This window comes from Clostridium sp. SY8519 (assembly GCF_000270305.1).
Classification (GTDB): Bacteria; Bacillota; Clostridia; order Lachnospirales; family Lachnospiraceae; genus SY8519.
In genome coordinates, this window is record NC_015737.1 from 992,501 (window position 1) to 1,223,186 (window position 230,686).

The following is a 230,686-nucleotide window of genomic DNA, read 5'->3' on the forward strand; positions in this document are numbered from 1 at the left end:
GCAACCAGTTCATATCTTATCCTCGTCTTTCTGTTTTTCTGATACAGAAACGGGGACTGCTTTTCTGCAGCCCCCTGTCTGATCAGAATGTCTTTAATCGGACAATTTCTGTTTTTCCATCACGTATAAAAATATATTTTCTGAATCTTCCGGAAGACATAATCATATACAGCTCCGTATCTGTCTTTCCCCGGAACTTCTGATGGCCGTTTCGCTCATAAATCGCACATCTGGTATCATCCGTCAGATAGATCTCACCGCTGCCCATAAAGCCGGCCTTGGTGTAATTTCTGTCCAGTGAGAATTCCTTCTTGCGCACACCCTTGTAATTGTAGATTTCAGCTGAGCTTCCCTCACTGTCACTGTTTTGTGTATACAGAAGTCCGAAGCAGCTGTCACTGCAAAATACGCTCTTGATTTTCTTTCGGATTTTAATCTTTTTTCTGACAAACGGAGACCCTTTTCCGTTAAAAAGAATCACCTGATTGTCCCCAAAAGCAGCCAGCGTATCATCCTCGGTATAATAAAGCTCCGGAATAACCGTCCCGCTGTATGTATAGCCGGCCACAAGATTGTCAGTGCTTTTCGAACCGCCGGATCCGAAATTATAAAAATTCACAATGGTTCCGCCGGTCCCTTTGCTGATATTGAAAATGGACACCGCCAGCTGCTCGCCATCCGGAGACAGCGCGAGATCCAGCGGATACCCCCCGCTTTCAAAATGGATGGCGCCTTCCGCCAGTTTGGTTCCGCGGATGCTGTACAGCCCCAGATAGCTCACATTGCTCTCCTGCATCAGCACGGCCACATTTCCCTGATTGGATACATCAATCTTGTTAATGGACATATCGGTAGTGATTTTTGCCTGATAGCCCTTTTCATCCATGATGTAGATATTTTTTCCGCCACGTTCCGCGAAAGCGGCATACTGGCTCTTTACCGACGCAATCGGATCCTGCATTTCAAAAGACTGGGCCCAGATCGTATGGTTGTCCGCATCTGTCATGGACGCGCCGTCATTGCTGTATTTTATCACATATTTTCCAAAGGATACAAAATGCGTCGCCTCGGAATCCGTCCGGTCAATGGTTTCAATGACATTGTAATCCGTAAACGTCCGGAACCTGCGGTACAGCAGCAAAAGCACGCACAGCGCGGCAATCACGCCTGCAATCAGCAGGATACGGCGTGTCCGCTGTCTGCGGTGTTCACGGATTTTTTTTTCGATCTCATCCCAGTCAACCGGAACTGGACGCAGGCCGGTTTTTCCATTTTCGCTCATAGTGAATGTTTATCCCAGATATGCTTTTATCTGCTCATAGATGCCTTCTGCATCCAGTTTGTATTTATGCAGCAGCTCCACTGCCGGCCCGGATTCACCGAACTGATCATACACGCCGATTCGTTTCACCGGAGTCGGGCATGTTTCGCTGAGCGCTTCACATACCGCGCCTCCCAGGCCGCCGATCACGGAATGTTCTTCAATCGTAACCACTTTGCCTGTTTTCGCAGCGGAAGCCGCAAGCAGTTCGGTATCCAGCGGTTTGATGGTATGGATATTAATCACTTCCGCGTCAATTCCTTCTGCTGCCAGTTTCTCTGCTGCCTGAAGAGTCCCGTCCACACACAGTCCGGTAGCTGCCAGGGTCACGTCTTTTCCTTCTCTTAATACAATTCCCTTGCCGATTTCGAACTTATAATCCGGCCGGTCATTGATCACCGGTACCGCCAGACGGCCAAACCGCAGATAAGCCGGTCCTTCGTATTCATAAATCGCCTTTACTGCTGCCCGGGCTTCCACATCGTCTGCCGGATTGATCACTACCATGCCCGGAATCACGCGCATCAGTGCCAGATCCTCCAGACACTGGTGGGTCGCGCCGTCTTCACCCACAGAAATACCCGCATGTGTCGCGCAGATTTTTACATTCAGATGCGGATAGCCGATGGAATTGCGGATCTGTTCATAGGCACGGCCGCTGGCAAACATGGCGAATGAACTGATAAAAGGCACTTTACCTGCTGCCGCCAGACCTGCCGCAATGCCTGTCATATTGGCTTCCGCGATTCCCACATCAAAGAACCGGTCCGGAAACGCCTTCTGAAAAACAGCTGTTTTTGTAGATCCTGCCAGATCGGCATCCAGTACCACAATTTCTTCGTGTTCTTTTCCTAGTTCAGCTAAAGCATTGCCATAGCTTTCTCTTGTAGCGATTTTCTTTACTTCTGACATAATGCTTCACCTGCTTTCTCTAATTCCTGCATTGCAATCTTATATTCTTCATCGTTTGGCGCTTTGCCATGCCAGCCGGCCTGGTTTTCCATAAAGGACACACCTTTTCCCTTTACTGTCTTAGCGATAATTGCCGTGGGCTGACCCTTGGTCTCACGCGCTTCCCGGAATGCCGCGGCAATCTGATCCATATCATGTCCGTCAATCGTAATGGTATGGAAGCGGAATGCCTTGAATTTTTCATCAATCGGATAGGGAGAACTGGACCAGGAAATGTCCCCGTCAATCTGCAGATTGTTATTATCAACAATCAGCACCAGATTATCCAGCTCTTTGGTCCCTGCATACATAGCAGCCTCCCAGATCTGGCCTTCCTGAATCTCACCGTCGCCGGCCAGCGCGTATACACGATAATCCTTCCTGTCCAGACGGGCAGCAAGCGCCATGCCGACTGCGGCGGAAAATCCCTGTCCCAGAGAACCGCTGGACATATCCACGCCGGGGATATGCTTCATATCCGGGTGCCCCTGGAGATACGAACCGGTATGCCGAAGGGTAAGCAGGTCTTCTACCGGGAAAAATCCCCGGTTGGCCAGTGCTGCGTAATAGCCGGGAGCCACGTGTCCCTTGGAGAGGACGAAACGGTCTCTGTCCGGATCCTTCGGATTCTTCGGATCAATATGCAGTTCTTCAAAATAGAGATATGTAAAAATATCAGCTGCTGAGAGGGATCCGCCGGGATGCCCTGATTTTGCGCTGTGGACGCTTGATATGATTCCTTTTCGGATTTCAACCGCCATTTTTTCCAGTTCTAATTTTGTCATGATTTCTAAACCTTTCTTTATTTCTCCTGTCACCTGCTCCTGCGCCAGGATGCTGTGACGGAAAATTCTCTTACAGCTCCACTCTTCCATCTAATGCCCGCAGCAGCGTCACCTCGTCAATATACTCCAGATCTCCCCCTACCGGTACTCCGCTGGCTATTCTTGACACGCGGATCCCCGTGGGTTTGATCAGTTTGCTGATGTACATGGCTGTGGTTTCCCCTTCCAGGCTGGAATTCGTCGCGATGATCACTTCCTTCACATCGCCGGCCAGACGCTGCATCAGCTCCTTTAGGCGGATGTCTTCCGGACCGATTCCCAGCATGGGCGAAATCGCTCCGTGGAGCACATGGTAGACGCCTTCATACTGGCCTGTTTTCTCATAGGCTGCCAGGTCCCTGGTGTTTTCAACTACCATGATTGTGGAATGATCCCGCTTCGGGTTACTGCAGATCGGACACTCTTCCGCATCTGTCAGAGTGAAGCAGGTTTTGCAGTATCTGATGTTTTCCCTGGCGCTGCGAATCGTATCCGCCAGCACTTCCACGCGGTCTTTGGGCATATTCAGAATATGAAATGCCAGACGCTGGGCCGATTTGCTGCCGATCCCGGGCAGGCCGGACAGTTCCTCGATCAGCCGGCTGATCTGTTTGCTGTAATAATCCATCAGAATGGAAAGCCTCCGCCCAGTCCGCCGGTCAGTTTGGACATGGATGCCTGGGATTCTGCATCCACCTGACGCAGCGCCTCATTGACAGCGGCTGCGATCAGATCTTCCAGCATCTCGATATCTTCCGGATCTACGGCCTCTTCGGCCAGTTTAATTCTGGTGACTTCTTTCTTGCCGGTTACAGTGACTTCCACTGCTCCGCCGCCTGCAGATGCTGTGAATTCCTTTTCTTCCAGTTCTTTGGAAGCTGCTTCCATCTGGCGCTGCATCTTTTGTGCCTGTTTCATCAGGTTGTTCATGTTTCCCGGCATTCCGCCCGGATATCCGCCTCTTTTGGCCATAACAGGTCCTCCTTATTCATCCTCTTCTTCTACATCCATGTGAATGACCTTGGTCAGATCCACATAATTATCTTCAAATGCCCGACCGGACTGATTCTCTTTAATAAGAAGTTCTACTTCTTTTCCTATGCTCCGGCTGATTGCTTCAGAGACTGCTTTCCGATTAGAGTCTCCTGATACATAAGTATATGCCATATCGTCATCGAATACCAGCATTAATTTATTGTCTCCTGCCAGGCTCAGATGTGCCTGGTTCAGATAGCTGCGCATCAGGCCGCCTTCAAAGGACGGCACGATTCTGTGCCAGTTCTTCACTACCTGCTGAATTTCCTCTGGTACGGCATTCGGGCGAATCGCCGGGACCTCTGTTTTCACTTCCGCGGCAGACCGAGCCGGTATCCCGCCCGCAGGCTGCGCGGAGGCCGGCATAACCGGGATGCCCTGCTCCATTTTGCGCTCCAGTCTGGCGATCCGGTCAAGAAGCGCATCCTGCGTCTGCTCCATCTCCGGACGGCACAGTTTCATAATGGCAATTTCCAGCATGACCCGCTTCTGCGCCGCGTACCGCATATCCGCCGAAAGTTCAGAAAACACGCGGATGTACCGCATGATCACTTCCGGTTCGGTCTGTTCTGCCGTTTCCCGTAAAAGCGCCAGGTTTTCAGCGGAAACATCCAGGACCTCCTCCATTTGATCCGATGCCCGTACCAGCAACAGGCTGCGCAAATACCAGATAAAATCCGTCACAAACTGTCCCAGTTCCCTGCCCTGCAGAATCAGTTCTTCCACGACGGCAACCGCGCCGGTTACGTCATCTTCCATGATACGCAGAAACAGTTTGCGGAATACTTCCGTATCCACCGCGCCAAGCACATCCAGGACATTCTCATAGGTAAGGGTCTGTCCGATATAAAAGGAAATACACTGATCCAGGAGGCTCAGCGCATCCCGCATGGAGCCGTCCGCTGCTTTTGCGATATAACGGATGGCCCGCTCTTCCACCTGTGTCCCCTCTTCCGCCATCAGTTCCGTCAGACGGTCAGCAATGGTATCCACCGAGATTCTGTGGAAATCATAACGCTGGCAGCGGGACAGAATCGTAATCGGAATTTTGTGGGCTTCTGTGGTCGCAAGGATAAATATTACATAAGAGGGCGGTTCTTCCAGCGTCTTCAGCAGCGCGTTAAACGCGCCGATGGACAGCATATGCACTTCGTCAATAATATAGACCCTGTACTTGCCGCCGGTAGGCGCATACGTCACCTCTTCCTTGATCTGACGGATGTTTTCCACGCCATTATTGGATGCCGCGTCGATTTCCATCACGTTCATGGAAGTTCCGTCCGCAATCGCCCTGCAGGTCGGACATTCACCGCAGGGACTGCCGTTTTGAGGATTTTCGCAGTTTACTGCTTTCGCGAAAATCTTTGCTACAGTCGTTTTTCCCGTGCCGCGGGTGCCGCAGAACAGATAGGCGTGACCGATTCTCCCGGCGCGAATCTGATTCTTTAATGTAGTTGTAATATGCTCCTGTCCTTTCACATCCTCAAATGTGTCGGGCCGATATTTGCGGTACAAAGCCATATAAGACATGGGACAGACTCTCCTTCCTCTGTTTCCCTGTAGTATACCATACTTTTTTCCGGCTCGCCAAAATCCATTCCCCCCTCTGCTGCTGCTTTGCAAAATACAGAAAGCGCCGTTCCCAGCCGGCCTGCCGTCTTTGTCCGTCAGAATCTGAAACCAGTATCTGAAACGGATCCGCAAAGACGCGGCTCTGCCAGCTGCAGAAGGCGCTTCTGAAATTTAATTGTTTATCTTCTGTTCCAAACCGTCAGGGATCAGCGGACATCCTGGTCAATCGGCTCTACTTTCAAAATCGCCATAAACAGGATGGCCACAGCGGCCAGCACCAGCATAAACTGATATGCGTGCAGGTAGCCTGCTGCCGTACCGTTTCCGATGACACCGACTACTGTAATTCCGACACCGGTCATAATCGCGTTCAGCGGCTGAATGACACGGAATGCCGCCCGGAAATCATAACGTCCCCAGATTGCTTCGGTACAGGACACCATAAGGTTGGAAGATCCGCCCAGCATAACGCCGAGAATCGGCAGGGAAATATAGTGCAGCGGTGCAGACGGGGTCAGATTGAATAAAATTGCCAGAAACGCAAGGATATTTACAATCAGACCTGCTTTTTTCGTTCCCAGTTTGACATCCAGGAATCCCACAAACATGGATCCCGGGATGGCCACAATACCTGCAATCGCAAGCATTCCAAGGATCTGCGGCATCTGATAGCCGTTCACCAGCATGAATTTTCCCACAAAGTTGGACATAATGCCCATGGAAAGAAATCCGCCGATGCCGACTGCCACCCACAGGATCCACATACGGCCTGTGGTCAGACATTTTTTAATGGTCCATTTGGATGTCTTCAGATATTCCAGATTGGCCTGATGCTCTTTAGCTGCTTCTTCAAAATCAAAATCTCTGTTGTTATCCGGATATGCTCCCTTTTCCTCCGGGAAATCCTTTGCAAAAAACAGGATAATAAAGCCCACCGCAAATGAAATCACCGCAATAAAAATATAGTATGCCTGCACACCGTGAAATTTAGTGACAAACGCGCTGCAGACAGCAGTGGTTGTGGCTGCGGACAGCGGATAGCCTGCTGTGGCAATACCTACTGCAACACCCCTCTTTTTCGGGAACCAGTTGGCGATTACCTGATACCCCAGAAGCATGGCGCTGACCAGCGTCAGGGTATAACATACCAGATAGCCTACCGCGTAGATTGCCACACTGTTTGTAAATGACCATACAACCGCAAATACGCCGGTCAGAATCATGCTGAGCGCCCACATTTTTGACGCGGTACTCATCGTCATCAGTTTGCCAAACAGAATAGACCCGAGAATTCCGCAGACGGTAGCTACCGTTGACATCGCATACAGCGCAGATGTGGGCAGCCCCATCTTGCCAAAGACACTGATGGTGACATTCAGCGAATCCGACGTCAGCGCGGAATAGACATAGCAGGATACGAAGCCCAGAATGACAATGACCAGGCCTTTCCACCCCAGGTTAAACGCACCTGTGTTTTGTTTTTTCTCCATGAAACCTTACCTCCGTGAACAAATACCAATTGCCTCATCATATAAGATATATTTCCCTTGATATATCCTGTATGATTTTGTCAACGAATTCATTATAACATTTTTATAAACATTTTATAAATACGAAAAATGTATCTCGGCAATCCACTATTTGCATCACTCTTTGTTCTCCTGATTTCATTCATAGAAAAAGCAGCCCCGGCTGCCGGAAAATCCGACAGCCGGGGCTGCTCTCTTCAGATACGGAGACGGAGGGATTCGAACCCTCGTGCCCGAAAGGGGCAAACGCATTTCGAGTGCGCCTCGTTATGACCACTTCGATACGTCTCCAGATGATAAACTGCAGCTGATCACTGTATTTCTATCAGACTGCAGTCTATTATATCTTTTTTTATTCAAAATTGTCAACTTGTTCCGGACATCTTTCTCTGGTCTTTGCCGCTTGATCTGTCCGTCTCCCTGCCGACGGTTTCGTAAAACAGCGGCTGTTTTACGGGATCAGGCCCCGGTCTCCTTTGCCTGTGCCAGTTTTACTGCCTTGGCAAGCTGATCCGGACAGGATGTGGGTCTGCCGCCGCAGGAAATTCCTTCCAGAGTTTCTGAAATTTCTTCCGGTGTCTTTCCATCCACCAGACGGCCGATTCCCTGCAGGTTGCCGTTGCACCCTCCAAGGAAGGTTACATTGCTGACGGTTCCATTCTCCAGATCAAATTCAATCATCTGGGAGCAGGTTCCGCTTGTACGATATCTGTAATGCATACTGTTTGTCACCTCGTTCTTCTTTATCTTCTGATGCGCAGCTGTCAGATTCCTAACATAACGCCCCGGTTTTCCCGGTAGTCCGGATACTGTTTCAGTGCTTCACGGAAGACTTCTTCCATATTTTTTTCCAGTTTCACGCCGTAATGGACGCATACTTCCTGCAGTGCCCGCAGCACTTCACACATATTCTCCTCTTTGGCATTAAAACCCATATGACCGATCCGCAGCACCTTTCCGGCCAGATATCCCATGGAACCGGCAATCATAATATTGTGCTTCTCCCGCATACGGGTCAGAATATCCTCCGCGGACACCCCCTCCGGCACATCGATCACAGTCACTGTATTGGAATATCCACCCTCCAGATGCAGATGCAGACCTGCGTCAGTTACTGCCTTGCGGAAACATTCCCCGATGATCCGATGACGGTCATAGACACTCTGATCTGCCGCGATCTCACGAATTGCCACGCGAAATCCATAAATATCACTGATCGGCATCGTGTAGGGAAACCATTTTTCTTCATAATAATGGTCAAATGTCGTCAGATTCGCATAAAAGGAAGCAATCGGTGTCTTTCTGGTGTGCATTGCCTCTCTGGCATCTTCGCTGACGGTAACAAACGTCAGTCCAGGAGGCGCGGATACCGCTTTCTGAGATCCGCCGCACAAGAGATCAATCTGGCAGGCATCCACATCAATCGGCTCGCCGAAGGTGGAGGAAACCGCGTCCACCATGGTCAGAATCCCATATTTCTTCAGCAGCGGGCAGATCACAGAAATATCGTTCAGGACACCGCTTGGTGTATCGCAGTGTACGACTGTGGCAAATTTAAACCCGTGGTCTTTTTTCAGAAATTCTTCCAGCGCCTGCGGATCCACCGGATTTTTGCGGTCCACGGAATACATCACCGGTTCTCCGCGGTAAATCTTTACAAAATCCCGATTGCCCTCTCCATATAATCCGTTATCAATAATCAGCACCCGGTCCCCGGGTTCTGTCAGGGACGCAATTCCCGCTTCCAGACCAAGGATTCCCTCTCCGCCAAGAATCAGTGTTTCATTTCCGGTATGAAGCATCCGGCTGATCATTTCGCACAGATTTCTGTACTCTTCCACAAATTCCTCATCCAGATCCGGATTGGTAAAGCGGCACGCCCGCGCCTGCATTACGTTTTCAGATACTTCTGTAGGTCCCGGTGTCATGATTCGGTACATAATAACCTCCTTGCTGAAATCCTGTAAAAACCCCTTGTATTCTGTTCAGTGACTGCTTTTCTCAGTCGTCCGTACGGATCAGTCCGGTGACTGCTGCCGCTTTTCTCAGGCGGCCGACAATCGCCAGTGTAATGACTGCCGCAATCCCGATCTGAACCAGATTACCCGGAATCGATGTAACCGGCGCGATCCAGTTTCCGTAAATAATGCCTTCCGCAATATAATAACCCACGATTTTTATTCCGCACGCCGCGAGAATCGCCACTGCATACCAGACAAACTTCTGATGCTCCTGTTTTTCTGTAATCTTTCCTACCACAAATCCCATCAGGCCTACAATTACAAAGGTAAAAGGTGCCCACAGCGACCATCCGCCCATCAGGTCAAATAATCCCATACCCACTGCACCGGCGATCGCCCCTGTTTTTTTACCGAAAATAATGGCTCCGATAAACAGCGGAATATTCCCCAGATGAACCAGTCCGCCATTGGCCGCAATCGGCAGACGGATGTTCACAAATGCGGTAAACACAAAGGTCAGCGCAACAAAAATTGCGGTGATTGCAATAAATTTCGCATTGCTTCCGCTCTGTGCCGCCGCTGAAACCGCAAGCTCTTTTTCATGATTCGTTCTCATCTGATCTTCCTCCTCACTTACGGAAAGCTGCATAAATCCGGCAGTTCCCCTTCTTCTATTACACAGTAACCTACTATGCAAACCTGTTTTTGTCAATATACTGTACGGTTTTCTCCTGCCCGAATTCCTTCCTTTCAGGCAGAAATCCCGCTATATATTGAAAAAAGAGGCCGCAGCAGCGAATCATAATCCGCTGCTGCGACCTCTTTTCCTGCATCCGGAATCTCCATGTATCTGCCTGTCCCTGCAGTACAAAACACCGGACGTTATTCTCAGTGGGCTTAAGTGGACTCGAACCACCGACCTCACGCTTATCAGGCGTGCGCTCTAACCGGCTGAGCTATAAGCCCATACGAGCATCCTGCTTTGAATTCCAACATACGGACGTTACTTCTACAGTTAGCTCACTCCAGGCACCCTTGCGGCACCCGGGAGGTTCCGCTTAAGGCTGCTTCATTCCTGACCTGACCTGGTTCACAGATTCCCGTCGCGCAAGACCCGAAGATCAACGCCACTTATACAAGGCAGCTCCGCGGCTGCAAACCCGAGGCAGGACATCACCCCTACTATAGCGGATTGAAGGTACAGGGAGCCGCTAATTCCCCGGCTGCTCGGATTTATAATTATACGCTTCATCTTCTGCTCTGTCAATATTATTTATGTTTTTTGCCAGGATATTTTTTATCCTAGCTCCTGGCTCTGTATTTCTTTCTGTTTCCGTTCCTGCAAACGGATTTCTTTGTTTTTTCTTCTCAGATCCCGGAAAAAATCACGAAGGATTTCCGCACACATTTCCTTACACAATCCGTATTCCACGTCTACCTGATGATTGAAGGCTTTCATCTGCAGAAGATTCAGCACAGACCCTGCACAGCCCGCCTTAGGATTCATGGTTCCGATTACCACCTTGCTGATCCTGGACTGTACCAGCGCGCCGGAGCACATCTGACAGGGTTCCAGTGTTACATACATAGTACACCCTTCCAGACGCCAGTCTCCCATTTTTTTACAGGCTTTCCGGATGGCGGCCAGTTCCGCGTGGGCCAGCGTGCTTCTGTCCGTATTGCGCCGGTTATAGCCCCGGCCGATAATCCGGTCTTCATACACAATCACACAGCCGATGGGTACTTCACCCAGATCCTTTGCTTTTTTTGCCTGCCGGATAGCTTCCTTCATATATTTAATATCTTTCCTGCTGAAGGCGGGAACCTGCGATTCTTCTTCCTTTTTTTCTTCCCTTGTTTCTTTCTTTGCCTCTTCTTCCCCTGTATCCTTCTTTCTCAGCTCCTCCCTGACTGGTTCCTCCTGTGTCTTATGCTCTTCCATGCACATATTCTGTTTTACCCTTTCCTTCGGCACATTCATTTTCTACTTATAAATATGTACCATATTTTCCGGAAAAATTCGAGAGTAAATCCTCTCTTTCCCATACAGACCGCCCGTCTTTCCATTTTTTTACTAAAAATAATAATAATTCTTATTTTTAGTATTGACTAACCGTTTCCTACGTGCTATTATGCACTTACAGAGATACATGATAGTTTTTATCAACAATCTAGGAGGTGAGCGCGAGATATGCGAAACCGCAGCAAACGCAGTAAGCAGCGTGACAGTATTCAAGCCTTTCTCGCATCTCGACACGATCATCCCACTGCAGAAACTGTATACCTGAACATCCGGGAACAGATCCCGAATATCAGCCTGGCAACCGTATACCGTAATCTGTCACTGTTGTCGGAGCAGGGCGAGATCCGAAAGATCAGCATTGGTCAGGGACCGGATCGTTTTGACGGGAATACAGAGCCGCACAGTCATTTTATCTGTCGGGAATGCGGAACCATCATTGATCTGGCAGCCGAACCGGCTCTGCCGGTCACAGATATGGATGGTCATCCATTCGATGGTAAGATTGATGAACATGTTACCTGCTATTATGGACTCTGCCCAACCTGTCTGAAAAAAACTCTTCCGACAGGCAATATCCTCTAATCATTTTTTATTTAGCAACCAATCATTTTTTATATCAAAAGAAAGGAAGTAAAAGTTATGGCAAAATTTGTATGTTCTGTATGTGGTTATGTGTATGAAGGCGATTCTCTTCCGGCAGATTTCACCTGCCCGGTATGTAAAGCACCGGCTTCCAAATTCACCGAGCAGAAAGGTGAGATGGAATGGGCTGCCGAGCATGTAGTAGGTGTTGCTCAGGGTGCCAGCGAAGATATCATGGCTGACCTTCGCGCAAACTTTGAAGGTGAATGCTCTGAAGTAGGTATGTACCTTGCTATGGCACGTGTGGCACATCGTGAAGGTTATCCGGAAATCGGCCTTTACTATGAAAAAGCTGCTTATGAAGAAGCAGAGCACGCATCCAAATTCGCAGAACTGCTTGGCGAAGTAATCACAGACAGCACCAAGAAAAATCTTGAGATGCGGATCGACGCTGAAAACGGCGCTACAGCAGGCAAAACAGATCTGGCTAAGAGAGCAAAAGCTGCAAACCTTGACGCAATCCATGACACAGTTCATGAAATGGCAAGAGATGAAGCTCGTCATGGTAAAGCTTTCCTGGGTCTGTACAACAGATATTTCAAATAAATCTTCTCTGCTTTCTACAGCAGAAGCAAAAAAGAACTGCCGCCACGGCAGTTCTTTTTTTGCTTCTATCTCCTGCATAAGGTTTTCAAAAGTTCTCATTTCCGCCCTGCTTGTTTCTTTGCAGCCGATGCCCTGTATCTTTCCGAAAATGTTTTCTATTCCTGTACAATTCGCGCTCTGCTCTTTCCGCAGACATCTTTTGTCACTACAATCTGATTGCGGATTCTTTCCTTTAATTCGCTGACATGGGAAATGATTCCAATCTGCCGGCCGCTCTGACTCAGATCATCAAAGGCCCGCATGGCCTGATTCAGTGTATCCTCGTCCAGGGAGCCGAAGCCCTCGTCTACAAACATAGTATCCAGCTGGATGCCGCCTGCGGTGCTCTGAATCTCATCCGCCAGTCCCAGTGCCAGCGACAGGGACGCCATAAAGGACTCCCCGCCGGACAGCGTGCGGACACTGCGTTCGCTGCCGTTGTGGTGATCCAGGACATTGAGTTCCAGCCCGCTCTGACTGCGCTGGTTGCTGGCTTCCCGCCTGCGTTTCAATTCATACTGCCCGCTGCTCATCTGCATAAAACGGGTATTGGCCCGGCCAATCACCCGATCAAAATAATGGGTCTGGATATAAGTCTCCAGCATCATCTTGTCTTTTCCGCTGAGGGTCCCGTTCAGTGTGGCATTCAGGTTCATCATCCAGGACTGCTGTTCCTCCAGCTGTGTCAGCTCCTTTTCCCGCATTTTCAGATCTTTGCAAACGGTTTCATTCTCACTGAGCCGCAGGGATATGGTCTTTTGTCTGTCCCGCAGCTGATTCCATTCTTTTTCCAGGTCTGACCGTCTGGTATCCAGTTCCTTCCGATCTGCCGGTGTACTGCCTTCCAGTGCCTTTCGCAGGGCCTCCGTCTTTCCGCTGCGGACATCCACGGCTCTGGCGCACTCCTGATAACAGGCTTCCGCCTGCTGTCTGGTCTCTGTCATCTGCTTCAGCTGTGCCTTCTGCCGGATGATCTGATCCCGCGCCTCCTGCAGCGAACGGAAGGGCAGTTTGCGGCGGCACTCTTCCAGCCGCGCCCGGCAGTTTTCGTATTCTGCCTGGTCTCTGACCTGTTTCTGTCTCCACTGCTCCAGCCGGGACTGGGTCTGCTTCAGAGAATCCTCTGATTCCGGTATTTTCTGCTCCAGGGCATCCAGTTCTTTCTTCTGCTGCCGGTACATTTGAATTCGTTTCTGATATTCCGCTTTTTGAGTTTTATTTTGATCAAATACTGCGCGGAATCTTACGGTAAATTCTTCCGGCCAGGTCTGCTGCTCCTCTGCCTTGCGGAAAATCTGTATCCACGTTTCCTCCGTCAGTTCCGGAAACAGGCGGGCGGCATTGCCGGCCAGTTCCCGGACATGGGCTCCCGTACGGGCCGTCATCTCACCCAGCCTGCGGCTGCAGGCTCCGGCCCGCTCCTGCTGCTGTGCCGTCTGCTCCCGGGCCTGACTGACCATTTCTTCTGTCGGTGCTTCCCGGGTCAGTTCCGCGGCGGAAGGATGTACCGTAGATCCGCAGACGGGACATGGTTCCCCGTCTGTCAATGTCTGTGCCAGAAGCCCTGCCTGGGCATTCAGAAACTGCTGGTTCAGTCTTCCTTCTCTGTCATGCATCCGGCGGTAGGCTTCCAGCTCTTTCTGATACTCCTCCCGCGCAGTATGGATCTCCTTCCATTCCCGGTCAATCCCGCGGCACTGTTCCGATATTCTGCGGATCAGTTTTTCTCTGTCCTGAAACTGCTCCAGTCCGTGCATTTCCCGGAGCAGCTGCTGGGGCACTTCCTTTAAGCTGCTGCGGGTTTCCAGCATCTGCCGGTATGCCTTTTCCTGCTTTTCCTGCCTTGCCTCTTCTGCGGCAATGCCCGCCTGATCCTTCTTCCGATTCTCTTCTGCCTTCTGTCCGGCAGACTGAATCCGCGTCAGTTCCTCATACTCCGGAAGCCGTTTTTCTTCTTCGGCAATTTGGATCCGCAGCTGCTCCCGTTCCGGATCTTTTTCGGTTTCTTTCTGAAGCACTGCCTTTGCTGAAAACAGTTTCTGCTGTTCTTCCAGGAGAATCTTTTCTTCCCTGCGGAGCTCTTCCCGATTCCTGTGATCGGTTTCCGCTTTGGAATATTCCTTCTGCAGCTCATTCCGCCGACGATCCAGGTCTCGGTATGCCTGTTCCAGACGGTCGGCTTCCTTCTGATCCCTGTGAATCATTTCCTCCAGCAGCTGTTCCCGTTCTTTCCTCTGATGCAGTCCCAGTGCCTGCAGCTGCTCCTCTTCTTTCTCCGTATCCGGATGAATCCTGGCTATGGTCTGTGCCAGCACCGCCTCAGCCCGTTCGTAGGCATTCTTCAATGCCGCCGTGTCACCGTGCAGCTTCTGCTGCAGCTGACGGTAGGGCTCGGTATGAAAAATCTGACGGAAAATACGGCTGCGTTCTTCGGTTTTCGCAAGCAGAAGCTTTAAAAAATCCCCCTGGGCAATCATGGCAATCTGTGTAAACTGCACCCGGTCCAGACCGATCAGATCTGTAATCACCCGGGTCACTTCCTGGGTCTTTGTCACCGGCGGCCGTCCGTCGGAAAATTCCAGTACGGCGCCTGCTGCCTGTCTGGTTGTCCCCTGTCCCCTGGTCTTTGGACGCTCATATTCCGGATTTCTTCGAACGGTATATTTTTTTCCGTGATAGGAAAAAAGCAATTCCACATAAGTCGCCGTATGGGCATCGGCATATTTGCTGCGGAACATTCTGGCATCATCCCGGCTGCTGCCGCTGGCTTCCCCGTACAGCGCGTAGGTAATGGCGTCAAAAATCGTGGTTTTTCCGGCTCCCGTATCCCCGGTAATCAAATAAAGTCCGCAGCCCTCCAGTCTGTCAAAGGGGATTTCCTGCTTATCCGCATAAGGTCCGAACCCGGACATTGTAAGTTTGATCGGTTTCATCTGTGTTCCGTCCTCTCCCGGCTGTCCCAGATTTCTTCGATCCGCGCAGCCAGATACTTCCGCTGTGCTTCCTGCATCGGCTGATTGTTCTGCTGTTCATAGAAATCTTCCAGAAGTTCCATCGGACTCCTGTGTTCCGATTCTGTCAGGTCTCTGATTTCGCGGTTTTCTCTAGTCCGCCGGTTGTCATAATCCAGTTTCATAATATTCGGATAGATGGTACGCAGCCGGTTCATCGCATCCATGATATCGTTTTCATCTGTCAGGGTGATGTGCAGATAATCCTCCACTGCCGTACCTTCATAGGCAGACCGGGCAGTCAGCTCTTCATAAGTGCCCCGGATCTCCCGCAGATCCCTGCGGGGCGTCAGTGGAATCTGCTCCACGGCCACTTCTCCTTTTTTCTTCAGATCCACAAGGGTCACGCTTTTTACATGGGATGCTTCCGAAAAAGAATACTTCAGGGGCGTCCCGCAGTAACGCACCGTCTCCCGCCCGATTTTCTGCGGTCTGTGAATGTGTCCCAGCGCCACATAATCAAATGCGTCAAAAAGCGCAGCGTCCACATTCTCCTGCCCCCCTGCGTACAGTTCCTCCGATTCACTGCATACAGCTCCTGTGACAAACTGATGGGCAAGCAGCACATTTCTCACCGAAGGATCCACCGGAATCTGTTCCATCACCCAGGCCAGGGCATCCGGATACGTGCGGATTTCTTCTTCCTCCCCCTCTTCCTCTGTTCCTTCTGTCTCCTGTCCGAGGACATGCCGTACCGATGCCGGCTTGATAAATGGAAGCAGATAGAAATGAATCTCTCCATATGCGTCTGTCTGCACAATCGGCTGGGGAATTTTTTCAAAGATACCGGAAATATATATTTTCTCCGATGCCAGCAGTCTGGATCCGAAGTCCAGCCGCTGGGGAGAATCATGGTTGCCGCTGATGATAAAAACCGGAAGATTCCGCCGGGACAGTTCTGTCAGAAATTCGTCCAGGAGCGTCACCGCCTCTGCCGGAGGCACCGACTTATCATAAATATCCCCGCTGATCATCACACCTTCCGCATGCCGGGAATCGGTTATCTTCAGTATTTCCTTCAGAATATACCGCTGATCTTCCAGCATGGAAAATTCGTTGACTTTTTTTCCAATGTGCAGATCTGACAGATGTATCAGTCTCATACGCCATCTCCATTCTGTTCCGTTTCTGCCGGCGGCATCAGCGTCCGCCAGCCGGGATGTTCCGCAATCAGTGCCAGTTTTTTCATGCGGCTCAGCTTCTTGATCACCGCCTCCCGGTGCATGGCTTCCTCCCGGGTGTCATACACTTCCAGATAGACCAGTTCCACCGGCTGATGGCTGCGGGTATATTTCGCCCCTCTGCCGCTTTGATGATCGGTCAGGCGTTTTCGTATATGATTCGTCCATCCCGTATACAGGCTGCCGTCTCCGCAGCGAAGCATATAGGTATAATTATTTTCTGACATATTCACAGATTTCCTAACTGATTGCTCAGCTGGGCAAATTCCTGCAGAGTCAGCGCTTCTCCCCGAATGGTCAACGGTTTGCCGATGTTTCGAATCGCTGTCTCTGCCTGTTCTTTGGTAAAATGCAGTTCCGGCGCGTTTTTCAGACCATTTGCCAGTGTTTTACGGCGCTGGTTGAAGGACGCACGGATGACCGCGAACAACAGTTTTTCATCTGAGACTTCTACCGGAGGCTTCCGATGACGGGTCAGACGAATCACTGCGGATCCCACTTTCGGCTGCGGCATAAAACAGGAGGGAGGCACCTCCGCCACAATCTCCGGTTCCGCATAATACTGCACCGCAAGGGACAGGGCGCCGTAATCTTTGGAACCCGGTCCTGTCTGCATCCGGTCCGCCACTTCCTTCTGCACCATAATGGTGATGCTCTCCATGGGAACCCGGCTTTCAAATAATTCCATGATAATCGGCGTAGTAATATAGTATGGAAGATTTGCCACCACTTTGATGGGGTTTCCGTTATTTTTCTCCTCTACCAGACGATTCAGATCCAATTTCAGAATATCGCCGTGGATAATCTCCGCATTCGGAAACTCCTCCAGTGTATTCTCAAGAATCGGTATCAGCTTATCGTCTATTTCCACTGCGGTCACAGCCCGGGCCGCCTGGGCCAGATACTGGGTCATGGTCCCGATCCCGGGGCCGATTTCCAGTACATAGTCCGTTTTGGTGATGCCGGCCGCTTCCACGATCTCTTCGAGAATATTGGAATCAATCAGAAAATTCTGGCCGAACTTCTTCTGAAATGTAAAACCATACCGTTCAATCACCGCTCGGGTACGGGTCGGATTGCCCAGATATGGTATTCCTTTTTTTTCTGTCATAATATTTCTCCTGTTAGTTCCTGCAGATACGATTCTGTCAGTTCTTTGCTTTCAGGAATACCCGGCGGGCATTCGCTTCCGTCTGCCGGATCACCTCTTCTTTGGAAATTCCCTTCAGCTGCGCGACCGTATCTGCCACAAAATCAAGATAAATGGAATGATTGCGTTCGCCGCGATGGGGAGACGGGGCCAGATATGGACAGTCTGTCTCCAGAAGCAGGTATTCCATGGGCGTCCGGGCCACGGTGTTTTTCAGTTTTTTCGCGTTTTTAAAGGTGACCACTCCGCCTGTGCCGATACAGAATCCCATTTTGACATATTCTTCCGCTATTTCCGGAGAGTAGGAAAAACAGTGAATGCTTCCGGTCAGTCCCTGTCCGTATGTCTTCATAATCTCCAGGGTATCCTGTGCCGCGTCCCTGCTGTGTATGCTGACGGGAAGATCCAGCTCGCCGGCCAGTTCCAGCTGGCGGATGAACCATTTCTTCTGTGTCTCGTGGGACTCGATGTTCCAATGATAATCCAGTCCGATCTCCCCGATGGCCACAATCCGGTCGTCGGTGCCGGCCGTCTCTCTGAGCCAGGCAAAAATCTCTTCGTTCAGTTCACCCGTATGATCCGGATGAACGCCCACCGCACCGTAAATCATCGGCCACCGGTGGGCCAGTTCTACCGTGTCCCTGCAGTCCTGTACACTGGCTCCTACATTGAGTATCGTCCCTACATTATGGTCTTTCATGGAAGCCAGGAGCTCCTCCCGGTCACTGTCAAACTGTCTGTCATTATAATGCGCATGGGTATCAAATATCATCGGTTCCTCACTCTCTTCCCTCGGATTCTGTCATTCATTATTGCAAAAATAACCACGGTCTGCAACTTTCTTTCCGCTGTCTCCGCAGAGATTTTTTCTTTCTTTTCGTATACAGTATAGAAAATTTTAGTTGTCGCAATGAAACAACCGGTTGTTGTACTTCCTTGTTTTTCTGTGTTATATTCATTGTATCGAAATAAATACATAAACAAATTTCAAGTAATCAGGAGGAGTTCCTATGAGCTTTAAAAACGTTGTTGTGGCAGGCGGCGGAGTACTTGGCAGTCAGATTGCCTATCAATCCGCCTTCCGTGGATTTCATGTAACCATCTGGCTGAGAAGCGAAGCATCCATCGGACGGGCCAAACCAAAAATCGACCGTCTTCACTCCATCTATCTGGATACCCTGGATGCATGCAGCAAAAACCCTGCACTGACTCCCCGCGGATTCTGCGAAGATCCATCCAAGCTGACACCGGAACAATTCGACAAAATGAAAGAAGCTGCGGAAGCTGCCTACAATAATATGATCTATGAAACGGATCTGGCAGCTGCAGTAGCAGACGCGGATCTGGTCATCGAAGCCATGGCAGAAAATCCGGCAGACAAAATCGCCTTCTATCAGAATCTGGCGCCGGTACTGGAAGAAAAAACCATACTTGCAACCAATTCTTCCACCCTGCTTCCCAGCACCTTTGCAGAATATACCGGAAGACCGGAGAAATACCTGGCGCTCCACTTTGCCAACGAAATCTGGAAAAACAACACAGCGGAAATTATGGGGCACCCGGGAACCTCACCGGAAGCTTATCAGGCAGTGGTATCCTTTGCCGCCGAAATCGGCATGGTTCCGCTGCAGCTGAAAAAAGAACAGCCCGGCTACATTCTGAATTCCATGCTGGTTCCGTTCCTGAATTCCGCCCAGGCACTTTATGCTACCGGTGTTGCGGATCCGGAAACCATTGACAAAACCTGGATGCTGGCCACCGGCGCTCCGGCAGGTCCGTTCCGGATTCTGGATATCGTAGGCCTGACCACCGCTTACAACATTGTCATGAACCGGCCGGAAGCCACCTCAGATCCGGATTCGATTCCATACAAAATCGCACACAAATTAAAAGAATACATTGATGCGGGCAAAACCGGCGTCAATGCAGGGGAAGGCTTTTATCGCTATAAATAAAACGCCCGCTCTTCTGTATCCAGTATCTGGATGCATGATTATTATTTTTCAGAAAGAACCGGCTCACTGGGAGCCGGTTCTTTCTGTCTGAAACAGCTGCAGCAGATGTAACTGTCTGCTGTCCGCGTTCTTTATTCTTTACGTTCTAATTCTCATGGGAGAGCAGCTCAATGACCTGGGACTGCTTATCGGGCGGCAGTTTCGCGAGTTCCACAAATATCGCTGCCTTGTCCATGGATTTGTATTTTTCCAGCCATGCGTCTTCTTCTGGCGCGTGGACTTCTGTATGCTCTTCTTCCGGCTGATCCGCCATCTTCGGATCCGGCAGATCACCAAAGGGAAGCTCCTCTTCTTCCTCCGGTTCGGTTACCTCCTGCACCGGAGAAATCTCCTCATACTCTGTATCCACAGGATCTGACGCATCTGTCTGCTGCGGATCCGACGCGTGAATCAGCTGTGCCATCAGCTGATCATAATCCGTAGTATCCCGCTCCTGGAAATTGGTAAATCTGGTGGCGGTTCCCGCAGGTTCTTCGTTTTCTTCGGTACGTCGTTCCGGGAATTCCCACTGTCCTTCAATGGCAGACACCATCCATCCCATCAGATTCTTGATTCCGTTGGTCTCCCGCGCAGAATTGTAAATAGTCTTGATCAGAGCCGCATTGCCATCTGATTTCTCCAGCAGCGTGGTAATATTCTTGCGGCTTAATCTGCCTTCCGTATAAGCGGAAAGTTCATCGATCACTTCTGTATCAAATACAGACTCCACATGCCAGTCATGGTTGTTATGCCGGTAAATAAAAAAACGGATTGCAATGGTTTTCCGGCCTCTGCCCCTGGTAATCGGGACATATTCAAAATAAATCGTGGCCTTTTTCGAGGCTTTCATCTCTTTGTAAGCAGTATCCAGGACCCGTTTGCGGAAATTGGAATAGTCTCTGTACTTCGCGTTCACCGCGATCTTATCATCAATATCCTCCAGGCTCATTCCGGATTTTATCGCTTTCTCAATCTTCTCATCCCCGGCATCAATAATACCCAGATTAAACTTCAGTTCCGCCAGCCCGATCTTCACTTCATAGCAGGCGCCCTCTTCTTTCGGGATCAGATATTCATATATTTTTAAAAGCTCATAGAGCCGGAAGGTGTTATTAGATTCAAAAGACATCAGAGAACGCATATCCACCAGGGTATAATTCTTCTGTACGTCCAGTGTATGAGGCTTCAGCTTTTTGTTGAAGGTAATCACCAGGTGGCCGTCCGAATACGAAACATCGTTGATCATATTCATGTAAAAAAACTGATGGGTCGTATCGTCCTCCAGCATATATTTGTGATCCAGGATATCTTTGGAAAACGGTTTCAGAAAATTGTAAACACTGTTTCCCGTATAACCGAACTGCTCTTTGATCTCTGCCGCGCTGAGATCCGCCACCAGATCCGTCCCCCCGTTTCCGTCTGATTTTTCCCGCATCTGGGAAATGGCATAGGTAAAAATCTTGTTCTGGCGAAGCGTTGACTTATATTTGGCCTGCAGGAAAGCGTTGGAGGATTTGAATACTACATCCTGCTTTCTGGCCTTCTTTTTTCCTGTTTTCTGCTGATCTGACATATATCCCCCGTACACTATGAGTGATTATTCGTACACATTGGGTATTTCCCGATGTAGAACATTGTACGCCTTTGCCTTCTGAAATGCAATGGTTTTTTCGTACGGATTGAGTGTTTCTTTCGTACGAATCAGGTTAACTTTTCACGCATATGGTTAGTTTTCCTCTTAGTTGAGCAACAATTCTGACAGTATTGTGGGATAACCCACAATTTTTTCATGTATTTTCTTTTGTATCTCTGTGTTAACCCGCTCTCACTGGAAAATATATTTAACGGTACATTTTGGGTGCCTGTCTGGCTCCTGCTTTTTTTATCGGTACATTTTGGGTGGCAAATTTATGTTCTCCACTACATTCGGTACAATCCGGGTCATTCAATCGAAAATGCCACTATATTTTGTACCCATTCTGTCCGACTGTGATTTTCTACTAACCCATTTTGTCGGATGATTCCCTTTCTCCTTTTGTTTGTCGGTACATTTTGGGTCATACACTGCAAATCTGTCCCGCAGTTCCACCTATCTTGTACTTGACAATTCTTTACTTCGTACATATTGGGGTATTATTTTGTTTTATCGGTACATTTTGGGTCATATAAAAAGAATCGCTTTCTGCCCGCTTCCGGTTTACCGGTACATTTTGGGTAAATTTTGACACCTCTTTCCGTACTAACTCTGTATTATCGGTACATTTCGGGTAAAATTTCGCAGCCTGTCCAGCATTTTCTCCGGATTATCGGTACATTTTCGGTGGATGAACACCCGATTCGGTCAGAATCATATTTTTTCCGGTACATTTTGGGTGTCTGCCGGAACCGGATTTGTTTGATTCCGGAAAATACCCCAATTTGTACCGGTTTGCAGCAGATTTTTTCCATGAATTTTTTATTCGGTACATTTTGGGTTGAAATGGAACGGTATTTGCTCTGCTTTTCGATTTATCCGGTACATTTCGGGTGGATCATACCACTTCAACCTGTCTTTTCCCTGTTTATCGGTACATTTTCGGTTATACACAGAGGCTCCTGCAGGGATTATCAGTACAAATTGGGTGATTTTTCCTGTTTTCAGTACGTTTTGGGTGCCTTTTTTCTTTATCGGTACAAATCGGGTAATCAAAAACACGCGGTCAGCCCGGTCCGGCGCTTATTTTTTTATCGGTACATTTTGGGTCATAATTGCTGCAAACCCTTTGTTTTCAGTACTTTCCGGGTACATTTCCATGGAAAAACCGGGAAATCAGCCCCTGTTTTTCCGCAAAACACCCAAAACGTACGAATACAGGCCGGATTTTACCCGAAATGTTTGAATGTTACCCCCATTCGTCTGCTGAGCAAACCCAATATGTACGAATGTTCCCCTCTCTTGGTTACCCCAATATGTACGAATGTTCTCATCCATCTGTCCGGCAGCTTTACCCCATATGTACGGAAAAAAACGCTGTATTCCTTGCTATTGCTGATTTTCCTTCCCCTTAATAAAGAAATGTTGTATGTTATTAATAAAATAATCAACAAAACAGCGTCTTATTGGGGACGGAAAGGAAGCAAGAAATGTCCGTGATTCGAAAAGTTACCGATCGGAACATTCCGGAACTGAAACCCTACGCCGCAGCCAGTGACCGACAGCTGATGCGGTACTGTGAACCGGAGCCCGGACTGTTTCTGGCGGAAAGCGCGAAGGTGATTCTGCGTGCCTGGAATGCCGGCTATGAACCGCTCTCTTTGCTGATGGATCAGAATCAGACAGAAACAGAATCGGAAGAATTGCTGCATGTCCTGCCGGACATACCGGTATTTCTTACAGACTGGGATACAATAAAGAAGATTACCGGTCTGAAAATGATCCGGGGAGCCCTGGCTATATTCCGAAGAAAACCTCTGCCGGATTATCTGACAATTATTCAAGATGCCAGACGTATAGCTGTTCTGGATCACGTGGTAAATCCTTCAAATATAGGGGCTGTTTTTCGTTCGGCAGCAGCTCTGAATATCGATGCCGTCCTTCTCAGCAGGGAATGCAGTGATCCTTTCTACCGGAGGACGCTGCGTGTCAGTATGGGAACGGTTTTTCAGATTCCCTGGACGAAATTTTCTGATAATTACTCCTGGCCGGAAGAAGGTTTGAAACAATTAAAACATCTGGGGTTTCGGACAGCAGCCATGGCATTGACTGAAAATTCTGTCAATGTGAATGATCCGGCATTAAAAAATGAAAAACGTCTGGCAATTCTTCTGGGCAATGAGGGGTACGGATTATCCGAAGAACTGACAGCAGCCTGTGATTATCAGGTGTGCATTCCCATGGCTCACGGCGTCGACTCGCTGAATGTGGCGGCAGCCAGCGCAGTGGCATTCTGGGAACTTGGAAATCATTAAAAAATCTGCCGGCTGTTTTTCCATAAAGTATTCCGGACCGGGTTCTTTGATTGCATTTTTTCTCTTAAAATGTTACAATCTTATTACATTATCCTTTTAAGATATTACATAAGTATAAAATACCAAAGGATTACGTCATAACGATAAGGAGATTGAAAAAATGTCTATGAAAAAAAGAATACTGCCGGCTGCAGCCGCAGCTGTTTTCGGCCTGTCCTGTCTGATGATACCCGCACCGGAAGCCCAGGCTGCCGGCTCTGTCAGCCGGTTTGTAAGCTCTGCAATAGCCATTGCAAAAGATAATTCCCACGGCTACAATGACAGCAATCGCTGGGGACCGGATTATGACTGCTCTTCTTATATTATTACTGCCCTGCGAAATGCGGGCTTTAATACCAACGGAGCGACATATACCGGTAATATGCGTTCTGCCCTTACAGGGGCAGGCTGGAGTTATTATCCCGCATCCTCCATGAATCTCTCCGGCACATCCAGGCTGAAAAGCGGTGATATTCTGATCAAGAGCGGTCATGCGGAGATTTATGTAGGCAGCGGCCAGCGGGCTGGTGCCCATAAAAATTACGATGGCAGGCAGGGGGACAGTTCCGGTAAAGAGATCAGCGTTTCTTCGTATTATAACGGCGGCTGGACCGGCGTCCTGCGTTATACCGGTCAGAGTTCCTCTTCCGGCACCGCGTCGGTACGCAGTGCTGCCGTATATTCCACAGGAACTTACAAGACAACGATTAATCTGAATATGCGCCAGAAAGCCAGCATTTCTTCCAAAGTGCTCCGGAATGTGAAGAAGGGTACCAAAGTATCTGTCACAAAAGTATCCGGTTCCTGGGGCAAAATCAAATACAGCGGCAAAACCGGATGGGTGTCTTTCAGCTATCTGAAAAAGATGAGCACTTCTTCCGCTGCGTCAAAGGCAGTAAAGACTGGAAAATACAAGACAACGATTAATCTGAATATGCGCCAGAAAGCCAGCATTTCTTCCAAAGTGCTCCGGAATGTGAAGAAGGGTACCAAAGTATCCGTCACAAAAATCTCCGGTTCCTGGGGCAAAATCAAGTACAGCGGCAAGACCGGATGGGTTGCCCTGAAATATCTGAAAAAAGCATAATAAGACGACTGTCTTTTTAGAAAAGGGAAATCCCCTCCTGTGTCAGCATTGTGTGAACCGGCACTGGAGGGGGTTTTTCTTACGGATGGGTGGTTATGCCCTTGCATCGGAAAATCAGGAATTTGCCTTTACGACGCGGTTCAGAAAGGCAATTGTTTTTTTCATATTGTCCTGGGCGCAGGACAGCGACGGACGGGTTTCATAGCCGTGTCCCAGACGCTCTTTTTTTCTGGGATACAGATTCAGTTCATTGACCACACCCAGCTGATCCAGTTTCTTATGAAGCGCGTTTGCCTGGGAGTAAAAAGTCGCGGTATTTCCGTCTGAAATATAGCTGGCGGGATAATTTTCATCTACGTGGGTCAGCAGATTGGTTTGTTTCGCAATGGCGCTTTTCCGGATCACATTGGTGCCAAACGCGCAGCGGGCATACTGCATAAACACGTGATCCCGGATCAGATTATGGGTAATGGTGAAATCCTCATTATTGATCAGCGCGGAAACGAAGACCACTGCTTTCAGATTTTTCTGTGAAAGAGCCGGACGGATCTGCAGTTTTCGGGCGCTGGAAGGCTGTGTAGCTGTCAGCGCCAGCATGCCTGCGATGTTTCCGCCGGCGGATTTTCCGATCAGGACCACCCGGTCCATGTGCAGGCCGTATTTGCTGCCATGACGCATCAGAAAGGCAAGGGCCTGGTTCGCCTGGCGGAGCTGGATGGGATAGCGATATTCCGGCGCATAAGCGTAATCGATGGACACGACGTTATACCCTTCCTGCATCAGGTTGGTAAAATACCAGAGCAGGCCATTGGAACCGGAACGGGGATTTCCGCCTGTTTTGGTACCGCCGATATAACCGCCGCCATGGATAAAGACCACTGTCGGCTTGTCGGCATTTTCTTCTGCGGAAAGATAGATATCCATAAAACTGTTCGGATAGTCCGTTCCATAAGCGACATTGCTGTATACTTTCTCTCCATGAAGAAAATTGAATTCTCCGGCGTCATATTTTCTGGAAAAACTGTTTGTGTTGTTTAAATAAGTCTGCAGGGGTCCTACCAATGCAAGGGGGGTAACTGCCGTTGCCAGGAGACTGAAGTGAAACATCAGATAAAAGACGCAGAGAAACAGTACCGGCAGGGTGCGCAGGATGCGGATGACTGTTTTCTGACCGGGCAGACGCAGAATACGGATCATATACTGCAGGGTGTATTTGGCCAGTAAAAACATGCCGCAGATCAGCAGGATACAGTAGCCGGAATACCAGGTAAACAGAATCCATGCGATGCCGGCAGACGCGCCGAAAAATTCCACGGCTGCATTCAAAATTCCAGGAATCCCCAGGCGCGGCGAAGATTTCAGATTGCCCCACCCGAGAAACAGCATGACGGCAGCACAGAAAAAGGCCATGAGTTTTTCCTGGTTTACCAGCAGCATGGTAAAAATGAGAAGCACCGCAAGAAGCAGAACCATCAGAAACCGTATTCGTTTGTTGGATTGACGTTTCGCTGTTTGTTCCGTTTTTTCGTCCTTTCGTTTTCTTCGGTATGACAGAATGCCCCACCGCCATGCGAACATGATGTGGGGCATTGAGTTTCGATGCAGTCAGTATCAGTTGTTGATTCTCTGGTGAATCATCGGTGTACTCTGGTCAATCGCCTTAAAGGTATAACCGTGTTTTTTTCCATAGGTAATAAACTTCTGCAGTACAGCAGCAGTGGTTTTCTTGGCGTTGGTATCGTGGCAGAGAACGACATTTTCCTTTCCTTTCACCAGTTCTCTGACATAATTGCGGTAAAGCCGGTCCGAAGGAATCTCATTGCCTTCCGCATCGCCGCTGGATACATTCCAGTCCATATAGGAATAACCGGCTTCCTCCACTTTTCTGGACAGCTGGCTCATGATTCCCTTGCAGTAGTGCGCGCTGATGGTATTGGAGCTTCCGCCCGGGAACCGGATCATCCATGGAGTATAGTTGAAATCCTTCTGGATGTTGGCCTTTTCCTGATTGATTTCGGACATAAAGGTTCCTACAGATTTGTATACAGCCGCGTAATCATGGGAAATGGTATGCATGCCAATGGTGTGGCCTTCGTCAATTTCCCGGCGGATCAGCTTCTTCTTTACCGGATCATTTCCGTAGCCGATGATAAAGAAGGTGGCTTTTACATCGTTTTTCTTTAAGATATCCAGGATGCGCGGCGTTACTTCACTGCTGGGGCCGTCATCAAATGTCAAGTAGATGGTGCTTTTGGTCACAGGAGTAACTTTTGCTTTCACAATGACTGTACGGACCGCGGAGGCTTCATTTCCGGCTTTGTCCGTTACTTTGTAAGTGATCCGGTAGGTGCCGGGTTTACCGGTGTCCACGGAACCGCTTACTTTTACCTGATTGGTGACCGTGCCGTCCACTGCGTCTTTCGCGGAATATCCGGGATCCTTATAGGAATCTCCCTGGTTCAGGGAAAGACTGTTTCCGCCGGACAGTGTGATCGCCGGAGCTGTCGTATCCTTTACTGTGACTGTGCGGACAGCCTTGAATCTGGCGGTGAAGATATGCATCCGGTAGATGACTTTATAAGTTCCCGGTGTGGATTTCTTAATGGTGTTTTCTGTTTTGATGCGGCTGGAAAGCTTCTTTCCGTGATAGGTGTCTTCCCCTTTGTAAGACACTTTGATACCGGGATCGGTGTAACTGCTTCCGGCTTCTGCCGTCAGGTCAGAATCTCCTTTTAACTGAAAAACAGTCTTATGATGTATATGTGCCGGGATCGCCACAAAAAAAATAAGGATAACAGCAACCAGAATAATCAGTCCGAGTAAACTGTTTCTGCGGCGGCGCATTTCCCGTCTGCGCTTCCAGGCAGGCATTCCGTATGTGTTCCTTCTGCTCATATTTTAATACTCCTAACTGTAATTTCTTTTTCTTTTAATGAATTTCCGTTTCCGCAACGTGTCTCAGTGTAACATGAAAATATTAATAAACTGCTAAATAGTCATTAAAAATAATTAATTATTTTCTCTTTTTTGTTTTTTCCATGATACAAAAAGAAGGTCAGGGACAGGGATTTCCCATCTCTTTCATGGGATTTTGCTGTGTAACATGCTATAATAAGTCGGGATTTTTCAGAAGGGAGTATCTGGATTGAAAGAAGAAACAAACCGCTGCCACCGGATTATCCGGCATCCCCTTTACTGCAGTCAGATGGATGCCATTGCAGCTGATGAAAAAGACAGAATCTACTGCGGGCATAATCTGCAGCACGCACTGGATGTGGCCCGTATTATGCGCATCTATAATGGGGAGCTCGCACTGGGGATTTCCACGGATCTGATCTATGCAGCAGCGCTGACGCACGACATCGGACGGGCGGTACAGTATCGCACCGGGATTCCCCATGACCGGGCCAGTGCGGAACTTGCGGAACAGATTCTTCCGGCGTGCGGATTTGATGAGACGGAGACCCGGCAGATCGCGGAGGCGATCCGGCATCACAGAGAATATGAGAAAGGTTCGGATATTTCCCGGACTCTGGGCACACTTCTCTGCCGCGCGGACAAAGAATCCAGGCTGTGTTTTCTCTGTCCTGCCGCAGATACCTGCAAATGGCCGGACACCAAGAAAAACCATCAGCTGCGGATCTGAAGGAACCGGATTCAGATCTGCAGGACAATTATATCAGGGAGGAAAGAATGATGCAGATCGGCAGACATGCGTTTGATACGGAACACCATACATATATTATGGGGATTCTCAATGTGACACCGGATTCCTTTTCTGACGGCGGCAGGTGGAATACTTTGGATCATGCGCTGGAACATACGGAATCCATGATTCAGGAAGGAGCAGATCTGATCGATATCGGCGGAGAATCCACCAGACCGGGATATACAAAGATCAGTGACGAAGAGGAAATCCACCGCGTGGTACCGGTGATTCAGGCCATACGGAAGCGTTTTGACATTCCGATTTCCGTGGATACTTACAAATCAAAGGTTGCGGAAGCTGCCCTGGAAGCAGGGGCCGACCTGATCAATGATATCTGGGGACTGAAATATGATCCGCGTATGGCGTCGGTAATTGCTGCCTCCGGCGCGGCCTGCTGTCTGATGCACAATCGGAAAAACGGGCAGTATTCATCGTTTGCTTCCGATCTGAAGCAGGATCTGTTGGAAAGTGTCCGGCTGGCAGAAACAGCCGGTATTTCCAGAGATAAAATTATTCTGGATCCGGGGATTGGATTTGCGAAAGATTATGAACAGAACCTGGAGACCATGCGCATTCTGCCGGAACTGTGCCGGCTGCCCTATCCGATGCTGCTTGGAACTTCAAGAAAATCCATGATCGGCAACTGCCTTCATCTGCCAACAGAAGAGCGCCTGGAAGGCACGCTGGCGACTACGGTGCTTGCTGTGCAGGCAGGATGCGGATTTGTGCGTGTGCATGATATTCAGGCAAATCAGAGAGCCATCCAGATGACAGAAGCAATTTTAAAGCGCGGGGTACAGAAGAAATAAAATCCAGAAAGGACAGACCCATGGACAGGTATTTACAGGAAGATAAAATTACAATTGAAGGACTGACCGTATTCGCCAATCACGGCGTTTATCCGGAAGAACAGTCCCTAGGACAGAAATTTACGGTATCGGCAGATCTGTATGTGGACACGCGGAAGGCTGCCGCTGCAGATGATCTCCGTCAGTCGGTGGATTACGGACTGGTCTGCCGGCATATAACAGAATATCTGCAGAAACACACATTTCAGCTCATCGAGACAGCAGCCGGCAATACGGCCTGTGATCTGCTGGAAAATTTTCCGCTGGTGCGCGGCGTGGATCTGACCCTCAGCAAACCATGGGCACCCGTAGGACTGCCTCTGGAAAATGTATCTGTCACGGTCCGGCGCCGCTGGCACAAGGTATTTCTGTCTCTGGGATCCAATCTGGGCAGTAAAAAAGCCTATCTGGATCTGGCGGTGGAAGCGCTGGATTCCCTTGCCGGGATACGCTTCCGGCAAATCTCGGATTATATTGTCACCAGACCATACGGAAATGTTCCGCAGGATGATTTTCTGAACGCGGCAGCAGAAATCGATACTTGGATGTCTCCGGAAGAACTGCTGGCGCAGCTGCACCGAATCGAGCAGGCAGCCGGACGCAGGCGGGAGATACACTGGGGTCCCAGAACACTGGATCTGGATATCCTGCTTTATGATTCCCTTGTCCTGGATACACCGGATCTGCATATTCCGCACATTGATATGGAGAACCGGGACTTTGTCCTGGTTCCCCTGTGCCAGATTGCCCCTTATGTGCGGCATCCGGTATTAAACCGTACGGCAAAACAGCTTCTTATGGATCGGAACAGCTGACGCAGACAGCTGGTTTGATCAGCTGTTCCGGCCAGATTATTCTTCTACACGCATGACGCTGTTTACGGCGGAAACGCAGTCATCTTTCAGAATTTCCTGAAGCGCTTCTGTCAGCAGCGTCTTTTCTACATAACTGAAGATGAAAATCAGCGGAACAAATTCCGCGTCTTTGGAACCTTTCTGAACCATGGTTTCAATACTTATGCCGTGCGCGCCGAATACGGAGGTGATCCGGGCCATGACACCCGGATGGTTTCTTGCCTTCATCCGGACATAGTACTTATTGGAACCTTCTCCCACATACTGCAGTTCGGAATCATAGCGCAGCTGGGGCACCAGATCGTAAGCGGAATCTTTTTCCAGTTTGCGGGCAATGCCGATAATATCTCCTACGACCGCACTGCCGGTCGGAAGCGGTCCCGCGCCCCGTCCGTAAAACATCAGGTCGTCCACGGCATTTCCTGTGACAAATACGGCATTGAATTCATTGCTGACGGAAGCCAGGGGATGGGAATCCGGTACCAGTGCCGGTTCCACATTGCCTGCGACTTTGCCGTCCTTGGCCCGGGCGCTGGCCAGCAGCTTGATTTTATATCCGTTTTCTTCCGCAAAAGCAATATCGTCACTGCCCACCGATGTGATTCCCTGGGTCGGGATCGCATCCGGTCCTACGCCGATACCGAAGATCAGGGACATCAGAATGGACAGTTTGTTGGCAGTGTCGATGCCTTCCACATCAGCCGTAGGGTCTGCTTCCGCAAAGCCCTTCTCCTGGGCGTCTTTCAGCACAGAGGCATAGTCTTTGCCGTATTCTCCCATCTGTGTCAGGATATAATTGGTGGTTCCGTTCAGGATGCCGTGGACTTCTGTAAACCGGTTGGACAGCAGTGCTGTGGTCAGTGAAGTCAGAATCGGGATTCCGCCGGCCACAGCGGCCTCAAAACGCAGAAGGACATGATTTTCCTGCGCCAGGTCTGCCAGCAGCTTTCCATTGGCTGCAATGGCGGCTTTGTTGGCCGTAACGACACTTTTTCCATTGCGCAGCGCCTGAGCCATGTATTCGGTGGCCGGTTCAATCCCGCCGATTAATTCCACCACAATATCGATGGCGGGATCGGTGAGGATTTCGTCCGGATCCGGTGTATATTTTTCTTTCGGAATATCGATTCCCCGGTCTTTTTCCGGATGCCGGTTCAGGATCTTAACGATTTCGATATCCAGGCCGGTGGTTTCCGCTATTTTTTCATGATTCATATGCAGCGCCTGATAGGTACCGGTGCCGATATTGCCAATGCCTAACATGCCGACGTTAATTTTTTTTCTCATGGCTCCTCCCTGTATGCAAGTTTGTCCTTTCACTTCTGCCAGTTATTATAACACAGGAATTCCTGTGTTCACAGAAACAAAAAATCTCACAACCAGCTCATGCGAGCGGATTGTGAGATCAAATGAAAGGCGCCAACCAGATTTGAACTGGTGATAGAGGTGTTGCAGACCTTTGCCTTACCACTTGGCTATGGCGCCTTATGAAGCTGTTAGCAAAGATGATTATAACAAACCTGTATAAGATCGTCAACAGCATTTTTATATTTCTGAAAACTTCAGAAATCAGCTCCCCGAGTAGGGCTCGAACCTACAACATCACGGTTAACAGCCGTGCGCTCTACCATTGAGCTATCGAGGAATATGATTGCTCAGAACTTTTGTATTCTATCACAGATCTGTATGCATTGTCAATGTCTGACCTGCAGGAATCTGCGGAAAATTTGTCGGATCTATCTCAGAAAAAACATCGCCCAGCTGTCTGCTGGGCGATGGAAAAGGCTTTTTCCGTTTTCCGGATGCAGCTTATTTTGCAGGCGGTAACAGAACTACTAACATCTGAGCGGTGTCCGGTCCGATGTTTGTAACACATTTCGGAGAGTTTGCTGCGATGTGTACGCTGTCGCCTGCCTCTAATACAGTTTCAACCTCATCTTCACCTTTAAACTTCATGGTGCCATGAAGAATATAATAGATGGATTCGCAAGGATTGGATGCAAAATCTGTGCCGCCGCCTGCAGGAAGGAAATGAGTTAAGCCGTTGATCAGCTGGCCGCCTTCTACATCCTGCGGATCATGTAATCTGGTGCATTTGCACTCATTGTGACCCGGTGCGGTGTAAGTGTAGTATCCATCTTTTTTGGTGATTTTGTAACCTGCCATTTTTGTTTCCTCCTAAATAAATGATCTTGTTATACTATACACCCTTCACAACTAGAAATCAATGTTTTGATAAAATTTTGTATATTTTATTATGCAATTACAAACGTACGAAAAAAAATAACCAAAAAGAGGTAGTTACTATTTGGAAAGGTTGTAATATCTGGCATATATGCCGTTTTTCTCCATCAGTTCCTCGTGGGTGCCCCGCTCCGCAATCCCCTGGCCTTCAATCACCAGGATTTCATCCGCGCTGCGGATGGTGGAAAGACGATGGGCGATTGTAATGGTGGTACGGTTTTCCGCCAGGGCGTCCAGACTTTTCTGGATATAACGCTCGCTTTCATTATCCAGCGCGGAAGTGGCCTCATCCAGAATCAGGATCGGCGGATTCTTCAGAAAAATCCGCGCGATGCTGATCCGCTGCTTCTGACCGCCGGAAAGCCGGGTGCCCCGTTCCCCCACAAAGGTATCATACCCATCCGGAAGGGAAAGAACGAATTCATGGACATTGGCTTTTTTCGCGGCTTCCACAATATCTTCCATGGAGGCGTCCGGTCTGCCGTAGGCAATATTGTCCCGGATGGTTCCGGAAAACATATAGACCTCCTGCTGGACAATTCCTATGGACTGCCGCAGACTTTCCAGACGGATTTTTCGGATATCCTGGCCGCCGATCCGGATCGTTCCCCCGGTGACATCATAGAACCGGGGAATCAGTGAGCATATGGTGGTTTTTCCGCCGCCGGAAGGACCCACAAGGGCCAGAGATTCGCCGGACTTTACGGTAAAAGACAGGTGGATGAGCACCGGTTCCTCCGCTTCATAGGCAAAGCTCACATCCTGAAATACGATATCCCCATGGGCATCGGCAATGGGAACCGCATCCGGCGCGTCTGTGATTTCCCTCCGGGTTTCCATCACATCCAGATACCGGCGGAACCCGGACATCCCCTTCTGCAGCATTTCTGTCAGTTCCACCAGAATCTGGATCGGGCTGATGAAAATACCGATATAAAGGGAATACATGGCCAGATCTCCTGCGCTCATCTGTCGTTTTGCCACAAAATAGCCGCCGGCGGCAATGACCAGCAGATACATGATACCTTGGAAAAACAGGCTGCCTGCCTGGAACGTACCCATCGCCCGGTAATTGTCCCGTTTGGAATCCAGAAAGGCTTCGTTTCCTCTGCGGAACTTGGCCTGTTCGATTTTTTCATTGCCGAAGGCCTGCACAATGCGGATACCGGAAAGAGAATCCTGCAAAGTGGCATTGATGGAACCGATTTTGCGCCGGTTGTCCAGGAAAGTGGCCTGCATCCTTCGGTTCTGCGCAGCGGATACCAAAGTCATAAGGATGACTACTGCCAAAAGAAGAAGCGCCAGTTTTTTCTGAATCAGAAACAGAAAAACAAAAGATCCGGCAATTTTTACCAGTGAAATAAAGAGATTTTCCGGGCCGTGGTGGGCCATTTCGGAGATATCAAAAAGATCGGAAACCAGACGGCTCATCATCTGACCGGTGTTATTTCTGTCATAGTAGGAAAAGGACAGGGCTTCATACTGATCGAAAAGCTTTTTCCGCATATCCCGTTCCATCTTTGCGCCCATAATATGTCCTTGGCAGGACACATAGTATTTGCACAAAGCCTGCAGAATGTAGGCCGCGAGAAGGACAAGGGCAATTCCCGGCAGGGCATGGAGAATCCGGTCCGGATCTCTGGTAAACAGGGTATTGGTCAGGGTGCGCAGCACCTGCGGATAGGCCAGATCCACCAGACTGATAAAAGCCGCGCAGATCAGGTCAAAAATAAATACGCCCTTGTAAGGACGGTAAAATTGTATAAATTTGCGAAATGTCTGCATGAAAGATTCCTCTCCGTATTTTTAGTTGTTTCTGTTTGCGTGGGTGCCGGACAGGCAGATAAAAACCGCAAAATGAAAAATCCCCCGGATTCCTGTGAATCCGAGGGAAAAGCGGAGAAAGAGGGATTTGAACCCTCGCGCCGCGTGAACGACCTACACCCTTAGCAGGGGCGCCTCTTCAGCCAACTTGAGTATTTCTCCACTGGTGTCTGCTGATTCCGACACTTGAATCAGTATACTTGAATGGAAAAAATTTGTCAACCGATTTTCAGAAAAACATCCGGGTCATCCGATCTTTTTGTAAGTCTTTACTGCTGTTTCATAGAGATTATTGCCTTCGGAATCAATCACGACGATAACCGGAAGGTCTTCCACCACGATCCGGCGCAGCGCTTCCGCGCCCAGATCTTCGTAATCCAGGATTTCCGCTTCTTTGATACATTTGGAAAGCAGGGCGCCCGCGCCGCCGACTGCCGCAAAATACACCGCTCCATTGCGTACAATGGCGTCAATCACTTCCTGGCTGCGTTTCCCTTTTCCGATCATGGCTGTAAGGCCCAGATCCAGCAGACGGGGCGTGTAGCGGTCCATCCGGGTGGCGGTGGTGGGCCCTGCGGATCCGATGGGACGCCCTTCCCGGGCAGGGGAAGGACCCATATAATAGATTGCCGCGTCTTTCAGGTCGATGGGCAGGGATTCGCCCCGGTCCAGGGCTTCCGTCATCCGTTTATGGGCCGCGTCTCTGGCTACGTAAAGCGTACCGCTGAGATAGACATAGTCACCGGCATGCAGATCGGCGGCAGCGGCTTTTGTAATCGGTGTGTGAATATGTTTGTCCATGCTCTGTTTCCCCCTCTTCCTACAGCACCTGAACGATGTGGCGGTTGACATGGCAGCAGATATTTACTGCCACCGGCAGACCCGCGATATGTGTCGGGAATGTATTGATATGAACGGCCAGGGCGGTGTTTGTTCCACCCAGCCCTCCGGGGCCGATGCCCAGACCGTTGATTTTTGTCAGCATTTCTTCTTCCAGGTCCCGGACATAAGGAATTTCGGAATGGGAGCCCGCCGGCCGGGTCAGGGCCTTTTTCGCCAGAAGGGCGCATTTTTCAAACGTTCCGCCGATGCCTACCCCTACCACCATCGGCGGGCAGGCGTTGGGACCCGCGTCTGCTACTGCAGTCAGGATAGCATCTTTGACGCCCTCGATTCCATCCGCCGGTTTCAGCATGAAGATACGGCTCATGTTTTCACTGCCGAAGCCTTTCGGCGCAAAGGTGATTTTCACCCGGTCGCCGGGAACCAGCTCCGTGTGGATCACTGCCGGTGTATTATCTCCGGTGTTTTCACGGATCAGGGGATCCCTGACCACGGATTTCCGAAGGTAGCCGTCGAGATATCCCCGGCGCACCCCTTCATTGACTGCTTCCGTAAAATCCCCGCCGGTAAAGTGTACTTCCTGGCCGATTTCGAAGAAGAAAACCGCCATGCCGGTATCCTGGCAGATGGGGATCCGGTCCTCTTCCGCGATTTTCAGGTTTTCCTGCAGCTGATTCAGAATTTTCCGCCCCAGGGGGGAAGCCTCTGTATCCGCCGCCTGATTCAGGGCGCTTTTCATATCCTCCGACAGGACATGATTCGCCGTCATACACATTTCTCTGACTGCAGCAGTCAGATCTTTTGTACTGATCTCTCTCATTTTATCTGCTCTCTTTCCACACGAAGGCATTTGGCCTGGTTATTCATCTTCGGACGGTTCGGAAACTTCCGGAACTGCCTCAGATTCCCCGTCATCAGAATCCGCCGCGCTGCTTTCTTCCTGATCCATCAGATCTTCCTCTTTTACTTTCGCCACGCTGGCTACTGTGATGCCGTCTTCCATGTTTACCAGTTTGACACCGGAGGTGGATCTGCCGATGACAGAAATATCGGATACTTCCATACGGATGATAATTCCTTCAGTGGTAATCATCATGATTTCGTCTTCGTCATTTACTGCCTTTACACCGATAAGGTCACCTGTTTTATCGGTGATTTTATAGCAGCGGATTCCTTTGCCGCCTCTGTTCTGCGGAGTAAATTCTTCCATTTCGGTGCGTTTGCCCAGTCCGTTCGCAGATGCGAAAAGCAGGCAGCGTCCCTGGGTATCCAGCTGCATGCCGATAACGGAATCGCCCTCATTTAAGCTGATGCCCTTGACGCCCATGGAAGATCTTCCGGTATGGCGCACATGTTTCGTATGGAAACGGATACACTGGCCTTTTTTGGTTACAAGAAAGGCATCTTCGGTGTTATCGGCAATGGATACATCAATCAGTTCATCATCATCCCGCAGGTTAATGGCGATAATACCTGTCTTGCGGATATTCGCGTATTCTGCGATGGAGGTTTTTTTGATGATTCCGTTTCGGGTCGCCATCAGCAGATATTTTGATTCGTCAAATTCACTGACAGGGATGACGGCGGAAATCTTTTCCTCCGGCTGCAGCTGCAGCAGATTAATAATGGCGGTACCTCTGGATGTACGGCTGGCTTCCGGAATTTCGTAGGCTTTCAGCCGGTACATTCTGCCGAGATTGGTCAGGAACAGAAGATAGTGATGGGAAGTGGTCATAAACAGTTCTTTGATGTAATCCTGTTCAATGGTTTCCATCCCTTTGATTCCGCGGCCTCCCCTGTGCTGGGCATGGAAATTTTCCGAATTCATCCGTTTGATATAACCGAGGCTGGTCATGGTGATTACGGTATTGGTCTCCGGAATCAGGTCTTCGGTCGAGATATCATAGGCATCATAGCCGATGACGGTTCTCCGGTCATCGCCGTATTTTGCGGAAACAGCCAGAATCTCCTCACGAATGACACCCAGGAGCTTTTTCTCGTCGGCAAGAATGGCTTTCAGTTCCGCTATTTTTGCCATCAGTTCCTGGTATTCCCCTTCGATCTTTTCCCGTTCCAGACCGGTCAGCGCACGCAGACGCATATCAACAATGGCCTGTGCCTGGGCATCGCTTAACGCAAAGCGTGCCATCAGTTTTTCCTTGGCTTCCGCCGTGGTGCGGCTTCCGCGGATGATGGAGATTACTTCATCAATGTGATCCAGCGCAATCAGCAGTCCCTGCAGGATATGGGCACGCTCTTCCGCCTTGTTTAAGTCGTATTTGGTTCTGCGGGTTACCACATCTTTCTGGTGATCCAGATAATAGCTCAGCAGTTCGTGGAGATTCAGTACTTTTGGCTGATTATCCACCAGTGCCAGCATAATTACGCCGAAGGTGTCCTGCAGCTGGGTATGTTTGTAGAGCTGATTGAGTATAACATTTGGGTTGGCGTCCCGGCGCAGCTCGATACAGATCCGCATGCCCTGGCGGTCCGATTCATCCCTCAGATCCGTAATGCCGGTCACGCGCTTGTCCCGTACCAGCTCCGCGATTTTTTCGATCAGACGGGCTTTATTCACCAGATAGGGCAGTTCGGTCACGACGATTCTGTTTTTGCCGTTATCCATGGGCTCGATTTCTGTAACGGCCCGAACCCGGATTTTGCCCCGTCCGGTCCGATAGGCTTCATTGATGCCGGAAGTGCCCAGAATCATGCCTCCGGTGGGAAAATCCGGACCTTTTACGATCTGCATCAGTTCCTCTATGGTGGTATCCCGGTCTTCCTCCACCTGATTGTCGATCAGTTTTACCACGGCGGCAATCGCTTCCCGCAGATTGTGGGGCGGAATATTGGTTGCCATACCCACGGCAATTCCCGTGGTGCCATTGACTAACAGGTTCGGGTAGCGGGAAGGAAGCACGGTCGGTTCTTTTTCGGTTTCATCAAAGTTGGGAATGAAATCCACCGTGTTTTTGTTGATATCCCCCAGCAGTTCCATGGAAATCCGGCTGAGTCTGGCTTCCGTATACCGCATGGCGGCTGCGCCGTCTCCGTCCACAGAGCCGAAATTGCCGTGGCCGTCCACCAGCGGATAGCGGGTCGACCAGTCCTGGGCCATGTTGACCAGGGCTCCATAGATGGAGCTGTCTCCGTGGGGGTGATATTTACCCATGGTATCGCCTACAATTCGGGCGCTTTTCCGGTGCGGTTTGTCCGGACCGTTATTTAATTCGATCATGGAATAGAGCACCCGGCGCTGAACCGGTTTCAGGCCGTCGCGTACATCCGGCAGCGCCCGGGAAGCAATTACGCTCATGGCATAGTCGATGTAAGACGTTTCCATGGTCTTTTTCAGGTCCACTTCGTGAACCTGGTCAAATACTTTATCATCTATTTCTGACATTGATTATCCTCCGGAATCCTTTGTGCTTTCAGACCATCGGGTGTCTGGTCTTATACATCCAGATTGGTTACATTTTTTGCGTTTTCTTCGATAAATTCACGCCGTGGTTCTACCTGATCTCCCATTAAGACAGTGAAGGTAAGATCCAGTTCGGATTCTGTCTCATCATCCATCGTCACGCGCTGCAGAATACGTCTTTCCGGATCCATGGTGGTCTCCCAGAGCTGCTCGGCGTCCATTTCGCCCAGTCCTTTATATCGCTGAATCTTATTATTGCTGTCCCGGCCGATTTCAGTCAGGATGCGGTTGAGTTCCTCATCACTGTAGGCATACCAGATTTTTCTGTTTTTTTCGATTTTGTACAGCGGCGGCATTGCCAGATATACATGGCCCTGGCGGATCAGTTCCGGCATGAACCGGTACAGAAACGTCAGCAGCAGGGTACTGATATGCGCGCCGTCTACATCGGCATCGGTCATAATGATAATCTTGTTATACCGCAGTTTGCTGATATCAAAGTCCTCATGGATGCCGGTACCGAAAGCTGTGATCATTGCCTTGATTTCCGCGTTGGCGTAGATTTTGTCTTCTCTTGCTTTTTCCACGTTGAGAATTTTTCCGCGCAGGGGAAGAATTGCCTGTGTGGCACGGCTTCGCGCCGTTTTGGCAGATCCGCCTGCGGAATCTCCCTCTACGATATAGATCTCGCAGTTCGCCGGATCCTTATCGGAACAGTCTGCGAGTTTGCCTGGCAGAGCGGTGCTTTCCAGGGCGGTTTTTCTTCTTGTCATATCCCGGGCCCGGCGGGCTGCTTCACGGGCTCTCTGAGCCAGTACGGATTTTTCGATAATACTTCTGGCTACGGCAGGATTCTGTTCCAGATAGTATTTCAGCTGTTCACTGACGATGCTGTCCACCGCACCCCTGGCTTCGGAATTGCCCAGCTTCTGTTTGGTCTGGCCTTCAAACTGCGGTTCGCTGATTTTGATGGAAATGATCGCGGTCATGCCTTCCCGGATATCGTCTCCGGACAGGGGCGGATCATTCTCCTTAATCAGCTTGTTTTCTTTCGCGTAGGCATTAAATGTTTTGGTCAGCGCGTTGCGGAAGCCGGTTAAATGCATGCCGCCTTCCGGTGTCACGATATTGTTGACAAAACTGAATACCGATTCGTTGAAGGAATCGTTGTGCTGCATGGCGACTTCCACCATAATGTCATTCTTTATGCCTTCACAGTAAATGACTTCCGGATAGAGGGGCGTCTTGCCTTTATTCAGATAGGTGACAAATTCTTTGATGCCCCCTTCGTAGTGGAAGGTTTCTTCCCGTTCCTGGCCTTCTCTGTGATCGCAGAGGGTAATTTTTAAATTTTTGGTAAGAAATGCCATTTCCCGCAGGCGCTGCCGCAGGGTTTTGTAATCAAAGACCGTATCGTCAAAGATTGTCTCATCCGGATCAAAGGTGACACGGGATCCGGTAGCGCCCGGGTCGCAGTCACCGACAATTTTCAGGTCATACATGACTTTGCCCCGTTCGTAGCGCTGTTTGTATACGTGGCCGTTGCGGCGCACTTCCACTTCCAGCCAGTTGGACAGAGCGTTTACGACAGAAGCGCCGACACCATGCAGGCCGCCGGATACTTTGTATCCACCGCCGCCGAATTTGCCGCCGGCATGCAGTACGGTAAATACAACTTCCACGGCGGGCCGGCCGGATTTGTGGTTGATATCCACCGGGATGCCCCTGCCGTTGTCGGTGACGGTGATGGTATTGTCTTCGTTGATTTCCACGCGGATCTGTGTACAGAACCCGGCCAGTGCTTCATCCACTGAGTTATCCACGATTTCGTAAACCAGATGATGCAGTCCCCTGGAGGAGGTACTGCCGATATACATGCCCGGACGTTTGCGTACGGCCTCCAGTCCCTCTAAGATCTGGATCTGATCTCCATCATAGTTTGTTGCCATTTTATTCCTCCTGTTCTGTCACAGTGCCTTCTTTTACATAAAACACACGGTCGATCTGAAAACGGTTCTTTACGAATTCGTCCAGTCCCGTGCAGGTAATCATCGTCTGTACATCGGCCAGCTGACTCAGCAGATAATTCTGCCGGCTGCTGTCCAGTTCGGATAATACATCATCCAGAAGCAGTACTGGTGTATCGTGAATCGTCTGACGGATAAGTTCAATTTCCGCAATCTTTAAGGACAGAGCGGCAGAACGCTGCTGTCCCTGAGAACCGTATTTTCTGATGTCGATTCCGTTTATCTGAAACAGAATATCGTCCCGGTGCGGTCCCACCCCAGATGTATGCATGCGCCGGTCCTGGTCTTCGTGCTGCTCCAAAACCTGCTCATAGGCCTCTGCCTCCACATTGGGTTCATAGGCAAGGAACAGCTGCTCTCTGCCGCCGGTGAGATTTCTGTGAATTTCCCGGACAATTTCATTCAGGGACTGAATGAACTGCCGTCTCTGACGGATTACCTGGCTGCCGTAACGGACCATCTGGGTATTCCATACTTTCAGTGTGGTATACCAGTCGGGACGGTCGTCCATCTCTTTTAAGAGTTTGTTGCGCTGCAGCAGCACGCGGTTGTAATCGGACAGGACGGACAGATACACCTTGCTGATCTGACACAGTTCCATATCCATAAACCTCCGCCTCTGGGCAGGTCCGTTTTTAATCAGATTCAGATCTTCCGGGGAAAACAGTACCACACTGAGAATCCCAAACAGATCCGAGGCCTTCCGGATAGGAAGGCGGTTTACCGCAATGCCTTTGGGATGGTTCTGCTTCAGGTGAATGTCCACCTGGTTTGTAATGCCGTTTTTTTCGATACGGGTGCGGATGTGGCATTCCTTCTGATCGAATCGGATCATCTCCCTGTCACGGGTGCTCTTATGGGATTTTGTGGTGGCGCTGACATACAGCGCTTCCAGTATGTTGGTTTTGCCCTGGGCGTTATCCCCGTAAAAGATATTTGTTTTTGGCGCGAATTCTATTTTCAGGTTTTTATAATTTCGAAAATTCTGAAGTTCCAGGGATTCAATGATCATGCTTTAATCCGAAAACTCTGCCCCTGAAACGCAACGACGTCTCCGTCTTTTAATTTACGTCCCCGGCGTGTTTCTGTTTCTCCGTTGACTGTTACTTCTCCGTCCTGAATGACCATCTTGGCATCTACGCCGGAATCCACCAGACCTGCCAGTTTCAGCGCTTGTCCCAGTTTGATGAATTCATCCCGGATTTCCAATTCCTGTATCATTTCTTAATCCTCATAATCTCTTTCGTTAAAGTTGACCGGAAGAATCAGATAAATATAGCTTCCGGCGTCATCCTTGATAAAACAGGGAGCCTTTGAATTGATGAGATAGAGGGAAATCTCCTCGTCGTCAATAACACGCAGGGCATCGATAAAGAATTTCGGATCAAAGCCGATGGTCAGATCCCGGCCCTCTTTCTCAATATCAATTTCTTCATTCATGGATCCGATAAAGGAACGGACCAGCATATCCACCTTGCCGTCCCGGATCTTCATGATAATCGGTTTTTTATCGCTTTCACTGATCAGCAGGGAAGCACGTTCTACGCAGTCGTACAGATCCTTTTTGTTGATCCGGAAAGTGGTTTCGTAGTTATCGGACAGCATCTGCTCGATCTGGAAATATTTTCCCTCCAGCAGACGGGATACCACTTTTGTGCCGTCGAATTCAAAGAGAATATGATTGGGTGTTGCGTAGATATCCACCATGGAATCGATTTCTCCAGTGAGAATTTTGGATATTTCCTGAAGGGTCTTGCCCGGCACAATCATTTCCTGAGGGGCATATGCTTTTTTCAGTTCGATATTCCGGATGGCGATCCGGTGTCCGTCCAGGGCAACCACTTGCAGGCGGCTGTCATGACTGGAGAAAAATTCACCGGTCATGATTTTGTTGCTGTCGTTGTCTGCAGTGGCAAACAGCGTCTGTTTGATCACTTCTTTCAGGGTAAACTGAGAAATCGTAATGGCTTCCGAACGTTCCACATAGGGAAGATAAGGGAAGTCGTCGCCTTCTTTGCCTACAATTGTAAATTGTGCCTTCCCGCAGGTAATGGTGGTCTGCATGGAGTGACTGGTATCGATTACCACGGTACTGTCCGGGAGTTTTCTTACAATATCAGAGAATACCCTTGCGTCCAGCGCGATGCTGCCTCGTTCTTCAATCGTACCGGTAACAATGGTCTCGATTCCGAGTTCCATATCGTTTGCTGTTAATTTGAAGGTGTCCGCAGAGGCATCCAGAAGAATGCATTCCAGAATGGGCATGGTCGTACGGGTGGGAACTGCCTTCGATACAATATTAACAGCTTTCAGCAGATCTGCTTTCTGACATGTGATTTTCATATTGGTGAATAACTCCTTTCAGGACATATATTTATATCATCTATAATTATTTTCAGTAGTAGCAGCAGTAGGGGGTGTGGACAGGTGGATAAGCCTGTAAACCCGCCGGCTGCGGTACTTTGAACGAAAAAATCATCCATCTGTTGCCATGGAATTTTCCGGGAAATCCTGTGGACGGGAGTGGATAAATCGGAGGCATCTCCGGCGTGGATTTCTTTCAAAAAATCCTGCGGCCTGATTTCTGCACAGTACTTCCACAAAAAAACAGGTCTGTACACCGGGAAAACAGAGATATCCACAGAGTGGGAGGATAACTTCCGGATTTGGGCAAGCCTTCTCACACATGGGGATTGATCTTTTTGCGGATGGCGTCAATGGACTGGTGCAGGGTTTCATCTTCCCGGTATTCCCTGCTGATTTTGTTTACGCCGTGCAGCACAGTGGAATGATCCCGTCCGCCGATCTCCCTGCCTATGGCGTCCAGAGGCAGATCGGTCATGGATTTGCACAGATACATAATGATCTGGCGGGGTCTTGCAATGCTTCGGCTGCGGTCGCTGGACAGAATCTGTTCCACGGTCAGTCCAAAATGATCACATACGACTTCTGTAATCAAAGAAGGGGTGATTTCGCGGTTTGCTTCCGGATAAATCAGGCTCTCCAGTTCCCGTACGGCAATGTCCATGGTGATATCCGCGCGTTCCAGGTTGGAGTAGGCGATCAGCTTGTTTAAGGCGCCTTCCAGTTCGCGGATATTGGATTTGATATTGATGGCGATATAGTTGAGGATTTCCTCATCCAGGTCGATGGCTTCCAGTTTTACTTTATTTCTGAGAATCGCCATTCTTGTCTCATAATCCGGAGAAGCGATGTCTACCTGAATCCCCCATGCAAGACGGGATTTGGCCCGTTCTTCCAGTTTTTCCAGTTCTTTCGGCTGACGGTCACTGGAAATGATGATCTGGTGATTGATGCTGCGCAGGTCGTTAAAAGTATTGAAAAACTCCTCCTGCGTGGCGTCAGACTTGGAGATGAACTGGATATCATCCACCAGCAGGACGTCTAATTTGCGGTATTTTTCCCGCAGGCTGGCAGTGGTATGGGTGCGGATCCCTTCAATCACATCATTCATAAAAGTTTCAGAAGATACGTAGAGTACCTTTTTGGAAGGATCCTGATCCAGAATGTAGTGGGCGATGGAGTGCATCAGATGCGTCTTGCCAAGGCCGACACCGCCGTAGATAAACAGGGGATTGTAGGTCTTGTCCCCCGGATTTTCGGCGACCGCTAGGGCCGCGGAGTGGGCCAGGCGGTTGTTGCTGCCTACCACAAAAGTGTCGAAGGTATAGTTCGGGTTCAGGTTGCATTTGGACGCGGCTTCGTTCACCGGCAGTTCTCTGCGGATCCGCGGCTTTCTGCTGCGAGTGTCTTCCGGAAGTATGAATTCCAGCTCATAGGCTGTCCCGGTCATCTCTTCAATGGTTACCTGAATGAGCTTTTTGTATTTCTTTTCCACGATATTCAGTGCAATCGGCTCAATGGGGACCAGAATGGTGATTTTGCTGCCTTCAACGGAAAATACTTCCAGAGGCTTCAGCCAGGAGCGGTAAACCACATCCGTCAGGTCATAATCTTTTTTTGTCTTTTGCAGGATCTTGTCCCAGTTTTCTTCTATCGATAACATATTTGATCTTTCTCCACGGAGATGCCAGGGCACTATTTATTATAGGAAGCTTCCCGATAGTAAAAGCGCAGAATACTGACAGAATGGCACAGAAAGCCATAATCTGTTACTATTCTACTCTATTTTTCTCCTATAATCAATTCTTAAAATCAATTCTTACCTTAAAAAAAGAAAAATTCCTTGACAGCAAGGGGTTATTTGGTATAATTGTAATGCTATTCTACATAAAGAGTGTAAAGGAGGTGTATTGAAATGAAGATGACTTATCAGCCGAAGAAGCGCCAGAGATCCAAAGTTCACGGATTCCGCGCAAGAATGAGCACAAAAGGCGGCCGCAAGGTACTGGCTTCCAGACGTGCCAAAGGCAGAAAAAAACTGAGTGCATAAGGCAGCGAATATTATGTCGTTGCCTTTTACAGGCACAAGATCAGGTATGACGGCAGGTCATACAACCCCGCAAATGGTTTTTGTAAGCAGTAGGCCGGATGCGGGAGTCTTTAACGCTGAAGGGTAGAACATGCGCTTTTCAGAATCATTAAAGAAGAATCAGGACTTTCGGTTGGTATACCGAAAGGGAAAGTCGTACGCAAATCGCATTCTGGTTATGTATGTATTGAAGAACGGGACAGAGAGCAACCGTCTGGGGATCTCTGTCAGCAAAAAGGTGGGGAACAGTGTAGTCCGCCACCGGATTACCAGATTAGTGCGGGAAAGCTATCGACTCAGTGAGAATATGTTCCATCCCGGATGGGACATGGTTGTCGTTGCGAGGGGTTCAGCGAAAGCAGCCGATTATCGCGCAATAGAATCGGCACTGTTACACCTGGCAGGGATGCATCACATCCTGGATTTACAGGAAAAAGGCCGTATGCGGCCGTGAGGATCTGTAGATCCGGGCTTACACAAAGCCGGAATGACGAATGAAAAAGGTTTTTATTAAACTGATTAAGCTGTATCAGAAATATATTTCTCCAATGAAGACAGTAAAGTGTCCCTATTATCCGACCTGTTCCGCCTATGGACTGGAGGCGGTAGAGACACACGGCGCGCTGAAAGGCGGGCTGCTGGCTGCTTGGAGAATTTTGCGCTGTAATCCTTTTTCGAAAGGCGGATATGATCCCGTTCCGGAGCCAAAGAAAAAAACAAATAAAATAAAGTCACTTGTGAAAGAAGAAATTCGTTTTTAACAGGAGGATGAACCGTTGGGTCTTCTATTAACACAGAGCAGCGGTGTTCTGAGACCAATTGCGGTTGCTCTCGGCTGGCTGATGAATCTGATTTACATCGGATTAAGCAAAATCGGTATCAATAACGTTGCCTTAACGATTATTGTATTCACCATTCTCATTTATCTGTGCATGATGCCGCTGACTTATCAGCAGCAGAAATTCTCGAAAATGACAATGATCATGAATCCGGAACTGCAGGCCATCCAGAAGAAGTACAGGGGCAAGCGTGATCAGGCAAGCGTGAATGCCATGAACGAAGAGACACAGGCAGTGTACAGAAAATATGGAGTATCTCCTTCCGGCAGCTGTATCTATCTGGTTATCCAGTTACCGATTCTGTTTGCGCTGTATCGTGTCATCTACAATGTTCCGGCTTATATTTCCAGTGTAAAGAATACGTTTACCGATCTGGCGGCACAGGTTTATGCCACCAGCGGGGCACATGGCACCATGACGAAGTTTCTGGATTCCATCCAGACATATGCCATGCGCGGTGTTAAACTGGACTGGAGTTCAGCCACAGCAGCAAAGGATTCTATCATCGATGTCCTGTATAAGTGTACATCATCCAACTGGGACCTGTTCCGGGATACGTTCCCGAACATTTCTTCCGGTCTGATTTCCACAACACAGGCAAAGGCAGAGGCATTTAACAGTTTTCTGGGAGTCAGTGTAGTATATTCCCCGAAAAACATTATCGCCACATCCTTCCACGAAGGACATTATCTGCTGATTCTTATTGCTATTCTGATCCCGGTCATTTCAGCCGCGACACAGTTTATCAATATTCGCCTGATGCCGACCAGCGCAGGAGCGGGAGCCGGCGGAATGGGCGGACAGATGAAGGCCATGAATTACATGATGCCCATCTATTCTTTCATTCTGGTATTCTTCCTTCCGGTTGGTGTCGGTGTATACTGGATTGCCGGCGCGCTGATCCGATCCTTCCAGCAGTGGTTCTTCAACCGCCGTCTGGATCGGATGGATATGGATGAAATGATCAAAAAGAACCGGGCAAAAGCAGAAGAAAAAGAGAAAAAAAGACTGGAAAAGAAAAGCGGTGTAAGCGGACAGACCATTTCCAAATCCGCCAATATTTCCACGAAAAAGATCGACACTTCTTCTGCGAATATCAAGAAGAATTCCATGGCTGCCAAAGCAAACGCTGTAAAACACAGCAATAAAAACAATAAGACTGATTCCCCGGAGACAGAGACGCAGCAGGATGCGCCTGTTACCTATAAGAAGGGCAGTCTGACTTCCAAAGCGAATCTTGTAAAAGATTTTAATAACCGCAACACGAAAAAGTAGGAGGTAGTCGATATGGATTATATCGAAGTTTCCGGCAAGACTGTTGAAGAAGCTTTGACTGAGGCTACTGTTCAACTTGGAACAACCAGCGACCAGATTGAGTATGAGGTCCTGGACAAGGGAGCTTCAGGATTCCTTGGATTTAATTCCAAGCCTGCTGTAATCAGAGCCCGCAGAAAGTTTTCCCCGGAAGACCGGATCAGAGATTTCCTGAGCCAGGTATTTGCGGCCATGCACCTGGACGTGGAAATCATTTTCCACAATACGGAAGATGACTGCATTGATGTGGAGTTAAAGGGCGATGATATGGGCATTTTGATCGGAAAGCGCGGACAGACGCTGGATGCGCTTCAGTATCTGACCAATCTGTCTTTAAATAAACATTCGGACCATTATACAAAGGTGCGTATTGACACGGAGGATTATCGCCACCGCAGACAGCAGACACTGGAAAATCTGGCAAAGAATATTGCCTATAAGGTAAAAAGAACCAGAAAAGATGTATCGTTAGAGCCGATGAATCCATTTGAAAGACGTATTATCCACTGCGCGCTGCAGGATGATAAATACGTGGAGACACACAGTGAAGGGGAAGAACCGTACCGTTTCGTTGTAGTCACATTAAAAAAATAATAACGATACCATGTAACAGGCTTTTTCAAATGACTCTTTTGGAAAAGCCTGTTTTTTACAGAATTCGGATGACAGATAAAGGGTCATCCCGGATTGAGTTTCGGAAAGAAGCAAGAGGGCAGAGAGATGAAGACAGATACAATTGCAGCGATTGCCACAGCCATGGCGCCTGCGGGGATCGGGATTATCCGGATCAGCGGGGAGGAATCCCTGGAAGTGGCAGACCGCATTTTCCGTCCGATCAAATCAAAGAAAAAGGTCAGCCAGATGGATTCGCATACTGTGCATTACGGGTATATCTGCGATGGGGAAGAAATTGTGGATGAAGTGCTGCTTCTTGTAATGCGCGGTCCCCATACTTATACCAGAGAGGACACGGTGGAAATTGATACCCACGGGGGCGTCATTGTCATGAAGCGCATCCTGGAAGTGGTATTAAAAAACGGCGCCAGACCGGCGGAACCGGGGGAATATACAAAACGCGCCTTTTTAAACGGCCGGATTGACCTGACACAGGCAGAATCGGTCATTGACATCATCAATGCCAAAAGCGACAATGCGCTGAAATCTTCGGTGCGGCAGCTGCAGGGCAGTATCCGGGATAAAATCACAGATATCCGCGGCCGCCTGCTGTATGAACTGGCCTTTATTGAATCTGCCCTGGATGATCCGGAACATTATACCCTGGACGGTTATCTGCCGGAACTGAAGCAGAAAATGCAGAAAATTCACAGTGAACTGAAGCACCTGCTGGACCGGGCAGATGATGGGAGAATCCTGAAAGAAGGCATCAATACTGTGATCGTGGGCAAGCCGAATGCCGGAAAATCTTCTCTCCTGAACGCGCTGACCGGCGAAGAACGGGCGATTGTGACGGATATTGCCGGAACCACCAGAGACACACTGCAGGAGTCCATACAGCTGGACGGCATCGGCCTGAATATTGTGGATACTGCAGGGATCCGCGATACGGAGGATACGGTGGAGCGGATCGGTGTGGAACGTTCCCGTCAGGCCATGGAAGATGCGGATCTGATTCTGTACGTAGCGGATTCCTCGACACCGCTGGATGAAAATGATTCTGAGATTCTGCAGCGCATCGCCGGACGCAGAGTCATCGTTCTGCTGAATAAATCGGATCTGAAAGAGGAGACCTCGGCGGAAGAGCTCCGTGCGCATCTGGATCCGGATCAGGAGGTGATCCCGGTGTCCATGGTGGACGGAACCGGCCTGCAGCAGTTCAGAGACCGGGTAAAGGACATGTTTTTCCACGGGAATCTGTCCTTTAATGACGAAGTCTATCTTACCAATGCCCGCCAGAAAAATACGCTGACCCTTGCCTGGGAAAGTATCGGTCAGGTATTGCAGAGTATGGAAAATCAGATGCCGGAAGACTTTCTGACCATTGATATGATGGATGCCTATCAGGAACTGGGAAAAATGATCGGCGAAGCGGTGGAAGATGATCTTGTGGATGAGATCTTCTCCGAATTCTGTATGGGCAAGTAGAGACAGACTTATCCATACATTTATCCACAAAACAGTACACTTATCCACGTATGTAACGAAAAACCAGGAGAGATGGAATGTTTCCGTTCTGGAAAAAAGAAAAGTTAATGGTGGAAAAAGTGGAAAACCGAAGAACGCATTGACAGAAGAAGGGAATAATCATGCCTGTACTAGAAGAAAATTATGATGTGGTGGTGGTGGGAGCCGGTCATGCCGGCTGTGAAGCGGCACTGGCCTGCGCCAGACTGGGACTGGAGACCATACTGTTTACCGTAAGCGTGGAAGCGATTGCCATGATGCCCTGCAACCCTAATATCGGCGGCAGCTCCAAAGGGCATCTGGTGCGTGAAATCGATGCCCTGGGCGGAGAAATGGGAGTGAATATTGACCATACCTTTATTCAGTCCAAGATGCTGAACCGCTCCAAAGGACCGGCAGTACACTCTCTGCGTGCCCAGGCGGACAAGGCTGCTTACAGCGCCCGTATGCGTAGGACGCTGCAGAATACGGATCATCTGACCATTCGCCAGAGCGAGGTCTGCGAGCTGATAGTGGAAGATCATACTGTCCGTGGTGTAAAGACAATCTCCGGCGCCACGTATCATGCGCGGGCGGTGGTTCTGTGTACCGGAACCTATCTGAACGCCAGATGTCTCTTCGGAGAAGTGATCAATCAGACCGGACCCAACGGACTGATGGCAGCCACACATCTGACGGATTCCCTGAAGGACAATGGTGTGGAGATGTACCGGTTTAAGACCGGTACACCGGCCAGAATTGATAAAAGAAGCATGGATTTTTCAAAAATGGAGGAGCAGAAGGGGGATGAACGGGTGGTTCCCTTCTCCTTTACGACTGATCCGGAATCTGTCCAGATCGATCAGGTAAGCTGTTGGCTGACTTATACCAATGAGGAAACCCATCGGATTATCCGGGAAAATCTGGACCGTTCCCCCATGTATTCCGGCGTAATCGAGGGTACCGGTCCCAGATACTGTCCGTCTATCGAGGACAAAGTGGTGAAATTTGCCGATAAAAAACGGCATCAGATCTTCATCGAACCGGAAGGTCTGGATACCAACGAAATGTATTTAAGCGGGATGTCCTCCTCTCTTCCGGAGGATGTGCAGTATGCTATGTATCATTCGGTGCCGGGATTGGAGCATGCCAAAATTGTGCGGAATGCCTATGCCATCGAGTATGACTGTATCAATCCCAGACAGCTGCGTCCGTCCCTGGAATTCAAAAACATTCACGGGCTTTTTTCCGGCGGGCAGTTTAACGGAAGTTCCGGATATGAAGAAGCAGCCTGTCAGGGGCTGATTGCCGGTATAAACGCAGCCATGCAGATCCTCGGGAAGGATCCACTGGTTCTGGACCGTTCCGAATCCTATATCGGTGTTCTGATCGATGATCTGGTGACCAAGGAAAATCATGAACCTTACCGCATGATGACCTCCCGGTCGGAATATCGTCTCCTGCTGCGCCAGGATAATGCGGATCTCCGTCTCACACCAAAAGGATATAAGGTTGGCCTGATTTCCAGAGAACGGTATGAAAAGGTGAAGGAAAAGGAGCGTTTCATCCGGGAAGAGATTGCGCGGATGGAAACCATAAAAGTGGGTGCCGGCAGACAGATCGGAGAATTTCTTTCCCGGTTAGGGAGCCAGCCCCTGCATACCAGTACCAGTCTGGCAGAACTGATTCGCCGGCCGGAACTGGATTATGATAAAATCGCCCCGCTGGATCCGGATCGAAAGCCGCTGCCCCGGGATGTGATCGAGCAGGTTACAATTAATATCAAGTATGACGGTTATATCCGACGGCAGATGAAACAGGTCAAACAGTTCAAACGGCTGGAAGGGAAAAAACTTCCCGCAGAGTTCGACTACAGTACGATCAGCGGACTCAGAATCGAGGCCCAGCAGAAACTGAATCTGTACCAGCCGGAATCCATCGGACAGGCTTCCCGAATCTCCGGTGTGTCACCAGCAGATATTTCTGTACTTCTGGTATACATGGAACAGCTTCATCAGCAAGAACAGACGAAATAGAAGTATCAGAAGAAAAGAAATCATAGAAGAAATTAAAGAAACGGACGCATTAGAAGAAACTGGAAGGGTAAAATGCGGAAGAACATCTGATCGCGCGAAAATCCGAATAGCATCTGAACAGAATTAGAGCATATTAAGGAAAAAGAGAAAAGCAGCCGGACGTTGTGGTTGTCTTTGATTTTGGTTTTAAAACACGGAAACAAAATCAAAACAAATTCACGAGTTGTCCGACTGCTTTTTAAATAATAATAAAATAAACAGACAAAAAGGCAATATGAAATTTTTCTCACACTGCATGTGGAATGGAAGGGAAACCATGCATGAAAAACGCATACAGAGCGTTAGAAAATGGTCTTATTGCAGCGGTTCCCTGGAAGGAGTGCCTGCTTTTCGCGGGTATTTCCCCGGGGTATTTTTCTTTTTCTGAATGACAACCAGCGATCTGCCATAGGTGGTGTTCGGCAGGGAGAAGCGTTTGATCTCACGGATCGACCCTCCCAGAAGGTGGATGGCGTGTTCCGCTGTTTCTGCTTCCTCATCCACTTCACTGCCTTTGTAGGAGAGAAACAGACCGCCGACCCGCACAAAGGGAAGACAATATTCCGATAAGGTAGAAAGGTTGGCTACTGCCCGGGAAACACAGAGGTCAAAGGATTCCCGGTATTCCTTGCTGCGGGCCAGTTCCTCGGAACGGCCATGGATGGCTGTGATGTTCGTAAGTCCCAGTTCCTCGGTTACTGCATGGAGAAAACGGATGCGCTTGTTTAAAGAATCCAGCAGAACCACCGAAAGCTGAGGAAAGGCGATTTTTAATGGAATACCGGGAAATCCGGCACCGGTGCCGACATCAATGAGTCGGAGTGGTTTCTTTTCGGCAGCGGCATGCAGATCCACAGCCTGTATCAGGGAAAGGCTATCCAGGAAATGCTTTTCCAGCACTTCTTGAAAGTCGGTGACAGCAGTGAGGTTCATTTTTTCATTCCAGGCAATCAGCATCTTATAATAGGTAAGAAACTGCGCAAGCTGTGCTTCGGAAAGGGTAATGCCGAGTGCAGCAGCAGATGTCTGAAGTTTGGTGAGGTCATAGGTCATAAATCATATATCTCCAATTCGTAATTCATTTGTGTGTCAGAAGCTTTTCTGCAGTCATGCAGAAAAGTCCCGGATTTTCCATTTGCGGCAGATGTTTTGTTTTTTGAATTCTCCGCACCCGGACAGAACCATTCATGCGGGCGCAGGCTTTGGCTGCGTGTACGCCCTGCTCATCCGCTTCCCCGGCAATAATGCTGAGATTTTCTCCTTGCCGGATGCCATCTCTGATATCCAGATTCATAAATCGGGTAAGCATGCTGGAAAAAAGCATTTTGTTCAGGTGATGGTCATAGTGGGCAAATCGATAATACAGATCCACAGTCTCTTTCTTCAGCTTTGCAGGCTCATAGAAGGCATTTTTTACCATGTCGTTTGTAACCAGAAATTTGCAGTGGCTCACATTGTAGATAAAAGTGCCTGCAAAGGGGGACATCAGGATATACCGCAACAGCCGGTGAATGACCGTAGGATATCGGTACGTCCATTCGATGGGGGATGGATTGACCCCGATGATATGGAGAAAACGGCTGGGATCCAGTTTTCGTGCCATAACTGCAATAGAAAATGATGTACCGGTGGCCATTACATCACAAGGTGCCTGGATGATATCTGAAATAAAATCTACGATCATCTGATCATAGAAATACTGCGTATACAGCAGATCCGGCTTGTCGGAACGTCCGCATCCCGGCAGGTCCAGAGTGTATACGGTGTGAGCTTCCGCAAGAGTGCGGAGAGATTCCGCCCATTCTTCTCCGGAGCTGGTAGGCAGCAGTTCATGAATCAGGAGAAGCGGTGTACCAGTTCCGCATTTGGAATAATAGACGTTGCCGTACTTCCAGCGATAATAATGGCCGTTCTTCAGGGAAAGACGGTTCCCCATGACAGAACGAAAGCCGGAAAATGTATTAAATAAAAATGCAAAACCGAGGATTGACCCGGTACTGAACAAAGAAAAAATACGTTTTTTCATAAGGACTCCTTTGCAAATTAAAACTAAGCAGGTTGCTGAGCATATGACAGCCTGCAGTTCTATTCAATTATAAAAGATATCCGCAGGCATGACAAATATAATCTGGTTTTTAACGTAAAACCCTGGAACGCAGGATAATGTTTCACGTGAAACCTCTCTGTTTTACGTGAACCAAAGAATGAAGAAAAAATGTTTCACGTGAAACATTTCAAAACAACCAAAACAAATTGGAAAATCAGATGTTTCACGTGAAACATTGCTATGGAATGCCCCTATAAAACATGCTATACTATAAAATATCGTTTGGAAAGGAAAACAGATTGAAACGAATAATTGCAATAGCAAACCAAAAAGGAGGAGTAGGAAAGACTACGACCTCCATTAACCTTGCGGCATGCATCGCCGAACAGGGAAAAAAAGTGCTTCTTGTGGATCTGGATCCTCAGGGCAATGCCACGACAGGAGTGGGGCTGGATAAAAATGAAATAGAATTTTCCACTTATGAACTTCTGATCGGGGAATGTACAGCAAAAAAGGCGGCTGTAAGTACAAATACGGAAAATCTCGATATTATTCCGGCCAATATGAATCTGGCAGCTTCAGAAATCGAATTAGTTGAGACGAAAAACAAGGAGTATCGACTGAAAGAAGAGCTGGATTATATCGTGGATGACTATGATTTCGTTATTATTGACTGCCCGCCATCGCTGAGCATGCTGACCATTAATGCAATGACGACTGCGGATACAGTTCTTGTCCCAATTCAGTGTGAATACTATGCGCTGGAAGGATTGAGCCAGCTTATGTATACGATCAACCTGATCCAGGAGCGCTTAAATGAAAATCTGAAGGTGGAAGGAATCGTATTTACCATGTATGATTCCCGCACGAATCTGTCCAATGATGTGATTACAAATGTAAAGAAATACATGGACACCTACATTTATGAGACTCTGATTCCACGCAACATCCGTCTGGCAGAAGCACCAAGCTACGGAATGCCGATCAATCAGTACGATGACCGCTCCACAGGTGCAGCAGCGTATCGCGCACTTGCGACAGAAGTGATCGAAAGAGAGGATATCTGACATGGCAGCAAGAAGAAGAGGACTGGGAAGCGGCCTGGATGCGCTGATTCCGCCGAAAAGAAATCGGACAGAAGAAAAGAAGACGGGGCATTCGGATCATACAGAGGATACTGCCGGGCAGGCAGGGCCTGCGCAGGAGAAAAAATCTGCGGAAGCGAAATCCACAAAGCAGGAAGAAAAATCCGCGGAAGTGAAAACTGCGAAACAGACAAAAAAATCTGCCGGCGTGAAAACTGGTGAGCAGAAAAAAAGTTCTGCCGGTGCAAAGGCCACAGGTCAGGAAGAAAATACAGCACGGATAAAATCCACAAAGCAGAAGGCAAACACTGCCGAGGAAAAATCATCGGAACAGGAAGCAAATACTGCAGAGGAAAAATTGCCGAAGCAGAAAGAAAAATCTGCACAGGATGATGTTTCTGTAAAGGGAAAAAGTGCTGTATCCCAAACAGACAAAGCCTCTGCGTCTGTTCCTAAGGAAGAAAAATCCGCTGCAAAGAAAGAGACAGAAAGCACTGCCGGAAGCAAAGGAAAGGAAACTACGGTTCCCATCGATCGGGTGGAACCCAACCGGAATCAGCCCAGAAAAGAGTTTGACCGGGAATCCCTGAAAGAACTGGCAGATTCTATTTCCGAATATGGGATTCTGCAGCCTCTGCTGGTGACGGATAAAAAAGACTACTATCAGATTATCGCCGGGGAACGGCGCTGGAGAGCGGCAAAACTGGCAGGACTGAAAGAAGTGCCGGTAATTGTGCGGGAACTGACGGATCAGGAGATCGTTGAAATCTCCCTGATTGAAAATATTCAGCGGGAAGACCTGAATCCGATTGAAGAAGCGCATGCCTATCGCACCCTGATTGAAGAATTTCAGTTAAAACAGAGTGATGTGGCAAAACGTGTATCCAAAAGCCGGACGGTGATCACTAATTCCATGCGGCTTTTAAAACTGGATCAGAAGGTTCAGCAGATGCTGATTGACGGAAAACTGAGCGTAGGACACGCCCGGGCATTGATTGCTCTGGAGGATCCGGCGCTTCAGGTGGAGGTAGCAGAACAGACGGCAGAAAAGAAACTGAGCGTCCGGGAAGTGGAGCAGTTGATCCGTTCCCTGCTGCATCCGAAGAAAACAAAAGAAAAGAAAAAAGAATCTCCGGAACTGGAACATTTGTATCGGGATCTGGAAGAACAGATGAAGCTGGTGCTGGGAACAAAAGTAGAAATCAAGAACAAAGGCAAACAGGGTAAGATCGAGATCTCCTATTTTTCACAGGAAGAGCTGGATCATATTCTTCTGATGCTGAAATCTATTGATCAAGACATCTGACAGAGAAAGCACTGTCTTCAAAGAAAAGGAACAATAAGGAACTGATGTTCTGGAAAGAGGGATAAAATGAGTGGAATATTGGACCTGAGCCTGAAAAGTCTGACAGGTATTTCTGCGGACTTTATGGTATTAGTGCTGGCAGCACTGGTAGTTATACTGATTATTGTCTGCTGTGTTCTGGCCGGAAGAAGCAGAAAGCTGCGGGCAGCCTATGAAAAGTTCATGCGCGGCCATGATGGACAGTCACTGGAAGGCGTACTGAAAAGCCAGCTGGATCATCTGGATCAGGTACGGATGGAAGAAAAACAGGCAGAAAACAAGGTACATGAAATCATGGATGAATTTGATGATACCTATCAGAAAATGGGTCTGGTAAAATACGATGCCTTTGATGAGATGGGCGGCAAGCTTTCCTTCTCGCTTGCGATGCTCAACCGAAAAAATACAGGATTCGTATTAAATGCTGTACACAGTAAAGAAGGATGTTATACTTATATTAAAGAAATCATCGAGGGCAATTCCGTCCTGCTGCTGGCACAGGAAGAAAAAGAGGCAGTAGAGATGGCCATGCATTCACAGGAGTAGCAGATGATACATAATTTCTTGAGATCCATAGGTTTTCATAACCTGCAGAAGAACACAGAACTGTTCGATATTCTGGAAGATATTGTGCGGAACCCGGATCGCAAGTCAGTGACACGTGATATTTACGGCAACGGATTCGGGAGCTTTTCCCGGGAGTATGGAGAGAATTTCGGCATCACGGTGTGCGGGGATTTTCTGGAGAATAACGAGTTTCATATTGAATACTATTTTCCTTTCTTTCGCGGATCAGATATATCCACTTATGAACAAATTGAAGTGGAACGTTTTGCGCAGAAAGAGGCCTATGCGGGGATCTGCGATGATCTTCGGCTGGGTGCCACTCTGATCTTTTACATTGACAATGTGGCCGATCTGCTGAATGCCCGGCTGCTGTACGGAAATCAGTTCAATGCATCAAATGCAGTCTTGTCAGGGCTGGCAAGTAGTGGTAAAATTCTATTACCGGTGCTGAAAACAGAGCAGCAGGTAAAACAGCGGACAGAGATATCCAAGAAGCGCATGGATCTTCTGAATGAAGCCAAAAGCGGCAGCCAGGAAGCTATCGACAGTCTGACACTGAATGATATGGATACCTATTCCATGCTGTCCCAGCGTGTGAACCACAATAAAGAAGATATCCTGAGTATTGTGGAAAGCAGTTTTATCCCCTATGGGATTGAAAGTGATCAGTATGTAGTGATCGGGGAGATTCTTTCCTGCCGTCGGACGCATAATCAGACGACAAATGAATCCGTATGGATTCTGGGGCTGGACTGCAACGACCTGGTCTTTGATATTATCATCAATGAGCGGGATCTCTATGGGGAGCCGGCTGTAGGGCGCAGGTTCCGGGGACGTATCCTGATGCAGGGATTTATTAATTTCAGTTAAAAAGGATCAGGCGGGGAGCCGGTGCGATCCGCCTGAAAAGAAAATACATTCCTTTCGGTGAAAATTTAATAACTGGTTACCGATCCAGAAGCTTACGAAGGGGACGGAAGTTCTCTGCGGTGAGAAAAATCGGCATTTGTCCTGTTAGTTTAACGGATAAAACAAGCGCCTCCTAAGAACGTTTTTAACAAACGACTCGGAGGAATCTGAAAAACAGGATGGGCGTTCGATCCGAACCGACTGCGGGACAAAAATGAGCGAAAGTTCTAACGAAGGCGTTATGGGTGTTATGAAACACCCGCCCCGTATTAGACGATTTTTATTAGACGTTTTAGAACTTTTCCTCGCGAGGGACCTGATCCTCGAAGGCCGGAAAGCCTTGAAAATACAGGAAAAATCAAAGATGTTTCTGTAGCTCAGCAGGATAGAGCGTCCGCCTCCTAAGCGGAAGGTCGTGGGTTCGAATCCCGCCAGGAACGCTATTTCAGAGGGCGGGGACCGAAAAAATCGGTTCCCGCTTCTTCTATCTCAGAAGACGATTTCCGTCTAAAAACTCCCCTTACATATTAGCTGGAATCTAAAATTTCGCCGATTCTTCTAACGAGCCGATTTTCAGCCGGTTTTCGGGGCTTCGGTTCAACGAAGGCGTTTGTTGCGCTGATCACACGAGCGCACCGGTGATAATCCGCGATCATTAGAGGACATTCCTCGCAAATGCCTTGAAAACGGGCCTTTTCCTCTTTTTTTAATTCTCCATCCACCAAATGCTGGTTCCCCTATTTTCATCCGGGGTCCGTCTCAGGCACAGATTCCGGCTAATATTTCTTCATCTTCATTGAACCTGGAGCCTTGAAATATTAGTTGTTCTAAAAGCACCCGCCCCGCATTGAACCTCCGTACATAGCCCGTTTCTGATCTGCATCTGCAGTACCGAAGCGGGCTTTTTCTTTTGAACTCTTAAGAAGATGGAGTCGCGCGCGCACCGCGTCCGCAAGCTCCTCGCGCACCGCGCACGGAAATGGAGGTATCAGATGAGAACAAGACAGAAACTACAGAGAAAAACCATTATGATCGACGGCGTCCGCTACTATGCAGAACGTCCGCATGACTGCAGGAAGTGCTTTTTCTGGAAGAACCGTAAGGTCGGCTGCTCGCTAGGCAAAGAGAACTGCTATTACCTGGCTGAAGTCATAAAGACAGAACAGGAAAAGAAATGCGAGAACTGTCCTTATGCCAAAGGCCAGCCATGTGTCACGGCGAGCTGTTATAAGGATCTGGAACACTGGCTGCAAGAACGCCGTGCCAGAACCGTGAAGCTGATGATGAAGGAAGAAAGGAGTTCAGCCTATGTCGGATAAAGATCTACAGCGTTATCGTCACTATGAGTCGATGATCAAGAAAGCACGGAAAACAGGGATTGGCGAGAAGCCGCCCAGCTGTGCGAAATGCCAGTATTATCAGCCGGAGTTCAAGTACAGGAAATGCCTGTATGCCAGATGTCCTTACCAGAGGGATACGGAGATCTTCCGCAAGAGACCCCTGAAAAAGGACAAGATTCCGGGACCGGAGGTGGTGAAGGTGGATGGATAATTATTATCTTGACTATTTTTATGGTCTTGAAGCGGATGCATACAGCTTTATCCGTGTGCCGAAGCTCCTGATCAATCTCCCGATCTATAAGGATCTAACATCTGACGATAAGCTTCTATACGGAATATTACTCGACCGGATGAGCCTTTCCGCTAAAAACCGGTGGATGGATGATGACGGACGTGTGTATATCATATTCACCATTGAAGACGTTATGGAAGCTTTAAACTGTGCTCAGCATAAAGCGGTCAAGTTAATGAACAATCTGGAGACGAAAGCACATCTGATAGAACGTAAGCGTCAGGGGCAGGGGAAACCCAGTCTGATCTATGTGAAGAAATTCGTGCCGATGTCAAATGCGCAATTCTTGAATTGTCAAAATCGCAATTCTGGAATTGCTGAAAGCACAATTCAAGAGTTGCCGAAACCGCAATGTAATAATACTGAATCCAATAATACAGAATATAGCGATACTGATCTTTTCTTTTCCGCTGACGGCAGATCAGAAGAGATGAGAACGAGAGCTGCCTATGAGGAATATTTCAGAGAGGCTCTTGAGATCGATTTTCTGAAGCAGAACAATCCGGGTGAGCGGGATACGCTGGACGGGATTCTGGATCTGATCGTGGATACCTGCTGTGCCAACAAGCCATGGATCGTAATCAGCGGAGATAAAAAGCCTATAGAAGTGGTGAAAAGCCGGTTCATGAAGCTGAATTCCAGCCATATCGAGTATGTCCTGAAGTGCCTGTCGGATAATACGACCCGGATCCGGAACGTGAATCAGTATCTGCTGGCTACTCTTTTCAATGCCACCACAACAATCAGTCCCTATTACCGGTCCTGGGTGAACAATGACATGGCTAACGGCCTTGTGTAGGAGGTGATGCAAAAAATGCCAAATAAAGCGACGGTCCTTTGCTGCGGAAACCAGAAAGGCGGCGTCGGAAAGACTTTTACAACGGAAAATCTGGGCGTCGGGCTTGCGCAGGAAGGAAAGAAAGTGCTTTTGGTGGATATGGATCCGCAGGCCTCTCTTACCATCAGCCTTGGCCATCCGAGGCCGGATGAGCTGCCGGTCACGATTTCCGATATGATGCAAAAGGTGATCACGGATGAGGATATACAGCTCCGTGAGGGAATCCTTACCCATCCGGAAGGCGTGGATCTGATGCCGGCAAACATTTCCTTGTCCGGCCTGGAGGTCTCTCTGGTCAATGCCATGAGCCGGGAATCTATTCTAAAGCAGTATCTGGAAGCGTTAAAGAAGAACTATGAGTTTATTATTCTGGACTGCATGCCGTCCCTTGGCATGCTGACGGTCAATGCCCTGGCGGCTTCCGACCAGCTGATCGTCCCGGTTCAGGCCCAGTATCTGTCCGCCAAAGGTCTGGAGCAGCTCCTTCAGACCGTCAATAAAGTGAAGCGGCAGATCAATCCGAAACTGCGGATCGAAGGGATCCTGCTGACGATGGTCGATGCGAGGACCAACAATGCCAAAGAGATTGCCGGCCTGATCCGTGAAACGTACGGCAGCCGGCTGAAGGTATTTGATGTTGAGATTCCACGATCCGTCCGGGCGGCGGAGATCAGCGCAGAGGGTAAGAGCATCTTCGCTCATGATCCCGGAGGAAAGGTTGCTGCGGCCTACAAAGAACTGACGAAGGAGGTGATCCGCGATGCCGAAAAAAGGCGCAAACATCACCTTGAGCAGCTACGATGATATCTTTGAGACCGATGAAAGCCGTGCGGACGCCCAGTTGGAACGGATACAAAAGATACCGATCAGTGAACTGGTGCCGTTCAGGGATCATCCCTTCAAGGTGGTGGATGACGAAGCTATGCTGAGGACAACGGAAAGCATTGCACAGTTCGGTGTTCTGACGCCGCTGATCGCAAGGCCTCTGGAGGACGGGACCTATGAGATCATTTCCGGTCACCGCAGAGTCCATGCCGCACAGGCAGCAGGTCTTACGGAAGTGCCTGTCATTGTCCGGGACATGGATGATGACGCCGCAACCGTGCTGATGGTCGATTCCAACCTGCAGAGGGAGCACATCCTGCCGAGCGAGCGGGCATTTGCTTATAAGATGAAGAACGAAGCAATGAAAAGGCGTGCTGGCAGGCCGTCAAGAGAAAATGCGTCCCAAGTTGGGACACAAAAAAGAACGGATGAAATTATGGTTGAAGAAATGGGACAGAGCCGAAATCAAATTCAGCGTTATATCCGCCTCACCTACCTGATCCCAGAACTCCTTGAGCTGGTCGATGAAAAGAAGATCTCCTTTAACCCTGCAGTCGAACTCTCCTACCTGAAGCCTACCGAGCAGGAAATGTTCCTGTCGGTCATGGAATGGTCGCAGAATGCACCGTCCCTCTCACAGGCCCAGCGCCTAAAGAAACTCAGTCAGGATGGAAAACTCACCCCCGACGCCATGCGTGAGATCATGAACGAAGTAAAGAAAGGCGATCTGGAGCGAGTCACCTTCCGGAATGAGACCCTTCGGAAGTATTTCCCCCGTTCCTATACCGCGCAGCAGATGCAGGACCAGATCATAAAGCTTCTGGAACAGTGGCAGAAGCGCAAACAGCGGAATCAGGAGCGATAAAACCAAATAACGTATCTCTGAAGACGGACGTTCTCCATGCGGGAATGTCTTTTTTTATGCCAAATATGAAAGGAAAACAGACTATGTCAAAGATGAAAGCAACCGAAAAGCAGGCTATGGAAATCCTTAAGAAACTGGATGAGCTGATCGATTTCTCTGTCGATCTGGAAGCAAATCTCGATGAAAGCGAGACCATCGAAGAAGTGCTCCTTTGCCTGGAGGATACGATCGATGAATTCTGCGATGCCGTCGAGGTGATCGAGGCAATCCGCGAGTTCCTGATCGAGGTGGAAAACCTTGATGATGAGGATCCCGCCGAGGAAGAGCCGGAAGAAGAATGCACCTGCTGTGCGCCTCCGGAACTCCGCAATGAGCTGATCCGTATCGCGCAGAGCATACAGGCCTATGAACGAATGGCAGCTGAAAAGCGAATGGCGGGAACCGCTACGAAGAGGAATCCCGTGCCGGAGATCCCTGTTCCTGAAGAAGACTCCGTTGCGCTGCTTTTCTATGATGCCGGAGATTACAGAGTCTTCCCCTTTGAGCATGTTCTCCGCATCTGTCCCTGGCTGAATGAGCACAGCGTTATGCGTGCGATCCCGGGCGTCAAAGATCTCTATTATCTCTATGAAGAAGGCACAGAGATCAAAACAGAAAGCGACCTTTATCTGGTCGGCCCCGTCGTTGTGATCCGGCTGAATAAAGATCATTTCCTCATCACGCCGGATGCCCTGGACCGCCACCGCGTCCGCAAGTTCATGAGAGACAACACTGAGACTATAGATTTTGAAGAAGGCGCCAGTTATCCGGCGCTTCGTTTCGTTTAAGGAGGAAAACCATGGATTATGAACAGTTTTTGGAGCAGGTAAGAGCGGATCTCCAGCAGCAGTTCCCCTATATGAACGTGGAAATCCGCAGTGTGGAGAAACTGCAGGGCCAGTCCTATACCGGTATTTCCATCACGCCGGAAGGCGGCAATGCCGGCGCGACCATGAACCTGCATTCCCAGTATGAGATGCTGCAGGACGGAGTGCCGATGGATATCGTCATGAGGCGTATCGAAAACCTTGCCGCTGATGCTGTAAAACAGATTCCGCAGGTGGAAGCTTCCACCCTATCGGATTACGAGCAGATGAAGCATACCCTGATCATGCAAGCCGTACCGGTCGGATCGAACCGTGCACTGCTTGACACCATCCCCCACAGGACAATGGAAGACATCGCCATTGTCTACCGTTTCCAGCTGGATCACAGGGAAAATGCGGACGCCACCGTGCTTGTCACCAACCAGATGCTACAGAATTACGGGATCACCGCGGAACAGCTGATGGCGGATGCCGCCATTTCCGCGCCGCAGAGGAATCCGGTCTCTCTCCGCTCTCTGGCAGAGGTTCTCTCGGAAATGAGCGGCGGCATGATCCCTCCGGAGGATGTCGGGGCCCCGCCTCTTATGGTCGCTACGGTTCCCGGCGCTGTCAATGGTGCTGGCGTAATGGGCTATCCGGACTTCTTTAAGGATGCTGCGGACCAGATCGGCGGCAGCTATTTCATCCTTCCTTCGTCTGTCCACGAGATCCTGCTTCTCGCGGATGACGGCAGCATGAGCGCACAGGAGCTGAGCGCTATGGTCTCCGCTGTCAATTCCCAGGAAGTGATGCCGGAAGAGCAGCTTGGAAGTGAAGCTTACCACTATGATGCCCAGGCTCAGGTCTTCGAGAAGGCTTCTGCCTATGAGGAAAGGGTCATAGAGGAGCGTGAAATGATCGCGGACGCTATGCCGGGTGTCGTTCATGAGGAGGCTGCAGCCTATGCGGCTGAACCTGTCCCAGAGACGATCTCTGTTCTCATGGTGGAACCGGGCAAGTATCCCAGAGAGATTGAGATCGGCACTGAACTGGAAGACCTGCAGGCAGCTGTCGGCGACAATATCGAGGTCGTCTATCCTTTTGACGATCAGGTAGGCCTCGTCATGAATGAGGAAGGCAAGATCAACGGCCTTCCGCTGAACCGGTCTTTACGTGATGAAAACGGAGAAATCATGGATGTGATCGCCGGTCCGTTTATGGTCACCGGCCTGACTGAGGAGAGCTTCGGGTCTCTGACGCCTGATCAGATGAAGACGTATGGAGAAATGTTCCACACGCCGGAGATGTTCATGAAGATGGGACGCGGGATCATGGCACTGCCTCTTCCCGAGGAAAAAGTGGAAAAACCGGAGAAGGCTGTTGATAAAGCCCAGGCAAAAGATGCCCAGAAGAAGGAACCGAAGGCAAAACGCAGGAAGACGCCGGATCACAGTGACCGTTGATTGCAGCATGAAGGAAGGGGCCGGTTTTACAGCCGGCTCCGCCAAATATAACGAATGGAGGTGGTGATTCTTGCAGGAAGAGATAGAAAACAGGACCGTGAACCTGATGATCACAACGACAAGACTGACTGCCAGGGCACTGATCTCCGGTTATCACAAATTTGAAGAGCGGCGCAAACAGCGGGCAGCAGCGAGATCCGCCAGAAAAAGCCAGAAACCGACAGGAAAGCAGACGGTAAAGCAGCTGATTGGGCAGAACCAGGGCGTCAGCAGTATTGATATCGCCAAGACAGACCTGAAAGGATTTGAAAAATACGCCAGGACCTACGGCGTGGACTATGCCATAACCAAAGACAAGTCTGGCGATGTTCCGAAGTATCTCTGCTTCTTCAAGGCCAGGGATGCCGACGCCATGACAGCCGCTTTCAATGCCTATTCCGCAGAGGTCCTGAAAAGGCAGAAAGCTCCAAGCGTGCTGAAGCAGCTGGCGAAGCTGAAGGCCTATGTGAAGGCGCTTCCGGTCAAGACCAGGACAAAGGAGAAAGAGAGGGATCTGAACCGATGAAGGTAGATACAAAACGTCTGAAGAAGACAATGATCCTTTCTCTCCCTTACGTCATCTTCGGCCTCATCTGTACGAATATCGGTGAGGCCTGGAGACTGGCGGAAGGCACGGACTATTCCGCAAAGGTGCTGTCCTTCTTTTCGACGATCGGCATTGCATTCGGAAATCCCCTGCCGAGTTTCTATCCGGTAGATCTTCTCTTTGGCCTGATCGGCGGGGCAGGCCTCAGGCTTGCCGTCTTCATCAAGAGTCAGAACAAGAAGAATTATAAGCACAATGTGGAGTACGGATCAGCCCGCTGGGGAACCCATGCGGATATCGAGCCGTTCATGGATCCGAAGTTCGAGAATAACGTGATCCTTACTCGGACCGAGCGGCTGATGATGAGCAACCGGCCGAAGAATCCAGCCAATGCCAGGAATAAGAATGTCCTGATCGTCGGCGGATCCGGCAGCGGCAAGACACGTTTCTGGATCAAACCCAATTTGCTCCAGCTCCACAGTTCCTACGTTTTGACCGATCCGAAAGGTACGACCCTTATTGAGGTGGGCCATGCGTTTGTGCGGGCAAAATACCGGATCAAGATATTCAATACGATCAATTTTCAGAAGTCGATGCATTACAATCCGTTCGCCTATGTGCACAGCGAGAAGGATATCCTGAAGCTGGTCACAACACTGATGGCTAACACCAAAGGGGAAGGTAAAGGCAGCGATCCGTTCTGGGACAAGGCAGAAACGTTGTTGTACTGTGCTCTGATCGGCTATATCCACTATGAAGCACCGGTCGAGGAGCAGAACTTCGCCACCCTGATCGAGTTCATTAACGCCATGGAGGTCCGCGAGGATGACGAAGAGTACCAGAATCCGGTGGATCTCATGTTTGAAGCACTGAAGAAAAAGAATCCGGATCACTTTGCAGTACGCCAATATGCCAAGTTCAAACTGGCAGCCGGCAAGACCCTCAAAAGCATCTTGGTGAGTGCCGGCGCAAGGCTTGCACCTTTTGATATTCAGGAGGTCCGGGAGATCACGATGTACGATGAACTGGAGCTGGATACCTTGGGTGACCAGAAGACTGCTCTGTTCCTGATGATGTCGGATACGGATGGATCCTTCAACTTCCTGATCAGTATGATCTATACACAGCTATTTAACCTGCTCTGTGAAAAGGCAGATGATGTGTACGGCGGCAGGCTTCCGGTCCACGTCCGGTGTCTGATCGATGAGGCCGCCAATATCGGCCAGATTCCTAACCTGGAAAAGCTGGTCGCGACGATCCGAAGCCGAGAGATCAGCGCATGTCTGGTACTGCAGGCCAAGTCGCAGCTGAAAGCCATCTACAAGGATAACGCCGATACCATCATCGGCAACATGGATTCGCAGGTCTTCCTAGGCGGTTCCGAACCGACGACCCTGAAAGATCTTTCGGAAGCTCTGGGCAAGGAAACGATCGATACCTTCAATACCTCGGACACACGAGGCAACAGTCCCAGCTACGGAACCAACTATCAGAAGCTTGGCAAGGATATGCCATACTTGTTGATGAAGAGTTCAGTTGCCTTGAATTTTACATGAACAGGGACACGATCAGCTGGATTCTGAAAAAGGTAGGATGTCTGTCAGAAATAACAGCATATCTTTTTTGAGCCACTCACTGGATTACCCAGCGGGTGGTTCTTTTATTAACGCTTCTGTCTGCCATTCCGGTTGGGAGGAATTGGGCTGCCCTTTCCCCGCATACTTTTAGTTCGTTTTGCTTTTTTGGATTTTCTGAGGATTCCCAAAAAGGCAGTAAATTCCGCAGAAGTCAGTTTCTCATAAGGAATTTCCATCTGGTCGCAGAAAACCTGAATAAAGGCTTCCTCTCCGCTGGTTCCCGTCTGCACAAGCTTTTCAAACTTTTGCCGGACTTCGGCTACGGTTTCCTGCCGTTCATCAGCGGTGGTAGCGTCGTTTGTGTGTGCTGTTTGGATGTCTTTTACGATCTTGTCAATGTCTTTATGGACGATGTGATTGAAATAATCCTCTCCGTCTATCTGTGCGACTTCAAGGGTTCGCATATAAAGGTCATCGTCTCCCGGCGCATAGCTTTCCATGACGCTCTGCCGGGCAGCTTCCAGTTCCAGATTCATCTGGCTGACACGCATACCGGCGATACGGTCAACGATAACGGTAATGTCCGTCATGAGCCGGGGAAAACCTTCATGGGTGGCAAGCTCGCAGAGCAGACGGTTGTTGATCCTGCCGCTTCTTAATAGCTCAATCATTTCATCGCTCAAATGGAGCGACTGGAGATCAGAATTAGGGATGGTCTTATTTTCCGACAGCCCCATCAGATAGTCGGTGGACACGCCGTAAAACTCTGCCAGCGTTGCAATCGCAAATGGGCTGATGTCCTTGTAGTCATCGCCCTCATATTTCCCCAGCGCCGACTTGGACAGGCCGGTTTGTTCTGCCAGCTGTTCCAGTGTCAGGTGCTTATCCACCACCCGCAGGTCTTTGAGCCGTTCCGGGATTGACAGTTTTGTGTACATCAAAGCACCCCCTCTCGTCAACATTTTTCAATATTTTTTTCATTATAGCACGTTTCCGAGAGCGTGGAAATATGCGGTTTTTGTGCGCTATTCCAACGTCTTGGACATACGGGAGCAGCCCCCTTTTTTCGGTAAACTGGTTCTTGTCAGGAGACACAGAACCTTGAAAATCGAATGACCGGCTGCAAGGGGTATGACCTCCGGGGAAGTGACGCGATAAAAGGGTTCCCGCAAAATCATGGATTTTGTGACGACGGGAGCGCACCAAAGAGGACAATACGCCGGGAGAAAATCCGGGCAGGAGCGGCTTGCAGACAGACCGGCAGATAGAAAAGTAAACCATGCGGGGCATACCGCACCGCAGCAAATGAATGGAGGTAGATCATTATGAAACTGAATATGAAGGAAAAGAAAATTCTTTACGCTTACGCCTGCCCCAGCCATCACAACACAGTGACAAGGCTGAAATGGCTGACAGCGCTGACCGTTGACCCGGAGGCTAAAGGGCAGATGCTTCATCTGACCAGGAAAATTGAGGCAGAGACAGACGAAAGCTGGTACGACAGCTTCTATCACTGCCTACGCATGGAGATGGATGAGTATTACCGGATCAAGCACCGCCTGCGTGTGCTGAAAGCAAACACCGATTATGAGGAGGAACTGTATGAGGAAGCTGTCTAAATATGAAAAAGAAACCATCATCAACTGGAACGAGGGCGAGAACATTGCCAGTATTTACACCTTCAACGCCAGCTTAAAACGCAGGCTGGAAGATTTCAGTAGGAAGTATCCGCTATTGTGTAGGTTGGAGCGCAGCACACCGGAAGGCAGCGCGACCTATGTGCTGGACAAATCCCGCCTTTCTATCCGGCTGGTGCCGCCGTACAGTGAAGAACGGCTGGCGGCTGCAAGGGAGTACGCAAAGGAACATGGCTTTCAAGTCATACAGACAGAAGAAAAAATTGCTTGAAATGAGGGCGATTTACCAAAAAATACCGGGTCTGCACCCAGTATTTTGAACGGTAATCCCCGCAGGCGTATTCCGTATCCACTTCCTGCGATTGGTGCAGATGTATGGATACGGAGCCGGAAAAGCTGGCGGACACCGTATCAGCGGTGGATGCCGGTTTTTCCGGTGCAGGAGTACAGAGGGATGCAATCCCTTTGTGGCTGGGTGCAGGGGCGGCAGCGCACTGCTGGGGTCAAGGGGCAACGCCCATTGGCAGGTTAAGGGCGGCAGCCATTATCGGGTCAAGGACGAAGTGCCTTGGCGGGTTGAGGGCGGCAGTCCCATCGGGTCAAGGGTGAAACGCCTTGCCCAGGGAAAGTTGATGCCTGCGTCAACTTGTACTGGGTATTACCTGACGCAAAATTCCGCAGGTTTGGCGGCTTCGCCGCCCTCCCCAGCCCGGAACAGCTTTGCAGGAAGGAGGAAAAATGTTTGAAATTAACAAGGCACAATGGGCGCTCCGGGAAGCATGGCACTTACAATCCCCGTCACAATGACCGCCGGTTCGATGTAGAAAACAGCGAACACATTGACGCTGAGCGTGCCAGACAAAATGTGTACTGGGACTGCTACCGGGGATTTACCACCCACGACTTTCGGGATAACCCGGAGCAGCCGGATTTCAGCTTTGAGGAAATTGAGCGGATGTATTACTACGAGCATTATGCCGACCATGTAAATGCCCAGAACGCCCGGAATGAGAAAACCCGGCATATTGAGCGCAACCGTACTGTGGATGACCTCTTGAAAAATAACAAGACCTGTCCGGAAGAAAGCATCTACCAGATCGGCACGATAGAGGAATCCGTCTCACCGGAAACGCTGGCGCTCATCGTCAGTGAATTTTATGAAGAATTTGAGCGCCGTTTCGGTTCTCATATCCACATTTTAGACTGGGCGCTCCATCTGGATGAGGGAACACCGCATATTCACGAGCGCCATGTGTTCGACTGTGAAAATCGGTATGGAGAATTGTGTCCCCAGCAGGAAAAGGCGCTGGAGGAACTGGGTATCCCTCTCCCAAAACCGGAGCAGCCCAAAGGAAAGCACAATAACCGGAAACAGACTTTCGATGCAGTCTGCCGGACAATCCTGTTTGACATTGCCAAACGGCATGGACTTCATCTGGAACAGGAGCCGTCCTATGGTGGGCGTGACTATCTGGAAAAGCAGGATTATATCCTGATGAAGCAGAAAGAACAGATGGCGGCGCAGGAGCAAAAGCTGGAAGAACTGACGCTCAAAATCGAGGATGTGGAGACGCTGTTGGAGGATGTTTCCGATGTGGCCTATGACAAGGCAGTGGAGGTCGTGACAGACAAGGTACGGGAACAGACCCAGCTTGAGGATTTGGAAGTGATCGAGAAATACCGAAAGAGCGTGGTATCCCCCAATGCAAAAAATTCGCCGGAAGTGGTGAAGATTGCAAATACCCTACTGGGAAGGGCACGGGAAAAATTACAGCAGTCCGCAGAAAAGATTCTCAAAAAGGTGCAGGCTGTGCTGCTGAAGCCGGAGGTCAAGCAGGCTGGCAAAGAGCAGATTAAGAAAAAAGCCAGAGAATCCATCAAAGAGAAGCTGGCGAAAGGCAAATTGGACGCTGACCGGAAGAACCGGGAGCGATGGGAACGTGAGGGGCGGATCGCCCCGACAAAAAAACAGGATATGGAGTTGTAAGGCATCTGATTTTCTGAGGAAACCGGGTGCCTTTTGTTTTGTTTGGAGGTGGGGAAATCGAATGTATTTGAAACAGTAAAGCAGTCTGTCACGACAAGACAGGCTGCGGAATTTTATGGGATTCCAGTAGGACGGAACGGGATGGCCTGTTGTCCTTTTCACGATGACAGACATCCCAGCATGAAGGTGGACAGGCGGTTCCATTGCTTTGCCTGTCAGGGGGACGGAGATGTGATTGATTTCACTTCCCGCCTCTTTGGACTGGGCAGTAAGGAAGCTGCCTTGAAGCTGGCAGAGGATTTCTCTGTCAGTCTTGACAGCAAAGGTCATGGTCCGCCACGAAAGACAATCATCAAAAGAAAAATCAGCGAGGAAGTGCGATACCGGCAGGCAGAGCAGAAATGTTTTCGGGTGCTGTGCGATTACCTGCGTCTGCTGGAACGCTGGAAAGAAGAATATGCTCCCAAACAGCCGGAGGATGACTGGCATCCCCTGTTTGTGGAGGCTCTGCACAGGCAGCCATATATCGAATATCTGCTGGATATTCTCCTGTCTGACAGCATAGAAGAACGTGCTTCCGTGGTTGCTGAGTATGGAAAAGAGGTGAAGAAAATTGAGCAGCGAATATCAGAATTTACCGCCAGCCACCCGGCAGGCTGTGATGAGCGCAGCCGAGGCCATAGCGCCGGAACAGAGCGCCCAAGATGTGCGGGAGAGCCTTTCTGTCACCGATAAGGGAAAAACCGCCAATACCATCGACAACTGCCGGATCGTGTTCTGCTGTGATCCGCTCCTGCGGGATGCTATCCGGTTAAATCTCCTGACCGACCGGGTGGACATTGTACGGGATTTGGGCTGGCGCAGGAACACCAGCGCCTTAACAGATACCGATGTGAAATATCTTCTCCTCTATTTTGAGCAGAACTACGAGCTGACCAGTGAGAAAAAGATCACAGCTGCACTTTCCATTGTAGCAAACGAAAATTGCTATCACCCGATTCAGGATGTGCTGAACAGCCTTGTCTGGGACGGGACACCCCGCATCCGTTCCTGCCTGCACCACTTTCTTGGCGCTGATGAAAGCGACTATGTGGAAGAAATGCTGAAACACTTCCTGCTGGGCGCTATCCGCCGGGTATTCCGTCCCGGTTCCAAATATGAGGAAATGCTCTGTCTGGTAGGCGGCCAAGGTGCCGGGAAGTCCACTTTCTTCCGCCTGCTGGCAATCCGGGACGAGTGGTTTTCCGATGACCTGAAAAAGCTGGACGATGACCGGGTGTTCCAGAAGCTGCAAGGCCACTGGATCATCGAGATGTCGGAAATGCTTGCCACCAGCAGCGCAAAGAGCATTGAAGAAATTCGCTCCTTTATCAGCCGACAGAAGGAAACCTACCGAACGCCTTATGAATCCCAGCCCAAAGACCGGCTGCGGCAGTGTGTGTTCGGCGGTTCTTCCAACACATTGGACTTCCTGCCGCTGGATCGGGCCGGGAACCGGCGCTTTCTCCCAATCATGATTTACTCGGAGAATGCGGAGGTTCATATTTTGGAGGACGAGGATGCTTCCAGAGCCTATCTTTTGCAGGTGTGGGCAGAAGCCATGACCATTTACCGCAGCGGACAGTATTCCATGAAATTCAGCAAGAGCATCCAGCGTCAGCTGGTGGAGGTGCAGAAGGACTTCATGCCGGAGGATACGGAGGCCGGGCAGATACAGGGCTTTCTGGAACACTACACTGGGAACATGGTCTGTTCCAAGCAGCTGTTCAAGGAGGCGCTGGGGCATACCTTTGACCAGCCGAAGCGGTGGCAGCTGCACAATATCAACGAGATCATGAACACAGTCGTGACCGGCTGGAAGCCTTTCTCCAATCCCAGGATGTTCGCCGGGTACGGCAGGCAAAAGGGTTGGGAATGTGACAATTTCGACAACGAACTGTCCGACAACGAAGGCGGATTTGTGGAACTGAGCGAGGAAGAATGCAGCCAGCTGGAACTTCCGAAGGAGTGGATTGCCTGAGAATGATGGTCTGTTGCCAGTTGGTTGCCGGGTTCGTTGCTGGCAAATCTATGGTTTTGATATAGAAAAAGCCCATAAATAAAGGATTTTTCACAAGTATTTTCTGTCCGGCAACGAAAGCAACGAGATTTTACAAGAAAACTTATCAAGCAAAGATTGACAGTCAGATATTCATTTACAGGTTTTTATAGGCTGGTTGCCGGACTTCGTTGCCGGCACACGGTTATCTGGACTGTCACACTATGGAGGTAGCCTATGGAGAAAAACAAGAAGCAGAATAAAAAAGTCCGGTTCGTGGTGGTTCGGGAGTTTTCCGGGGACAAAACCATGCGGGAAGCCTTTGAGCAGCTGATCGAGCGCCAGACCTGCGAACACTTCGAGGAATGGTTAGAACATCGGGAAATGGCACAAAAAGCGGCGTAAAGCGGTTGAATCAGGAACGGGGACATGGTATTATAATGGTATCGTGTCCCTGTTCATAGAAGGAGAACACTATGAGCAGGAAAAAACAAGTCAATCAAAAAATCACAGCGCTTTACTGCCGTATCTCTCTGGACGATGGCAGCGATAATGAGAGCATGAGCATTAGCAACCAGAAACTTATGCTCCGGGACTTTGCCGAAAAAAACGGGATGTTCCAGTATGAGTATTATGTGGATGACGGTTATACAGGCCGCAACTTCAACCGCCCTTCCTTTCAGCGTATGATTGCTGATATTGAGGCGGGAAAGATTGGCTGTGTCATCACAAAAGACCTGTCCAGACTGGGCAGAAATTATATCGAGGCCGGCAGCTATATCGAAATCTTTTTCCCCAAACACAATGTACGATATATCGCCATTACAGACGGAGTTGACAGCCTGACCCGCCAGGAAATGGACATCACGCCCTTTAAGAATATCCTGAATGATATGTACAGCCGGGATATTTCCAAAAAGGTGCTGGCGGGGCGTATGACCCGTTCCCGGCAGGGAAAGTTTTGTGGTGGGCAGCCGCCTCTCGGATTGATGCGTGACCCGGATGACCGGGGGCATTTGATCCTTGACCCGGAGACGGCGCCGGTGATCCGAAAAATCTATGACATGGCGCTGGACGGCTGGGGCTGTATGCGGATCGCAAAGCAGCTCATGGATGACAAGGTTCCTATCACGAGGGTAAAGAGCAATACGGAATGTGACGTCAACTATTATGCGTGGGGCGGTGCAAGGATCAGTCATATCCTGCGAAACCCATTCTATAAGGGCGCACATCTGGTCTGCCGGACACATCAGAAAGGGATTCGTTCCAACACCTATGACATTATCCCCCGTGAGGACTGGGAAATCATTGAGGATTGCCATGAAGCAATCGTTTCCCCGGAAGAATGGGAGCAGGTGCAGTCAATCATTGACCGCAGACCTACCATTATGAAAGGCAACTCCTGTCCCTTCTATAACCTGTTCCACGGTATCATTTACTGTGCTACCTGCGGAAAGTCCATGCAGGTGCGGTATGAAAAGGTGGGCAGAACCGGAAAAAACCGTTTTACCGGCGAGATGCGGGAGCCGATTGACAAGGCGTATTATATCTGCCAGACCTACAACCGGCTGGGCAAGAACGCCTGCACCAGCCATAAGATCGAGGCAAGGGATTTGTATGACCTTGTTCTGAAGGACATTCAGGAACTGGCGGCACAGGCTCTCAAAGATGCCGACGCATTTTATCAGCGACTGAGCAGCCGGATGGAGCGCCGGTATCTGATAGACGCTTCCCAGACGCAGAAAGAACGCCAGCGGCTGGAAGCCAGAAATCAGGAGATTGACGGGATGTTCCTGAGCCTTTACACCGATAAGGCTAAAGGGATACTGACCGAGCAGCGTTTTATGAAGCTGACGGCGGCGCTGGAACAGGAGCAGGAAGCCAACCAGAAGCGCCTGCAAGACCTGATGTTGATGATGCGACACTCTGACGAACAGGAAAGCGAAGTCCGCACCTTTATCCGGGAAATCCGGCGCTACGCCGCCATTGAAGAACTGGACGAGGCGGTGCTGAACCGGCTCATCAGCAAGATTCTGGTGGGTGAAGTCAAGAAGATTGACGGACAGAAAGTGCAGGAAGTCAGGATCATTTATAACTTTGTCGGAGAAATCCCGGAGATTACAGAATAATCAGTGATCCCCATCTCTCAATCAATGAGGGATGGGGATTTTTTCTTTGCCGTCGTCCGGCAGATGTTACATTAAATTTTCCAAAGTGGATTGCAATTATAATTCATTGATTGTTTCAGTAATTGCCATGTTTCGAATCCGCTTCGCTGGGGCATGAACCGCAAGAGCTGCGGCAGCAAATACGAATAGAATGATAAGGCAGAGCGTCATTCCTGGCAGATGCCATGTCATGCCAAAATAGCGTGTAATGAGTCGAGCGTACAGCATACGGCTCAGCAGCAGACCGGCAATACAGCCGACAATCAGCCCGGAAACAGCATAGGTAAAGGCTTCCGCAGCAACCATCCGAGTAAGCTGACTGCCATCCATTCCAATTGCACGCATGACGCCATACTGCTTTGTACGGGCAGAAACGCTCATCGAAATGCTGTTGACAATATTAAAAAGAGAAATCAGTCCAATAATCGCCAGAAAACCATATACGACAATTCTGGAAGCCAGATAGGTAGCAGCTTCCTGCGAATTACGCTCTCGCACATCCGATACAATGATCTCGTCTGTTGCAAGGTGGGCAATTTGCATTACAGTCTGCTCTGTTGCTGAATCGTTCAGCAAAACGCCGATCATATTATAGTTCTGCGCTCCGACCAGACGGTCAAATAGCGCCTGTGGGCAGATGACTGTAACATCATCCGGGAACATTCCCTCCGAAAAAGCCCCCACAATGGTAAGGTCTCTTCCGCTTATATAAACGGTATCTCCAACCTTCAACGGGTTGTTTTTATTATAGATCGTCATGACTTCGTTGCTGCTGGCTGCCTGATCGGCCATCCTGCCTGCTACAACGAGATCCCTGCTTTTTTCCATCATAAAATCATCGTAGGAACCCAGCACCACATGCTCTACCTCTTTCTGCGGACTGCTGGCAGGAGTGTTGGTAAGACCGGTTGCGCCCCAGACATACCCAACACCCGGAATCGCACGCAGCTGTTCTGCCATACTGCGGGACAATACCTGTTCGTTTCCGTACCCGTTCAAGAGAATATCCGGCTGCCACGGAGCTTGACCGGGCAAAAGCAAGCCGGCAAATTTAAGCAGTACAGAAAAGCAGAGCACCAAAACAATACTGAGTGCAAAAGAAGATGTCATTAAAAACAGGTTCTTTTTACCGGCAATGGCGTGATGGGCTCCCAACGACAACTCGATTTTTCCAAAGCTATAGTTTGAAGCATGACGCGAAGCGGAAAGATTCTCTCCCGTGCCGGAGACCGCCGCCACAGGTGAGACCCGTGCCGCCCGTCGCGCCGGTGACTCTGCCGCCAGCAGGACGGTCACGATACCGACCACGATGCCACTGACTAAACCTACAGGACTGATTTGAAAAACCGGTGTTGTGGAAAACTCGCCACCGATGCCATAATGCAGCGCCGCGCAAATGCTCCAGCTGGCAAGTGTGCCAAGCAGAACGCCTACGGGCACAGCCGTTTTGCACCAGTTAAGCGCTTCTAAACGGACAAATCGGATAATTTGAGATTTGCTCATGCCGATACAGCGCATCATTCCGAAGAACTGGATTCGTTGTGCCAGATTGCTGTTCATGCTGCCGGAGATCATCAGTACACCTGCCAGAAGAACCAGCACAAACAGAACTGCGGCAAGGCTGTAAACATTTTTTGCGGCGCTGCTATCGCTTTGTCCGGCGATAGCCATCACACCGGTGTTTTCTGAGACAGCATTTTCCGGCAGGTTATGCTGTGCCGTCAGTTCCGGGATTGCTTTAGCTGCCTTAGACGCGCTGGTAAACTGGACATAATATGACGTTTGAAGATTATGGACGTTGTTCTGCTCCATCAGCGCTGCAAATGCTGTGCGCGGCAGGTAGGCATCCATCAAAGAATATTGCCCGGAATAGTAGCTTTCCTCCACACCGCCCAAACCGGACACTGTAAAATCCCAGTCTCCGGACGGCGTACGTAGTGTAACAGTGTCCCCAACTGCAACTTGAAGGACACGCGCTGCATTGCTGCTGAGCATGATTTCGCCCATTCCCTGCGGAAAGCGTCCTTCGGCGGCACCAGTTGAATTCATTGTCAGATAGGATTCATCAATACCATAAAGTACAACCCTTTTTCCGTCCATGCGGTAGGGCAGTTCTCCGTCCGGGTTAAATATCGTAACTGCACCAATCGAAACCACATCATCCCGCTCCGCAATTTTCAGGGCTGTTTCTTGAGAAATGCCGTCCAACTCTATGTGCCAACTTCCGTTTTTGCCGGTCATTCGGTCGCTTTGGGTTCGAATCATCATATCCGCCACGCTAAAAATTGCTGTCACCAGAAATATCGAAATAATGACACACAGAATGGTCATCCGATTCTGCCGTTTCCGCACCTTTGCAGAGATCGGCACAAGGCTTAAATAGCTTTTCATTCCCGGCACCTCCCAAAATCGGTGAGGTTACCGTCCGATACCTGCAATACCCGGTCAGCCGTTTGCGCGATACTACGGTTGTGGGTAATCATAATAATCGTCTGCTCATACTTTTTGGATGCTTCTTTCAGCAGGGCAATGACCTCGCTGCTGTTCTGGGTGTCCAGATTGCCGGTCGGCTCGTCAGCCAGGATCAGGGCTGGCCGGGTAATGAGCGCACGGCCAATCGCCACACGCTGCTGCTGTCCGCCGGAGAGCTGGCTGGGCAGATGGTTCCGGCGCTCTTTCAGGTTCAGTACCGCAAGAAGTTCTTCCAGATATTTCTTATCCGGCTTCTGGTAGTCCAGCAGCACCGGGAAGATTATGTTCTGCTCCACCGTTAACTCCGGCACAAGGTTAAACGCCTGAAAGATAAAGCCAATGTTCCTGCGGCGGAATACCGTCAGCTTGCGCTCGTCCATGGCAAAAATGTCCTTACCGTCGATCAGCACCTTGCCGGTCGTGGGCGTGTCCAGCGCGCCGATCATGTTCAGCAGCGTACTTTTGCCGGAACCGGATTCCCCCACGACGGCCACATATTCCCCCTTGGGAACGGAAAAACTGACATCCTTCAAAGCCTTGACTGCGGTTTCTCCGCTGCCATAGGTCTTACAAATGTTTTTGACCTCTAATAAATTCATCGTGCATATACCTCTTTCTTCATGTTTTGCGAAATAGGCGGGCTGCTTTTGTTTTTCCTGCCTATGAGGAAAGGATAGCACCGAAATATTACTGTAACCCTACACTCAGCCTACAATTTTGTAGGAATTAAAAAATTCATGGTGAAGGTCGTGCCTTTTCCAAGTTCACTGTCCACCTCAATCGTGCCGCTATGGGCTTCCACGATGGTCTTTGCCAGCGGCAGGCCCAGCCCGATGCCCTGCTTGTCCTGGGAAAAGCGGCTGCGGTAGAACCGCTTGAAAATATGGTGCAGGTCCTCCGGATGGATGCCGCAGCCGTTGTCCTTTACGGCGATCTGAACGGCATTGGGCAAAGCTTTCCATGTAATATGAACCGCGTCGCCGCTCTCCGTATGGTCGAGGGCGTTTTTCACGATGTTGTCAATGGCCTCGGTCAGCCAGTCGCGGTCGCAGAAAAGAAGGACCTCCTCCGGGCCGGACAGGACAAGTTCTTTATGCTCCTGTTTGGCCCGGTATGCGAAATGCAGCTCAACATCCCGCAGCATATCCGCCACATTCTCGGCCCCCTTTTCCAGCGTGACGGAACCGGCGTCCAGCCTTGTGATCTTCAGCAGGCTCTGCACCAGCGTTTCCATGCGGTCAAGCTCCTGCTCAGACAGGTCAGCAAATTCTTTCACGGAGGACGCTTCTATATCTTCCTCATGAAGCAGGCCATTATAAATATTCAGTGCCGCCAGCGGTGTTTTCAGCTGGTGGGAAATATCGGAGATCGTATTTTTCAAAAATTCCTTTTCCCGAAGCTCGTTATCTGCGTGGGCGTTCAAAACCGCCGCCAGGGAATTGACGGAATGGAACAGCCGATATAGCTCCCCCTCACTGTCGCATTCAATACGTGCGTTGCTATCCCCGTCAAGATACACATTGATCTGGGATACCGCCTGTTCCATGATCTTATTCTGCTTTTTGAAATAGGAGCAGCAAACCACCCATATAGCCGCCGCTGCCAACAAAAAAATAAACAGCAGGCACAAAGAAAGCCTTTGATAGCGCAGCCATAAAAAGCCCTGTGCCAGCAGGAGGGATGCTGCCCAGATAACCGATACCGCAAGAAACAGATTTCTGATATCCTTATTTGCAAGTATTTTCATAGGCTGCCTCACCCTACTACATTCCATTTATAGCCCATGCGACGGACGGTCAGGAGCATCTGCGGGTCACTGGGGTTATCCTCAATCTTCATGCGAAGCCGCCGCATATACACGGTGAGGGTGCTGCTGTCGATATAATTTCCGTCGCAGTCCCACAGTTTATCTAATATCTGCTCCTTGGTAAGCACCGTATTGGGGTTTCGCATAAACAGGCACAGCAGCTTGTATTCAGCAGCGGTCAAATCCAACAGCTCCCCATTTTTGAAAGCCTGACCCTGCAGCAAAAGAACCTTGATTCCGTTCGATTGCAGTTCTGTGTCCGTTGCGCTGAAATCCTTTGCACGGCGAAGCAGGGCATTGACCCGTGAAACCAGGACTCCAAGCTTGAAGGGCTTGGTGATATAGTCGTCGCCGCCCATATCCAGCCCCATAATGATACTCGTTTCTTCGTCCGAAGCGGTCAGAAAGATGATCGGCACCTTGGAAACCTGCCGCACCCGTTTGCAAAATTCAAAGCCGGTGCCGTCCGGCAGGGATACATCCAGTACCAACAAATCATACCTGCCATCCGCCCACAGCGCATCCGCTTCTTTCAACGTTCTGGCAATATTCAATTCAAATCCCTGCTTCTTGAACGCAAAGGAAAGCCCGTTGATCAGGCTCAAATCATCTTCCAAAAGTAATATCTTACTCATGCTTCTGTTCCTTTCCCTGTTTCGTCCGGCCATCAATCGGCTTTTCCGCAGTTTTGGGAATCAGCCAAACACCGGCCATCTTTACAGCGCTGGGGATACGACCACCAGCGCAATAATAATTTACCCTACGAGGTGACACGCTCCATTTCTCAGCGGCCTCTTTCAATGTCATATAATCCATTTCGCACCTCCATCGAGTATATTATAGTTCTGCGTTTCGAACAATGCAAGGCAGAAAACATGAATAAGAAAAGGACAAGCACTATGAAAGACTGCTTTCTTTGATAGTGCTTGTCCTTTTTTGAATTTACCACTTGACATTGTGGCAAAGAACTGATGACCAGAGATGAGATTGCAGTTCTGGACGGCAGCAAATGCGTGCTGCAGCTGCGCGGCGTGAGGCCATTTCTGTCGGATAAATATGATCTGACCCAGCACCCGAACTACAAGTACACCGCTGACTTCGATAAGCGTTATACCTTCGATATCGAGAAGTTCCTCAATCACAGAATGAAGCTGAAGGCCAGCGAAGAGTATGAAGTGGTGGATGTGGATGATGTGCCGGAAGAAACGGCAGAACCGGAGGCAGACGATTGATGGGCGGCTCAAAACGGCCGCTCTTACATACCGGCGACATCCTTGCCCGCCGCCAGCATATAGGTAAAAATGAAAGAAAAGAACCCGGAAAGGATGGGATGATATATGTTTATACTCAGAATATTACTCAAAGCAGCGCTGCTACCGGTGGTGCTGATCCTGCTTCTTGTAAAGGTCATTGTGAAGGTCGGAATGCAGATCTCTTCCATTATTCTCGGTGGCCTGATCCTCTTTGTAGCCGGTTGCCTCATTTACACGATCACAAAGCAGGCCTGGAGCCAGACCTTCCTTCTGGCCTTGATCGAAGCCGGTATCATGGGCATTACGATTGGGACTGCGGTCATTGAGAGCCTGATCGATGCCGCGCTGATGGGAATTGCCAGCATCTGAAGCCTTTATGGGATTGATTTTTGCATTTTTTCAAAAAAGTTCCCCAAAAGTATTGACCCCTACGTTGCGTCATAGTTTATAGTGGCCTTACCAAAGACGAGGGAGTGATGAACTATGATGACCGTAAACGAAGTAAGTAAACTGACAGGAGTGAGTATACGCACCCTGCAGTATTACGACAAGATCGGGCTGCTTCATCCGGCAAAATACACGGAGGCAGGCTATCGGCTGTATGACGATGCGGCACTGGAGACCCTGCAACAGATTCTTCTCTTCAGAGAACTGGAATTCCCTCTGAAGGATATTAAGGAGATCATCAGCAGTCCGGATTTTGACAGGAGTAAGGCCCTGGAGCAGCAGATCGAGCTTCTGAAGCTTAAGAAGGAACACATCGAGAACCTGATCGACCTTGCCGTTGGAATAAAAGCGATGGGGGTGAAACCATTGACATTTGATGCATTTGATACAAGAAAAATAGACGAGTATGCCGCGCAGGCGAAAGCTTCCTGGGGCACGACACCGGCCTACAAAGAATATGAAGAGAAATCCAAAGGCCGGACAAAGGAAGACAATCTGAAGATCCATCAGGGAATGATCGATATCTTCGGAGAATTCGGACAGATCCGGAACACGGATCCCGCATCTAAGGAAGCGCAGGCGATGGTAAAGAAACTGCAGGATTATATTACAGAGCATATGTATACCTGCACGAAGGAGATCCTCGGCGGTCTCGGAAAGATGTATGCCGGCGGCGGTGATTTCACGACAAATATCGACAAGATGGGCGGCGAAGGCACGTCTGCATTTGCCTCCCGGGCAATCGAGATCTACTGCAGATAAGCCTCCCGGCAGATGCGTCTGCCAAAATGACAACTGAATCATGCCATTACATAGAACGGTCCTGAAGCTATAAACTTCGGGGCCGTTTTGTGTTGTCTGAAAACTGGAAGATCCCGGGCTCACGGCCGATCGCGGCGATTCATAAAAAGCGGAGCATCCGGAGTGACCGGCCACGCTCAGGCAGTCTCTATCACACCGCCCGGAAGGGCAAATCTCACAGAAGGAGGCCTTTGATATGGCATTTTTCAACAGTGCAGTACAGGTACTGCAGACTCTCGTCGTGGCCCTCGGAGCCGGTCTCGGTATCTGGGGCGCGATCAACCTGATGGAAGGATACGGCAACGACAATCCCGGTGCCAATGCTCATGTACGGTAAGGAAGCAAGCAACCGAAAACAAGAGATAGACCGCCAGCACTACACTATTCCGAACCAAAGACCAAAAGATAAGCATTGTGGGAAAATCTAAACTTTTGGATTTTCCTACAATGCCAACTACGGCGGAATCTCTCCCACTCCTTATATCTTTCTGTATACATTGAATTTGTATTTAGTAAAATGCAGACAACACCACGGATCGGCTTTTGGTTGGACAATTCCAACCAAACACCACAGCAGACAGCAGAAAACATTCTGAACGCTAGGAAGCCGGTATGATTGTTACATATAAGGGGAAGAAAAATTTCTTTTAGGTACTTGCTTTCCTAAAACTGATGTGATACAATGATTTAATCCAGAAAAGGAGTAAAAAATATGCGGCAAGGTATTCTTAAATAAAACTATAATCAAATAGTGGGAACAAAGGATTATGATAGCTCCTTTTGTAGGGGCTTAGTTTTTTGTACCCAATTTAAGAATACTTTTGCCTTATCAATTTTGACATATCCCCAAAAACAGCAATCACAAACAGGTGTATGCTGTATATGTGTATGTCCGCAACTTATAATCCCCAGTGGTAAAAGTATTTTACTGCTGGGGATTTTTATGCCCTTTGGGGCTGTAAAGGGAGGACAATCACATGAAAATAATCAATATTGGAATTCTTGCCCATGTAGACGCTGGAAAGACGACCTTGACGGAGAGCCTGCTATATGCCAGCGGAGCCATTTCAGAACCGGGGAGCGTCGAAAAAGGGACAACGAGGACGGACACCATGTTTTTGGAGCGGCAGCGTGGGATTACCATTCAAGCGGCAGTCACTTCCTTCCAGTGGCACAGATGTAAAGTTAACATTGTGGATACGCCCGGCCACATGGATTTTTTGGCGGAGGTGTACCGCTCTTTGGCTGTTTTAGATGGGGCCATCTTGGTGATCTCCGCTAAAGATGGCGTGCAGGCCCAGACCCGTATTCTGTTCCATGCCCTGCGGAAAATGAACATTCCCACCGTTATCTTTATCAACAAGATCGACCAGGCTGGCGTTGATTTGCAGAGCGTGGTTCAGTCTGTTCGGGATAAGCTCTCCGCCGATATTATCATCAAGCAGACGGTGTCGCTGTCCCCGGAAATAGTCCTGGAGGAAAATACCGACATAGAAGCATGGGATGCGGTCATCGAAAATAACGATGAATTATTGGAAAAGTATATCGCAGGAGAACCAATCAGCCGGGAAAAACTTGCGCGGGAGGAACAGCAGCGGGTTCAAGACGCCTCCCTGTTCCCAGTCTATCATGGCAGCGCCAAAAATGGCCTTGGCATTCAACCGTTGATGGATGCGGTGACAGGGCTGTTCCAACCGATTGGGGAACAGGGGGGCGCCGCCCTATGCGGCAGCGTTTTCAAGGTTGAGTACACCGATTGCGGCCAGCGGCGTGTCTATCTACGGTTATACAGCGGAACGCTGCGCCTGCGGGATACGGTGGCCCTGGCCGGGAGAGAAAAGCTGAAAATCACAGAGATGCGTATTCCATCCAAAGGGGAAATTGTTCGGACAGACACCGCTTATCAGGGTGAAATTGTTATCCTTCCCAGCGACAGCGTGAGGTTAAACGATGTATTAGGGGACCAAACCCGGCTCCCTCGTAAAAGGTGGCGCGAGGACCCCCTCCCCATGCTGCGGACGACGATTGCGCCGAAAACGGCAGCGCAAAGAGAACGGCTGCTGGACGCTCTTACGCAACTTGCGGATACTGACCCGCTTTTGCGTTGCGAAGTGGATTCCATCACCCATGAGATCATTCTTTCTTTTTTGGGCCGGGTGCAGTTGGAGGTTGTTTCCGCTTTGCTGTCGGAAAAATACAAGCTTGAAACAGTGGTAAAGGAACCCTCCGTCATTTATATGGAGCGGCCGCTCAAAGCAGCCAGCCACACCATCCATATCGAGGTGCCGCCCAACCCGTTTTGGGCATCCATAGGACTGTCTGTTACACCACTCTCGCTTGGCTCCGGTGTACAATACGAGAGCCGGGTTTCGCTGGGATACTTGAACCAGAGTTTTCAAAACGCTGTCAGGGATGGTATCCGTTACGGGCTGGAGCAGGGCTTGTTCGGCTGGAACGTAACGGACTGTAAGATTTGCTTTGAATACGGGCTTTATTACAGTCCGGTCAGCACGCCGGCGGACTTCCGCTCATTGGCCCCGATTGTATTGGAACAGGCATTGAAGGAATCGGGGACGCAGCTGCTGGAACCTTATCTCTCCTTCATCCTCTATGCGCCCCAGGAATACCTTTCCAGGGCTTATCATGATGCACCGAAATACTGTGCCACCATCGAAACGGCCCAGGTAAAAAAGGATGAAGTTGTCTTTACTGGCGAGATTCCCGCCCGCTGTATACAGGCATACCGTACTGATCTGGCCTTTTACACCAACGGGCGGAGCGTATGCCTTACAGAGCTGAAAGGATATCAGGCCGCTGTCGGTCAGCCGGTCATCCAGCCCCGCCGTCCAAACAGCCGCCTGGACAAGGTGCGCCATATGTTTCAGAAGGTAATGTAAAGATACATAATCGTCAAGACGGCAACAATCAGAAGTTATGGAGGGTAACAATGGAATATAGTAAGGAAGATTTAATGGAAGCAAAAAAGCAAATTTGGGGAGTGGGAGAGAACATGGGAACAGAGGAAAGTAAAAAAATCTGGGAGGAGAACGCACAATTTTGGGATAATGCAATGGGTGACGAATCTAATGAATTTCACAGAGAGGTAGTGCGTCCCAAAGTAACGGAACTTCTATCTCCTAATCCTGCGGATTACATTTTGGATATTGCGTGTGGCAATGGAAATTATTCTTCGTATCTTGCACAAAGAGGCGCTTCGGTTGTCGCTTTTGATTACAGCAAAAAAATGATAGAATTGGCTAAAAGACGGCAATCACAATATGCAAAACAAATTGAATTTTGTGTGGCGGATGCGACCGATAGAAAAAGTATATTAGAATTAAAAAGAAATCGAGCCTTTACGAAAGCAGTTTCTAATATGGCAATTATGGATATTACGGATATTGAACCACTTCTTATGGCTGTTTATGAACTGTTGCAGGAAAGCGGAATTTTTGTCTTTGCAACGCAACACCCTTGTTTTGTCACGTTGACTGAAAAATATATGACACCGCACAGTTACTATGATATAGCGATTGAAGGGCAACCGAAAGAGCAGATTTATTATCATCGTTCCATACAAGATATTTTTAACCTTTGTTTTAGAGCTGGATTTGTCATTGATGGATTTTATGAAGAATGTTTTAAAACCAACAAAGAAATTCCTATGGTAATGATAGTAAGGCTTAAGAAGGTAAAACGTGATAGCTTAAAATAAATTCAAGTTTGTCGGGTAAATAGCAAACCCAGCCGAGCCAGTCAACGGTCAAGATGAACGGCGCATATGCGCAGCCGTTGACAGCCCCGCCCGCCTTTGCTGGTAGGCAATCAAGGGGCGACAGCAAGAAGTGCCACCGCCCCGCACTATTATTCAGAAAGGGGAATTTCCATGACCGACCAGATAGCCTATCAAGAATATATCCAGCGCAGGTACAACGCCTTTTGCAAGACTGTTATCCGCTGTGCCGCCTTGGACAAGATTTTGAAGCTTAAACGGCAATGGGAACGGCAAGTTTCCCTTGACTATCTGATGAACGAGAAGTTTGTCCAGTTTGCCGCGTCGGAGCCGGACGAGGAATACCCATTTACCGTCTGCGGTCAGACCGTCCTGCTCTGCAACGCCGCCCTTGCCGACGCGATCTCTGTTTTGCCGGAGCAGACGCGGGAAGAAATCCTGCGCTATTACTTTCTGCGCCAGCCGCAGCGCGTGATCGGCGCGTGTATTGGCCGGTCACGCAGCACAGCGGGGCGGCATATCCAGCTTGCCTTGCAGCGGCTACGCGAAGAAATGGGGGTGAGCCGGTATGAGTAGACTTCTCCCCTATGAAACAATCCTCAAAGCCCGTGAGGGCGACCCAGAAGCCGTGAACGCTGTCCTGCTCCACTACGCCGGATATATCCGCTATTTCTCAAAAGTGAACGGGCAGGTCAACGCCGAGGTGGAGGACTATGTAAAGCAGCGGTTAATTGACTGTCAATTCAAGTTCCGGCTTGACGAACCACCGGACAAGTCATAAAAACTGAATACCAGCCGCCACCGACGCGGCCAGCGAAAGCAGTAAGTCTTGAAAAAGATTTACTGCTTTTTTTGTTGTCCGGCTCCGCTCCCGGCCATTTTGCCCCCTGCCGGTTGTAGTAGTAAGCGAGGAGGGAATTTTTCTGCCCTGGTGTTTGGCATTTGGAGCATTTACCCGTAGTAGAGGGCAAAGAGAAAGGATTTCTCCAACACCGGGTAGAAACCACTGCGTCCGGTGTCATTTTAGCGAAAGCGGGCAGGAATGCCCTTTACAGGATTAGTAGTAGCAGAAAAAGAGAAACAAACTTTTGTGGTTGCAGTTTTCCAAAAAAGTGGCGGACGGAAGTGAGAGAAAGTTTGCAGTCACGGAGAGCAAGTTTCTACCACGGTGCCAAAATCCGCAATTCTGCAGTTTTGCCCCTCGCGGGAAACTTGTTGGGGAGTGCCTTCCCCAAACCCTGCTCATGCGCCCTTACGGGCGAGAAAGGAGGTCACACCATGCGAAAGAAATACAACACGCCCCACCGCAGCCGCGTTGTGAAAACCCGGCTGTCCGAAGATGAGTATGCCGACTTCACAGCGCGGCTTGCGCCCTATGGTATCAGCCAGTCCGAATTTCTCCGGCAGGCGATACGGCGCACCGCCATACGCCCAATTATCCATGTGTCGGCGGTCAATGACGAGCTGCTTTCCGCTGTCGGGAAACTCACAGCCGAGTACGGCAGGATCGGCGGCAACCTCAACCAGATTGCCCGGTATCTGAACGAGTACGGCGTACCCTACAATGCGCTGTCCGGCGAGGTACGCGCCGCCATAGCCGACCTTGCCGCCCTCAAGTATGAAGTCTTACAGAAAGTAGGTGACGCGGTTGGCAACACTCAAGCATATCAACTCTAAAAACGCCGACTACGGAGCCGCCGAACAATACCTGCTTTTTGAGCATGACGAGTTTACCATGAAGCCCGTCCTTGATGAAACCGGCAGGCTTATCCCCCGCGAGGACTACCGGCTGTCCACGCTGAACTGCGGCGGGGAGGATTTTGCCGTTGCCTGTATGCGGGCAAATCTCCGCTATGAGAAAAACCAACGGCGGGAAGATGTGAAAAGTCACCACTATATCATCAGCTTTGACCCACGGGACGGCCCGGACAACGGCCTGACCGTAGACCGGGCGCAGGAATTGGGCGAGAAGTTTTGCGCCGAGCATTTCCCCGGCCACCAAGCCCTTGTATGCACCCACCCGGACGGGCATAACCACAGCGGCAATATCCATGTGCATATCGTTATCAATTCGCTGCGGATAGAGGAAGTCCCGTTCCTGCCCTACATGGACAGGCCAGCCGACACGAAAGCCGGGTGCAAGCACCGCTGTACCGACGCGGCCTTGCGCTACTTCAAGTCCGAAGTCATGGAGATGTGCCACCGGGAGGGGCTTTACCAAATCGACCTCTTGAACGGCAGCAAGAACCGCGTCACAGACCGGGAGTATTGGGCGCAGAAAAAGGGACAGGCCGCGCTGGACAAGCAGAACGCCCCCATGATTGCAGGCGGTATCACGCCCCGGCAGACCAAGTTTGAAACGAACAAAGAGAAGCTGCGGCAGACCATACGCGCCGCGCTATCTGCGGCGACCTCATTCGAGGACTTTTCCTCTCTGCTGCTGCGGGAGGGCGTGGCCGTCAAGGAGAGCCGGGGGCGGCTGTCCTATCTCACGCCGGACAGGACAAAGCCAATTACCGCCCGGAAGCTGGGCGACGATTTTGACCGCGCCGCTGTCTTTGCCGTTTTAGAGCAAAACGCCGCCAGAGCAGCCGAAGCGCCAGCCAGATCCCCCGATCCCCCACGCACCATAAAAGACCGCTTGCAGGTTGCCAGAGCCGAGATAGCCGCCCCGAAACAGGACGGAGTGCAGCGGCTTGTGGACATTGAGCAGAAAATGGCCGAGGGCAAAGGCCGGGGCTATGAACGCTGGGCGAAGATACACAATCTGAAGCAGGCCGCCAAAACGCTGTCCGTCTACCAGCAATACGGCTTTACTTCCCCGGAGCAGTTAGAAGCCGCCGTTGACACCGCCTATCAGAAAATGCGCCAGACCAGCGGCGAACTGAAAGCACTGGAAACGAAGCTGCAAGGGAAAAAGAAGTTGCAGCGGCAGGTGTTGGCCTACGCCCAGACCAAGGCCGCCCGCGACGGGCTGCGGGCACAGAAATCCGAGAAAGCCCGCGCCGCATACCGGCAGGCCCATGAGAGCGATTTTATCATAGCCGACGCAGCAGCCCGGTATTTCAAGGCGCATGGCATTACCAAGCTGCCCGCCCGGAAAGCGTTGCAGGCCGAGATCGAGCAGCTTATCTCCGAGAAAGACGGCCTGTATAACACCTATCACGAACAGAAACAGCGGTTCAAGGAGTTGCAGACCGTCAAGCGGAACATCGACCAGATTTTGCGCCGGGACGAGCCGCACCGCAGAAAGGAGCAGAGCCATGAGCGATAACCTGCCCCACATGGACTACCGCCAGCACCGGCGGGCGCGGCGGCTGGTACATGAGTGCTGTAACTACGATGAGGGGAACTGCCTGCTATTGGACGACGGGGAGCCTTGCGTGTGCGTCCAGAGCATTTCCTTTTCCCTCATGTGCCACTGGTTCCGTGTGGCTGTCCTGCCCCTTGACGGGGAGCTGGCCGCAGCCCTCTTGTGCCGGGGAAGCCGGAAACGGTGTGCCGTCTGCGGGGCGGCCTTTGTCCCCAAATCCAACCGGGGAAAATACTGCCCCGACTGCGCCGGGCGCATGAAGAAAATCAAAGCCGCCGAGAGAAAGCGGAAACAAAGGCAGAGATGTCACGCTTTAGAGCCTTTCAAACCCGCATAAATCAAGGCTTTTTTCGTGGGTGTCAAAGGGTACGCGATACATTTATCCTTTTCCCCCGGAAACGGCGTTTTAATGCGTGACAATACGCCAAAATCAACCCGAACACAGGGAGGTGATCCTATCGCTGATTATATCAGGGCAGACACGCGGCTGCCCGCCTATCTGCCGTATCCCCGTTTCCTGCTGAAAATGGAGATTTCACAGACCGCCAAGCTGCTGTATTCGCTGCTGTTAGACCGTTCCACCCTCTCCCAGAAAAACAAGTGGCTGGACGACGAGGGCAGGATTTATATTATCTATCCCATCGCGGAGATAGCAGAAATACTGGATAAAGGCAGCACCACCATCAAGGGGGCGCTTAATGAACTGGACACGGCGGGGCTGTTGGAACGGGAACGGGGCGGCTTCTCCGCACCGAACCGGCTTTATGTCAAAGTACCGCCAGTGCCACAGGTACAGTTTTCAGACCAACTGATGGCCGGAAGTCCGCCCCTCATAGAGCCGGAAAACCGTCCTACTGATGGTCAGAAAACCGACCTTATGATGGTCGGAAAACCGTCCCCTAACCAAACTACTATAAACAACCTTACAGAGAGCCAAACAAAGGGAGTGAGTGGGGGGCCGTCCGCGCCCTATGGCCGATATGGAAATATTTTTCTGTCACAGACCGAATACGACGAGTTGCAGGCAGAGTACCCTGACAGGCTGGAACGGTTCATCGAGGAAATGAGCCGCTACCTTGCCGCCAACGGGAAAAGCTACCAGAACTATGCCGCCGCCCTGCGGATATGGGCGGGGAACGACAAAAAGGAAGCCCCTAAAAAGGGCATACCAGACTACTCATGCAAGGAGGGCGAGAGTTTATGAAGAATGAAATCAACGCGGTTTTGGAGAATATGACGACCACCATCCCGGAGCCGGAGGACTACACCGGCGAGGACGGTTTACTGTACTGCGGCAAGTGCCGCAAGCCGAAAGAAGCCTATTTTGCGCCGGATAAGGCCGCTATCTTCGGGCGCGACCGCCACCCGGCAGAGTGCGACTGCCAGAGAACCGCCCGCGAGGAACGGGAAGCCGCCGAAAAGCGGCGCAGACACCTTGACACCGTGGAAGAACTGAAACGCCGGGGCTTTACCGACCCCACCATGCGGGACTGGACTTTCGAGAACGACAACGGCAGGAACCCGCAGACCGGGCTTGCCCGCCGGTATGTGGAGCATTGGGAAGATATGCGGACAGACAATATCGGCTGCCTGTTCTGGGGCGGCGTAGGCACCGGCAAAAGCTACCTTGCAGGCTGTATCGCAAACGCCCTCATGGAGAAAGAAATCCCCGTCCGCATGACGAACTTTGCTCTTATCCTCAATGACCTTGCCGCCAGCTTTGAGGGGCGCAACGAGTACATTTCCCGCCTTTGTCGTTATCCGCTGCTGATCCTTGACGACTTCGGCATGGAACGCGGGACGGAATACGGGCTGGAACAGGTGTTCAATGTGATTGACAGCCGTTACCGCAGCGGCAAGCCGCTGATCGTCACGACCAACCTTACGCTGGACGACCTGCACAACCCGGAGGACACCGCCCATTCCCGGATTTATGACCGCCTGCTTTCCATGTGCGTCCCGGTACGCTTTACCGGCGACAACTTCCGGCAGGAAACCGCCAAGCGGAAAATGGAGAGCATGAAGAAACTGATTACCGACTGAAAGGAGTATTGCCTATGGCAGATAACAAGCAGCACGACACCCGCACCACCCGCCGCCCTGACTGTGTGACGGAAATCCGCATGGGCAATTCCGTCCTTGTCGTGTCCGGCTATTTCAAGAAAGACACCACAACCACAGCCGCCGACAAAATGGCGCGGGTACTGGAAGCGGAAGCCGCTGCTACACAGGAGCCGACTTATCCGGCGTGAACCGGGGCATGGAAAAGCGGCCATGCCAGGGAGCATGACCGCTGGAACGAAAATCGGAAGTGCTTTAGCAATTCTTAATCTCATTCTCTATAAAATAATTTGCAATTTCAAAGGCTTTTATTCTTCTCTTTGCCAATGTGATTTGTGATTTATAACGCTCGGAATTATCCTTTGATTCAAATGTTTTTACTGTTTCTCTTAGCTTGTGCAGAGTTGAATCAATTTGCCTTTTGGCCGCGGTTAATTCATCTATTGTATACTTCATGTTTTCTCCTTTAACTTCTGATTTTTTTGTTAAATCAGAGTATACCACGGAGTTATGAACTTTTCTACTGCAAATATGGGACGACAACCCATACCATAAAAATCGGAAAATTGAAAAGCTGTAAAGAAGCAAATTTAACGCTTTTGCCGCTGTACAGCCCCCGCCGTTCCGTGGTACAATGAAACCACGGAATAGTGGGGCTGGCTGTCGGAAACGGAGGATTTTATGTTAAGACAAGCCACCCAAAACCTCATTACCGCCCTTTATCCGAGATTGTCCCACGAGGATGAATTGCAAGGCGAGAGTAATTCCATATCGAACCAAAAAAGGATACTCGAAACCTACGCAAAACAGAACGGCTTTACCAATCTGCGCTGGTACACCGACGACGGTTTTTCCGGCGCGAACTTCCAGCGGCCCGGATTTCAAGCCATGCTTGCGGACATTGAAGCCGGGAAAGTGGGTACGGTCATCGTCAAGGACATGAGCCGGTTAGGGCGAAACTACTTGCAGGTAGGGTTTTACACGGAAATGCTGTTCCCTCAAAAGGGTGTGCGTTTTATCGCTGTCAACGATAATGTGGACAGTGCCAGCGAGGGCATGGACAACGATTTTACCCCGCTGCGAAATCTGTTCAATGAATGGCTGGTGAGAGATACGAGCAAGAAAATCAAGGCAGTGAAAAAGTCAAAAGGCATGAGCGGCAAGCCTGTTACCAGCAAGCCGGTTTACGGCTATGTGATGGACGAGGACGAGAATTTTATTATAGACGAGGAAGCCGCCCCGGTGGTGCAGCAGATTTACCAGCTTTGCCTTGCCGGGAACGGCCCGACCAAGATTGCCCGTATGCTGACGGAGCAGCAAATCCCCACGCCGGGGACGCTGGAATATCAGCGGACAGGCAGCACCCGCCGTTATCACCCAGGCTATGAGTGCAAATGGGCGACCAACACCGTCGTTCATATCCTCGAAAACCGAGAGTACACCGGATGTCTGGTGAACTTCAAAACGGAAAAGCCTTCTTATAAGGTCAAGCACAGCATAGAGAACCCCGTCGAGAAGCAGGCCATTTTCGAGAACCACCATGAGCCGATCATCGACAAGGAAACATGGGAACGGGTGCAGGAGTTACGCAAACAGCGCAAACGCCCGAACCGCTACGATGAAGTGGGGCTGTTCTCCGGGATTTTGTTCTGCGCCGACTGCGGCCATGTGCTGTATCAGCAGCGGTATCAGAACAAAGACCGCAAACAGGACTGCTACATCTGCGGCAGCTACAAGAAGCGCACCCGCAACTGTACGGCGCACTTTATCCGCACCGATCTGTTGACCGCTGGTGTCCTGGCAAATCTCCGGCAAGTGACCGAATACGCAGCCAAGCATGAGAGCCGGTTTGTGAAACTACTTGTCCAGCAGAACGAGATCGGCGGCAAGCGAAAGACCGCCGCAGCCATCAAGCAGCTTGAACAGGCGCAGGAACGCATTTCTGAAATCAGCCGCATTATCAAGCGGCTGTATGAGGACAATGTAAACGGCAAAATCAGCGATGAGCGTTTCATGGAACTGTCGGCTGACTACGAAGCCGAGCAAGCGGAGCTGAAAAAGAGAGCCGCCGCCCTGCAAGCCGAACTGGACAAGTCACAGGCAGCTACCGTCAACGCCGAGAAATTTATGGGCATTGTCCGCAAGCACCTTGCCTTTGAAGAACTGACCCCCACTCTCTTGCGGGAAATGATCGAGAAAATTGTGGTGCATGAGTGCAGCTATGATGAGAACGGCACCCGCAGGCAGGACATTGAGATTTATTACAGCTTTGTCGGCAAGATTGACTTGCCCGAATAACCGCCCGACCTATCCGACACAATGGCCAAGTGTCGGATAGGAACGGCAAAATTTTTTGCACTTCTATTGCTTCTTTATCACACATAAGCAAAATCCCAGGGAATGAAGCAGCTGATGGCCGGCGGCGGTGTCGCGCTCATCGGTATCACCCTCGTTCCCCTGCTTTCCGGACTGTTCGGCTAAGTAGCCCGGTCCCGGAGAGCAAATGATTTCTGCCTGACCGGGCGGGAAGTTCCTGCCCGGCCGGACGACTTGAGAAAAGGAGGTCAATCAAGCAGATGCAAACTCGTTTTTATAAGACAGGCAGTGTGCCGCCGGCACACCGGAAACCCGTGATTCACATCAGCGGATAAGGAGGATACAGCCCTTGGATACAATCTTGAATCAAATCGCGGATTGGCTCAAGGGAATGCTCGTGGACGGCATCATGAACAACCTGTCCGGCATGTTCGATGCAGTCAATCAGCAGGTCTCGGATGTGGCGACGCAGGTGGGAATGACGCCGGCAGGCTTCTCTCCGGGTATTTTCGGTCTCGTCCGGAACATCTCCGAATCCGTTATCATTCCCATCGCAGGCCTGATCCTCACCTTCATCGCCTGCTATGAGCTGATCCAGTTGATCATCGATCACAACAACCTGGCAAACTTTGAAACATGGATATTCTTCAAATGGGTATTCAAGACCTTCGTGGCAGTCATGCTGATCACAAACACCTTCAACATCACGATGGCGATCTTTGACGTCGCCCAGCATGTGGTCAACGCCAGTGCGGGACTCATCAGCGGAAGCACCGCAGTCGACGCTTCCCAGCTGGACAATATCAGAGACACCCTGGAAGCCATGGAACTGGGACCGCTTCTCGGTCTGTTCCTGCAGTCCTTCGTGGTGCAGCTCTGTTCCATGATTCTCTCGGTTCTTATCTTTGTCATCGTGTACGGGCGTATGATCGAGATCTATCTCATGGTGAGCCTGGCACCGATCCCCTTTGCGACCTTCGGAAACCGCGAGCAGAGCCAGATCGGTCACAACTATCTCCGGTCCCTTGCGGCGCTCGGATTCCAGGGATTCCTCATCATGATCTGCATCGGCATTTACGCGGTGCTGGTCCAGAGCATTTCCTTTACGGATCATATCATCGCATCGATCTGGGGCGTCATGGGCTATACGGTCCTTCTGTGCTTTACGCTCTTTAAGACCGGAAGCCTGGCAAAAAGCGTGTTCTCCGCGCACTGACAGTAAGAAAGGAGGAGGAACTTGGCAGCTTATATCCCCGTCCCGCGGGATCTGACGCGGGTCAAATCAAAGATACTTTTCAATCTGACCAAACGGCAGCTTGTCTGCTTCGGGGCGGCAGCACTTCTGGGTGTGCCGTCTTTTTTTCTGCTCAGAAAGCTGGGAAATATCTCTCTGGCGGCCATGGGCATGATCATCATCATGATGCCGCTCTTTCTGCTGGCCATGTATGAGCGCGACGGACAGCCCCTGGAGGTCATTGCGAAGCATTTCATAGAAACACGATTCATCCGGCCGAAGATCCGGCCCTATCAGACAGACAACTACTACGCCGTGCTGCACAGGCAGGCGGTCGCGGAAAAGGAGGTAGAAAAGATTGTTTTTCATGCAGAAAAAGCCGGCGCCAAGAAACGTAAAGCTCCCGGCGAACCTGACAAAAAGCGAAAGAAAGCAGGTGCAGCGGATCGTCGATCTGGCAAGTAAAAATGACGGCGTCCCGAGGACGGCGCAGCAGTCGATCCCCTTTGAGAGGATGTTCCCGGACGGGATCTGCCGTGTCGGCGACAATTATTACACCCGCACGGTCCAGTTCCAGGACATCAATTATCAGCTGGCCCAGCAGGAGGACAAGACGGCGATCTTCGAGGAATGGTGCAGCTTCCTGAACTTCTTCGACAGCAGCATTCATTTCGAGCTTTCCTTCATGAATATGGCGACGGACGCCGAGAGTTTTGAAAAGAGCATCCGCATCCCGCCGCAGAAGGACGGGTACAATTCCGTCCGGGCGGAATATACGCAGATGCTGAAGACTCAGCTCTCCCAGGGCAACAACGGTCTGACCAAGACCAAGTACCTGACCTTCGGGATCGAGGCCGATTCCATCAAACAGGCAAAACCGCGGCTGGCGCATGTCATGAATGACATCCTCAACAACTTCCGCCAGCTCGGCGTCATGGCTAAGCCCCTGAACGGAAAGGAACGGCTGAAGCTGATGCACGACATGTTCCACATGGGCGAGCCGGAGGACCGTTTCCGCTTTGACTGGAAATGGCTGGCAAAGAGCGGCCTGTCCGTGAAGGATTTCATCGCACCGACAGCTTTTGCATTTCCCGGAAGCCGGTACTTCCAGATGGGAAACCTGTACGGCGCCATGAGCTATCTGGCCATTACCGCTTCGGACCTGTCCGACCAGCTCTTAAAGGATTTCCTTGACATGGAATCCAGCCAGATCGTGACCATGCACATCCAGTCGGTAGACCAGACGGAGGCGATCAAGACCGTCAAGCATACGATCACGGAGCTGGACCGTTCCAAGATCGAGGAACAGAAAAAGGCAGTCCGTTCCGGTTACGACATGGACATCATTCCCTCGGACCTGGCCACCTACGGAAAGGACGCGAAGGCGCTTCTGCAGGAGCTGCAGAGCCAGAATGAGCGTATGTTCCTGATCACATTTCTTGTGATGAATACGGGAAAGACGAAGCAGGAACTGGAGACCAATGTCTTCCAGGCATCCAGCATCGCCCAGAAGCACAACTGCATGCTCCGAAGGCTCAGTTATCAGCAGGAAGATGCACTCATGAGCTGCCTGCCCCTGGCCAAGAACCTGATTGAGATCCAGCGGGCGCTGACGACCAGTTCCACGGCGATCTTCGTGCCGTTTACCACGCAGGAGCTCTTCCAGAACAGGAAGGAAGCCCTGTATTACGGCCTGAATGCACTTAGCAACAACCTGATCATGGTGGACCGCAAGGCCTTAAAGAACCCGAACGGCCTGATCCTCGGCACCCCCGGTTCCGGTAAATCCTTCAGCGCCAAAAGAGAGATCGCCAATGCCTTCCTGGTAACGGATGACGACATCATTATCTGCGATCCGGAGGCAGAGTACACGGCGCTGGTGCAGAAGTTCGATGGTCAGGTCATCCACATCAGCCCGGTGAGCACCCAGTATATTAACCCGATGGACATCAACAGCAACTATTCCGAGGAAGACAATCCTGTTGCTCTGAAGGCCGACTTCATCCTGTCGCTGTGCGAGCTCATCGTCGGAGGCAAAGAAGGCCTGCAGCCGGTGGAAAAGACCGTCATTGACCGCTGTGTCCATCAGATCTATCAGAACTATTTCAATGATCCGCGACCGGAGAACATGCCGCTTCTGGAAGACCTCTATTTTGCCCTTCTGGCACAGGAGGAGAAGGAAGCCCATCACGTAGCGACGGCGCTGGAGATCTACGTCAAGGGTTCCCTGAACCTCTTCAACCACAGGACCAACGTCGACATCGAGAACCGCCTGGTCTGCTATGATATCAAGGAACTGGGCAAGCAGCTGAAAAAGATCGGCATGCTGATTGTTCAGGACCAGGTCTGGGGCAGGGTCACCGCCAACCGGAGCGCCGGCAAGGCCACCCGGTACTATATGGACGAATTCCACCTGCTCCTGAAGGAAGAACAGACGGCGGCCTATTCAGTTGAGATCTGGAAGCGCTTCCGTAAATGGGGCGGCATTCCGACCGGCATCACGCAGAACGTAAAAGACCTGCTGTCTTCTCATGAGGTGGAGAACATCTTCGAGAACAGCGACTTCATTTATATGCTGAACCAGGCCGCCGGCGACCGGCAGATCCTGGCAAGGCAGCTGAATATCTCGACGCATCAGCTCTCCTACGTGACGCATTCCGGAGAGGGCGAAGGCCTTCTCTTCTACGGAAATGTCATTCTGCCCTTCGTGGATCACTTCCCGACGGATCTGGAACTCTACCGCATCATGACGACCAAATGGATCGACGGATCGGACGAAAAGGAGGAGTAAACAGTCATGCGGGAAAAAGAATCAAAGATCCGCTTTACGAAAGAGGATCCGGCAAGAGAGGCGGCTTCTTCAGAAGGCACCCACAGCAGGCCGAAGCCGCGTCCGCCCTCCGGGGACAAGCTGCGGCTGACCGGACAGGAAGCGCGGGACAGCGCCAGCGCGGATGCAGAAAGAATTGTTGAGACTGGTCATGAATCGCACACTGATATTCACGAAGAAGCTGCATTTGAATCAGAAAACAAGGGTATTTCCCCTGAAACTGAAATCTATGATACCGGTCATACAAAGCAGGAAAGCCCTGATGTCCGGAGTTCAGAAAACAATGCTCCCCGGAAAACAGGTGCTGGTAAGCTCCGGTACAGATCAGCCGGTGCTGAAAAGTTTGAACAGTCTGCCGGGCACACTGCGGACGTGACTGACAGGACTGCAGAAGCAATGGAAGGCCGAAATGCTGAGAAAACTGCAGCCAAAACGGCATCTGTCCGTGATGCGGCAAAAACCAAAGCACAGAAGTCTTTCGGTTCCAAGCTGCGTACGGAAAACAGCGCTGCCAGGGCTCAGGCCGGGAAGCTCCGTTTTGAGAGCTCGGATGCTGACCCTGTCAGCATGGAAAAGCCGGTCCGGCATGTCCGTCCCGTACGTGCAGCCGGAACGGTTCTCTCCGGGCAGGTGCATGCCAAAACAGCCGAGTATGAGAACGACAACGTCGGTGTGGAAGCGCTCAATGAAACGGAGGGGATGGCCGAGACCGGCGTACGGCAGGTCACGTCCGGGCGTTACGGACGCAAGCTTCATCAGGCAGGGATGGCCGGAAAGCTGGAGGAAGGATCCAATCTTCATTTTGAGGACGGACCGGATCTCAGGACCGGTTCAGGAACATCTCCGGGAGCAGGTCCGGCTGCCGAAGCCTACAGCAAAGGCAAAGCCGGCAGCGCATCCGGGGAGGCAGCCAAAGCAGGTGAAACCTCTTCCACCAATCCCGTCTCCAGATGGAGGCAGAAGCAGGCCATCAAAAAGGAGTATGCCGCCGCAAGGGCCGGGAAGACGACCGGCGCCGCAGGCGGTTCTGCGGCGGGCGGCAGCAATGCAGCCGGAGGAAGCAAGGCAGCTGAAACAGCCGGCAAGGCAGCAAAGAAATCAAAAGAGGCAGGCGAGAAAGTGATCGCTGTGGTGAAGGAACATCCGATGGCGATCCTGCTCGGCGGCGTGCTGGCTATCGTCATTCTGGTGGTCGCGAGCTCCCTGTCATCCTGTTCCGCCATGCTTTCCGGGAGCGGGAACGCTGTGCTGGCCACATCCTTTACCGCAACGGATGAGGACATTCGGGGTGCGGAGGCGGACTACTGTGCCATGGAGGAAGAACTCCGGGGGAGGATCCGTCAGATCCAGGAGGACAATCCGGACTATGACGAGTATGAGATCGACACAGGGGAGATCAACCACAATCCCTATGAGCTGGCGGCATTTCTGACCGTTCTCTATGAGGATTACACGAGGGAGGAAGTTCAGCGGACACTCCGGGAGATCTTTGAAGCGCAGTACGAATACTCGACCAGCCACAGAACGGAAACTGTAACGGAGACAAAGCAGGTAAGGGTCGGGGAATCCCTTGGCCAGGTCGTCACGAGCGGCTACTGCAACTGCCCGATCTGCTGCGGCATATGGTCCGGCGGGCCGACGGCCAGCGGCGTATATCCGACGGCCAATCATACCATTGCCGTGGACGCCTACAATCCCTTCGTTCCGATGGGGACCAAGGTCATCATGAATGGCACGGAATATACCGTAGAGGATACCGGCAACTTTGACCGCTACGGCGTGCAGTTCGACGTCTACTACGACGATCACTGGACCGCGACGCTTCACGGCCATAAGACCTGGGAGGCCTATATCGCGGATGACAACGGATCCAATGTGGTCGAAGTCACAAAGACAGAAACCAAGAAGATCCTGACGGTGAAAGTCACCAACCACACGCTGAACAGTGTCGTGGAAGCCTGGGGACTGACCGATGAGCAGATGGAACGCTACCGGATCCTGGTGGCACAGCGGGGCAACCGGGACTATCTGTTCGCGGACAACATTTACGCCAACCCGAGCGAAGTCCTGCACTATGACATCCCCGGCGAAGCGCTCTCCGATGTCCGTTTTGCCCGCATGATCACTGAAGCCGAGAAATATCTAGGATATCCCTATGTCTGGGGCGGCGCGAGCCCGTCCACCAGCTTTGACTGCTCCGGCTTCGTGTCGTGGGTCATCAACCACTGCGGCAACGGCTGGAATTACGGAAGGCTGACAGCTGACGGTCTGAAGGGGATCTGCGCGATCATCCCGAGATCCGAAGCCAAACCCGGAGACCTGATCTTCTTCCAGGGAACCTATAACACATCAGGCGCATCGCACGTCGGCATCTATGTTGGAAACGGCATGATGATCCACTGCGGCAACCCGATCCAGTACGCGAGCATTGATACCAGCTACTGGCAGCAGCATTTTTACTGCTTCGGCCGCCTGCCATGATGAAGAAAGGAACGATTTATGGACGATACAAAACTGAAAAAACTGGGTGCGGAGCTGGAAAAGGCCCGCGCCCGGCAGGCCGAATGGACCGCAAAGGTGAAAGACCTGGAGCGGAAATACAAGGAGGCCGAGAACACCTGCATTCATGACATGGTGCATGCGGCAGACCTGACGCCGGAGGAGCTTGCGGTCATCATCCGCAAAGCGAGAGCCGGCGTCTTCGACGCTGTGCCGACAGCATCTGCAGAAAGAAAAATGAACGATGAGAAGGAGGAATCGGAGAATGAATAAACGACTTGGCGCAGCCATCCTGACTGCGATGCTGACCGTGGCGCTGGTGCCCGCAGCCGCATTTGCCTACACCGGAGAGGACAGCTCTTCTTCGGAAAACGGCGTGATCGTTAGAGAGATCCCTGCGGAGGAAGTGACGGAAACAGAAGAAACATCCACAACCGGTACGACTTCGACCGGCACGACCGGGCAGTCCGGCGATATCCGCAACCAAGACGGATCCGTGACCCAGAGCAGCAGCACGACCAGCGGCACGAGCAGTTCTTCAACAGGAACGGCGGGGATCGGAAATATTGAAGATCTTCTGTCTTCCCTGAGTGAAGGAACCACAACGACTGAAGAGAAAAAGATCGGTACAGTTACGACTGACGGATCGTATCTGAATGTCCGTTCCGGTGAGGGCCTGGACTACGGCGTCATCGATACCTTGAATAACGGGGATACCGTGGAAGTCCTGGAGGATCACGGCGATTGGCTGTATGTGGCCATCCCAGAGCACACCGGCTATGTCTGCGCCGACTATATGGATGTCCGGACCGTACCGGTGGAAGTTCAGCAGGACGGCTCGCTTTCCATTTCCCTCGATCCGGAGCTGATCCGTCAGATGCTGGAGCAGGCGGAGGAAGAAGGCGGGGAGGTCACATCGACCGATCTGGGTCTGACGCCGGAAGGCAATCTCACACTGGTGGATGACTATGGCAATGCCGGATCGACCGGCAAGCAGTTCATTACTCTGGCTACCAAGAGCGGCAACATCTTCTATCTGATCATTGACCGTGATGAAAAGGGCAATGAGACCGTGCATTTCCTGAACCAGGTGGACGAGAATGATCTGTTCGCTCTGATGGACGAGAAGGAAGTCACGGAAATGAAGGAACAGATCGCCGCGGAAGAAGCCGCTAAAGAGGCAGAGGAAGCTGCCGAAAAGGCGAAGGAGGAGGAATCCAGTCAGATCCAGACGCCGGAGGTGGAGCAGCCGGAAAAGAAGAAAGCCAATCCGCTTCTTCTCGCACTGCCTCTCATCCTGGTATTCGGCGGTGTCGGCGGATATTTCTACCTGAAAACAAAGAGATCACAGACAGGCAGCAGCCGTCCGGATCCGGATGCGGGGTATCGTGACGATGATGACGATCTGGACATCTACGAGATCCCGGAAGAACCCGACCAGAAGGAGGCGCCGATTTCAGAAGATGATCCGGACTACTGGCTGGATGATGACGATGAATAATCAGAATTACGGAGGAAACAACTATGCCTGATGAAAAGAAGAAATTTGAGGAACTGACGTTCAAGTTCGGGAAGGGTCTTGCGGAGGACTTCACCGGCAAGGACGGCAAAGCCTACAAGCGGATCCTGATCCCGAATGCGGATCCTGCGGATCATTCTCCCTGGGCCAGCTTTGTGCTCCCGGCCAAGTCGGTCCATGAGAACCAGTTCGGGAAAGGCCTGTGGGCCAAGATTCCGGCGGAAGGCCATACGACCGTGACCAAACCGGAAAGAACCGACGGCGTTGACGGCGAGATCGTCTGGGAAAACCGGAAAGAATCCGTGCCGAATGCCGAACTGAAGGAAATGGTCGAGTCCTACAAGACCAGATCTCCGCAGGCGAAGGAAGCAGGTTCCAGGGAATCTGCCAGGGAAAAACTGGATACTCTTGCAAAGGAAACGGCGGCAAAGCTCTCGCCGGAAGGGAGAAAAGCCAGGCCGAAGGACCGCGGACCGGAGCATTAAGAAAACGAGGCAGCGGGAGCTGCCTCAGTACATAGCGGCATTGGTCAATATGGCTGATGACGCTATTCTTTTGTCCAAAAATCTGAAGAAGAAGGAGGATTTGCAGATGTCACAAAGAAATCATGACCCCACTGAAACCGGCATGCCGGAGTGCAGCACGACCGGCACGCTTCGGGAGACGCTAGAGAAACTGAAGGACGAGCCGGATTTCCACATCACGTTAGAGATCGGAGGTGAGACAGATGGCGCCGAAGCCGTACACTCTGGATAAGGTGGCAATCCGGATGGTGAAGGAGCCGCCGCTCTATTCGGAAAAGCCGGTCGCCAACCCGGATGACGCGGTCCGGCTTATGGCGGAGATGCTGAAAGGCTACGACCGGGAGGTCTTCTGTATCGTCAACTTCCGGAACGACATGTCTCCCATCAACATGAACATCGTGTCCATGGGGACCCTGAATGCGTCGCTCGTTCATCCGCGGGAGATCCTGAAGAGTCCGATCCTGTCCAATGCGGCCCATGTGATGGCTTTTCACAATCATCCGACCGGAAGTCTCACTCCGTCACAGGAGGATATCCAGACAACGGACCGGCTCCAGAAGCTGTTCGACCTGGCGGGAATCCCGCTTCTCGATCATATCATTATCGGGAATAGCGACCGCTACTATTCCTTCCGGGAGAACCAGACGCTGCCGGTATCGGAGAACCGATTCGCAACATCGCCGGAGCAGATCCAATTCAGTCCGGTGCCCGGCATGATGGTGGCTGAAGGGACGACTGTCCCCGAAAAAGCGGCTGAATCAAAAGGAAAAAGCGAAAGCAGATCCGACCGGATCAAAGCCATCACCGACAAGCTGGAGGCCGGCATCACAGCCCTGTTCCAGAGCGAGACCTATAAGGCCTATCTTTCCACGATGTCCAAGTTCCACAATTATTCCCTGAACAATACGCTGCTGATTGCCATGCAGAAGCCGGACGCCACACTGGTGGCCGGCTATCAGGCCTGGCAGAAACAGCATCAGCGGTATGTTAGAAAGGGAGAAAAGGGGATTCAGATCATCGCGCCTTCGCCCTATAAGGCAAAGAAGGAGCGGGAAGTCCTGGACCCGGCGACCGGCAGACCGAAGCTGGACGCACAGGGAAAACCGGTAAAGGAAACTGTCGAGGTCGAATATCCGGCCTTCCGGGTCGCAACGGTCTTTGATGTCAGCCAGACAGAGGGAAAAGAACTCCCTTCGCTCGGTGTGGATGAGCTTTCCGGCAGGGTGGACGGTTACGGCAGGCTGCTGACCGCGCTCACAGAGATCTGTCCGGTGCCGATCGGCTTTGAACAGATCGGATCGGGCGCAAAAGGGTATTATCACACGACTGAGCAACGCATCGCCCTGCAGGAAGGCATGAGTGAAATGCAGACGGTCAAGACCCTGATCCACGAGATGGCCCACCAGAAGCTTCATTCCCATGAGAAGGAAAAGCCGAGAGAGGAACGTCTGACGGCCCGGAGCAAGGAGGTCGAGGCGGAAAGCGTCGCCTACACGGTCTGCCAGCATTTCGGCATCGATACGTCCGATTATTCTTTCGGATATATCGCCGGCTGGTCTTCCGGAAAGGAAACGGCAGAGCTGAAGGACTCTCTTGGAAAGATCCGGGATGCGGCCAGTGAAATGATCACCGACATTGAGGCAAAGCTCGCTGAAATGGAGAAGGCGCCGGAGCTTGCGGCGATCCCTGAGACGGTTCCTGGAATGGGTGCGCCTCAGCCTGACAGAGCATCCGCCAGCAAAGCACGGCAGACGGCAGGAAAGGAGGCCGAGAAATCTTCCGTTCTGCAGGATCTGACCGCAAAGAAAGCGGATCCGAAGAAACCGGGCCACGGCAGAAAGAAGCCGGCCCGCACTGAAGAGACCCGCTGAAGATGAGGCAGACAATTGAATAAGGATCAGATTTGAGGAGGGGTTCCGCCATAGAGGCAGGAGCCTTTTTTCATGCCCGGTGATCCGGGCGGACAGTACAGACCAGTATTTCATTTTCAAAGAAAGAGGTAAAACACATGAGATTTAAGCACAAAATGAAACGTGCCGCGACATTTCTGCTGACTGTCGTCATGGCGGCTTCGACACTGCTCGGCACCACGGGAATGACCGCATTTGCAGCAGACACAGAGCCCAACCCGCAGCCGCCGGCGAACGGCGAGAAGATTTTTTCCGTGGACCCCTTTGATTCCGATCACTCCGCCGGTTATTTCTGTGTGAAGGACAGCGTCGGTCACGGCGATCTGACCTATGGCACGGAGGATGAAGACGGTGAATGGACCGGCTGGCGGGGAACCAATGATGCAAGAAACAATAAGATCTATCTCGATCACCACGACGGCGCCTGCTTCAACGGCACCTACTATGATATACGCGAGTATGTCTGGCAGGAAGACTGCCGGTACTACGCCATCCGCAATAACGGCGGTGTTGCAGCGAAAGGAACCGAGGACGGGCGCGTCTTCCGCGAATTCCATTTGAACGGATGGAGATCCAGGCAAATACATTTCCCAGATACTTTCTGATTCCGGAGAAAGCCGGAAAGGATCGTGCCGCGAGGCTGCTGGCCTATTACGGCGGGATCCGTAATCTTGAGACCATGCAGCATATGGTCAATGATCTGGCCGAATACTACGGAACGACCAAGACGATTGCCCGGTCAAGGCTTATGGATTTCGGTTATAACGAGGCCAGGGGAATTCTCAGGACTGTGAACGGGAATCTGGTTCCGTCTTACTTCTCAACGCTGTCTGAGAACGAGACCTTTGCGATCAGTGAAGCGGAAGCACTGCAGGAGTATTTTTCCAATACAGAATTCCGGACAGTCGTCAATTCCGGTCTGTATCTTTATGTGCCAGAGAGCGGTTGCTTCTGTTTGAATAGCAGAAAGTTTCTGTATTTTGATCATGAGGGACATCCGCATCTGCGGAAATACGCTCGTGAACATATGGCTCAGTGCTGTCTGGTATTCCGTGCGGAGCGTGGGAATGTACTCCGCCGCTTTATCAATGGCGCTCTGCAGAAAGGTACTACTGTCGGTCGAGGCCGCAGGAACATCCGGTATGTCAATGAAAAGGGCGGCAGTCCGGCGACGGAGGCAGGCCTTCTTCTCCGGAAGCAGATCGAAGCTCAGATGCAGGAAGCCGCCAGATACCAGAAGTCCTTCAATGACATGACTGTGGAGCTGATGCAGAGCCGGAAGGTCACTGTCGGCATGCTTGCGGATGATACAGGTCTTTCAGAAGATACGATCAAGAACTTCCGTAGCCGGTCGAACATCATCTTTCCGATCCAGGAGATCGTCGCTGTCTGCATCGCCCTGCATCTCCCGCCGGCGATCAGCATGGAATACATCCGGGTCAGCCCGTCCAAGTTCCAGACGACGATTGAAATGAAAATCTATGAGTATGCTCTGCATCAGTGGTATATGCTGACAGTTGCAGAAGTGAATAGGAAGCTTGTAGAGATGGATGCCCAGCCGCTCACGAATCTGGTCGACGGGTTCGATGAGAACGGACGGATGGTGGCGAATTAGGGAAAATATAGGGTTTTAAAGATTTCAGTCCTCGGAAAGCCTATGCTTGCCGGGGACAGTTTTTTGATGAAAATCTCAAAAAATGATTTTACAAGCCATTATCCGTGAAAATATCTCGAATATCTTGACGCAATAAGCATGTTGGGTTATAATGACGCTGTAAAAATATATCCTAGAGATGGAGGAACGCGCCATGCTGTGCCAATTTTCAGTAAAGAATTATAAGAGTATAAGAGATGAGATAACATTTGATATGCAGGCGGCCGCTATTTCTGAGCATACAGACCGGGTAATCAAGGACAGCGATGAGCAATTGTTTTTGCCTGTTTCGGCGATCTATGGTCCGAATGGCGGCGGAAAGTCTAATGTTCTGGAGGCATTGCAGGCACTTGGGACAATGGTCTTAAGGCCAGTACATGCAACAAAGCAAAACAGAGCTGCAGACTATAAGTTCAACAGATATCCGGTTAAACCGTTTGTTTTCTCTGAAGAAGGGAAGAATAATCCGACTGAATTTGAAATATTCTTTAGAACAAAAATTGCCGAATACAGATATGTCCTTCGTATCAAAGAGGATATTGTAGTATATGAAAGCCTTGACAGAGTTAAGTTGGAAACGGGCAGGAAATCAGCATTGTTTCTCCGCAAAGGAGAAGAAATCAGTTTACGAGGCGTCTTCGCCAGATTAAAGATCAGTGACGGACTGTCTCAAAGTCTTCCGCTGCTCTCATATCTTGGCATCACTTACATGAATAATGACGTTGTTAAAGACGTTATCGACTGGTTTGAATATGGTATTGATTTTCTGAATTACGGGAATCCTCTGGAAGAACTTCGGACAGCGATCGCTTCTTCAGACGAAATCAAAAAACTGGTTCTTGACATGATCAGGGAAATGGATCTTGATATTGAAGATTTCCGAGTTGAAGAAAGGGAAAACAATCAAATAGAGGTTTTCACACAGCATAATGTGGATGGGTATAAAGCAGAGCTTACTCTGTCTGAAGAATCCAGCGGAACAAAGAAGCTCTTTGGCCTGCTTCCTTTTATTGCCAAGAGTCTGGTTTGTGGATCAACACTCGTAATCGATGAACTGGATGCTAAGATCCACCCGGTGCTTCTTCGCTATGTCATCATGCTGTTTAACAACATGGAGATAAACCGGCATGGTGCTCAGCTGGTTTTCACATCCCACGATCTTTCCACAATGAACAATGAAGTGTTTAGGCGCGATGAAATCTGGTTCGTTGCCAAGGGAAACAATCAGAATTCAAAACTGTATTCTCTGGTAGAATTCAAAACCGGAAATGGTGAGGTTGTTCGCAAAGACGCCAAATATGATAAGCAATACCTTGAAGGTAAGTACGGCGCAGATCCGTATCTGAGAAAAATCATAGATTGGAGTGTTGTGAATGCCTAGAAAAATCGGAACGGAAAACTGGAGAAAGAAGCGCCGCCAGGAACACCTGGAAATGAAGGAGTACAGATACTATATCTTCTGCGAGGGAGAACAGACAGAGCCGCGTTACTTCAGTGGTTTTAAAAAGCTGATTGAAGATAATCCTATTTATCGCGATATGGTTTTGATCCAGATTGAACCATGCGGCGCAGAAACAATGCGAGTGATCGGTCAGGCTGAACGGTATGTCAAAGAGAATCAGATCACCAAGGGTCAGATCTGGTGTGTCTATGATAAAGACAGCTTCCCTGCTCAGAACTTCAATGGGGTTGTCACCCGGGCTGAGTCTCTGAACAAAGAGAACCCATTGGTGCAGTACCATGCAGCATGGAGCAACGAGTGCATAGAATTCTGGTTCATGCTGCATTTTGCCTACTATACGTCGAACAATCATCGGACGGAATACATACGCTTTCTCAATGAAAGATACGCTCAGCTGGGGTTGGGCAAGTATAAGAAAAACTCCGCCGATACGTTCGATATCCTGATGACGCACGGAAACCCAAAACTGGCAGCCAGATATGCCAAGAGGATTATTAAAGAACATAAAGGTCTTTCTCCGACAGATATTGCACCGGGGACCAAGGTGTACGAACTGGTAGAGGAACTGGCAAAATATCTGCCGGAGGAATCAAAAAAACATTATATTGACTAATCGAGGAGGATTAATTTGCAGAAAAAAACAGGAGTCCATTTTTATATTAACATTGCGAATTTTGATGATGTTGCTGAGAAGGAAGAGGCTGTAACCCGGGAGGTAAAACACTCCATACATGAGTTGGATACATTCTTTAGTTCTGTAGAGGCATATGGCCTGAAGCATTATCCGGGACTGTTTATAGTCGAAAAGATTACTGGTTCACGTCTTCATATGTACGTAGTAAGTGACAGCATTCCCAAGACATTTGAAATTGTTTCTGCTGTCACAAAGTATGCATTCGAATTAGCAGGACATCTGAATGCCAATGTGTCAAAATATAAAACTCTTCTGCCATTCATTATCCATGCCGGAGCGTGTTACGGCCCGTTTTATGAGTTTGAGTTCAAACGCAAAGATGCCGATGAAATGACTACAATTGGATTTGCGGCAAACTATGCGGCCAAACTGCAGAGTCTGGCAAGCCCGTCTCGTGTTCTGATTTCAGAAAATATATATGACGCGTTAACTGCGGATCAGAAGAAATGCTTTAGCAGAATAACGTCAGCCGCAATAAGAAAATATGATCAGACATGTTGCTATGATGCAGAAATTGCTAAGCTTCCTGTAAGGTACAATTTTAAAAGAGATTTTGAAAGAGCTGTAGAAATAGCGAAAAAAGTTGATTTACAGGACATGTATTTCCGGTCTGCGAATCAACCATTGAATTACAGAAATCTCTCAAAGACTGAATGTAAGGAAATTAAAGGCATCCCGCTATTTGCAGATGTCAGAGATTTCACATCTCAGTTTGACGAAGATGGCGCAAACTTAGAAGAGATGGCTGTGAAGACTCAAAACATACTTACGGCTATGTATGATGTTGTCGAAGAAAGAAATGGTATTCATGTTCAGTTCCAGGGTGACCGGGAGATGGCGCTGTTCCATGATTACGGGGATTACTCATGCGTTGTGGATGCAGTAATTGCCGGCCTTAAGATAATCGACGCTGTCAAGGGATATCAGGTATCTGTAGGTGTCGGTCAGTCTATCGGAAGACTGTTTGCGGCAAAAATAGGAGCCAGAGGTGAAAAAGACAATATCCTGTTAGGGAGAACCGTTGGAGAGGCTGATAAAAATGAAGACGAAAATGCAGATAAAAACCAACTGGTATTATCAGCAGATTTATACGAACAGTTAAAGCAGAAAAACAGCAGTCTGTCATCATTGTTCAAAAAGAAAGATGGTGATGTGTATTATACGGATTTAGGATATCACGGATATCTTACGCAGGAATCTCGCAAGCAGCTTAAGCATGATAATGCCAACAACAACTACAACAAAGCCTGGGGGACATTCGTTGACTGAAATAGAGAGTGCAAGAGAATACATCGAAGATGTTTTTGCAGACATCCGGCAGGCCAGGGAGACGTATCCATTCATTGAAGCAACATTACTGCCTACAGTGAATCCAGAGCCAATACAATTGAAGGTTGTAGCAGTTAATAAATCTCTTCTTGAACGGACACATGCCAAATGCGAAGACTTTGTCGGACCGTACTCCAGAGAACTTAAAATTATCGTTCCTTTTGATTATAAGAAGGTCGGCTGTAAAGTTTACGGAGGAAAGTGGATTGATACAAAACTGGTCAAGGAAGAGTATCAACATTTTAACGGTAAGAGGAAAGACGGCTGTTATCTGTTCTGTGTCGGCGTTCCGGAGTCATTTCCGCAAATGGAGAATGTAATACTGGAAAATATAAGAACAGCGGAGAAAATGTTGATCGCCTATGAACTATATCAGACAGGGGAAACCAGGTCATTAGAGCTGAATGCATATTCGCATGGAACGAAAGGAATCAATGAGTACGCCAAAGATAAGAAAAGATACAAAGGGAAATAGAAAAGGTGCCGCTCCTCAAGAAAAACCCATTCCAGAGGAAAAGCATGACAGCGGTCTTCTGGAGCGCAGCAAATACAGTCTGGATCTGATTAATACCTGGATAACGTCAGCTGATTCAAAAATCAGTACTTCCTGCGGAATTGTTTCTGTGGTGGTGGCAGTGCTGGTTTTCGTTGCCGAGAACATATTATCAAAAATCGATAGAACTAATGGGGCAATTGAGCCTTGGAAAACACTGTTCATTATTACTGCCGCAGGAGCGGTGATTACATTTACATTATCACTTTTTTTCCATCTTCTCGCCCTCAGTCCTAAGTTCTTTGCAGGGAAAAACACGGGAGATCAGAGCAAGAATAAGAAATGCAATATCTTCTATGAGGACATAAAAGATTATAAAGATGCTGAAGATTATATTAGTGCCGTACGAAAAACGTCAGAAAACCAATTCGTGGACGATGTCCTTCTGGAAACGTATTGCAACTCTAAAATCTGTTCAACGAAGATGCATAGATTCAAAAGAGGGTTATGGACGGCATTTACTTCGATAGTTCTCATCTTTATCTGTGCGCTATGCTATTTCCTGATGTACCATCATTGACAATACTTAAGCAACGTAATTACAACATGCTGAGCGATCACTCGAACAGAGTGGCCCTCAGCTCTTTTTTGTTTTTGGGGGGTGATGAATCGTCACCCCCTTTGGAGCCTTTGTTTTCAAAGGTTTCCATGCCGATCCACATCCGAAATCATATCAAAACTGCCTGATTCGGGCCCAAATGAGGGATTCTTCATCCCTTCGAAATACAGACGTTCCCGACTACACTTGAACCATCACGAACGGGAACAAACGCATCTCATACGTCATTCCCAAACCTTACAACCTACATATCGGAAGCCTGACATGCATTAAGGGCTGAGGATACATATGCCGCAGATTCCACTTTTTGGAAATCGGCATCGGTACCCTTTCTTTAATGCATCCTGATTCAGGCATTGAAAGGCAGGCTCATCCGGCGGCAGTGTATCTTCTGCTCTCCGCATCAGGCGGAAAGGATGAGACATGTATTTCGATCAGAAGGAATTTGGCAAGCGGTTAAAGGAGATCCGCATGGTACATGGCCTGACACAGGAAAAGCTGGCGGAGGAGCTGAATATCAGCTGGGATCATCTCAGCAAGATCGAGCGGGGAGCCAGAAGCTGCTCCATTGATTTACTTATCGCTATCTCCGGATATTTCGGAGTCAGCACGGATTATCTGCTCACAGGGAAAGAAATGAGCAAAGAAAGGAACCGGATCTTATCAGTAATACGGGATCTAACAGAGATTGCACAGTCATTGTAAGAAGCCGGACCCGGACAAACTGGGTGGGTAAATACGGACTCCCAGTCCCTAAAGAAAAAAGGGAGCCTCCCATAGAATGGTCATAGCAGCAATCCAGTTGCTGCGAAATGCACCATGACAACTGCATAGCATTCTTCAGACACGACCCTGTGACGAAGAGCGACGTTCACGGCAAATGCAATAATCTCCCACTGCGGGAAGAAGCGGTAGGCCGGTGATAAACGCAGGATGGCTTCCTGCGCAGCATTGAGGCGTCACAGGATAATGAGACTTCCGTCCGGGATTCCGGGCGGCTCGGTGAGAACCACGGAGGGGTTAGATTCCCATGGATCCGGTAAGCTTCCGGACGTCTGAATGTATTCCCTTATTTTCCGGGGGCGTCGGGGACAAATACGGAAAGAGCATACAACGATTTTAAGCCGAATGGCTTTGAAGATATGTAGGGCAGGCTGTGAAAACGGCCTGTCGGTACATAGGAAGGAGGAACACATGGATCTGAATGATTTAAAGATTGATCCGGAGTTCGAGGAAAAGATACCTCCACTGACAGAGGACGAGTTTTCGCTTCTTGAGCAGAACATAGTTGCTGACGGAGAGGTTCTGGATCCTTTGATCATCTGGAACAATACGATCCTGGACGGGCATAACCGATACCGGATCCTGCAAAAACATCCGGAGATTCCATTCAGGACTTATCCCAAAGACTTTTCAGATAAGTATGAAGCCATTGCCTGGATCTGCAATAACCAGCTTGGCCGGAGAAATCTGACGCCGGAGCAGAGACGGTATCTGATTGGCAAACGCTACGAAGCAGAAAAAGCTTCACATGGAGGCCATTATACAGAACGCGATGCAGAAACAGGTCAATTCACCGTAAGTCTTTCGGGAGAAGACTTACGGCTGCCCGAAAGAACAAGTGAAAAGATCGCTGCAGAAACAAACACCAGCAGAAGCTTTGTAGAAAATGCAGAACGCTTTGCTAAAGGAGTTGACGCGGCGGAGGCGGTAGTGCCGGGAATTCGAACAGAAATACTTTCAGGATCTCTGAAAGCCAAGAGAGATGATGTTGCCGCCATCGCCCGTGCCGCGCCGGAGGACAGAGCTGAACTTGCAGAGCAGCTCCGGCAGCCAAGAGCAAAACCGGAGAAAACTGAAGAACCGGAAGAAATCGACGAGGAAGATTTTGAAGAACAGGAATCCGAAGTGTATGACACGCCGGTCCGGATTCCGAAAACGAGAGAGATCCTGGCGCTGGCTGAGAGCATGAACCATTCTGAAGGACAGGCGATCGGTACGGTCGAGGACATGATCTACGAAATGAACAGTGCTATGCAGGACATGATCTTCCGCTGGAACTTCTGTAAGGAGGCTTACGCCGGTCCGGTCAGAAGCCGGGACGGAAAGCGTCAGATCAAAGATCTTGCTACCGAAGGTATCGAATATCTGAAAGAAATTAGGAAGGGGGCTTTGTGGAAAGATGAACCAGTTTGTGATCAGTGAGAAAGCAACTATCCGGCTTTCCAATATTATCGCCGTTGTTACAGATGAGAATGACAGACATATCGCCTTTCTCGACAACGGCATGTGGATTGAAATCTCTTGGAACATGTACAGAAAAATCATGGCTGTGATCTGGAACAGCTGAAAGGAGTAGCGATGAAAACAAATGAATTTACTTATAAGGTCATGGACCTGAATACGGCGCAGCTGGAGATCCCACGGGAAACCTACCAGAGAGAACTGAGCCCGGACAGGGTGAGACGGATCGTCAAGGCTTTTGATGAACGCATTGCAAATGAGCCGAAGGTCAGCTATCGGGGCGGTCACTATTACGTATTTGACGGCCAGCACACCATTGCCGCCAGGAAGCTCCGCAATGACAACCAGGACCTTAAAGTGCGCTGCAAAGTGTATTTCGGAATGTCCGATAAAGACGAGGCTCTTCTCTTCGCCCAGCAGACCGGTGCTTCCGCCAAGCTTTCCGCCGGTGTGAAGATCCGGGCCAAGATATTTGGCGGCGATCCGGAAGCGGTCCAGTTTAAGGACGCGACAGAGGCCGTTGGTCTCCGGCTCGATTACGAGCAGGACAAGGGAAAGAAACGTCTTCCCTGTATCAGTACCGCTTTCACTGCTTTCCAGAAGCTTGGACCGGAACGGTACATGGAGATGCTGCAGGTCATCCTGGATGCCTGGAACGGTGCACCGGATTCCTTCCGGAGAGAGAACGTTCAGGGTATCTCCGCTTTTGTGGATCTCTATCATGACGAATATGATCCGAAGCGCCTGGTAAGCCGGCTGAAGCGCTATGATCCGCTTCACATCTATCGCGAAGGGAAGGCCAGCGGCCTGAACCTTGCCGGCTACAAGAAATATCTGAACCAGGTATGGCTCATGTACAACGGAAGCAGCCGGAAGAATGCTCTTCCCCAGAAATACTGATCGGAGGAACTGCCCATGAAGACAAGAGAAATAAGACCCGGATGGTTCTTCCGGAGAGGCGATATTTATCTGGCAAACCTGAATCCGTTCACGGGATCCGAGCAGGGTGGTACGCGGCCGGTACTGGTCCTTCAGAATAATGATGGAAACTTCTATTGTCCCACCCTGATCGTGGCGCCGATGACAACGCAGATCAAAAAGCGGAACCAGCCGACACATTATCTGATCAAAAACAACCGTGCGCTTTCGGCTCCTTCGATGGTCGAATTCGAGCAGATCAAGACGATCGACAAGAGCCGGATCAAAGGTTATCTCGGGAAATTAACGAAAGAGCAGCTCGGCGAGATTGATGATTACCTGAAGATCAGCCTGGGAATGTATATCCCGGAGACTGTCGAAGCACCGTAAATACAGAGGAGGATGACCATGGACGAGATAAGAATAGATGAGAATGCAGTTGAGGAACAGGAAACTACAGACTTTGAACTGAATGCGGATGACGCAGGTGCAGTTCCGGAAAGCCGCTGTTATACAGTGGAGGATCTGCAGGCCATCCTGATGATCAGCAAGAGCAGCGTTTACAACCTTCTGAAGAAGAAAGAATTCCGTTGGATCAGAGTTGGCAGGTCAGGGTATCGGATCTCCAGAAAAAGCTTCGACGAATGGCTGGATCAAACGGCCTGATATCTGTCAAGGATCTCGTTTCAGCAAAATGGCGGAATCGACATCCTAACATTTCCGAAGAAGGATTGATAGCTTATATCCAGGTCGAACGGCCTGGATATAACTATATGAGAGGAGGCGCTGAAAATGCCGGAGAAAAAGAAAACGACGATGTCCGTGGCAGAAATGCGGAAGCTGCTAGGGCTTAAAAAGACGGACTCCTACTGGCTGGTACATAAGAACTGCTTTGAGACGATCATGGTCAATGGGAAGATGCGGATCGTGATCGACAGCTTCGAAAAATGGTATGCCAACCAGATCAAGCACAAAAAAGTGGAAGGCCCGCCGCCCGGTGAAGAGCTGAAGGCATATTCGTACTCTGTCCGTGACATAGCACAGCTGCTGTCGATAGACGAAGCGTCTGTGTATTACCTGATCAAACGGGATCAGATTCCGACCTTCAAAGTCGAGACCTGGACCCGGATCCGCAAGGATGATTTTGAAAAATGGTATGCATCCCAGAATAAGCACAGGACACAGGAAGATCGTGAGAAGGATGCGCAGTTGGAAGCAGAGACCCTGACAATGCCGGAAATGGCCAGAGAGCTGTATATTTCCCGAAAGGATGTTTACAACATTCTGTCAAAAAAGGAAAACAGCGGTGTTTTCGATATTGTTGTTATCGCGGATAAGAAAAGGATAACGCGGGCAAGTTTTGAGCGATGGTATGCCAGCCAGTCGGAATACCGGAAGCTGTCAGACCGGACGCCGGAGGAACTGGCGCAGATCCGGATGACGGAAAAGAAAAGGGAAGCTCCGCGGCTGGAAGTTGATCCGGACAAGCCCAGCTATAACGTTCGGGAAACGGCGGTTCTTATGGATCTTACTCCCGATGAAGTCCGCCAGCTGATCCGTGACGGGAAACTGGCAGCAAAGAAATACGGTGCCACGTATATCGTTCGGAGAGAAACCATTGACTGGTGGACCACGCAGCAGAAGCTCTTCGCGGAATCATAAGGAGGTGCAGATTATATGGCGTCAATCGTTCAGAAGAAAAACCGGTATTATGTGGTCTATCTGTATGATACAGAGGACGGACAGCGGAAACAGAAATGGGAATCTTTCAAAACGAAAGACGAGGCTAAAAGGCGAAAGGCTGAAATAGAATACAGGCAGGAACTCGGAAGTCTTGTAATTCCCAAGTGCAAGACCGTTGAAGAACTTCTCAAAGAGTATGTTTCTCTTTACGGAAAGAATACCTGGTCGATGTCCATGTATGAAGGCAGCACAGGCCTGATTAACAATTATATCAATCCGATCATTGGAACAATGAAGCTTTCGGATGTAACGCCCCGGGTACTGGAAAAGTACTATATGTCTCTCCTGCAGACAAAGGCGGTGGTCCGCTGTACAGATAAGCAGTATACAAAACGAGAAACTCCGGGAAAAAGAGACAGCTTCGTAACCCCCGGTACGGTACGGAGAGTACATAAGCTCTTGAACAGTGCTTTTACACAGGCAATGAAGTGGGAACTGATCGAGAAGAATCCGGCACAGCTGGCAACAGTTCCGAAAGCCGAGAAGAAAGTCAGAGCAATCTGGGACGCTGACACACTATTCCATGCGATTGAGGTTTGCGAAGATGAACGTCTGAAAATGGCAATCAATCTATCGTTCTCCTGTTCTTTGAGAATCGGGGAACTGCTCGGATTGACATGGGACTGTGTGGATGTATCGGAGGAAAGTCTGGCAGAAGGAAAAGCTTCGATTTTTGTTAATAAGGAGCTGCAGCGTGTCAGAAAAAGCACGATGAAAACACTTGAAAAGAAGGATATCCTCTGTGTATTTCCGGAACAGGTCAGCGATTCTACCACGGTGCTCGTACTCAAAAAGCCTAAGACGCTGACCAGTACAAGGCGGGTGTATCTGCCGAAGACAGTGGCGGAAATGCTGATCGACTGGAAAAAGGATCAGGATCTGGCGAAAGAAGAACTGGGAGACGAATATCATGATTATCAGCTGGTCTTGGCGGGCCCTTTCGGCACACCGATGGAGAGCTCTCGGATCAGTGTTTTATTCAATCAGCTGACCAAGGAGCATGATCTGCCGAAGGTCGTTTTCCACAGCCTGCGTCATTCCAGCATCACCTATAAGCTGAAACTGAATGGCGGCGATGTGAAATCCGTGCAGGGTGATTCCGGTCATGCGCAGGCCAAGATGGTCACAGACCAGTACTCGCACATTCTGGATGAGGATCGCAAAAACAATGCCCAGATCTTTGAAGATGTCTTCTATCAGAAAAAAACGCCCGGGCAGATCGCGGCCGAGCAGGCCAGCCAGTCCGCCGGCATCGATCCGGAGCTTCTGATGAAGGTCCTTACAAATCCGGAGATGGCAAAGCTGCTGAAGGCGCTGGCAGGGACAATAGAATAAGGCACTGAAGAATGCAGTCTTGTGAATAATCATGAGGCTGCATTTTCTGATTAAGAGAGCCGATGAACATCTAAAAAAGTCGCGTGCTCATAACATATAAAACGCCAATATTAGAAATTTCTAAAAAACGTCTAATAGCGAGTGGTGGTTTTCAATGGTTTTGGATGGTTTCAGATGTTCTTCAATGATTTCGAAAACAAGAAAGAACATTGAGATTATGGGGCTTCAGAGGCCTTCAGTGAACTTCAATGAGTTTCCGTACATAACACTCAAGGCTTCTCCTAAGCGCTAGCTGTGGGTTCGATTCCCGCACGGGACGTTGGGCATAAGCGGAAATGATCAGCAAGAATGCGATATCATTTCCGCTTTTTTATTGTACGCAGGATGCCGGGAGCGTCAGCAAAGGCATCTGTGGGTCGTGACAATAATCTTTCGCAAAGGTCCATCCATATATGAGGAGAAAATTCATTATGGAATTTTTCAGCAGCGCAGTCACTGTACTGCAGACGCTGGAATTTCAGCAGCTCGAAATCAGGGCAGGCAGCTCTTTCGCCAGAGTTTTACGCAGGGACAGCATGGCAGGATTATTTTCACACTCCTTGCGGTATGCCAGCACGATGGAATGTGTGTCGGGAAGGGGAAAAAAATCAAACTGATCCATGTATACCGGCTGACTCCACAGATCCATGACGGCCACTCCCTGTCCGTTTTCCACCATGGAGATCATGGTGGCCTGGTTTTTTACTCGTTTGATTTTTGGGCTGAAGTGATAGCGTTGGAAGACCCTGAAGATCTCATCATTGATATCAGGAGATGTTTTATCATCATACAGAAAGAATGTTTCATCCTGAAATTGCAGTGGTGAAGATGGGCGCGGAAAGTATTTCGGGTACAGGATCACTTTTGGCAGCTGATAGATCGGCTTGCGTTCCAGCTGTGGGGAATTGAAAAGGCGGGTGTCTATCGTCAGCACCAGATCCAAGTCATTTTGCAGCACAAGCTGGAACAAATGGTCAAAAGGATGACATTCCACTTCAATGTTAATATAGGGGTACTCCTGTTCCAGAACTCTGAGCATTGCAGGAAGAAAGCGGGAGATCGACCAGCCGGAAGCATAGCCAAACCGCAGGGTCCTGGAAGAACGTCTCTTGAGCTGGTCACTTTTCTGGCGGGCGGTTTGAAATTCTCTCTGACAGTTTGAAAACGCCTCAAAATAAATCCGCCCGCTTTCTGTAAGCTCCAGCGGCTTGCCAGGCGTACGAATGAACAGCCTGGTATCTAATTCCCGCTCCAGCGAAGCGATCGTACGGCTGATTCCCGGCTGTGTTTGGTAAAGGTTTTCCGCTGCGCGAGAAAAATTTTTCTCTTTGGCTGCTTCCAGAAAACAGATAATCTGATTGTCATTCATGCTGACTGCCTCCTTCCATATCTATGTTTCTACGATCATCATAACAGATTTGATATGCTATTGAAAGGAATACGTATTTCAAATCAGGTCGTGTAAGTGAGATAATTCAATCAAACATATTACATCAAGTTAATCAAGTTACATCAAGTTAATCAAGTTTATAAGGATCAAATGAATCAAGGAGGTTTTACGTATGTCTTTTGAGTATCGTCCGATGCGCAGCGTGATCTATGTGGACTGTGTCCGCGAAGAGTACCGCCACCGGCTTCAGCACTGGGTATATGCGGTTCATGTGCCTGACAGCATCAGTAAATTTGCACCATATTGCAATAAATATGCATTTTACAATGCGCTCCCGGTGCCGCCGGAGGGAGAACGTTTCGGTACCCGCCGTATGCAGATGACAGAACACTATTGGATGGTCAATGAAATGACGCCGGAAATGTCCAACAATATTTTTGCCGAGCGGATGCCCGCTGACGTGCTTCGCTGGCAGGGGATGATACCGGATAGCGATGAAGCGGCTGCTGCTATGGCGAACATGGACGGCGATGAGGCCAGATCCTCTGGCGGTGACAATGGAATGCCGCCATTCGTGTTTGCTCATGTACCAATGAATTGGCAGGAGGATTACAAGGGAGCAGGACGCACTGTAGATGACGGCCCGAATTATCGCTGGCAGTTTGTTTTGCGCTGGCCATCGGAAGAGACCGGTGAGCAGTGGTTTCATGAAGTATTTGTTCCTTATTTCCAAAGCCGCCCGGAGGTTAACCGCTTTGTGTCCAGCAAAATTTATCACGATGTGGTAGGGTGTCAGTTCCACCGCCTGGTGGAAATGTGGTTCGACGGTCCGGAAGAATGGTATGCCGCTGCTGTGGAGGGCACGCGGAATATGGCTCAGCCTGACTGGGCAAAAGCAGCCCCTGACGAGGCGCCTCAAGTTCAGTTCCCGTTCCTTAAGTCTAATCATAACATTGTAGGAATGCTCCTGACCGATATGGCTGCCTGTGACAATCTGACCCAGTATCGCGGCTATTTGACAATGCGTTAATCTCTTGTAAACAATAGACGAGGAGGAAACAACATGAAAATTCTTGGTATTTCCCTTGGCCGGCTGAACGGCAATAACGATTGTATGTGCAAAGAGGCTTTGATGGGGGCTGGAGAAATGGGCGCAGAAGTAGAATTCATCCATCTCTTCGACCTTAACATACAGCACTGCACCGGCTGCAATGCCTGCAGCGCCAAAGCTTTTTCCGGTAAAGGCAATAAATGTGTTATAAATGATGACTTTGAATGGCTGGTGGACAAGATGTACGATGCCGACGGCATCATCTTTGCCGTTCCGATCTTTTGCGAGGGCGGTCCCGGCCTGTTCCATACCATCATGGACCGTTTTGGCCCGCGCATGGACAAGGCCACCTGTCTGATCGGTGAAAAGACTGCTCCCGGCAGCATAGACCCTCGATACATCAGCAATAAGATATGCGTTTCCTATATTTCCTTCGGTGGTTCCGAGTGGATCACCCGTGTGCAGGCGGATTGCTTTATTCAGTCCATGACACCGCAGTGGAAAATCATAGACAACAAGTTTTACGATCATTCCCTGAATATTATGGGCGATGACACGAAAATCGCTGAGATCCATCAGGTGGGCGTTAATATGTATCATGCCTGTAAAGATCCTGATCATGCTTCCTATCAGAGCGAGCCGGGGGTTTGTCCTCACTGCCATGGACGTGAGTTTTATTTTGCTGAAAATGGTGATGTCGTGTGCAACCAGTGTGGTATCGCAGGCAGAATGGAGATTACGGAAAACGGACCGCGTTTTGTCTATGATGAGGAAAAGCAAGTTCCCATTGCCCATGATGTGCTGAGCGGTAAATTTGCCCACATGGAGGACATAGGAAGGATGCTTGGCGCCCAAATGGAGTTTAAGAAAACAGATACCTACAAAACTCGCCTCAAGAAGTATAAGGACTTTATCAGCGCAAGCAAACCAGAAAGGTAATTTGCTGCCAGACTGCAAACAAGGAGTATCCATATGAGTGAAAAATTTTATGCAAAAGGTCCGGGGAATGAGGGTTATATCAAGAATATGGAGGTCGTTGGCTTCCATGATGCTGACAATCATTACCTGTTCCAGTCTCAGTTATATAAAACGAAGGATGGACGATACTATCTTTACGGAGGCTGTTTTTACGGCTATGGCGTGGAGATCATAGATGTGACGGATCCGGTACATCCGAGGCACGTCCAGTATATGCCGGTGATGGATCCCAGGGAGTATTCCTATATGTCCACCCCGAAGGTACAGATCTGCGATGACCTCATGATCGTAGCCAACGGCAACTGTATCCCGATCATTCACGGGCCTGCGCCGGAACAATATAAGCCGGCGCCAGGCGGCGTACATATCTACAGCCTGAAAGATGATCCGGAACATCCTCAGAAACTTTCATTCTGGGCTACCGGTGACGAGGACAACCCCGGGGCAGGAGTCCACCGTTTCACTTACAACGGGGGAAAATATCTTCATTTATCGGCCACTGCTCCCGGTTTTATCGGCTATATTTACCGTATTATCGACATATCTGACCCACGGCATCCTGTGGAGGCGGGACGCTGGTGGAATCCGGGCCAGTTCCTGGGAAACCAGACAAAAGCCACACAGGAAAAGAATATTTATGGCTGGAACGGCTTTGACACTTATCCCGGTTATGTCCATTTCCCATATGCTGATACGGACAGAAATCTGACCTATATCAGCTGCGTGGGGGCAGGGTTCAAAATTTTGGATATTTCCAATCCCCAGGTACCCCAGGTGCTGGGAGAAGTTAAAATGACGCCTCCCTTTGCCACCAAGTTTGGCGGGGCTCTGTGTCATACATTCATGCCGATTTTAGGGACGAATTATGCCGTTGGCATGCAGGAAGGGGAGCGGTTCTGGTGCTACTCAAAGGAAATCCATGATAAATTTGGCACCCAGGCCATGTGCGGAATAGAGATGTTTGATGTGTCTGATCCCACAGACCCGGTCATGATCGCAGTCTTCCCCTATCCGGAAGTACCGGAAAATTTCCCCTACAAGAATTTCAACTATTGCGGTATGGACTATCCCGGTCCGATGGGGCCGCATAATCTTCATGAGCCTATGAGCCATAAGCCATGGATTGAAAATCGGAAAGACCGGGTCTATGATTGCTATTTCCATGCCGGCCTGCGTGTTTATGACGTGTCCGACCCGTTTGTTCCAAAAGAGATCGCGTACTTTATCCCGCCCAATCCCACAAAGCCCTTGTGGAAACTGGAGATAGCCAACAAACTCTTGGGCACAGCGGAAGATCTGGTAGTGGATGACCGGGGGTACATCTATCTCAATACCATGCACGACGGAGTGTATATTCTCAGGTGCCTGGTGTAAAGTGCGGTTGATACAATTTAATCAGGGATCCGTCCCAGCGCCTGCAGTCATGCAGGCGCTTTTTTGGGGTCCAGAATCATACCGATGTGGCAAGGGAAACAGGATGCAAAAGATGCATATCTTTGTAATAAAAATTGGATTTCGCTAAATTCATTATTCATGGCAATTCTCCTGATAGGGAACATTTAAACCGGTTTTCCGTAAAAGAGAAATAATTTCCGATAAAGTTGACTGAATTTCCGATCTATACTATGATATTTCCGACTGGAGGTAGGGTTTATGGGAAATAAAAGGAAATACATAGGGACTGCAGAAGCCGCGAAGCTTCTTCGGATGACCAGCCGGCGTGTAGTTGGGTTATGCGGGGAAGGAAGGTTCCACGGGGCATTTCGTTCAGGCAGGAACTGGAAAATTCCGTTTGAGTCAGTGAAACAGTATATGAATGATGCAGGGATATCATTGCCTGAGGAATCCGGTAAAGATGCGCAGGATCTTCGGCCGGTTGCTGTCGGAAATACCTCATACATTGAAGTGTCCAGTGAATGCTATTATGTAGACAAGACCCTTCTGCTCCGTGATCTGATGGATGATCATAATATGGTCACTTTGTTTATACGCCCGCGCCGTTTCGGCAAAACACTGGCCATCAATACGATTAAGACCTTCTTTGAAAAAACGGAGGATGATACATCAAAGTATTTTATGGATAAGAAGATCTGGCAGTGCGGTGAAAAGTACCGTGCCATGCAGGGAATGTATCCCGTTATCATGCTCACGTTTAAAGATATCAAGTATAACACCTGGGAAGAGTCCATGGAAGCGATTCGTCTGGTTGTGAAAGATGAATACAAACGCCATCCGGAGCTGCTGCAGAGTACGGCACTTGATGCGGATGAAAAAAACTACATAGCCAGGATGGAAAAGGGAACATTAAACAGTGTAGAATTGCAGCGTTCTCTGCTGAATCTTACCCATATGCTTTCTGTGCATCATGGGTCAAAAGTTGTGATTCTGATTGACGAGTATGATACTCCGATCCAACAGGGATATTCCAGGGGATTCTATAAAGAAATGATTTCCTTCATGAGAAATTTTCTGTCCGGAGGCCTTAAGGATAATACCGATCTGGCTTTTGGTATCCTGACAGGAATCATGCGTGTTTCCAAGGAAAACCTGTTCAGCGGTCTGAATAATCCGATGGTCAATACCGTACTTGATGATAAGTACAGCGAATATTTTGGTTTTACGGAATCTGAGGTTCACGAAATGGCTTCTTACTACGACAGGGTGGAGGCAATGGATGAGATCCGTTTCTGGTATGATGGTTACCGTTTCGGGAATACAGAGATCTATAATCCATGGTCTGTTACGAATTATTTTGCTTCCGAGGGGCAGGCAAAGCCGTATTGGGCAAATACCAGTGATAATGAAATTATCCGGGAGATCCTGACCGGCCTTACGCCGGAGATTGCGGATGACCTGGCAAAAGTTATGCAGGGAGAAGAAATCCACGCGTCGCTGGATATGGAAGTCGTGTATCCGCGCATGACAGACGGAACGGATACAATCTTCAGCTTTTTGCTGTTGGCAGGGTATCTCACACCGGCCGACAGGCCGGAAGAGACAGAGATCGGCACATTTGCGTCTCTTCGTCTTCCAAATGCGGAGATCCGCAGGATCTATAATACAGAAGTCCTTGGCTGGGTTCGTACGCAGCAGCCAGGCAATATCATTTCCGAGATAGAGAAAGCGGTATACTTAAGTGATGAAAAACGTCTGCAGCATGCGCTCAGAAATTATATGATCACCAGCATCTCCTTCTACGACGGAGCGGCAGAAGGCTTTTATCATGGAATGGTGCTCGGCCTGGTGGCCAGTCTTTCTTCAAAGTATTACATACGTTCTAACAGAGAGTCCGGCGAAGGAAGGTTTGATCTTGAGCTTGAACCGAAAGACAAGGTACTTCCCGGAATTCTTATGGAATTCAAAGCAGTCTCTGCATCAGAAAAGGATAAACTGCCCGAACTGGCAGAAGAAGCGCTTGTTCAGACAGAAGATAAAAACTATCAGAGAGATTTGGAAGATCGCGGTGTAAGAGCTGTCGTACGATATGGCATTGCCTTCTCCGGAAAGAATGCAGAAGTCAGGATGGCACGATAGAAGGAATTCTTAGAATGGAGTATAATATTGTAAAGAATAATCAGAAACAAAATTAAATGTAATTCTTGCGGGGATATCATCGAAAGCAGATCAGTTCATGAATTTATAAGCTGGTCCTGTGGACGTGTATATGTAGATGATGGTTCGGACTATCTGAGAAGAGGTTACAAAGACGGACCAGATGATTATACCGAAATTGTGGAAACAGAGCAGGCGAATTCAATATAATGTCGTAAAAGATGATTTTAGAAAAAACGACTAGATTCACTTGGTGATTTCAATGGTTTTGAGGATCTCCAGTGGCAGCTCTAGGGCATCGGCAGAATATCTAATGAATCGTTCATGGAAAAACTTAATAATTGTATATAATTAGTATACAAAAGAGCGGAGCTAGATTTCTTTAAAAGATCTTGCTCCGCTTTTTAATACCGAAAGAATTAAGTGGAATTTTCGTTTTTGATACCGGTTCCTGAGCTTATTTCGATGGCATAATTAGTGATTTTCATCTCTTGAAATTTGCAATTTTGCAGGAGAGGGGCAAAACAGGATTACTTTGAATGGCCGTGAAATAAATGATTGAAAGGAGGAGTGCAGTGTATTATAATAATGAAAATAAAAATTTCAAAAATGTGAGGAAAACCATTATGGTGTACGATTATATAATGAATAACTATGAGAATGGCGATCCGATTTTCCTGAGTGATCTGCCGGGAAATTCCAGAGATTATCTCAGGCAGGAGATGAAGAAGCTGGTGGATGACGGGAAATTGGAACGCCTTTATAACGGAGTATATTACCTTTCTTATCTGACAATCCTGGGGACGAAGGGACATATCTCCATTGACAAATATCTGGACAAAAAATATCTGTGTATTAATGGAAAAGTGTCAGGATATATCACGGGACTTATGCTTGCAAATACCTATGGATTCACGACACAGAATCCTGCCTGCTATGAGATCTGCAGCAATGAGGCCACCACGAAGCAGCGAAAGCGGAAGATCGATGGCAACACGATTATTGTTTATAAGCCAGTCACGGAAGTCACAGAAAAAAACAAATCAGCACTGCAGTTTCTGGATCTGATGTCGACGATCGATAAGTACAGCGAAGTGTCCGGGGCGGAATTGAGTGCAAAGATAAAGAAATTTGCGGATACAGAGAAAGTGGATTTCTCATTGGTGCAGAAGTATCTGCCGCTGTATCCGGACAAGGTCTACCGCAATATCTATAATGGAGGATTAATGGGTGAGCTGGTATAAAGATTATCGGAACGAGTGGAAGGAGATTGTAGAGACCGTTGCGGCAGAAGAGCGTCGAACGGTTCAGATGATTGAAAAAGATACGCTGCAGTCCATGATCCTGCTGAAACTTTCCAGAAGTGACCTTCCGTTTGTCTTTAAAGGCGGCACATCGCTGTCAAAGGCGTATGGACTGATCGATCGGTTCTCAGAAGATATCGATCTGTCGATGGATCACAAGCCTACGGAGTCTGAGAGAAAGAATAGTAAAAGGATCTTGTTGAAGATTGCAGAGGAGCTCGGGTTATCGCTGATGAATCCCGAAAGCATCCAGTCCAGACATAGCTATAACAAGTATGTGTTTGTGTATGAGTCTTTATTTAGCGTTTTTCCGCTGGAACTTATTGTGGAAACCAGTTTTTACCAGCCTGTATATCCGGTGGAAGTACATGCAGTAAAAAGCTTTGTAGGGGGATTTTGTGAAAACCGCGGTATTGTCCTTCCGATACCATTCGAAGCAGCGACAGTCAATATGCCGGTACAGTCTCTGGAGAGAACCTTTATTGATAAGGTTTTTGCTGTATGTGATTACCGGATTCAGGATATGCAGGATCGGGATTCCAGACATCTGTATGACATTGCGAAGCTTCTGCCTGAAATAAAGAATATGGCGGATTTGAAAACACTGATCGATGAAGTAAGAGAAGATCGAATGCAGTCGAGGAATAATCTATCTGCCCAGCCGGAGCACGATATTCCGGAAATGTTGAAAGAGATCATCAGGAACCGATTCTATGAGCAGGATTATAATACTGTCACAAAGAGACTGCTTTACGAAGAAGTCTCCTATGATGAAGCCATCGAAAAAGGGATTGCCATGATAGCGGATCTTGATCTCTTCGAATACAGAAAAAGAGGATAGATTTTTAAAAGAAAGGGCGGATTATACAGCGATGATAACGGCGCTTGCAGAAATGCAGGCGCTTTTCTTTATGCTGCAGATAATCGGAGATGTCGATGAATGCCGACAGCCCACTCCATGTGGAAAGAATCCTATGATGATGTCCGGCAGATGTTTCCTTACATCCGCCAAAAATCTGTAGTATCATAAGGGAACTAACTCAGTTTAACGGTATAATTGGAAACGCACACTCCTTTCAGTGATAACGAACAACACGTCAGCTACGAAAGGAGTATTTTTATGCCTGAAACAAAATTTGAAAACTTTATGTTTACGGTCATCATGACATTTCTCATGGTATACGCCATGATCTGCTACAACATTGCCATCAGCATGGGCGGAATGCAGGATTCCGTGTTCCTGACGGCTTTCGGAGAGCTTCGGATCATGTGGCCGGCAGCCATTATCCTGGAAATGTTCGTGATGGAACGGCCGGTCATGGCGCTGACCCGCCGTGTTGTTACGAAAGAGATGCCGTTCTTTTTTGTACTGCTCATCCGATGCTCGCTGACAGTCTGCTTTATGTGCCCTTCCATGAGCTTGATCGGAACACTTCTGTTCAAAGATTATCACCAGGCGGGGCTTGTCAGTGTCTGGCTTCAGACGGCGGCGTTTAACTTTCCTATGGCGCTTTTCTGGCAGATCTTTTTTGCCGGGCCTGCCGGCAGATGGGTGTTCCGAAGGATATTCCGAAAGAAACAGCGCGTCTGATAAAACGTACAGGGCCAGATCAGGACCAACCGGGAATAACGCCGGCGGATTCGGAAATTATGTGATTTGGGAATTATGTATGGTAGAGAAGACAGCACGGGTGTATCATGTAAGACAGATCCGGCGAATATACGCAGGATACCAAATGGAAGAGGATGGCCCGGAGGAGTGTTTGCATGGAGGAAATATATATCCCGTCGACCGATCAGAAAAACAGACTGCATGTAGTGATCTGGGAACCGGAGGGTGAGAGCAGGGCAGTACTGCAGATTTCCCATGGCATGGTGGAATATACGGAACGATTTCATGCGTTTGCCCGTTTTCTCAACCAGTCCGGAATTCTGGTCATCGGAAATGATCATTTGGGGCATGGAAAAACAGCCGGCTGCGCGGCTGATCTGGGATATATCGGCGCCGGAAAGAGCAGAACCGTAGTCGATGATCTTTATAAAGTAACGGCATTTGCAAAGGAAAAATATGGGGAACTGCCGTATTTTCTGTTCGGCCACAGCATGGGATCCTTTCTTGCGCGCAGATACCTGATGACATATGGAGAAGCGCTGGATGGCGCGATTCTTTCCGGCACGGGGTTTACACCAGGCACAGTATTACATGCCGGGAGACTGATCGCGGGCTGGCTGAAGCTGATTCACGGGGAACGTCATCGTTCTGCTTTCCTGAAGAAACTTTCGTTTCAGGGATATCTGGACCGTATTGAGAATCCGCGTACCGAGAATGACTGGCTGACTCACGATCCGGCGATTGTGGACAGGTATAATGCGGATAAGTTCTGCACCTATACATTTACCGTCAATGGATATCAGACATTATTTGATGTGTTACGCTATATCCAGAATCCGAAGCATGTGGAAAAGACACCCGGGAATCTGCCGATTTTTTTGATTTCCGGCGCGGAAGATCCGGTAGGCGCATATGGCGAAGGGGTAAAAAAGGTATACGAAAGCTATCGGGCCTCCGGGATCAGCGACGTGCGCATGCGGCTGTATCAGGGAAAACGGCATGAACTCACCAATGAGATTGGCAAAGAGGATATTTTTGAAGATATCAAAGAATGGATCTTTTCTCATGTGAAATCATGCGCCGGCAGCAGAAAATCAGAATAAAGGAAAAACGGAGAAACTGCTATGCAATATCGTGATACGGGAAGAAATTCTAAGTGTACACCGGAATCCTGGAACAAGGCCCGAAAAGAACTGATCGATGCCATTGTCTGCATGGGTTATCCGGAAGAATTCGGCGAAATGATCGCCAGAAATCTCCGCTCAGAGAAAATGATGCGGCGGATGACCGCTTATCTTTTTTCCGCAAAACCGCGGACCGCTGAGGAGATCGCGGATGAGATGCTGGCGCTTATGAGTGACCGGGAGCGCTGGATCGCAAAGAAGGAGTCTGAGCAGGCCAATGCCAGATATAATGAATTTCTTAACGGCCGTTCGGAAGAGGAGTCAAAATGAATCAAAAGCTCAGCGGCATTACATTAGGCCAGATCAATGTATTTCTGCATGTAGTGGAAATGGAAAGTTTTACAAAAGCTGCAATCAACCTCCATATGACACAGTCTGCCGTCAGTAAGATTATCGCAAAGATAGAGCGGGAACTGGAGCTTACATTATTTACAAGGCACTATCGGGAACTGCAGGTGACAGAAAATGGGAGAGAGCTTTATGCGCTGTGGAAACCCCGGCTTGAGCAGATATCCGGTTCGTATGAGGCACTGTATGCAAAACAGCGGGAGGAAAATACTGCCCTTCGGATTGGAACGACGAATACCACAGATCTGAAGCTTTATTTCTGGGAGATTGTTAATGAATATCAGAACCGGTATTCTGAGGTGAATCTGGAGTTTAACAGTGATTCCATGGAGCGGTTAATACAGAAGCTTGCGGACGGAAAACTGGATCTGATATTTGTTCCGGATTTTATGAAATATCGATTGGAAGAGGGAGGATTTTCCTGGGTCTGGGCAGCGAGGGATCATGTGCAGATTGTTCTGCCCAAAAGCCATCCATTGGCCGAAAAAGAAAAAATGCTGGAACTTTCAGATATCAAGGACATGACTTTTGTGATATTGACGGATTCGGAATATCCGGAAAACGAGCGGTATATAGAGGAATTGTTTTTGCAGGCCGGTTTTGACTTGAAAATAGAAAAGAAAAGATATCCCACACCGGAGAGTATCCAGGATTTTTATCGTCAGGAAGACGGATTCATGATCACAGACAGTTATTTCAAATTTGACGGAGACCGTGAGCATATGATCCGTAAACCGATCAAAGGCTTCTTTAACGGCATTATATGCGGATGGAATCAGAATCAGCGGCATAAGGGAAGGGATTTATTTTTAAAAATATTCATGTAGAAAAAGGCCGTATCTTTTTATGTGGTGTACCGTCTCACATTCCTTTTTGGAATGTGAGACGGTATTTTTTTCGTTTTATGGAAACGGATTTTCCTGCTACCATAAATTTAAGAAAGTTAAGAAACACGGGAAACAAAAAAGGAGATGCTATATGGGGAACAGAGTACCGATTACAGAAGAACAGAAAAAATTAAGCTATGCAAAATATTTTTATAAGGAGCTGGCACCAGTGCCGGAAGAAAGTATCCGGATCGCTGAAGCCGGCCCCATTGATCCGTCAAAAGCATTGCGTGTGCATGACAGAAATCGTCTTTTTGAGCCGGGATATCTGGATACGGAAATCGGATATTGTGTCATGGAAGACGGAACCGGATTTGTTGCAAACCTTACAAAAATGCCCGGTGTGACAACGGAGATGTTTGACTGGTGGTTCGCATGGCATGGACTTGGAGAACTGAGATATTGCATCTGGGATCCGGAGGATCACTACAGCGCGAGAAGTCTTGATCCGGCGATCGGAAGATGTCAGACGCTGTCTATGAAGGAAAGATACTGGAATACAACGCACGTAATCGTGGAAGATATCGGTATGGGGCCGCAGAACATACATGCGTCGTTCCGCAATCCGAAAGAGATGGGGTTTGATTCTGAAAAAATAGGGACAGAAGCCTGTGGAACAATTGTCACTTCGATTGCAGGGGATGATTCCATGTCTCAGTTAATGTGCCATTTTATGAGAAATACGGAAGAAGGAACGGAACTGCGGACACGCTTTTGGCTGGGCTGGGATGTAGTGGACGGTAAAGCAGTTAAGACCCTTCCGGATCATGAATCGATACCGGAAGAAGCCTGCCATAAGCTGCTGCTTCACAATATTAAAGAGTTTTCCAACCTGGCATCTTTCCTTGCGGATATCTACGCAGAGGAAAAAGATAACTGGTAAGATTACGGGAGGAAAGGGAAAAATGAAGGATTTTTTGAAGAATAATAACTTCGGGAAATGGGGATGGGCCATGATCGTCTATGCAGGCGTCAGTTACTATATTGCAGCTGCATTGTCGACCGACGGATTGAACTTTTATCCGGCACAATTTGAGGCATTACATGGCTGGAATGCCGGTCTGATAACAACAATGGCCGGGATAGCCGGATGGGTCGCCCTGGCGGGAGCAGTGATTTTTGCGCATATCATAGCAAAGATCGGAACCAGAAAGTCAGCGGGAATTATTAATATCCTTACAGGTATCCTGGTACTGATTTTTGCGAATACCAGCAATTTTATTGTATTTGGTATTATGGTATTTGCAATCAATTTTATTGTCGCCAACGTGCAGTTAAATCTTATTCCGAATAATATCATGAATGTATGGTTTCCGAGAAAAAAAGGAATGGCACTTGGATGGGCAACGATGGGTATGCCGATCTGTACTGCCACAGTGATTGTAATACTTACCGCATGGACAGTGAAATTCGGCAGCGCTGCGGTCGCATATAGTATTTTTGGCATTATTATCATCGCATTTGGCGTACTTTCTTTTTTCTGGGTAAAGGATAATCCGGAGTCGCTGGGACTGTACCCGGATAATGAGCCTATTTCAAAAGAGGAACTCGAAGCGAACAAAAAGGAACTGGAATCTCATGTATCCGAGTGGACGATGGGAAAACTTCTGAAAAACAGAAATACATGGGGAATCGGCGTTGGACTCGGCCTGATGTGGATGACCACTGTTGGCATCGTTTCACAGCTCATTCCGCGGCTGGTATCCATCAGCGATGGAATCTATGCACCGAAAGCACTTTTCATGCTTTCCGCAGCGGCCATTATCGGGATTGCCGGGAGCTATTTCTGGGGGATCCTTGATACTGCTCTTGGAACAAAACGTGCTTGTATTGTCTACGGTGTATGGTATATTGCAGCAATTGTATTCCTGCTCTTGCAGCCGCGGGGGCTGGTATTTGTATGGATCAGTGTCGTGATAGTCGGCATCGGGATCGGCGGGATCGGCAACCTGATTCCGTCTATGATCGGAACCTGTTTCGGAAGGTATGATTTCATTCAGGCAAACAAAGCGATTGCGCCGTTAAATACCATTGTGCGCCAGAGTGGAATTGTGCTGGCCGGGATACTATCCCAGACTGTATATGGGTACTCCGGGCTATATGTAGTTCTGCTTATTGCGGATGTTGCGGGGATCTTTATGACAGTATTTCTGATTAGGCCAAAGACAAGCTGAGCCGGTATCTATTGGGTATGCGCTATGACGGCGCATACCTTTTTTTGATATAATAAAGCAGATATTTTACTATGTAGCGCAGAATAAAAATATTACTGCGGCGGCGAATCAACTGTTTGTTTCACAGTCTACCGTCAGTCGGACGATGCAGAATCTGGAAAGAGCAATTGGATGTACACTTTTTATACGTTCCCAGAAAGGAATAGAATTGACGGATAATTGAAGGAACGATATACTGTAATCAGACAATAAAAGAGGGGCGTAACATTGCTATTCAGGGGGTGATATCAATGGATAAAATCCGGGGGAACATACACCTTATTCTTCTTTTTCCCATTGTTTCATAATAGAATTACAATTTCATTATTATAATTATATGGACTGCATAGCTGTAGAAAAGAAGAGATGCGGTTAGGAGAAGACAGAGTAAAATACCGGCTGGAAAGCGGTCGAAAAATTATTTTTTAAAGAAGGGGATTTATGATGAAAGAGAAGAGGCCTGTAAACAGCGTGATAAAAACATTGTTCGTTTTTCTCATGTCTGCAGCGGTACTGATTGCATTCGGCTTTGCCAATGTGGCATTTGCGGCAGACGGCGGGACTGCCGGTACAGCACCAAAAGGAGGAGCTGGCAGTTCTGCAGTCACGCAGACATGGGATCATTCCAAATCCAAAACAGCAGCAAATTTAGACGGTAAGTATGAATCGGAAATTACATTGTCGCTGCCGTCAAAGGAAGAACAGTTAACGACAGAAATCTGTTTTGTTCTTGATAAATCCAGTTTTTCTGATACAAAGACAAAGGCGATGGAGCTGCTTGATCATTTAAAAACGGAGACAGATAAGAGCGGCGCGAAAGTAAAAGTGGATATTGTCAGCTTTAACCGCACAGCGCATAACCGCGGATCGTTCGATTTAAGCACACAGTATCAGGAAATCGAGAGTACGTTTGTAAAGAAAGAGAGCGGCGGCACAAACATGCATGCAGGGCTTCTGCTTGCGGAGGAGGTGCTGAAAAAAGACAGTACCATTCCTGACAGCAGAAAGTATATGATTCTGGTGTCGGACGGAGATACCTATCTTTACTGCAAAAACGGAGATTATAACACGCCGTATTCCCGTTCTTTCATTCCTGTAGCATCTGCGGGTGCTACAGCATACGGCGGATACTATGATGAAAGCTGGTATTATCCGAGTGCGCCCTATGGAAAGAATGTGGGCAGGCCGTCCGACAAGGACAGTACGCCTGAAAAATGGGATGCGTATCTCCAGGATGTAAAGGAAAGAAACACGGAAAGTCATGGAGATGATTACGATTATATCTGGAAATATTATGACGGCTGGCAGATAACTGCACCGACAAAAGAAAATCCGGACGGATTTAAGACACAGCCCACATCCGATCAGGATCATAATAAGATCACCCGATTAGCATCCAATCTGGACATGGGATTTCTTCATGCGGCAGAAACGTATCACCGCCTTGCCGAAAAATATCACTGCTATTCCATTCCGGTACAAAGTTTCAATCAGGCAGACGGAGGCCATCCGGGATTCATGGAATATTTAAATGGCGGGGTTGCTGTGGATTTCTCGGCAATAGAAAATAAAGTCCTTTATTTCCTCGGCGCGGGCAGTACCGTAACCGACCAGATCGGGTATAAGAAAGACGGATATAATTTCGACCTGGCGGATCCGGCGCAGATGAAACTGACCGTGGACGACGCACAGGGAAAGACACAGACGTATGATGCGGAAAAGATCGGTGAGAATCACTACGGTTTTCTGAAACAGCAGGACGGAACCTATGCATATGAAGCCATTTATACACCGGGCGACAAGAAGGAAGGCGAGCAGATCGAATGGAAAATCAATGTTCCGGTCACAAATTTCCAGCATGCAAGCCTGAAATACAAGGTGAAACTGACAGATCCCCAGACAGCTCCCGGCACATACGGGCAGCTGGATCTTGACGGAAATCAGGTCATTGACGGAACGAATACAGCGGTGGATTCTACCAAGGCGATTTACACGAACACATCAGCCGTATTAATGCCGAAAGATTCCGATGGGAATGCAGGAACTCCGGAAGAATTCGGACGGCCCAGTGTATGTTATACCGTACGGAACAGCGCTCCAGCAGAGGAACATACGATTACATTCCATCCGAATAACGGACAGGCAGCGTTCCTTCAGACGGTTTCGGACGGTGAACAGGCGGTAAAACCGGAAAGCCCGACGAAAAAGGGATATACATTCAAAGGCTGGTATTCGGATCGTTCACTGAAAAAAGCATATGATTTCAAGACATCGGTTAAGAGCAATCTGGATCTGTATGCGAAGTGGGTAAAGAATACTTCCGGTACAAAACCGGATAAGCCGGCAAACAAAGTGACAGGAATACTCCTTCCGAAGGTTATAGCGAAGGGCAGACATACCCAGATTTTAACATGGACAGCGCTTAAAAATGTAGACGGGTATTTTATTTATACCAATCACTGCCATGAAGGAAGGAAGCGGCATTACTTTAAGAAAGTCGCGGATTACAAGGCTTCCAAAGCCCGTGTGTACACAGCGAAAAAACTGAATACTTATGAGAATTACAAATATTACGTTGCTGCATACACTGTAAAGAAAAACGGCAGGAAGCAGATCGTCAAAAAGAGTGTAACGGTTCATTCCGTATGTGGGAATACGAGTGCAAAAAACACAAATGTGACTGCAATAAAAGTAAAAAAACACGCAGTTACAATAAAGAAGGGCCAGACGTACAGGATCAAAGCGACGATTTATAAGATACATAAGAAACGTGATATCCTGGATGAGACACACTGCGGCAGGCTCCGCTATCTGACAAAAGACAGCAGTATCGCAACGGTAGATTACAATACCGGACGCGTCAAGGGCAGAAAGGCAGGAAAGACCACCGTATATGTACTTGGCGTAAACGGCGTCCGTGACAAGGTTGCCATTACAGTAAAATAACGAAGAGAAACGATCAGCTGTCCGGGGATAGGCAATATTCCCGGAAGGAAGCGCTCAGGCCGGAGGTCTGGGCGCTTTTTCTGCGTCATTTACTGAAAACCATTAAAATGATGACTTTTTTCGTTGAAAAACCATTAAAATAATGGTTTAATGAAAACGAGGTGATGGTTGCTATGAAAAATATTGATTTTGCAGTTCCGGAATATGTAACAGGTTCTGATATAAAAAGAGTGCGCGAACTTCTGGAATTAACACAGAAAAATTTTGCTGCGTTCATCGGCGTTTCAAAGGCTACGATTGAGCGCTGGGAGACAAAAGAGGACAGGATCACAGGACCGGTTGTCGTATTGTTAGGCATACTGGAAAACCATCCGGATTATGTGGAGAAATTGAAAATACCGGAAAAAGAGTATGGACTGCGCATGTGGTATATGCATGAGCAGAAAATATGTACATTGATCGATGTGGATGAACTGAGAAAAAGGATAAAGATAAAAAATTATACGGATAATATTTTGTTTCAGGCCTTTGGGAACAATACACAGCCGTCTTTTGAAGATTATGAAGCCTTTCTGGAATCGCGCTGTTTTCCCAAAAGCCGTGATAAAATGAAACTGATTCTGAGAGATCTGGATCTGCCGTTTTATGATCCGTTTATGATCATTCAGAAGACAGAGGGAAGAATGGCAGAAGACCATTTCTGGATTCGGATCGAGAGGTGAAGGGGCTATGATTGAACTGTTTGAACAAAATGAACGTACGGCAGACAGACAGTCCTCGAAAGGAAATCAGCTGAAATGGGAGAAGGATGGGATCTGGTATAAAGCAGACAGCGCTGGTTATGAAGGCCTTGCAGAGTATATGGTGTCACATTTGCTGGAGTTTTCTTCGCTGGAAAAAAATGAGTTTGTCCGATACGATTATGAGCAGATAAAATATAAAAATGTTGTTTATAATGGAGCAAAAAGCAGAAGCTTTTTACAGAATGATTGGCAGATTATAACTCTGGAACGTTTATTTCGGGATTTTTTTCAAAAAAGTCTGTATGAATCTATATGGGAAATTCGGACATCTGCAGAAAAACGTTTTGCATACTTGGTCATGCAAGTGGAGCGTATGACGGGATTGAAAAAGTTTGGAGCGTATTTAAATAAATTAATGACAATTGATGCAGTGTTTGTAAATGAAGATCGTCACATGCACAATATAGCTGTTCTGATGAATCAGAAGGGAGAATTTGCATATTGTCCGATCTTTGATAATGGAGCCGGCCTGCTGTCAGATACAAGTATGGATTATCCTTTGGAAATGGATATTTTTGAGGCGCTTTCAGAGGTAAGAGCAAAAACATTCAGCAGCAGTTTTGAAGAACAGCTGGATATTTCGGAAAAGATTTATGGCATGAATCTGTATTTTTATTTCAAAAAGAAGGATGTGAAACAACTGCTGCTTGAAATGCCGGGGTATTCAGAGCAGGAAAAAAACAGAGTCGGTGATATTATATTTGAGCAGATGAGAAAATATGAATATCTTTTTAAAAACTGACTGAAAAGATTGCCTGCATGTATTATTCGTTTTTTCCACACGAGACCCCGCGCCGTTCTCTGACAGGGCAGGCTGCAGAGATTCTGGCCGCCCCTGCCTTTTGGTTTTGATAAAATCATGATATTATTCTGATAACAAAGGTAAGCATTATGATTAACATCCGGTCTGTTTCTGATCTCAGGAATAAGTTTCCGGAGACAGAAGAAATTGGATGAGGCTGATGCCGCCGCAGGAGAATCTGATGTCCGCTATACCGGCTCCGAAGTCTTCAGCAGAGTAAGGAGCAGAATCAATGCAGCAAAAAACGTATAAGCTTTCTGTTCTGCCTCTGTTTGAGGAAGATCTGAACGAAATCGTCGATTACATTACAAATAAACTCCAGAACTTTGATGCGGCACTCCGTCTGGTGGAAGACATCGAAATCGCTATTAACACGCGCCTGAAAACACCGTTCGCGTTTGCACCATTCCCGTCTGCAAAAAAACGGACTCATCCTTATTACAGGATCAACGTAAGAAACAAGTGTTGGAACGATCCTCGGATATAGAAATCTATGGTTATATTCAAGGTCCTCACTGCGGATGGGCTGTAAGAGAATAAACGAGGATTTGAGTGAATATCCGATTTCGCCAAGTGGGGATTTACGCTATTCTTCTGGTAGAAAGGTGGTAGAGTGATGAGTGGAATAATATGTTTCCATAATCCTGAGGAAGAGAACGGGTATCTCAGCAACTGGTATCCGTCACAATTCATCTATGCAGATCAGCAGTTTTCTTCCATGGAGCAGTACATGATGTACTGGAAGGCCGTTTGCTTCCATGATAAGAGGATTGCATCGGAGATACTGAAAACGGATGATGTGGCTGAAATTAAGTCTCTTGGCCGACGGGTCTTCGGATATGATGACAATGTATGGAATGGACTGAGGCAGATCATTGTCTATGAGGGGCTGCTGGCCAAGTTCTCTCAGAATGAGGAGCTGAAAGAGAAGCTGCTGGAAACAGGCAACGCGACATTAGCGGAAGCTGCAGTCAGGGATAAGATCTGGGGGATCGGCCTGTCAATGAATGATATGAATCGATTCGACAGGGCAAAATGGAAGGGGCAGAACCTATTGGGTTATGCCTTGATGATAGTAAGAGGAAAGCTGGGCAGGTGATTTCTTTGGAACAGGGTAAGTTAGGAAATATGGGACCGGCCGATTTTTGTGACGCAGGGGCATGTGTATAATTCGACGGTAAACGATAGATGGAAAGCAGAATATCACAGGAAAGGCAAGGTGTAATAAGCTGTTATGAGCAATGAAAAGGATAAAACAATGCCGAAAGGTGTGCGGATCGGCGAGAGCGTGTTTGACATCGCGTATCTGCTGTTTGATCTGATCGCCGGGATTATATTTTTGATGCGGGCAGACGGGCGGACGGTATTCTATCTGTATGGAGTCCTGACGCTGCTCCTGGGCAGCGGCGACGCGTTTCATCTGATTCCCCGGGTGCAGATGCATCTGCGCGGCAGGAATGAACGGACGGACGCGCGGCTGGGACGGGGAAAAGCTGTCACATCCGTGACTATGACTGTATTTTACCTTCTGCTGTATGTAATCTGGAAGACTCTGTTTCCGGCAGTAGCAGTACCGGCAGCGATTCCGGTGCTGATCTGGATTACGGCGCTGCTTCGGATCGCACTCTGTATGTTCCCGCAGAACCGCTGGCTTTCGCCGGAAGGAAATCTTCGTTGGTCACTGTACCGCAATGTGCCGTTTGCGGTTACCGGGATTTTGGTGATCGTACTCTTTGCGCTTTCCGGCAGTGCGGACACACATGGACTTTGGAGAATGTGTATAGCGATTGCGCTGAGTTTCGCGTTTTACTTTCCGGTTACGCTTTTTGCGGACCGGAAGCCTGCGCTGGGCGCGCTGATGATGCCGAAGACGCTGATGTATGTCTGGATCATCGCAATGGGACTGCAGATGCTTTGAGGAGGCAGAAGAGCATGGATCGAAAAGAACTGGAAGAATTCATACAGACGGCATATGAGACAGAACCGGATCGCCCCTGGGCGAAATATCCGGATTATCTGGTGTTTCGTCACAGGAAAAATAAGAAGTGGTTTGCGCTGCTGATGAATGTGCCTGCAAACAAGCTGGGCCTGCAGGGCGAAGAAGGGCTGGATATCGTAAATCTGAAATGTGATCCGGTACTGGTTTCCTCCCTGTGCCGGGAACCGGGATTTTTCCCGGCGTATCATATGAGCAAAACAAAGTGGATCTCGGTGGCGCTGGACGGAACGGTACCGGAGGATCAGATCAGAATGTTGCTGGATATGAGTTTTGAGGCGACGAGGGAGAAAAATCGTCACTAAGCAAGAAGGTGTGAATTAACCGATAGCGGCCAGGAAGCGGATACCAACACAAGCAAGAAGCTGTGTATCTATCGGTAGCGGCCATGATGTTGTTGCCATTACAACCAGGAATTTACCGGTAGATGCTTATCCCAAGTAAATTTAATTTATCATACAATACCGTGCGGGAGATCCCAAGAAGCTGGGCCGCACGTTTTTTATTTCCACCGGTAATTTTCAAAACTTCCTGAATTAAATTTCGTTCAAAATCATTACGCAGATCCCGAAGGTTATAAGAACCTTCGAATGTTTTGGATGGAAGCGTAAGGTTCTTCAGTTTTCCTACATGAGAAAAGTCTTTCCGGCTTAACAGTAAACCATCGGCACGATTAATTGCCACTTCGACGCTGTTTCTCAGCTCACGTATGTTTCCCGGCCAGTTGTAAGAGGAAAGAAGATCCAGTGCATCCGGTTCAATGCCGCGAATAAATGTTCCAAGTTCCAGATTGAGCTGATCTATGAGATTATTTATAAGCAAAGGAATATCCTCTTTGTGCGCGCGCAGTGGCGGAGCGGTGATTTTTATTACATTCAGGCGGAAATATAAATCCATTCGGAACTTTCCATTTTGAACCAAAGACTCCAGAGGTGTATTTGTGGCAGAGATAATGCGGACATCAAACGGAAGACTTTCAGAACTTCCCACAGGAGTTACTTCATGTTCCTGCAAGGCACGCAGAAACTTTGGCTGCATGGTCATAGGGAGAAGATTTACTTCATCGAGAAAAATGGAGCCATGATTAGCAACCAGAAATCGTCCTTTTTTTCCACCCTTCAGCGCGCCGGTGAAAGCGCCGTCGGAATATCCGAAAAATTCAGATTCCATCAGGTCTTCCGGTATAGCAGAGCAATTGACGCGAACAAAATTCTGGTCACATCTGGGGCTTAATGTATGTACAGAATGAGCGATCAGTTCTTTTCCGGTGCCGGTCTCTCCTTCGATTAATACGGTGGAAGAGGATTGGGCGGCCTGAATAATTTCTTCTTTCAGATGAAGCATCACCGGGCTGTCGCCGATAATATTGTCGATCGAATATTTTGCGCCGCGTTCGCGGGAAAGGGCATTCTTATAGTATTTTAATTGCTCTTCGACCTGTTTTAACTGTGCGGAAACCACCTGAGCTTCCTGTGTGTTGTGTATGATCGTAAACAGAAAGCATCCGATTACTTCTCCGGCAGGAGAGAGTCTGGGATAATAATTTGTAAAATAATTTTGTCCGGCAATACGGACAAGATGTCCGATCACAGGTCTTTTTGACAGATATGCCTGGTGTGCCAGGGTATCAGGAACAATTTCTTCTACCTTTTTTCCGAGTGCATTTTCTTTTGTGTGATGAGTCATTCTGCACCAGTTTTCGCTTACATAAACATAGCGTGCGTTTTCATCCAGCAGAGCAAAGGAGTGTAAGGCTTCAATAAATTCCATGCATTCTTTTAAGGATAATCGTCTCATAGTAGTTCTCCTGAGTATTTGTGTGAGTCAGAGGCATGGCGCTTCCCGGATTTAATAAATTGACTTTATCACAATCGTGAAAAATAAACAAGTAACAAGAAAATATGACTGAAAATATATACAAAATAGTTAAAAAGTGTACGGAATAACTTACATGTAATGAAAAGAGACATAGAGACAAGTATTTCATGCAGTACATGGAAAGTAGTGGACGCTGGAATATTTTGTGTAAGGAAAACCGAACACACAAAGAAAAAGAAGGTTTCAGAACTCCGGGAAATCAGCGTGTTTCGCTTTGGCATGCCATTTGCTTCTATGGGGATATCAAACACGTATTCAATACAATAGAAAGAGAGGTAGTTGTTATGAAGATTGTTGATATCAGTATGGTTCTGGAAGAAGATCTCCCCAGCGATCCGGAAGTGCAGATCCCTCATATCCAGCGAAGAACGCATCAGGATACGGCGCCGGAAATGAAAAATTATTTTCCCGGATCAACGATAGATGATCTTCCCGGAGGAAATGGATGGTCGATTGATTTTGCTCAGCTGTGTACACACTCCGGTACACATCTGGATGCGCCATGGCATTATTATCCCACAATGAATGGCGGGGAAAGAGCATGGACCATTGACGAGGTTCCTCTGGAGTGGTGCATTGGCAATGGCGTCAAAGTGGACTTTCATGATAAGCCTGACGGTTACCGCATTATGGCCAAAGATTTTGAAGAGTATTTTACCAAAGTCGGCTATCAGTTAAAAGAAGGGGACATTCTTTTGCTGCAGACAGGTGCGGATAAGCGCTGGGGTACGAAAGAATACCTGACTGCCGGATGCGGGGTAAGCAAAGAAGCAACCCTTTGGATGATTGATCAGGGCGTACATGTTTGTGGAACAGACGGGTGGAGCTGGGACGTGCCGCTTCCTTATGAAGCAAAGATGTTTCAGGAAACCGGAGATGCCAGTGTCCTCTGGGAAGGTCATCGGGCCGGCGCGGAAAAGGCATACTGTCATATGGAAAAACTGACCAATCTGGCAGCGCTTCCTCTGACTGGTTATACGGTATGCTGTTTCCCGATTAAAGTAAAAGGTGCAAGTGCCGGATGGACGAGGGCGGTAGCTATATTTGATGACTGATGGAGAGAGTTTACGAATAAAAATAGGGGTTTATGATTGAATTTTTGAAGGGAGTTTATCATGGCAAATACCGTTTTTATTATCGTCTTCGTTATATTTATCGCATTTTTGTTTATCGCCAGTTTTGTCGCAAAAAACTGGGTAAAGGAAACGGATGATTATGTGCTTGCAGGACGCCAGATATCTACCGGGTTAAATATTTTTGGTGTAATTGCAATTGGATTTGCAGGGACAACCATGGCTTTGGCACCAGGGTTTTCCGTGCTCTATGGGTTTAAGGCGTCCTTCCTCTGGAGCGCGATTTACAGCTTTTGCGGATTGGCATTTTACGGATTGCTGTATTCCAACTTTGTTCGTCGCTGCGGCGCGCAGACATTGCCTGAATTTCTGCAGATGCGCTATGACGGAAAAACACGATCGGTCATTGCGATTACTTCAGTAGTGGGCATGCTGGGAATTATGGCGAATAATATTGTGTCTGCCATCAACAATATTTGCGCATATACCCGTTGGAGCAGACCGGTGGTTACTGCGATCATTTTTGCGGTGATTATTGCGTTCACTTATATTTCCGGTATGTGGGCAATTTCTATGACGGATCTGGTGCAGGTAATCATGGGAATTATTATTGTGCCGTTAGTACTGTTCCTTGTACTGCATCAGTATGGACCAATCAGCGGTGTAATTGAGAGATGGCCGACAGACAGCTGGGTGAACAGTGGGTATGCCGGCTCGATCACCGGCCTTGGCCTGACATATCCTTCTATTTTGAATTTTGTTATTTTGTTCGCCTCTGCATTGGTATGGGGAAACAACTATTATTGGATGAAAATTGCCAACTGCCGTTCAGAAAAAGTGGCAAGAAAATCATTCGTATGGTCCGCAGTGCTTTTGCTGGTTATTTTCTGCATACCATTGGGAATTGTAGGCGTTTATATGGGGGCTTTCCACGGAGATGTGCTTACTCTGCGCGGAGGAGCCGTAGAACCTACAGGGGCATATGGATTTATCGCGTCTACGCTGATTCCGATTTTTGGTTCGCTGGCAGTCATCGGAGCGGTTGCTGCGTCTGTATCTACATCCGCAACATCTGCACTGGGCGCTTCGGCGGTAATGACACGGGATATTTATATCCGGCTGATTGACAAGAGCGGGGATCAGAAGAAACGCCTGAAAGCTTCGAAATGGATCCTGGTGATTGTAGGAGTGGTGACCTTTGTATTGTGTCAGTTCCCGGGAGGACCGACTTACTTGTTTGCATTTGCAAATTGCTGGTTAGTACCGCCGTCCATTCTGCTTCTTTTAGGCATGGTATGGAAACGTTTCAATTCTGCAGGGGCATTTTGGGGAGCACTTTGCGGCATGGTAGTTATGGCTGTGTTTGAGTTCCTGGAGCTTACAAAAATATTTGTAATTGGCAGTTATATTTATCTGGCAACGCTCGGACTGATCGTAACCTTTATTGCAGCTGTAATAGCTAGCCTGTTTGGCAAACCCAAATATTTTGGAGAGAAAAACTGGGAGCGCGTTCCTACAGATACCAATCGTGAAAGTGTACAGTTGGATGCTGTGGATAAAAAGGTTCTTGGGTTAATTCGTGTCGGCCATAAATATATGGCGGATCTTACGGATTATCTTGGCGTGGATTCAACGGTTACCGATGCGGCGATAGAACATCTGGATAAAGGCGGCTATATCATGCGGGAAGGATTAGCCATGTCAAAACTTTATACTTTTGTGATTACAGAGAAGGGAAGGGATGCATTGGATTCATTAACAGACCGGGAAGAAAAAATGGCAAAAGAAGGTCTGACGAATGCGTATGTAGAATTTCTGAAAACCGTAAACAGCGGAGATGCCCATAAGCAAAATGAGTGGATCAGCAAAAATGAGATCCGCTCAATGCAGATGTCAGCGATATCCTCGCATTTGACACGTAACGGCTTTATCAAAGAAAAAGGAACCTTCCGACGGAAATATGTGATCACAGAGAAAGGACGGAAAGCAGTAGAAACATATTCATAACAGGAGGAGCAGCGGCTGTAACACAGAAACGATGGATTACAGCCGCTGTTTTTGCAAATGATATCGCGGGAGGAAAAAATGAGGATAAGAGAAGTAGTTGCTGTGGGAATGGCTCGAACTGCCATTGGCAATTTTATGGGGAGTCTGAAAGATGTCTCCGCAGTTGATCTGGGCAAAATAGCCGGCGAAGAAGCACTGAAACGGTCAGGGATCGAAAGGGAAAAAATAGGTGAAGTAATTGTCGGAATGGTATATAAGACCGGATGCGGTGGTAATCCGGCGCGGCAAATCGGAATTGCACTGGGGATTCCTGAAGCAGCAGGTGCGTTAACGGTTGAACAGCAGTGTGCGTCCGGTATGCGAGCGATTGAAATCGCTTTCCAGCAGATTATGCTGGGAAAATCAGACGCATCGCTGGTCATAGGCATGGAGAGCATGACAAATGTTCCGTTTTTGGTGATGAATGCCAGAAAAGGATATCGCCTGGGCGATGGAAAATTTGAAGATGGCCTGTATCATGATGCATTGACGGATGTATTTTCCGGTGTTCATATGGCAAATACAGCGGAAAATCTTGCAGAAGAGTATGGAATCAGCCGCAGAGAGCAGGATGAATTAGCGCTTTTATCACAGCAGAGGGCTTTACAGGCGATAGCAGAAGGAAAATTTAAGGAAGAAATAGTGCCGGTTCCTGTCAGAAACCGGAAAGGAGCAGGTGTATTTGATGTAGATGAGCATCCCAGAGAGACAACCATAGAACAGCTGGAGGGGCTAAAGGCAGTTTTTCGTAAGAATGGTACAGTTACCGCCGGGAACGCATCCGGATTAAACGATGGCGCCTCAGCGATTGTACTGATGGCCAGGGATCTTGCGGAAGAACTGCGGCTGAAACCGTTATTCCGGATTTTGTCTACAGCTACCGTTGGCGTCCCGCCTAGAATCATGGGAATTGGACCAGTATATGAAATCCCTAAGGCGGCGGAATATGCGGGACTGCAGATCGAGGATATTGATTATTTTGAAATAAATGAAGCTTTTGCGGCACAGTTTTTGGCATGTAATCGTGAGTTAAGACTGGATATGGAAGACGTGAACAGAAACGGATCAGGTATTTCCCTTGGACATCCGGTTGGCAGCACGGGCGTTCGTCTTCTGATCAGCGGATATTATGAATTAAAAAGGCGGGGGCAGGAGATCGGGTGCGGTTCCTTATGTGCAGGAGGAGGGCCAGGCATGGCGATCATTTATCAATGCCTGAACTAATTATGGATTCAGGAGTATAGAAAGATATCTGTGCAGGCAGCCGTCTCATAGGAAGACGGTTGCCTGCACAGAAAATCAGCGGATCTATCCGGAAGGGAAGGGGGGAAAGTGCGTGGCGGATATTTACAGATTGTATTGTGAACGAAAGACGGAGCTTGATCATCTGGCAGAATCCATACAGTCAGGATGGAAGATTTTTATGGATGCGCCTTTGGGACAGCCGCTGGGGCTTATTCGCGCAATTGAAACAAGAGTAAAGCAAAGAAAGCTGGAAGGCATAACGTTCCATATCTTATTAGATGCCTACCGTTATTTCTGCTATCAGGAGCCGGACGCTGGGCGTATATTGGGCGTGTCCTGGTTTTCAGGCGCGGGGGCCCGGGATGGAATTAATCGCGGATGCGGGGATATGATGCCTTTTAATTATCATGAAGGACCGGAACTGCTGAGAAAAGACGTTAGGCTCGATGCGTGGATTCTGCAGGCGGCGCCGATGGATGAAGAAGGGTATTTTAATACCTGCAACGGATCGCTTGGAAAGGTATTGCTGGAGCAGTGTCCGCATATTTACGTGCAGGTAAATGAAAATTTACCGAAAGTATGCGGAGCCCCTAGAATTCATATTACACAGATTGAAAAATTAGCGGAAAAAACGGAACCTCTTCTAAGCCTTCCGGTTTTTCCGGGGGATGAGATAAGTACGAAAATCGGGGAGCTGGTGGCGGAGAGGATACCAGACGGTGCAACGGTTCAGTTTGGAATCGGAGCAATTCCGGATGCAGTGGGGAAAGCATTAAAAAATAAAAGGCATCTTGGAATTCATACGGAACTGTTAACGAATCGTATGATCGAGTTGATGGAAGCGGGAGCAGTGGATAATTCGAAGAAACCGATCGATACAGGGGTTTCTGTAGCTGCTTTTGCATTAGGTTCTCAGCATATGTATGAGACAGTGGATTCGAATCCGTATTTCCGTTTTTTGTCGGTGGATTATGTGAACGAACCAAATGTGATTGCAGAAATTCCGAATTTTATGAGTATAAATTCTGCGCTGGAGGTAGATTTTTTCGGGCAGGTTTGCGCGGAATCCATTGGTACTCGTCACATTTCCGGAACAGGCGGACAACTGGATTTTGTGCGGGGAGCCAATGCGTCGGCAGGGGGAAAAAGCTTTATTTGTTTTCCTTCTACTGCAGAAAACGGAACTGTCAGCCGCATAAAGCCGATCCTGACACCTGGCGCAATAGTTACTACAGGAAAAAATGAATCAGACTATATCGTGACGGAGTATGGAGTAGCGAAAATGCGGGGAAATACGGTTCGTCAGAGAACGGAACAGCTGATCAATATCGCGCATCCGAAATTTCGCGAAGAACTGAAATTTGCAGCAAGAAAAAGGTATTTGATATGATTTGAAAAGGTGAGGCTGGAAAGCGTCTTGGAGTAAGAGGGGATATACTCCAAGACGCTGTTTCCTTTCGTCTTATGCGGCAGATCTACAGAGATAAATTCGGCATGGAGTCAAGATTGTTTTGCAAAGGACGGGTTCCGGATTCTATTTCTGAAACAATCTTTACAACAGAGTCGTTATATGGGGTTTCTATCTTATATTTTTTGGCATACTGACTAACCACACCGTTGATAAAACGAATTTCACATTTGCGTCCTTTTTCCAGATCCTGAAGCATGGAAGCTTTGCCGGCAATTGTTCCGAAATACTTGCGGATGACTTCGACCGCATGCTGTTCTTCTGCCTGATCGGTAAACTGAAACAGCTGGTTAAAGTTAATGCCGAAAATCGACGGAAGAGTAATATCCATGGCATGGCATACCCGAATACATTCCCGACCGATACGCGCGGCACAGATCATGGAGCGGTCATTATTAATGACAGCGGCAAAGGTGTCTGCGCATACGGTAGACATGCCGGAAAAGGTTGCGTTGATCATAATTTTTGACCAACGGTCAGCTAACAGATGGCTGGTGATTGTGACATGGCCGGGACACATTTTTTCCAGAATCTGCTGTACTTCATGCAGGGTGCCGTCCGGTTCACCGGTCAGCCGTCCGAGATGAAATTCAAACAGCGGGGAATCCGTGGGACAGGTCAGCTTCGATTTCCCGGGCCCAAGGAAGGTTGCCGGCCATCCGACCGTAGCACCCATGATTTTTTCTTTTGGATAGTATTCCGCTACGGCGAGTTCCGGAAGACCGTTCTGGCAGGTGCAGATAATGCTGTCGGTGCCGCAATGCTGTATCATCTGAGGAATAGCAGTTTCATTAAAGGTCTGCTTGGTCATATAGAAAAACAGGTCAAAAGTACCGGTCATTTGATCCGGAGTGCAGGCTTTGACCGGAACAGTCATTTCGGTACCGCCGGAGACAGAGGCTCCCTGTGTGTTTAAGGTATTTACATGTTCTTCCCAGATATCAACCATAGTGACATCCAGGCCGGCACGGCTGAGATAAGCACCGAGTATTGTTCCCAGGGATCCGCATCCCATAATGGCGATTCGTTTTATCATGGTTTGATACACCTCCTTTTTGCGTGCGAAAACAGTGACGGGATATAGCTGCTGATGGTTAGAAAATACCGGAGTGTTTTGCCTTATCACGCAGTTCATCCCTGAAATCCGGATGGGCAAGTTCAATAATTGCCCGGGCACGGTCAGCAATTGTTAAATCTCTTAAATTAGCATAACCATACTCGGTTACGACATATTCAATATCGGAACGCGGAGTGGAAATAGGCGTTCCTTCCGGAAAATTAAAGTTAATTTTACTGTGCCGCTTACCGTTTTTCATGTAACTGGATTCCAAGGCAATAATAGATTTCCCGCCTTTGGACCATTGCGCACCCCGGACATAGTCCAGCTGACCGCCGATTGCGCTGTACTGTTTATATCCAAGGGCATCGGCAGCAGTTTCGCCGTAAATATTTAATGCCAGGGCAGTATTGATGGAAATCATGCGATTGTTTTTCATAATATTGCGCGGATCGTTTGCGCAGGGAAACGGAACATTATACAGTAATTCATTGTGATCCATAAAATCGTATAGTTCACCGGTGCCGGCTGCAAAGGCAAACACCGACTTTCCGTTCATGAATCCCTTGGAACGATTGGTAACATTTCCGTTTTTCATCAGCAGCATCATAGAGCTGCAGAACATTTCCGAAAAAATACCCAGGTCATTTTTAGAAGTAAGGCTGTTGCCGATTGCTGTCGATAAACCGCCGATACCGAGCTGGATGGTGGATCCGTCTTCCACCATCGGATTGATATACTCAGAAATTTTCTCCATGGCGGGAGAAGGCGGGATATCTGGAATCTGCGGCATCCTGCCTTCTGAAACAACAATGGCGTCCGCTTCTTCTGCCGCTATGAGCGTATCGCTTCCGTATACATAGGGCATATCAGGATTGATTTCAAGAATGACCCGGTCGGCTGTTTCCAGAATATATCGGTATATACTTCCGCCGGAAGGGCCGAAAGACATCATGCCGGATGCATCCGGGGCAGATACAGCAAGAAAAGCGACCGTAATTTTTCCTATTTCCGAGAACCATTTATCTATTTCGCTTAAGTGAACAGATGTGTAGCCATGTGTTTTTTTCAGCTGAATTGCCTGGCGTTCAAAGGGACCCAGATACATGGAAAGCAGTGAAAACGGGTCATTTTCACAGGTTTCTGTTAAAAGAGGGGAAGGATCGAGAGACATACCGCTGATCAGCGTGATATCAGACAATTCGTTCCTGCGTGCCCAGAGAGCACGGTTCAGCAAAGGCGTGGTATTGCTGATCAGGCCGATGAAAACCCGGTCATGTGCGCGGATCAGTTTTACCGCCTCTTCCGGGGAACATATTTTGTTTGTTTTTGTTTTTTCAGCTGTTTTCATTCCTGACTCCTGTAGTTATAAAAGCCTTCCCCTGTTTTTACTCCCAGTTTGCCGGCACGAACCAGTTTCCGGATCAGCGGGCAGGGGCTGTATTTCGGATTTCCGAATTCAAACTGTAAGGTTTCCAGTGCTGCCAGGCAGATATCGAGGCCGACATAGTCAGCGAGTCTTAACGGACCCATTGGCATATTGGTGCCAAGTACCATTGCCTGGTCAATATCTTCCCGTGTGGCAATCCCTTCATATAATTCATAGGCGGCTTCATTTAACATGGGTGCTAGAATTCGGTTCACTGCAAATCCGGCGGATTCTTTGATTTCAATCGGAATCTTCCCGATCGAAACAGCGATCTGTTTCGCCTGTTTTACCTGTGAATCGGAGGACAGTTCGCCGCGGACAATTTCCACAAGCTTCATAACCGGGGCGGGATTGAAGAAATGCATGCCGATTACCGGGCGATCCAGTCCCTTGCTGATTTCTGTAACAGACAGAGAAGAAGTGTTGGATGCAAACATACAGTTTTTGGGAACAATTTCTTCCAGCTGTCGGAAGGTTTCTTTTTTTACGGTACAGTCTTCTTTTACCGCTTCGATCACCAGATCGGCATCAGAAGCAATGGAGATCGTTCCGGTGATTATCCGGTCTGATATGGCCTGAACCTGTTCCTGCGGCAGAGTACCCTTTTTCACAAGGTGTGCCAGGGAATGGAGAATTCGCTCTTTCCCGCCTGCAGCCAGTTCTTCGGTTAAGTCACACAGATAGACAGAGTTTGAATCCTGTGCAGCAAAAACCTGAGCGATTCCTCTTCCCATGGTACCTGCGCCTACAATACATACTTTCATAACAAATTCCTCCATTCATCAATTATTTGCGGGATATCAGATTAACTGCAGGATACCGGCAGCCCCCATACCGCCGCCAATGCACATAGTGATGAGCGAATAGGTTCCATGTATCCGCTGCAGTTCATCCAGTGCCTTGCAGATGAGAATCGCGCCGGTGGCTCCAAGAGGGTGGCCGAGAGCTAATGCACCGCCGTTTGGATTGACTCGATCCGGAGGAAGCCCTAATTTGCGAATACACATCAGGGCCTGCACGGCGAATGCCTCGTTCAGTTCGATGACATCCATATCATCTGTCGTCAGGCCGGTTTCTTCCATTACTTTGGGGACAGCGTAGATGGGACCAAGCCCCATATATGCAGGATCCAGTCCGGCAACGGAAAATCCGGTGAATTTTGCGATTGGAGAAATGTTCAGTTCTTTCGCTTTTTCTTCAGACATCAAAATGACAAATCCTGCGCCATCGCTGGTGGGAGAAGATGTACCTGCAGTTACGAGGCCGTCTTTTTTGAAGCAGGGCTCCAAGCTGGCAAGTGATTCCAGACTTGTGTTTTTTCGAATTCCCTGATCCTGGCAGAATACGATTTCCTTACCCTCATCGTCTGTTCCGGTCAGAGGCAGAATGGAAGGCGCTAAACGGCCGGCTGTCTGAGCGGCAGCTGCCTTTTTATGGCTGGAAACCGTAAACTCCTCCATATCCAACCGGGTAATGCCGTATTTTTTTGCTACGTTTTCCGCTGTGATACCCATGGCAGAGTAGTTGGCGGGTTTATTTGTCCAAATCCATGGGTTAATGGATTTTTTCATATTGTCATAATTAATCGGAATCGAAGACATGGATTCCACTCCGCCGGCAACAATGACATCAGCAAATCCGGCATGAATCGATGCGGCAGCAAGGGCAACAGACTGCAGACCGGATGAGCAGAAGCGATTGCAGGACATGCCGGAAACAGAGTCCGGAAGCCCTGCGCGCTGAGCGACTAAACGGCCGATATTGAAACTTTGGCTCAGTTCCTGCTGTGCACATCCTACAATGACATCATCAATATCACTGTCCTTCAGAGCCGGTATTTTGTCGAGAACACCCCGAAGAATCTGGCCGCCCAGATCAACCGGATGCATCATACGAAGAGCTCCGTGTTTTCCGCTTTTTGCGACAGCGGATCTGCCGTAACCGACGATAACAACATCATTTAACCCTTTATGCATAGTTCCTCCTATCTCTTCTGTAATAAATGTTCAGATTTTATATCATATGCTGAATCTTCAGAATTTCCACCAGTGCTTTGTCACGCCAGAGATTCAGACTTTCCACCGTGTTGCCCATAGACGGATCACGGTGGGAAATTTCCTCTTCGACCCCTTTGCCGGCGATGTCATAAATATCTTTGTGGGGAAGACCGTATTTCTCAGGTCCTTTTGCAATACCACCGTCAATTCCAAGACTGATGCACATGATCTGGCCGAGGATTGCCATGCGCATGCCCGGACCGAACATGATGGCTCGATCCACGTCTTCCACAGTGCAGACCCCCTGCTCAACAAGATCCATAGCGGTAAAGAGAACCTGCCAGGCAATATTATTCACAAGATAGCCGTCGACTTCCTTTTTGCATACGATAGGAGTTTTTCCCATGGCAGTATAGAAATCCAGTACCTGATTCATAGTTTCTTCTGACGCAATTGGATTGCATATTTCAACTAAAGGCAGCAGATAGGAAGGATTGTACGGATGCGTGACAAAGATGCGGTCGGGATATGAGGCATTCTGCTGAAGCACACTTGGAAAATAATGACTGGTTGTACTCAGAATAATGGGCGAATTCCCCAGAGTATCCTGGATCGTTTTGTAAATCGAGCGTTTTAAATCTTCACGCTCCGGAACAGACTCCTGAACGAAGTCCGGATCTTCTTTTAAAGCTTCGGTAAGATCTGTAAACAGTTTGGCATTTTTTATTTTCTGCTCTGCAGCTTCTTGCGTAAGAACGCCTGCTGCTGTTAAATGTTTCAGTGTCTGTTTCAGATTCATCAGAATCTTATCTTCCGGAACAACGTCATACAGAGAGACGTCGAAATCATGGATGAGAGCATTTGCAGCAAGTCCGATGCCGATCATTCCAGTGCCGATAAATAATACGCGATATTGTTTCATAAGAAGGTTCCTTTCAAAAATTCACTCAGTTCAGCAGTTTCTGGCAGAGTAACGAAAGCGTTTCCCTGCCTGTGCCGGCAGACAAATCAAAACCGATCAGATGCCAATCAGACTGATGACGGCAGTCGTACCGAATGTAATAATGGTTGTAAATACGGTGCAGATCCAAAATGCGTATTTGTAGCTCAGTTTGTGATTTACACCCAGGTATGCAAACATTAAGAAGCAGCCGGTCGAATGCGGGAGAGAATCAAAAGTTATAGATGAAAATGCGATCAGACGATGCAGAATATTCAGATCGCATCCGGAATTGATAAAATAATCTCCCAGATACTGCATACATAGCTGTCCACCGGAAGAAGCAGATGCGGTGATACCGGCCAGAACGCTCGTGGAAAGAACTCCTTTCCAGTAAATCGGAATGTTCAGACCAATCAGCCACTGCAGGATATTCTGAAATGCTGCGGTGGAAGATACAATACTTCCAAAACCAACGATTGCGCCTAATACAAGGGCAGAACTTGCGGCAGAGGAAGCGCTGTCAGCAAAGAGGCTTTTTAATACCTCAAACTTTCCTTTGGGCAAATATTTGAAATTGATGCAGAAGCAAAGGATGAATGCGATTGCCATTCCCAGGCAGGAAAGAAGTGTTGCATTGCCGACAAAACTGGTCAGACTTCCGATTACAATAAAGGCAATTAAAACCAGCAATGGCAAAAAGGAAGCCAGAGGAGACGGCAGGTCGCCTTTGTTTTTAAGCTGACCTTTGACCGGGCTTTTCCAGGTGGGATCCCAGCCGGCCTGTGCTCCGGAATGAACGAGAGCCATTTCCTTTTTATATACATGTTCGGTATAAAGAATGCTGAGGAGAAGACCGACTGCAGTCATGAAAAAACCAAGGGCAGGTGCAGCCATCAGTGAGGTGCCGAGTTTGGTGGGAATTACATTCTGCAGCTGAGTGCTTCCGGGTGCAGCCATGGACCAGGAGGCACCGCCGATTGCAATGGGTAATATGGTCAGTTTCCGTGGAATGTTAAGTTCTTCAAATAACTTGAACATGATCGGACCGACTGCAAACATGCATACAAAGAAACTGATGCCGCCATAGCAGAGCACAAAACAAAACAGAGATAATACCGTCAGGATGTGTTTTTTGCCGAACCAGTCCAGGAATTTGTATGCAATAGCACTGCATGCCCCGGTTTCGCCCATTACGTTAGCGAAGCAGGTAGAAGCAAAAAACAGGATATAATATGCGGAGAAAATGGTGGCAAGGCCGCCGGCCCACCCTTTTGCAAATCCGGTCCAGATGTTAATGCCATTAAAAATACATACAACGGCACCGGAGAGCAGACTTAACGGGACAGCAGAAAGACCCTTGTATGCAAAGACAATCATGACAACAATGCCTAAAAACAAACCGATAATTCCAAGTATTGTCATACTATATTCACCGTCCTTTCTTTGCGTAGAGAATTAACGAACCAGCGGTTTTAAACTGAGGATTTCTCTTGCTTCCGCAGAGGTTGCCGGCTGCTTTCCAAACAGACGGATAGCTTCCGCTGCGCGTTTGACAAGCATTTCATTTGTGGCGATGATTTTTTCGCCGTTTTCATCAAAGCCGTAAATTACATTATCTTCCAACCCCACGCGGACATGACCGCCAAGGGCGATGGCAGCGTAGAGAATTGGCATATGGCCGGAGCCGATGCCGAATGCAGACCAGGTGGATCCCTCCGGAAGCTGGTGAGAGAGAAATGCGAGATGTTCTACGGTTGCGGGAACCCCTCCGGTGACGCCCATGCAGAACTGAAAATGCATTGGCTTCTGAATCAATCCCTGTTTGTAGTAATAGTTCACGTTGGAGATCATGCCAGCATCAAAAATTTCAAATTCCGGTTTTACATCGTGCTTGTTATATGCCTTCAGGATATTTTCCAGAAACTGAGGACTGTTTTCGAATACAGCAATGGGTGTGAAGTTCATGGATCCGGAATCCACGGAACCCATTTCTATTTCCGGGCACAGTTCGTGATGGCGGTAACGCATTTCGTCCGGACACATATGCGCCGGTGTCGAACCGGAAGAAGTGCAGTTGATTATTACATCACAGTCCGGATAAGCACGGATTTTTTTGACAATTTCCAGAAAATCTTCCGTCACCATTGCGCCGAGACCGTCTTTGGCCCGCGTGTGGATGTGCACAACAGCAGCACCTTCTTTCCAGCATTGATATGCGCTTTCTGCAATTTCATCGGGGGTCTCCGGGATTTTGTAACCCTTAGGTGTCAGAGCCCCTGTTAATGCAGCAGTAATGATTACTTTGTTGTTCAGATTGTTCATAAACACACCTCCTGGAAATAACTGTTTTCTTGTATTGAAATATATGCATAACTGGTGCCAGTATTTCTGCAAGTGAAATATGCATTATTTCGGGAATAACAAAACTAGTTATCAACCAATTGTGCATTATGGCGGAATTTGTTAGCATAATAATGCGCATGTGCATTAAAATTGATATAATAAAAATGATTCATCTGTTTATGCGCAGAAAAGAAAGGGGCAATAGGGAGACGAAAGATATGGTACAGAAGAATTATATTGCTTTGCTTCAGTCAGACATGGGAAGGGATCTTCTGAATCACTTAAGTGAGGGGATTTTTGTTGTAAATGCGTCTGGCGATCTGATCTTTGCGAATCAGGCCCTGTTAGATATGACGGGTGCTAATTTGGAGTACGCGCTTTCCTTAAATGTATTTAAATTTCAGAAAGGCGGAGTGCAGGTGGAAAATCCAATTACTACAGTTGCTTTTCAGGAAAAAAGGCGTATCACACGGATCAGTGATGTAAAAATAACCAATTTTTATTCTTATAAGCAGATGGGAACAGCTACGCCGGTTTTGAATGAGGAGGGAGAGGTTGATTATGTAGTCGTCGAACTGAAGACCTTTGATTATCTGCAGGATGAATGCGGCGAGCAGCTGTGTGAGACAAGGCAGGATATGTCAAAGGAAGCATCCGGGAGTGAGACAGGGGGATTTATTTGTGTGAACAGTTATATGAAATCGCTCCTTGCCACAGCCAGAAAAATAGCGGATTATGATACGAATATACTGATTACCGGTGAAACTGGAACAGGGAAGCAGGTTCTGGTGGACTATATTATCAGCCAAAGCAGTGATGGAATGAAAAAAGTAATTGCGCTGAACTGTTCCTCTATACCGGAGGCTCTGTTTGAATCAGAATTATTTGGTTATGATCCGGGAAGTTTTACGGGAAGTTCGAAAACCGGGAAAAAAGGACTGTTTGAGGCTGCAGATGGAGGCGTTATTTTTCTGGATGAGATTAATTCTATGCCGCTGTCTATGCAGGGAAAACTTCTGCGTGTTTTGGAGACGAAAAAGTACTATCGAATTGGTTCGACAAAAGAGCGTACACTGAACTGCAGATTTATTGCGGCAACCAATGTGAATTTAAAGGACTGCATCGCAAACGGTACGTTTCGCAGTGACCTGTACTATCGGATTAATATCGTTTCTTTTTGGATTCCGCCATTAAGAGAACGGAAAGAAGATATTATCCCATTGGTACATTATTTTTTGAAAAAACTGTCCAACAAATATAATACAGTAAAGATGGCCACGCCGGAGCTGATGCGGATTTTGCTGAATTATGACTGGCCGGGAAATGTCAGGGAATTGCGCAATGTCCTGGAGAAATTAGTGATTATGACACCGGAATACCAGCTTTACATTGATTCAATTCCCAGTTCTGTTGAATTTGGCGGGGAGAAAACCGGCAGTGATTTTTTGATGAGCCAGGAATTCTATACAAATTATATGAAATCCTATTACAAAGATCCGGACCATTTTTCCCTGAAAGAATGTGTTGAGATGTATGAAGCGGCGATTATCAAAGATATTATGCTGGAGACAAAAAGCACTTATAAAGCGGCAGAAATTCTGCGAATGAATCAATCGTCGGTTGCCAGAAAAATTGCAAAATACCACATCCGTTATAAAGATGAAGAATAGTAGAATTTTTTGTTCATGTACATACCAAAACAACTAAATTCAGACCATGCAGTTTGCTTTGAAGAGGAAAACTACCCCATGAAATTAATGATCAGCGCCTGCCTGATGGGTCAAAATTGCAAATACAACGGCGGCAATAACCGAAACGAATCCGTTCTTCGCCTTGCCGCTAAAAATGAAGTCATCACGGTCTGCCCAGAAGTCATGGGCGGGCTGCCGACACCAAGGGTTCCGTCCGAACTCCGGAACGGAAGAGTGACGACCAAAGACGGAAAAGATGTGGATGACGCGTTCCGCGCCGGAGCGCAGCAGTGTCTGGAGATTGCCCGGCGGGAGCAGCCGGATCTTATCATTCTGCAGTCACGCAGCCCAAGCTGCGGTGTGAAGCAGCGGTATGACGGGACATTTTCCGGCAGGCTGACAGATGGGCCGGGAGTCACGGCAGAGCTGCTGATTCAGAACGGATTCCGGGTAGTGGATGTGGAAGATCTGGAAAAATAAAAATTCAGAAAAGCAGCAGCAACAGAGCGCTTTAAAAAGAACGCGTGACAAGAAAGGAAGACAGTCAAATGGAACAGACAGGAAAACTGGGATTCGGCCTGATGCGTCTGCCCAGACGGGGCCTGTTTATCGATGTGGAACAGGTAAAGGAAATGGTGGACTTGTTTATGGAGGCAGGATTTTCCTATTTTGACACTGCCTATGTCTACCCGGGTTCGGAAGAAGCCATCCGCAAAGCGCTGGTGGAGCGGTATCCCCGGGAGACTTTCCAGCTGGCCACAAAACTGAACGCATGGATGCTGGTCCGGAATGAAAAAGCCGCGAAACAGCAGTTTTATACCAGCCTGAAGCGGACGAAGGCAGGATATTTTGACTATTATCTGCTGCACGCACTCATGAATATTAACCATAAGTCGTATGACCGATATCATATCTGGGAGTATGTCAGGGGGCTGAAAGAACAGGGACTGATCCGCCATTACGGGTTTTCTTTTCATGCGGGGCCGGATCTGCTGGAGCAGCTGCTTTTGGAGCATCCGGACGTGGATTTTGTACAGCTGCAGATCAATTACGCAGACTGGGAAAATCCGCGGATTATGGGAAGAGCGAATTATGAAGTGGCGCAGAAGTATGGAAAACCGGTGATCGTGATGGAACCGGTGAAGGGCGGCAGTCTGGCCAATCCGAAGCGTCAGATTCGAGAATTACTTACAGAAGCGAATCCGGATGCTTCCTTTGCTTCCTGGGCAATCCGGTATGCGGCGTCTCTGGATGGAGTCATGACGGTGCTTTCCGGCATGTCAGATATCGAGCAGATGAAGGATAATCTTTCCTTTATGAAAGAATTTCGGCCTCTGGATGCGAAGGAGCGGGAGGTGATCCGCAGAGCGCAGGAGATCCTGGGCCGGGACGCGTCCATTGCCTGCACTTCCTGCCATTACTGTACTGGCGGATGTCCGAAACAGATCATGATTCCGGAAATCTTTCATGCCATGAATCAGAGACTGGAAAATGGGGATTCGGATGCCTTCCGAAAAGAGATTGCGCCCATCATACAGGGCGGCCATGGAGCGGAGCTCTGTATCGGCTGCGGTCAGTGCGAGGAGGCCTGCCCCCAGCGTCTGGAGGTCCGGGACTATCTGAAGCAGTGTGTGCAGTGGCAGCAGGAAGAGAATGCTTGAAACAGGGACCAAAGTGCGGTACATTGGGTACAAAAGAAGCATGTTCACATAGCAGAGAAAAAAGGGGATGTCTATGGAGAAAAAGGTTACCTTCCGCTGCGCGAAGCGGGAAGACACAGCACTGATTCTGCAGTTTATCCGACAGCTGGCAGAGTACGAGCGTATGCTGGATGAGGTAGTGGCGGATGAGCAGACACTGGAAGAGTGGATTTTTGACCGGCAGAAGGCAGAAGTGATTTTTGTGCTGGAAGACGGAGCAGAGGTGGGGTTTGCACTGTTTTTCCACAATTTTTCCACGTTCCTCGGCCGGGCCGGTCTGTATCTGGAAGATTTGTTTGTGAAGCAGGAGTATCGCGGAATGGGCTATGGAAAGGCATTATTAAAGAAACTGGCGTCCATTGCTGTGGAGCGGGGCTGCGGGCGGCTGGAATGGGTATGCCTGGACTGGAACCAGCCCAGCATTGACTTTTATCTGTCCCTGGGAGCGCAGCCGCAGTCAGAATGGACGATTTACCGGCTGACCGGCGATACATTGAAGGATTTTGCGGAATAAACTGCACAGCATGGTGTTTTCCAATACTGTGAAAACACAGCAAACGGCGTCTGTCTGCGAACTGCGGACAGGCAGAATTGCCGGACCCGGGACTTGAAAAAGCGGCTGTCCGGGGTTATAGTTATTCTCAGTAAACAATCTTACAGGTTACGGACTTGGGTTCCTCTCAAGATAACGACTGTACGACGACATCTGTTGTTTTGTTGTTATGAAAGGAGGAACCCTTTTTGTATTATCTGATCGATAATTATGATTCATTTGTGTATAATCTGAGCGCGTATCTGGAGGAGAACGGCTGCGAGGTGCTGGTTCGGCGGGCGGACCAGGTTTCGCCGGAGGAAATAAACGCGCTGCGTCCGGAAGGGATTATTCTGTCGCCGGGACCGAAGCGCCCCCGGGACGCGGTGGAATCCCGGCAGATTTTGGAAATTTTTCAGGGAAAAGTGCCGATTCTCGGTGTGTGTCTGGGCCATCAGCTGATTGGCTGGTATTACGGCGCAGACGTGTGTCATGGCGCCCGTCCGATGCATGGAAAGCTCAGCCGGATCCGGCATGACGGCAGGGGGCTGTTCCAGGGGCTGCCGCAGGAGTTTCCGGTTACCAGATATCATTCTCTGGTAGTGTCGGAGGAGCGGCTGCCCGGGGAGCTGCAGATTACGGCGCGGGCGGAAGACGGCGCAATTATGGGTCTGCGCCACCGAACGCTGCCCGTGTATGGCGTACAGTTTCATCCGGAAGCCGTGCTGACAGAGTATGGCCATGAGCTGCTGGAGAATTTTCATAAGATCTGCCGGAGTTTTCCACGGCAGACGGAAAGAAGGGCCGGATGATGCGAAAGATTGAGACACTTTTTGTGTATCCGCCGGCAGATCAGATATTCTCACGGATGCGTCAGAAAGAAGAAGCGGTGTTTCTGGATTCCTCCTCCCGCGGGGAGCTGGGGCAGTATTCCATCCTTGCCTGCCGTCCCTATCTGCGGCTGGGGCAGCAGGATGGTGTATGCAGGATAAACGGCAGGCCTTCCGCAGTTTCTTTTTCTGCATTCCTGAAGCAGTATCTGAGCGAAAACCAGGAAGAAAACGAAACAGAGCTTCCGTTGGTATCCGGTGCGGTGGGCTGTTTTTCCTATGATTTCGGCCGGGAAAAAGAGGGAATTCGGACCAGGCACGGGAAGGAAAAGGATCTGCCGGAGGCGGTGATGGTCTTTTATGATTTCTTTGTGGTGGAAGATCATAAGAACCACAGACTTTCGCTTATTGCAAACGGCTATACGGAACCGGCGGAGGAGGGAATTGCCGCGCTGCGGGAACTGCTGGAGGCAGCGGAAGAGCCGGTACAGACCGGGCCGGGAGAATGTGAGGACGGAAAAGATCCGGTGCGGGAGGCGCTGGATGTCGGGGAAGATGAGACGGCACGTCAGGCAGAGCCGGAAAGGAGCGTCTCCGGAAGACCGCGGAAGGCGGAAACTCCGGAAGGCGCGTTAAGCCGGAAAGCGTTCGGTGAAGGACGTGTTTCGGCCGATTTTACCGAAGAAAGTTATCAGGAAGCCCTGGAACATATGATTCAATACATTACGGACGGCGACATCTATGTGGTGAACATGACGCAGCAGCTGCGGATCAGCAGCCCGTGTCCGCCCTATGAGATGTTCTGCCGGCTGCGGCAGCAGAATCCGTCGCCGTTTGGCGCGTATCTGGACTATGGGAAATTTCAGGTGGTCTGCGCGTCTCCGGAACGTTTTCTCCGGATGCGGAAGGGAAAGATCCGCACACGTCCCATCAAAGGCACAAGGAAACGGGGAAGCACCCCGGAAGAAGACGCGCGGCTGAAGGAGGAACTGGCACAGTCCGAGAAGGATCAGAGTGAGCTGCTGATGATCGTGGATCTGGAGCGCAATGACCTGAACCGGGTATGTGTGCCGGGTTCCGTACAGGTCAGAGAGCTTTTTTGTGTGGAATCTTATGCGACAGTGTTCCACCTGGTGGCAGATGTGGAAGGGCAGATCCGACCGGGAAAAAATGCGGTGGATCTGCTGGAGGCCGCTTTTCCGGGCGGTTCCATTACGGGCGCGCCGAAGCGGCGGGCTATGGAACTGATTGATCAGGAAGAATACAGTCGCCGGGGGCTTTACACCGGTTCCATCGGCTATCTGTCCCTGAACGGGGACTGTGATTTTAATATTGTGATCCGGACGGCTGTCTGTCGGGACGGCACCTATACGCTGGGAGCCGGCGGCGGAATCACCTGCGAGTCGGATCCGGCATTTGAATATGAAGAGACCTGGCAGAAGGCAAAAGCGCTGCTGGATGTATTAAACTGCAGAAAAGGAGAAGGGGAAGTCTATGAATATACAGTTGGATGACGGCGTGCAGTTCGGCCTGGGCGCCTTTGAAACCATCGCACTGCAGGAAAATACCCCGCTTTTTCTGGACTGGCATCTGGAACGCCTGCGGCGGTCCCTGGAGTTTCTGCATATTTCACAGAAAGTAAACGCGGAAGAAGTAATCCGCTGGATCGATCAGAATGCAGCGAAGGAACCGGGATCCGGACAGGAGCAGCGGGCATGTAAGTTTATGGTGTCCGAAAAAAACAAAATTTTTTCCCTGCGGAAAAATCCCTATACCGAAGCAGTAAAAGACCGCGGATTCCGTCTGGCGTACAGCCCGGTGCTGCGCAATGAGACCTCTCCGCTGGTGTATCACAAAACCATGAATTACGGTGACAATATCCTGGAAAAAAGACGGACAAAAAATCTTCCGATCGATGAAGTCGTATTTCTGAATACCCGGGGGGAATTGTGCGAAGGCAGCACCACGAATCTGTTTTTCGTTAAGCAGGGACAGATCTTTACGCCAAAGCAGTCCTGCGGACTTCTGCCGGGAATTCTCAGAAGGTATGTGCTGCAGACGTTTTTCTGCCGGGAGACGGTTCTGTATCCTAGGGACGCGGAACAGATGGAAGAGTGTTTTGTCACCAATTCGCTGATGGGGATTATGCCGGTGCTTGAGCTGGGAGATGTCTGCTATGCCCGGGGGCCTGTGACTGAGCGGTGTATGGAGCGGTATCGGAAGGATACAGAGGCAGCCGTTACCGCGTGACAGACGCGGAGAAGGAGCGGAGGATAGACACGGATGCGGATTGATGGATAGCCACAGAGGCGGATCGTATGATTGCCGCAGAGGAAGATCGGAGGATGTCTGCGGCATTGCGGAGAAAAAGCGCGGATGCTATACTGGAATTCAGACAGGAAAACAGTAGCCGGAGCAATTCGCCCGGGAGAAGAAAGCTGCGCGTGTATGAAAAAAGAGAACAAAATTCTGGTCGTGGATGATGAAAAAGAAATCGCGGATCTGATTGAGATTTATTTGAAAAATGAAGGCTATGAAGTGGAGAAATTCTATCAGGCCGCAGGTGTTCTGGAATGTGCGGATGCCGAACCCGTTGCCCTGGCCGTACTGGATCTGATGCTTCCGGATATGGATGGTATGGAGCTGATGCGGAGAATCCGACAGCGGCATTTCTTCCCGATTATTCTGCTGACCGCGAAGAATCAGGAAACCGACAAGCTGAACGGACTGACATTGGGGGCGGATGATTATATGACCAAACCCTTTGAACCGCTGGAACTGGTGGCCAGAGTCAAAGCTCAGCTGCGGCGCTCCACACGCTACAACGCGCTCTGCCCGGCAGGAACCGGTGATCTGCCGCAGGAAGAGATCAGTATCCGGGGGCTGACCATCAATGCGGATACGCACAAATGTTTTCTGAATGGCGCGGAGCTGGATCTGACTCCGCTGGAGTTTGATATTCTGCTGTTTCTGTGCCGGAACAGGGGGAAAGTGATATCATCGGAAACCTTGTTTGAACAGGTCTGGGGCGAGGCGTTCCTGGACAATGACAATACTGTGATGGCGCATATTGCCCGGCTGCGGGGAAAAATGAAAGAACCGCCGCGCCATCCGAAGTATGTCAAGACCATCTGGGGAGTAGGGTATACCATTGAATAAGAGACGACAGACAGAAAAAGAACAGATTGTCCGGCGAAGTCTCGGGAAAAAGCTGACGGCCGTCTATCTGCTGCATCTGCTGATTTTTCTCGGCCTGTCGGTTTTGTGGATAGTTTTTGCGAATCAGACGCTCTGGCCCCGGCTGATAAAAGAAAGCGGAGGGTATTTTGCGTTCAATGATGAGGCGGTGACGATCGGACTGTTTGCGGTTCCGGTTCTGGCGTGGATCGGATATACGATATATTTTATCCGCAGGCCGCTGCGCTATCTGGATGAGCTGATACAGGCGGCAGAACAGATGGCAATGGAAAAGGAACGGCCGATCCGTCTGTCGGCAAAACTGCGCCCGGCGGAGAAACGAATGAACGAATTCCGTGTGGAGGCGCTTCAGAATGAACGGCATCTGCAGGAAGAAAATCAGAAACGAAATGATCTGATTCTTTATCTGGCGCATGATCTGAAGACGCCGCTGACCAGTGTGCTGGGGTATTTATCCCTGATTCAGGAAAATCCGAATCTTCGGGAAGAACAGAAGCAGAAATATACAAAGATCGCGTATGAGAAGGCGGAACGGCTGCAGGAACTGGTGGAGGAATTCTTTGATATTACGAAGTTTTCCCTCACGGATATGCGGCTGTCTCCCGAGCAAAGAAATATGAGCCGTATGCTGGAACAGATGGTATCGGAATATACGCCTCTGCTGGAACAGAACCATATGACCTGGAAGACGCGGATTCAGGAGCAGATCGAGGCGTGGTTTGACGCGGAAAAGATGCAGAGGGTCTTTGACAATCTGATACGCAACGCAATCAGCTACAGTGATCCGGATACGGCGCTGGAACTGACGGCGAACCGTACGGAGGATCAGATACAGATTCAGATGAAAAATCACGGACCGACGATTCCGCCGGACAAAATCAGCCATCTGTTTGAGCAGTTCTACCGCGTGGACGACGCACGAAATACCCGGTCCGGCGGAGCCGGTCTGGGACTTGCCATAGCAAAGGTGATTATTGAACTGCATCATGGGACGGTGACGGCATGCAGCCGGGAGGGAGTCACATGCTTTGAGATTTTGCTGCCCTCAGACTGCCGTCAGGAAAAAGTAAGAAATGGGTCAGAATAACGCAGGAAACAGGTCACGCGCGGAAAAGAAATAACAGCTCCTCTTTTGCTAGTATATACAGGCAGAGAGGAGTTTTTCTATGGGAAAAAGAGTAAGAAGAAAAAGAAGAACCGGGCGGATCATGGCGGCCGTTATTTTGCTGCTGGTGCTGTCAGCCGCTGTTTCAGCCGCTGTACGGAACGCTGAGATCAGGAAACTGGAAACCGGCGGCTACCCGAAACAGCTGGTGGAACTGGCAAAACGGAACCGGGAGACCTGCAGATTTGTAAAAAATTACTACAGATACAGACACACGAAGTTCACGATTGATCTTCAAGGTGAGGTACAGAAAGGAGAAATTCCGCTGTTTCTTCAGTGGGATAAGCGCTGGGGCTATCGGAAATACGGGGGAAACTATCTGGCGCTGACCGGATGCGGACCGACCAGCCTGTCCATGGTGTACTGCGGACTGACGGGAGATACCCGGTGGAATCCTTTAAAAACCGCCCGCTGGGCGGAAAAACAGGGATATTATATCAAAGGCCAAGGCTCATCCTGGGATCTGATGAGCAAAGGAGGCAGACGGTTGGGCTTGAAGGTGAAACAGAGGGCGCCGGAGAAGGAAGAGATTCTGTCTGCGCTAGAGTCCGGAAAGGCAATCATAGCCAGTGTAGGGCCCGGTGACTTCACCTCATCCGGACATTTCATTGTGCTGACCGGAGTGTCAGCGTTTCAGCGTATTTCCGTGAATGATCCAAACAGCAGGCGCCGCAGCAGAAGCTGGGATGCGGACCGTCTGATCCGTCAGATCCGGCAGGTGTGGATTTTTGGCTGACAGAGGCATCAGGACTCCGAAAAGTACCGGCTGCCCCACCGGGCCATTTCGAAGAATACCGGAAAGAGATCTTTGCCCATATCCGTGATGGAATATTCCACATGGGGCGGGATTTCGTTGAACTGCTCCCGGTGGACGAGACCGGCTTCTTCCAGTTCCCGCAGGGTATTGGTCAGCATGGTGTTGGTGATGTTCGGAATCGATCTGCGCAGTTCGCCAAACCGGTAGGAGGGACGTTTGGCCAGCTGATAGAGCACCAGCAGACGCCATTTGCCGCCCAGCAGCTGCAGCGTCTTCATGACCATGCAGGAGGAAATACAGCAGGACTCCTCCTGCCCCGCGTAATGCTTGAATTCTTCATAACTCATATGTTCGAACATATCAGATCCCCTTTAACTTTAAATTTTTACTTGCATTTTTTATTTATCCTTAGTATAATTTCTATACCAGTAAAAAGCAAGGGCAGATCGACAGAGGAAAAACAGGATGCCGATCGGAGCCGTCGAAAGCTATTTTACGGTATGCAGGCTTCCATGGGAAGCCATATATTTTACCATTATATTAGCACTCGACAGTACAAAGTGCTGACAGGGTGGCGAGAGATGCCCGCGGGTGCAGCGCAGTCCCAGGGACTGCGGATTTCAGAAAGAAATGGAGGGAATCACATGATCGTAGTACCTGTATATAATACAATCGTGGCACCATATGCCAAAATGTATCTGCAGACGGAGCAGTTTAAGAAAGCGGCCAGAAGAGATCCGAAGATCGGGGAACGGGTGGTCTTCATCGTATCCCGGGTGAACCGGGAGCGGGAGGATATGAAAGTGGACGAATTTCAGCCCATCGGTGTATCCGGCAGTATTTCAGAGATCAATCAGCAGGGATTTATCGTCATCGATACTGCGAACCGTGTCAATATAGAAGAAGTCATCATTACCCCGGGCCTGAATATTGAGCTTACAATTTCCAGAAAATCGGATATCGATGATCTGACCGAAGAGGAGCACAGAGAGCATCTGGATCACCTGAAGCAGGCGCTGGTGCAGTTTTCGGCTGGATTCCAGTGGGGCGCGATGGCCCGGCCGTATATCCTGTCCATGCAGTCGGTGGGAGAAGTGACGTCTATGATGTCCCAGTGGCTGACGAATTCCGCGGAAGAAAAATACGCGATTCTGGAGGAAGACAGCAGCAAGGCACGTATGGAGAAAATGGAGCAGATGGTCTATGAGCATCTGGAGATGACCAAAGTCACGGGAGAGGCCAAGGACGCGCAGGAAGCGGATTACCAGAAGATTTACCGGGAGCAGGCCATCAAAAAGCAGATGGAATATCTGCAGAAGGAACTGGATGAGATGCATCCGGAAGAAATGTCTGATCTGCGCAAGATCGAATTAAAGATCGAAGAATCTGGCATGAATGAGGAGGCCCGCAAAGAAGCGGAAAAAGTACTGAACCGGCTGAAACAGGGCGGTTCCCAGGGCGCAGAGAACGGCATGCTGTATGACTATCTGGACTTTGTCACCAGCCTGAACTGGAAGAAGGAAGAGCCGGAATTCATTGATCTGTCAGAAGCGGAGCGGATCCTGGATGAGGACCATTTCGGCCTGGAAAAAGTGAAAAAACGTGTGATTCAGCAGATCGCAGTGATGAATCTGCAGAAAAAACAGTCCGGTTCGATCCTCCTGTTTGTCGGCGCACCGGGTACCGGCAAGACCAGTATCGGCCAGGGCATCGCGAAGGCGCTGCACCGGAAGTATGTCCGGGTCAGCCTGGGCGGTGTGCGTGACGAAGCAGATATCCGCGGTCACAGAAGAACCTATATCGGAGCTATGCCTGGACGTATCATGGATGGCATCCAGAAAAGCGGTGTATCCAATCCGGTCATGGTACTGGATGAGGTGGATAAACTGTCCGCTTCCTACAACGGGGATCCGGCCAGTGCATTGCTGGAAGTCCTGGATCCGGAGCAGAACAGCACCTTTACGGATCATTATATGAATGTACCCTATGATCTGTCGGATGTGCTGTTTGTATGCACAGCCAACAGCCTGGACACCATACCGGAGCCGCTGTTGAACCGAATGGAAGTGATCCAGTTCTCCGGCTATACGCCGATTGAAAAATTCCAGATTGCTCGGAAGCATCTGATCCCGAAGGCAATGCAGAGTATGGGCCTTCCGGAGGGAAGCCTGGAACTGACCGATGAGGCCCTGCAGACCATTATTGATGATTATACGATGGAAGCCGGGGTCCGGGGACTGAAAAAGCGGATCGATACCATCTGCAGAACCGCGGCGGTAGAGATCGTGAAGAATCAGGATACAAAGATCACGGCAGACCCGGAGATTGTAAAAGAGTATCTGGATATGCGTCCGATTACCCATGATCATGTGCTGCAGAAGCAGAAAGCGGGTATTGTAACCGGGCTGGCCTGGACCAGAGTGGGCGGAACCATCCTGTTTATCGAGACCATGTTCACCAAGGGCAAGGGCCGCACGATTATCACCGGTCAGCTGGGCGATGTCATGAAGGAATCGGTATCCATCGCCATCAGTCTGGTGAAATCCATGTATCCGGACAAAGCAAACCTGTTTGAAGAAAATGACCTGCATGTGCATGTGCCGGCAGGCGCTACTCCGAAAGATGGCCCTTCGGCAGGCATCACGCTGACTACGGCGATTGCGTCACTGGTGACCGGCCGTGCCGTAGATCCGGAAATTGCCATGACCGGCGAAGTATCCCTGCGGGGCGCAGTTACGCCCATCGGCGGCCTTCCGGAGAAGCTGATGGCAGCAGAACGGGCTGGAGCGAAAAAAGTATTTATTCCTGAGGAAAATGTGGCTGATCTGAAAGATGTGGCCGATGAAGTGAAAGAGAAACTGACGATTATACCGGTCAGCGAAGTGACAGATGTACTGGAACAGACCGGACTGCTGGAACGTAGTGAAATCCATGCGGCATAAGAATACAGAAACCAGAAACGGAGAGCGCAGATGCTCTCCGCTTCTGGTTTCTCTTTCCCGGGTGAACCTATTTTTCTGTCCGGATGACAACTGCCATCAGAACCAGATCTTCCGTTTCGGAAAGATTTTCGATTCCATGCTGATGATGTTCCCGGCAAATCGTCACATCGCCGGGACGCAGGGTATAGACCGTGCCGTCATCGGTACAGCGGCCGCTGCCGGATAATACCGTAATGACCTCCTCATTGCCCACGTGTTCGTGATAACCGATGGATGCCCCGGGGATAAGGACCAGACGGGCGACGACATCGGCATTGCCGGTGAAATCATCGGTTCCGATGGAGGAGAATTTTTGTACGTATTTTTCTCCGCCCTTCATGTGTTCCAGTATTATCGGCTTGATATTTTCACGTTTTTTATACATGGTTTCCTCTCTTTCTGATTTTCTTTACCTATCGTTAAACTTTTATTTCTGATTTCGATGTTAGCAGAAAGCGGACCGCAACGCAATAATGCAGATGAGGGAATCACTGCTGAAAAAGGCAGACCGGCACACACTGCAGAATAAGCAGCAGGTACGGTCTGCCTTTTGTTCCTTGTCAGACAAGGAATTTAGGAGAAAGTGAGTTTTTTATGATTTCAGCATTTTGCCGGGGATTACCAGGTGACTGCAATATCCAGCTGGTTCGGATTGTGTGCCGCAAATCCGCCGGTATCACATACGATGCCGGTGCCAAGGCTGGTTGCTACCAGGGATCCTCTCGGATGGGTGTTCAGATTGGCTGCTACCATGACATAGTTGCCCAGCATCTTGACGCCGTCCTTACGTACCCAGTATTTGCCCTTATTTCCTCTGGCGCGCATAATGCGGACAATGTTGGACATATCCATGTTGTAATAGGTCTCTTTTCCGCTCGGTCCGGTTACGGTACCGTTGGTGCGGTTTAATACCGCGCCGTTCCAGGAAGAGGAACGGGTGGATGCTGAGGATGAAGAGGAAGAGGAACCGCTGGTGGATACATAATTGCCGGCTACATATGCAGCAGCTCCGTCATATTTGATTTTGTACCAACCGTTGGTTTTTCCTACAATAGTAACTTTATCGCCTTCATCCAGTCCGCCGACGATGCGGTTGGAAGTGGATGCGCCTGCACGTACGTTTAAAGAAGAGGCGGTAACAGTACCGCGACTGGCGGTCGCTTCACTAGCGAATGCAGGGATTGCTGTGCACATGGTAAGGGATAATGCTGCCCCCAGTACAACGACGAGTCTCTTTTTCATGATTAAACCTCCAATGAAGTATGCAGTTCAAAAAATTTTAAGAAAAACTTCAAAAACTGTTTCAAAAATGTTACATAATTGTTACGGTCTGCATTATAGTATGGATGTGAGCAAAAGGTCAAGTTATGAAAATCCCAAAGAAACACAAATTTATTGTGCAGTATGCACTAAAAAAGAAAGGAAAATTGTGGGGTATACATAAAAAATGAGGAAAAGCTGACGGCGCAGGACAAGGGCTTCCGGTGCAGACCGGGAAAAAAGGGAAAAACCATTGGCAAAATTGCACAAACTTCTTCCGCAATCCGGGAAGAGATAGCGGGGAATGGGCGGAACCTCCTGGGAACAGCGGGGGTCCGGCGGATGGATCCGATAAAAAACGAAAGAAAAACCCCGTATCCGACTGGTTCGAATACGGGGTTTCAGGCAGGCAGAATTATTTATAGATGATTTTGCGGAAATTTTTCTTTCCCTTTTTCAGAACAAAATCATCAGCCTGCAGATCGGCAGGTGTATAGGAAGTGTTGATGTCGGTGATTTTTTCCCCGTTGACAGAAGCACCGCCCTGCTGAACGGTACGGCGCGCGTCGGAACGGGAAGAGCAGAGGCCGGCAGCCACAAGAAGTCCCATGATATCAATGGAACCATCCTTCAGGTCACTTTCCGAGAGCTCAGCAACCGGCATGTCTGCAGCGCTGCCGGAAGAGAAGATGGCCCGGGCAGCGGTCTGGGCCTTCTGAGCCTCTTCTTCGCCATGCACCAGCTTGGTCAGTTCAAAGGCCAGGATTTCTTTGGCCTGATTCAGCTGGCTGCCTTCCCAGTGATCCATTTCATCGATCTGTTCCAGAGGAAGGAACGTGAGCATACGCAGACATTTTAATACATCCGCATCCCCCACATTCCTCCAGTACTGATAGAAATCGTAGGGGGAAGTCTTATTCGGATCCAACCATACTGCTCCGGACTGGGTTTTTCCCATTTTTTTGCCTTCGGAGTTCAGCAGAAGGGTAATGGTCATGGCATAGGCGTCTTTCCCCAGCTTTCTGCGGATCAGCTCGGTGCCGCCCAGCATATTGGACCACTGGTCATCGCCGCCGAACTGCATATTACAGCCGTAGGTGCGGAATAATTCGTAGAAATCATAGCTCTGCATGATCATGTAGTTGAATTCCAGGAAGCTTAAGCCCCGCTCCATACGCTGTTTGTAGCATTCCGCGGTCAGCATGCGGTTTACGGAAAAATGCGGGCCGATGTCACGCAGTACATCGACATAATTTAAATCCAGCAGCCAGTCCGCGTTGTTGACCAACAGCGCTTTGCCGTCAGAAAAGTCCACAAACCGTGACATCTGTTTTTTAAAGCAGTCTACGTTGTGCTGGATGGTCTCTTTTGTCATCATCTGGCGCATATCGGTACGTCCGGAAGGATCGCCGATCATAGCGGTGCCGCCTCCGATCAAGGCGATGGGACGGTTTCCTGCCATCTGCAGGCGCTTCATCAGGCACAGCGCCATAAAATGGCCGACGTGGAGACTGTCTGCGGTGGGGTCGAATCCGATATAAAAAGTAGCTTTTCCATGATTCACCAGATCACGGATCTGTTCTTCGTCAGTTACCTGGGCGATGAGGCCGCGGGCAACCAGTTCATCATAACAAGTCATAGTTCATCCTCCATAGTTAGCTTTGATTTGGAAACAGAGCAGGGAGGGAAGCGGCGGGCTGACCCCGCGCAAGAAAAAAGCCCCGTCCCTGCAAAAGGACGAGGCTGAAATGCCACGTGGTACCACCTTAATTCATCGGCAACTCGCATTGCCGACCTTAACAAGTATCCGCTGTCCGGCAGACGGTGAATACTCCTGCGGGATAACGGCCGCATGCCGGTGCAGCCTACTGCATGCGGGACGGCAGCCGGAAAACGGTCTGTCCGTCGGGACGGTTCGGTGCACAGCTCCTGAAGGTATTCGGAACATATCTCCCTCGCGCCTCTCAGCAGCCGGCAGCTCTCTGTCAGTTCTGATATGTTCTTACTTGTTTCATTCAACGCCTTTGATTCAATTGCATCCTAGTATACGGAGTATTCCTGTAAATGTCAACTGGGAGGGAAATCTTAAAAGAACCTTAAATTTCCCGGTGTTTTATTGTGAAAACGACGGGACATTATATAATGAAGACAGTGTCGGACGCCTCGCAGGCCGTTATGACGGAAACAGAGTTCAGATACAGACAGGAAGGAGACAGGATTATGGCATTTATGGACAGAGTCGGCAGCGCGATTTCTTCGCTTGCGGATAAGGGGGTAAGCAAGACAAAAGAGCTGAAAGATACCGCTAAGTATACGGTGGATATCAAAAACACAGAAAACGCCATCAACCAGGCTTACCGGGAAATTGGAAAAGCTTACTATGAAGCCCACAAGGCAGATGCGGAGACAGAGTTTGAGCAGATCGGCGAAATCAGCGAGCTGCTGGAAGAGCTGCAGCAGCTGAAGGCAAAGCGGGATGAGGTGCGGGGCGTGATGAAATGCCCGAACTGCGGCGCACAGGTAAAAGAAAGTGACAGATTCTGCACATCCTGTGGAGTAAAACTGGAAAAACCGGCCGAACGGGTGGAAGCGGAAATCGTCAGTCATGGCACTTACGGTGAACCGGAGACCGCGGAAGAAGTGGAAGGCCTGGATGCTGAGACTGCGGAGCCGGAGACGGAACAGGCGGCAGATGCTGCGTCGTCAAAGACAGAACAGGCAGCAGACAGCGCGGAGCCGGCGGCAGAACAGGCAGCAGACAGCGCGGAGCCGGCGGCAGATGCCGCGGAAACCGCAGAAACGGAAGCAGCAGATAATCTGAAATTGTAAGCGCAGGCCTGAGGCGGAAAAACAGACGCCGCAGAACCGGAATACGCCGGAACCGCAACACACCGGGACCGGAATAAGCCGAGCGGAAGAACTCCGGAAACAGAAGCGTCTGCCGCATGGCATGGAATCCCGCAGGAGAAGTCTTGCGGGATTTTCTTTCCTATCTTATAATAATGTGAGTGCAGTGCCGGAAGTCAGGATCTGCCCGGAAGGGATGGACTTTGCGGCACACCATGTGCAATCGACGGAATCGCTTTGCAAAAAGCGGCTCATTCGTATGAATAATTACTGCAGGGGAGAGTTTATGTGTAAGAACTGTAAAGGAAAGTATTATATTACATCGGCTATTGCTTATGCCTCCGGCAAGCCGCATATCGGCAATACCTACGAAATCGTGCTGGCAGATGCCATTGCGCGCTACAAGCGCCAGGAAGGCTATGACGTCTATTTTCAGACCGGCACCGATGAACACGGCCAGAAAAACGAGCTGAAAGCAGAAGAAGCCGGCGTGACACCGAAGGAATATGTGGATCAGATGTCCGCAGAGATCAAGCGGATCTGGGATCTGATGAATACTTCCTATGATAATTTTATCCGTACGACGGATGAAGACCATAAGATACAGGTGCAGAAGATATTCAAACGTCTGTATGACCAGGGAGATATCTACAAAGGCGCCTATGAAGGGTGGTACTGCACGCCCTGTGAGTCCTTCTGGACCGAAACCCAGCTGGTGGACGGCAAATGCCCGGACTGCGGCCGCGAGGTGCAGATGGCGAAGGAAGAAGCGTATTTCTTTAAAATGAGCAAATATGCGGACCGTCTGGAAAAATACATTGACGAACATCCGGAATTCATCCAGCCGGTATCCCGCAAGAATGAAATGATCAACAACTTCATCAAACCGGGACTGCAGGACCTGTGTGTATCCAGGACTTCTTTCTCCTGGGGCATTCCGGTGGATTTTGATCCGAAGCATGTGGTCTATGTATGGCTGGACGCGCTGACGAACTATATCACAAAAATCGGCTATGACGCAGACGGGAATTCCTCCGATCTGTTTCAAAAATTCTGGCCGGCGGACCTGCATCTGATCGGCAAGGATATTATCCGGTTTCATACCATATACTGGCCGATTTTCCTGATGGCGCTGGATCTGCCGCTGCCGAAGCAGGTATTCGGCCATCCGTGGCTTGTGATGAGCAACGGAAAAATGAGCAAATCCAAAGGAAATGTCATCTATGCGGATGATCTGGCAGAGATTTTCGGTGTGGACGCGGTACGGTATTTCCTTCTTCACGAGATGCCCTATGAAAATGACGGCGTGATTTCCTGGGAGCTGATGGTGGAACGGACCAATTCCGATCTGGCCAATACCATCGGCAATCTGGTGAACCGCACCATTTCCATGAGCAACAAATACTTCGGCGGTGTGGTGGCCGACAAGGGCGCCGCAGAGGCCGTAGACGAGGATCTGAAGCAGGCAGTGACGGGAACCCGCGACCGGGTGGCGGCCAAGATGGCGGATCTGCGTGTGGCAGACGCGATGACAGAAGTGCTGAATCTGTTCAAACGCTGCAACAAGTATATTGACGAAACCGAACCCTGGGTACTGGCCAAGGAGGAGGACAAAAAAGACCGTCTGTCCACGGTGCTGTATCATCTGATCGAAAGCATCAATATCGGCGCAGTGCTGATCCGGAGCTTTATGCCGGAGACAGCGGACAAAATCATTGCCCAGATCAATGGCTGCGACCGTGATTTTGAAGAGCTGAATCAGTTCGGCCTCTACGAAAGCGGCAGATCCGTGACAGCTCAGCCGGAGATCCTTTTCGCGCGAAAAGATATGAAGGAAGTCATGGAAAAAGTGGCGGAACTGATGCCGGCCCAGCAGAAAGAGGAACCGCAGGAGCCGGAGGAAGAAGGCATTGATATCGAGGCAAAACCGGAGATTACCTTTGATGATTTCACCAAGATGCAGTTCCAGGTAGGCGAGATTGTCAAATGCGAGGAAGTGCCGAAGTCCAAGAAGCTTCTGTGCTCGCAGGTGCGGATCGGCAGTGAGGTAAAGCAGATCGTATCCGGAATTAAAAAATACTACTCCGCAGAGGAGATGGTAGGCAAAAAAGTCATGGTACTGGTAAATCTGAAGCCGGCAAAGCTGGCAGGTGTGCTGTCGGAAGGCATGCTGCTCTGCGCGGAAGACGCGGAAGGCAATCTGTCTTTGATGACACCGGAGAAACCGATGCCATCCGGCGCGGAGATTGCCTGATCTTCTGAAGAGGCGGATCCGGACTGCCGGAGCAGGACGAAACATGCGCTTCGTTCTGCTCCGGCAGATTTTTATATAAAAAATTACGAAATATATTAAATAATATCGAAATTTTACCACATAGATTTTTCCCCTTCTTTTTTCTAAAATATTTATAAACAAAAAGGTAACTCAAAGGAAAAGGTAGAAGAAAGAGGGATGTGTAGTGTTTCAGAAGAAAGCAAAAGCAGATGACGGAAACAAGAGTTCTGTCGTAAACTTCGGTGCGGGATGGTTCCCGATTATTTACTGTCTGCTCATGTTCTGGTTTTATGTGGGCATGTGCAACGATGGTTCCAATGTAACTGTTCCGGCGATTGCGGCCAATCTCCGGGTGGAAAACAGCACACTGCTGACGATGAACTCCATCGCGGGTCTGGTCGGCGTAGTGTTCTTTATTGTAATGGGACAGATCAACCGTAAGATCGGTGCCCGGTATCTGTCCGGTATTCTGTGTGTAGCAGCCGGTGTGGCTTACTATGGCGTCTGCAATGCCAGCAGCGTAGGCATGTATCTGGTATTCATGTGCATCGTTACCGGCAGCATCATGTCCGCCGGTTATATCTGCGGCGGCGCTCTGGTTGCACAGTGGTTCCCGAAAAAGAAGGGCGTGGTTATGGGTTATACCACCATGGGTCATAACCTTGGTTCCGCTTTCTACTGCGTAATTTTCTCCGCTCTGATCAGCCGGTTCCTGATCGGCAAAGGTGTACTTCCGATCTCCCTGGCAATCATTATCCTTGGTATCGTAGGCATGCTGTTTATCCGCGACACACCGCAGGAGAGACATATCAACCCGGATAACGTATCCGATGCTGTATTCAAAAGCGAATATGACATGGATGACGAAGATGAGACCGGCGGCTGGACGGTAAAGAAACTGCTGTCCAAACGGGAACTCTGGCTTGCGTCCATCACCACCGGACTGTTCCAGATCTGTTCCGTAGGTGTTATGAGCCAGCTGGTATTAAGAAATGAAGAACTCGGATTTTCCGCACAGCAGGCAATGTCCATCATGACTGTTCTTGCGCTGATCGGTGTGGGCGGATCTTTCCTCATCGGTGTATTAGATGACAAACTGGGAACCAAGAAGACCATGATCGGTTTTGGTATCTGGTATGCAGCAGCGCTGATCTTAAACTTCACTAACCTGATGCCGTGTGTATACATCTCACTGTTTATGATTGCCATCGGCATCGGCGGATCTGCAAACTTTACCACATCCCTTCCGACATCTGTATTCGGACGTCAGGGATTCAATAAAGTAAACAGCGTAATCTTCCCGATCCAGGGTGCAGTTACCGCAATGCAGTTCCTGATCAACGCAATGGTACAGCAGGCAACCGGCGGACAGATCCGTTACGCTTACCTGGTGTTTGTAGTAGTGGCAATCGCCAACGTAGTTCTGATCTCCCGGATCGACGAGCACAGATACAACAGAGATTATCTGGTTCAGATGGGTGAGACAGAGAAACTAAAAGCTCTGGAAGCAGAACTTGGAGGAGCTGATGAAAAAGGCACAGCAGATACTGGCGCTGTTGCTGACGGCGGTTCTGCTCGGTAATCTGGCAGGCTGCAGCAGCAGAAGTTCTGTCAGGAAAATACAGGAAAATAACCAGAAGACAAAGGTCATCCGCGTGGGATTTGTATATCCCAAGCGGGGGACCTATAAGTCTTTTGGGGAGTATTCGGAAGAATGGACCAATTACGCAGTCAGTCAGATAAACGAGGCAGGTCTGACCATAGACGGCCAGCCGGCCATCATCAGCCTGATTACTGCGGATTCCAATTCCGAGGCAGCCGGCGCGAAAAGAGCGGCGGAAGATCTCATTGATGACAAAGGCGTGGATCTGATGATCACGTCAAAGACCGCAGACACCACCGTGCCGGTCAGCAAGGTGTGTGAAAGAAAAGGCGTGGTCTGCCTGTCCGTGGATACACCGACGGATACCTGGGCAGTGACCCGGCACCGGTATTCCTATCATGCCGGATTCAGTACGGAAGGTGAGCTGGAAAGTTTCCGGAATGCCTGGGATCAGGCATCCACGAATAAGCGGGTAGGTGTGCTGCACGCGAACGATCCGGAGGGCTCTACGATTATCCGCTATATGCCGCGGTTCGCGGAAAAAAACGGATATGTCGCCTATGATCCCGGCGCCTATCAGAACGGGCAGACGGATTTCAGCAATATCATCCGCAATTTAAGAACCCAGAAGATAGAGATCCTGGCAGGCGCTATGTCTACGGGGGATTTCCGTACCTTTTATCTGCAGCTTAAGAAAGAAGGGTATCTGCCGAAAATCCGTCTGATGACAGTGGCAAAAGCCGCCCTGTTTTCCCAGGATATAGAGCAGCTGGGGGTGGAAAACCTCTGTACCGAGGTATGGTGGACGCCGCAGTTTCCTTATCATTCATCCATCAATCAGATGAGCTGTAAGGAGCTGGGCCGGGAATTTACCCGTGTGACAGGACAGAAACAGGTGCCTCCGACCGCAGGGTATGATTATGCCAATGTGGAACTGCTCTATGCAGTGTTGAAACAGGCAGGTTCCTTAAATACAGACAAGCTGCGGAAAGCAGCGGAACGTCTGAATCTGGACACAGTGATCGGAAAGGTATCCTATAATTCGGATCACTGTTCTGTACAGCCGCTGGCCACCGGACAGTGGATCTATGACCGGGTCAATAAGACCTGGGAACAGAAGATCATATCCAGCGGAACAATTAAAGGTTTACAGACGGACGCGGAACTGGCGTCCTGAGAAAGAAAAGGGAAGAGCCAAAGGGGGCTTCCCTAAGGGATGTCTAATCCCTGAAATAAGCGGCATAGCCGGGTGTGCAGCCTGGCTGTGCCGTTAATTTTTTCTGCGGGAAATGCGTCCGGCGCAGGACTATTTGCCCGGGCTGTCGTAGTTTCCTTTGGTCTGTTCTGCGGCGGCAAGGGTGCTGACCGCGTCTTTCGCAAACTGCTCAGGTTCCGACGCTCCGGCCAGGAGCTTCCGTGTGGAAGAGCGCCAGTGTTCGGCCGAGGTGGAAGGCAGTACCGCATACATCAGCGGGGAAACCTTTTTCGGATGATCAGTAAGCTCATGCAGCTGGCGGACCGGTGCGGGCAGATGATCCGGCAGGGAAAGGTTTTCCGTGGTCATATTCAGGTAGCCGTATTTGGTGACATTGATTCGATTGACTTCACGGGCAAATTCCAGACACAGGTCTGCCGCTTCGTCCTGATAGTCCGATGCGGAACTGATGCACAGCCCCGGAGTCAGGGTATGGTTGATATCCAGAATCTGGTTCCGGAAGCTGTCGGAAGTGACGGAAGCGGAGGAATCTGATTCCCTGGAAGAGCTTTGTCCGTCGGAGACAGCATAGTCCGCGCAGGAAGGAAACGGATGGACACGGAAGCCGTTCTGCCCCATGTGTTTCATCAGATAGTAAATAATGGTGGACTGATGGGGGAGCAGCAGGGCTTTTCCCTGAATTAAATTTTCCACAGATTCCACTTCGCCGATTTCCGTATAATTTGTTTCAAAAGCGCCGGCGTCTGCCAGTTCCTGTACCATCCGGGCGGCCTGCTTCAGGAGGGCTTTGCTGCCGGCTGTGTCTCCGGCGGCAAGACGGGCATAAGCCTCCGGATCCAGCCGGTTGGCGATAGTGCAGTACAGCAGCTCTCCCAGCCACTGGTCTTTGTCGCCCAGTTCGATGGCGGCATAGTGGGTGCCGTGCTTCTGGTTGTAACGGTTTACCGACCGGACAAAGTCCAGAAGTTCCTCCCAGGTCTCAGGCATGGAAAGGTGCAGTTTTTTCATCAGCGCGGTGTTGGCATAGGTGACGCCGTAAGCCTCCGGGAGACAGGGGATGATGAAATTGTTTCCCTTGTAGGTGCGGACATAGGAATCTTTGAAAGTGAAATCCGCGGTCTCCAGATAGCGCTGGACAGTGGTGCAGGCATTGGAGTCAAACAGATAGTCCGGATAAGTGCCGCCCCATACCAGAAAGATATCCGGCAGTTCCTTGCCGGCGGCGGCAATTTTCAGCTTGTCCCGGATCTGCTGGGTGGAATAGGTGCGCAGAGAAACCTGCCAGCCGTGTCTGGCGGCCAGTTTCTGCCAGAGGCTTCGGTAATAACTGTCCGGCGTGTTCATATCAAAGAATGTCCAGATTTCCAGGCGGACGGTGCTGTCGGAAGCAGAACGCGGCTTCTTCTGATTCTGCAGAATGGAAGGAATCAGAAGGGCGGCAGCCAGTGCCGCGACAAGCAGAACCGACAGGATACGGCTGGTAATGGTGCGGATGGATGGATACATGAAAATCTCCCTGTGATGAAATGGAAACATCCGTCTGCCGGTTTTCGTAAATGCGCGGAGCAGCGCAGAGGAAAGACCGGCGGCGGTGCATGATGTGATAGGTGTTATGCTCTTCCTGCAATTATACCCTTGTTTTTCCGGATCGAAAAGGCTTATAGTAAATAGACAGAAAAAAAGAGGAAGACAGCGATTGTTATGAAACAGAGAAAACAACAAATCAGACGGCAGCGGAAAAGCAGCCGGATCACAAAGAGAAGAACCCGGTACCAGACCAGGATATTTCTGTCTTTTGTTTATATTGCGGTTCCCATATTCATTACAGTGATGCTGATTTCCATGGCATTTCTGCAGAAGAGCTACCATCTGACACTGCGGGAACGGCAGACCTCCGAACTGCAGAAAATCAACAAACAGATGTCCGTTGTGCTGGAGGAAACCAGGACTGTGTCCCAGGAGATCTATTATAACTCTTCGATTCAGAGCCTGCTGAAACAGGAACTGTCCGGAAAACGCTATCTGGCCAATGACAAGGTGGCGTATTATATCAACAATTTTGCGGCAAACCGGGACTTTGTGGACAGCGTGGTGGTGACCGGGATGGATCATACGGTCTATTCGACGGAGCGGGCCTTCAGCAATCTGTCCTATTACAGAAATATTGAGAAAAAATGGTGGTATCGGGATCTTCTGTCCGGCCTGCAGCCCTATTACTGGTTTCCGCTGGCAGACCGCAACGCGGAAAAGACCCCGGTGCTGGCAAACGGGACCCCCCAGTCAGGCAATCAGCTGGCCTTTGCCCGCCCGATCTACAGCATGTCGGATTATGACACACAGCTGGGATATGTGATTATCTATATTTCCAAGGAGTATCTGAAGAATATCTGGGATACCAGCACCTGGGGAAAGACTGCGAATATTATGGTATATGACGCCGGCCGCCAAATGGTGGCGGGAAACAGCGCCGGCCGGGATTATTCCGAAATCCTGAAAGAGTCGGCGGTGCGGCCGGGGACCACGGAGATTGTCCGTAAAAAAAATGTCCGTTATCTGGTGTCCTGCCAGAATCTGGATACCGGAGGCTGGAAGATCTATATGGTGACGCCGATGAGCGAGGTGGACAACTATGCGGGTCTGCTGCCGCTGGAGCTGACACTTCTGACCGCAGGCATCGTATTCCTTCTGCTGTTTGTCTCCCGGTTCAATGCCAGGGCCATGGCCCGTCCGATCAATGACCTGTCGGATCTGATGGATCACTATCGGGAGAGCGCGGAAAATGATGTGGGCGCGCAGCTGACACTGGTGCAGACAGCGGGAAGCCTGTCGGAAGAAGCGCTCCACAGTTATGAAAACAGAGAGGACGAGGTAGGAAATATCTATCGTTCCTATGAGCAGTTGATTGAGCGGCTGAATGTGCTGATCCGGGAAAACTATGTCAAGGATCTGGAAAAAAAGGACGCGGAACTGGCACTGCTGCAGAGCCAGATCAATCCCCATTTCCTGTACAATACCCTGGATTCCATCAACTGGATGGCGCTGGCCAACGGGGAGGATGAGATCAGCCGGATGGTTACGGCGCTGTCGGATACCTTCCGGCTGAGCCTGATCCGCAACAACAGCTCCTTTATTAGCCTGGAGCAGGAATTTCAGTATATCAGCAGCTATCTGGTGCTGCAGAAGTTCCGCTACGGAAAGCGGCTGGATTATGAAATCCTGGTGCCGGATCCGATGCCGCGGCTGTTCCTGCCCCGGTTTATTCTGCAGCCGATTGTGGAAAATTCGCTGAAACACGGGATCGATCTGCAGGAGGACGGCGGCCGGATTGAAGTAAAACTGGACATCGGCGCGGATGTGGTGATCACCGTGACCAACGACGGCAGCGAGATTGACCTGGCGAAAATGGAGCGGCTTCTGGCATTTCATCCGAAGAAAAATGAGATTCTGGTCTTTCAGAAAGAGGGGTACGGCGTACAGAATATCAACCGCCGGATCAAGATTCTGTGCGGCGAGCGGTACGGCCTGAGTTATGAGAAGACAGAGAACCGGACCATCTGCCGGGTGCGCCTGCCGAAAAAGACGAAAGAAGGGGAATAAAGCAGGAATCCGGAGGCTCCTTTCAGTAGCGTTTCCGGTATTCGGACAGGGTCATGCCGGTGCGTTTCTTAAAGATCTGGGAAAAGTAGGTGTAGTCATTGAAACCGACGGCGCTGGAGATTTCATACATTTTCAGCGTCGGATCGGCCAGCAGTTCTTTGGCCCGTTCAATGCGCAGATTCGTGACATAATTGACAAAGGTCATGCCCAGTTCTTTCTTGAAAATATCACACAGATAGGTTTTGCTGATGGCCACGGCTTCTGCCGTGCTGGCCAGGGAAATGTTTTCGCAGAAGTGTTCTTCGATATAGGACAGGACCGCGCTGACCAGTTTCGAGGGCGCGGAGGCGTCAGGAGCACTGCCGGCGGCAGTGTTCTGGGAGCCGGCAGTGTGTGTGGAACTGTTTGTTTTCAGCCATTTGTCACATTCCAGATTGGCGGCATAGAGGGATTCCATGCCCTGGTGGATTGCGCTGATGCCCACCGTGATGTCAATTTCCCCGGCCCGGGCCTGCGCCTCTATATCCAGCAGGGTTTCCCGGATGGCATCGTAGAGATCCTGCAGGATGTCATACAGGAAAAAGAACATATATTCATCATTCTGGAAGGTTTCCAGGGTGCCGAAGGGTTCCAGCTCGGCGCTGATCTGCTGCTCCAGGCGGCCCAGGGCGGTCATGGTATCTTCGGAGAAGGAAGCCTCGGTATAGTCGAATTTAGCCAGCAGAAAGGGCGAATCCTGAAAATCCAGGCCGCAGGACTGGTACAGGGAGTGAATCCTGGCATTGTCGTGGAACGGAGCCTCGGCCAGTTCCAGGAAAAAGTAATTCTTCAGCTCGCCGACGCTGGATTCCGCCACTTTGCGCAGGTTGCATACATTTTCCAGAAGGGTGTGTTTTTCTTCGATCCGCCGGTGCATGCGGGTCAGCATGGCGGAAAAATCTTCTTTTTTGATCGGTTTGAGCAGATAGTCGCTGATGCCGATTTTGACGGCGGTCTGGGCATAGGAGAAATCATCATAGCCGGAGAGGATGACGATTTCGGTGTCCGGCAGCCGTTTTCTGACCTGTTCGGAGAATTCCAGCCCGTTCATCCGGGGCATGCGGATATCGGTAATAATCAGATCCGGACGTATTTCACTTGCGGCATCCAGGGCTTTCTGCGGATTGCTGAAGCATCCCGCCAGGGTGAAGCCGTAGTCCTCCATATGGTAAGTTTTCTGAATGCCCATCAGAACGATTTCTTCATCATCCAACAGCATGAGTTTGTAATATTCCATCTGATGCCTCCCGAAACGGCAGGGAACTGTCCGCCCTGCCCTGTTCTCACCTATAGTAACGAATCTGAAGCAGTTTCGCAAGCGGATGCATCCGCAAAGCCGAAGAAAACGCCGGCAGGATATCGAATATATATTCGCCGAATGTATTTTCGAAAGTGGAGACCGGATTTTGACCCTCGGTTTTCTGCATAATAAAGAGGATCCGAAAAGAAAGAGGATCCAGGAGGCGCAGGCGGGATTGCCGCCTGCAGAAGAAAACAGACTGGAGGGGTTCGTATGAAAAAGGACAGAATATATTTTACAATCGCGGGAACCAGCTATTATTTCGGCTCGGAATTTATGGAACCGGGGATGCACGTCACACTGATCAAGGAACCGGATAACCCGGCGGATGCGGAGGCCATCCGTGTGGAAATGCCGGGACTGGGCAAAGTGGGATACGTGGCCAACAGCCCAGGTACAGTACAGGGGGAATCCATGAGCGCCGGCCGGATTTACGACAAGATCGGAGACACCTTTGCGGGGATCATCCGCTATGTGACGCCTGCGGGGGTGATCTGCGAGCTGTATATGGTGGATGAAGCAGAAGAAGATCTGTGATATGATGGGTACAGAATCTTGCAGAAAGGGGGATACAGCATGGCAGAAAGCGGTTTGCAGAAGCTCAAGATTCTGTACCTGAGAAAAATTTTCCTGGAAAAAACAGATGAAACCCACAGTATCAGCATGTCGGAGATTATTTCTTCCCTGGCCGCCTACGGGATACGGGCAGAGCGCAAAAGCATCTACAGTGATATGGAGCAGCTGAAGCTGTACGGAATGGATATTATCGGAGAAAAAGAGGGCAATTCCTACAGTTATCATGTGGGCGAGCGGCAGTTTGAACTGGCGGAACTGAAGCTTTTGGTAGATTCCGTGGAATCGGCCAAATTCATGACCAGAAAAAAATCCGACCAGCTGATCCATAAGATCGAGCAGCTGGCCAGCCAGTATGAAGCCAGTCAGCTGCAGCGGCAGGTGTATGTCTCCGGACGGGTCAAAACCGACAACGAAAGCATTTATTACAACGTGGACGCGCTGCATGAGGCCATTGCGCAGAATGTCCAGATTTCCTTCCAGTATTTCAACTGGAACGTACGGAAAGAGCAGGTGCTTCGTCATAATGGGGAGCGCTATGTTGTCAGCCCCTGGGCGCTGTCCTGGGATGACGAGAACTATTACCTGGTGGCCTATGACAGCAAAGAGGACAAAATCAAGCATTTCCGCGTGGACAAAATGCTGCGTATCGCAATGGAGGACAGACGCCGGGAAGGCGTGGCCAGATTCCGCTCCTTTCATCTGGGGGATTATGCCAAAAAGACCTTTGGAATGTTTGCCGGGGAGGAGGAGACGGTGACAATTCAGTGCGTCAACGAACTGGCAGGTGTGATGATTGACCGCTTTGGGCAGGATATCACCATGCGGCCCGTGGATGAGGGACACTTCCAGGTCCGGGTAAAAGTGGCAGTCAGCCGCCAGTTCCTGGGGTGGATTATGGCGCTGGGAGAGGGCGCCCGCATCACGGGGCCGGACAGCGTGATAACACAGGTAAAAGATGAAATCCGCAGGCTGTCCCTGCAGTATGGAGAACAGGAAACATGAATAAAAAGAAAATGGGACATATCGTTCTGCTGCTGATCATTCTCTCCGTCGGGATCTACAGTCTGCAGATCGCAATTTTTCACGACACCAGAAACACAGCCTTCTATATCCTGCAGGACTTTGCCTTTATGCCGGTGACGATTGCCGTGGCGACCCTGGTGGTGGGAGAGCTGATCAATGAGCAGGAGCGCAGAGACCGGCGAAGAAAGACCCGGATGCTGACCAGCACGTTTTTTACAGAGATGGGCACCCGCCTGATCCGTATTATAGTGGATGCTTCTGAGCAGAAGGAGACCCTGCGGGCGATTATGGTGTTCCGCTGCCAGCATGAGAAGGATCTGAAGGCGCAGTGGGAACGGATCAACGGGATGCAGATCCGCGTGTGTCTGACCGCGGACAGCTATACCCGGTCCATGGAGCTGATCAAAGAGGGGCAGATGGCGCTTCTGGTGCTGTCCTCCAATTCCCTGCTGATGGAGCATGAGCATTTTACGGACCTTCTGTGGGGGCTGTTTCATCTGATCGATGAATACAATCTCCGGGGAGCCTATGAGGAGCTGACGGAACAGGATATCCTGCATCTGAATGATGATTTTTCAGAAGTGCTGCGGCTTCTGATGCTGAATTACACGGCCAACGCGAAATATGTCCGCGAGACCTATCCGAATCTTTACCGTACCGCAAAAGAAAAACTGCAGAACACCCTGGATCAGGAACCGTGATCCGGGTATTCTGCAGAAAAAATTGAATATAATCAGTTATTTGTTCAGAATTTCCATGAATTCTTCGCCGGTGATGGTCTCTTTTACATAGAGATACCGGGCCAGTTCGTCCAGCTTCTGACGGTTCTGGCGAAGAATGCCCAGGGCTTTTTCGTGCTGTTTCCGCACCAGTGCCACGGTCTGCCGGTCGATCTGGGTCTGGGTTTCGGCAGAGCATGCAAGGGAGGCGTCGCCGCCCAGATACTGATTGGTCACAGTTTCCATGGCGACCATGTCAAAGTCATCGCTCATGCCGTAGCGTGTGATCATGGAACGGGCCAGCTTGGTCGCCTGTTCGATATCATTGGCCGCTCCGGTGGATATGGTGCCGAATACCAGCTCTTCCGCGGCACGGCCGCCGGTAAATGTGGCAATTTTATTTTCCAGCTCTTCTTTGGTATAGAGATAATGGTTGCCTTCATCTACCTGCATGGTATAACCCAGCGCGCCGGAAGTGCGGGGAATGATGGTGATTTTGGTAACAGGCGCGGAGTGGCTTTGCAGAGCGGCCACCAGAGCGTGTCCGATTTCGTGGTAAGAGACGGTGAGACGCTCTTCTTTGGTCAGGATAGCATTCTTTTTCTGATAGCCGGCAATCACGACTTCGATGCTTTCCTCCAGGTCAGCCTGGGTCGCGTAGGGACGTCCGCTGCGGACCGCCCGCAGAGCGGCTTCGTTGACGATATTGGCCAGCTCGGCGCCGGAAGCGCCGGAGGCCATCCGTGCGATCTGCTGGAAATCCACATTGTCGGAAAGTTTGATTTTTTTGGCATGAACCCGGAGGATCGCCTCCCGGCCCGCGAGATCCGGAAGCTCTACCGGTACACGGCGATCAAAACGTCCCGGACGGGTCAGCGCCGGATCCAGGGATTCGGGGCGGTTGGTGGCGGCCAGGATGATGACGCCGCTGTTGCTCTCAAAGCCGTCCATTTCGGTCAGCAGCTGATTCAGGGTCTGTTCCCGCTCATCGTTGGTGGAGAACTGCCCGTCTCTTTTTTTGCCGATGGCATCGATCTCGTCAATAAATACGATGCAGGGCGCTTTTTCCTTGGCCTGACGGAACAGGTCACGGACTTTGGAGGCGCCCATGCCTACAAACATCTCGACAAATTCCGATCCGGACATGGAGAAAAAGGGTACATTGGCCTCGCCGGCCACAGCTTTGGCCAGCATGGTTTTGCCGGTACCGGGAGGGCCGACTAAGAGGACGCCCTTCGGCATGCTGGCGCCGATGGATTTGAATTTGTTCGGATTGTGCAGGTAATCTACGATTTCGGTCAGGTTCTCTTTTGCCTCATCTTCTCCGGCCACATCGGAAAAATGGATGCCTTCTGTGGACTGGACATAGACCCGGGCGTTGCTTTTGCCCATGCCGAACATCATGGAATTGGCGCCGCCGCCCATCCGGTCGTTCATGCGCTTGGATACCCAGCGACTCAGCAGCAGAAAGAGGACGATCGGGATGACCCAGGAGAGCAGAAGGCTTAAGGCAGGTGACATCTGCTGCTGGATGTCGCTCTTGAATTCCGCGCCGGACTGGTACAGGCGGTCGACCAGATTTTCATCACTGATCAGACCGGTTTTGTAATAATTGCCGTCGGCATCGGTAAACAGGATCTGATTGCTCTGGATTTCCACTTCTTTGATCTCATGTTTGTCTGTCATGCTGATGAAGGTGTTATAGCCGACCTCCCTGACACTGTGCTGCCGCATCAGCGGAACCACAGCGATGTTCAAAACCAGCAGGATCAGAAGAACAAGGCCCCAGTAGTAGAGCATGGGGCGTCTGGGATTTTTCACTTCTTTCATGAAAATTGAAACCTCCTTTATCAACTGCATCCGCAGCCGTATGGATAGCGTGTGAAACACGGTATCTGACACATACATAGTATAGACAATATACTATAAATTGACGTATTATAAAATAATATATTTATAAAATTATCGGAAAGGCGAAAAATATGCAGACACTGGAAGGCGGATGGCGCGCTCTTTTTTCAGACCGGCAGCTGGAGCAGGGAAAAGAATGTATGCGAAGCGGAAGAGTCAAGGGACTGATTGCGTCGGAGGACAGCTGCATGGCCCGGGTACTGGGAACGAAGGTTTACCTGGTACAGATCTCAGGATTGGCAGGCGGCCGGCCGGTGATGAGCTGCGTCTGCAGTGAGGCGCGGGAAACAGGCACCTGCCGCCATATGGCGGCCGTGCTCTATGCTTGGGAAGTGGAACGGGGGATTCCGCAGGAGGAGTTGGAAAGAGAACGGTTTCATCCGTTTTCCGACGAAGGCAGGGAGCAGTATTACCGCCTGAGCAGAATCACATCGGACCTGCTTCTGTACCCGGATGTCTGGCGCCGGGGAAGCGATCTTATGCGAAGCGGCAGCATCACCGTGGAACAGCCCCGCTTCTTTTACCGCAGTTTTCAGGGAAAAGAGGTGCAGACAGGACGGATCCGCGGATATGTCAGAAACGGATATTTCCGGGAAAACGCCAACATCCTGTTTGACCGGCGGCATGTGCTGAGCATGGAATGCGACTGCTGCGGAAGTGTTTATTTTGCGCCCGACGCGGATGACGCCAGGAGATATCTGATGGAGACGGACACTTCCGTCTGCCCGCATGAGGCCGCGCTGCTGCAGGTGCTGGACCGCTATCTGAAGGAGCATAATCCGGGGGACGCGACAGACCGCACGGCCAGCCGTCTGCTGTCCGCGTTTGGCAGCAGGCATTATGCACAGTACGCGGAGGAGCAGGCGCAGCGCCGGGCAGATATCCTGCTGGAGCCAAGGATCCTTCAGGAAGGGGAGAACTGGCAGCTGACCTTCCGGATTGGTTCCGACCGCATGTATGTAGTGAAAAATCTGACGGAACTGACGGAGGCATGCAGAGGCAGATCAGTCATGAAGCTGGGAAAAACCAGAAGTATTGATTTCGCCCTGGAGTCCTTCGATCCCCGGTCCCGAAAGTTTTACGATCTGATCGAAGGCCAGGTGCGCAGCATGGAGCTCCTGAATCAGAGCCTGCAGGGTGACCGGTATTATTATGGGGGAGAACTGCGCCTTGGCAAATCTCTGCAGCTGCAGGGAGAGACCCTGGACGAATTCTATGATCAGGCCCTGGGGATGCGGATCCCCTGGCAGGATAAAAACAGCGCGAAAAAGGAAAAGGCTCTGCGGCTGGAGGCGGAAAAACCGGAAATCACACTGCGGGTACAGCCTCTGGAGGATGAATACGGGGAATTTGCCGGCCTTACGGTGAGCGGACAGGTTCCGACACTGCTGGAAGGACGGAAATACCGGTATTTTGTGGCAGGAGACGTGCTCAGCCGCATGGAGGACACAGTGTATCAGTCCCTGCAGCCGCTGCTGGAAGCCGGATCAGAAGGCAGGATACAGTTCCATGTGGGGAAGAAGGCCTTGGCGGAATTTTATTACCGGATTCTTCCGGAACTGGAGGAAAACCCCTGCGTGACAGTAACCGAAGACAGTGAAGCCATTGAGCCGTATTTGCCGCCGGAGGCGGAATTTTCCTTCTATCTGGACGCGGAAGAAAAGACAGTGGCATGCAGGTGCCGGGTTTCCTACGCCGGAGAGACTTTTGATATGGGCCCGGAGCAGGAGGAGCAGCGCAATTCCGGCAGAGATCAGGAACAGGAGCAGCGGGTGCTGGAGACGGTGCGTCAGTATTTTCCCGCGTATTCCAAAGAAAAGGGGCAGTACGAAGCGGAACGGGAGGATGACAGCATTTACCGTATCCTGGATACAGGAATTCGCGATTTGTCCCGTTACGGGGAGGTATCCGGCACAGATGCGTTTCAGCGTATGCGGATTCGCAGGATTCCCCAGATCCGTGTGGGAGTGTCTGTGGAAAGCGATCTGATGCATCTGGAGATTTCCACGGAAGATCTGAGCAGGGAAGAACTGCTGAGTCTGCTGGACAGCTACCGCAAAAAGAAAAAATATCATCGGCTGCAGAACGGGGACTTTATTGAACTGGAGCAGAGCGAGTCCCTGGAGGGGCTGGCGGCCATGCTGGACCGGATGAACATTTCCGTGGGGGAATTTGTGAAGGGAAAGATGCATCTTCCCCTGTACCGGGCGCTGTACCTGGATAAAATGCTGGAATCCCACGAAGAGATCGCGGCGGACAGGGACCGGGGATTCCGGCGGCTGGTGAAGAATTTCAAGACGGTAAAAGAATCGGATTTTGAAGTGCCGGCATCCTTAAAAGCGGTGATGCGGGACTATCAGGTAACCGGATATCAGTGGATGCGCACGCTGCTGCAGGCCGGATTCGGAGGCATTCTGGCGGACGATATGGGGCTGGGGAAGACGCTGCAGATGATTGCGGTGCTGCAGGCCCTGCGGGAGGAACAGACTTCCGGAACGCCCGGAGCGCTCGAAGCGGAAGAGAATCGAGGGACCGGGGATCCGGCAGCAGCCGGCGGGCCGGAGGAAGCGGCGGAACACAGGCTGCCGGAGGGCCCGGCGCTGGTCATCTGTCCGGCGTCTCTGGTCTATAACTGGGAAGAGGAACTCCGGCGGTTTGCCCCCTCTCTGTCGGTGGTAACCGTATCCGGCCTGAAAAAGGAACGGCACCGGCAGATCCACGCAATGAATGCCCCCAGCCACGCGGATGTCTATGTGACGTCCTATGAGCTGCTGCGCCGGGATATCGAAAGGTATGAAAACTGCCGGTTCGGCATACAGGTGCTGGATGAGGCACAATACATCAAAAATCCCCAGGCGGCGGTTTCCAAGGCGGTCAAGATCATCCGCAGCGGGCATCGGTTTGCGCTGACCGGGACGCCCATTGAGAACCGGCTGAGCGAACTCTGGAGCATTTTTGACTATTTAATGCCGGGATTTCTGTACAGTTATGAGGTCTTTCGCCGGGAGTTTGAACTGCCGGCAGCCAAATACAAGGACGCGGAAGCCTTGCAGCAGTTAAAACAGATGGTGGCGCCCTTTGTCCTGCGGCGCCTGAAGACCGATGTGCTGAAGGAACTGCCGGAAAAACTGGAAGAAGTGCGTTTTGCCCGTATGGGAGAAAAACAGCGCCGGCTTTACGACGCCCAGGTGGCGCATATGCAGCAGCTGCTGGAAGAACCATCGGACACGCCGGGAAAAGACAGAATCCGGATTCTTGCGGAACTGACCAAAATCCGGCAGATCTGCTGCGATCCCGCGCTGCTGGTGGAAGATTACCGGGGGGATTCCGCCAAACGGGAGGCGTGCCGGGACCTGGTGCAGAGCGCAGTGGACGCCGGTCATCGGATTCTGCTGTTTTCCCAGTTTACGTCGATGCTGGCGCTGCTGGAAGAAGACCTGAAAAAAGCAGGCATAGCCTGCTTTAAAATCATCGGTTCCACACCGAAAAAAGAGCGGATCCGCCTGGTACACGCCTTTAACGAGTCGGCAGAGGTGCCGGTTTTCCTGATTTCGCTGAAAGCGGGAGGCACCGGCCTGAATCTGACGGGAGCGGATCTGGTCATTCATTACGATCCCTGGTGGAATCTGGCGGCGCAGAATCAGGCAACGGACCGGGCCCACCGGATCGGCCAGACCCATCGGGTGACGGTATACCGCCTGATCGCCCAGGATACGATTGAAGAAAAAATCGTAAAACTCCAGGAAAGCAAGAAAGATCTGGCGGACGCGATTTTAAGCGGTCAGTCCGAGGGAATCGGAAGCCTGACCAGAGAAGAACTGCTGGACCTGCTGCGCTGACGGCAGGCAGGTTCGGCCATTTTCAGGAGCCGGCTTCTGGGTTTTGCGCGTCAGCTTCTCCGGGATGACTTCCGCACGGAGAAGCCGGCGCAGCGCTCCGGCACAGGGTTACGCCCTGCCCAGGAGTTCGCCCTGTCCAGGAGTTCGATCTGTCCAGGGGTTATGCTTTGTCCAGGGCGTATTTGTCCGAGTAATTCCGGAATTCCTTGACAAAAGAACTTTCTTCGGCCGCGTCCGGACCTTTCAGGTCATTGAGATACCCGTGCACGGCAAAGGAGGCATGCAGGGACTGAATGATGCAGACGGCCACATTGGAGCAGTGGTCGGATACCCGCTCGCTGTCCGTCAGCAGATCCGTCAGGATGATTCCCATCCGGGCATCGCATTCACCGGTGGTAAGCCGGCGGATATGCCGGTCTTTGATCTGACGGGTCAGTTCGTCGATGACCTCTTCCAGCGGTTCCACATGGGACGCCAGTTCGGCGTCTTCTTTTTCGAAACATTCCACAGAAAGATCCAGGATTTCGCAGATGGCCAGGTGCAGGACCTTCATTTCTGCCTGCGCGGCAGGGGAGAAGGAGAGCTTCAGCTGGTGCATGTCAAAGGCGGATTCCGCCGCGTTGATGGCATGGTCGCCGATCCGCTCAAAATCGTTGATGGAGTGCAGCATCTCGGAGATACGGCTGCTGTCTGCGTCGGTCAGATCCTTGCCGGAAAGACGGATCAGAAATGTACCGATGGAGTCTTCCATCTCATCCAGCCGGTTTTCCAGTTTTTCTACTTCTTCCTTTCCCTCTCTTGTGTAGTGTTCAAACAGATCCAGCGCTTTGGTGTAAGCTTCTCTTGCGAGATGGGCCATCTCCAGCGTGCGTTCTCTGGCCTGGGCCACAGCAACCGCCGGGGTGATCAGAAGACGCTCTTCCAGGAAGGCGGTTTCTGTATCTGCTGCAGTATTGCGGTCCGGAATCACCAGTTCCGCGAAGCGTACCAGATAGCCGCCGAAAGGCAGAAGAACCGCAGTGGTGAACAGGTTGAAGATGGAGTGGAATCCGGCAATGGCCACCGGTGTGATGGCTGCGTTCAGGATCTCCAGATGCACGGCATTTCTGACAATAAAGAAGATGACCATACAGAGAATGGTGCCCACCAGATTGAAACTGATGTGCACGACGGCCACCCGTTTCGCGTTGCGGTTGACGCCGATGGAAGAGAGCAGCGCGGTGACACAGGTACCGATGTTCTGTCCCATGATAATGGGGATGGCCATGCCGTAGGTAATGGATCCGGTCAGGGCCAGTGCCTGCAGGACGCCTACAGAAGCGGCGGAGGACTGGATGACGCCGGTGAATATCGTACCGATGATGACGCCCAGGATCGGGTTGTTAAAAGCGGTCAGAATACTGGAGAATTTCGGGCTTTCCGCCAGCGGGGCCACGGCGTCCTTCATCAGCTCCATACCGAACATCAGGACAGCAAACCCGGCCAGGATCACACCGATATCTTTCTTTTTCTGATTTTTGCTGACCATCATCATGATGACGCCGATCAGCGCGATAATCGGGGAGAAGTTCTCCGGTTTCAGCATGGACAGCAGGAAAGAATCGCTCTGAATCCCGCTCATGCTCAGAATCCAGGCGGTCAGCGTAGTGCCGATGTTGGATCCCATAATAACGCCGACGGTCTGGCTTAAATTCATAATTCCGGAATTTACCAGTCCTACCAGCATAACGGTCAGGGCAGAGGAAGACTGGATGGCCACAGTGATGACCGCGCCCAGTGACAGCGCCTTGAACCGGTTGGATGTCATTTTCTTTAAGGCGCTTTCCAGACGCCCGCCTGCTACTTTTTCCAGATTGCCCGACATGACATGCATTCCGAAAAGGAAGAATGCCAGTCCCCCACAAAGGGTAAAGATGGAATAGATACTCATGCAATATCCTCCGTTACATTCATTTTCATATTTTTTGCATTCGCTTTACTTGCAGCATAAATATTACGTGAAAACCGGAGAAAAGTAAGTGGGATATGTAAATACAGTGTAAAATGTCTATAAGTTTGTAAATTACATGCAAAACAGAAGGCGAAAATAAAGAAAACAGGTAAAATATAACAAAGGTATGGACACCGGCAGCAAGTGCGCGGGCATCCATACCTCTGACATTACTCTTTGTTCTGTTTTTTCGGATGCGGATGATACTCCGGAATGGCCAGATTGTCGTCGGAGACCGGCTCATCTTCCCTTTGCCGGTGCCGGCGGGATTCCGCCACGGAAATTCCTTCCGGCCGCCGGGCTGTCTGTCCGTCAGAACCGTCGGCGGGCTGATCGGAAGGCCTGCGGATGTGGATCTCCGGAATGGCCAGGTCTTCCGAGTCCAGATGGGGCCAGTCTTCCTGCGGCAGGCCGCGGCTGGAAGAAGACTTCGGCTCAGAGAAAGGCTTCGGCTCAGAGGAAGGTTTCGGATCGGAGGAAGACTTCGGATCGGAAGAAGGCTTCGGCTCAGAGGAAGGTTTCGGATCAGAATAAGACTTCAGACCGGAGGAAGTTCCCGGGATATCCGCCTGTGTTTTTGCGTGGTGGGTATGCTGCTTTCTGTATGCGGCGGTTTTGCTCTTGTCCCGGGATTTGTTCGAGCGTTTTCCGTGTAGAAAAAAATTTTTCATGTAGAATCGTTCCCCCTCTTTTTTACAGCAGATTGATAAAGACGGTAATGGTCAGACTGTTGATGAAATCGGCAAACAGACTGCCCACAATTGGGATCAACAGGTAGGCCTTGACGGAAGGCAGGTATTTATCGCAGATCGCCTGCATATTGGCCATGGCATTGGGGGTGGCGCCCATACCGAAGCCGCAGGTTCCGGAAGCCAGCACCGCGGCATCGTAGTCTTTGCCCATGACACGGAAAATGATGAAGTTTGCATAGAAGAACATCAGCACAACCTGACCGGCCAGCAGAAGGATCAGCGGAAGTGCCAGGTCTGCCAGCTGCCAGATCTTTAAGGTGATCATGGCGATGCCCAGGAAAAGGGACAGACAGATGCCGCCCACATCATTGATTTCTCCCATATGAACGGTATAACGGTTTGTGTATTCACCGACATTGCGAATGACGGCGGCGGCAATCATGGCGCCGATGTACACAGGGAAGGTCATGCCTGTTTTGGACAGAAAATGGGAAATGATGGTTCCGATGCCGATGGCGATAATCAGCTGGAATACGGCAGGGGCGTACATATTGAACTGACGTTTGTGTTTTTCCTCGTCTTCCACCAGAACGCTGTCATCCTCGGGCACGGCGGTTTTGAGCAGATCATAGCGGTTGATCAGGCGGTTGCCGATGGGACCGCCGATCAGACTGCCGACAATCAGGCCGAAAGTTGCTGCTGCGGTACAGATGGTGGTGGCTCCGGTGACGCCGAAATCCTCCAGTACCGGGCCGAAGGCTCCGGAAGTGCCGTGTCCGCCCACCATAGGGATGGAACCGGTGCACATGCCGATCAGCGGGCTGATATGAAGCAGGTTGGCCAGGCCTACGGCTACCACATTCTGCAGGATAATCAGGGAGATGACCAGCGCCAGGAAGATGCCCAGGGCTTTTCCGCCGCTTTTTAACACTTTCAGGTTGGCCTGGAAGCCCACGGAAGTAAAGAAGAAGACCATGCATACTTCCCGCAGGGTGTCGTCAAAATTCAGTTCAATGATACCGGAGGCATACAGGATGCAGGAAAAGACGGCAAAGACCAGACCGCCGACAACCGGCGCCGGGATGCAGAACTTCTCCAGAAAACGGATTTTTTTTCTTAAAAATTTGCCCAGCAGCAGCACAACAACGGCCAGCGCAAGGGTCTGATACATATTAAAGGTAAAACTGCTCATGGAATCCCCCTATTTTTCTTTTGTGTTGACGGTGACACCCTGGCTGGCATAGTAATCCGCGGCTCCCTGATGAAACGGAATGGTAATGCCGGAGACCGCGTCTTTGAAATCCAGCTGCAGATGAGCAGGTATATTTTTCTGCAGGGTATATTTGTTATCAAACAGTTCCCGGGTAATGGCCCGGACATCTTTTTCCGACATGCTGTCAGAAGCCAGGAGTACAGACTTGACGCCTACTGTGGAGATGACCTTGTCCTGTCCCTTGTAGGTGCCGGCAGGAATTTCGCAGGCGGTAAAGAATGGATAGGCTTTGCACAGATTTTTTCGCGCCTTCTCATCCAGGGAAAGGAGACGGATATCGGTCTCCTGGGCCAGGTTTTTGACCAGGTCCGTGGGTGTGCCCGCAGTACAGAAGAAGGCGTCAATGCTGCCGTCCTTCAGCTGCTGTACCGCGTCGGAATAATTCAGCTGCACTTCCTGTACCAGTTTGTCGGACAGACCGTAGGAAGCCAGAATTTCCACGGCATTGGCGGAAGTACCGGATTCTTTTTCCCCGATGCTGACTTTTTTGCCGGCCAGGTCGCTGACGGAGTGAATATCGGATTTGGCGGACACTGCAATCTGGCAGGATTCGGTATACAGACTGGCCACCGCTTTGTAGCCGGTAAGGGCCTTTTTCCCGCTGTAGGTGCCTGTGGCGTAGTAGGCGTCATTGACCAGGTCGGCCTGGGCCAGGGCCAGCTGGATGTAGCCGCCGGATAAAAGGCGCAGGTTTGCGGCAGATCCCGCGGTCTCCCGTGTGCGGACAGTCAGTCCGGTATCATTGTTCAGGGTGGCGGTCAGCGCGTCCGCGAAGGTCTGGTAGGTACCGCCGGCACCTGCCGTGCCGAAGCTGACATCAGATGAGCGGCCGCAGGCAGTCAGAAGCAGGATGGCTGTGACTGTCAGCGCCAGAAGCACAGATAGCTTTTTTTTCAATTTCATTTCCTCCCGTTTTATGTGATTGCAAATCCGCGGGAAGGACTGCCGGGCGGCAGCGCTTCTTCGCAGGGGCATACGATCGGTAACTGTAAAAGTATATCGTAAAAAGACAGTTGTGACAAATCCATTGTGTTGCACATGCAACGATTTGAGACGGAGGAATATGTTTTAATTGGAGAGCATGGGTTTTTCCATGCAGAAAAAGAAGAAATGAAGACAGACAGACAGGTAAATGAAAGGTAAATGAATATGAAACGATCATGGGCTGACAGAGAGAATCTGAATCAGAATGAACGGGCAAAGCTGGAAAAGGACGGACTGGAGATCCTGAAGGAACTGGACCGGCTGGCGCAGATGAAGTACGAAGACATTGACAGATTTGATATCGAGCGGATGAAGTGGGCCGGAATCTATACCCAGCGGCCGAAGAACGGGCGTTTTCTGGTGCGGATCAAGCTGGCCTCCGGTGAGCTGACCGCGGACCAGGCGGATGTAATCGCCGGCATATCCAGAGATTTCGGCGCCCGTTCCATACAGATCACCATCCGTCAGTGCATACAGATCCACAATCTGACCCTGCCGGACATCCCGGAAGTCTTTGCCCGGATGCAGGCGGCAGGACTGACGTCTGTAGAAGGCTGCGGAGATGTGCCCCGGAATATCCTGGGGAATCCGCTGATGGGCATTGATCCGGAAGAGCGAGTGGACACACAGCCCATTGTGCGGGAAACAGCCCGGCGGCTGGTGGGCAATCCCGCGTACTCCAATCTGCCCCGGAAATACAAGATTTCCATTTCCTCCAATCCCCATGACTGCGGCTTTGCCCGGATCAACGATGTGGCGTTTGTGCCGGCGGAGAAAGAGAAAGACGGCGTTATGGAGCAGGGATTCCATATGTATGTGGGCGGCGGACTGTCCACAGATCCGAAACTGGCGAAAAAGACCGGATTTTTCCTGCGCCCGGATCAGGTGGCGCCGGCTGCGGAGGCTGTGGCGGAGGTATTCCGGGAGTATGGATACCGGGAAAAAAGAAACCACTGCCGGCTGAAGTTTCTGGTGGAAGACTGGGGCATCCGTAAGACAGAGGAAGCGATTGAGCGGATTACCGGACCGCTGGAGCGGGGCGGAACGGCGGTTTCCGGCAGCTGGAACCGGGGCTGCTTTTTCGGTGTGCATCCCCAGAAGCAGGAAGGGCTCTTCTATGCTGGCGTGCATATTCCGACCGGCGCCATGGACGCGGAGGATCTGGCGGAGTTTGCACGGCTGGCCCGTGTCTACGGAAGCGGCAGAATGCGGACCACCAATTCCCAGAATCTGCTGCTGATCGATCTGCCGGAGCAGGCAGCGGAGGCGCTGAAGAAAGAGCCTGTTTTGCGGAAATTCCCGCTGCAGCCGAAGGCGTTTACCGGCTACTGCGCTTCCTGCACCGGCAATCAGTACTGCAGTTTTGCGCCGATTGAGACAAAGAAACGGCTGCAGACGATCGTGGAAGCGCTGGATGCCCGGTTTCCGGCGCTGCGCATGCCCATGCGCGTGAATCTGACGGGCTGCGCCCATTCCTGTGCCCATCCCCAGCTGGCGGATTTCGGGCTTACCGGAGGGAAACGCAAAGTAAGCGGCGTGTCTGTAGATGTGTTCCGTCTGACGGTAGGCGGCGCGCTGGGACCGGGGGGAGCTTTCGGAACGACACTGGAAGGCTGGCTGCCGGCCGATACGGCAGCAGATGCCATCGGCGAAATGGTTCAGTATTATCTGGAGCATAAGAAATCCGGGGAACGGTTCTTCCGGTTTGTCCGCAGGCAGGGGACCGGGGTCTTTCAGAAAATTTTAAACCGTTATATCGCAGCAGCGGAAAACGCGTAAATTCCGCCCGGAAAGCCTGGAAAACAGGGACCCGGAACAGTGGTATGCATGTGATCCGTTGGTGTGCATGCGGTCTGCCGGCCAGAGCAGGAGGCGGAGAAGCCGCCGGTGGAGAGAACAGAGACAGACCGTCCTTTGGTATCGAGGATATCGAAGGACGGTCTGTTTTTTGGAGATATTTAGTAATAAAGGTAGGATTGTTCGCCAAAATGGCGGGGGATTACTTCTTTACCGTAACGGTTTTTTTCGCGCTGTAGCTGCCATAGGCTTTCTTGCTGTTTACTTTGGTATACGCGCGAACCCTTACATAGTATTTTCTGCCCTTCTTCAGACTCTTCAGGGTAACGCTCTTTTTGGAAGTGGAGAGTTTCTTTACACCCTTTTTGAATGTCTTGGAAGTGGAGTACTGTACCTCATAACCTTTGGCTTTGGACGCTTTGTAGGTCAGGGCAATCTTTCTGCCTTTTACATTTTTCGCTTTGGTAATCACAGCTTTTCCCGGTTTTGCCACGACTTCTACTGTGATCGTTTTGGAAGCGGCTTTGTATTTGGAGGTAGCGGCAGTGGTTACCGTGATCTTTGCCTTGCCGGCTTTCTTCGCGGTGATCACACCCTTGGAGGATACGGATGCTACTTTCGCGTTGCTGCTTGCATAGGTCACTGCGCCGTCAGAGTTTGTGGATACTTTGAGTTTGGCGGTTTTGCCGCTTAAGATCTGCTTCGGAGCGGATACTTTTACGGATGCCTGGGATTTTGCCAGAGTCGGTGCCAGTTTGTTGATATCCACGTAGCCGGATCCTGCGCCTACCACTTCGATGGCGCCGGTCAGAGCGGTATCCTTTGTGGTGTCGATGGCGGTCTTTACGCCGTTGACATATACGGTACCGTTCAGTTTGGCGCCGGCTTTTACGTTCAGGCTGGTGAGCACGGATACGCCGTCTGCATTCCAGGTGGAGCCTTTCTCCAGGGTAACCGCCACATCATTGGTGCCGTTGTAGTACGGTTTGTTCATTACATGGCCGAACTGGTTGTAGGTGGATTCTGTGATCTTGGTATTCTGGGTCTTGCCGCCGTCGGTGGTGTGTTTGATGGAAGTTGCGCTGATGGCGCCGGTTACGGAAGAACCGTCATTTAAGTTGACTGCCATCTTGTTGCCGCCTACAAAGTAACCGGAACCATTGTACAGGTTGCCCTGGAGATCCTTGTTGTCGATGTTGACGGTTTCTGTACCGTTGGCAGCTTTGGTATCTTTCGCGGTGGTCTGCCATCCTTCGGATTCCTCAAAGGAAGCGTCGGTGAAGACCGGTCCGTGATAACCATCCGGGAAGCTTACGCCCTTGGCTGCATTGTCCTCGTTGTCGATGAGCTGGTAGATGACGCCGTTTTTGATGCCGTTTAATGTCTTTTCAGCTTCTGCGTTGGCATCGCTGGCCGCGTTGATCTTGGAATCTGCACTGATGTTAACGGTGGAGTCATAGGCCTGTGTGCATGATTTCACCAGGAATGCGGCTGACTTGGTATTCAGCGTGGAAGCGTCTTTGATATTGACAGTTGTGCCGCCCCACAGGAAGAAACCGAAGTTTTCGGAATTGATGGTGGATTCCGCAGTCTTGTCTGCCTTGATGACCCGGCTGACTTCCGTGGATTCTTTGTTGTCATCCCAGACTGCCTTGTTGATGGCGATCTTTCTGCCTTTGGTGGTTTTGCCTACCGTGATTTCATTATCGCTGGAAGTAGCGATGGTAGCGTATGTGGCAACGTGGAAGGTGGATCCCAGGAAGTGTTCTTTGGATCCGCCGATGGCATATGTGCCGTAGCCGCTGACGGTGCCCTTGCTGGAGTCAGTATTCATGGAAATATTGCTGTTGATGGTATACAGGTTCTGGGTGGAACCGGAGTCTGTGGACAGAACGCCCCAGTTTGCTGCGTATACATCCGCATTTTTCACAGTCATGGTGCCGCCTTTGCCCAGCATGTTCGTGGCGCGGGCATTGCCTGTGATACCCAGGAGCCACGGCGGGCTGACCATTTTCACCGTATCCGCGGTATTCTGGAAGCCGTCATAGAGCTTGCCGCCTTCTACGGAGATTTCCCGGGTGTTGTCATTCCCGTCACCGATGATATCCACATCGCCGCCGTTGTCTGTTTCCACCGCGGGTTTTGCCACGCCGGTGGTATGGATATAGCCGCCGTTGGACAGGTCAATAGTGGTCAGGTATTCGCCGTTGGTATTGGTGGTGCCGCCCATCTGTCCGTTGGCATCGGCAGAGCCGGCTTCTGTGGTGGTGTCGCCAAAGACGGTGACTGCGGTGCCATAGCCTACGAAGTCATTGGTGTTGGAGCCGTCGGCGGTATCTTTGCTGTCTAAAGTAATCTGCGGATTGTCCAGCGCAGCGTCGGATTTGTTGACAACTACCGCGTTGAAATTGGCAGAAGTGCCGCGCAGAGCCAGATTTTTTAATGTGGTGCCTGTTAAAGCGGCGCCCAACACATCCGCGCCGATGGCGGTATCGCTGTCATCACCGATCTGTATGCCGGTCCGGTACTTGGTGTAGTCGTAATTGTTGTTCCATACGGAGCCATAGCCCTTTGCGTGGTACTTGTTGTATACGCGTACGGCTGTTCCGTTTTCTACAGCATCTGCCGCGTCTTTCAGAGAGTACTCATTGTGGGCAGATGCCAGGGTGATGGTATCATCATAGGAAACGGTCTTGCCGTCGCCGTAGGTGATGACCTTCTTGTCGGTGTCAATTGCAGTGACTTTTTCTCCGTTAATCGCAGCGGCCTCTTTGGCGGCTGACTCGGCAGCCGCAGGAGCTTTGGTGTCTGCTGCCATTGCAGGTGACGCCATACCGAGTGCGGTTGCTGCTGCTATTGCGGACGCGAGCCCGCGGGTCATAAGTGTTTTCTTACTTATCATAACGTTTACCCCCTCCAGGTATACTTTTTTCACCGCCGGATCCTGCTGATGCCGGTAACGGATCCTCCTTTCGCATCAGAAACAGTCCGGCTGAACATTGCAGAGTGACCGTGCTGCAGAAAAATGAATAAAAAATAACAAGTCGCTTTCTCATTTTTCCTATGCATTTATCATGATGCAAAACCATTCGGCACTCAATGAAGTTTTTTGTGAAAAATGTACGGTTTTTAAAGAATCATCCGGAAGAAAGTATAAAAAAAGCACATATGACAACCGCGGGGGAGGCGTGTCATATGTGCTGTCAAAATCGTGCCGGAGCGCCGCCGGCCGGAAGAGGCGGCAGGCAGACGATCAGGCACCGGGTTTTAATTCGGCTGCTTCGGTCCCGTTCTGGGACAGGATGATTTTCTTCCCCTTTACCTTCCAGGTATAGGTCAGGGCATTGCCCAGGGAAGTCAGGGTCAGTTCGTTTCCGTCTGTTTCGTAGGTCTGCTCCAGCACCATGTAGAAGGTGCCGTCAGAATGAAATTCCAGACGGTAGTCTTCGGATCCGCCCACCAGGTAGATTCCTTCAAATTTCTTTTTGGAAGAAAGGCCGTCCGTTCCGGTCAGAAGGGTGCAGGCCAGCTTTTTGGTGGTATCACCGCTGGAGGAAATGCCGGTAAGGGTAGTGGTTTTGTCTGTTTTGCCCAGAGTATAGACTGTAGCGTTTTCAGAGGATTTGAACTGCAGGCTGACCGCGGCGTTGTCCTCCGAATCTTTGGTGTATTTGTAATCGCCGGACAGAACGTAATAGGCGGTATTTTCTTTGCAGAAATAATAGTAGCTGCCCAGGGCGCCCACGAGACGGTATTTGCCCTGAAAGGTTTTCAGGCTGCCTTTGACGGAAGCCCTGCGGGCGGAATAGGATGCGTCCCGGACTGCCTTCGCGCCGGAGGGAACCTGGTTGGCGTAATCCTTCGGATTGGTGGATTTGGTCTTCTTTCTGCCGGAGGCGTCGGAAGCATCGCTTTTTTTGCTTTGCTGACTGGATTTGGAAGTGCCGGAATTGTCCGAGGTTCTGGTATTTCCGGACGTGCCTGATACGGCGGCATTTTCCGATGCTTTGGCATTTCCGGATGTGCCTGATGCGCCGGTGTTTTCCGAAGCGGCAGAGGAGGCGTCGGCATCTGTACTTACGGATGTGTCAGCGCTGCCGGAAGCGGAAGATCCGGAAGAGGCCGTCCCGCAGCCGCACAGAAGCAGCGCGGCGCTGAGGCCGAGGAGAGCAAGTTTTTTTCCGCGTGTATGAAAAGTCATGGCTGAACTCCTTATCGTCTGACGGGGCGGATGCCCCGGTGAAAACCGCCGGTGTAAGCCCCGGCGGAGGAATGGTTCGACTGTATGGGATGATCCAAGTATAGCAAGGGACGGAAGGGGAATCTATCCGATGGGGCAGGATTCCAAAATAATCACCGTATTTTCATTAAAAACAGTACTTTTTGCCGGCAGGGGAGAGCGGACAGGGAGGAGGATTTTCCGCGGAAAAAGAAAGGGGCCGGACCAAAGGGGGAAGGTCCGGCTTGAAAATGAAAAAGAAATTATGTTTTCGAAAGAAAGATGTGAACCGTTGTAAGGGGGGAGGGGTTCAGATCTCTGTAATCCTTTCGATGATCCTACTATAGGCTGAAAATGTGTAAGGAGTATAACCAAACTGTGAACAAAGTGTGTAATTTTCCGAAAAATAAAAATCAAATACAACTGAAAGTTGGCAAGACACAACTGATTGAAGTTTGACGCAACTTGGAGGTGTGGTATAATGCATAGCATAAGGAAGATGATACAGACAGCAGTTGTGGAAAATACGGCCCGCTGTTTCCCATTCTTCTGAAGCGGTGATACTGACGCCATAGGTATCACCGGACGCAGTTCCACCGATCATCCGCAGATCAGTGGAATTATCAGATCCACAATCTGATACCTCTTAAATTAGATAAATCCAATTCCGGAAAACTGCCGCTCCCGTCAGAGAGCGGCAGTTTTTCGTCCCGGTTTTTCCATGGACAATTTCTGCGGGATGCATTAAAATATGCAATACGCAGCAGAAAACCTGCCGCTGCTGTTTGGACAGAACCGGAACAGAGAGAGGAAGGAAACAGGATATGGAAGCATTTGAAGCAGGATTTCGCAGTTTATATCAGGCAGAGGGGGATGCCCTGCTGGAGCGTATGGGAAACGCGCTGTATCCGGAGGACCTTATCATCGGTGAGGTGCGTTATTCGGTCCGCCGGATCCGGGATACGCGGATCAGTCCGGAATCCGGGCTGGTGCGGACAGAATTTTACTGTGTGCCCCAGGATGGCGCAAAAAAGAAGCTGGAGCGGGGATGGATCGTATATCTTGATATCGAAGCGGAAGATCCGGAAGCAAAGATGACGGCCTTTCATCATCCGAAAGGATACGGGTTTATCAAGCCGGACAAACGCATGATGTATCATGGGGTAGTGGCGGAAAAGGCGAGAGACCTGATTCGGCAGGCGGGAGATAACTCTTTTCTGCACCATGAAATTATGATTATGACACCGGAGAAGACGGTGAGCCGCCTGGATGAATTCGCCTTCAGCCGGTATCCGCTGTTTATGCTGGGATTTGTCAGCGGGGAGTTTGATGTATTCCTGCAGGAAATTTCATAGATCGGACTGTAACGCAGAAAGCGCCAGATTCGGCAGGTTGCCGGAGCGGGCGCTTTTTTTTCGGGAATTTTGGTGCATTACGGATTGACAGATGTTCCGTTCCCCTGTAATATACTTTGGAACCTAACAGTTAGGAAACGAATAAAATGGAGCGGGAGAAATGGAGAAAACAACGCAGAGGATACAGCAGGAACTGACAGCTCCGGGACGCCGGATCAGCGCATTGTCCAATATTTACCGCCGGAGGCTGGACCAGCTGACCACACAGACGGAATACAGCGGCGCCCAGAGCAAAGCCCTGCATTTTATTCTGGCCAATTACCGGGAGAAAGCGATTGTCCAGAAGGATATTGAGCGGGAGTATGGCCTGCGTCCGCCGACGGCTTCCGAGCTGTTAAAGAAAATGGAGGGCAGCGGACTGATTATACGGAAGACCATGCAGGAGGATGCCCGGAAAAAACAGATTCTTCCAACAGAAAAAGCACTCCGCTACAAGGATCAGGTGGCACAGAATATCGAAGGACTGAACGCGTCGCTGATGCGCGGCATATCTCGGCAGGATATGGAAGTGTTTCTGCAGGTGCTGGATCAGATGGTGGAGAACCTGACGGAAGATGTGGAAAAATGCAGAACTGAGCAGTAAAGGAGACAGAACAGGATGAACCAGAGTATTTGTGAGCAGAAAAGTTTCAGCAGAGTCATGGATCTGAAGCTGATTCTGTCGGTGATCGCGGCAGGGCTGCTGTCGTTTACCGGTGTGGTGGTGGAGACTTCTATGAATGTGGCCTTTCCGACGCTGATGCGGGAATTCGGAATCGGAACGGCTGCCACACAGTGGATTACGACCGGCTATCTGCTGGTGATTTCCATTGTGATCCCGGCGTCGGCATTTCTGAAAAAACGGTTCCGCATGCGTCAGCTGTTCCTGACGGCGGTGCTTCTGTTCCTTTTCGGTACGGTGATGGGCGCGGCCGCGTCCTCATTTGCCATTCTGCTTCTGGCCCGGCTGATCCAGGGGCTGGGGACGGGAATTGCCCTGCCGCTGATGTATAATATTGTGCTGGAACAGGCGCCGGTGGAAAAAATGGGCTTTATGATGGGCATTGCCACCATGATTACAGCGGTAGCGCCGGCAGTGGGTCCGCCGTTTGGCGGCTGGGTGGTGCATGCCGCCGGCTGGAGATATATTTTCCTTTTCCTGATCCCGGTCCTTGTTCTGGCGCTTGTGCTGGGACTGACCTCGATTCGCCAGGCTTCCGCGCCGGAGCCGGCAAGGCTGGATAAGGGGGGATTTGTGCTGCTGAGTCTTTGCTTTGTCTGCCTGCTTCTGGGAATTAACCAGGCGGGTATCCACGGATGGATCAGTGTGCAGAGCCTTGGACTGCTGGGAGCGGCTGCTGCGGCTTTTGTCATTTTTGCTGTGCTGGGGCATCATAGGGAGCAGCCGCTGCTGAACCTGCGGGTGTTCCGCAATCGCTGCTATTCCGCCAGTGCGGCAGGGATTTTTCTGATGTTTTTCCTGGCGCTTGGTTTGGGATATCTGATGCCGAATTACGCGCAGCTGGTCCTGGGCAGTAATTCGCTGCAGGCCGGTGTGATTCTGGTGCCCGGCGCGGTGCTTGGGGCAGTGCTGACCCCGTTCAGCGGCCGGATTTACGACAGGATCGGCGCCGCGGGACCGATTCTGACCGGGAGCGCGGCTGCTGTCATCGGTCTGCTTCTGTATACGGCGTCCGGATCGCTGTCGGTGACGAAGATGCAGGTATTCTATCTGTTTTTTGCCTTCGGACAGGCCATGGCGGTGGGAAATACCATGACCCACGGACTGGAGGCGCTGCCCAGGGAACTGCAGGCAGACGGAAATGCCGTATACAACGCGCTGCAGCAGGTATCCGCAGCCGTCGGGACTTCCATAATCACGACCATTGTATCCGCGGCCCAGCTGCGTCTGCCCCATGATTTAGTCCGGGGGACGCAGAATGGCGCCCATACCGGGTTTCAGGTATTGCTGGCAGCCACGGTGCTGTTTGTCATCGTTTCTCTGATTTCCATGGGCCGCAAAGAAAAAGAGGCAGGCGTTCAGTAGAGAGAGCGTTTCAGTTTTTCACCAGTTTTCAAAAATCCGGGGCTGATTGGACAAGACGGCGTTCCTGCGGTATGCTGACAGAAAAAGAACAGGATGGTGAAGAATATGAAGACAGGACTGGTAATGGAAGGCGGAGCGATGCGCGGGCTGTTTACCGCAGGCGTGATTGATGTGTGGATGGAGCAGGGCGTGGAATTTGACGGCGCGATCGGCGTGTCTGCCGGGGCCGCCTTCGGCTGCAATTATCCTACCAGACAGCCTCGGCGCGTCATCCGGTATAATGTGCGGTTTGCCCATGAGAAACGGTTTTGCAGCATTCGTTCCTGGCTGAAGACCGGTGATCTGTATGGCGCGGAATTCTGCTATCATATTATGCCGAACCGTCTGGATTACTGGGATGTGGAGACTCTGAAGAAAAATCCCATGGAATTTTACTGTGTATGCACAGAAGTGTCCACCGGCGCGCCGGTGTATCATAAATGCACCGACGGCGGATACGCGGATCTGGAGTGGATCCGCGCCTCCGCGTCTATGCCGATTTTTTCCAGACCGGTACATGTAGACGGCTATGTGCTTTTGGACGGCGGAATATCGGACTCGATCCCGCTGTCCTATTTTCAGCGGATCGGTTATGACCGCAATGTGGTGATCCTGACTCAGCCGAAATCCTACCGGAAAACAGACGGCAAAATGGATTTCCTGATCCAGGCAGCGCTGCGCCGGTATCCGCAGATTGCCCGGGATATGAAATACCGAACCTGGGCATACAACCGCCAGCTGCAGTATGTCAGAGAGCAGGAGGCAAGGGGAAATACCCTGGTGATCTGTCCGCCCCGGGAGCTGAAGATCGGAAAAATCGAGCATGATACCGAGGTCATGAAGAAAGTATACAAGATCGGACGGAAAACCGGATGGCACTATCTGCATCAGGTGAAGAAGTTTCTGACGCCGGAGGGAAGCGGCCCCGCAGCGGAATCCAAATCTGCAGCAGAAACCGGGTCCGAAGTATAATCAAAGTCCGTAGAAGATCAGTTTAAAGAAATCCGAGGGCACGAAATAGATTCCGTCGCTGCGGGTGTGTTTCCAGGTCAGGGACTGATACCAGGGCAGCAGAATCGTCTGGCTGCTGTGATGGGTATTCAGCACAAGGGAGTGTCCCAGCAGATCGGCGGCCACATTGGTCAGGGCCTGGAGATAATCGCTGAAGTTGATCCGGTCAGGATCCGTATCCGTAAATGCCCGGTCGATCATATTTGCCAGAAATTCCTCGTGGGAAATGTAGTAGACTTTGTCCTGGGGACGGTTTTCCATAGCTTCGCAGATCAGGTCAAACAGAATCTGGGGATTGCCGCTGAGATTCTGGCGGAAGGCAATGAAAATGCCGCGGCAGTAAGCCTGATGCATATTGCCGGAGATCCATTTGTCCGGGAGGGTATCGGAATTTAGCTGCAGAAGGTAATTCAGCACCGCGTCGATATGAATGGGGCCGTCGATGGCCAGGAGGCCGTCTTTGGAGCGGTGGTCGATATTCGGCTCATAACGGCTGATCATCCAGTCCCTGCCGACTTTCCGGGCGGTTTTTAACGCGCCGCGGCCGGCCTTCTGCCGGGCGGTGGCCGGAGCGATGCCGTTTCGGATGGCCCATTCCTTCAGGGGAATCAGGTCATCGGAAGGCAGTGCGGCAGGCGGAATCTGACCCTGGTCATTGAGGGAAACCACATGTCCCCGGTCGTCCAGAAGACTGAACAGTCCGTTGACGATTTCGATCGGAGTCAGGGCGGTAGTTTCCGTGCGGTTTTCGGGGATTGTTTTATCGTAATCTTTCATAATTAACCTCCTGTTCCGGCAAAATGGAAGACAGAGTAGAGGATTCCTTCTGCCAGCACATAAATACTACGCATAAGTAGCAATGCTTTCAAGAGCATAGTACTACTTATGCGTAGTATTGTCAAGGGAGCAGGGGAAATTACATTTGTTTTCGTACGACGGCATATTCATCGCCGCTGCGGTAGTACGGACAGGAAAAATGACTGTCCGTCATGAGACGCATGGCATCGTCTTCGTCCATATTGATATCACACAGATAATCTTCATATTCTTCATCATAAACCAGATACGCACAGGTATCACAGCTGGTTCGACTGCTCATTGGCACACCTCCGGGAAAGTCTGACGGGTTTCCTTCTGTAAAAATAACATTTTGCAAAAACAGCATTTTGCGGGTACTGCTGTACGGTCATTATACGTGCGGAACAGCAAATTTACAAATTCCGTGGTCTGTAGTATGATGACAGCGCGAAAAAACTGCAGGCGGCCGGCAGAGAAAGCGGCCGGGGCGCAGCCGCAGAAACAGAGGCCGGAGTGCCGCCGGCAGAAACAGCGGAAGAGCGCAGGGAAGCAGATAAAAGGAAAAGATACGGCAGGAGAGCAGAATGAGCCGAAAAGACAGAGACAGAATGGCAGCCGGAATGAAATATGAGCAGTACTGCGCACAGTATCTGAAGCGCCATGGATTTCACCAGGTGCGGCTGACAAGCGGAAGCGGCGATCAGGGAATCGATATTCTGGCCCGGCGCCGCGGAAAACAATATGGGATTCAGTGTAAATATTACATGGGTCCGGTAGGCAACAAAGCGGTGCAGGAAGCTTATACGGGAGCGGCCTTTTATGACTGCGATGCGGCAGCGGTGATGACCAATTCGGAATTCACGCCGGCGGCCCGGGAACTGGCGGAACGGACGGAAGTGCTTTTGTGGGATCATCAGGAGATGCGTGTGGAAGGGCTTCTTTTTCATCTGCTGCGGATCATGGGGATCCTTCTTATGATCTGGGGCGCCTATGCGCTGGGCGCGGACTGGTACAGCCGAAGCGGCCGGGCGGCACTGCTGGTTACCCTGTTGCTTCCGGCAGCGGGACTTCTGCTGACATTTGGCGGAAACCGAGCGGCGCTTCTGCGGATGGCGATTTTGTTTCTGGCAGGGTATATTCTGTGGCTGGCGGATCCGGGCGGAACCGGGCAGCTGTGGGCCGGGGACCGGCGCCGGGCAGCCTTGCTGCTGCTGACGGCTGCGTTGCTGACCTTTCTGCGGATTCGGGTGTTAAAATACAATCAGGTGGAAGTGCCGCGGTAAAACAGGATCAATTTGACAGAAACAGCATAAAAACAGGGTTCCCAAGGAGTCAGGCACTCCGGTTGGATGCGGAAACACCGCCAGCGGTAAACACAGGGAGCTCCCGAGGAGTCGGAAAAAAACCGGCGGAAGAGACGGCGCAGCGGAAACAGACGGAAGAGAGGCAGAATACAGATGGAGATGAAAACAGTGGCACTGATCGGTGCAGGGGCAGTAGGCGCCTATTTTATTGATTGCCTGGCAGATGTCTTAGGGGAAGATTTCTGCGTGGTTGCGGAAGGCAGCCGGGCAAAGCGGCTGAAAGAGAAGGGACTTATGATCAACGGACACCGGCGCAGCCTGCGGGTGAAGACGCCGGAAGAAGCCCGGGGATGCGACCTGCTGCTGACCGCGGTCAAGCACAGCGCGCTGGATGCGGTGCTTCCGCAGATTCAGACCATGGTGGAGGAGCATACAACAGTCATCAGCCTGTTAAACGGGATTGACAGTGAAGAGCGGATCGCGTCAGTGATCGGAGCGTCCCATCTGCTTTACGCGGTCATGAAGATTTCTTCCGTGCGGCAGGGAAACGCAGTGGTGTATGACCCGGAACGCACCATCGGTGTTGGGTTTGGTGAAAAAAACGGCGAACATACGGAGCGGGTCCGGGCGGTGGAAGCGCTGTTTGACCGGACACCGCTGCATTATTATGTGCCGGAGGACACCGTGGCGGAGATCTGGAGCAAATATGAGTGGAATGTCTCCCACAATCTGCCCCAGGCAGTGCTGGGGGTCGGCTATCAGGCGTATCTGGACAGTGAGCATGTGGCTTTCTTAAGAGACGCGCTGATGACAGAGGTGAGAAATCTGGCAGATTCCTACGGGATCCGCTACACGTCGATGCAGGTGCCGCCCCAGAAACCGGGCGCCCGGTTTTCCACCTTGCAGGATCTGGACGCGAAGCGTCACACAGAAGTGGACATGTTTCTTGGGGTATTGATAAAAAAATCGGAAGAACAGGGACTGCAGGCACCTTATGCGTCAGCCGTGTACCATATGATCAAAGCCCTGGAAGAGAAGAATGACGGAATGTTTGATTATTTTTGAAAGAACAGAGGATAAAACAAAAATTTTGTGATATAAGCTTCCTGTTTGTGATAGTATAGCAATGATTATGCGAAGTATGAAAAAAGGAGATTATATTCGTTCATGAATTTACGCGAACTGGAAATCGGAGATACCGCGATTGTGAAGCAGGTGGGCGGCCAGGGGGCGCTGCGCCAGCATTTCCTTGACATGGGAATCATCCCGGGAGCGGAAATCACACTGGTAAAATACGCGCCGATGGGCGACCCGATGGAGCTGCGCCTGCACGGATACGAGCTGACCCTTCGTTTGGAAGACGCAGAGCAGATCGAAGTTGGCCCCATTGGAAGAAAAGAGAAAAAACAGGACAGACAGTCCGGAGAACCGGCACAAGTCGCCGGAAGAAGACTGGAACACCCCGGACTGGGCGAGGAAGGCCGGTATCACGTGAAGGCGGGAGAACATCCCCTGCCGGACGGTCAGGTGCTGACCTTCGCCCTGGCAGGCAATCAGAACTGCGGAAAAACCACATTGTTTAACCAGCTGACAGGTGCCAATCAGCATGTGGGCAATTTTCCGGGCGTAACCGTTGACCGCAAATCCGGCGTTATCAAGGGACACAGCAACACAGAAATCACGGATCTGCCGGGGATCTATTCCATGTCCCCTTACAGCGCGGAAGAGATCGTAACCCGCCAGTATATTATCGATGAGCATCCGACAGGGATCATCAACATCGTGGATGCCACAAACATCGAACGCAACCTGTATCTGACCATGCAGCTGCTGGAACTGGGCATCCCTATGGTGCTGGCGCTGAATATGATGGATGAAGTGCGGGGCAACGGCGGATCTGTCCGGATCAATGAGATGGAAGCAATGCTGGGCATCCCGGTGATCCCGATTTCAGCTTCAAAAAATGAGGGCGTGGATGAGCTGATCCACCATGCGCTGCATGTGGCGAAATACCAGGAAGAGCCGGGACGGCAGGATTTCTGCGGGGAAGATGACCATGGCGGCGCGGTGCACCGCTGCCTGCACAGCATCATGCATCTGATTCAGGATCATGCGGAAGCAGCCGGGATTCCTCTCCGGTTTGCGGCCACTAAGCTGGCAGAGGGAGATCCCCATGTGATGGAGGCCCTGAAACTGAGTCAGAATGAGCAGGAGACCGTGGAACACATCATCTGTCAGATGGAGGAAGAACGGGGGCTGGACCGGGCAGCGGCCATAGCGGATATGCGTTTTACCTTCATTGAAAAGCTGGTGAAGCAGACCGTGGTAAAACCGCGGGAAAGCCGGGAACATTCCCGCAGTCGTAAGCTGGATCGGATACTGACCGGAAAATTTACGGCAATTCCTGCGTTTATTGTCATCATGCTGGTGATTTTCTACCTCACATTTAATGTGATCGGCGCATTTTTGCAGTCCCTGCTGGAGCAGGGCATCCAGATCCTGACCGATCTGGCGGATCAGGGGATGACCGCGCTGCATATCAGTGACGCCATACATTCTCTGGTGATTGACGGCGTGTTTGCCGGTGTGGGCAGTGTGCTGAGCTTTATACCGATCATCGTGACCCTGTTCTTTTTCCTGTCGATTCTGGAAGACAGCGGTTATATGGCCCGTGTAGCCTTTGTGATGGACAAACTGCTTCGAAAGATCGGGTTGTCCGGCAGAAGTATCGTACCGATGCTGATCGGTTTCGGCTGCAGCGTGCCCAGTGTTATGGCCAGCCGCACACTGCCGTCGGAGCGTGACCGCAAGATGACAATCATGCTGACCCCGTTTATGAGCTGTTCCGCGAAACTGCCGATTTATGGATTTTTTACTGCCGCTTTTTTCCCGAAATACGGCGGACTGGTAATGATTTCCCTGTATGTTCTGGGCATTGTGGTAGGCATTGTGGTGGCACTGGTGTCCAAGAATACAGTATTTAAGGGAGAAGCGGTTCCCTTTGTCATGGAACTGCCGAACTACCGCCTGCCGGGCGCCAAAAATGTGGCACGGCTTCTGTGGGACAAGGCAAAGGATTTCCTGCAGCGGGCCTTCACTATTATTTTTGTGGCGACCATCGTGATCTGGTTCTTACAGAATCTGAGCCCGTCTTTCCATATGGTAACCAATTCCCAGGATTCCATTCTGGCGATTATTGCGGGATGGATTACGCCGGTTTTCCATCCGCTGGGATTTGGGGACTGGCGGATTACCACCTCGCTGATTTCCGGATTTCTGGCCAAGGAAAGCGTGGTATCCACCATTGGCGTACTCTTTGGTTCCACGCAGGCGCTGCTTGCAGCGATTACCCCGCTGGCCGCACTGTGTCTGCTGGTATTTTCCCTGCTGTACACACCCTGCGTAGCGGCTATTGCCTCAGTGAAGCGGGAACTGGGAATGAAGTGGGCCGTGGGTATGGTAGTCGGCCAATGTGTGATTGCATGGATCATTGCCTGGATTGTGCATATGATAGGAATGCTGCTGACCTGACCGGGCAGCGGACTTCTGTCAGTTTCTGCTGCCGTCGGTTTCTGAAGGTGGACTTCGGAAGCCGGCGGTATTTTTACGCAAAGAAGGCTGATAAATAAAATTTAAAATGTAAATTATCAGAAAATATATTGACAAAAATAGAATTATGCGTTATTATAACCATAACAAAAGAGCAGACGAAATGTTCTTTTGATTACATAAAGACACAGGAGGTATGGTCCATTGACAATTTAACAAAACAAACAGAAGAAAGAGAGGTTATAAAGTGAAACTTCGGGATATTTCTTAAAGGGGCTGTCTGATGACGAGAAAGTCAGATAGCCCTTATTTTTATGCGTAAAATTGCTGCCTGGGGAAGATTTTATCCCGGCAGATCCCCACATTTTGTGATAAAATTTACAAAGTACGAGATTTATCTGCATCCGGCATCCGGTGAAATACTCTCCGGTAAACTGGATGATCAGCTCTGAGAAACAGGATATTTTATGAAAACATATGACCATCGTCCGCAGCGGGAAACACTGCCCATTCCCGGCTGCGGAGAAAAAACGCTGTCGGTGATCCGCAGCAAAAGAAAGACAGCCGCTATTGAAATCAGCCGTCAGGGCGAGGTGCTGGTGCGGGTCCCGGAGCGCATGCCTGCCGAAGAAATCAGCGCTTTCGTGGCCAGCCGGCAGCAGTGGATCCGCAAACATATGGAAAAAGTACAGGCGCGCAGGGAACATCCGGTACAGAAGCTATCGGGCGAACGGCTGCGCCAGTTAAACAGCCTGGCAGCAGTGGTAATTCCTGCCTGTGTGAAGCGGTATGCGGCCCGGATGGGCGTTACCTATGGCAGAGTGACCATCCGCTGCCAGAAAACCAGGTGGGGAAGCTGCAGCAGCAAGGGCAATCTGAATTTTAACTGTCTGCTGATGCTGGCGCCGCCGGAAGTGCTGACTTATGTGGTAGTACATGAACTCTGTCACCGGATCGAGCCGAACCACTCCGCGGCGTTCTGGACGGAAGTGGAGAAAGTTCTGCCGGATTACCGGATTCAGCGGGACTGGCTGAAAGAACATGGCGCCGAACTGATGGATCTGGTCTGGTCCTGACGGGTCAGCGGAAAGGAAGTATAAAAGAAAACATAGGAAAATGGTGGGTTGATGCATGAAATCCCTTGCGCTATCATCAGTACAAAAGCAAAAGACACCGCAAGGGAGGAAGATTCATGGAACGAGAAACTAAGTGCATTCAAGCAGGCTATGAGCCGAAAAACGGCGAGCCGCGCATGATTCCGATTATTCAGAGTACAACATTTAAATATGATACCAGCGAGGATATGGGCAGACTGTTTGACCTGGAGGAGTCCGGCTATTTTTACAGCAGGCTGCAGAATCCCACCACAGATATGGTAGCAGCCAAGATTGCGGCTCTGGAAGGAGGAACGGCAGCGATGCTGACGGGATCCGGACAGGCGGCATCCTTTTTTTCTGTTTTTAATCTGGCGGGAGCAGGAGACCATGTGATCGCATCTTCGACGATTTACGGCGGCACCTATAATCTGTTCCATGTGACAATGCGCCGGATGGGCATCTCATTTACCTTTGTGGATCCGGACTGCAGCGATGAGGAGCTGGAGGCGGCCTTTCAGCCGAACACCAAGTGTGTCTTCGGAGAGACGATCGCCAATCCGGCGCTGATTGTTTTTGATATTGAGCGGTTTGCAAAAGCGGCGCATGCCCATGGCGTACCGCTGATTATGGACAATACCTTCGCGACGCCGATCAACTGCCGCCCGTTTGAATGGGGCGCGGATATCGTCGTGCATTCCACTACCAAGTACATGGACGGCCATGACGCTTCCGTGGGGGGCTGTATCGTGGATTCCGGCAATTTTGACTGGATGGCCCACAAGGAGCGTTTTCCGGGTCTGACCACACCGGATGAATCCTATCACGGAATTGTATACGCGGAGAAATTCGGCAATGCAGGCGCTTATATTACCAAGGCAACCGCACAGCTGATGCGGGATCTGGGGGCTGTGCAGGCGCCGATGAACGCATATCTGCTGAATCTCGGCCTGGAGTCTCTGGCAGTCCGTATGCCGCGGCACTGCGCGAATGCACAGGCAATCGCGGAATATCTGGAACAGCAGGAAAAGATTGCCTGGGTGAATTATCCGGGACTGCCGGGAAACCGCTATTATCAGCGCGCGCAGAAATATCTGCCCAATGGCTCCTGCGGCGTCATCTCCTTTGGAGTCAAAGGGGGACGGGCTGCCGCGGAAGAGTTTATGAAGCATTTGAAAGTGGCGATGATTGCGACACACGTGGCAGATGCGCATACCTGTATTCTGCACCCGGCGAATTCCACACATCGTCAGCTGAGTGATGAGGAGCTGGCTGCCGGCGGAGTGACTCCGGATCTGATCCGCCTGTCCGTAGGAATCGAAAATGTGCAGGATATTATCGCGGATCTGGAGCAGGCGCTCAGCTATGTATAGAGGCCGGCGTTCCCTCATGGATGAGCAGCGGCCGCTTCGTCATGCATAGAGGCTGATACGCAGCCATGGATCAGAGGCTGACACGCAGCCGGAGGATGGAAGCAGTCGTTCAGTCAGGCATTAAAGGCAGCGCTCAGCCAGTGACAGAACCAGTCGCTCAGACAGGGACAGGATCAGAGGATCAGTTAGGGACAGGAAGTGAAGAATATGGACAGAATGGGATCCGAGGAAGTGATTGTGCGTCTCCACAATTCACGGCTGATGCATATGGTATCCATGGATCAGGCCAGGGAGCTGGTAGAAGATAAAATCGGAAAAACCGCCTACTACAGGCGTGGAGAAGCCGTCATCCGGGAAGGGGAGAATATCAGCTGCCTGGCGGTGATCCTGTCCGGAGAGGTCAGCGTGGAACGGGCATTTTCCGACGGCAGCAGCACACAGCTGTATGTGCTTCACGCAAAGGAGATTCTGGGCGTAGAAGCCCTGAGCCAGATTCATTACAAAAGTTACTACTATTTCTGCGCACAGACAGATCTGGTACTTTATGAAATCCCGGTCAGCTATTTTCGCGAACTCAGTACAGTGAACCCGGAGACCCAGCTGATGATTCTCAACCACGTTATGACCGTGCTGTCCCATGATTACAGCCGCCAGCACGAAAAGCTGGACGTGTTATCCTCCGGTAAACTCCGGACCAGGATTCAGACCTATCTTTATTATCAGGCAAAAAAACACCATGCCTTAAGTTTTGAGATTCCCTTTAATCGGGAGCAGATGGCTTCTTATCTGTGTGTGAACCGAAGCGCGCTGTCCAGGGAACTGAGCCGTATGCAGGAGGAAGGCCTGCTGGAAGTGGACGGAAAGCATTTTACCCTGCATTATGAGATATAAGGAGAAAAAATCCGGCAGATACCTTGCGAGGCCACTGCGGATACCTGCGAAGTATACGGAAGGGATCCTGCGACAGCGCCTGCGGAAATCTCTGTGGGCATCCTGCGGAAATGTTTGCCGGAACGCCCGCGGAAAGGACTTGAAAAATGCGGGGGTGATGATAGAATAAGAATGGTGTTTTAGTAGAAAAGATTAAAGAGAGGTAAAAAAATTATGTATGGTTTCGGTATGCTGATTGACAAGCTGAAAAAAGATCCGAAAAAGATCGTATTCACAGAAGGAACAGATCCCCGTATCCTGGAGGCTGCTTCCCGTCTGCTGGCAGGTACTTTCCTGCATCCGGTACTGGTAGGCAAACCAGATGAGATCAGTGCGGCAGCAGAAGAAGCAGGATTTAACATCCGCGGCGCGGAGATCATTGATCCTGAGAATTATGAGAAAATGGACGAAATGGTTGCCCAGTTCTGCGAACTGCGCAAAAGCAAAGGCGTAACTCCTGAGCAGGCAAGAGAGACCCTGAAAGCAGCGAACTACTTCGGTACGATGCTGGTTAAGATGGGCGAAGCAGATTCTCTGCTTGGCGGAGCTACCTATTCCACCGCTGATACCGTACGTCCGGCTCTGCAGCTGATCAAGACCAAACCGGGCAACAAGATTGTATCTTCTGTATTCATCATGGTACGTGAAGGCGCTACCGGTGATAACGAAGTACTGGCAATGGGCGACTGCGCCATTAATATCAAGCCGAACGAAGATGAGTTGGCAGAGATCGCCGGTGAGTGCGCGAACTGCGCCAAGATTTTCGGCGTAGACCCGAAAGTGGCATTCTTAAGCTATTCCACCTTCGGTTCCGGAGCAGGCGAAGATGTAGACAAGATGCGTAATGCCTGCGCCAAAGCAAAAGAGAAATATCCGGATCTTGTCATTGATGGCGAGATGCAGTTTGACGCAGCGGTATCCCCGCGTGTGGCAGCAACCAAAGCACCGGATTCCAAGGTGGCAGGTTATGCCAATACCTTTATTTTCCCGGATATCAATGCAGGTAATATCGGCTATAAGATTGCACAGCGTCTTGGGAACTTCGATGCTTACGGCCCGATCCTGCTTGGCCTGAATGCGCCGATCAACGATCTGTCCCGCGGCTGCAATGCACTGGAAGTATATTCCATGGCTATCATTACTGCAGCTCTGGCATAAGGATTCCAATTCCAGCGAAAAAGAAACCACAGAGGGTTTTTATCAGAAAATCGCCAGTTCCGGCCTGCTGCGGAACTGGCGATTTTTTCGGTGAGATGGCACCACCCGTGGAGCCGCGCAGGAATCCGGAAGATGCCGGGATCTGCGTCTGTCCGGTGCCGGCGACCGTTCGTTTACTCGGCCCAGTGACGGATATTGGCGTATTTGCTGCCGGCGTCAACCGGCTGCGGCGCCGCCGGATCCATCTGCCGCCAGCGGCGGGCAAATTCCCGGGCGTTCCGGATGTCATCGGCATCCGGATGGCTGCGGTAGAGCAGCTTGAAGGAACCGTGGCAGCAGAATTCATCGGTTTCTGCCGGAATGCCTCGTCCGGCCAGCCGGGCACGCATTTTTTTGCACGGATTGGTCACGGCGGCATCGCCGAAGAGGATGATTTTCCCTACTTTGCTGCGGTCAAAGTGGTCAATAAACCCGGTGATATTCGGATCCAGATGATTGGCATAAACCGCGCCGCCCAGAAACAGGATATCGATATATCCGCTCAGCCGCTGGGAGGTGGAGAAGGCTTCACAGCCCAGTTCATCAGCAATCGCCTCAGCCAGCATTCGGGTGTGGCCGCCGCGGGTGTAATAGCGTACGGCATAGGTGTTTTTCTTTTCTTCCATAACAGGTACTCCCTTCCGGCGCCTTTGGCGCTTTCTGCATCGAATGAGGAATCGGAATTCTGAAAAAGGGTTTCCGATTCGTTTTGTTCTGCTCGTTTCTTTCTGATTATAGCAAAAAAATTAAATTTTAGTATTGATTTTTACAGATTGCTGAGATATAATATCATCGTTGCTGAAGAGCAGCAGAAGATCATAAATAAGCACCCTTAGCTCAGTTGGTAGAGCAGTAGACTCTTAATCTATTTGTCCAGGGTTCGAGCCCCTGAGGGTGTATTTAAAAAAAGCACTGTTTTCGATGCGTGGTGACATCGAGGGCGGTGTTTTTTATTTGCGCGGATAATGCTATAATATTTTTCGACAGACAGCAGAAGAGGAAAACATTCTGCTGTTTTGAAATCCGGAGACACCGAAATACTGTTAAAAAGTACGAATACAGGAGGAATCGTATGAAATTAGCTGTTTTATGCGCAGACAATGTAGAAGAAATCGAATGCCTGACCGTTGTGGATTACTGCCGCCGGGCCAATCTGGCCATTGATATGCTGTCCGTTATGGAGCGGCGGATGGTTACCGGAGCACATGGAATCACTTTCCAGACGGACGGGATGTGGACGGATGCGGATCCGGAGGAATACGACGCGCTGATTCTGCCGGGCGGAAGCGGTTATGTGCATTTGCGGGAGAATCCGTCGGTGTGCGATGCTATTGTAAACTTCTGGAAAGAAAAGAAGCTGGTGGCAGCCATCTGCGCGTCCCCGTCGATTTTCGCGGAGCTTGGAATCCTGAAGGGAAAGGACGCAGTGGTGTATCCGGGCATGGAAGTCGTGGATGCGGGTGTAAACTGGCTGGATCAGAGCGTAGCAGTGTCCGGAAATGTGATTACCGGCAAAGGCCCGTCCCGGGCAGGCGTATTTGCCATCGCCGTGATCCGCTATGTGGCAGGGGATGCGGCAGCAGAGGCGGTGAAAGCGGAGGTGCTGAGCATTCACGGCTAGGAAATGCAGAAAATATACTGGAAAAGGATTCAAAGAAAAAGCACCGACAAGTGAAGGCAGGTAAAGGAATGAATGACACGACAGAATTACTGGTAATTGGCGGCGGGGCTTCCGGACTGGCGGCAGCAGCCGCTGCTTCGGAAGCGGGCGTTTCCACGATGCTTGTGGAGGCAAATGCGTTTACCGGTGGAAACGGAGTGTTTCCCAGGGGAATGTTTGCGGTAGACAGTGTCCTGCAGCGCAGACAGCTGATCTTCGCGGATCCGGACAGAATTTTTTCTGAATGCATGGCCTATTCTCACTGGAAGATTAACGGACGGATTGTCCGGCGTCTGATTGAACGGACGGGGGATACCATTCAGTGGCTGATGGATATGGGGGTACCCTTCAACCGGGTCGTGCACCATATGCCGAACCAGTCGCCGGAAGTATTCCACGTGGCACTGGGAGACCATGTTTCGGAGACGACAGGCAGACAGGTGACCCGTGCGCTGGAACAGCGCTGCCGGGAGCATGGAGTAAAGATCCTGACCCGGACCAGAGGCAGGAAGCTGCTGAAAGATGAAAATGGCGCCGTCACCGGGGCAGTCTGCACGGATGCGGAGGGCAGAGAACTGACGATTCATGCCCGGCAGGTGATTATCGGTACCGGAGGATTTGCGGGAAATAAAGAACTGATCCATGAATTCCTGCCGGAGATTGACAGAAAGCATCTGACGGCCACCGCCGGGATGCTGCATCAGGGTGACGGTATTCGGATGGCCAGAGCGGCGGGAGCCGACGTGGAGGGCCATTTTACCATGGAGATCGCGGCACCGAGTATACACGGATTCGGCGGACTGAAGATTCTTATGGGAAAAGCCTGGAATGTCTGGGTGAATCGGCAGGGCAGGCGTTTCGCGGATGAGAGTATCGTGTATAATTTTCCCCAGTCTGCCCATGCGTGTTTGGAACAGCCGGGCAGTGAGCTGTGGGTGCTGTTTGATAAAAGGATCATGGAGCGGACCCTTGCGGATGGAATGGACATTATCGAATATATCCATATTCCGGAGGGGGCAGAGGAGAAACTGCCGGACACCATAGAAGAAGCCATTCAGGCCGGTGTCATGCGGCGGGCAGATTCTGTGGAAGCGCTGGAACAGTGGATCGGCTGCGGCAGCGGAAATCTGCGGCGTGAAATCGAGGAGTATAATACCTGCTGTCTGCAGGGACGGGACAAAATCTTCGCAAAAGACAGACGCTATCTGATGCCGCTGACGGAACCGCCGTTTTATGCCATTCGCGCCGGGGTCGACCTGCTGAATACACACGGGGGGATCCGTGTGGATGAGGAATTCCGGGCGCTGGATCCCTCCGGAAATGTATTGCCGGGGCTGCGGGTGGCAGGGGTGGATTTCGGCGGTGCAGACGCGGATATCTACAATGTCAATCTGAGCGGACATGGATTTTCTTTTGCGGTCAATTCCGGAAGGATCGCCGGCGAGCATGCAGCCAGGGAGCTGCGGGGCAGCCGCGGGTAAAGGCTGTCGCAAGGATGCGTCGGGCAAGGGCTGCCGGTTTCGGAACGGCCGAAAACAGAAGCGAAAGAAACCGGAGTCAGGGAAACAGAAAACAGGAAAACAGTGAAAACCGGGCAGCAGAAAACAGAAACAGGGGGAGAGAGACAGCGTGGAGCAGACAGGAACACAAAACCGGGAAAACCCGTTGGGATATGCGGAGCCGCGGCAGCTGCTGCGGCAGTTTGCCATACCCAGCATCATCTCTATGACGGTGATCAACCTCTATAATCTGGTGGATCAGATTTTCATCGGATGGAAGGTGGGGATGCTTGGAAATGCCGCCACAAACGTGGCATTTCCGCTGACTACCATCTGTATGGCACTGTCGCTGCTGATCGGCATCGGCTATTCGGCGCGTTACGGACTGGAGCTGGGGCGAAAGCATCCGGAAATCGCGGAGCGCACAGTAGGAAACGCGGTACTGATTGCTCTGCTCTGCGGCCTGGGAGTTTTTGCGGCAGCGGAGCTGTGGCTGCTTCCGCTGCTGAAGGCATTTGGAGCGACCCCTTCGGTCCTGCCGTATTCGGTCACTTATGTCAGGATTACGGCAGTCGGCTTTCCGGCGCTGATTCTGGGAAATGTGCTGAGCACCCTGATCCGCGCGGACGGGTCGCCCCGGTTTTCCATGATCTGCACCCTGGTGGGCTGTCTGACCAATATCGCACTGGATCCGATCTTTATGTTCGGTTTTGGCATGGGCGTGGACGGCGCAGCGAAAGCCACGGTGATTTCCCAGTTTTTAGGGCTGGTCATCAGTATTCCTTATTTCTTCCATATGAAGCAGGTGCACCTGGGCCGCGGCGCGTTCCGTCCGGACCTGAAGCTGAACGGACGGAATCTGTCCCTGGGACTGAGCAACTGTTTCACGCAGCTGGCCATTACTCTGGTGCAGATAGTCATGAACAATTCACTGACGTATTATGGCGCCCTGTCCGTCTATGGCGCGGAGATTCCGCTGACGGCTTTTGGCATCGTCATGAAGGTAAACTCCATTGTCATGGGCTTTTTTGTGGGAATCGCCCAGGGAGGACAGCCGATTTACAGTTTTAATTACGGCGCTGAAAAATACGGGCGGGTAAAGACGGTGTACCGCATGGCGATCCGCACCAGTTTTGTGATTTCCGTGGCGGCCTTTGCGGCCTTTGAAGTGTTTCCGCGCCAGATTCTGTCGATTTTCGGAACCGGCAGCCCCCTGTATTTCCAGTTTGCGGTTCGCTTTATGCGGATTTTCCTGTGTATGGTTCTGGTCAACGGCATTCAGCTGATTACCTCCAATTTCTTTTCCGCCATTGCCATGCCCTGGAAGGGAACGGTCCTGGCCCTCTGCCGGCAGACCTTTTTCCTGATTCCGCTGATTCTGATCCTGCCCCGGTTTTTCGGCGTGGAGGGACTGATGTATACCGGGCCGGTGGCGGACCTGATTGCGGCTGCGGCCAGCCTGCTTCTGGTACGGCATGAATTCCGCGTGATGGGTACCGGGGATCTGCAGGAATCCGGAAAAGGCAGGAAACGCGGGGAAGGATGAAAGTACCTGAAAAATACACAAAATATTAACAAATGAAAAGGAAAGATATGTTATAATAACATCTGTCAAAGAGGCGTTCGCTCTTTTTGGCAACATTTTCATACATCTTTTTCGTAAAGCCGATGCTCCCCCCAGACATCGGCTTTTCCATTCACGGAAAAATCTTGCAAGATATAATATATTTAATATAGACTTTGGAGAGAAAATGTAGTAAGATTATTTTCGGAAACAGGAAAGCTTTCATATAGAGGAGGACGAAGCGAAAGATGCAGCAGATAAAAGATCTGATCGGTGATCATGTAAATTTTGTCTTCGTCGGGGAAGCAGGAAGCGGCAAGAGTGAAATCGCCGTGAACTTTGCCATCTGGCTGGCAGAGCTGGGCGAGAAGCCGGTTCATTTCTTCGATATGGATATGACAAAACCGCTGTTCCGCTCCAGGGACGTGAAGGAGGAACTGGAAGCGGCAGGTGTGGATTTTCATTATGAAGTGCAGTTTATGGATGCGCCGACTGTAGTAGGCGGTGTCACCCGCATGCTGAAGGATGAGACTTCCTACGCGGTGTTTGATGTGGGCGGCGACTATATCGGGGCACGTTCCATCGGCGGTTACGCGCCGGGCGTAAACCGTGAGCAGACCCTGGTGTATTATGTGCTGAATTCCTACCGACCATGGTCCGGAGATATCGACCATATCGACGAGACCCTGGGCAAGATTCTCGGAGTATCCCATATTCAGCTGGGGCAGATCCATATGATCAACAATCCGAATAACGGGCACACCACTACCGCCCGGGAATTCATCGAAGGCTGCCGGAAGATGGAGACAATCGTGTCTCCGTATATCGCGGTGGATTTTGCCTGTGTACATGAAAAAATCTACGGAGAAGTCAGGGACTCCCAGCCTGTACCGGTCTTTCCGATTCACCTGTATCTCACTTATGAGTGGCTGAATACGGATCTGCCGGAGGAGGATTTTTCCGCAGCGATTCCCAAGGACGGGCCGCCGGTTCCGGGCCGCGGGTAATCGGATCCTACTGATTTAAACACACCCGGTGTTTGAATGATACATGCAACGACTGTTTGAGAGGAGGAACAATCAAATGGGTAAAGGAACGATCAAGGTTGTGGCAGAGCGCTGCAAGAGCTGTGGCTACTGCGTGAAGTTCTGTCCGAAGAATGTACTGGAAATCGGTACAGAGGTAAACTCGAAAGGTTATGAATATGTAACGCCGGCACGTATGGATGACTGCATCGCCTGCTGTGTCTGCGGACGGATCTGTCCGGACGGTGCGATTGAGATATATAAGAATTAGGAGGTAAAAGAGAGATGGCAAGAGTATTGATGAAAGGCTGTGAAGCAATTGCTGAAGCAGCTGTAAGAGCCGGCTGCAGATTTTTTGCCGGATATCCGATCACACCGCAGAATGAGATCCCGGAATATTTTTCCAGAAGACTTCCGGAAGTGGGCGGCCAGTTTGTACAGGGTGAATCAGAAGTAGCCTCTGTAAACATGGTATATGGCGCGGCAGCAGGCGGAACCAGAAGTATGACTTCCTCCTCCAGCCCGGGAATTGCGTTAAAGAGCGAGGGAATTTCCTATGCGGCAGCAGCCCGTATCCCGATGGTGTATGCAAACGTATCCCGCGGGGGCCCGGGGGTAGGCGCAATTCAGCCGGCGCAGCAGGATTATTTCCAGGCAACCAAGGCATCCGGCAACGGCGGATTCCGTATGATGGTATTTGCTCCTTCTACCGTACAGGAAGCAGTGGATATGACATACCGCGCCTTTGATTACGCGGACAGAGACCGCAACCCGGTACTGATCCTGGCAGACGGTGTCATCGGAACCATGATGGAACCGGTTGTGCTGCCGGAGATGAAATCTGACGAGGAAATCGCCGCAATCAAGGAAAACAAAAAGTCCTGGGCCTGTGTCGGCCACAAATTAGACTATGCCAACAGATCCTGGATTCAGCCGGGACAGTGGGATACCCTGAAGATGCAGGCATGGAACGAAGATGCCGCTGCAGTATATGATTCCTGGGAAAAGGATGTACAGTACGAATCCTATCAGGTGGAAGACGCGGAAGTAGTAATCACTTCCTACGGCATTTCCGCCCGTATCGCAAAATCTGCTGTGGACATCTGCCGCAGAGAAGGCAAGAAAGTGGGCCTGATCCGTGCCATCACCGTCAGCCCCTTCCCGTATCAGGCGTATGATGCCATTGATTACAGCAAGTGCAAGGCCGTGCTGGATGTGGAGATGTCTATCCCGGCGCAGTTTGTACAGGATGTGGAGATGGGCGTAAAAGATCGCTGCCCGATTGAAACCTGCCTGTGCTCCGGCGGCAATATCATGAGCCGTGAAGCGATCCTGGATGCTGTCAACAAACTGCTTGCGAAATAAAATAGGAGGATACGACAATGGAATTACTTTATTCTAGAACCAAAACAATCCAGGAAGACAAAGTATCCGGCTTCTGTCCAGGCTGTATGCACAGCACAGTAATCAAGCTGTTCGGTGAAGTAATGGAAGAGCTGGATATCGTGGATAAAACCACACTGATCACCGGAATCGGATGCTGCGGTCTCCATATGGATTATATTGCATATGATACCATTACCGCGCCCCATGGACGCGCATGCGCAGTTGCCACCGGATTAAAGCGCACCAACCCGGATTCCATCTATGTGACCTATCAGGGCGACGGTGACTTTGCGTCCATTGGTCTGGCAGAATCTGTTTCTGCAGCTAACCGGGGAGAAAATATTACCGTTATCTTTATCAACAACGGAATTTACGGTATGACCGGCGGCCAGATGGCTCCTACGACGCTTCTGGGCATGAAGGCATCCACTGCCCCGAAGGGACGTATCGCGGAGGAACACGGCTATCCGATGCACATGTGTGAGATCCTGGATCAGCTGACTGCCCCGGCTTATCTGGAACGCGTCAGCTGCAACACACCGCAGAATGTGATGAAAACCAAGAAAGCCATCAAAAAGGCCGTGCAGAACCAGATCGACGGCAAGGGATTTTCCATGGTAGAGATCGTTACCAGCTGCCCGACCAACTGGGGACTGGATGCGATGGATTCCCTGAAGTTCATCGAGGAAAAGATGCTTCCGGAATACCCGCTGGGTGTAATCAGAGACAGATAGGAGGGAGATGCAGTATGGAAACAAATTTATGCGTTGCCGGATTCGGCGGACAGGGCGTTATGACGCTTGGCAAATTCCTTGCGTCTGCCACCTGTGATTCAACAGATAAAAACGTGACATTTTTCCCGTCATACGGCGCAGAGCAGCGGGGCGGCACAGCCAACTGCTTTGTAGTAATATCCGATGATATGGTAGGAGCGCCGCTGGGCGATGTGATGGATGACCTGATCGTTATGAACGGTCCGTCCCTGGCAAAATTCCTGCCTACCTTAAAACAGGGCGGCACCCTGTTTATCAACAGCTCTATCGTCGATGAGCCGACGGACCGCCCGGACATCAAGATTGTCAAGGCTCCGGTTACGGAACTGGCGCTGGAGATGGGCAATGCCAAGGTGTTAAACGTAATCATGCTGGGTGTTTATGTCGGTTATACCGAAGTAGTATCTCCGGAAGTGGTATGGGGCACCATCGAGCATAAACTGGCAAAGAAGGCGAAGCTTCTGCCGCTAAACAAAGAGGCCTTTGAAAAGGGACTTGAAATCGGCCGTTCTCAGAAATAAGGGAAACGAGCGGAAGGCTCCGATAAAAACGTGGGAATTCGGTGAAGGAGTCCCGAAACGGGCAGAATCGATACAGGGGAGAACTCTGTGCCGGTTCTGCCCGTTTTCTGCGCTTCTGCGGATAGTTCAGAAAAACACTTGACAGATCGCGGCAGCAGGTATAAACTGTCAAACGTTGACAATATCAACAGTTGACATATTCAACAGTTGAAGCGAGCAATAGTTGAACTGGGGTACAGTTGTCTCGGGAAACTGTCCGGACAGAATGATAAAAGGAGCGCATGCATGACAGATACCGGAAAATCTTTTTTACAGGATGGGAAAATAATCCCCCATATCCAGGTGATCGGTAAGCTGATCCACAGATATCTGGAGCATCAGCCCAGTATCCAGGAAGCGGATGCCATGACCGGTACCAAGGGCTGGATTATCTGCTATATCGCGGAAAACAGCGACCGGGATGTCTACCAGAGAGATTTCGAAGAAATGCTGGGAATCTCCCGATCGGCGGCTTCTAAGCTGATTCACCGTATGGAGCAGAATAATATGATCTGCCGGGAGAGCGTGCCGGGTGACGCCAGGTTCAAGAAGCTGGTGTTGACGGATCGATCCCGGGAATTGTATCACAAGATGATACGGGACTTTGAACGCATGGAAAATGTGGTGACAGACGGATTTACGGAAAAAGAAAAGAAGCAGATGCTGTCCTTCCTGATGCGGATGGAAAGCAATCTGAAGAAATAGACAGATGAAACGAAGGAGGAAACAGATACAGTGAAAAACATCAGAATTTTGATGAAGTCTCTTCGGGAGTTTAAGCTCTCCAGCATACTGGCGCCGGTGCTGGTCATCGGGGAAGTGGCGATGGAAGTGCTGATTCCCTTTATTATGGCGATGCTGATCGATCAGGGAATCACAGCGGGAAAGCTGGATGTGGTGGTCCGTGACGGAATTCTCCTGCTGGTGCTGTCGGTCGTTTCGCTGGCTTTCGGCTGCATTTCCGGGCAGCAGGCGGCGGTGGCATCCACAGGATTTGCGCAGAATCTGCGAAAAGACATGTTTTACCGGGTGCAGACCTTTTCTTTTTCCAATATCGACCGGTTTTCCACATCCAGTATTGTAACCCGTCTGACAACGGACGTAACCAATGTGCAGAACGCGTACCAGATGTCCATCCGTACCCTGGCACGCTGCCCGGTGATGCTGATCTCCGCGCTGGTGCTCTGCTTCCGGATCAACGCGCATCTGTCCATGATCTTTGTGGTTGTAATACCGATCCTTTTTGCGGCTCTGATCTTCCTGATTTTGAAGGTGCATCCGATCTTTGAAATCGTATTCAAGATTTACGACCGCCTGAACGAGGTGGTTCAGGAGAATCTGTACGGCATCCGCGTGGTAAAATCTTTCCGCCGGGAAGCCCATGAAAATGAAAAATTCGGTAAGGTATCCGAAAATCTTTACAAAAACTTCACCAAAGCAGAGAAGACCATTGCCATTAACTTTCCGGTCATGATGTCAGCCGTATTCTTCTGCATGATCGGCATTGCCTGGCTGGGCGCCAGGATCATTGTTTCTTCCGGCGGCACGGAGCTGACCACCGGAGAACTGATGAGCTTTTTCACTTACGCGATGCAGATCCTCATGAGCCTGATCATGATTTCCATGGTATTCGTCATGCTGATTATGGCGCAGGCTTCCGGTGAACGTATTGCCGAAATCCTGACAGAGGAAAGTGATATCCGCAACGGCGAGCATCCGCTGATGGAAGTGCCGGACGGATCCATTGATTTTAATCATGTGAACTTCAAGTATTCCGAGGACGCGGAAAAAGATGTGCTGACAGATATCGATTTTCATATCCGCTCCGGGGAAACCATCGGTATTATCGGCGGAACCGGATCGGCCAAGTCCAGTCTGGTGCAGCTGATTCCCCGTCTGTATGATGTGTCGGAAGGAAACCTGGAAGTCGGCGGACATGATGTCCGGGAATATGATTTGGAGACTCTGCGGAATCAGGTGGCTATGGTGCTGCAGAAGAATGTCCTGTTTTCCGGCACGATTAAGGAAAACCTGCGCTGGGGCAAGGAAGACGCCACGGATGAAGAAATCCTCCATGTCTGCCGGCTGGCACAGGCGGATGACTTTATTCAGGGATTTCCGGATAAGTATGACACTTATATTGAACAGGGCGGCACCAATGTATCCGGCGGTCAGAAACAGCGTCTGTGCATTGCCCGTGCCCTGCTGAAAAAACCGAAAATCCTGATTCTGGACGATTCCACCAGCGCGGTGGACACAAAGACCGATGCATTGATCCGTCAGGCCTTCCTGGAAGAGATTCCGGAGACGACCAAGATTATCATTGCTCAGCGTATTTCCTCTGTGCAGGACGCGGATCGGATCCTTGTCATGGACAGCGGACGGATCAGCGCGGCAGGTACCCATGAGGAACTGCTGAATACCAGCGAGATCTATCGGGAAGTATATGAATCACAGCAGAACGGAGGTGAGGAAGATGCCTAAGATGAGAGGAAAAGCAGGAAGAACCAAAGATCCGAAGGCCGTGATCCGGCGTCTTCTTTCCTATATTAAAGAGTATAAATTCCGATTTATCCTGGTGGTGGCCTTCGTTATTATCAGTTCTGTGGTTACGGCATATGCCAGCTTCTTTATCCAGACACTGATTGATGATTACATCACGCCGATGCTGGGTGGCAAGGCAGCCGATTTCGGCGGACTGCAGCGGTTTATCACACAGGTGATTATCGTATTTGCGGTGGGAATTTTTGCCTCCTATATGTACAACCGGCTGATGATTGTGATTTCCCAGGGCGTGCAGAAGAAGATCCGGGATGATATGTTCCGGCATATGCAGGAACTGCCCATCGGATATTTTGACACACATACCCACGGGGATGTTATGAGCCACTATACCAATGATACCGATACTCTGCGGCAGATGCTGTCCCAGAGTATTCCCCAGATGATGTCTTCTGCCATTACCGTGGTGGCGGTCTTTGTCTCCATGCTGCTGATCAGTTTCTGGACCACGCTGGTGGTCATCGGCTTCTGTTTCCTGATCTTTTTCCTGATCCGGAAAGTGGCGGGGGCCAGCGGAAAATACTTTATGAAGCAGCAGAATTCCCTGGGGGATGTGAACGGATACATTGAAGAGATGATCAACGGGCAGAAAGTGGTAAAAGTCTTCTGCTACGAAGAACGCAATAAGGCAGCGTTTGATGTGAAAAACGGGGAGCTGCGCAGAAACGCCTCCCGGGCGAATGCCTTTGCCAATATCCTGATGCCGATGATGAACAACCTGGGCTATCTGCTGTATGTGGCAGTGGCGATCGTCGGCGGTGTTCTGGCTATTAACGGCGCGGTGAATATCTCCCTGCGGGGCGTCGGCGTACTGACCCTTGGTATGATTGCGTCCTTCCTGCAGCTGTCCAGAGGCTTTGTCAACCCGCTGGCACAGGTATCCCAGCAGCTGAACTTTGTGGTAATGGCACTGGCAGGCGCGGAGCGTATCTTCGAGCTGCTGGATGAGAAGCCGGAGTCCAAAGGCGGCGATATCACACTTCAGCGCGTCCGGGTCAAAGAAGACGGCACTTTTGAGGACTGTACGGAACGGACCGGCCACTGGGTATGGAAGATTCCGCAGGAGGACGGCACCTTTGAGGAAGTGGAGATGAAGGGCGACGTTAAGTTTGAAGACGTGAACTTCTCTTATGTTCCGGGCAAGCCGATTCTGAAACATATTAACCTTTACGCGGAGCCGGGCCAGAAAATCGCCTTCGTAGGCGCGACCGGAGCCGGCAAGACGACGATTACCAACCTGATCAACCGTTTCTATGATATTGATTCCGGAAGCATTAAATATGATGGCATTGATATCGGACGGATCCGGAAATATGACCTGCGCCGGTCACTGGGCGTGGTGCTGCAGGAGGTCAACCTGTTTACCGGCACAGTGATGGATAATATCCGTTACGGGCGGCTGGATGCCACGGATGAGGAATGCATCCAGGCGGCAAAACTGGCCAATGCCCATGAATTTATTCAGATGCTGCCCCATGGCTACCAGACGATGCTGTCCGGCGACGGCGGCGGCCTGTCCCAGGGCCAGCGCCAGCTGATCTCGATTGCCCGGGCGGCAGTGGCGGATCCGCCGGTTATGATTCTGGATGAGGCAACCTCTTCCATCGATACCCGTACCGAGGCCATTGTACAGCGCGGTATGGACGCGCTGATGAAGGGAAGAACGGTATTTGTCATCGCGCACCGGCTTTCCACAGTCAAAAACTCCGATGTGATTATGGTGCTGGATCACGGCGAAATCATTGAACGCGGCGATCATCAGCGTCTGATCGAAAAACGGGGTACGTATTATCAGCTCTACACAGGAGCTTTTGAATTGGAATAACTGAATGACAGGCGGAAATTCCCGCAAGGGAGCCGCCGCATGAATCCGGAAGTCTTTCCCGGCTGCAGTTCCTGCATGCCAAGGGAAGGACTTTTGGTGCTGTATAAAGAAACAGATTCTAAGAGACCGGTTCTTCAGAAGGAAGGGACCGGGACATACATGAGAAGGGAGCTGGAATGAAGTATCCGCATTTTTTACCGAAGAATGGAACTATTGGCTTTATCGCGCCGTCATTTGGCTGTAATATAGAACCGTACCGGAGTGCCTTTGCCAACAGTCTGAAAACATGGAACCGGCTGGGGTTTCAGTATCAGCTGGGCCCCAATGTCTATGAGGGAACCGGCATCGGAATCAGCAGCACGCCGGAGCGCTGCGGACGGGAAATCAATGAATGTTACACTTCCCCGGAATCGGATGTGCTGATTTCCTGCGGCGGCGGGGAACTGATGTGCGAGGATCTGGATTATGTGGATTTTGACCGGCTGCGGGGCGCGGATCCCAAGTGGTTTATGGGATATTCGGACAACACCAACCTGACCTTTCTGCTGGCGACCCTGTGCGATACCGCAGCGGTCTATGGCCCCTGCGCGCCGGCTTTCGGCATGGAGCCCTGGCATCCGGCGCTGCAGGACGCCGCGGATGTGCTGACAGGAGCCGCGGTCCGGATACAGGATGGAAAACAGATCATCACCATGCATGGGTATGAGAAGTATGAAACAGAATCCCGGAAGGACGAGGAACATCCGCTGGAACCCTATCATGTCACAGAGCCCTGCAGACGGATCGGCTATCCGGGACAGCAGGCGGTGTGTTCCGGCCGTCTGCTGGGAGGCTGCCTGGATATCCTGGTGAATCTGATCGGCACCCGGTATGATAAGGTCAGTGCCTATATGGAGCGGTACCGGGAGGACGGGATTCTCTGGTTCCTGGAAGCCTGTGACCTGAATATGATGTCCATCCGGCGGGCCATCTGGCAGATGGACGCAGCGGGATGGTTCCGTTATGCCCGCGGCGTACTGGTGGGTCGGCCCTATCATCACAAAACGGTGGATTTCGGCCTGGATCAGTATCATGCGGTCACCGATCTTCTGGCAAAATACGGGATTCCGGTGATCATGGATCTGGATATCGGCCACATCCCGCCGATGATGCCGCTGGTTCTGGGCAGCTATGCCACAGCGACGCTGGACGGGAACGAATTTACACTGGATATGGAACTGAGACCATAAAAAAACGGAGGCGGTTATGTTTTTCTTAATGGGAATTACACCGGGAAGAAAGGATTTTGATTTTTATCAGAATATGCAGTGCGGCCAGTGCGGCAGCTGGGGACGCTGCCAGGTATTTATGACATACATGGTGCTGTCCCTGTTTTTCCTGCCCTGTTTTCGCTGGAACCGCCATTATTATGTGCAGATGAGCTGCTGCGGGACGATCTATGAACTGGATCGGGAAGTGGGGCGCCGGATTGCCCGGGGGGAAGATGTGACGATACAGGACAGGGATCTTACGCTGGTGCAGTCCGGCGGAGAAAGGTCTGCCTGGGGGCAGATGAAAGTGTGCCCGTACTGCGGGTTTCAGACCGGGGAAGACTATGACTACTGCCCGAAATGCGGAAGCCGCCTCAGCGGGAGATAATCATTTTGCAGATGGGATTGCCCGCGGCGGAGAATTTCTGCTCATATTCGGTCATAATATTCCCCTCATTCAGAACAGGATCCTGATGCAGGTCCCGGGTGACCGCGTCTAACCGCCAGCCGGCCGGCTCGATCTGTTCCAGGGACCAGGAGAAGAGGTCCTGGTTGTCCGTTTTGAACTCAATGGTGCCTTCCGGTTTCAGGATCCGGTCATAACGGGCCAGAAATGCCTGAGAGGTCAGGCGGCGCTTGGCGTGCCGGTCTTTGGGCCAGGGATCGGAAAAATTCAGATAAATCCGGTCAATTTCCCCGGGAGCAAAAAGCGTATCAACAGCAGCGGCGTCTATGCACAGAAAACGCAGGTTCGGAAGGGGATTTTCATCGTATTTCTGGATCGCCCGGTAAAGGACGCTGCAGTAGCGCTCGACGCCGATGTAGTTGACGGCGGGATTCTGTTCTGCCAGTGTCATCAGGAAGCGGCCTTTGCCCATGCCGATTTCCATGCGGATGGGACGGGAGTTTCCGAAGAGTTCCTGCCAGCGGCCGGCCAGGGTTTCATCTGCAGTGACGCATGCCGGATGGGCGGCGACAGCTTCTGCCGCGCCGGGAATATTTCTTAATCGCATAAAGTCCTCCTGTATATCAGATCAATAGTTATTCGGTCCGGCGGGAAGCGGCTTCTGGAAGAACGGCCTGCCGGGGATTCGCAAAACCGCAGGATTCTGCGGCTTTGCTTATTTTAACAGAGGTTGGGGCGCAGGAACAGCGGAATCTGCATTATTGTATAAATATTGAAAACATTTTGACGAAACGCAGGCGAAAAGGTATACTTAGAAAGTATATGTAAAAGAACAGCAGACAATTCAGAGATGAAAGTACAGATAAGCTGCCTGCGGACAGGGCTGACCGCTGCAGCGCATCTGCGGATTCATGGAGAGATTATGTGGAAAAAAATGACCAGATGGGCGGCGATGGCTGCGGCTGCAGTGATCGCAGTCAGCAGCATGTGCGCGCTGCCGGCACAAGCCGTAACCAATGGCCAGACCCCGGCAGCTGCGTCCGGAAGCACCGCGGGCCAGAAAAAGAAGCAGAATATTTACACGGATGAGCAGCTGAACCGGATCGCCCGGGACACTTCCCGGCCGACCGGCTGGCCGGCTGCCGGCGTGGACGCGTCCAAACTGTATGCCAAAAGCGCGGTGGTGATGGATCTTAATACCGGCACCTTTCTGTACAGCAAAAACAGAAACACCAGAAGATATCCTGCAAGCATTACCAAGATCCTGACTGCTTACGTGGCTGTGACAAATTGTAAGAGTCTGAAGGAAACCGTGCAGTTTTCCAAGGACTCGGTCTACAAGACAGAAGGCTCCGGCATCGCCAGGGACGTGGGGGAAACACTGACCCTGGAGCAGTGTCTGTATGCCATGATGCTGGAATCCGCCAATGAATGCGCCTATGCCATTGCGGAGAAGGTCGGAGAAGACATGGGAGGCGGCTACCAGACATTCATTGACAAAATGAATGAAACCGCCAAAGCGCTGGGTTGTACCGGCAGTCATTTCACCAACTGCAACGGGCTGCCGGATGTGAATCACTACACCACAGCCCGCGACATGGCCCTGATCGCGGCAAAAGCATACAGCAATCCCACGGTCCGCAAGCTGGTCAGCACCACCAGCTACAAGATTCCGAAAACAAACAAGCACAAGGAAGCGCTGACCTGCTACAATCATCATAAAATGATCTGCAGCAACCGCACCAACCGTTACCTGTATGACGCGGCAACAGGCGGAAAGACCGGTTATACGGTGGCTGCGTGGAATACACTGGTGACTTACGCGGAAAAAGACGGGAAAACCTACGTCTGTGTCGTATTAAAAACCAGCGCGGACCGGCAGTATACCGAAACAAAGACACTGCTGGAGTACTGTTTCCACAAGTACCATATGGTGAACATTGCCAAAACGGAGAGCACCTATACACCGGATGTGCTGAAAGAGGATCTTTCCCTGGAGATGAACAAGGGCGGAGAGACAGTGACTGCCGCCAGTATCGATCCGGCTGCTTCTGTGATTCTTCCGGCGGGCGTGAGTCTGAAAGACTGCAAGGCAAAACTGGACTACAACGGCAACGATTCCGCGCCGGCCGGCACATTGACCTATACCTATGCCGGCCGCACCGTGGGTACGGCAGCCGTGAAGCTTACGCAGACCAATGCAGGATCCGGCCGTTCCGCTTCAGCGGGAAGCAAAACGGAATCCGGCAGCCGGCTCAGCAGTCTGATCCGGCAGATACGGAATGCATGGGACAGAGTGCCGATGGGATTCCGTGTGGCAGGAATCGCCGGGGCAGCCGTGATTCTGCTGCTGATTATCCTGGTGGTCCGCATCCGGACACTGCGACGCAGAAAGAAGAACGCCGGCAGAGGCAGACGCCGGTTCGGAGGAGCACAGGAAACACGGCACGAATCCCGCAGCAGGGGCAGACGGAAGCGCTCCGCCGCAAGACGGGGAAAAAGACGGTATGAAGACCATCCGCGCTGGTAGCGCCGGCGGCAGAGAAGGAAAGCCGGCAAAGGCGTCACAGACGATGGGAGTTGTCTGAAAAAAAGAATATGCAGCGTTCAAAGGAGAACGGTTATCCTCTGGAAACAGAAGGGGGATACGGTTCTCCTTTTTTGAATAAAAATTCATACAAAAAGGAGGTCAGGTGAAAAATAATACAATTGACAATTCGTTACAAAGGAGTAAAATACATGCATCGAGTAAAAATATATAAAATATACAAATACATAATACATAATTTGTATAATTTTGCTCGAGAGAATTCAGAAAGGAGATGATTCATACGAGCGAACTATCGAGCAGGATTGTCGATGCGATCCATGTCAACACAGCATTCACCATCCCGATTTTCGGCGGCATCAAGATCGCGGAATCCATCGTGGTCATGTGGATTGTGATGGGCGTGATCATGGCAGCGGCACTTCTGATGACTCGTAATCTGAGTGTGGAGAATCCTTCCAGAAAGCAGCTGGCGCTGGAACTGGTGTTTACCAAGATTTACCACTTTTTCTATCGGCTGGTTGGCGAGAACGGAAAGGCGTACATCCCGTATTTTATGTGTCTGATGACATTTATCGGCGTGTCGGACCTGTTTCCGCTCCTGGGATTCAAACCGCCGACGAAAGATCTGAGTGTGACAGCTACACTGGCGGGAATATCCATTATTCTTGTGGAGTACGCGGGAATTCGCGCAAAAGGAGGAAAAGGGTGGCTGAAGAGCTTTACCGAGCCCATCGCCCTGGTGACGCCGCTGAATTTCCTGGAAATTCTGATCAAGCCGTTTTCCCTGTGTATGCGACTGATGGGCAATATGCTTGGCGGATTTGCCATTATGGAACTGATTAAATACGCGGTTCCGGCAGTGGTGCCGGCTTTTGCCAGTCTGTATTTTGATATTTTCGACGGTCTTCTGCAGGCCTTTGTATTTACATTCCTGACCGCTTTGTATATCCAGGAAGCTACGGCAGGAGAAGACGCGCAGCCGCCGCGGGAACGGATCAAAAAGAAGCTGCAGGCGAAAAAAACGCAGCCGGCCCGGGCCTGAGGCAGCACGGGATTCCATCTGAAAACCAGGGATATCTTGGGATATCCGAAAAACAATAGATCACAGACAGTCAGACAGCCAGTCCGACTGCCGGAAAAACAACAGCCGGCAATGCCGGGAAGCAAAGGAGAAATTAAAATGAGTGTAACAGCAATTGGAGCAGGTATTGCAGCAATCGCCTGCGTCGGAGCAGGTTTAGG

General features: G+C 50.2%; 207 protein-coding genes, 7 tRNA genes, 1 other RNA gene, 6 pseudogenes and 1 other annotated feature (2 of these 222 cut by a window edge). Of the genes and pseudogenes, 149 read left to right on the forward strand and 72 right to left on the reverse strand.

Annotated features, from left to right (window positions below; genetic code table 11):
• From CXIVA_RS13335 to tadA, 15 genes are all read right to left on the reverse strand, one after another.
• Positions 1 to 13: the 5' portion of a CvpA family protein gene (locus CXIVA_RS13335; protein WP_013976864.1), read on the reverse strand. The gene continues 1,103 nt to the left of window position 1, outside the view; the window shows 13 of its 1,116 coding nt (coding positions 1-13); its start codon is at positions 11 to 13; its stop codon lies beyond the left edge, outside the window.
• Between the two features lie 69 nt (positions 14 to 82).
• The gene (locus tag CXIVA_RS04680) at positions 83 to 1,282 is read right to left on the reverse strand and encodes a DUF5711 family protein (RefSeq protein WP_013976865.1); all 1,200 of its coding nucleotides are present in this window, start codon (positions 1,280 to 1,282) and stop codon (positions 83 to 85) included.
• 9 nt (positions 1,283 to 1,291) lie between these two features.
• Positions 1,292 to 2,233, reverse strand: coding sequence for a transketolase family protein (locus CXIVA_RS04685; RefSeq protein ID WP_013976866.1), 942 nt, complete (start codon positions 2,231 to 2,233; stop codon positions 1,292 to 1,294).
• Positions 2,221 to 3,060, reverse strand: a complete 840-nt coding sequence (locus tag CXIVA_RS04690) for a transketolase (RefSeq protein ID WP_347475641.1) — start codon at positions 3,058 to 3,060, stop codon at positions 2,221 to 2,223. The genes CXIVA_RS04685 and CXIVA_RS04690 overlap by 13 nt, the downstream gene beginning before the upstream one ends.
• A gap of 67 nt (positions 3,061 to 3,127) precedes the next feature.
• The gene (gene recR, locus CXIVA_RS04695; protein WP_013976868.1) at positions 3,128 to 3,724 is read right to left on the reverse strand and encodes a recombination mediator RecR; all 597 of its coding nucleotides are present in this window, start codon (positions 3,722 to 3,724) and stop codon (positions 3,128 to 3,130) included.
• Positions 3,724 to 4,068, reverse strand: a complete 345-nt coding sequence (locus CXIVA_RS04700; RefSeq protein ID WP_013976869.1) for a YbaB/EbfC family nucleoid-associated protein — start codon at positions 4,066 to 4,068, stop codon at positions 3,724 to 3,726. Before CXIVA_RS04700 ends, recR begins: the two co-directional genes overlap by 1 nt.
• 12 nt (positions 4,069 to 4,080) lie before the next feature.
• The gene (gene dnaX, locus CXIVA_RS04705; protein WP_013976870.1) at positions 4,081 to 5,661 is read right to left on the reverse strand and encodes a DNA polymerase III subunit gamma/tau; all 1,581 of its coding nucleotides are present in this window, start codon (positions 5,659 to 5,661) and stop codon (positions 4,081 to 4,083) included.
• Positions 5,662 to 5,909: 248 nt separating this feature from the next.
• Positions 5,910 to 7,193 (reverse strand): MFS transporter, encoded by a 1,284-nt coding sequence (locus CXIVA_RS04710; protein WP_013976871.1) that lies wholly within the window; start codon positions 7,191 to 7,193, stop codon positions 5,910 to 5,912.
• A 243-nt stretch (positions 7,194 to 7,436) separates the two neighbouring features.
• Positions 7,437 to 7,523 (reverse strand) — tRNA-Ser (locus CXIVA_RS04715).
• A 168-nt stretch (positions 7,524 to 7,691) separates the two neighbouring features.
• Positions 7,692 to 7,952, reverse strand: a complete 261-nt coding sequence (locus tag CXIVA_RS04720; protein WP_041727623.1) for a TIGR03905 family TSCPD domain-containing protein — start codon at positions 7,950 to 7,952, stop codon at positions 7,692 to 7,694.
• A 44-nt stretch (positions 7,953 to 7,996) separates the two neighbouring features.
• Positions 7,997 to 9,172 (reverse strand): alanine--glyoxylate aminotransferase family protein, encoded by a 1,176-nt coding sequence (locus tag CXIVA_RS04725; protein WP_013976873.1) that lies wholly within the window; start codon positions 9,170 to 9,172, stop codon positions 7,997 to 7,999.
• Positions 9,173 to 9,233: 61 nt separating this feature from the next.
• Entirely contained in the window at positions 9,234 to 9,809 is a 576-nt protein-coding gene (locus CXIVA_RS04730; protein WP_013976874.1) for an ECF transporter S component, read from the reverse strand.
• 276 nt (positions 9,810 to 10,085) lie between these two features.
• Positions 10,086 to 10,159: transfer RNA gene (locus CXIVA_RS04740), tRNA-Ile, on the reverse strand.
• Positions 10,160 to 10,161: 2 nt separating this feature from the next.
• Positions 10,162 to 10,424, reverse strand: an RNA gene (gene ffs / locus CXIVA_RS13645) — signal recognition particle sRNA large type.
• Positions 10,425 to 10,490: 66 nt separating this feature from the next.
• A complete protein-coding gene (tadA, locus tag CXIVA_RS04745) occupies positions 10,491 to 10,994 on the reverse strand; it encodes a tRNA adenosine(34) deaminase TadA (protein ID WP_347475642.1) in 504 nt (167 codons plus the stop codon).
• Positions 10,995 to 11,384: 390 nt separating this feature from the next.
• Here tadA and CXIVA_RS04750 point away from each other — a divergent pair, with 390 nt between their 5' ends.
• A complete protein-coding gene (locus CXIVA_RS04750) occupies positions 11,385 to 11,798 on the forward strand; it encodes a transcriptional repressor (protein WP_013976876.1) in 414 nt (137 codons plus the stop codon).
• 57 nt (positions 11,799 to 11,855) lie between these two features.
• Complete coding sequence (locus CXIVA_RS04755; RefSeq protein ID WP_013976877.1) at positions 11,856 to 12,404, forward strand: ferritin family protein; 549 nt, start codon at positions 11,856 to 11,858, stop codon at positions 12,402 to 12,404.
• Positions 12,405 to 12,559: 155 nt separating this feature from the next.
• Here CXIVA_RS04755 and CXIVA_RS04760 read toward each other — a convergent pair whose 3' ends face one another.
• The 5 genes from CXIVA_RS04760 to CXIVA_RS04780 are packed head-to-tail and all read right to left on the reverse strand — an operon-like array spanning position 12,560 to position 18,557.
• Entirely contained in the window at positions 12,560 to 15,376 is a 2,817-nt protein-coding gene (locus CXIVA_RS04760) for an SMC family ATPase (protein WP_013976878.1), read from the reverse strand.
• Positions 15,373 to 16,557 carry an exonuclease SbcCD subunit D gene (locus CXIVA_RS04765; protein ID WP_013976879.1) on the reverse strand — a complete coding sequence of 395 codons (1,185 nt, stop codon included), beginning with the start codon at positions 16,555 to 16,557 and terminating at the stop codon, positions 15,373 to 15,375. Before CXIVA_RS04765 ends, CXIVA_RS04760 begins: the two co-directional genes overlap by 4 nt.
• Entirely contained in the window at positions 16,554 to 16,862 is a 309-nt protein-coding gene (locus CXIVA_RS04770; protein ID WP_013976880.1) for a GIY-YIG nuclease family protein, read from the reverse strand. The genes CXIVA_RS04765 and CXIVA_RS04770 overlap by 4 nt, the downstream gene beginning before the upstream one ends.
• Before the next feature lie 2 nt (positions 16,863 to 16,864).
• A complete protein-coding gene (gene rsmA, locus CXIVA_RS04775) occupies positions 16,865 to 17,746 on the reverse strand; it encodes a 16S rRNA (adenine(1518)-N(6)/adenine(1519)-N(6))-dimethyltransferase RsmA (RefSeq protein ID WP_013976881.1) in 882 nt (293 codons plus the stop codon).
• A 37-nt stretch (positions 17,747 to 17,783) separates the two neighbouring features.
• Positions 17,784 to 18,557 carry a TatD family hydrolase gene (locus CXIVA_RS04780; RefSeq protein ID WP_013976882.1) on the reverse strand — a complete coding sequence of 258 codons (774 nt, stop codon included), beginning with the start codon at positions 18,555 to 18,557 and terminating at the stop codon, positions 17,784 to 17,786.
• Between the two features lie 238 nt (positions 18,558 to 18,795).
• On the opposite strand from CXIVA_RS04780, the gene CXIVA_RS04790 reads away from it, so the two are divergent.
• Positions 18,796 to 19,740, forward strand: a complete 945-nt coding sequence (locus CXIVA_RS04790) for a 3-hydroxyacyl-CoA dehydrogenase (protein ID WP_013976884.1) — start codon at positions 18,796 to 18,798, stop codon at positions 19,738 to 19,740.
• 145 nt (positions 19,741 to 19,885) lie between these two features.
• Here CXIVA_RS04790 and CXIVA_RS04795 read toward each other — a convergent pair whose 3' ends face one another.
• Positions 19,886 to 21,352 (reverse strand): replication initiation protein, encoded by a 1,467-nt coding sequence (locus CXIVA_RS04795; RefSeq protein WP_013976885.1) that lies wholly within the window; start codon positions 21,350 to 21,352, stop codon positions 19,886 to 19,888.
• A gap of 1,550 nt (positions 21,353 to 22,902) precedes the next feature.
• Between CXIVA_RS04795 and CXIVA_RS04810 the strand changes: the two genes are divergently transcribed.
• Positions 22,903 to 23,727 (forward strand): RNA methyltransferase, encoded by an 825-nt coding sequence (locus CXIVA_RS04810; protein ID WP_013976886.1) that lies wholly within the window; start codon positions 22,903 to 22,905, stop codon positions 23,725 to 23,727.
• 166 nt (positions 23,728 to 23,893) lie between these two features.
• Positions 23,894 to 24,853, forward strand: coding sequence for an SH3 domain-containing protein (locus CXIVA_RS13340; RefSeq protein ID WP_242822909.1), 960 nt, complete (start codon positions 23,894 to 23,896; stop codon positions 24,851 to 24,853).
• A 114-nt stretch (positions 24,854 to 24,967) separates the two neighbouring features.
• On the opposite strand, the gene CXIVA_RS04820 is transcribed toward CXIVA_RS13340, so the two are convergent.
• Together CXIVA_RS04820 and CXIVA_RS04825 are read right to left on the reverse strand one after the other, a co-directional pair.
• A complete protein-coding gene (locus CXIVA_RS04820) occupies positions 24,968 to 26,326 on the reverse strand; it encodes an alpha/beta hydrolase (protein ID WP_013976888.1) in 1,359 nt (452 codons plus the stop codon).
• Between the two features lie 138 nt (positions 26,327 to 26,464).
• Entirely contained in the window at positions 26,465 to 27,748 is a 1,284-nt protein-coding gene (locus CXIVA_RS04825; protein ID WP_013976889.1) for a polysaccharide deacetylase family protein, read from the reverse strand.
• A 250-nt stretch (positions 27,749 to 27,998) separates the two neighbouring features.
• On the opposite strand from CXIVA_RS04825, the gene CXIVA_RS04830 reads away from it, so the two are divergent.
• The 3 genes from CXIVA_RS04830 to folK are packed head-to-tail and all read left to right on the forward strand — an operon-like array spanning position 27,999 to position 30,225.
• Positions 27,999 to 28,499 (forward strand): HD domain-containing protein, encoded by a 501-nt coding sequence (locus CXIVA_RS04830; RefSeq protein ID WP_013976890.1) that lies wholly within the window; start codon positions 27,999 to 28,001, stop codon positions 28,497 to 28,499.
• Between the two features lie 50 nt (positions 28,500 to 28,549).
• Complete coding sequence (folP, locus tag CXIVA_RS04835) at positions 28,550 to 29,371, forward strand: dihydropteroate synthase (RefSeq protein ID WP_013976891.1); 822 nt, start codon at positions 28,550 to 28,552, stop codon at positions 29,369 to 29,371.
• A 20-nt stretch (positions 29,372 to 29,391) separates the two neighbouring features.
• Positions 29,392 to 30,225 (forward strand): 2-amino-4-hydroxy-6-hydroxymethyldihydropteridine diphosphokinase, encoded by an 834-nt coding sequence (gene folK, locus CXIVA_RS04840; RefSeq protein ID WP_013976892.1) that lies wholly within the window; start codon positions 29,392 to 29,394, stop codon positions 30,223 to 30,225.
• A 36-nt stretch (positions 30,226 to 30,261) separates the two neighbouring features.
• On the opposite strand, the gene CXIVA_RS04845 is transcribed toward folK, so the two are convergent.
• From CXIVA_RS04845 to dnaA, 14 genes are all read right to left on the reverse strand, one after another.
• Positions 30,262 to 31,551 carry a homoserine dehydrogenase gene (locus CXIVA_RS04845; RefSeq protein ID WP_013976893.1) on the reverse strand — a complete coding sequence of 430 codons (1,290 nt, stop codon included), beginning with the start codon at positions 31,549 to 31,551 and terminating at the stop codon, positions 30,262 to 30,264.
• 127 nt (positions 31,552 to 31,678) lie between these two features.
• Positions 31,679 to 31,749 (reverse strand) — tRNA-Cys (locus tag CXIVA_RS04850).
• Positions 31,750 to 31,837: 88 nt separating this feature from the next.
• Positions 31,838 to 31,909 (reverse strand) — tRNA-Asn (locus CXIVA_RS04855).
• Positions 31,910 to 32,073: 164 nt separating this feature from the next.
• Positions 32,074 to 32,430 carry a cupin domain-containing protein gene (locus CXIVA_RS04860; protein ID WP_013976894.1) on the reverse strand — a complete coding sequence of 119 codons (357 nt, stop codon included), beginning with the start codon at positions 32,428 to 32,430 and terminating at the stop codon, positions 32,074 to 32,076.
• A 138-nt stretch (positions 32,431 to 32,568) separates the two neighbouring features.
• Positions 32,569 to 34,293 carry an ABC transporter ATP-binding protein gene (locus tag CXIVA_RS04870; RefSeq protein WP_013976895.1) on the reverse strand — a complete coding sequence of 575 codons (1,725 nt, stop codon included), beginning with the start codon at positions 34,291 to 34,293 and terminating at the stop codon, positions 32,569 to 32,571.
• Between the two features lie 112 nt (positions 34,294 to 34,405).
• A tRNA-Ser gene (locus CXIVA_RS04875) sits at positions 34,406 to 34,494 on the reverse strand.
• 84 nt (positions 34,495 to 34,578) lie between these two features.
• Positions 34,579 to 35,133, reverse strand: a complete 555-nt coding sequence (locus CXIVA_RS04880) for a Fe-S-containing hydro-lyase (protein WP_013976896.1) — start codon at positions 35,131 to 35,133, stop codon at positions 34,579 to 34,581.
• Between the two features lie 19 nt (positions 35,134 to 35,152).
• Positions 35,153 to 35,995 (reverse strand): fumarate hydratase, encoded by an 843-nt coding sequence (locus CXIVA_RS04885; RefSeq protein ID WP_013976897.1) that lies wholly within the window; start codon positions 35,993 to 35,995, stop codon positions 35,153 to 35,155.
• Between the two features lie 39 nt (positions 35,996 to 36,034).
• Entirely contained in the window at positions 36,035 to 38,569 is a 2,535-nt protein-coding gene (gene gyrA / locus CXIVA_RS04890; protein ID WP_148267849.1) for a DNA gyrase subunit A, read from the reverse strand.
• A gap of 59 nt (positions 38,570 to 38,628) precedes the next feature.
• Positions 38,629 to 40,545 (reverse strand): DNA topoisomerase (ATP-hydrolyzing) subunit B, encoded by a 1,917-nt coding sequence (gyrB, locus tag CXIVA_RS04895; RefSeq protein WP_013976899.1) that lies wholly within the window; start codon positions 40,543 to 40,545, stop codon positions 38,629 to 38,631.
• Position 40,546: 1 nt separating this feature from the next.
• Positions 40,547 to 41,635, reverse strand: coding sequence for a DNA replication/repair protein RecF (recF, locus tag CXIVA_RS04900; RefSeq protein ID WP_013976900.1), 1,089 nt, complete (start codon positions 41,633 to 41,635; stop codon positions 40,547 to 40,549).
• A complete protein-coding gene (locus CXIVA_RS04905) occupies positions 41,632 to 41,841 on the reverse strand; it encodes an RNA-binding S4 domain-containing protein (protein WP_041728443.1) in 210 nt (69 codons plus the stop codon). Before CXIVA_RS04905 ends, recF begins: the two co-directional genes overlap by 4 nt.
• A 6-nt stretch (positions 41,842 to 41,847) precedes the next feature.
• A complete protein-coding gene (dnaN, locus tag CXIVA_RS04910) occupies positions 41,848 to 42,966 on the reverse strand; it encodes a DNA polymerase III subunit beta (protein ID WP_013976902.1) in 1,119 nt (372 codons plus the stop codon).
• A 337-nt stretch (positions 42,967 to 43,303) separates the two neighbouring features.
• Positions 43,304 to 44,650, reverse strand: coding sequence for a chromosomal replication initiator protein DnaA (gene dnaA, locus CXIVA_RS04915; protein WP_013976903.1), 1,347 nt, complete (start codon positions 44,648 to 44,650; stop codon positions 43,304 to 43,306).
• Positions 44,651 to 44,902: 252 nt separating this feature from the next.
• On the opposite strand from dnaA, the gene rpmH reads away from it, so the two are divergent.
• From rpmH to mnmG, 7 genes are all read left to right on the forward strand, one after another.
• A complete protein-coding gene (gene rpmH, locus CXIVA_RS04925; RefSeq protein WP_013976904.1) occupies positions 44,903 to 45,037 on the forward strand; it encodes a 50S ribosomal protein L34 in 135 nt (44 codons plus the stop codon).
• Between the two features lie 130 nt (positions 45,038 to 45,167).
• A complete protein-coding gene (gene rnpA, locus CXIVA_RS04930) occupies positions 45,168 to 45,530 on the forward strand; it encodes a ribonuclease P protein component (protein ID WP_013976905.1) in 363 nt (120 codons plus the stop codon).
• Positions 45,531 to 45,570: 40 nt separating this feature from the next.
• Complete coding sequence (gene yidD, locus CXIVA_RS04935) at positions 45,571 to 45,837, forward strand: membrane protein insertion efficiency factor YidD (RefSeq protein ID WP_013976906.1); 267 nt, start codon at positions 45,571 to 45,573, stop codon at positions 45,835 to 45,837.
• Between the two features lie 15 nt (positions 45,838 to 45,852).
• Positions 45,853 to 47,190, forward strand: coding sequence for a YidC/Oxa1 family membrane protein insertase (locus CXIVA_RS04940; RefSeq protein ID WP_013976907.1), 1,338 nt, complete (start codon positions 45,853 to 45,855; stop codon positions 47,188 to 47,190).
• A 12-nt stretch (positions 47,191 to 47,202) separates the two neighbouring features.
• Complete coding sequence (jag, locus tag CXIVA_RS04945) at positions 47,203 to 47,823, forward strand: RNA-binding cell elongation regulator Jag/EloR (protein WP_013976908.1); 621 nt, start codon at positions 47,203 to 47,205, stop codon at positions 47,821 to 47,823.
• A 126-nt stretch (positions 47,824 to 47,949) separates the two neighbouring features.
• The gene (gene mnmE, locus CXIVA_RS04950; protein WP_013976909.1) at positions 47,950 to 49,332 is read left to right on the forward strand and encodes a tRNA uridine-5-carboxymethylaminomethyl(34) synthesis GTPase MnmE; all 1,383 of its coding nucleotides are present in this window, start codon (positions 47,950 to 47,952) and stop codon (positions 49,330 to 49,332) included.
• A gap of 161 nt (positions 49,333 to 49,493) precedes the next feature.
• A complete protein-coding gene (gene mnmG, locus CXIVA_RS04955) occupies positions 49,494 to 51,386 on the forward strand; it encodes a tRNA uridine-5-carboxymethylaminomethyl(34) synthesis enzyme MnmG (RefSeq protein ID WP_013976911.1) in 1,893 nt (630 codons plus the stop codon).
• A gap of 354 nt (positions 51,387 to 51,740) precedes the next feature.
• Here mnmG and rsmG read toward each other — a convergent pair whose 3' ends face one another.
• Both rsmG and CXIVA_RS04965 read right to left on the reverse strand, forming a co-directional pair.
• A complete protein-coding gene (gene rsmG, locus CXIVA_RS04960) occupies positions 51,741 to 52,478 on the reverse strand; it encodes a 16S rRNA (guanine(527)-N(7))-methyltransferase RsmG (RefSeq protein WP_013976912.1) in 738 nt (245 codons plus the stop codon).
• A gap of 25 nt (positions 52,479 to 52,503) precedes the next feature.
• The gene (locus tag CXIVA_RS04965) at positions 52,504 to 53,451 is read right to left on the reverse strand and encodes an alpha/beta hydrolase (protein WP_013976913.1); all 948 of its coding nucleotides are present in this window, start codon (positions 53,449 to 53,451) and stop codon (positions 52,504 to 52,506) included.
• A 320-nt stretch (positions 53,452 to 53,771) separates the two neighbouring features.
• Between CXIVA_RS04965 and CXIVA_RS04970 the strand changes: the two genes are divergently transcribed.
• From CXIVA_RS04970 to CXIVA_RS05040, 15 genes and pseudogenes are all read left to right on the forward strand, one after another.
• Entirely contained in the window at positions 53,772 to 54,539 is a 768-nt protein-coding gene (locus CXIVA_RS04970) for an AAA family ATPase (protein WP_013976914.1), read from the forward strand.
• Between the two features lies 1 nt (position 54,540).
• Positions 54,541 to 55,863, forward strand: a complete 1,323-nt coding sequence (locus CXIVA_RS14525) for a ParB/RepB/Spo0J family partition protein (protein ID WP_013976915.1) — start codon at positions 54,541 to 54,543, stop codon at positions 55,861 to 55,863.
• A gap of 66 nt (positions 55,864 to 55,929) precedes the next feature.
• Positions 55,930 to 56,448 carry a DUF4446 family protein gene (locus tag CXIVA_RS04980; protein ID WP_013976916.1) on the forward strand — a complete coding sequence of 173 codons (519 nt, stop codon included), beginning with the start codon at positions 55,930 to 55,932 and terminating at the stop codon, positions 56,446 to 56,448.
• Positions 56,449 to 56,451: 3 nt separating this feature from the next.
• Entirely contained in the window at positions 56,452 to 57,339 is an 888-nt protein-coding gene (locus CXIVA_RS04985; protein ID WP_013976917.1) for a DUF3881 family protein, read from the forward strand.
• A gap of 405 nt (positions 57,340 to 57,744) precedes the next feature.
• Positions 57,745 to 57,818, forward strand: a tRNA-Arg gene (locus CXIVA_RS04990).
• Positions 57,819 to 58,370: 552 nt separating this feature from the next.
• Positions 58,371 to 58,697: a hypothetical protein gene (locus CXIVA_RS04995; RefSeq protein ID WP_013976918.1), complete on the forward strand. Its 327-nt coding sequence runs from the start codon at positions 58,371 to 58,373 to the stop codon at positions 58,695 to 58,697.
• On the forward strand, positions 58,687 to 58,929 hold the full coding sequence (locus tag CXIVA_RS05000) for a hypothetical protein (RefSeq protein ID WP_013976919.1): 243 nt from the start codon (positions 58,687 to 58,689) through the stop codon (positions 58,927 to 58,929). Before CXIVA_RS04995 ends, CXIVA_RS05000 begins: the two co-directional genes overlap by 11 nt.
• Positions 58,922 to 59,185, forward strand: a pseudogene (locus CXIVA_RS14270) (replication initiator protein A); the annotation flags it as partial. The gene CXIVA_RS05000 and the pseudogene CXIVA_RS14270, both read left to right, overlap by 8 nt.
• A gap of 255 nt (positions 59,186 to 59,440) precedes the next feature.
• Positions 59,441 to 59,809: a DUF6017 domain-containing protein gene (locus CXIVA_RS14275; protein ID WP_242822917.1), complete on the forward strand. Its 369-nt coding sequence runs from the start codon at positions 59,441 to 59,443 to the stop codon at positions 59,807 to 59,809.
• Positions 59,810 to 59,824: 15 nt separating this feature from the next.
• The gene (locus tag CXIVA_RS05010; RefSeq protein ID WP_013976921.1) at positions 59,825 to 60,652 is read left to right on the forward strand and encodes an AAA family ATPase; all 828 of its coding nucleotides are present in this window, start codon (positions 59,825 to 59,827) and stop codon (positions 60,650 to 60,652) included.
• Positions 60,609 to 61,538: a ParB/RepB/Spo0J family partition protein gene (locus CXIVA_RS05015; RefSeq protein ID WP_013976922.1), complete on the forward strand. Its 930-nt coding sequence runs from the start codon at positions 60,609 to 60,611 to the stop codon at positions 61,536 to 61,538. The genes CXIVA_RS05010 and CXIVA_RS05015 overlap by 44 nt, the downstream gene beginning before the upstream one ends.
• 83 nt (positions 61,539 to 61,621) lie before the next feature.
• Positions 61,622 to 62,365: a hypothetical protein gene (locus tag CXIVA_RS05020; RefSeq protein WP_013976923.1), complete on the forward strand. Its 744-nt coding sequence runs from the start codon at positions 61,622 to 61,624 to the stop codon at positions 62,363 to 62,365.
• A gap of 11 nt (positions 62,366 to 62,376) precedes the next feature.
• Positions 62,377 to 63,846: a DUF5688 family protein gene (locus tag CXIVA_RS14280; protein ID WP_013976924.1), complete on the forward strand. Its 1,470-nt coding sequence runs from the start codon at positions 62,377 to 62,379 to the stop codon at positions 63,844 to 63,846.
• Between the two features lie 70 nt (positions 63,847 to 63,916).
• Positions 63,917 to 64,411 carry a PcfB family protein gene (locus CXIVA_RS05035; RefSeq protein ID WP_013976925.1) on the forward strand — a complete coding sequence of 165 codons (495 nt, stop codon included), beginning with the start codon at positions 63,917 to 63,919 and terminating at the stop codon, positions 64,409 to 64,411.
• A pseudogene (locus tag CXIVA_RS05040) lies at positions 64,408 to 65,943 on the forward strand (type IV secretory system conjugative DNA transfer family protein); the annotation flags it as partial. The gene CXIVA_RS05035 and the pseudogene CXIVA_RS05040, both read left to right, overlap by 4 nt.
• Before the next feature lie 152 nt (positions 65,944 to 66,095).
• Here CXIVA_RS05040 and CXIVA_RS05045 read toward each other — a convergent pair.
• On the reverse strand, positions 66,096 to 66,947 hold the full coding sequence (locus CXIVA_RS05045; protein WP_013976927.1) for a helix-turn-helix transcriptional regulator: 852 nt from the start codon (positions 66,945 to 66,947) through the stop codon (positions 66,096 to 66,098).
• 387 nt (positions 66,948 to 67,334) lie between these two features.
• On the opposite strand from CXIVA_RS05045, the gene CXIVA_RS05050 reads away from it, so the two are divergent.
• The 7 genes from CXIVA_RS05050 to CXIVA_RS05080 all read left to right on the forward strand — a co-directional run bounded on the left by CXIVA_RS05050 (position 67,335) and on the right by CXIVA_RS05080 (position 73,800).
• Positions 67,335 to 67,628 (forward strand): hypothetical protein, encoded by a 294-nt coding sequence (locus tag CXIVA_RS05050; RefSeq protein WP_013976928.1) that lies wholly within the window; start codon positions 67,335 to 67,337, stop codon positions 67,626 to 67,628.
• Entirely contained in the window at positions 67,612 to 67,917 is a 306-nt protein-coding gene (locus CXIVA_RS05055; protein ID WP_013976929.1) for a hypothetical protein, read from the forward strand. Before CXIVA_RS05050 ends, CXIVA_RS05055 begins: the two co-directional genes overlap by 17 nt.
• Positions 67,918 to 68,388: 471 nt before the next feature.
• Entirely contained in the window at positions 68,389 to 69,633 is a 1,245-nt protein-coding gene (locus CXIVA_RS05065) for a hypothetical protein (RefSeq protein WP_013976930.1), read from the forward strand.
• A 48-nt stretch (positions 69,634 to 69,681) separates the two neighbouring features.
• Positions 69,682 to 70,368 carry a CHC2 zinc finger domain-containing protein gene (locus CXIVA_RS05070; protein WP_050979255.1) on the forward strand — a complete coding sequence of 229 codons (687 nt, stop codon included), beginning with the start codon at positions 69,682 to 69,684 and terminating at the stop codon, positions 70,366 to 70,368.
• Positions 70,295 to 71,653, forward strand: coding sequence for a virulence-associated E family protein (locus CXIVA_RS05075; protein ID WP_013976932.1), 1,359 nt, complete (start codon positions 70,295 to 70,297; stop codon positions 71,651 to 71,653). Before CXIVA_RS05070 ends, CXIVA_RS05075 begins: the two co-directional genes overlap by 74 nt.
• A gap of 255 nt (positions 71,654 to 71,908) precedes the next feature.
• A complete protein-coding gene (locus CXIVA_RS14170; protein ID WP_013976933.1) occupies positions 71,909 to 72,076 on the forward strand; it encodes a hypothetical protein in 168 nt (55 codons plus the stop codon).
• Positions 72,077 to 72,147: 71 nt separating this feature from the next.
• Positions 72,148 to 73,800 (forward strand): recombinase family protein, encoded by a 1,653-nt coding sequence (locus CXIVA_RS05080; RefSeq protein WP_013976934.1) that lies wholly within the window; start codon positions 72,148 to 72,150, stop codon positions 73,798 to 73,800.
• 96 nt (positions 73,801 to 73,896) lie between these two features.
• On the opposite strand, the gene CXIVA_RS05085 is transcribed toward CXIVA_RS05080, so the two are convergent.
• The 5 genes from CXIVA_RS05085 to CXIVA_RS05105 all read right to left on the reverse strand — a co-directional run bounded on the left by CXIVA_RS05085 (position 73,897) and on the right by CXIVA_RS05105 (position 78,934).
• Positions 73,897 to 76,230: an ABC transporter permease gene (locus tag CXIVA_RS05085; RefSeq protein WP_013976935.1), complete on the reverse strand. Its 2,334-nt coding sequence runs from the start codon at positions 76,228 to 76,230 to the stop codon at positions 73,897 to 73,899.
• Positions 76,227 to 76,910 (reverse strand): ABC transporter ATP-binding protein, encoded by a 684-nt coding sequence (locus CXIVA_RS05090; protein WP_013976936.1) that lies wholly within the window; start codon positions 76,908 to 76,910, stop codon positions 76,227 to 76,229. The genes CXIVA_RS05085 and CXIVA_RS05090 overlap by 4 nt, the downstream gene beginning before the upstream one ends.
• A gap of 110 nt (positions 76,911 to 77,020) precedes the next feature.
• On the reverse strand, positions 77,021 to 78,058 hold the full coding sequence (locus CXIVA_RS05095) for a HAMP domain-containing sensor histidine kinase (RefSeq protein WP_041727635.1): 1,038 nt from the start codon (positions 78,056 to 78,058) through the stop codon (positions 77,021 to 77,023).
• Between the two features lie 8 nt (positions 78,059 to 78,066).
• Complete coding sequence (locus tag CXIVA_RS05100) at positions 78,067 to 78,753, reverse strand: response regulator transcription factor (RefSeq protein ID WP_013976938.1); 687 nt, start codon at positions 78,751 to 78,753, stop codon at positions 78,067 to 78,069.
• Complete coding sequence (locus CXIVA_RS05105; protein ID WP_013976939.1) at positions 78,746 to 78,934, reverse strand: helix-turn-helix domain-containing protein; 189 nt, start codon at positions 78,932 to 78,934, stop codon at positions 78,746 to 78,748. Before CXIVA_RS05105 ends, CXIVA_RS05100 begins: the two co-directional genes overlap by 8 nt.
• A 143-nt stretch (positions 78,935 to 79,077) precedes the next feature.
• On the opposite strand from CXIVA_RS05105, the pseudogene CXIVA_RS05110 reads away from it, so the two are divergent.
• From CXIVA_RS05110 to CXIVA_RS05175, 14 genes and pseudogenes are all read left to right on the forward strand, one after another.
• Positions 79,078 to 79,350 (forward strand): annotated as a pseudogene (locus CXIVA_RS05110) (type IV secretory system conjugative DNA transfer family protein); the annotation flags it as partial.
• A 105-nt stretch (positions 79,351 to 79,455) separates the two neighbouring features.
• Positions 79,456 to 79,740, forward strand: a complete 285-nt coding sequence (locus tag CXIVA_RS05115; RefSeq protein WP_013976941.1) for a hypothetical protein — start codon at positions 79,456 to 79,458, stop codon at positions 79,738 to 79,740.
• A gap of 114 nt (positions 79,741 to 79,854) precedes the next feature.
• On the forward strand, positions 79,855 to 80,580 hold the full coding sequence (locus tag CXIVA_RS05120; RefSeq protein WP_013976942.1) for a MerR family transcriptional regulator: 726 nt from the start codon (positions 79,855 to 79,857) through the stop codon (positions 80,578 to 80,580).
• Between the two features lie 235 nt (positions 80,581 to 80,815).
• A pseudogene (locus CXIVA_RS13780) lies at positions 80,816 to 80,944 on the forward strand (Maff2 family protein); the annotation flags it as partial.
• A 652-nt stretch (positions 80,945 to 81,596) separates the two neighbouring features.
• Positions 81,597 to 83,516 carry a tetracycline resistance ribosomal protection protein Tet(W) gene (gene tet(W), locus CXIVA_RS05130; protein WP_002586627.1) on the forward strand — a complete coding sequence of 640 codons (1,920 nt, stop codon included), beginning with the start codon at positions 81,597 to 81,599 and terminating at the stop codon, positions 83,514 to 83,516.
• Between the two features lie 50 nt (positions 83,517 to 83,566).
• On the forward strand, positions 83,567 to 84,334 hold the full coding sequence (locus CXIVA_RS05135; RefSeq protein ID WP_002586626.1) for a class I SAM-dependent methyltransferase: 768 nt from the start codon (positions 83,567 to 83,569) through the stop codon (positions 84,332 to 84,334).
• Positions 84,335 to 84,505: 171 nt separating this feature from the next.
• Entirely contained in the window at positions 84,506 to 84,928 is a 423-nt protein-coding gene (locus CXIVA_RS05140) for a sigma-70 family RNA polymerase sigma factor (protein ID WP_002586616.1), read from the forward strand.
• Positions 84,921 to 85,133, forward strand: a complete 213-nt coding sequence (locus tag CXIVA_RS05145; protein ID WP_002586615.1) for a helix-turn-helix domain-containing protein — start codon at positions 84,921 to 84,923, stop codon at positions 85,131 to 85,133. The genes CXIVA_RS05140 and CXIVA_RS05145 overlap by 8 nt, the downstream gene beginning before the upstream one ends.
• 497 nt (positions 85,134 to 85,630) lie before the next feature.
• Positions 85,631 to 86,029 carry a plasmid mobilization relaxosome protein MobC gene (gene mobC, locus CXIVA_RS05150; RefSeq protein ID WP_013976944.1) on the forward strand — a complete coding sequence of 133 codons (399 nt, stop codon included), beginning with the start codon at positions 85,631 to 85,633 and terminating at the stop codon, positions 86,027 to 86,029.
• Positions 86,001 to 87,626 carry a relaxase/mobilization nuclease domain-containing protein gene (locus tag CXIVA_RS05155; RefSeq protein WP_013976945.1) on the forward strand — a complete coding sequence of 542 codons (1,626 nt, stop codon included), beginning with the start codon at positions 86,001 to 86,003 and terminating at the stop codon, positions 87,624 to 87,626. The genes mobC and CXIVA_RS05155 overlap by 29 nt, the downstream gene beginning before the upstream one ends.
• Positions 87,616 to 88,002 carry a cysteine-rich VLP domain-containing protein gene (locus tag CXIVA_RS05160; protein WP_002596231.1) on the forward strand — a complete coding sequence of 129 codons (387 nt, stop codon included), beginning with the start codon at positions 87,616 to 87,618 and terminating at the stop codon, positions 88,000 to 88,002. Before CXIVA_RS05155 ends, CXIVA_RS05160 begins: the two co-directional genes overlap by 11 nt.
• A 72-nt stretch (positions 88,003 to 88,074) precedes the next feature.
• Complete coding sequence (locus CXIVA_RS05165; protein ID WP_006356266.1) at positions 88,075 to 88,869, forward strand: replication initiator protein A; 795 nt, start codon at positions 88,075 to 88,077, stop codon at positions 88,867 to 88,869.
• Positions 88,866 to 89,708 carry an ATP-binding protein gene (locus CXIVA_RS05170; protein ID WP_002596233.1) on the forward strand — a complete coding sequence of 281 codons (843 nt, stop codon included), beginning with the start codon at positions 88,866 to 88,868 and terminating at the stop codon, positions 89,706 to 89,708. The genes CXIVA_RS05165 and CXIVA_RS05170 overlap by 4 nt, the downstream gene beginning before the upstream one ends.
• Before the next feature lie 14 nt (positions 89,709 to 89,722).
• Complete coding sequence (locus tag CXIVA_RS05175; protein ID WP_002596234.1) at positions 89,723 to 89,917, forward strand: transposon-encoded TnpW family protein; 195 nt, start codon at positions 89,723 to 89,725, stop codon at positions 89,915 to 89,917.
• Between the two features lie 64 nt (positions 89,918 to 89,981).
• Here CXIVA_RS05175 and CXIVA_RS05180 read toward each other — a convergent pair whose 3' ends face one another.
• Positions 89,982 to 90,182 carry a hypothetical protein gene (locus CXIVA_RS05180; RefSeq protein WP_002596235.1) on the reverse strand — a complete coding sequence of 67 codons (201 nt, stop codon included), beginning with the start codon at positions 90,180 to 90,182 and terminating at the stop codon, positions 89,982 to 89,984.
• Between the two features lie 225 nt (positions 90,183 to 90,407).
• Here CXIVA_RS05180 and CXIVA_RS05185 point away from each other — a divergent pair, with 225 nt between their 5' ends.
• The 26 genes and pseudogenes from CXIVA_RS05185 to CXIVA_RS05305 all read left to right on the forward strand — a co-directional run bounded on the left by CXIVA_RS05185 (position 90,408) and on the right by CXIVA_RS05305 (position 115,049).
• Complete coding sequence (locus CXIVA_RS05185; RefSeq protein WP_002596236.1) at positions 90,408 to 92,024, forward strand: recombinase family protein; 1,617 nt, start codon at positions 90,408 to 90,410, stop codon at positions 92,022 to 92,024.
• Positions 92,025 to 92,111: 87 nt separating this feature from the next.
• A pseudogene (locus CXIVA_RS14285) lies at positions 92,112 to 92,207 on the forward strand (Maff2 family protein); the annotation flags it as partial.
• Between the two features lie 184 nt (positions 92,208 to 92,391).
• On the forward strand, positions 92,392 to 93,258 hold the full coding sequence (locus CXIVA_RS05195; protein ID WP_013976946.1) for a VirB6/TrbL-like conjugal transfer protein, CD1112 family: 867 nt from the start codon (positions 92,392 to 92,394) through the stop codon (positions 93,256 to 93,258).
• 21 nt (positions 93,259 to 93,279) lie between these two features.
• A complete protein-coding gene (locus CXIVA_RS05200) occupies positions 93,280 to 93,741 on the forward strand; it encodes a PrgI family protein (RefSeq protein ID WP_013976947.1) in 462 nt (153 codons plus the stop codon).
• Positions 93,644 to 96,067: a VirB4-like conjugal transfer ATPase, CD1110 family gene (locus tag CXIVA_RS05205; protein WP_041727643.1), complete on the forward strand. Its 2,424-nt coding sequence runs from the start codon at positions 93,644 to 93,646 to the stop codon at positions 96,065 to 96,067. The genes CXIVA_RS05200 and CXIVA_RS05205 overlap by 98 nt, the downstream gene beginning before the upstream one ends.
• A gap of 1,947 nt (positions 96,068 to 98,014) precedes the next feature.
• Positions 98,015 to 98,587, forward strand: a pseudogene (locus tag CXIVA_RS14530) (C40 family peptidase); the annotation flags it as partial.
• Between the two features lie 18 nt (positions 98,588 to 98,605).
• On the forward strand, positions 98,606 to 98,878 hold the full coding sequence (locus CXIVA_RS05215; RefSeq protein ID WP_013976950.1) for a DUF4315 family protein: 273 nt from the start codon (positions 98,606 to 98,608) through the stop codon (positions 98,876 to 98,878).
• Complete coding sequence (locus tag CXIVA_RS05220) at positions 98,871 to 100,106, forward strand: CD1107 family mobile element protein (RefSeq protein WP_013976951.1); 1,236 nt, start codon at positions 98,871 to 98,873, stop codon at positions 100,104 to 100,106. Before CXIVA_RS05215 ends, CXIVA_RS05220 begins: the two co-directional genes overlap by 8 nt.
• A gap of 23 nt (positions 100,107 to 100,129) precedes the next feature.
• Positions 100,130 to 100,609: a hypothetical protein gene (locus tag CXIVA_RS05225; RefSeq protein ID WP_013976952.1), complete on the forward strand. Its 480-nt coding sequence runs from the start codon at positions 100,130 to 100,132 to the stop codon at positions 100,607 to 100,609.
• Positions 100,610 to 100,715: 106 nt separating this feature from the next.
• Positions 100,716 to 100,880: a hypothetical protein gene (locus tag CXIVA_RS14090; RefSeq protein WP_013976953.1), complete on the forward strand. Its 165-nt coding sequence runs from the start codon at positions 100,716 to 100,718 to the stop codon at positions 100,878 to 100,880.
• Positions 100,852 to 102,519, forward strand: coding sequence for a JAB domain-containing protein (locus tag CXIVA_RS14200; protein WP_013976954.1), 1,668 nt, complete (start codon positions 100,852 to 100,854; stop codon positions 102,517 to 102,519). Before CXIVA_RS14090 ends, CXIVA_RS14200 begins: the two co-directional genes overlap by 29 nt.
• A 137-nt stretch (positions 102,520 to 102,656) precedes the next feature.
• Entirely contained in the window at positions 102,657 to 103,163 is a 507-nt protein-coding gene (locus CXIVA_RS05240; protein ID WP_013976955.1) for a hypothetical protein, read from the forward strand.
• A complete protein-coding gene (locus CXIVA_RS05245) occupies positions 103,124 to 104,173 on the forward strand; it encodes a helix-turn-helix transcriptional regulator (protein WP_013976956.1) in 1,050 nt (349 codons plus the stop codon). Before CXIVA_RS05240 ends, CXIVA_RS05245 begins: the two co-directional genes overlap by 40 nt.
• Before the next feature lie 193 nt (positions 104,174 to 104,366).
• Complete coding sequence (locus CXIVA_RS05250) at positions 104,367 to 105,593, forward strand: ATP-binding protein (protein WP_013976957.1); 1,227 nt, start codon at positions 104,367 to 104,369, stop codon at positions 105,591 to 105,593.
• A complete protein-coding gene (locus tag CXIVA_RS05255; RefSeq protein WP_013976958.1) occupies positions 105,586 to 106,287 on the forward strand; it encodes an RloB family protein in 702 nt (233 codons plus the stop codon). Before CXIVA_RS05250 ends, CXIVA_RS05255 begins: the two co-directional genes overlap by 8 nt.
• 15 nt (positions 106,288 to 106,302) lie before the next feature.
• Complete coding sequence (locus tag CXIVA_RS05260) at positions 106,303 to 107,637, forward strand: adenylate/guanylate cyclase domain-containing protein (RefSeq protein ID WP_013976959.1); 1,335 nt, start codon at positions 106,303 to 106,305, stop codon at positions 107,635 to 107,637.
• Positions 107,585 to 108,172, forward strand: a complete 588-nt coding sequence (locus tag CXIVA_RS05265) for a hypothetical protein (RefSeq protein ID WP_148267784.1) — start codon at positions 107,585 to 107,587, stop codon at positions 108,170 to 108,172. Before CXIVA_RS05260 ends, CXIVA_RS05265 begins: the two co-directional genes overlap by 53 nt.
• Positions 108,114 to 108,770, forward strand: coding sequence for a Pycsar system effector family protein (locus CXIVA_RS05270; RefSeq protein ID WP_148267785.1), 657 nt, complete (start codon positions 108,114 to 108,116; stop codon positions 108,768 to 108,770). The genes CXIVA_RS05265 and CXIVA_RS05270 overlap by 59 nt, the downstream gene beginning before the upstream one ends.
• Before the next feature lie 462 nt (positions 108,771 to 109,232).
• Positions 109,233 to 109,514 carry a helix-turn-helix transcriptional regulator gene (locus CXIVA_RS05275; protein ID WP_013976961.1) on the forward strand — a complete coding sequence of 94 codons (282 nt, stop codon included), beginning with the start codon at positions 109,233 to 109,235 and terminating at the stop codon, positions 109,512 to 109,514.
• A 489-nt stretch (positions 109,515 to 110,003) separates the two neighbouring features.
• A complete protein-coding gene (locus CXIVA_RS05280; protein WP_013976962.1) occupies positions 110,004 to 111,014 on the forward strand; it encodes a hypothetical protein in 1,011 nt (336 codons plus the stop codon).
• Complete coding sequence (locus CXIVA_RS14095) at positions 110,992 to 111,159, forward strand: hypothetical protein (protein ID WP_013976963.1); 168 nt, start codon at positions 110,992 to 110,994, stop codon at positions 111,157 to 111,159. Before CXIVA_RS05280 ends, CXIVA_RS14095 begins: the two co-directional genes overlap by 23 nt.
• A gap of 11 nt (positions 111,160 to 111,170) precedes the next feature.
• The gene (locus CXIVA_RS05285) at positions 111,171 to 111,953 is read left to right on the forward strand and encodes a DUF6551 family protein (protein WP_013976964.1); all 783 of its coding nucleotides are present in this window, start codon (positions 111,171 to 111,173) and stop codon (positions 111,951 to 111,953) included.
• 30 nt (positions 111,954 to 111,983) lie between these two features.
• The gene (locus CXIVA_RS05290; protein ID WP_041728470.1) at positions 111,984 to 112,361 is read left to right on the forward strand and encodes a type II toxin-antitoxin system PemK/MazF family toxin; all 378 of its coding nucleotides are present in this window, start codon (positions 111,984 to 111,986) and stop codon (positions 112,359 to 112,361) included.
• An 18-nt stretch (positions 112,362 to 112,379) separates the two neighbouring features.
• A complete protein-coding gene (locus CXIVA_RS14475; RefSeq protein WP_013976966.1) occupies positions 112,380 to 112,637 on the forward strand; it encodes a helix-turn-helix domain-containing protein in 258 nt (85 codons plus the stop codon).
• Positions 112,638 to 112,763: 126 nt separating this feature from the next.
• Positions 112,764 to 113,633, forward strand: a complete 870-nt coding sequence (locus tag CXIVA_RS05300; RefSeq protein WP_013976968.1) for a helix-turn-helix domain-containing protein — start codon at positions 112,764 to 112,766, stop codon at positions 113,631 to 113,633.
• A 15-nt stretch (positions 113,634 to 113,648) separates the two neighbouring features.
• A complete protein-coding gene (locus tag CXIVA_RS05305) occupies positions 113,649 to 115,049 on the forward strand; it encodes a tyrosine-type recombinase/integrase (RefSeq protein WP_013976969.1) in 1,401 nt (466 codons plus the stop codon).
• A gap of 517 nt (positions 115,050 to 115,566) precedes the next feature.
• Here the strand turns inward: CXIVA_RS05305 and CXIVA_RS05310 are convergent.
• Positions 115,567 to 116,457 carry a LysR family transcriptional regulator gene (locus CXIVA_RS05310; RefSeq protein WP_013976970.1) on the reverse strand — a complete coding sequence of 297 codons (891 nt, stop codon included), beginning with the start codon at positions 116,455 to 116,457 and terminating at the stop codon, positions 115,567 to 115,569.
• A gap of 193 nt (positions 116,458 to 116,650) precedes the next feature.
• On the opposite strand from CXIVA_RS05310, the gene CXIVA_RS05315 reads away from it, so the two are divergent.
• The 19 genes from CXIVA_RS05315 to CXIVA_RS05410 all read left to right on the forward strand — a co-directional run bounded on the left by CXIVA_RS05315 (position 116,651) and on the right by CXIVA_RS05410 (position 136,459).
• Positions 116,651 to 117,508 (forward strand): hypothetical protein, encoded by an 858-nt coding sequence (locus tag CXIVA_RS05315; protein WP_013976971.1) that lies wholly within the window; start codon positions 116,651 to 116,653, stop codon positions 117,506 to 117,508.
• 33 nt (positions 117,509 to 117,541) lie between these two features.
• On the forward strand, positions 117,542 to 118,468 hold the full coding sequence (locus tag CXIVA_RS05320) for an NAD(P)H-dependent oxidoreductase (RefSeq protein ID WP_013976972.1): 927 nt from the start codon (positions 117,542 to 117,544) through the stop codon (positions 118,466 to 118,468).
• 33 nt (positions 118,469 to 118,501) lie between these two features.
• The gene (locus CXIVA_RS05325) at positions 118,502 to 119,881 is read left to right on the forward strand and encodes a hypothetical protein (protein ID WP_013976973.1); all 1,380 of its coding nucleotides are present in this window, start codon (positions 118,502 to 118,504) and stop codon (positions 119,879 to 119,881) included.
• A 279-nt stretch (positions 119,882 to 120,160) separates the two neighbouring features.
• Entirely contained in the window at positions 120,161 to 122,041 is a 1,881-nt protein-coding gene (locus tag CXIVA_RS05330) for an AAA family ATPase (protein WP_013976974.1), read from the forward strand.
• A gap of 593 nt (positions 122,042 to 122,634) precedes the next feature.
• On the forward strand, positions 122,635 to 123,303 hold the full coding sequence (locus CXIVA_RS05335; protein ID WP_013976975.1) for a hypothetical protein: 669 nt from the start codon (positions 122,635 to 122,637) through the stop codon (positions 123,301 to 123,303).
• Positions 123,290 to 124,204: a nucleotidyl transferase AbiEii/AbiGii toxin family protein gene (locus CXIVA_RS05340; RefSeq protein WP_013976976.1), complete on the forward strand. Its 915-nt coding sequence runs from the start codon at positions 123,290 to 123,292 to the stop codon at positions 124,202 to 124,204. Before CXIVA_RS05335 ends, CXIVA_RS05340 begins: the two co-directional genes overlap by 14 nt.
• A gap of 279 nt (positions 124,205 to 124,483) precedes the next feature.
• Entirely contained in the window at positions 124,484 to 124,954 is a 471-nt protein-coding gene (locus tag CXIVA_RS05350; RefSeq protein ID WP_013976977.1) for a hypothetical protein, read from the forward strand.
• Positions 124,955 to 125,130: 176 nt separating this feature from the next.
• Positions 125,131 to 126,078, forward strand: coding sequence for an alpha/beta hydrolase (locus CXIVA_RS05355; protein ID WP_013976978.1), 948 nt, complete (start codon positions 125,131 to 125,133; stop codon positions 126,076 to 126,078).
• A gap of 21 nt (positions 126,079 to 126,099) precedes the next feature.
• Positions 126,100 to 126,429 carry a hypothetical protein gene (locus CXIVA_RS05360; protein ID WP_013976979.1) on the forward strand — a complete coding sequence of 110 codons (330 nt, stop codon included), beginning with the start codon at positions 126,100 to 126,102 and terminating at the stop codon, positions 126,427 to 126,429.
• A complete protein-coding gene (locus CXIVA_RS05365; RefSeq protein WP_013976980.1) occupies positions 126,426 to 127,334 on the forward strand; it encodes a LysR family transcriptional regulator in 909 nt (302 codons plus the stop codon). Before CXIVA_RS05360 ends, CXIVA_RS05365 begins: the two co-directional genes overlap by 4 nt.
• 151 nt (positions 127,335 to 127,485) lie before the next feature.
• Positions 127,486 to 128,277, forward strand: coding sequence for a hypothetical protein (locus tag CXIVA_RS05370; RefSeq protein WP_013976981.1), 792 nt, complete (start codon positions 127,486 to 127,488; stop codon positions 128,275 to 128,277).
• Between the two features lie 22 nt (positions 128,278 to 128,299).
• Positions 128,300 to 129,568, forward strand: a complete 1,269-nt coding sequence (locus tag CXIVA_RS05375; RefSeq protein ID WP_013976982.1) for an MFS transporter — start codon at positions 128,300 to 128,302, stop codon at positions 129,566 to 129,568.
• A 480-nt stretch (positions 129,569 to 130,048) separates the two neighbouring features.
• Positions 130,049 to 132,553: an InlB B-repeat-containing protein gene (locus CXIVA_RS13345; protein WP_013976983.1), complete on the forward strand. Its 2,505-nt coding sequence runs from the start codon at positions 130,049 to 130,051 to the stop codon at positions 132,551 to 132,553.
• 173 nt (positions 132,554 to 132,726) lie between these two features.
• The gene (locus CXIVA_RS05385; RefSeq protein ID WP_013976984.1) at positions 132,727 to 133,275 is read left to right on the forward strand and encodes a type II toxin-antitoxin system MqsA family antitoxin; all 549 of its coding nucleotides are present in this window, start codon (positions 132,727 to 132,729) and stop codon (positions 133,273 to 133,275) included.
• 7 nt (positions 133,276 to 133,282) lie between these two features.
• Positions 133,283 to 134,098 carry a hypothetical protein gene (locus tag CXIVA_RS05390; RefSeq protein ID WP_013976985.1) on the forward strand — a complete coding sequence of 272 codons (816 nt, stop codon included), beginning with the start codon at positions 133,283 to 133,285 and terminating at the stop codon, positions 134,096 to 134,098.
• Between the two features lie 292 nt (positions 134,099 to 134,390).
• Positions 134,391 to 134,645, forward strand: coding sequence for a hypothetical protein (locus CXIVA_RS05395; protein WP_013976986.1), 255 nt, complete (start codon positions 134,391 to 134,393; stop codon positions 134,643 to 134,645).
• A 129-nt stretch (positions 134,646 to 134,774) separates the two neighbouring features.
• Complete coding sequence (locus CXIVA_RS05400; protein ID WP_041727650.1) at positions 134,775 to 135,257, forward strand: NADAR family protein; 483 nt, start codon at positions 134,775 to 134,777, stop codon at positions 135,255 to 135,257.
• A gap of 135 nt (positions 135,258 to 135,392) precedes the next feature.
• Complete coding sequence (locus CXIVA_RS05405; protein ID WP_041727651.1) at positions 135,393 to 136,076, forward strand: hypothetical protein; 684 nt, start codon at positions 135,393 to 135,395, stop codon at positions 136,074 to 136,076.
• A 14-nt stretch (positions 136,077 to 136,090) separates the two neighbouring features.
• A complete protein-coding gene (locus CXIVA_RS05410; protein ID WP_013976989.1) occupies positions 136,091 to 136,459 on the forward strand; it encodes an MmcQ/YjbR family DNA-binding protein in 369 nt (122 codons plus the stop codon).
• A 112-nt stretch (positions 136,460 to 136,571) separates the two neighbouring features.
• On the opposite strand, the gene CXIVA_RS05415 is transcribed toward CXIVA_RS05410, so the two are convergent.
• The gene (locus CXIVA_RS05415; protein WP_013976990.1) at positions 136,572 to 137,951 is read right to left on the reverse strand and encodes a sigma 54-interacting transcriptional regulator; all 1,380 of its coding nucleotides are present in this window, start codon (positions 137,949 to 137,951) and stop codon (positions 136,572 to 136,574) included.
• A 365-nt stretch (positions 137,952 to 138,316) separates the two neighbouring features.
• Between CXIVA_RS05415 and CXIVA_RS05420 the strand changes: the two genes are divergently transcribed.
• The 4 genes from CXIVA_RS05420 (at position 138,317) to CXIVA_RS05435 (ending at position 143,786) form a co-directional block, all read left to right on the forward strand.
• Positions 138,317 to 139,087: a cyclase family protein gene (locus CXIVA_RS05420; RefSeq protein ID WP_013976991.1), complete on the forward strand. Its 771-nt coding sequence runs from the start codon at positions 138,317 to 138,319 to the stop codon at positions 139,085 to 139,087.
• Between the two features lie 60 nt (positions 139,088 to 139,147).
• Positions 139,148 to 141,112 (forward strand): sodium:solute symporter, encoded by a 1,965-nt coding sequence (locus CXIVA_RS05425; RefSeq protein ID WP_013976992.1) that lies wholly within the window; start codon positions 139,148 to 139,150, stop codon positions 141,110 to 141,112.
• 84 nt (positions 141,113 to 141,196) lie between these two features.
• A complete protein-coding gene (locus tag CXIVA_RS05430) occupies positions 141,197 to 142,375 on the forward strand; it encodes a thiolase family protein (RefSeq protein ID WP_148267853.1) in 1,179 nt (392 codons plus the stop codon).
• 199 nt (positions 142,376 to 142,574) lie between these two features.
• The gene (locus CXIVA_RS05435; protein WP_083835058.1) at positions 142,575 to 143,786 is read left to right on the forward strand and encodes an acetyl-CoA hydrolase/transferase C-terminal domain-containing protein; all 1,212 of its coding nucleotides are present in this window, start codon (positions 142,575 to 142,577) and stop codon (positions 143,784 to 143,786) included.
• Positions 143,787 to 143,871: 85 nt separating this feature from the next.
• Here the strand turns inward: CXIVA_RS05435 and CXIVA_RS05440 are convergent, their stop codons facing one another.
• From CXIVA_RS05440 to CXIVA_RS05470, 7 genes are all read right to left on the reverse strand, one after another.
• Positions 143,872 to 144,900: a 2-dehydropantoate 2-reductase gene (locus CXIVA_RS05440; protein ID WP_013976995.1), complete on the reverse strand. Its 1,029-nt coding sequence runs from the start codon at positions 144,898 to 144,900 to the stop codon at positions 143,872 to 143,874.
• 58 nt (positions 144,901 to 144,958) lie between these two features.
• Positions 144,959 to 146,272, reverse strand: a complete 1,314-nt coding sequence (locus tag CXIVA_RS05445) for an acetyl-CoA hydrolase/transferase C-terminal domain-containing protein (RefSeq protein ID WP_013976996.1) — start codon at positions 146,270 to 146,272, stop codon at positions 144,959 to 144,961.
• A complete protein-coding gene (locus tag CXIVA_RS05450) occupies positions 146,269 to 147,114 on the reverse strand; it encodes a 3-hydroxyacyl-CoA dehydrogenase NAD-binding domain-containing protein (protein WP_013976997.1) in 846 nt (281 codons plus the stop codon). Before CXIVA_RS05450 ends, CXIVA_RS05445 begins: the two co-directional genes overlap by 4 nt.
• A 36-nt stretch (positions 147,115 to 147,150) precedes the next feature.
• The gene (locus CXIVA_RS05455; RefSeq protein ID WP_013976998.1) at positions 147,151 to 148,326 is read right to left on the reverse strand and encodes a thiolase family protein; all 1,176 of its coding nucleotides are present in this window, start codon (positions 148,324 to 148,326) and stop codon (positions 147,151 to 147,153) included.
• A 37-nt stretch (positions 148,327 to 148,363) separates the two neighbouring features.
• Positions 148,364 to 149,269, reverse strand: a complete 906-nt coding sequence (locus CXIVA_RS05460; protein WP_013976999.1) for a 3-hydroxyacyl-CoA dehydrogenase family protein — start codon at positions 149,267 to 149,269, stop codon at positions 148,364 to 148,366.
• A gap of 96 nt (positions 149,270 to 149,365) precedes the next feature.
• The gene (locus tag CXIVA_RS05465; protein WP_013977000.1) at positions 149,366 to 150,712 is read right to left on the reverse strand and encodes a GntP family permease; all 1,347 of its coding nucleotides are present in this window, start codon (positions 150,710 to 150,712) and stop codon (positions 149,366 to 149,368) included.
• 33 nt (positions 150,713 to 150,745) lie between these two features.
• The gene (locus tag CXIVA_RS05470; protein ID WP_013977001.1) at positions 150,746 to 151,612 is read right to left on the reverse strand and encodes a 3-keto-5-aminohexanoate cleavage protein; all 867 of its coding nucleotides are present in this window, start codon (positions 151,610 to 151,612) and stop codon (positions 150,746 to 150,748) included.
• A gap of 239 nt (positions 151,613 to 151,851) precedes the next feature.
• Between CXIVA_RS05470 and CXIVA_RS05475 the strand changes: the two genes are divergently transcribed.
• The 10 genes from CXIVA_RS05475 to CXIVA_RS05520 all read left to right on the forward strand — a co-directional run bounded on the left by CXIVA_RS05475 (position 151,852) and on the right by CXIVA_RS05520 (position 161,485).
• The gene (locus CXIVA_RS05475; protein ID WP_013977002.1) at positions 151,852 to 153,303 is read left to right on the forward strand and encodes a sigma 54-interacting transcriptional regulator; all 1,452 of its coding nucleotides are present in this window, start codon (positions 151,852 to 151,854) and stop codon (positions 153,301 to 153,303) included.
• Positions 153,304 to 153,381: 78 nt separating this feature from the next.
• The gene (locus tag CXIVA_RS05480) at positions 153,382 to 153,804 is read left to right on the forward strand and encodes a DUF523 domain-containing protein (RefSeq protein WP_013977003.1); all 423 of its coding nucleotides are present in this window, start codon (positions 153,382 to 153,384) and stop codon (positions 153,802 to 153,804) included.
• Positions 153,805 to 153,872: 68 nt separating this feature from the next.
• Positions 153,873 to 154,985, forward strand: coding sequence for an aldo/keto reductase (locus tag CXIVA_RS05485; RefSeq protein WP_013977004.1), 1,113 nt, complete (start codon positions 153,873 to 153,875; stop codon positions 154,983 to 154,985).
• Positions 154,986 to 155,058: 73 nt separating this feature from the next.
• Positions 155,059 to 155,538, forward strand: a complete 480-nt coding sequence (locus CXIVA_RS05490) for a GNAT family N-acetyltransferase (protein ID WP_013977005.1) — start codon at positions 155,059 to 155,061, stop codon at positions 155,536 to 155,538.
• A gap of 227 nt (positions 155,539 to 155,765) precedes the next feature.
• Positions 155,766 to 156,368: an aminodeoxychorismate/anthranilate synthase component II gene (locus CXIVA_RS05495; protein ID WP_013977006.1), complete on the forward strand. Its 603-nt coding sequence runs from the start codon at positions 155,766 to 155,768 to the stop codon at positions 156,366 to 156,368.
• Positions 156,365 to 157,900 (forward strand): aminodeoxychorismate synthase component I, encoded by a 1,536-nt coding sequence (gene pabB, locus CXIVA_RS05500; RefSeq protein WP_013977007.1) that lies wholly within the window; start codon positions 156,365 to 156,367, stop codon positions 157,898 to 157,900. The genes CXIVA_RS05495 and pabB overlap by 4 nt, the downstream gene beginning before the upstream one ends.
• A complete protein-coding gene (locus CXIVA_RS05505; RefSeq protein WP_013977008.1) occupies positions 157,881 to 158,636 on the forward strand; it encodes an aminotransferase class IV in 756 nt (251 codons plus the stop codon). Before pabB ends, CXIVA_RS05505 begins: the two co-directional genes overlap by 20 nt.
• Positions 158,637 to 158,834: 198 nt before the next feature.
• Positions 158,835 to 159,545, forward strand: coding sequence for a VanR-ABDEGLN family response regulator transcription factor (vanR, locus tag CXIVA_RS05510; protein WP_041727653.1), 711 nt, complete (start codon positions 158,835 to 158,837; stop codon positions 159,543 to 159,545).
• Positions 159,538 to 160,671 (forward strand): HAMP domain-containing sensor histidine kinase, encoded by a 1,134-nt coding sequence (locus tag CXIVA_RS05515; protein WP_013977010.1) that lies wholly within the window; start codon positions 159,538 to 159,540, stop codon positions 160,669 to 160,671. The genes vanR and CXIVA_RS05515 overlap by 8 nt, the downstream gene beginning before the upstream one ends.
• A 79-nt stretch (positions 160,672 to 160,750) precedes the next feature.
• Positions 160,751 to 161,485, forward strand: a complete 735-nt coding sequence (locus CXIVA_RS05520; protein WP_013977011.1) for a C39 family peptidase — start codon at positions 160,751 to 160,753, stop codon at positions 161,483 to 161,485.
• An 8-nt stretch (positions 161,486 to 161,493) separates the two neighbouring features.
• On the opposite strand, the gene CXIVA_RS05525 is transcribed toward CXIVA_RS05520, so the two are convergent.
• Positions 161,494 to 161,865 (reverse strand): helix-turn-helix domain-containing protein, encoded by a 372-nt coding sequence (locus tag CXIVA_RS05525; RefSeq protein ID WP_013977012.1) that lies wholly within the window; start codon positions 161,863 to 161,865, stop codon positions 161,494 to 161,496.
• 285 nt (positions 161,866 to 162,150) lie between these two features.
• On the opposite strand from CXIVA_RS05525, the gene lon reads away from it, so the two are divergent.
• Positions 162,151 to 164,448 (forward strand): endopeptidase La, encoded by a 2,298-nt coding sequence (gene lon, locus CXIVA_RS05530; protein WP_013977013.1) that lies wholly within the window; start codon positions 162,151 to 162,153, stop codon positions 164,446 to 164,448.
• Between the two features lie 67 nt (positions 164,449 to 164,515).
• On the opposite strand, the gene CXIVA_RS05535 is transcribed toward lon, so the two are convergent.
• From CXIVA_RS05535 to tyrS, 3 genes are all read right to left on the reverse strand, one after another.
• Positions 164,516 to 164,872, reverse strand: a complete 357-nt coding sequence (locus CXIVA_RS05535) for a cupin domain-containing protein (protein WP_013977014.1) — start codon at positions 164,870 to 164,872, stop codon at positions 164,516 to 164,518.
• Between the two features lie 233 nt (positions 164,873 to 165,105).
• The gene (locus tag CXIVA_RS13350; RefSeq protein WP_013977015.1) at positions 165,106 to 165,729 is read right to left on the reverse strand and encodes an SH3 domain-containing protein; all 624 of its coding nucleotides are present in this window, start codon (positions 165,727 to 165,729) and stop codon (positions 165,106 to 165,108) included.
• Positions 165,730 to 166,162: 433 nt separating this feature from the next.
• Positions 166,163 to 167,386 carry a tyrosine--tRNA ligase gene (gene tyrS, locus CXIVA_RS05545; RefSeq protein ID WP_013977016.1) on the reverse strand — a complete coding sequence of 408 codons (1,224 nt, stop codon included), beginning with the start codon at positions 167,384 to 167,386 and terminating at the stop codon, positions 166,163 to 166,165.
• 91 nt (positions 167,387 to 167,477) lie between these two features.
• Positions 167,478 to 167,775: a binding site (T-box leader), on the reverse strand.
• 192 nt (positions 167,776 to 167,967) lie between these two features.
• Here tyrS and CXIVA_RS05550 point away from each other — a divergent pair.
• The 4 genes from CXIVA_RS05550 to CXIVA_RS05565 all read left to right on the forward strand — a co-directional run bounded on the left by CXIVA_RS05550 (position 167,968) and on the right by CXIVA_RS05565 (position 173,649).
• Positions 167,968 to 168,576, forward strand: a complete 609-nt coding sequence (locus tag CXIVA_RS05550) for a zinc ribbon domain-containing protein (protein ID WP_013977017.1) — start codon at positions 167,968 to 167,970, stop codon at positions 168,574 to 168,576.
• A gap of 304 nt (positions 168,577 to 168,880) precedes the next feature.
• The gene (metG, locus tag CXIVA_RS05555) at positions 168,881 to 170,848 is read left to right on the forward strand and encodes a methionine--tRNA ligase (RefSeq protein ID WP_041727655.1); all 1,968 of its coding nucleotides are present in this window, start codon (positions 168,881 to 168,883) and stop codon (positions 170,846 to 170,848) included.
• A 205-nt stretch (positions 170,849 to 171,053) separates the two neighbouring features.
• Positions 171,054 to 172,451, forward strand: coding sequence for an MFS transporter (locus CXIVA_RS05560; RefSeq protein WP_013977019.1), 1,398 nt, complete (start codon positions 171,054 to 171,056; stop codon positions 172,449 to 172,451).
• Complete coding sequence (locus CXIVA_RS05565; protein WP_013977020.1) at positions 172,396 to 173,649, forward strand: ABC transporter substrate-binding protein; 1,254 nt, start codon at positions 172,396 to 172,398, stop codon at positions 173,647 to 173,649. Before CXIVA_RS05560 ends, CXIVA_RS05565 begins: the two co-directional genes overlap by 56 nt.
• A gap of 129 nt (positions 173,650 to 173,778) precedes the next feature.
• Here the strand turns inward: CXIVA_RS05565 and CXIVA_RS05570 are convergent, their stop codons facing one another.
• Positions 173,779 to 175,194: an extracellular solute-binding protein gene (locus CXIVA_RS05570; protein ID WP_013977021.1), complete on the reverse strand. Its 1,416-nt coding sequence runs from the start codon at positions 175,192 to 175,194 to the stop codon at positions 173,779 to 173,781.
• A gap of 195 nt (positions 175,195 to 175,389) precedes the next feature.
• Here CXIVA_RS05570 and CXIVA_RS13355 point away from each other — a divergent pair, with 195 nt between their 5' ends.
• Complete coding sequence (locus CXIVA_RS13355; protein WP_013977022.1) at positions 175,390 to 177,285, forward strand: sensor histidine kinase; 1,896 nt, start codon at positions 175,390 to 175,392, stop codon at positions 177,283 to 177,285.
• Positions 177,286 to 177,307: 22 nt separating this feature from the next.
• On the opposite strand, the gene CXIVA_RS05580 is transcribed toward CXIVA_RS13355, so the two are convergent.
• On the reverse strand, positions 177,308 to 178,561 hold the full coding sequence (locus CXIVA_RS05580) for a response regulator (protein ID WP_013977023.1): 1,254 nt from the start codon (positions 178,559 to 178,561) through the stop codon (positions 177,308 to 177,310).
• A gap of 276 nt (positions 178,562 to 178,837) precedes the next feature.
• On the opposite strand from CXIVA_RS05580, the gene CXIVA_RS05590 reads away from it, so the two are divergent.
• The 3 genes from CXIVA_RS05590 to CXIVA_RS05600 are packed head-to-tail and all read left to right on the forward strand — an operon-like array spanning position 178,838 to position 180,924.
• Positions 178,838 to 179,161, forward strand: coding sequence for an HIRAN domain-containing protein (locus tag CXIVA_RS05590; protein ID WP_013977024.1), 324 nt, complete (start codon positions 178,838 to 178,840; stop codon positions 179,159 to 179,161).
• A 39-nt stretch (positions 179,162 to 179,200) separates the two neighbouring features.
• The gene (locus CXIVA_RS05595) at positions 179,201 to 180,202 is read left to right on the forward strand and encodes a WYL domain-containing protein (protein ID WP_013977025.1); all 1,002 of its coding nucleotides are present in this window, start codon (positions 179,201 to 179,203) and stop codon (positions 180,200 to 180,202) included.
• Positions 180,199 to 180,924 carry a hypothetical protein gene (locus tag CXIVA_RS05600; RefSeq protein WP_013977026.1) on the forward strand — a complete coding sequence of 242 codons (726 nt, stop codon included), beginning with the start codon at positions 180,199 to 180,201 and terminating at the stop codon, positions 180,922 to 180,924. Before CXIVA_RS05595 ends, CXIVA_RS05600 begins: the two co-directional genes overlap by 4 nt.
• A 36-nt stretch (positions 180,925 to 180,960) precedes the next feature.
• On the opposite strand, the gene ftsH is transcribed toward CXIVA_RS05600, so the two are convergent.
• The gene (ftsH, locus tag CXIVA_RS05605) at positions 180,961 to 182,772 is read right to left on the reverse strand and encodes an ATP-dependent zinc metalloprotease FtsH (protein WP_013977027.1); all 1,812 of its coding nucleotides are present in this window, start codon (positions 182,770 to 182,772) and stop codon (positions 180,961 to 180,963) included.
• Positions 182,773 to 182,924: 152 nt separating this feature from the next.
• Here ftsH and CXIVA_RS05610 point away from each other — a divergent pair, with 152 nt between their 5' ends.
• Positions 182,925 to 186,692 carry a DEAD/DEAH box helicase gene (locus tag CXIVA_RS05610; RefSeq protein ID WP_013977028.1) on the forward strand — a complete coding sequence of 1,256 codons (3,768 nt, stop codon included), beginning with the start codon at positions 182,925 to 182,927 and terminating at the stop codon, positions 186,690 to 186,692.
• Between the two features lie 160 nt (positions 186,693 to 186,852).
• Here the strand turns inward: CXIVA_RS05610 and CXIVA_RS05615 are convergent, their stop codons facing one another.
• From CXIVA_RS05615 to CXIVA_RS05630, 4 genes are all read right to left on the reverse strand, one after another.
• A complete protein-coding gene (locus tag CXIVA_RS05615; protein WP_013977029.1) occupies positions 186,853 to 188,622 on the reverse strand; it encodes a Na/Pi cotransporter family protein in 1,770 nt (589 codons plus the stop codon).
• A 230-nt stretch (positions 188,623 to 188,852) separates the two neighbouring features.
• Positions 188,853 to 189,353, reverse strand: coding sequence for a hypothetical protein (locus CXIVA_RS05620; protein ID WP_013977030.1), 501 nt, complete (start codon positions 189,351 to 189,353; stop codon positions 188,853 to 188,855).
• Between the two features lie 22 nt (positions 189,354 to 189,375).
• The gene (gene gltS, locus CXIVA_RS05625; protein ID WP_013977031.1) at positions 189,376 to 190,566 is read right to left on the reverse strand and encodes a sodium/glutamate symporter; all 1,191 of its coding nucleotides are present in this window, start codon (positions 190,564 to 190,566) and stop codon (positions 189,376 to 189,378) included.
• Positions 190,567 to 190,575: 9 nt separating this feature from the next.
• Entirely contained in the window at positions 190,576 to 191,544 is a 969-nt protein-coding gene (locus CXIVA_RS05630) for a TAXI family TRAP transporter solute-binding subunit (protein WP_013977032.1), read from the reverse strand.
• Between the two features lie 252 nt (positions 191,545 to 191,796).
• On the opposite strand from CXIVA_RS05630, the gene CXIVA_RS05635 reads away from it, so the two are divergent.
• Complete coding sequence (locus CXIVA_RS05635) at positions 191,797 to 193,410, forward strand: ferredoxin--nitrite reductase (RefSeq protein ID WP_148267787.1); 1,614 nt, start codon at positions 191,797 to 191,799, stop codon at positions 193,408 to 193,410.
• A gap of 220 nt (positions 193,411 to 193,630) precedes the next feature.
• Here CXIVA_RS05635 and CXIVA_RS13360 read toward each other — a convergent pair whose 3' ends face one another.
• Positions 193,631 to 196,330, reverse strand: coding sequence for a fibronectin type III domain-containing protein (locus CXIVA_RS13360; protein ID WP_148267788.1), 2,700 nt, complete (start codon positions 196,328 to 196,330; stop codon positions 193,631 to 193,633).
• A 351-nt stretch (positions 196,331 to 196,681) separates the two neighbouring features.
• The gene (locus tag CXIVA_RS05645; RefSeq protein ID WP_013977036.1) at positions 196,682 to 197,629 is read right to left on the reverse strand and encodes a hypothetical protein; all 948 of its coding nucleotides are present in this window, start codon (positions 197,627 to 197,629) and stop codon (positions 196,682 to 196,684) included.
• 842 nt (positions 197,630 to 198,471) lie between these two features.
• Here CXIVA_RS05645 and CXIVA_RS05655 point away from each other — a divergent pair.
• From CXIVA_RS05655 to CXIVA_RS05670, 4 genes are all read left to right on the forward strand, one after another.
• Complete coding sequence (locus tag CXIVA_RS05655; protein ID WP_013977037.1) at positions 198,472 to 199,002, forward strand: hypothetical protein; 531 nt, start codon at positions 198,472 to 198,474, stop codon at positions 199,000 to 199,002.
• Positions 199,003 to 199,162: 160 nt separating this feature from the next.
• On the forward strand, positions 199,163 to 199,645 hold the full coding sequence (locus CXIVA_RS05660) for a MarR family winged helix-turn-helix transcriptional regulator (RefSeq protein WP_013977038.1): 483 nt from the start codon (positions 199,163 to 199,165) through the stop codon (positions 199,643 to 199,645).
• A gap of 15 nt (positions 199,646 to 199,660) precedes the next feature.
• Positions 199,661 to 201,088: a DHA2 family efflux MFS transporter permease subunit gene (locus tag CXIVA_RS05665; RefSeq protein ID WP_013977039.1), complete on the forward strand. Its 1,428-nt coding sequence runs from the start codon at positions 199,661 to 199,663 to the stop codon at positions 201,086 to 201,088.
• A 105-nt stretch (positions 201,089 to 201,193) separates the two neighbouring features.
• Positions 201,194 to 202,099: a patatin family protein gene (locus tag CXIVA_RS05670; protein ID WP_013977040.1), complete on the forward strand. Its 906-nt coding sequence runs from the start codon at positions 201,194 to 201,196 to the stop codon at positions 202,097 to 202,099.
• Here the strand turns inward: CXIVA_RS05670 and CXIVA_RS05675 are convergent, their stop codons facing one another.
• Positions 202,100 to 202,915, reverse strand: a complete 816-nt coding sequence (locus CXIVA_RS05675; RefSeq protein ID WP_013977041.1) for a hypothetical protein — start codon at positions 202,913 to 202,915, stop codon at positions 202,100 to 202,102.
• Positions 202,916 to 203,054: 139 nt separating this feature from the next.
• Positions 203,055 to 203,237, reverse strand: a complete 183-nt coding sequence (locus CXIVA_RS05680) for a DUF6472 family protein (protein WP_013977042.1) — start codon at positions 203,235 to 203,237, stop codon at positions 203,055 to 203,057.
• A gap of 283 nt (positions 203,238 to 203,520) precedes the next feature.
• Between CXIVA_RS05680 and CXIVA_RS13365 the strand changes: the two genes are divergently transcribed.
• From CXIVA_RS13365 to pta, 7 genes are all read left to right on the forward strand, one after another.
• Positions 203,521 to 204,219, forward strand: coding sequence for a restriction endonuclease (locus CXIVA_RS13365; protein WP_013977043.1), 699 nt, complete (start codon positions 203,521 to 203,523; stop codon positions 204,217 to 204,219).
• A gap of 174 nt (positions 204,220 to 204,393) precedes the next feature.
• Positions 204,394 to 205,305, forward strand: a complete 912-nt coding sequence (locus CXIVA_RS05695; RefSeq protein WP_013977044.1) for a 2-dehydropantoate 2-reductase — start codon at positions 204,394 to 204,396, stop codon at positions 205,303 to 205,305.
• 102 nt (positions 205,306 to 205,407) lie between these two features.
• Entirely contained in the window at positions 205,408 to 207,771 is a 2,364-nt protein-coding gene (feoB, locus tag CXIVA_RS05700; protein ID WP_013977045.1) for a ferrous iron transport protein B, read from the forward strand.
• Positions 207,772 to 208,256: 485 nt separating this feature from the next.
• Positions 208,257 to 208,865 (forward strand): SprT family zinc-dependent metalloprotease, encoded by a 609-nt coding sequence (locus tag CXIVA_RS05705; RefSeq protein WP_013977046.1) that lies wholly within the window; start codon positions 208,257 to 208,259, stop codon positions 208,863 to 208,865.
• Between the two features lie 116 nt (positions 208,866 to 208,981).
• The gene (locus CXIVA_RS05710; protein ID WP_013977047.1) at positions 208,982 to 210,256 is read left to right on the forward strand and encodes a PLP-dependent transferase; all 1,275 of its coding nucleotides are present in this window, start codon (positions 208,982 to 208,984) and stop codon (positions 210,254 to 210,256) included.
• Between the two features lie 207 nt (positions 210,257 to 210,463).
• Positions 210,464 to 211,147 carry a Crp/Fnr family transcriptional regulator gene (locus tag CXIVA_RS13370; protein ID WP_013977048.1) on the forward strand — a complete coding sequence of 228 codons (684 nt, stop codon included), beginning with the start codon at positions 210,464 to 210,466 and terminating at the stop codon, positions 211,145 to 211,147.
• 213 nt (positions 211,148 to 211,360) lie between these two features.
• On the forward strand, positions 211,361 to 212,344 hold the full coding sequence (pta, locus tag CXIVA_RS05725) for a phosphate acetyltransferase (protein WP_013977049.1): 984 nt from the start codon (positions 211,361 to 211,363) through the stop codon (positions 212,342 to 212,344).
• A 173-nt stretch (positions 212,345 to 212,517) separates the two neighbouring features.
• Here pta and CXIVA_RS05730 read toward each other — a convergent pair whose 3' ends face one another.
• A complete protein-coding gene (locus CXIVA_RS05730) occupies positions 212,518 to 213,009 on the reverse strand; it encodes a flavodoxin (protein WP_013977050.1) in 492 nt (163 codons plus the stop codon).
• 200 nt (positions 213,010 to 213,209) lie between these two features.
• On the opposite strand from CXIVA_RS05730, the gene CXIVA_RS05735 reads away from it, so the two are divergent.
• From CXIVA_RS05735 to CXIVA_RS05800, 14 genes are all read left to right on the forward strand, one after another.
• Positions 213,210 to 213,282: transfer RNA gene (locus CXIVA_RS05735), tRNA-Lys, on the forward strand.
• 173 nt (positions 213,283 to 213,455) lie between these two features.
• Positions 213,456 to 214,004 (forward strand): DJ-1/PfpI family protein, encoded by a 549-nt coding sequence (locus CXIVA_RS05740; RefSeq protein WP_013977051.1) that lies wholly within the window; start codon positions 213,456 to 213,458, stop codon positions 214,002 to 214,004.
• 68 nt (positions 214,005 to 214,072) lie between these two features.
• A complete protein-coding gene (locus tag CXIVA_RS05745) occupies positions 214,073 to 215,524 on the forward strand; it encodes an FAD-dependent oxidoreductase (protein ID WP_013977052.1) in 1,452 nt (483 codons plus the stop codon).
• Between the two features lie 148 nt (positions 215,525 to 215,672).
• The gene (locus tag CXIVA_RS05750; protein ID WP_013977053.1) at positions 215,673 to 217,088 is read left to right on the forward strand and encodes an MATE family efflux transporter; all 1,416 of its coding nucleotides are present in this window, start codon (positions 215,673 to 215,675) and stop codon (positions 217,086 to 217,088) included.
• A gap of 266 nt (positions 217,089 to 217,354) precedes the next feature.
• Positions 217,355 to 218,113 carry a hypothetical protein gene (locus CXIVA_RS05755; protein WP_013977054.1) on the forward strand — a complete coding sequence of 253 codons (759 nt, stop codon included), beginning with the start codon at positions 217,355 to 217,357 and terminating at the stop codon, positions 218,111 to 218,113.
• Between the two features lie 76 nt (positions 218,114 to 218,189).
• Positions 218,190 to 218,402 carry a ferredoxin family protein gene (locus tag CXIVA_RS05760; RefSeq protein WP_013977055.1) on the forward strand — a complete coding sequence of 71 codons (213 nt, stop codon included), beginning with the start codon at positions 218,190 to 218,192 and terminating at the stop codon, positions 218,400 to 218,402.
• 14 nt (positions 218,403 to 218,416) lie between these two features.
• A complete protein-coding gene (gene vorB, locus CXIVA_RS05765; protein ID WP_013977056.1) occupies positions 218,417 to 219,496 on the forward strand; it encodes a 3-methyl-2-oxobutanoate dehydrogenase subunit VorB in 1,080 nt (359 codons plus the stop codon).
• A 17-nt stretch (positions 219,497 to 219,513) separates the two neighbouring features.
• Positions 219,514 to 220,251, forward strand: a complete 738-nt coding sequence (locus CXIVA_RS05770) for a thiamine pyrophosphate-dependent enzyme (protein WP_013977057.1) — start codon at positions 219,514 to 219,516, stop codon at positions 220,249 to 220,251.
• A gap of 14 nt (positions 220,252 to 220,265) precedes the next feature.
• The gene (locus tag CXIVA_RS05775) at positions 220,266 to 220,811 is read left to right on the forward strand and encodes a 2-oxoacid:acceptor oxidoreductase family protein (protein WP_013977058.1); all 546 of its coding nucleotides are present in this window, start codon (positions 220,266 to 220,268) and stop codon (positions 220,809 to 220,811) included.
• 285 nt (positions 220,812 to 221,096) lie between these two features.
• Positions 221,097 to 221,555 carry a MarR family winged helix-turn-helix transcriptional regulator gene (locus CXIVA_RS05780; protein ID WP_013977059.1) on the forward strand — a complete coding sequence of 153 codons (459 nt, stop codon included), beginning with the start codon at positions 221,097 to 221,099 and terminating at the stop codon, positions 221,553 to 221,555.
• Between the two features lie 51 nt (positions 221,556 to 221,606).
• On the forward strand, positions 221,607 to 223,334 hold the full coding sequence (locus CXIVA_RS05785; RefSeq protein WP_041728535.1) for an ABC transporter ATP-binding protein: 1,728 nt from the start codon (positions 221,607 to 221,609) through the stop codon (positions 223,332 to 223,334).
• On the forward strand, positions 223,327 to 225,237 hold the full coding sequence (locus CXIVA_RS05790; RefSeq protein WP_013977061.1) for an ABC transporter ATP-binding protein: 1,911 nt from the start codon (positions 223,327 to 223,329) through the stop codon (positions 225,235 to 225,237). The genes CXIVA_RS05785 and CXIVA_RS05790 overlap by 8 nt, the downstream gene beginning before the upstream one ends.
• Positions 225,238 to 225,413: 176 nt before the next feature.
• A complete protein-coding gene (locus CXIVA_RS05795; RefSeq protein WP_013977063.1) occupies positions 225,414 to 226,466 on the forward strand; it encodes a S66 peptidase family protein in 1,053 nt (350 codons plus the stop codon).
• 16 nt (positions 226,467 to 226,482) lie between these two features.
• Positions 226,483 to 226,875, forward strand: a complete 393-nt coding sequence (locus CXIVA_RS05800) for a zinc ribbon domain-containing protein (RefSeq protein WP_013977064.1) — start codon at positions 226,483 to 226,485, stop codon at positions 226,873 to 226,875.
• On the opposite strand, the gene trmB is transcribed toward CXIVA_RS05800, so the two are convergent.
• Positions 226,862 to 227,500 (reverse strand): tRNA (guanosine(46)-N7)-methyltransferase TrmB, encoded by a 639-nt coding sequence (gene trmB / locus CXIVA_RS05805; protein WP_013977065.1) that lies wholly within the window; start codon positions 227,498 to 227,500, stop codon positions 226,862 to 226,864. The genes CXIVA_RS05800 and trmB overlap by 14 nt on opposite strands.
• A 243-nt stretch (positions 227,501 to 227,743) precedes the next feature.
• On the opposite strand from trmB, the gene CXIVA_RS13375 reads away from it, so the two are divergent.
• The 3 genes from CXIVA_RS13375 to atpE form a co-directional block, all read left to right on the forward strand.
• On the forward strand, positions 227,744 to 229,423 hold the full coding sequence (locus CXIVA_RS13375; RefSeq protein WP_050979221.1) for a D-alanyl-D-alanine carboxypeptidase family protein: 1,680 nt from the start codon (positions 227,744 to 227,746) through the stop codon (positions 229,421 to 229,423).
• A gap of 292 nt (positions 229,424 to 229,715) precedes the next feature.
• Complete coding sequence (locus CXIVA_RS05815) at positions 229,716 to 230,486, forward strand: F0F1 ATP synthase subunit A (protein ID WP_013977067.1); 771 nt, start codon at positions 229,716 to 229,718, stop codon at positions 230,484 to 230,486.
• A gap of 138 nt (positions 230,487 to 230,624) precedes the next feature.
• Positions 230,625 to 230,686 carry the start of an ATP synthase F0 subunit C gene (gene atpE, locus CXIVA_RS05820; RefSeq protein WP_013977068.1) on the forward strand. It continues 157 nt past the right edge of the window, so the window shows 62 of its 219 coding nt (coding positions 1-62); the start codon lies at positions 230,625 to 230,627; the stop codon falls past the right edge of the window.

Coding starts and splice junctions, on each gene's coding strand:
- CXIVA_RS14280 (WP_013976924.1), top strand. CDS start 62,377: ATGGATTATGAACAGTTTTTGGAGCAGGTAAGAGCGGATCTCCAGCAG.
- CXIVA_RS14525 (WP_013976915.1), top strand. CDS start 54,541: ATGGCAGCAAGAAGAAGAGGACTGGGAAGCGGCCTGGATGCGCTGATT.
- CXIVA_RS05000 (WP_013976919.1), top strand. CDS start 58,687: ATGTCGGATAAAGATCTACAGCGTTATCGTCACTATGAGTCGATGATC.
- CXIVA_RS05085 (WP_013976935.1), bottom strand. CDS start 76,230: ATGAAAAGCTATTTAAGCCTTGTGCCGATCTCTGCAAAGGTGCGGAAA.
- CXIVA_RS04860 (WP_013976894.1), bottom strand. CDS start 32,430: ATGGCAGGTTACAAAATCACCAAAAAAGATGGATACTACACTTACACC.
- CXIVA_RS05670 (WP_013977040.1), top strand. CDS start 201,194: ATGAAGACAGGACTGGTAATGGAAGGCGGAGCGATGCGCGGGCTGTTT.
- CXIVA_RS05375 (WP_013976982.1), top strand. CDS start 128,300: ATGAAGGATTTTTTGAAGAATAATAACTTCGGGAAATGGGGATGGGCC.
- CXIVA_RS14095 (WP_013976963.1), top strand. CDS start 110,992: ATGAACCAGTTTGTGATCAGTGAGAAAGCAACTATCCGGCTTTCCAAT.
- CXIVA_RS05390 (WP_013976985.1), top strand. CDS start 133,283: ATGATTGAACTGTTTGAACAAAATGAACGTACGGCAGACAGACAGTCC.
- CXIVA_RS05800 (WP_013977064.1), top strand. CDS start 226,483: ATGTTTTTCTTAATGGGAATTACACCGGGAAGAAAGGATTTTGATTTT.
- CXIVA_RS05120 (WP_013976942.1), top strand. CDS start 79,855: ATGATGACCGTAAACGAAGTAAGTAAACTGACAGGAGTGAGTATACGC.
- CXIVA_RS13340 (WP_242822909.1), top strand. CDS start 23,894: ATGAAAAAAAGAATACTGCCGGCTGCAGCCGCAGCTGTTTTCGGCCTG.
- CXIVA_RS05215 (WP_013976950.1), top strand. CDS start 98,606: ATGGACGATACAAAACTGAAAAAACTGGGTGCGGAGCTGGAAAAGGCC.
- CXIVA_RS04845 (WP_013976893.1), bottom strand. CDS start 31,551: ATGAGAAAAAAAATTAACGTCGGCATGTTAGGCATTGGCAATATCGGC.
- tyrS (WP_013977016.1), bottom strand. CDS start 167,386: ATGACTTGTTATGATGAACTGGTTGCCCGCGGCCTCATCGCCCAGGTA.
- recF (WP_013976900.1), bottom strand. CDS start 41,635: ATGATCATTGAATCCCTGGAACTTCAGAATTTTCGAAATTATAAAAAC.
- CXIVA_RS04730 (WP_013976874.1), bottom strand. CDS start 9,809: ATGAGAACGAATCATGAAAAAGAGCTTGCGGTTTCAGCGGCGGCACAG.
- CXIVA_RS05415 (WP_013976990.1), bottom strand. CDS start 137,951: ATGAGACGATTATCCTTAAAAGAATGCATGGAATTTATTGAAGCCTTA.
- CXIVA_RS05365 (WP_013976980.1), top strand. CDS start 126,426: ATGAATCAAAAGCTCAGCGGCATTACATTAGGCCAGATCAATGTATTT.
- CXIVA_RS05255 (WP_013976958.1), top strand. CDS start 105,586: ATGCCTAGAAAAATCGGAACGGAAAACTGGAGAAAGAAGCGCCGCCAG.
- CXIVA_RS05465 (WP_013977000.1), bottom strand. CDS start 150,712: ATGACAATACTTGGAATTATCGGTTTGTTTTTAGGCATTGTTGTCATG.
- lon (WP_013977013.1), top strand. CDS start 162,151: ATGATCGTAGTACCTGTATATAATACAATCGTGGCACCATATGCCAAA.
- rnpA (WP_013976905.1), top strand. CDS start 45,168: ATGCGCTTTTCAGAATCATTAAAGAAGAATCAGGACTTTCGGTTGGTA.
- CXIVA_RS04810 (WP_013976886.1), top strand. CDS start 22,903: ATGTCCGTGATTCGAAAAGTTACCGATCGGAACATTCCGGAACTGAAA.
- CXIVA_RS05050 (WP_013976928.1), top strand. CDS start 67,335: ATGAAACTGAATATGAAGGAAAAGAAAATTCTTTACGCTTACGCCTGC.
- CXIVA_RS05095 (WP_041727635.1), bottom strand. CDS start 78,058: ATGAAAATACTTGCAAATAAGGATATCAGAAATCTGTTTCTTGCGGTA.
- CXIVA_RS05310 (WP_013976970.1), bottom strand. CDS start 116,457: ATGAATGACAATCAGATTATCTGTTTTCTGGAAGCAGCCAAAGAGAAA.
- CXIVA_RS05525 (WP_013977012.1), bottom strand. CDS start 161,865: ATGTTCGAACATATGAGTTATGAAGAATTCAAGCATTACGCGGGGCAG.
- CXIVA_RS05520 (WP_013977011.1), top strand. CDS start 160,751: ATGGGAAAAAGAGTAAGAAGAAAAAGAAGAACCGGGCGGATCATGGCG.
- CXIVA_RS05475 (WP_013977002.1), top strand. CDS start 151,852: ATGGTACAGAAGAATTATATTGCTTTGCTTCAGTCAGACATGGGAAGG.
- CXIVA_RS05245 (WP_013976956.1), top strand. CDS start 103,124: ATGGAGATCCAGGCAAATACATTTCCCAGATACTTTCTGATTCCGGAG.
- CXIVA_RS04760 (WP_013976878.1), bottom strand. CDS start 15,376: ATGAAACCGATCAAACTTACAATGTCCGGGTTCGGACCTTATGCGGAT.
- CXIVA_RS05600 (WP_013977026.1), top strand. CDS start 180,199: ATGAATAAAAAGAAAATGGGACATATCGTTCTGCTGCTGATCATTCTC.
- CXIVA_RS04770 (WP_013976880.1), bottom strand. CDS start 16,862: ATGTCAGAAAATAATTATACCTATATGCTTCGCTGCGGAGACGGCAGC.
- CXIVA_RS14200 (WP_013976954.1), top strand. CDS start 100,852: ATGGCGCCGAAGCCGTACACTCTGGATAAGGTGGCAATCCGGATGGTG.
- CXIVA_RS05080 (WP_013976934.1), top strand. CDS start 72,148: ATGAGCAGGAAAAAACAAGTCAATCAAAAAATCACAGCGCTTTACTGC.
- CXIVA_RS05250 (WP_013976957.1), top strand. CDS start 104,367: ATGCTGTGCCAATTTTCAGTAAAGAATTATAAGAGTATAAGAGATGAG.
- CXIVA_RS05470 (WP_013977001.1), bottom strand. CDS start 151,612: ATGAACAATCTGAACAACAAAGTAATCATTACTGCTGCATTAACAGGG.
- CXIVA_RS05305 (WP_013976969.1), top strand. CDS start 113,649: ATGGCGTCAATCGTTCAGAAGAAAAACCGGTATTATGTGGTCTATCTG.
- CXIVA_RS05320 (WP_013976972.1), top strand. CDS start 117,542: ATGAAAATTCTTGGTATTTCCCTTGGCCGGCTGAACGGCAATAACGAT.
- CXIVA_RS05175 (WP_002596234.1), top strand. CDS start 89,723: ATGGCAGATAACAAGCAGCACGACACCCGCACCACCCGCCGCCCTGAC.
- CXIVA_RS04985 (WP_013976917.1), top strand. CDS start 56,452: ATGATACATAATTTCTTGAGATCCATAGGTTTTCATAACCTGCAGAAG.
- CXIVA_RS13365 (WP_013977043.1), top strand. CDS start 203,521: ATGAGCCGAAAAGACAGAGACAGAATGGCAGCCGGAATGAAATATGAG.
- CXIVA_RS05440 (WP_013976995.1), bottom strand. CDS start 144,900: ATGATAAAACGAATCGCCATTATGGGATGCGGATCCCTGGGAACAATA.
- CXIVA_RS05420 (WP_013976991.1), top strand. CDS start 138,317: ATGAAGATTGTTGATATCAGTATGGTTCTGGAAGAAGATCTCCCCAGC.
- CXIVA_RS04995 (WP_013976918.1), top strand. CDS start 58,371: ATGAGAACAAGACAGAAACTACAGAGAAAAACCATTATGATCGACGGC.
- CXIVA_RS05160 (WP_002596231.1), top strand. CDS start 87,616: ATGAGCGATAACCTGCCCCACATGGACTACCGCCAGCACCGGCGGGCG.
- mobC (WP_013976944.1), top strand. CDS start 85,631: ATGCGAAAGAAATACAACACGCCCCACCGCAGCCGCGTTGTGAAAACC.
- CXIVA_RS04790 (WP_013976884.1), top strand. CDS start 18,796: ATGAGCTTTAAAAACGTTGTTGTGGCAGGCGGCGGAGTACTTGGCAGT.
- CXIVA_RS04880 (WP_013976896.1), bottom strand. CDS start 35,133: ATGGACAAACATATTCACACACCGATTACAAAAGCCGCTGCCGCCGAT.
- CXIVA_RS05580 (WP_013977023.1), bottom strand. CDS start 178,561: ATGGAATATTACAAACTCATGCTGTTGGATGATGAAGAAATCGTTCTG.
- CXIVA_RS05435 (WP_083835058.1), top strand. CDS start 142,575: ATGGATGCGCCTTTGGGACAGCCGCTGGGGCTTATTCGCGCAATTGAA.
- CXIVA_RS05770 (WP_013977057.1), top strand. CDS start 219,514: ATGGAATTACTTTATTCTAGAACCAAAACAATCCAGGAAGACAAAGTA.
- CXIVA_RS05370 (WP_013976981.1), top strand. CDS start 127,486: ATGGGGAACAGAGTACCGATTACAGAAGAACAGAAAAAATTAAGCTAT.
- folP (WP_013976891.1), top strand. CDS start 28,550: ATGCAGATCGGCAGACATGCGTTTGATACGGAACACCATACATATATT.
- CXIVA_RS05180 (WP_002596235.1), bottom strand. CDS start 90,182: ATGAAGTATACAATAGATGAATTAACCGCGGCCAAAAGGCAAATTGAT.
- CXIVA_RS05450 (WP_013976997.1), bottom strand. CDS start 147,114: ATGAAAGTATGTATTGTAGGCGCAGGTACCATGGGAAGAGGAATCGCT.
- rsmG (WP_013976912.1), bottom strand. CDS start 52,478: ATGACCTATGACCTCACCAAACTTCAGACATCTGCTGCTGCACTCGGC.
- CXIVA_RS05205 (WP_041727643.1), top strand. CDS start 93,644: ATGCAGAAAAAGCCGGCGCCAAGAAACGTAAAGCTCCCGGCGAACCTG.
- CXIVA_RS04780 (WP_013976882.1), bottom strand. CDS start 18,557: ATGATATTTGATACCCATGCGCATTATAATGACAGACAGTTTGACAGT.
- gyrB (WP_013976899.1), bottom strand. CDS start 40,545: ATGGCAACAAACTATGATGGAGATCAGATCCAGATCTTAGAGGGACTG.
- CXIVA_RS05185 (WP_002596236.1), top strand. CDS start 90,408: ATGTTAAGACAAGCCACCCAAAACCTCATTACCGCCCTTTATCCGAGA.
- CXIVA_RS05795 (WP_013977063.1), top strand. CDS start 225,414: ATGAAGTATCCGCATTTTTTACCGAAGAATGGAACTATTGGCTTTATC.
- CXIVA_RS04765 (WP_013976879.1), bottom strand. CDS start 16,557: ATGAGACTGATACATCTGTCAGATCTGCACATTGGAAAAAAAGTCAAC.
- rpmH (WP_013976904.1), top strand. CDS start 44,903: ATGAAGATGACTTATCAGCCGAAGAAGCGCCAGAGATCCAAAGTTCAC.
- CXIVA_RS05815 (WP_013977067.1), top strand. CDS start 229,716: ATGATTCATACGAGCGAACTATCGAGCAGGATTGTCGATGCGATCCAT.
- CXIVA_RS04725 (WP_013976873.1), bottom strand. CDS start 9,172: ATGTACCGAATCATGACACCGGGACCTACAGAAGTATCTGAAAACGTA.
- CXIVA_RS04820 (WP_013976888.1), bottom strand. CDS start 26,326: ATGGTTCTGCTTCTTGCGGTGCTTCTCATTTTTACCATGCTGCTGGTA.
- CXIVA_RS05045 (WP_013976927.1), bottom strand. CDS start 66,947: ATGTACACAAAACTGTCAATCCCGGAACGGCTCAAAGACCTGCGGGTG.
- CXIVA_RS05565 (WP_013977020.1), top strand. CDS start 172,396: ATGAAAAAGGCACAGCAGATACTGGCGCTGTTGCTGACGGCGGTTCTG.
- CXIVA_RS14090 (WP_013976953.1), top strand. CDS start 100,716: ATGTCACAAAGAAATCATGACCCCACTGAAACCGGCATGCCGGAGTGC.
- CXIVA_RS05550 (WP_013977017.1), top strand. CDS start 167,968: ATGGCATTTATGGACAGAGTCGGCAGCGCGATTTCTTCGCTTGCGGAT.
- CXIVA_RS05280 (WP_013976962.1), top strand. CDS start 110,004: ATGGATCTGAATGATTTAAAGATTGATCCGGAGTTCGAGGAAAAGATA.
- trmB (WP_013977065.1), bottom strand. CDS start 227,500: ATGCGATTAAGAAATATTCCCGGCGCGGCAGAAGCTGTCGCCGCCCAT.
- recR (WP_013976868.1), bottom strand. CDS start 3,724: ATGGATTATTACAGCAAACAGATCAGCCGGCTGATCGAGGAACTGTCC.
- CXIVA_RS05410 (WP_013976989.1), top strand. CDS start 136,091: ATGGATCGAAAAGAACTGGAAGAATTCATACAGACGGCATATGAGACA.
- CXIVA_RS05090 (WP_013976936.1), bottom strand. CDS start 76,910: ATGAATTTATTAGAGGTCAAAAACATTTGTAAGACCTATGGCAGCGGA.
- CXIVA_RS05480 (WP_013977003.1), top strand. CDS start 153,382: ATGAAATTAATGATCAGCGCCTGCCTGATGGGTCAAAATTGCAAATAC.
- CXIVA_RS05275 (WP_013976961.1), top strand. CDS start 109,233: ATGTATTTCGATCAGAAGGAATTTGGCAAGCGGTTAAAGGAGATCCGC.
- CXIVA_RS13355 (WP_013977022.1), top strand. CDS start 175,390: ATGAAACAGAGAAAACAACAAATCAGACGGCAGCGGAAAAGCAGCCGG.
- CXIVA_RS05315 (WP_013976971.1), top strand. CDS start 116,651: ATGTCTTTTGAGTATCGTCCGATGCGCAGCGTGATCTATGTGGACTGT.
- CXIVA_RS05055 (WP_013976929.1), top strand. CDS start 67,612: ATGAGGAAGCTGTCTAAATATGAAAAAGAAACCATCATCAACTGGAAC.
- CXIVA_RS05665 (WP_013977039.1), top strand. CDS start 199,661: ATGAACCAGAGTATTTGTGAGCAGAAAAGTTTCAGCAGAGTCATGGAT.
- CXIVA_RS05400 (WP_041727650.1), top strand. CDS start 134,775: ATGAGTGGAATAATATGTTTCCATAATCCTGAGGAAGAGAACGGGTAT.
- CXIVA_RS04885 (WP_013976897.1), bottom strand. CDS start 35,995: ATGAGAGAGATCAGTACAAAAGATCTGACTGCTGCAGTCAGAGAAATG.
- CXIVA_RS05360 (WP_013976979.1), top strand. CDS start 126,100: ATGCAATATCGTGATACGGGAAGAAATTCTAAGTGTACACCGGAATCC.
- folK (WP_013976892.1), top strand. CDS start 29,392: ATGGACAGGTATTTACAGGAAGATAAAATTACAATTGAAGGACTGACC.
- CXIVA_RS05010 (WP_013976921.1), top strand. CDS start 59,825: ATGCCAAATAAAGCGACGGTCCTTTGCTGCGGAAACCAGAAAGGCGGC.
- CXIVA_RS05225 (WP_013976952.1), top strand. CDS start 100,130: ATGCCTGATGAAAAGAAGAAATTTGAGGAACTGACGTTCAAGTTCGGG.
- CXIVA_RS05570 (WP_013977021.1), bottom strand. CDS start 175,194: ATGTATCCATCCATCCGCACCATTACCAGCCGTATCCTGTCGGTTCTG.
- CXIVA_RS13350 (WP_013977015.1), bottom strand. CDS start 165,729: ATGAAAAAGAGACTCGTCGTTGTACTGGGGGCAGCATTATCCCTTACC.
- dnaX (WP_013976870.1), bottom strand. CDS start 5,661: ATGTCTTATATGGCTTTGTACCGCAAATATCGGCCCGACACATTTGAG.
- CXIVA_RS05020 (WP_013976923.1), top strand. CDS start 61,622: ATGTCAAAGATGAAAGCAACCGAAAAGCAGGCTATGGAAATCCTTAAG.
- pta (WP_013977049.1), top strand. CDS start 211,361: ATGTATGGTTTCGGTATGCTGATTGACAAGCTGAAAAAAGATCCGAAA.
- feoB (WP_013977045.1), top strand. CDS start 205,408: ATGAATTTACGCGAACTGGAAATCGGAGATACCGCGATTGTGAAGCAG.
- CXIVA_RS05710 (WP_013977047.1), top strand. CDS start 208,982: ATGGAACGAGAAACTAAGTGCATTCAAGCAGGCTATGAGCCGAAAAAC.
- pabB (WP_013977007.1), top strand. CDS start 156,365: ATGATGCGAAAGATTGAGACACTTTTTGTGTATCCGCCGGCAGATCAG.
- CXIVA_RS05240 (WP_013976955.1), top strand. CDS start 102,657: ATGAGATTTAAGCACAAAATGAAACGTGCCGCGACATTTCTGCTGACT.
- CXIVA_RS05645 (WP_013977036.1), bottom strand. CDS start 197,629: ATGACTTTTCATACACGCGGAAAAAAACTTGCTCTCCTCGGCCTCAGC.
- CXIVA_RS05355 (WP_013976978.1), top strand. CDS start 125,131: ATGGAGGAAATATATATCCCGTCGACCGATCAGAAAAACAGACTGCAT.
- CXIVA_RS05460 (WP_013976999.1), bottom strand. CDS start 149,269: ATGAAACAATATCGCGTATTATTTATCGGCACTGGAATGATCGGCATC.
- CXIVA_RS05350 (WP_013976977.1), top strand. CDS start 124,484: ATGCCTGAAACAAAATTTGAAAACTTTATGTTTACGGTCATCATGACA.
- CXIVA_RS05325 (WP_013976973.1), top strand. CDS start 118,502: ATGAGTGAAAAATTTTATGCAAAAGGTCCGGGGAATGAGGGTTATATC.
- CXIVA_RS05535 (WP_013977014.1), bottom strand. CDS start 164,872: ATGTATAAAAAACGTGAAAATATCAAGCCGATAATACTGGAACACATG.
- yidD (WP_013976906.1), top strand. CDS start 45,571: ATGAAAAAGGTTTTTATTAAACTGATTAAGCTGTATCAGAAATATATT.
- CXIVA_RS05745 (WP_013977052.1), top strand. CDS start 214,073: ATGAATGACACGACAGAATTACTGGTAATTGGCGGCGGGGCTTCCGGA.
- CXIVA_RS05505 (WP_013977008.1), top strand. CDS start 157,881: ATGAATATACAGTTGGATGACGGCGTGCAGTTCGGCCTGGGCGCCTTT.
- CXIVA_RS05680 (WP_013977042.1), bottom strand. CDS start 203,237: ATGAGCAGTCGAACCAGCTGTGATACCTGTGCGTATCTGGTTTATGAT.
- CXIVA_RS05395 (WP_013976986.1), top strand. CDS start 134,391: ATGCAGCAAAAAACGTATAAGCTTTCTGTTCTGCCTCTGTTTGAGGAA.
- CXIVA_RS05220 (WP_013976951.1), top strand. CDS start 98,871: ATGAATAAACGACTTGGCGCAGCCATCCTGACTGCGATGCTGACCGTG.
- dnaA (WP_013976903.1), bottom strand. CDS start 44,650: ATGTTATCGATAGAAGAAAACTGGGACAAGATCCTGCAAAAGACAAAA.
- CXIVA_RS04680 (WP_013976865.1), bottom strand. CDS start 1,282: ATGAGCGAAAATGGAAAAACCGGCCTGCGTCCAGTTCCGGTTGACTGG.
- CXIVA_RS05610 (WP_013977028.1), top strand. CDS start 182,925: ATGCAGACACTGGAAGGCGGATGGCGCGCTCTTTTTTCAGACCGGCAG.
- gltS (WP_013977031.1), bottom strand. CDS start 190,566: ATGAGCAGTTTTACCTTTAATATGTATCAGACCCTTGCGCTGGCCGTT.
- CXIVA_RS05615 (WP_013977029.1), bottom strand. CDS start 188,622: ATGAGTATCTATTCCATCTTTACCCTTTGTGGGGGACTGGCATTCTTC.
- CXIVA_RS05675 (WP_013977041.1), bottom strand. CDS start 202,915: ATGAAAGATTACGATAAAACAATCCCCGAAAACCGCACGGAAACTACC.
- CXIVA_RS04685 (WP_013976866.1), bottom strand. CDS start 2,233: ATGTCAGAAGTAAAGAAAATCGCTACAAGAGAAAGCTATGGCAATGCT.
- CXIVA_RS05695 (WP_013977044.1), top strand. CDS start 204,394: ATGGAGATGAAAACAGTGGCACTGATCGGTGCAGGGGCAGTAGGCGCC.
- CXIVA_RS05270 (WP_148267785.1), top strand. CDS start 108,114: ATGGAACGAAAGGAATCAATGAGTACGCCAAAGATAAGAAAAGATACA.
- CXIVA_RS05170 (WP_002596233.1), top strand. CDS start 88,866: ATGAAGAATGAAATCAACGCGGTTTTGGAGAATATGACGACCACCATC.
- CXIVA_RS05265 (WP_148267784.1), top strand. CDS start 107,585: ATGATAATGCCAACAACAACTACAACAAAGCCTGGGGGACATTCGTTG.
- CXIVA_RS04755 (WP_013976877.1), top strand. CDS start 11,856: ATGGCAAAATTTGTATGTTCTGTATGTGGTTATGTGTATGAAGGCGAT.
- CXIVA_RS05485 (WP_013977004.1), top strand. CDS start 153,873: ATGGAACAGACAGGAAAACTGGGATTCGGCCTGATGCGTCTGCCCAGA.
- CXIVA_RS14275 (WP_242822917.1), top strand. CDS start 59,441: ATGAGAACGAGAGCTGCCTATGAGGAATATTTCAGAGAGGCTCTTGAG.
- CXIVA_RS05740 (WP_013977051.1), top strand. CDS start 213,456: ATGAAATTAGCTGTTTTATGCGCAGACAATGTAGAAGAAATCGAATGC.
- CXIVA_RS05425 (WP_013976992.1), top strand. CDS start 139,148: ATGGCAAATACCGTTTTTATTATCGTCTTCGTTATATTTATCGCATTT.
- CXIVA_RS14170 (WP_013976933.1), top strand. CDS start 71,909: ATGGAGAAAAACAAGAAGCAGAATAAAAAAGTCCGGTTCGTGGTGGTT.
- CXIVA_RS13360 (WP_148267788.1), bottom strand. CDS start 196,330: ATGATAAGTAAGAAAACACTTATGACCCGCGGGCTCGCGTCCGCAATA.
- jag (WP_013976908.1), top strand. CDS start 47,203: ATGGATTATATCGAAGTTTCCGGCAAGACTGTTGAAGAAGCTTTGACT.
- mnmE (WP_013976909.1), top strand. CDS start 47,950: ATGAAGACAGATACAATTGCAGCGATTGCCACAGCCATGGCGCCTGCG.
- CXIVA_RS05730 (WP_013977050.1), bottom strand. CDS start 213,009: ATGGAAGAAAAGAAAAACACCTATGCCGTACGCTATTACACCCGCGGC.
- CXIVA_RS13375 (WP_050979221.1), top strand. CDS start 227,744: ATGAAAGTACAGATAAGCTGCCTGCGGACAGGGCTGACCGCTGCAGCG.
- CXIVA_RS05300 (WP_013976968.1), top strand. CDS start 112,764: ATGCCGGAGAAAAAGAAAACGACGATGTCCGTGGCAGAAATGCGGAAG.
- CXIVA_RS05785 (WP_041728535.1), top strand. CDS start 221,607: ATGAAGTCTCTTCGGGAGTTTAAGCTCTCCAGCATACTGGCGCCGGTG.
- CXIVA_RS05595 (WP_013977025.1), top strand. CDS start 179,201: ATGGCAGAAAGCGGTTTGCAGAAGCTCAAGATTCTGTACCTGAGAAAA.
- CXIVA_RS05490 (WP_013977005.1), top strand. CDS start 155,059: ATGGAGAAAAAGGTTACCTTCCGCTGCGCGAAGCGGGAAGACACAGCA.
- CXIVA_RS05590 (WP_013977024.1), top strand. CDS start 178,838: ATGAAAAAGGACAGAATATATTTTACAATCGCGGGAACCAGCTATTAT.
- CXIVA_RS05780 (WP_013977059.1), top strand. CDS start 221,097: ATGACAGATACCGGAAAATCTTTTTTACAGGATGGGAAAATAATCCCC.
- CXIVA_RS05105 (WP_013976939.1), bottom strand. CDS start 78,934: ATGGATTATATGACATTGAAAGAGGCCGCTGAGAAATGGAGCGTGTCA.
- CXIVA_RS05115 (WP_013976941.1), top strand. CDS start 79,456: ATGTTTATACTCAGAATATTACTCAAAGCAGCGCTGCTACCGGTGGTG.
- CXIVA_RS05165 (WP_006356266.1), top strand. CDS start 88,075: ATGCGTGACAATACGCCAAAATCAACCCGAACACAGGGAGGTGATCCT.
- CXIVA_RS05135 (WP_002586626.1), top strand. CDS start 83,567: ATGGAATATAGTAAGGAAGATTTAATGGAAGCAAAAAAGCAAATTTGG.
- CXIVA_RS05015 (WP_013976922.1), top strand. CDS start 60,609: ATGCCGAAAAAAGGCGCAAACATCACCTTGAGCAGCTACGATGATATC.
- CXIVA_RS05620 (WP_013977030.1), bottom strand. CDS start 189,353: ATGAAAAATTTTTTTCTACACGGAAAACGCTCGAACAAATCCCGGGAC.
- CXIVA_RS05145 (WP_002586615.1), top strand. CDS start 84,921: ATGAGTAGACTTCTCCCCTATGAAACAATCCTCAAAGCCCGTGAGGGC.
- CXIVA_RS05635 (WP_148267787.1), top strand. CDS start 191,797: ATGAAACGATCATGGGCTGACAGAGAGAATCTGAATCAGAATGAACGG.
- CXIVA_RS04700 (WP_013976869.1), bottom strand. CDS start 4,068: ATGGCCAAAAGAGGCGGATATCCGGGCGGAATGCCGGGAAACATGAAC.
- CXIVA_RS04825 (WP_013976889.1), bottom strand. CDS start 27,748: ATGAGCAGAAGGAACACATACGGAATGCCTGCCTGGAAGCGCAGACGG.
- CXIVA_RS05330 (WP_013976974.1), top strand. CDS start 120,161: ATGGGAAATAAAAGGAAATACATAGGGACTGCAGAAGCCGCGAAGCTT.
- CXIVA_RS05075 (WP_013976932.1), top strand. CDS start 70,295: ATGAGCGCAGCCGAGGCCATAGCGCCGGAACAGAGCGCCCAAGATGTG.
- vanR (WP_041727653.1), top strand. CDS start 158,835: ATGAAAAAAGAGAACAAAATTCTGGTCGTGGATGATGAAAAAGAAATC.
- mnmG (WP_013976911.1), top strand. CDS start 49,494: ATGCCTGTACTAGAAGAAAATTATGATGTGGTGGTGGTGGGAGCCGGT.
- CXIVA_RS05775 (WP_013977058.1), top strand. CDS start 220,266: ATGGAAACAAATTTATGCGTTGCCGGATTCGGCGGACAGGGCGTTATG.
- CXIVA_RS04710 (WP_013976871.1), bottom strand. CDS start 7,193: ATGGAGAAAAAACAAAACACAGGTGCGTTTAACCTGGGGTGGAAAGGC.
- CXIVA_RS04870 (WP_013976895.1), bottom strand. CDS start 34,293: ATGCAGACATTTCGCAAATTTATACAATTTTACCGTCCTTACAAGGGC.
- CXIVA_RS04965 (WP_013976913.1), bottom strand. CDS start 53,451: ATGAAAAAACGTATTTTTTCTTTGTTCAGTACCGGGTCAATCCTCGGT.
- CXIVA_RS13345 (WP_013976983.1), top strand. CDS start 130,049: ATGATGAAAGAGAAGAGGCCTGTAAACAGCGTGATAAAAACATTGTTC.
- rsmA (WP_013976881.1), bottom strand. CDS start 17,746: ATGACAGAAAAAAAAGGAATACCATATCTGGGCAATCCGACCCGTACC.
- CXIVA_RS05755 (WP_013977054.1), top strand. CDS start 217,355: ATGCAGCAGATAAAAGATCTGATCGGTGATCATGTAAATTTTGTCTTC.
- CXIVA_RS05705 (WP_013977046.1), top strand. CDS start 208,257: ATGAAAACATATGACCATCGTCCGCAGCGGGAAACACTGCCCATTCCC.
- CXIVA_RS05100 (WP_013976938.1), bottom strand. CDS start 78,753: ATGAGTAAGATATTACTTTTGGAAGATGATTTGAGCCTGATCAACGGG.
- CXIVA_RS04980 (WP_013976916.1), top strand. CDS start 55,930: ATGAGTGGAATATTGGACCTGAGCCTGAAAAGTCTGACAGGTATTTCT.
- CXIVA_RS05760 (WP_013977055.1), top strand. CDS start 218,190: ATGGGTAAAGGAACGATCAAGGTTGTGGCAGAGCGCTGCAAGAGCTGT.
- CXIVA_RS05445 (WP_013976996.1), bottom strand. CDS start 146,272: ATGAAAACAGCTGAAAAAACAAAAACAAACAAAATATGTTCCCCGGAA.
- CXIVA_RS05285 (WP_013976964.1), top strand. CDS start 111,171: ATGAAAACAAATGAATTTACTTATAAGGTCATGGACCTGAATACGGCG.
- CXIVA_RS04750 (WP_013976876.1), top strand. CDS start 11,385: ATGCGAAACCGCAGCAAACGCAGTAAGCAGCGTGACAGTATTCAAGCC.
- CXIVA_RS04720 (WP_041727623.1), bottom strand. CDS start 7,952: ATGCATTACAGATATCGTACAAGCGGAACCTGCTCCCAGATGATTGAA.
- CXIVA_RS05405 (WP_041727651.1), top strand. CDS start 135,393: ATGAGCAATGAAAAGGATAAAACAATGCCGAAAGGTGTGCGGATCGGC.
- dnaN (WP_013976902.1), bottom strand. CDS start 42,966: ATGAAAATCACATGTCAGAAAGCAGATCTGCTGAAAGCTGTTAATATT.
- CXIVA_RS05660 (WP_013977038.1), top strand. CDS start 199,163: ATGGAGAAAACAACGCAGAGGATACAGCAGGAACTGACAGCTCCGGGA.
- CXIVA_RS05385 (WP_013976984.1), top strand. CDS start 132,727: ATGAAAAATATTGATTTTGCAGTTCCGGAATATGTAACAGGTTCTGAT.
- CXIVA_RS05140 (WP_002586616.1), top strand. CDS start 84,506: ATGACCGACCAGATAGCCTATCAAGAATATATCCAGCGCAGGTACAAC.
- ftsH (WP_013977027.1), bottom strand. CDS start 182,772: ATGAAAGAAGTGAAAAATCCCAGACGCCCCATGCTCTACTACTGGGGC.
- CXIVA_RS13370 (WP_013977048.1), top strand. CDS start 210,464: ATGGACAGAATGGGATCCGAGGAAGTGATTGTGCGTCTCCACAATTCA.
- CXIVA_RS04795 (WP_013976885.1), bottom strand. CDS start 21,352: ATGTCAGATCAGCAGAAAACAGGAAAAAAGAAGGCCAGAAAGCAGGAT.
- CXIVA_RS05790 (WP_013977061.1), top strand. CDS start 223,327: ATGCCTAAGATGAGAGGAAAAGCAGGAAGAACCAAAGATCCGAAGGCC.
- CXIVA_RS05655 (WP_013977037.1), top strand. CDS start 198,472: ATGGAAGCATTTGAAGCAGGATTTCGCAGTTTATATCAGGCAGAGGGG.
- CXIVA_RS14475 (WP_013976966.1), top strand. CDS start 112,380: ATGGACGAGATAAGAATAGATGAGAATGCAGTTGAGGAACAGGAAACT.
- CXIVA_RS05455 (WP_013976998.1), bottom strand. CDS start 148,326: ATGCATAAAGGGTTAAATGATGTTGTTATCGTCGGTTACGGCAGATCC.
- vorB (WP_013977056.1), top strand. CDS start 218,417: ATGGCAAGAGTATTGATGAAAGGCTGTGAAGCAATTGCTGAAGCAGCT.
- metG (WP_041727655.1), top strand. CDS start 168,881: ATGTGTAAGAACTGTAAAGGAAAGTATTATATTACATCGGCTATTGCT.